At 72.2% G+C, this 229,149-nt stretch carries 198 protein-coding genes and 6 pseudogenes (2 of these 204 only partly in view); 91 read left to right on the top strand and 113 right to left on the bottom strand.

From position 1 onward, the window contains the following. Window positions 1-35, bottom strand: partial view of a type A2 lantipeptide gene (locus tag ACFYW7_RS08490; protein ID WP_328551944.1) — the beginning only. It extends 181 nt beyond the left edge of the window; only the first 35 of its 216 coding nucleotides appear in the window; its start codon is at window positions 33-35; its stop codon lies off the left edge, out of view. A 747-nt stretch (window positions 36-782) separates the two neighbouring features. Between ACFYW7_RS08490 and ACFYW7_RS08485 the strand changes: the two genes are divergently transcribed. Next, window positions 783-2,159, top strand: a complete 1,377-nt coding sequence (locus tag ACFYW7_RS08485; RefSeq protein WP_389499417.1) for a S1 family peptidase — start codon at window positions 783-785, stop codon at window positions 2,157-2,159. Window positions 2,160-2,291: 132 nt separating this feature from the next. On the opposite strand, the gene ACFYW7_RS08480 is transcribed toward ACFYW7_RS08485, so the two are convergent. Then, window positions 2,292-4,445 (bottom strand): SpoIIE family protein phosphatase, encoded by a 2,154-nt coding sequence (locus ACFYW7_RS08480; protein WP_389499415.1) that lies wholly within the window; start codon window positions 4,443-4,445, stop codon window positions 2,292-2,294. 371 nt (window positions 4,446-4,816) lie between these two features. On the opposite strand from ACFYW7_RS08480, the gene ACFYW7_RS08475 reads away from it, so the two are divergent. Beyond that, window positions 4,817-7,249 (top strand): SpoIIE family protein phosphatase, encoded by a 2,433-nt coding sequence (locus ACFYW7_RS08475; protein WP_389499413.1) that lies wholly within the window; start codon window positions 4,817-4,819, stop codon window positions 7,247-7,249. A gap of 86 nt (window positions 7,250-7,335) precedes the next feature. Then, window positions 7,336-7,845, top strand: coding sequence for a metallophosphoesterase family protein (locus tag ACFYW7_RS08470; RefSeq protein WP_389499411.1), 510 nt, complete (start codon window positions 7,336-7,338; stop codon window positions 7,843-7,845). Window positions 7,846-7,982: 137 nt separating this feature from the next. Here the strand turns inward: ACFYW7_RS08470 and ACFYW7_RS08465 are convergent, their stop codons facing one another. Continuing rightward, a complete protein-coding gene (locus ACFYW7_RS08465) occupies window positions 7,983-9,284 on the bottom strand; it encodes an XdhC family protein (RefSeq protein WP_389499409.1) in 1,302 nt (433 codons plus the stop codon). Between the two features lie 298 nt (window positions 9,285-9,582). On the opposite strand from ACFYW7_RS08465, the gene ACFYW7_RS08460 reads away from it, so the two are divergent. Then, a complete protein-coding gene (locus ACFYW7_RS08460) occupies window positions 9,583-11,451 on the top strand; it encodes a cellulase family glycosylhydrolase (protein WP_389499407.1) in 1,869 nt (622 codons plus the stop codon). Between the two features lie 50 nt (window positions 11,452-11,501). Here the strand turns inward: ACFYW7_RS08460 and ACFYW7_RS08455 are convergent, their stop codons facing one another. Next, window positions 11,502-12,734 carry a glycosyltransferase gene (locus tag ACFYW7_RS08455; protein WP_389500396.1) on the bottom strand — a complete coding sequence of 411 codons (1,233 nt, stop codon included), beginning with the start codon at window positions 12,732-12,734 and terminating at the stop codon, window positions 11,502-11,504. A 422-nt stretch (window positions 12,735-13,156) separates the two neighbouring features. Between ACFYW7_RS08455 and ACFYW7_RS08450 the strand changes: the two genes are divergently transcribed. Continuing rightward, window positions 13,157-14,173 (top strand): polyprenyl synthetase family protein, encoded by a 1,017-nt coding sequence (locus tag ACFYW7_RS08450; RefSeq protein WP_389499405.1) that lies wholly within the window; start codon window positions 13,157-13,159, stop codon window positions 14,171-14,173. A 272-nt stretch (window positions 14,174-14,445) separates the two neighbouring features. Here the strand turns inward: ACFYW7_RS08450 and ACFYW7_RS08445 are convergent, their stop codons facing one another. Further along, window positions 14,446-14,811 carry a nuclear transport factor 2 family protein gene (locus tag ACFYW7_RS08445; RefSeq protein ID WP_389499403.1) on the bottom strand — a complete coding sequence of 122 codons (366 nt, stop codon included), beginning with the start codon at window positions 14,809-14,811 and terminating at the stop codon, window positions 14,446-14,448. 174 nt (window positions 14,812-14,985) lie between these two features. On the opposite strand from ACFYW7_RS08445, the gene ACFYW7_RS08440 reads away from it, so the two are divergent. Beyond that, the gene (locus tag ACFYW7_RS08440; RefSeq protein ID WP_389499401.1) at window positions 14,986-15,282 is read left to right on the top strand and encodes a hypothetical protein; all 297 of its coding nucleotides are present in this window, start codon (window positions 14,986-14,988) and stop codon (window positions 15,280-15,282) included. Between the two features lie 175 nt (window positions 15,283-15,457). On the opposite strand, the gene ACFYW7_RS08435 is transcribed toward ACFYW7_RS08440, so the two are convergent. The 3 genes and pseudogenes from ACFYW7_RS08435 to ACFYW7_RS08425 form a co-directional block, all read right to left on the bottom strand. Continuing rightward, window positions 15,458-16,417 (bottom strand): helix-turn-helix domain-containing protein, encoded by a 960-nt coding sequence (locus ACFYW7_RS08435; protein ID WP_389500394.1) that lies wholly within the window; start codon window positions 16,415-16,417, stop codon window positions 15,458-15,460. A 436-nt stretch (window positions 16,418-16,853) separates the two neighbouring features. After that, window positions 16,854-18,608, bottom strand: coding sequence for an ABC transporter ATP-binding protein (locus ACFYW7_RS08430; protein WP_389500392.1), 1,755 nt, complete (start codon window positions 18,606-18,608; stop codon window positions 16,854-16,856). Between the two features lie 405 nt (window positions 18,609-19,013). Beyond that, window positions 19,014-19,232, bottom strand: a pseudogene (locus tag ACFYW7_RS08425) (rhodanese-like domain-containing protein); the annotation flags it as partial. 119 nt (window positions 19,233-19,351) lie between these two features. On the opposite strand from ACFYW7_RS08425, the gene ACFYW7_RS08420 reads away from it, so the two are divergent. Next, a complete protein-coding gene (locus ACFYW7_RS08420) occupies window positions 19,352-19,639 on the top strand; it encodes a metal-sensitive transcriptional regulator (RefSeq protein WP_389499399.1) in 288 nt (95 codons plus the stop codon). A 3-nt stretch (window positions 19,640-19,642) separates the two neighbouring features. Here ACFYW7_RS08420 and ACFYW7_RS08415 read toward each other — a convergent pair. Then, window positions 19,643-20,259, bottom strand: a pseudogene (locus ACFYW7_RS08415) (sulfite exporter TauE/SafE family protein); the annotation flags it as partial. A gap of 79 nt (window positions 20,260-20,338) precedes the next feature. On the opposite strand from ACFYW7_RS08415, the gene ACFYW7_RS08410 reads away from it, so the two are divergent. From ACFYW7_RS08410 to ACFYW7_RS08400, 3 genes are all read left to right on the top strand, one after another. Continuing rightward, window positions 20,339-21,424, top strand: coding sequence for an S-(hydroxymethyl)mycothiol dehydrogenase (locus tag ACFYW7_RS08410; RefSeq protein ID WP_389499397.1), 1,086 nt, complete (start codon window positions 20,339-20,341; stop codon window positions 21,422-21,424). After that, a complete protein-coding gene (locus ACFYW7_RS08405; protein WP_389499394.1) occupies window positions 21,424-22,053 on the top strand; it encodes an MBL fold metallo-hydrolase in 630 nt (209 codons plus the stop codon). The genes ACFYW7_RS08410 and ACFYW7_RS08405 overlap by 1 nt, the downstream gene beginning before the upstream one ends. A 143-nt stretch (window positions 22,054-22,196) precedes the next feature. Further along, the gene (locus ACFYW7_RS08400; RefSeq protein WP_389499392.1) at window positions 22,197-23,123 is read left to right on the top strand and encodes an SDR family oxidoreductase; all 927 of its coding nucleotides are present in this window, start codon (window positions 22,197-22,199) and stop codon (window positions 23,121-23,123) included. A gap of 87 nt (window positions 23,124-23,210) precedes the next feature. On the opposite strand, the gene ACFYW7_RS08395 is transcribed toward ACFYW7_RS08400, so the two are convergent. Further along, entirely contained in the window at window positions 23,211-23,750 is a 540-nt protein-coding gene (locus tag ACFYW7_RS08395) for a hypothetical protein (protein WP_389499390.1), read from the bottom strand. Window positions 23,751-23,800: 50 nt separating this feature from the next. On the opposite strand from ACFYW7_RS08395, the gene ACFYW7_RS08390 reads away from it, so the two are divergent. Beyond that, the gene (locus tag ACFYW7_RS08390) at window positions 23,801-24,640 is read left to right on the top strand and encodes an SDR family NAD(P)-dependent oxidoreductase (protein WP_389499388.1); all 840 of its coding nucleotides are present in this window, start codon (window positions 23,801-23,803) and stop codon (window positions 24,638-24,640) included. On the opposite strand, the gene ACFYW7_RS08385 is transcribed toward ACFYW7_RS08390, so the two are convergent. Then, window positions 24,637-26,037, bottom strand: a complete 1,401-nt coding sequence (locus tag ACFYW7_RS08385) for a pyridoxal phosphate-dependent decarboxylase family protein (RefSeq protein WP_389499386.1) — start codon at window positions 26,035-26,037, stop codon at window positions 24,637-24,639. The two genes, ACFYW7_RS08390 and ACFYW7_RS08385, sit on opposite strands and share 4 nt — an antisense overlap. 228 nt (window positions 26,038-26,265) lie before the next feature. Between ACFYW7_RS08385 and ACFYW7_RS08380 the strand changes: the two genes are divergently transcribed. Then, a complete protein-coding gene (locus tag ACFYW7_RS08380; protein WP_389499384.1) occupies window positions 26,266-26,961 on the top strand; it encodes a L,D-transpeptidase family protein in 696 nt (231 codons plus the stop codon). Between the two features lie 71 nt (window positions 26,962-27,032). After that, on the top strand, window positions 27,033-27,218 hold the full coding sequence (locus ACFYW7_RS08375) for a hypothetical protein (protein ID WP_389499382.1): 186 nt from the start codon (window positions 27,033-27,035) through the stop codon (window positions 27,216-27,218). A 130-nt stretch (window positions 27,219-27,348) separates the two neighbouring features. Here the strand turns inward: ACFYW7_RS08375 and ACFYW7_RS08370 are convergent, their stop codons facing one another. After that, window positions 27,349-28,737: a S1 family peptidase gene (locus tag ACFYW7_RS08370; protein WP_389499380.1), complete on the bottom strand. Its 1,389-nt coding sequence runs from the start codon at window positions 28,735-28,737 to the stop codon at window positions 27,349-27,351. A gap of 88 nt (window positions 28,738-28,825) precedes the next feature. Between ACFYW7_RS08370 and ACFYW7_RS08365 the strand changes: the two are divergent. Then, window positions 28,826-29,176: pseudogene (locus ACFYW7_RS08365) on the top strand (type 1 glutamine amidotransferase domain-containing protein); the annotation flags it as partial. Between the two features lie 52 nt (window positions 29,177-29,228). On the opposite strand, the gene ACFYW7_RS08360 reads toward ACFYW7_RS08365, so the two are convergent. Continuing rightward, on the bottom strand, window positions 29,229-30,581 hold the full coding sequence (locus ACFYW7_RS08360) for an NAD(P)/FAD-dependent oxidoreductase (RefSeq protein ID WP_389499378.1): 1,353 nt from the start codon (window positions 30,579-30,581) through the stop codon (window positions 29,229-29,231). A 270-nt stretch (window positions 30,582-30,851) separates the two neighbouring features. Between ACFYW7_RS08360 and ACFYW7_RS08355 the strand changes: the two genes are divergently transcribed. From ACFYW7_RS08355 to ACFYW7_RS08335, 5 genes and pseudogenes are all read left to right on the top strand, one after another. Further along, on the top strand, window positions 30,852-31,487 hold the full coding sequence (locus tag ACFYW7_RS08355; RefSeq protein WP_389499375.1) for an HAD family acid phosphatase: 636 nt from the start codon (window positions 30,852-30,854) through the stop codon (window positions 31,485-31,487). Window positions 31,488-31,542: 55 nt separating this feature from the next. Further along, window positions 31,543-31,929, top strand: a complete 387-nt coding sequence (locus ACFYW7_RS08350; protein WP_389499372.1) for a PPOX class F420-dependent oxidoreductase — start codon at window positions 31,543-31,545, stop codon at window positions 31,927-31,929. A gap of 125 nt (window positions 31,930-32,054) precedes the next feature. Then, a pseudogene (locus ACFYW7_RS08345) lies at window positions 32,055-32,548 on the top strand (MFS transporter); the annotation flags it as partial. 460 nt (window positions 32,549-33,008) lie between these two features. After that, window positions 33,009-33,230 carry a hypothetical protein gene (locus ACFYW7_RS08340; protein WP_389499370.1) on the top strand — a complete coding sequence of 74 codons (222 nt, stop codon included), beginning with the start codon at window positions 33,009-33,011 and terminating at the stop codon, window positions 33,228-33,230. 58 nt (window positions 33,231-33,288) lie between these two features. After that, window positions 33,289-34,095 carry a pectate lyase gene (locus ACFYW7_RS08335; protein ID WP_389499368.1) on the top strand — a complete coding sequence of 269 codons (807 nt, stop codon included), beginning with the start codon at window positions 33,289-33,291 and terminating at the stop codon, window positions 34,093-34,095. Window positions 34,096-34,170: 75 nt separating this feature from the next. Here the strand turns inward: ACFYW7_RS08335 and ACFYW7_RS08330 are convergent, their stop codons facing one another. From ACFYW7_RS08330 to ACFYW7_RS08320, 3 genes are all read right to left on the bottom strand, one after another. After that, window positions 34,171-34,611, bottom strand: a complete 441-nt coding sequence (locus ACFYW7_RS08330; RefSeq protein ID WP_389499366.1) for a Zn-ribbon domain-containing OB-fold protein — start codon at window positions 34,609-34,611, stop codon at window positions 34,171-34,173. Between the two features lie 138 nt (window positions 34,612-34,749). After that, window positions 34,750-35,418 carry a TetR family transcriptional regulator gene (locus ACFYW7_RS08325; RefSeq protein WP_389500390.1) on the bottom strand — a complete coding sequence of 223 codons (669 nt, stop codon included), beginning with the start codon at window positions 35,416-35,418 and terminating at the stop codon, window positions 34,750-34,752. Between the two features lie 193 nt (window positions 35,419-35,611). Next, a complete protein-coding gene (locus ACFYW7_RS08320) occupies window positions 35,612-35,971 on the bottom strand; it encodes a luciferase family protein (RefSeq protein ID WP_389499364.1) in 360 nt (119 codons plus the stop codon). 511 nt (window positions 35,972-36,482) lie between these two features. Between ACFYW7_RS08320 and ACFYW7_RS08315 the strand changes: the two genes are divergently transcribed. Further along, on the top strand, window positions 36,483-37,256 hold the full coding sequence (locus tag ACFYW7_RS08315) for a peptidoglycan-binding protein (protein WP_389499363.1): 774 nt from the start codon (window positions 36,483-36,485) through the stop codon (window positions 37,254-37,256). Window positions 37,257-37,575: 319 nt separating this feature from the next. On the opposite strand, the gene ACFYW7_RS08310 is transcribed toward ACFYW7_RS08315, so the two are convergent. Beyond that, window positions 37,576-38,286 carry a nucleoside/nucleotide kinase family protein gene (locus tag ACFYW7_RS08310; protein WP_389499361.1) on the bottom strand — a complete coding sequence of 237 codons (711 nt, stop codon included), beginning with the start codon at window positions 38,284-38,286 and terminating at the stop codon, window positions 37,576-37,578. Between the two features lie 168 nt (window positions 38,287-38,454). On the opposite strand from ACFYW7_RS08310, the gene ACFYW7_RS08305 reads away from it, so the two are divergent. After that, on the top strand, window positions 38,455-39,195 hold the full coding sequence (locus ACFYW7_RS08305) for an HAD family hydrolase (protein ID WP_389499359.1): 741 nt from the start codon (window positions 38,455-38,457) through the stop codon (window positions 39,193-39,195). Then, entirely contained in the window at window positions 39,192-41,537 is a 2,346-nt protein-coding gene (locus tag ACFYW7_RS08300; RefSeq protein ID WP_389499357.1) for a glycoside hydrolase family 65 protein, read from the top strand. Before ACFYW7_RS08305 ends, ACFYW7_RS08300 begins: the two co-directional genes overlap by 4 nt. 26 nt (window positions 41,538-41,563) lie before the next feature. On the opposite strand, the gene ACFYW7_RS08295 is transcribed toward ACFYW7_RS08300, so the two are convergent. The 6 genes from ACFYW7_RS08295 to ACFYW7_RS08270 form a co-directional block, all read right to left on the bottom strand. Next, window positions 41,564-42,817 (bottom strand): serine hydrolase domain-containing protein, encoded by a 1,254-nt coding sequence (locus tag ACFYW7_RS08295; protein ID WP_389499355.1) that lies wholly within the window; start codon window positions 42,815-42,817, stop codon window positions 41,564-41,566. Window positions 42,818-43,088: 271 nt separating this feature from the next. Next, window positions 43,089-44,501, bottom strand: a complete 1,413-nt coding sequence (locus ACFYW7_RS08290) for a CAP domain-containing protein (protein ID WP_389499353.1) — start codon at window positions 44,499-44,501, stop codon at window positions 43,089-43,091. An 89-nt stretch (window positions 44,502-44,590) separates the two neighbouring features. Then, window positions 44,591-44,944 (bottom strand): YkvA family protein, encoded by a 354-nt coding sequence (locus tag ACFYW7_RS08285; RefSeq protein ID WP_389499351.1) that lies wholly within the window; start codon window positions 44,942-44,944, stop codon window positions 44,591-44,593. Window positions 44,945-45,006: 62 nt separating this feature from the next. Further along, window positions 45,007-45,987, bottom strand: a complete 981-nt coding sequence (locus ACFYW7_RS08280) for an MBL fold metallo-hydrolase (RefSeq protein ID WP_389499349.1) — start codon at window positions 45,985-45,987, stop codon at window positions 45,007-45,009. A 49-nt stretch (window positions 45,988-46,036) separates the two neighbouring features. Next, window positions 46,037-46,420: a hypothetical protein gene (locus tag ACFYW7_RS08275; protein WP_389499347.1), complete on the bottom strand. Its 384-nt coding sequence runs from the start codon at window positions 46,418-46,420 to the stop codon at window positions 46,037-46,039. 351 nt (window positions 46,421-46,771) lie between these two features. Then, entirely contained in the window at window positions 46,772-47,695 is a 924-nt protein-coding gene (locus ACFYW7_RS08270) for a MurR/RpiR family transcriptional regulator (RefSeq protein ID WP_389499345.1), read from the bottom strand. A gap of 328 nt (window positions 47,696-48,023) precedes the next feature. Here ACFYW7_RS08270 and ACFYW7_RS08265 point away from each other — a divergent pair, with 328 nt between their 5' ends. Then, complete coding sequence (locus tag ACFYW7_RS08265) at window positions 48,024-48,857, top strand: DUF1206 domain-containing protein (protein ID WP_389499343.1); 834 nt, start codon at window positions 48,024-48,026, stop codon at window positions 48,855-48,857. Window positions 48,858-48,922: 65 nt separating this feature from the next. On the opposite strand, the pseudogene ACFYW7_RS08260 reads toward ACFYW7_RS08265, so the two are convergent. The 3 genes and pseudogenes from ACFYW7_RS08260 to ACFYW7_RS08250 all read right to left on the bottom strand — a co-directional run. Further along, a pseudogene (locus ACFYW7_RS08260) lies at window positions 48,923-49,240 on the bottom strand (RICIN domain-containing protein); the annotation flags it as partial. 15 nt (window positions 49,241-49,255) lie between these two features. Then, window positions 49,256-49,456, bottom strand: a complete 201-nt coding sequence (locus ACFYW7_RS08255) for a hypothetical protein (RefSeq protein WP_389499340.1) — start codon at window positions 49,454-49,456, stop codon at window positions 49,256-49,258. A 283-nt stretch (window positions 49,457-49,739) separates the two neighbouring features. Next, entirely contained in the window at window positions 49,740-50,291 is a 552-nt protein-coding gene (locus ACFYW7_RS08250; protein ID WP_389499338.1) for a gluconokinase, read from the bottom strand. Window positions 50,292-50,973: 682 nt separating this feature from the next. Here ACFYW7_RS08250 and ACFYW7_RS08245 point away from each other — a divergent pair. Beyond that, window positions 50,974-52,764 (top strand): cation:proton antiporter, encoded by a 1,791-nt coding sequence (locus ACFYW7_RS08245; protein ID WP_389499336.1) that lies wholly within the window; start codon window positions 50,974-50,976, stop codon window positions 52,762-52,764. Between the two features lie 278 nt (window positions 52,765-53,042). Beyond that, the gene (locus ACFYW7_RS08240; protein WP_389499334.1) at window positions 53,043-53,435 is read left to right on the top strand and encodes a hypothetical protein; all 393 of its coding nucleotides are present in this window, start codon (window positions 53,043-53,045) and stop codon (window positions 53,433-53,435) included. 81 nt (window positions 53,436-53,516) lie between these two features. On the opposite strand, the gene ACFYW7_RS08235 is transcribed toward ACFYW7_RS08240, so the two are convergent. Further along, window positions 53,517-55,334, bottom strand: a complete 1,818-nt coding sequence (locus ACFYW7_RS08235; protein ID WP_389499332.1) for a glycoside hydrolase family 15 protein — start codon at window positions 55,332-55,334, stop codon at window positions 53,517-53,519. Between the two features lie 130 nt (window positions 55,335-55,464). On the opposite strand from ACFYW7_RS08235, the gene ACFYW7_RS08230 reads away from it, so the two are divergent. Beyond that, on the top strand, window positions 55,465-56,448 hold the full coding sequence (locus ACFYW7_RS08230; protein ID WP_389499330.1) for an aldo/keto reductase: 984 nt from the start codon (window positions 55,465-55,467) through the stop codon (window positions 56,446-56,448). Between the two features lie 176 nt (window positions 56,449-56,624). Here ACFYW7_RS08230 and ACFYW7_RS08225 read toward each other — a convergent pair whose 3' ends face one another. Both ACFYW7_RS08225 and ACFYW7_RS08220 read right to left on the bottom strand, forming a co-directional pair. After that, on the bottom strand, window positions 56,625-57,308 hold the full coding sequence (locus tag ACFYW7_RS08225) for a DUF2238 domain-containing protein (RefSeq protein WP_389499328.1): 684 nt from the start codon (window positions 57,306-57,308) through the stop codon (window positions 56,625-56,627). Between the two features lie 207 nt (window positions 57,309-57,515). After that, complete coding sequence (locus tag ACFYW7_RS08220) at window positions 57,516-58,544, bottom strand: hypothetical protein (RefSeq protein WP_389499326.1); 1,029 nt, start codon at window positions 58,542-58,544, stop codon at window positions 57,516-57,518. A gap of 251 nt (window positions 58,545-58,795) precedes the next feature. On the opposite strand from ACFYW7_RS08220, the gene tgmA reads away from it, so the two are divergent. Both tgmA and tgmB read left to right on the top strand, forming a co-directional pair. Next, complete coding sequence (tgmA, locus tag ACFYW7_RS08215; protein ID WP_389499324.1) at window positions 58,796-58,987, top strand: putative ATP-grasp-modified RiPP; 192 nt, start codon at window positions 58,796-58,798, stop codon at window positions 58,985-58,987. Between the two features lie 15 nt (window positions 58,988-59,002). Further along, window positions 59,003-59,956, top strand: a complete 954-nt coding sequence (gene tgmB, locus ACFYW7_RS08210) for an ATP-grasp ribosomal peptide maturase (RefSeq protein ID WP_389499322.1) — start codon at window positions 59,003-59,005, stop codon at window positions 59,954-59,956. Window positions 59,957-59,979: 23 nt separating this feature from the next. Here the strand turns inward: tgmB and ACFYW7_RS08205 are convergent, their stop codons facing one another. Then, window positions 59,980-61,617 (bottom strand): serine/threonine protein kinase, encoded by a 1,638-nt coding sequence (locus ACFYW7_RS08205; protein WP_389499320.1) that lies wholly within the window; start codon window positions 61,615-61,617, stop codon window positions 59,980-59,982. Between the two features lie 565 nt (window positions 61,618-62,182). On the opposite strand from ACFYW7_RS08205, the gene ACFYW7_RS08200 reads away from it, so the two are divergent. Beyond that, complete coding sequence (locus ACFYW7_RS08200; RefSeq protein ID WP_389499318.1) at window positions 62,183-63,628, top strand: serine hydrolase domain-containing protein; 1,446 nt, start codon at window positions 62,183-62,185, stop codon at window positions 63,626-63,628. Window positions 63,629-63,818: 190 nt separating this feature from the next. Further along, window positions 63,819-65,048 (top strand): NAD(P)/FAD-dependent oxidoreductase, encoded by a 1,230-nt coding sequence (locus tag ACFYW7_RS08195; protein ID WP_389499317.1) that lies wholly within the window; start codon window positions 63,819-63,821, stop codon window positions 65,046-65,048. A gap of 105 nt (window positions 65,049-65,153) precedes the next feature. On the opposite strand, the gene ACFYW7_RS08190 is transcribed toward ACFYW7_RS08195, so the two are convergent. Next, window positions 65,154-65,369, bottom strand: coding sequence for a hypothetical protein (locus ACFYW7_RS08190; protein WP_389499315.1), 216 nt, complete (start codon window positions 65,367-65,369; stop codon window positions 65,154-65,156). Window positions 65,370-65,604: 235 nt separating this feature from the next. On the opposite strand from ACFYW7_RS08190, the gene ACFYW7_RS08185 reads away from it, so the two are divergent. Next, window positions 65,605-66,096 carry a VOC family protein gene (locus ACFYW7_RS08185; RefSeq protein WP_389499313.1) on the top strand — a complete coding sequence of 164 codons (492 nt, stop codon included), beginning with the start codon at window positions 65,605-65,607 and terminating at the stop codon, window positions 66,094-66,096. Window positions 66,097-66,171: 75 nt separating this feature from the next. Here the strand turns inward: ACFYW7_RS08185 and ACFYW7_RS08180 are convergent, their stop codons facing one another. The 9 genes from ACFYW7_RS08180 to ACFYW7_RS08140 all read right to left on the bottom strand — a co-directional run bounded on the left by ACFYW7_RS08180 (window position 66,172) and on the right by ACFYW7_RS08140 (window position 74,754). Further along, the gene (locus ACFYW7_RS08180; protein WP_389499311.1) at window positions 66,172-66,522 is read right to left on the bottom strand and encodes a UBP-type zinc finger domain-containing protein; all 351 of its coding nucleotides are present in this window, start codon (window positions 66,520-66,522) and stop codon (window positions 66,172-66,174) included. Further along, window positions 66,519-67,961, bottom strand: a complete 1,443-nt coding sequence (locus ACFYW7_RS08175) for an ATP-binding protein (RefSeq protein WP_389499309.1) — start codon at window positions 67,959-67,961, stop codon at window positions 66,519-66,521. The genes ACFYW7_RS08180 and ACFYW7_RS08175 overlap by 4 nt, the downstream gene beginning before the upstream one ends. Further along, complete coding sequence (locus tag ACFYW7_RS08170; RefSeq protein WP_389499308.1) at window positions 67,958-69,634, bottom strand: FAD-dependent oxidoreductase; 1,677 nt, start codon at window positions 69,632-69,634, stop codon at window positions 67,958-67,960. Before ACFYW7_RS08170 ends, ACFYW7_RS08175 begins: the two co-directional genes overlap by 4 nt. 96 nt (window positions 69,635-69,730) lie before the next feature. Then, window positions 69,731-71,068, bottom strand: a complete 1,338-nt coding sequence (locus ACFYW7_RS08165; RefSeq protein ID WP_389499306.1) for a DUF4032 domain-containing protein — start codon at window positions 71,066-71,068, stop codon at window positions 69,731-69,733. Window positions 71,069-71,117: 49 nt separating this feature from the next. Further along, window positions 71,118-71,942: an amidohydrolase family protein gene (locus ACFYW7_RS08160; RefSeq protein ID WP_389499303.1), complete on the bottom strand. Its 825-nt coding sequence runs from the start codon at window positions 71,940-71,942 to the stop codon at window positions 71,118-71,120. Window positions 71,943-72,018: 76 nt separating this feature from the next. Continuing rightward, the gene (locus ACFYW7_RS08155; RefSeq protein ID WP_389499300.1) at window positions 72,019-72,852 is read right to left on the bottom strand and encodes an N-formylglutamate amidohydrolase; all 834 of its coding nucleotides are present in this window, start codon (window positions 72,850-72,852) and stop codon (window positions 72,019-72,021) included. Window positions 72,853-72,924: 72 nt separating this feature from the next. Further along, on the bottom strand, window positions 72,925-73,377 hold the full coding sequence (locus ACFYW7_RS08150; protein WP_389499298.1) for a cyclic nucleotide-binding domain-containing protein: 453 nt from the start codon (window positions 73,375-73,377) through the stop codon (window positions 72,925-72,927). A gap of 161 nt (window positions 73,378-73,538) precedes the next feature. Beyond that, on the bottom strand, window positions 73,539-74,342 hold the full coding sequence (locus ACFYW7_RS08145; RefSeq protein WP_389499296.1) for a VOC family protein: 804 nt from the start codon (window positions 74,340-74,342) through the stop codon (window positions 73,539-73,541). A gap of 196 nt (window positions 74,343-74,538) precedes the next feature. After that, window positions 74,539-74,754, bottom strand: a complete 216-nt coding sequence (locus ACFYW7_RS08140) for a DUF4177 domain-containing protein (RefSeq protein ID WP_389499294.1) — start codon at window positions 74,752-74,754, stop codon at window positions 74,539-74,541. 317 nt (window positions 74,755-75,071) lie between these two features. Between ACFYW7_RS08140 and ACFYW7_RS08135 the strand changes: the two genes are divergently transcribed. Further along, window positions 75,072-75,713, top strand: a complete 642-nt coding sequence (locus ACFYW7_RS08135; RefSeq protein WP_389499292.1) for a DUF6629 family protein — start codon at window positions 75,072-75,074, stop codon at window positions 75,711-75,713. Between the two features lie 286 nt (window positions 75,714-75,999). Here ACFYW7_RS08135 and ACFYW7_RS08130 read toward each other — a convergent pair whose 3' ends face one another. Next, window positions 76,000-77,901, bottom strand: coding sequence for an AMP-dependent synthetase/ligase (locus ACFYW7_RS08130; RefSeq protein ID WP_389499290.1), 1,902 nt, complete (start codon window positions 77,899-77,901; stop codon window positions 76,000-76,002). A 407-nt stretch (window positions 77,902-78,308) separates the two neighbouring features. Continuing rightward, window positions 78,309-78,785 (bottom strand): hypothetical protein, encoded by a 477-nt coding sequence (locus tag ACFYW7_RS08125; RefSeq protein WP_389499289.1) that lies wholly within the window; start codon window positions 78,783-78,785, stop codon window positions 78,309-78,311. Between the two features lie 169 nt (window positions 78,786-78,954). Here ACFYW7_RS08125 and sthA point away from each other — a divergent pair, with 169 nt between their 5' ends. The 3 genes from sthA (at window position 78,955) to ACFYW7_RS08110 (ending at window position 82,987) form a co-directional block, all read left to right on the top strand. Next, the gene (gene sthA, locus ACFYW7_RS08120) at window positions 78,955-80,358 is read left to right on the top strand and encodes a Si-specific NAD(P)(+) transhydrogenase (RefSeq protein ID WP_389499287.1); all 1,404 of its coding nucleotides are present in this window, start codon (window positions 78,955-78,957) and stop codon (window positions 80,356-80,358) included. A 404-nt stretch (window positions 80,359-80,762) separates the two neighbouring features. Further along, window positions 80,763-81,620, top strand: coding sequence for an AAA family ATPase (locus ACFYW7_RS08115; protein ID WP_389500388.1), 858 nt, complete (start codon window positions 80,763-80,765; stop codon window positions 81,618-81,620). A gap of 71 nt (window positions 81,621-81,691) precedes the next feature. Continuing rightward, the gene (locus ACFYW7_RS08110; RefSeq protein WP_389500386.1) at window positions 81,692-82,987 is read left to right on the top strand and encodes a VWA domain-containing protein; all 1,296 of its coding nucleotides are present in this window, start codon (window positions 81,692-81,694) and stop codon (window positions 82,985-82,987) included. Between the two features lie 56 nt (window positions 82,988-83,043). Here ACFYW7_RS08110 and ACFYW7_RS08105 read toward each other — a convergent pair whose 3' ends face one another. The 11 genes from ACFYW7_RS08105 to ACFYW7_RS08055 form a co-directional block, all read right to left on the bottom strand. After that, entirely contained in the window at window positions 83,044-84,015 is a 972-nt protein-coding gene (locus ACFYW7_RS08105) for an alpha/beta hydrolase (protein WP_389499285.1), read from the bottom strand. A gap of 263 nt (window positions 84,016-84,278) precedes the next feature. Next, the gene (locus ACFYW7_RS08100; protein ID WP_389499283.1) at window positions 84,279-84,689 is read right to left on the bottom strand and encodes a DUF6281 family protein; all 411 of its coding nucleotides are present in this window, start codon (window positions 84,687-84,689) and stop codon (window positions 84,279-84,281) included. A 224-nt stretch (window positions 84,690-84,913) separates the two neighbouring features. Then, window positions 84,914-86,779: a M1 family aminopeptidase gene (locus ACFYW7_RS08095; RefSeq protein WP_389499281.1), complete on the bottom strand. Its 1,866-nt coding sequence runs from the start codon at window positions 86,777-86,779 to the stop codon at window positions 84,914-84,916. A 227-nt stretch (window positions 86,780-87,006) separates the two neighbouring features. Continuing rightward, complete coding sequence (locus ACFYW7_RS08090; protein ID WP_389499279.1) at window positions 87,007-87,669, bottom strand: spherulation-specific family 4 protein; 663 nt, start codon at window positions 87,667-87,669, stop codon at window positions 87,007-87,009. Then, complete coding sequence (locus tag ACFYW7_RS08085) at window positions 87,666-88,595, bottom strand: NAD-dependent epimerase/dehydratase family protein (RefSeq protein ID WP_389499277.1); 930 nt, start codon at window positions 88,593-88,595, stop codon at window positions 87,666-87,668. Before ACFYW7_RS08085 ends, ACFYW7_RS08090 begins: the two co-directional genes overlap by 4 nt. 7 nt (window positions 88,596-88,602) lie before the next feature. After that, window positions 88,603-89,316, bottom strand: a complete 714-nt coding sequence (locus ACFYW7_RS08080; RefSeq protein ID WP_389499275.1) for an NDP-sugar synthase — start codon at window positions 89,314-89,316, stop codon at window positions 88,603-88,605. A 34-nt stretch (window positions 89,317-89,350) separates the two neighbouring features. Then, the gene (locus ACFYW7_RS08075; RefSeq protein ID WP_389499273.1) at window positions 89,351-90,352 is read right to left on the bottom strand and encodes an SDR family NAD(P)-dependent oxidoreductase; all 1,002 of its coding nucleotides are present in this window, start codon (window positions 90,350-90,352) and stop codon (window positions 89,351-89,353) included. A gap of 130 nt (window positions 90,353-90,482) precedes the next feature. Then, entirely contained in the window at window positions 90,483-91,859 is a 1,377-nt protein-coding gene (locus ACFYW7_RS08070) for a hypothetical protein (protein WP_389499270.1), read from the bottom strand. After that, window positions 91,856-93,394, bottom strand: coding sequence for a GT4 family glycosyltransferase PelF (pelF, locus tag ACFYW7_RS08065; protein ID WP_389499267.1), 1,539 nt, complete (start codon window positions 93,392-93,394; stop codon window positions 91,856-91,858). The genes ACFYW7_RS08070 and pelF overlap by 4 nt, the downstream gene beginning before the upstream one ends. Window positions 93,395-93,479: 85 nt before the next feature. Beyond that, complete coding sequence (locus ACFYW7_RS08060; protein WP_389499265.1) at window positions 93,480-95,612, bottom strand: hypothetical protein; 2,133 nt, start codon at window positions 95,610-95,612, stop codon at window positions 93,480-93,482. A gap of 582 nt (window positions 95,613-96,194) precedes the next feature. Then, window positions 96,195-96,722, bottom strand: coding sequence for a hypothetical protein (locus tag ACFYW7_RS08055; RefSeq protein WP_389499263.1), 528 nt, complete (start codon window positions 96,720-96,722; stop codon window positions 96,195-96,197). Window positions 96,723-97,497: 775 nt separating this feature from the next. Between ACFYW7_RS08055 and ACFYW7_RS08050 the strand changes: the two genes are divergently transcribed. The 3 genes from ACFYW7_RS08050 (at window position 97,498) to ACFYW7_RS08040 (ending at window position 100,318) form a co-directional block, all read left to right on the top strand. Continuing rightward, entirely contained in the window at window positions 97,498-97,845 is a 348-nt protein-coding gene (locus tag ACFYW7_RS08050) for a PRC-barrel domain-containing protein (RefSeq protein WP_389499261.1), read from the top strand. A gap of 218 nt (window positions 97,846-98,063) precedes the next feature. Beyond that, window positions 98,064-98,615, top strand: a complete 552-nt coding sequence (locus ACFYW7_RS08045; RefSeq protein ID WP_389499259.1) for a DinB family protein — start codon at window positions 98,064-98,066, stop codon at window positions 98,613-98,615. 434 nt (window positions 98,616-99,049) lie between these two features. After that, the gene (locus ACFYW7_RS08040) at window positions 99,050-100,318 is read left to right on the top strand and encodes an NAD(P)/FAD-dependent oxidoreductase (protein WP_389499257.1); all 1,269 of its coding nucleotides are present in this window, start codon (window positions 99,050-99,052) and stop codon (window positions 100,316-100,318) included. A 58-nt stretch (window positions 100,319-100,376) separates the two neighbouring features. Here ACFYW7_RS08040 and ACFYW7_RS08035 read toward each other — a convergent pair whose 3' ends face one another. Both ACFYW7_RS08035 and ACFYW7_RS08030 read right to left on the bottom strand, forming a co-directional pair. Beyond that, window positions 100,377-102,767: a SpoIIE family protein phosphatase gene (locus tag ACFYW7_RS08035; RefSeq protein ID WP_389499255.1), complete on the bottom strand. Its 2,391-nt coding sequence runs from the start codon at window positions 102,765-102,767 to the stop codon at window positions 100,377-100,379. Between the two features lie 371 nt (window positions 102,768-103,138). Further along, complete coding sequence (locus tag ACFYW7_RS08030) at window positions 103,139-103,825, bottom strand: TetR/AcrR family transcriptional regulator (RefSeq protein WP_389499253.1); 687 nt, start codon at window positions 103,823-103,825, stop codon at window positions 103,139-103,141. A gap of 91 nt (window positions 103,826-103,916) precedes the next feature. Here ACFYW7_RS08030 and ACFYW7_RS08025 point away from each other — a divergent pair, with 91 nt between their 5' ends. Together ACFYW7_RS08025 and ACFYW7_RS08020 are read left to right on the top strand one after the other, a co-directional pair. After that, on the top strand, window positions 103,917-104,606 hold the full coding sequence (locus ACFYW7_RS08025; RefSeq protein WP_389499251.1) for a class I SAM-dependent methyltransferase: 690 nt from the start codon (window positions 103,917-103,919) through the stop codon (window positions 104,604-104,606). Between the two features lie 183 nt (window positions 104,607-104,789). Continuing rightward, a complete protein-coding gene (locus ACFYW7_RS08020) occupies window positions 104,790-106,034 on the top strand; it encodes an ATP-binding cassette domain-containing protein (protein ID WP_389499249.1) in 1,245 nt (414 codons plus the stop codon). 222 nt (window positions 106,035-106,256) lie between these two features. Here the strand turns inward: ACFYW7_RS08020 and ACFYW7_RS08015 are convergent, their stop codons facing one another. Next, window positions 106,257-106,913 (bottom strand): hypothetical protein, encoded by a 657-nt coding sequence (locus ACFYW7_RS08015; RefSeq protein WP_389499247.1) that lies wholly within the window; start codon window positions 106,911-106,913, stop codon window positions 106,257-106,259. Between the two features lie 118 nt (window positions 106,914-107,031). Beyond that, window positions 107,032-107,244, bottom strand: a pseudogene (locus ACFYW7_RS08010) (IS630 family transposase); the annotation flags it as partial. 410 nt (window positions 107,245-107,654) lie between these two features. On the opposite strand from ACFYW7_RS08010, the gene ACFYW7_RS08005 reads away from it, so the two are divergent. From ACFYW7_RS08005 to ykgO, 4 genes are all read left to right on the top strand, one after another. Next, the gene (locus ACFYW7_RS08005; protein WP_389499245.1) at window positions 107,655-108,326 is read left to right on the top strand and encodes a DUF4232 domain-containing protein; all 672 of its coding nucleotides are present in this window, start codon (window positions 107,655-107,657) and stop codon (window positions 108,324-108,326) included. A 218-nt stretch (window positions 108,327-108,544) separates the two neighbouring features. Next, the gene (rpmG, locus tag ACFYW7_RS08000; RefSeq protein WP_389499243.1) at window positions 108,545-108,709 is read left to right on the top strand and encodes a 50S ribosomal protein L33; all 165 of its coding nucleotides are present in this window, start codon (window positions 108,545-108,547) and stop codon (window positions 108,707-108,709) included. Between the two features lie 76 nt (window positions 108,710-108,785). Next, complete coding sequence (locus ACFYW7_RS07995) at window positions 108,786-109,046, top strand: type B 50S ribosomal protein L31 (RefSeq protein ID WP_389499239.1); 261 nt, start codon at window positions 108,786-108,788, stop codon at window positions 109,044-109,046. A 41-nt stretch (window positions 109,047-109,087) separates the two neighbouring features. Then, entirely contained in the window at window positions 109,088-109,210 is a 123-nt protein-coding gene (gene ykgO, locus ACFYW7_RS07990; RefSeq protein WP_081220789.1) for a type B 50S ribosomal protein L36, read from the top strand. A 202-nt stretch (window positions 109,211-109,412) separates the two neighbouring features. Here ykgO and ACFYW7_RS07985 read toward each other — a convergent pair whose 3' ends face one another. Beyond that, window positions 109,413-109,961, bottom strand: a complete 549-nt coding sequence (locus ACFYW7_RS07985; RefSeq protein ID WP_389499236.1) for a hypothetical protein — start codon at window positions 109,959-109,961, stop codon at window positions 109,413-109,415. 118 nt (window positions 109,962-110,079) lie between these two features. Next, a complete protein-coding gene (locus tag ACFYW7_RS07980; protein WP_389499234.1) occupies window positions 110,080-110,646 on the bottom strand; it encodes a peroxiredoxin in 567 nt (188 codons plus the stop codon). A 951-nt stretch (window positions 110,647-111,597) separates the two neighbouring features. Between ACFYW7_RS07980 and ACFYW7_RS07975 the strand changes: the two genes are divergently transcribed. Then, window positions 111,598-112,851 (top strand): serine hydrolase domain-containing protein, encoded by a 1,254-nt coding sequence (locus ACFYW7_RS07975; RefSeq protein ID WP_389499232.1) that lies wholly within the window; start codon window positions 111,598-111,600, stop codon window positions 112,849-112,851. Between the two features lie 147 nt (window positions 112,852-112,998). Beyond that, window positions 112,999-113,610 carry a GPP34 family phosphoprotein gene (locus ACFYW7_RS07970; RefSeq protein ID WP_389499230.1) on the top strand — a complete coding sequence of 204 codons (612 nt, stop codon included), beginning with the start codon at window positions 112,999-113,001 and terminating at the stop codon, window positions 113,608-113,610. Between the two features lie 246 nt (window positions 113,611-113,856). Here the strand turns inward: ACFYW7_RS07970 and ACFYW7_RS07965 are convergent, their stop codons facing one another. After that, window positions 113,857-115,008 carry a hypothetical protein gene (locus ACFYW7_RS07965; RefSeq protein WP_389499228.1) on the bottom strand — a complete coding sequence of 384 codons (1,152 nt, stop codon included), beginning with the start codon at window positions 115,006-115,008 and terminating at the stop codon, window positions 113,857-113,859. Between the two features lie 373 nt (window positions 115,009-115,381). Between ACFYW7_RS07965 and ACFYW7_RS07960 the strand changes: the two genes are divergently transcribed. The 6 genes from ACFYW7_RS07960 to ACFYW7_RS07935 all read left to right on the top strand — a co-directional run bounded on the left by ACFYW7_RS07960 (window position 115,382) and on the right by ACFYW7_RS07935 (window position 123,740). Next, complete coding sequence (locus ACFYW7_RS07960) at window positions 115,382-116,356, top strand: LacI family DNA-binding transcriptional regulator (protein WP_389499226.1); 975 nt, start codon at window positions 115,382-115,384, stop codon at window positions 116,354-116,356. A 741-nt stretch (window positions 116,357-117,097) separates the two neighbouring features. Beyond that, complete coding sequence (locus ACFYW7_RS07955) at window positions 117,098-118,408, top strand: ABC transporter substrate-binding protein (protein WP_389499224.1); 1,311 nt, start codon at window positions 117,098-117,100, stop codon at window positions 118,406-118,408. Further along, window positions 118,405-119,385 (top strand): carbohydrate ABC transporter permease, encoded by a 981-nt coding sequence (locus ACFYW7_RS07950; RefSeq protein ID WP_389499222.1) that lies wholly within the window; start codon window positions 118,405-118,407, stop codon window positions 119,383-119,385. Before ACFYW7_RS07955 ends, ACFYW7_RS07950 begins: the two co-directional genes overlap by 4 nt. Continuing rightward, window positions 119,382-120,293: a carbohydrate ABC transporter permease gene (locus ACFYW7_RS07945; protein WP_389499220.1), complete on the top strand. Its 912-nt coding sequence runs from the start codon at window positions 119,382-119,384 to the stop codon at window positions 120,291-120,293. The genes ACFYW7_RS07950 and ACFYW7_RS07945 overlap by 4 nt, the downstream gene beginning before the upstream one ends. Before the next feature lie 79 nt (window positions 120,294-120,372). Next, complete coding sequence (locus ACFYW7_RS07940; RefSeq protein WP_389499218.1) at window positions 120,373-121,698, top strand: glycoside hydrolase family 36 protein; 1,326 nt, start codon at window positions 120,373-120,375, stop codon at window positions 121,696-121,698. Beyond that, on the top strand, window positions 121,695-123,740 hold the full coding sequence (locus ACFYW7_RS07935) for a beta-galactosidase (protein WP_389499216.1): 2,046 nt from the start codon (window positions 121,695-121,697) through the stop codon (window positions 123,738-123,740). Before ACFYW7_RS07940 ends, ACFYW7_RS07935 begins: the two co-directional genes overlap by 4 nt. Window positions 123,741-123,857: 117 nt before the next feature. Here the strand turns inward: ACFYW7_RS07935 and ACFYW7_RS07930 are convergent, their stop codons facing one another. Both ACFYW7_RS07930 and ACFYW7_RS07925 read right to left on the bottom strand, forming a co-directional pair. Then, complete coding sequence (locus tag ACFYW7_RS07930; RefSeq protein ID WP_389499214.1) at window positions 123,858-124,571, bottom strand: GvpL/GvpF family gas vesicle protein; 714 nt, start codon at window positions 124,569-124,571, stop codon at window positions 123,858-123,860. Window positions 124,572-125,444: 873 nt separating this feature from the next. Beyond that, on the bottom strand, window positions 125,445-125,981 hold the full coding sequence (locus ACFYW7_RS07925) for a DUF5709 domain-containing protein (protein ID WP_389499212.1): 537 nt from the start codon (window positions 125,979-125,981) through the stop codon (window positions 125,445-125,447). 241 nt (window positions 125,982-126,222) lie between these two features. On the opposite strand from ACFYW7_RS07925, the gene ACFYW7_RS07920 reads away from it, so the two are divergent. From ACFYW7_RS07920 to ACFYW7_RS07905, 4 genes are all read left to right on the top strand, one after another. Further along, entirely contained in the window at window positions 126,223-126,396 is a 174-nt protein-coding gene (locus ACFYW7_RS07920; RefSeq protein WP_389499210.1) for a CsbD family protein, read from the top strand. A 182-nt stretch (window positions 126,397-126,578) separates the two neighbouring features. Further along, on the top strand, window positions 126,579-128,144 hold the full coding sequence (locus tag ACFYW7_RS07915) for an MFS transporter (protein WP_389499208.1): 1,566 nt from the start codon (window positions 126,579-126,581) through the stop codon (window positions 128,142-128,144). 664 nt (window positions 128,145-128,808) lie between these two features. Then, a complete protein-coding gene (locus ACFYW7_RS07910; RefSeq protein WP_389499206.1) occupies window positions 128,809-131,079 on the top strand; it encodes a M4 family metallopeptidase in 2,271 nt (756 codons plus the stop codon). A gap of 472 nt (window positions 131,080-131,551) precedes the next feature. Then, entirely contained in the window at window positions 131,552-134,092 is a 2,541-nt protein-coding gene (locus tag ACFYW7_RS07905) for a discoidin domain-containing protein (RefSeq protein ID WP_389499204.1), read from the top strand. A 143-nt stretch (window positions 134,093-134,235) separates the two neighbouring features. Here the strand turns inward: ACFYW7_RS07905 and ACFYW7_RS07900 are convergent, their stop codons facing one another. The 10 genes from ACFYW7_RS07900 to ACFYW7_RS07855 form a co-directional block, all read right to left on the bottom strand. After that, window positions 134,236-134,577, bottom strand: coding sequence for a hypothetical protein (locus ACFYW7_RS07900; protein ID WP_389499202.1), 342 nt, complete (start codon window positions 134,575-134,577; stop codon window positions 134,236-134,238). Window positions 134,578-134,770: 193 nt separating this feature from the next. Continuing rightward, entirely contained in the window at window positions 134,771-135,712 is a 942-nt protein-coding gene (locus tag ACFYW7_RS07895) for a Ppx/GppA phosphatase family protein (RefSeq protein ID WP_389499200.1), read from the bottom strand. Window positions 135,713-135,948: 236 nt separating this feature from the next. After that, window positions 135,949-136,425, bottom strand: a complete 477-nt coding sequence (locus tag ACFYW7_RS07890; RefSeq protein WP_389499198.1) for an ATP-binding protein — start codon at window positions 136,423-136,425, stop codon at window positions 135,949-135,951. A gap of 116 nt (window positions 136,426-136,541) precedes the next feature. After that, entirely contained in the window at window positions 136,542-136,976 is a 435-nt protein-coding gene (locus ACFYW7_RS07885; protein ID WP_389499196.1) for an OsmC family protein, read from the bottom strand. Window positions 136,977-137,060: 84 nt separating this feature from the next. Beyond that, window positions 137,061-137,696, bottom strand: a complete 636-nt coding sequence (locus tag ACFYW7_RS07880; protein ID WP_389500384.1) for a hypothetical protein — start codon at window positions 137,694-137,696, stop codon at window positions 137,061-137,063. A gap of 105 nt (window positions 137,697-137,801) precedes the next feature. Continuing rightward, window positions 137,802-138,038 (bottom strand): hypothetical protein, encoded by a 237-nt coding sequence (locus ACFYW7_RS07875; protein ID WP_389499193.1) that lies wholly within the window; start codon window positions 138,036-138,038, stop codon window positions 137,802-137,804. A gap of 169 nt (window positions 138,039-138,207) precedes the next feature. Then, entirely contained in the window at window positions 138,208-138,882 is a 675-nt protein-coding gene (locus ACFYW7_RS07870) for a response regulator (RefSeq protein WP_389499190.1), read from the bottom strand. Continuing rightward, entirely contained in the window at window positions 138,879-140,243 is a 1,365-nt protein-coding gene (locus tag ACFYW7_RS07865; protein WP_389499188.1) for a sensor histidine kinase, read from the bottom strand. Before ACFYW7_RS07865 ends, ACFYW7_RS07870 begins: the two co-directional genes overlap by 4 nt. Window positions 140,244-140,487: 244 nt before the next feature. Next, window positions 140,488-141,336: an ABC transporter permease gene (locus ACFYW7_RS07860; protein WP_389499186.1), complete on the bottom strand. Its 849-nt coding sequence runs from the start codon at window positions 141,334-141,336 to the stop codon at window positions 140,488-140,490. Continuing rightward, complete coding sequence (locus tag ACFYW7_RS07855) at window positions 141,333-142,268, bottom strand: ATP-binding cassette domain-containing protein (RefSeq protein WP_389499184.1); 936 nt, start codon at window positions 142,266-142,268, stop codon at window positions 141,333-141,335. The genes ACFYW7_RS07860 and ACFYW7_RS07855 overlap by 4 nt, the downstream gene beginning before the upstream one ends. A 300-nt stretch (window positions 142,269-142,568) precedes the next feature. Here ACFYW7_RS07855 and ACFYW7_RS07850 point away from each other — a divergent pair, with 300 nt between their 5' ends. From ACFYW7_RS07850 to ACFYW7_RS07830, 5 genes are all read left to right on the top strand, one after another. Beyond that, entirely contained in the window at window positions 142,569-143,396 is an 828-nt protein-coding gene (locus ACFYW7_RS07850; RefSeq protein ID WP_389499182.1) for a PP2C family protein-serine/threonine phosphatase, read from the top strand. Between the two features lie 104 nt (window positions 143,397-143,500). Further along, complete coding sequence (locus ACFYW7_RS07845; protein WP_389499180.1) at window positions 143,501-144,514, top strand: MASE1 domain-containing protein; 1,014 nt, start codon at window positions 143,501-143,503, stop codon at window positions 144,512-144,514. 133 nt (window positions 144,515-144,647) lie between these two features. Further along, window positions 144,648-146,288 (top strand): phosphoglucomutase (alpha-D-glucose-1,6-bisphosphate-dependent), encoded by a 1,641-nt coding sequence (pgm, locus tag ACFYW7_RS07840; protein WP_389499178.1) that lies wholly within the window; start codon window positions 144,648-144,650, stop codon window positions 146,286-146,288. Between the two features lie 109 nt (window positions 146,289-146,397). After that, the gene (locus tag ACFYW7_RS07835) at window positions 146,398-146,877 is read left to right on the top strand and encodes a DUF5990 family protein (protein ID WP_389499176.1); all 480 of its coding nucleotides are present in this window, start codon (window positions 146,398-146,400) and stop codon (window positions 146,875-146,877) included. Window positions 146,878-147,009: 132 nt separating this feature from the next. Continuing rightward, window positions 147,010-148,041 carry a medium chain dehydrogenase/reductase family protein gene (locus ACFYW7_RS07830; RefSeq protein WP_389499174.1) on the top strand — a complete coding sequence of 344 codons (1,032 nt, stop codon included), beginning with the start codon at window positions 147,010-147,012 and terminating at the stop codon, window positions 148,039-148,041. 36 nt (window positions 148,042-148,077) lie between these two features. On the opposite strand, the gene ACFYW7_RS07825 is transcribed toward ACFYW7_RS07830, so the two are convergent. After that, entirely contained in the window at window positions 148,078-148,410 is a 333-nt protein-coding gene (locus ACFYW7_RS07825; RefSeq protein ID WP_389499172.1) for a putative quinol monooxygenase, read from the bottom strand. A 230-nt stretch (window positions 148,411-148,640) separates the two neighbouring features. On the opposite strand from ACFYW7_RS07825, the gene ACFYW7_RS07820 reads away from it, so the two are divergent. Both ACFYW7_RS07820 and ACFYW7_RS07815 read left to right on the top strand, forming a co-directional pair. Further along, window positions 148,641-149,255 carry a DUF2975 domain-containing protein gene (locus tag ACFYW7_RS07820; RefSeq protein ID WP_389499170.1) on the top strand — a complete coding sequence of 205 codons (615 nt, stop codon included), beginning with the start codon at window positions 148,641-148,643 and terminating at the stop codon, window positions 149,253-149,255. Beyond that, the gene (locus tag ACFYW7_RS07815; RefSeq protein WP_389499168.1) at window positions 149,255-149,485 is read left to right on the top strand and encodes a helix-turn-helix domain-containing protein; all 231 of its coding nucleotides are present in this window, start codon (window positions 149,255-149,257) and stop codon (window positions 149,483-149,485) included. Before ACFYW7_RS07820 ends, ACFYW7_RS07815 begins: the two co-directional genes overlap by 1 nt. 94 nt (window positions 149,486-149,579) lie before the next feature. On the opposite strand, the gene ACFYW7_RS07810 is transcribed toward ACFYW7_RS07815, so the two are convergent. The 4 genes from ACFYW7_RS07810 to ACFYW7_RS07795 all read right to left on the bottom strand — a co-directional run bounded on the left by ACFYW7_RS07810 (window position 149,580) and on the right by ACFYW7_RS07795 (window position 153,926). Beyond that, window positions 149,580-150,383 (bottom strand): phosphatase PAP2 family protein, encoded by an 804-nt coding sequence (locus ACFYW7_RS07810; protein WP_389499166.1) that lies wholly within the window; start codon window positions 150,381-150,383, stop codon window positions 149,580-149,582. Further along, entirely contained in the window at window positions 150,384-151,337 is a 954-nt protein-coding gene (locus tag ACFYW7_RS07805; RefSeq protein ID WP_389499164.1) for a YihY/virulence factor BrkB family protein, read from the bottom strand. After that, the gene (locus ACFYW7_RS07800) at window positions 151,338-153,119 is read right to left on the bottom strand and encodes a diacylglycerol kinase family protein (RefSeq protein ID WP_389499162.1); all 1,782 of its coding nucleotides are present in this window, start codon (window positions 153,117-153,119) and stop codon (window positions 151,338-151,340) included. 312 nt (window positions 153,120-153,431) lie between these two features. Continuing rightward, entirely contained in the window at window positions 153,432-153,926 is a 495-nt protein-coding gene (locus ACFYW7_RS07795) for a lamin tail domain-containing protein (RefSeq protein ID WP_389499159.1), read from the bottom strand. 275 nt (window positions 153,927-154,201) lie between these two features. Between ACFYW7_RS07795 and ACFYW7_RS07790 the strand changes: the two genes are divergently transcribed. From ACFYW7_RS07790 to ACFYW7_RS07775, 4 genes are all read left to right on the top strand, one after another. After that, a complete protein-coding gene (locus ACFYW7_RS07790; protein WP_389499157.1) occupies window positions 154,202-154,516 on the top strand; it encodes a DUF6400 family protein in 315 nt (104 codons plus the stop codon). Next, a complete protein-coding gene (locus ACFYW7_RS07785; protein WP_389499155.1) occupies window positions 154,503-154,760 on the top strand; it encodes a hypothetical protein in 258 nt (85 codons plus the stop codon). Before ACFYW7_RS07790 ends, ACFYW7_RS07785 begins: the two co-directional genes overlap by 14 nt. Window positions 154,761-155,158: 398 nt before the next feature. Continuing rightward, window positions 155,159-155,650, top strand: coding sequence for a hypothetical protein (locus ACFYW7_RS07780; RefSeq protein WP_389499153.1), 492 nt, complete (start codon window positions 155,159-155,161; stop codon window positions 155,648-155,650). Window positions 155,651-156,036: 386 nt separating this feature from the next. Continuing rightward, window positions 156,037-156,498 (top strand): alpha-amylase, encoded by a 462-nt coding sequence (locus ACFYW7_RS07775; protein WP_389499151.1) that lies wholly within the window; start codon window positions 156,037-156,039, stop codon window positions 156,496-156,498. Here ACFYW7_RS07775 and ACFYW7_RS07770 read toward each other — a convergent pair. Then, complete coding sequence (locus ACFYW7_RS07770; RefSeq protein WP_389499149.1) at window positions 156,456-157,004, bottom strand: cysteine dioxygenase; 549 nt, start codon at window positions 157,002-157,004, stop codon at window positions 156,456-156,458. The genes ACFYW7_RS07775 and ACFYW7_RS07770 overlap by 43 nt on opposite strands. Window positions 157,005-157,041: 37 nt before the next feature. Then, on the bottom strand, window positions 157,042-157,320 hold the full coding sequence (locus ACFYW7_RS07765) for a hypothetical protein (protein WP_389499147.1): 279 nt from the start codon (window positions 157,318-157,320) through the stop codon (window positions 157,042-157,044). A gap of 216 nt (window positions 157,321-157,536) precedes the next feature. Here ACFYW7_RS07765 and ACFYW7_RS07760 point away from each other — a divergent pair, with 216 nt between their 5' ends. Next, window positions 157,537-157,968, top strand: a complete 432-nt coding sequence (locus ACFYW7_RS07760) for a substrate-binding domain-containing protein (RefSeq protein ID WP_389499145.1) — start codon at window positions 157,537-157,539, stop codon at window positions 157,966-157,968. Between the two features lie 59 nt (window positions 157,969-158,027). Here ACFYW7_RS07760 and ACFYW7_RS07755 read toward each other — a convergent pair whose 3' ends face one another. Beyond that, window positions 158,028-158,699 (bottom strand): hypothetical protein, encoded by a 672-nt coding sequence (locus ACFYW7_RS07755; RefSeq protein WP_389499143.1) that lies wholly within the window; start codon window positions 158,697-158,699, stop codon window positions 158,028-158,030. Further along, on the bottom strand, window positions 158,696-160,339 hold the full coding sequence (locus ACFYW7_RS07750) for a serine/threonine-protein kinase (RefSeq protein ID WP_389499141.1): 1,644 nt from the start codon (window positions 160,337-160,339) through the stop codon (window positions 158,696-158,698). The genes ACFYW7_RS07755 and ACFYW7_RS07750 overlap by 4 nt, the downstream gene beginning before the upstream one ends. A gap of 138 nt (window positions 160,340-160,477) precedes the next feature. Here ACFYW7_RS07750 and ACFYW7_RS07745 point away from each other — a divergent pair, with 138 nt between their 5' ends. Beyond that, window positions 160,478-161,146 (top strand): class I SAM-dependent methyltransferase, encoded by a 669-nt coding sequence (locus tag ACFYW7_RS07745; RefSeq protein WP_389499139.1) that lies wholly within the window; start codon window positions 160,478-160,480, stop codon window positions 161,144-161,146. 193 nt (window positions 161,147-161,339) lie between these two features. On the opposite strand, the gene ACFYW7_RS07740 is transcribed toward ACFYW7_RS07745, so the two are convergent. After that, window positions 161,340-162,200, bottom strand: coding sequence for an oxidoreductase (locus ACFYW7_RS07740; RefSeq protein WP_389499137.1), 861 nt, complete (start codon window positions 162,198-162,200; stop codon window positions 161,340-161,342). Window positions 162,201-162,551: 351 nt separating this feature from the next. Here ACFYW7_RS07740 and ACFYW7_RS07735 point away from each other — a divergent pair, with 351 nt between their 5' ends. After that, window positions 162,552-163,292, top strand: a complete 741-nt coding sequence (locus ACFYW7_RS07735; protein ID WP_389499135.1) for a flavodoxin family protein — start codon at window positions 162,552-162,554, stop codon at window positions 163,290-163,292. Window position 163,293: 1 nt separating this feature from the next. On the opposite strand, the gene ACFYW7_RS07730 is transcribed toward ACFYW7_RS07735, so the two are convergent. Then, a complete protein-coding gene (locus tag ACFYW7_RS07730) occupies window positions 163,294-164,349 on the bottom strand; it encodes a PucR family transcriptional regulator (protein WP_389499133.1) in 1,056 nt (351 codons plus the stop codon). Between the two features lie 263 nt (window positions 164,350-164,612). Further along, window positions 164,613-165,182 (bottom strand): TetR/AcrR family transcriptional regulator, encoded by a 570-nt coding sequence (locus ACFYW7_RS07725; RefSeq protein ID WP_389499131.1) that lies wholly within the window; start codon window positions 165,180-165,182, stop codon window positions 164,613-164,615. A gap of 71 nt (window positions 165,183-165,253) precedes the next feature. On the opposite strand from ACFYW7_RS07725, the gene ACFYW7_RS07720 reads away from it, so the two are divergent. Further along, window positions 165,254-165,745, top strand: a complete 492-nt coding sequence (locus ACFYW7_RS07720; protein ID WP_389499129.1) for an FBP domain-containing protein — start codon at window positions 165,254-165,256, stop codon at window positions 165,743-165,745. Window positions 165,746-166,008: 263 nt separating this feature from the next. On the opposite strand, the gene ACFYW7_RS07715 is transcribed toward ACFYW7_RS07720, so the two are convergent. After that, window positions 166,009-166,710 carry a hypothetical protein gene (locus ACFYW7_RS07715; RefSeq protein WP_389499127.1) on the bottom strand — a complete coding sequence of 234 codons (702 nt, stop codon included), beginning with the start codon at window positions 166,708-166,710 and terminating at the stop codon, window positions 166,009-166,011. A gap of 422 nt (window positions 166,711-167,132) precedes the next feature. On the opposite strand from ACFYW7_RS07715, the gene ACFYW7_RS07710 reads away from it, so the two are divergent. Continuing rightward, the gene (locus tag ACFYW7_RS07710; RefSeq protein WP_389499125.1) at window positions 167,133-167,552 is read left to right on the top strand and encodes an ATP-binding protein; all 420 of its coding nucleotides are present in this window, start codon (window positions 167,133-167,135) and stop codon (window positions 167,550-167,552) included. Window positions 167,553-167,930: 378 nt separating this feature from the next. On the opposite strand, the gene ACFYW7_RS07705 is transcribed toward ACFYW7_RS07710, so the two are convergent. Further along, complete coding sequence (locus tag ACFYW7_RS07705) at window positions 167,931-169,031, bottom strand: winged helix DNA-binding domain-containing protein (RefSeq protein WP_389499123.1); 1,101 nt, start codon at window positions 169,029-169,031, stop codon at window positions 167,931-167,933. 398 nt (window positions 169,032-169,429) lie between these two features. Here ACFYW7_RS07705 and ACFYW7_RS07700 point away from each other — a divergent pair, with 398 nt between their 5' ends. Next, entirely contained in the window at window positions 169,430-169,951 is a 522-nt protein-coding gene (locus tag ACFYW7_RS07700) for a hypothetical protein (protein WP_389499121.1), read from the top strand. Between the two features lie 257 nt (window positions 169,952-170,208). Further along, complete coding sequence (locus ACFYW7_RS07695; protein ID WP_389500382.1) at window positions 170,209-172,044, top strand: glycoside hydrolase family 15 protein; 1,836 nt, start codon at window positions 170,209-170,211, stop codon at window positions 172,042-172,044. Window positions 172,045-172,137: 93 nt separating this feature from the next. Here ACFYW7_RS07695 and ACFYW7_RS07690 read toward each other — a convergent pair whose 3' ends face one another. Next, complete coding sequence (locus ACFYW7_RS07690; protein ID WP_389499119.1) at window positions 172,138-172,959, bottom strand: maleylpyruvate isomerase family mycothiol-dependent enzyme; 822 nt, start codon at window positions 172,957-172,959, stop codon at window positions 172,138-172,140. Between the two features lie 254 nt (window positions 172,960-173,213). Here ACFYW7_RS07690 and ACFYW7_RS07685 point away from each other — a divergent pair, with 254 nt between their 5' ends. After that, on the top strand, window positions 173,214-173,861 hold the full coding sequence (locus ACFYW7_RS07685; RefSeq protein WP_389499117.1) for a hypothetical protein: 648 nt from the start codon (window positions 173,214-173,216) through the stop codon (window positions 173,859-173,861). A 98-nt stretch (window positions 173,862-173,959) separates the two neighbouring features. On the opposite strand, the gene ACFYW7_RS07680 is transcribed toward ACFYW7_RS07685, so the two are convergent. Both ACFYW7_RS07680 and ACFYW7_RS07675 read right to left on the bottom strand, forming a co-directional pair. After that, complete coding sequence (locus ACFYW7_RS07680) at window positions 173,960-175,186, bottom strand: carbohydrate-binding protein (RefSeq protein ID WP_389499116.1); 1,227 nt, start codon at window positions 175,184-175,186, stop codon at window positions 173,960-173,962. A 247-nt stretch (window positions 175,187-175,433) separates the two neighbouring features. Continuing rightward, on the bottom strand, window positions 175,434-176,090 hold the full coding sequence (locus ACFYW7_RS07675; protein WP_389499114.1) for a TetR family transcriptional regulator: 657 nt from the start codon (window positions 176,088-176,090) through the stop codon (window positions 175,434-175,436). 592 nt (window positions 176,091-176,682) lie between these two features. Between ACFYW7_RS07675 and ACFYW7_RS07670 the strand changes: the two genes are divergently transcribed. From ACFYW7_RS07670 to ACFYW7_RS07660, 3 genes are all read left to right on the top strand, one after another. Then, window positions 176,683-178,104: a lipase family protein gene (locus ACFYW7_RS07670; RefSeq protein WP_389499112.1), complete on the top strand. Its 1,422-nt coding sequence runs from the start codon at window positions 176,683-176,685 to the stop codon at window positions 178,102-178,104. A gap of 258 nt (window positions 178,105-178,362) precedes the next feature. Further along, window positions 178,363-179,271: a glycoside hydrolase family 16 protein gene (locus ACFYW7_RS07665; RefSeq protein WP_389499110.1), complete on the top strand. Its 909-nt coding sequence runs from the start codon at window positions 178,363-178,365 to the stop codon at window positions 179,269-179,271. 255 nt (window positions 179,272-179,526) lie between these two features. After that, a complete protein-coding gene (locus ACFYW7_RS07660; protein WP_389499108.1) occupies window positions 179,527-182,316 on the top strand; it encodes a hypothetical protein in 2,790 nt (929 codons plus the stop codon). A gap of 307 nt (window positions 182,317-182,623) precedes the next feature. On the opposite strand, the gene ACFYW7_RS07655 is transcribed toward ACFYW7_RS07660, so the two are convergent. Next, entirely contained in the window at window positions 182,624-183,778 is a 1,155-nt protein-coding gene (locus tag ACFYW7_RS07655) for a S1 family peptidase (RefSeq protein WP_389499106.1), read from the bottom strand. Window positions 183,779-184,243: 465 nt separating this feature from the next. Between ACFYW7_RS07655 and ACFYW7_RS07650 the strand changes: the two genes are divergently transcribed. Further along, window positions 184,244-185,404 carry a serine/threonine-protein kinase gene (locus ACFYW7_RS07650; RefSeq protein WP_389499104.1) on the top strand — a complete coding sequence of 387 codons (1,161 nt, stop codon included), beginning with the start codon at window positions 184,244-184,246 and terminating at the stop codon, window positions 185,402-185,404. A gap of 226 nt (window positions 185,405-185,630) precedes the next feature. Here the strand turns inward: ACFYW7_RS07650 and ACFYW7_RS07645 are convergent, their stop codons facing one another. After that, window positions 185,631-186,305: a response regulator gene (locus tag ACFYW7_RS07645; RefSeq protein ID WP_389499101.1), complete on the bottom strand. Its 675-nt coding sequence runs from the start codon at window positions 186,303-186,305 to the stop codon at window positions 185,631-185,633. A 155-nt stretch (window positions 186,306-186,460) separates the two neighbouring features. Between ACFYW7_RS07645 and ACFYW7_RS07640 the strand changes: the two genes are divergently transcribed. Further along, window positions 186,461-187,657 (top strand): RNA-guided endonuclease InsQ/TnpB family protein, encoded by a 1,197-nt coding sequence (locus ACFYW7_RS07640; protein ID WP_389499099.1) that lies wholly within the window; start codon window positions 186,461-186,463, stop codon window positions 187,655-187,657. A 30-nt stretch (window positions 187,658-187,687) separates the two neighbouring features. Here ACFYW7_RS07640 and ACFYW7_RS07635 read toward each other — a convergent pair whose 3' ends face one another. The 5 genes from ACFYW7_RS07635 to ACFYW7_RS07615 all read right to left on the bottom strand — a co-directional run bounded on the left by ACFYW7_RS07635 (window position 187,688) and on the right by ACFYW7_RS07615 (window position 193,764). Continuing rightward, window positions 187,688-189,100, bottom strand: a complete 1,413-nt coding sequence (locus ACFYW7_RS07635; protein WP_389499097.1) for a sensor histidine kinase — start codon at window positions 189,098-189,100, stop codon at window positions 187,688-187,690. A 40-nt stretch (window positions 189,101-189,140) separates the two neighbouring features. Then, window positions 189,141-190,379, bottom strand: a complete 1,239-nt coding sequence (locus tag ACFYW7_RS07630) for an acyltransferase (RefSeq protein WP_389500380.1) — start codon at window positions 190,377-190,379, stop codon at window positions 189,141-189,143. Window positions 190,380-190,419: 40 nt separating this feature from the next. Further along, window positions 190,420-191,409, bottom strand: coding sequence for an alpha/beta hydrolase (locus ACFYW7_RS07625; RefSeq protein WP_389499096.1), 990 nt, complete (start codon window positions 191,407-191,409; stop codon window positions 190,420-190,422). A gap of 524 nt (window positions 191,410-191,933) precedes the next feature. Beyond that, the gene (locus ACFYW7_RS07620) at window positions 191,934-193,229 is read right to left on the bottom strand and encodes a DUF2254 domain-containing protein (RefSeq protein ID WP_389499094.1); all 1,296 of its coding nucleotides are present in this window, start codon (window positions 193,227-193,229) and stop codon (window positions 191,934-191,936) included. 253 nt (window positions 193,230-193,482) lie between these two features. Next, a complete protein-coding gene (locus ACFYW7_RS07615) occupies window positions 193,483-193,764 on the bottom strand; it encodes a glutaredoxin domain-containing protein (protein ID WP_389499092.1) in 282 nt (93 codons plus the stop codon). A 260-nt stretch (window positions 193,765-194,024) separates the two neighbouring features. Here ACFYW7_RS07615 and ACFYW7_RS07610 point away from each other — a divergent pair, with 260 nt between their 5' ends. Both ACFYW7_RS07610 and ACFYW7_RS07605 read left to right on the top strand, forming a co-directional pair. Then, window positions 194,025-196,121, top strand: coding sequence for a SpoIIE family protein phosphatase (locus ACFYW7_RS07610; protein ID WP_389499090.1), 2,097 nt, complete (start codon window positions 194,025-194,027; stop codon window positions 196,119-196,121). 264 nt (window positions 196,122-196,385) lie between these two features. Further along, complete coding sequence (locus tag ACFYW7_RS07605) at window positions 196,386-197,384, top strand: YhjD/YihY/BrkB family envelope integrity protein (protein ID WP_389499088.1); 999 nt, start codon at window positions 196,386-196,388, stop codon at window positions 197,382-197,384. An 86-nt stretch (window positions 197,385-197,470) separates the two neighbouring features. Here ACFYW7_RS07605 and ACFYW7_RS07600 read toward each other — a convergent pair whose 3' ends face one another. Next, entirely contained in the window at window positions 197,471-199,537 is a 2,067-nt protein-coding gene (locus ACFYW7_RS07600; RefSeq protein ID WP_389499086.1) for a SpoIIE family protein phosphatase, read from the bottom strand. Window positions 199,538-199,891: 354 nt separating this feature from the next. Here ACFYW7_RS07600 and ACFYW7_RS07595 point away from each other — a divergent pair, with 354 nt between their 5' ends. Further along, a complete protein-coding gene (locus tag ACFYW7_RS07595) occupies window positions 199,892-202,357 on the top strand; it encodes a SpoIIE family protein phosphatase (protein WP_389499083.1) in 2,466 nt (821 codons plus the stop codon). Between the two features lie 81 nt (window positions 202,358-202,438). Here ACFYW7_RS07595 and ACFYW7_RS07590 read toward each other — a convergent pair whose 3' ends face one another. From ACFYW7_RS07590 to ACFYW7_RS07555, 8 genes are all read right to left on the bottom strand, one after another. Beyond that, complete coding sequence (locus ACFYW7_RS07590; RefSeq protein WP_389499081.1) at window positions 202,439-204,205, bottom strand: SulP family inorganic anion transporter; 1,767 nt, start codon at window positions 204,203-204,205, stop codon at window positions 202,439-202,441. A gap of 56 nt (window positions 204,206-204,261) precedes the next feature. Continuing rightward, window positions 204,262-206,985, bottom strand: coding sequence for a cation-translocating P-type ATPase (locus ACFYW7_RS07585; protein WP_389499079.1), 2,724 nt, complete (start codon window positions 206,983-206,985; stop codon window positions 204,262-204,264). Between the two features lie 48 nt (window positions 206,986-207,033). Next, complete coding sequence (locus ACFYW7_RS07580; protein ID WP_389499077.1) at window positions 207,034-208,071, bottom strand: polyphosphate kinase 2 family protein; 1,038 nt, start codon at window positions 208,069-208,071, stop codon at window positions 207,034-207,036. Between the two features lie 38 nt (window positions 208,072-208,109). Beyond that, a complete protein-coding gene (locus tag ACFYW7_RS07575) occupies window positions 208,110-208,661 on the bottom strand; it encodes a three-helix bundle dimerization domain-containing protein (protein ID WP_389499075.1) in 552 nt (183 codons plus the stop codon). A 358-nt stretch (window positions 208,662-209,019) separates the two neighbouring features. Next, window positions 209,020-209,730 (bottom strand): lipoprotein, encoded by a 711-nt coding sequence (locus tag ACFYW7_RS07570; protein ID WP_389499073.1) that lies wholly within the window; start codon window positions 209,728-209,730, stop codon window positions 209,020-209,022. A gap of 241 nt (window positions 209,731-209,971) precedes the next feature. Continuing rightward, the gene (locus tag ACFYW7_RS07565) at window positions 209,972-210,424 is read right to left on the bottom strand and encodes a phospholipase (protein WP_389499071.1); all 453 of its coding nucleotides are present in this window, start codon (window positions 210,422-210,424) and stop codon (window positions 209,972-209,974) included. Window positions 210,425-210,767: 343 nt separating this feature from the next. After that, on the bottom strand, window positions 210,768-211,865 hold the full coding sequence (locus ACFYW7_RS07560) for a CU044_5270 family protein (protein ID WP_389499069.1): 1,098 nt from the start codon (window positions 211,863-211,865) through the stop codon (window positions 210,768-210,770). Then, the gene (locus ACFYW7_RS07555; RefSeq protein WP_389499067.1) at window positions 211,862-212,560 is read right to left on the bottom strand and encodes an RNA polymerase sigma factor; all 699 of its coding nucleotides are present in this window, start codon (window positions 212,558-212,560) and stop codon (window positions 211,862-211,864) included. The genes ACFYW7_RS07560 and ACFYW7_RS07555 overlap by 4 nt, the downstream gene beginning before the upstream one ends. 273 nt (window positions 212,561-212,833) lie before the next feature. Between ACFYW7_RS07555 and ACFYW7_RS07550 the strand changes: the two genes are divergently transcribed. Together ACFYW7_RS07550 and ACFYW7_RS07545 are read left to right on the top strand one after the other, a co-directional pair. Beyond that, a complete protein-coding gene (locus ACFYW7_RS07550) occupies window positions 212,834-213,433 on the top strand; it encodes a cysteine hydrolase family protein (RefSeq protein WP_389499064.1) in 600 nt (199 codons plus the stop codon). A 10-nt stretch (window positions 213,434-213,443) separates the two neighbouring features. Beyond that, window positions 213,444-214,355: a GlxA family transcriptional regulator gene (locus ACFYW7_RS07545; RefSeq protein ID WP_389499062.1), complete on the top strand. Its 912-nt coding sequence runs from the start codon at window positions 213,444-213,446 to the stop codon at window positions 214,353-214,355. A gap of 288 nt (window positions 214,356-214,643) precedes the next feature. On the opposite strand, the gene nhaA is transcribed toward ACFYW7_RS07545, so the two are convergent. Beyond that, window positions 214,644-216,464, bottom strand: coding sequence for a Na+/H+ antiporter NhaA (nhaA, locus tag ACFYW7_RS07540; protein ID WP_389499060.1), 1,821 nt, complete (start codon window positions 216,462-216,464; stop codon window positions 214,644-214,646). 481 nt (window positions 216,465-216,945) lie between these two features. On the opposite strand from nhaA, the gene ACFYW7_RS07535 reads away from it, so the two are divergent. Both ACFYW7_RS07535 and ACFYW7_RS07530 read left to right on the top strand, forming a co-directional pair. Beyond that, window positions 216,946-219,333 (top strand): ATP-binding cassette domain-containing protein, encoded by a 2,388-nt coding sequence (locus tag ACFYW7_RS07535; protein ID WP_389499058.1) that lies wholly within the window; start codon window positions 216,946-216,948, stop codon window positions 219,331-219,333. 310 nt (window positions 219,334-219,643) lie between these two features. Further along, window positions 219,644-219,988 carry a carboxymuconolactone decarboxylase family protein gene (locus ACFYW7_RS07530; RefSeq protein ID WP_389499056.1) on the top strand — a complete coding sequence of 115 codons (345 nt, stop codon included), beginning with the start codon at window positions 219,644-219,646 and terminating at the stop codon, window positions 219,986-219,988. Window positions 219,989-220,246: 258 nt separating this feature from the next. Here ACFYW7_RS07530 and ACFYW7_RS07525 read toward each other — a convergent pair whose 3' ends face one another. The 5 genes from ACFYW7_RS07525 to ACFYW7_RS07505 form a co-directional block, all read right to left on the bottom strand. Then, window positions 220,247-220,846 carry a potassium channel family protein gene (locus tag ACFYW7_RS07525; protein ID WP_389499054.1) on the bottom strand — a complete coding sequence of 200 codons (600 nt, stop codon included), beginning with the start codon at window positions 220,844-220,846 and terminating at the stop codon, window positions 220,247-220,249. A 150-nt stretch (window positions 220,847-220,996) separates the two neighbouring features. Beyond that, complete coding sequence (locus tag ACFYW7_RS07520; RefSeq protein ID WP_389499052.1) at window positions 220,997-221,296, bottom strand: hypothetical protein; 300 nt, start codon at window positions 221,294-221,296, stop codon at window positions 220,997-220,999. 184 nt (window positions 221,297-221,480) lie between these two features. Next, the gene (secD, locus tag ACFYW7_RS07515; protein WP_389499050.1) at window positions 221,481-223,772 is read right to left on the bottom strand and encodes a protein translocase subunit SecD; all 2,292 of its coding nucleotides are present in this window, start codon (window positions 223,770-223,772) and stop codon (window positions 221,481-221,483) included. Window positions 223,773-223,978: 206 nt separating this feature from the next. Continuing rightward, window positions 223,979-224,653 (bottom strand): response regulator, encoded by a 675-nt coding sequence (locus tag ACFYW7_RS07510; protein ID WP_389499048.1) that lies wholly within the window; start codon window positions 224,651-224,653, stop codon window positions 223,979-223,981. Next, complete coding sequence (locus ACFYW7_RS07505) at window positions 224,650-225,600, bottom strand: HAMP domain-containing sensor histidine kinase (protein WP_389499046.1); 951 nt, start codon at window positions 225,598-225,600, stop codon at window positions 224,650-224,652. The genes ACFYW7_RS07510 and ACFYW7_RS07505 overlap by 4 nt, the downstream gene beginning before the upstream one ends. A gap of 407 nt (window positions 225,601-226,007) precedes the next feature. Here ACFYW7_RS07505 and ACFYW7_RS07500 point away from each other — a divergent pair, with 407 nt between their 5' ends. The 3 genes from ACFYW7_RS07500 (at window position 226,008) to ACFYW7_RS07490 (ending at window position 227,585) form a co-directional block, all read left to right on the top strand. Continuing rightward, window positions 226,008-226,337: a TraR/DksA family transcriptional regulator gene (locus ACFYW7_RS07500; protein WP_389499044.1), complete on the top strand. Its 330-nt coding sequence runs from the start codon at window positions 226,008-226,010 to the stop codon at window positions 226,335-226,337. A gap of 67 nt (window positions 226,338-226,404) precedes the next feature. Further along, window positions 226,405-226,776, top strand: coding sequence for a TraR/DksA family transcriptional regulator (locus ACFYW7_RS07495; protein ID WP_389499042.1), 372 nt, complete (start codon window positions 226,405-226,407; stop codon window positions 226,774-226,776). After that, window positions 226,773-227,585, top strand: a complete 813-nt coding sequence (locus tag ACFYW7_RS07490) for a rod shape-determining protein (protein ID WP_389499040.1) — start codon at window positions 226,773-226,775, stop codon at window positions 227,583-227,585. Before ACFYW7_RS07495 ends, ACFYW7_RS07490 begins: the two co-directional genes overlap by 4 nt. Before the next feature lie 117 nt (window positions 227,586-227,702). On the opposite strand, the gene ACFYW7_RS07485 is transcribed toward ACFYW7_RS07490, so the two are convergent. Further along, a complete protein-coding gene (locus ACFYW7_RS07485) occupies window positions 227,703-228,080 on the bottom strand; it encodes a winged helix-turn-helix transcriptional regulator (RefSeq protein WP_389499038.1) in 378 nt (125 codons plus the stop codon). 109 nt (window positions 228,081-228,189) lie between these two features. Between ACFYW7_RS07485 and ACFYW7_RS07480 the strand changes: the two genes are divergently transcribed. Continuing rightward, complete coding sequence (locus ACFYW7_RS07480; protein WP_389499036.1) at window positions 228,190-228,555, top strand: DoxX family protein; 366 nt, start codon at window positions 228,190-228,192, stop codon at window positions 228,553-228,555. 98 nt (window positions 228,556-228,653) lie between these two features. Here ACFYW7_RS07480 and ACFYW7_RS07475 read toward each other — a convergent pair whose 3' ends face one another. Continuing rightward, window positions 228,654-229,149 carry the 3' portion of an amidase domain-containing protein gene (locus ACFYW7_RS07475; protein ID WP_389499034.1) on the bottom strand. Its footprint extends 674 nt past the window's final position, so 496 of the gene's 1,170 nt are visible here — the last part of the coding sequence; its start codon lies beyond the right edge, outside the window; it ends in the stop codon at window positions 228,654-228,656.

Here is a 229,149-nt window from a genome sequence, read left to right as displayed (position 1 = left end):
ATCTCGGCGGTCTCGACACGGGGGGTGGAGTTCATGGGGGAACTTCCCTTCATATGGATATTCACAAGGGGGGAACGGCCCCTCTGGGGGACAGAGGACGGCCGCCGCCGCAGGAGTGCGGAACCCCCGTTCCCGGGAGCCTCGCCGCGACCTCCGCGGTGCCACGGATCAAAGCACGGGCGCGCGGCGCGCTTCCAATCAACGAGGGCTCTCACCTGCGCAATTGCGTTCCCCCGGTGGTGAACCGTGCAGGTGTCCACACGCCCCTGCGGCGACTTCTTCACACGTCGCGAGGCATGGATCCGCGCGAACCCCCGCCCCTCCCGGACCGAATGGGACAGTCCCGGCCCAATGACGCGTAGGGGGGCGTGCGACTGTGCAGATCCCCCGCAGGCGGTGCCCCGCTTGAGCACGGGCTGTGCAGATTTCCTGAACCCGGGATTCCCATCCGTGTCGTCGACGCAGGGTCGCGGGACGGTCGCACTCCGTATGGCGGCGGGGGCGGCGTGCCGGACTCCGCCCGCCGGCCCTCCCGGTTCCCGCCCGCCGTCTCCGCTCCCCTGTGGGTGCGCGGCGCCGCGCCGATCCGCGAGACCCGCACCGTCACGCGCGGCCGAAAGGCCCGATTGTCGCCGCAATCAATGGCTTTGGTCTCGCCAACTGACGTTATTTGCATTGGCAGTTGAACACCCCGGGCGACCCGTGCGTATCAACAGGCAACCAGGCGCCCCCCAGTCAGCTGCCGGACGGCGGCATCGACCCCGTCCCCAGGAGGTCAAGAGTTGAGTCACAAACGGATACCCAAGCGCAAGGCCGCCATCGCCGTGGGCGGCGTGGCAGCGCTCGGAGCAGCGGCTCTGCTGCTGCCCAACGCGATGGCGTCGCAGTCGGACGGGGGCGACACGACCGCCAGAACGTTCAAGGCGGGCGACGTCTCGGACGTCGCCTCCCAGCTCGCCTCCCAGCTGGGCGATGCCTTCGCCGGGTCGTACTACGACGCGGCGAACAAGCAGATCATCGTCAACGTCGTCGGTAACAACAGCAACGTCGTCAACCAGATCGAGAAGGCCGGAGCCGTGGCGCACCAGGTGCGGAACAGCACCGCGACGCTGCAGGCCGCCGCCAAGACGCTGAAGGCCGACGCGACGGTCCCGGGCACGGCGTGGTCCGTCGATCCGAAGACCAACGAGATCCGCGTCACCGCCGACTCCACGGTCACGGGCGCCAAGTGGGACACGGTGGAGTCGACCGTCAAGGGCCTCGGTTCGGACGTCGCGACCCTCAAGAAGTCCCAGGGCACCTTCAAGACGTTCGTCGACGGCGGAGACGCCATCTTCGGCGGCGGAGCGCGCTGTTCACTCGGCTTCAACGTCACCGCGGGCGACGGCAGCCCCGCCTTCCTCACCGCGGGACACTGCGGTGTGGCGGCCGCCCAGTGGTCGGACGCCCAGGACGGCGCGCCGATCGCCACCGTCGACCAGGCCACCTTCCCCGGCGCCGGCGACTTCTCCCTCGTCAAGTACGACGACCCGAACACCCAGGCCAACAGCGTGGTCAACGTCGGCGACGGGCAGACCGTCCAGATCAACCAGGCCGCCGACGCCGCCGTGGGCCAGCAGGTCTTCCGGATGGGCAGCACCACCGGTCTCAACGACGGCAACGTCACCGGCCTCGACGCCACCGTGAACTACCCGGAGGGCACGGTCACCGGCCTCATCCAGACCGACGTCTGCGCCGAGCCGGGCGACAGCGGCGGTTCGCTGTTCACCCAGGACGGCAACGCGATCGGCCTGACCTCGGGCGGCAGCGGTGACTGCACCGTCGGCGGCGAGACCTTCTTCCAGCCGGTCACCACGGCGCTGGAGGCGGTCGGCGCGACGCTGGGCGGCGGAGACGCCAGTGTCGGCGGAGCGGCGGACCCGAGCGCGGGTGCCGGTGACCAGGCGGGCGGCGCGGACGACCAGGCCGGGGCCGGAGCCGACGACCAGGCAGGGGCCGGGGCCGACGACCAGGCCGGAGCCGGAGCCGGCGCGGACGATCAGGCCGGGGCCGGTGCGGACGACCAGGCCGGGGCCGGTGCGGACGACCAGGGTGGCGCGTCCCATGACGGGTCCGGCGCGGGTATGGACGACGGCTCGGGCATGGTGAGCGCTCCCTGAAGCCGGTGACTCCGGCGATCCAGAACCACTGACTCGGCCAACGGAACAGGGAATTCCGGTCGGCAGTGGACAGGTCCGACCCTCCGGCGGGAGGGTCGGACCGCTCCTTTTCCCGGCCGCTTCCCGGGCGCGTCAGCCGGGCGGCCGTACCCGCAGGAGGAGCAGCGCGACATCGTCGGGCCGCTCCTGACCGCCCTTCGTGCCCCGCTGGAGCAGGAGGTCGGCCAGTTCGTCCAGGGGCCGGTCCCCGGTCGCGGCGAACCGTCGCCCGAGATCGGCGATGGCGTCCTCGATGTCGACGCCGGGAGACTCGATCAGACCGTCGGTGTAGAGGGCGAGGACGGAGCCGGGGGCGAGCGGCACCTTTGTCGTCGGATAGGTGGCGCGGGCGTCGATCCCGAGCAGGGGACCACCGGCCAGGTCGAGCACCTTCACCTGGCCGTCCGGACGGCGCAGCAGCGGCGGCGGATGCCCCGCGCGGGCCATCACGGCCACCCCGCGCGCCGGATCCAGCCGCAGGTACAGACAACTGGCGAACAGGTCGGTGCCGAGGTCGATGAGCAGCCGGTTGGTGCTCCCCATCACCTCCTCCGGCGGCTGGCCGACCGCCGTGTACGCGCGGACGGCGGTGCGGATCTGCCCCATCAGGCCCGCGGCCGTCACGTTGTGCCCCTGTACGTCCCCGATCACCGCCGCCGCCCGGCCGTGCGAGGACACCAGGTCGTAGAAGTCCCCGCCGATCTCCATGCCCTGGGTGGCCGGCAGATAGCGCGCTGCCGCCTCGATCGATTCCAGTGACGGAAGCGAGCTCGGCAGCAGCGCGGCCTGCAGCCCCTGCGCCATCTGGAGATTGGCGTCGTAGAGCAGGGCGCGCTCCAGCGCCTGCGCGATCAGCCCGCTCAGACTGGTCAGCACCGCCCGCTCGTCGGCCGCGAAATGGTGCGACCGCGTGTACGCGAGGACGCAGGTGCCCACCGGGCGGCCGGAGGCGATCAGCGGCAGGTACGCCCACGCGCTCATGCCGTCGGGCACCGTCTCCCGCCACGAGTAGAGGCGCTCCAACTGCTCGCGGGAGTCGAAGAACGCGGGCACTCCGGTGGTCAGCGCCTGGGTGCCCGGGGTCTGTTCGCTCAGCGGCATCCCGTCGAAGCGGTCCACGACCTCCGCGTCCGGATAGCCGCGGTGGCCGAGCACGCGCAGCCGGCCGGCCCGGCTGGCGAAGACGACCAGGCCCTGACTGCCGACGGCGGGCGAGATCTCGTCCGCGACGAGCTGCACCACGTCCTGCACGCCCGCCGCCTCGGTCAGCGCGCTCGCCAGGCTCAGCACGTGGGAGATCGTCACCAGCCGCCGGCTGCCGTCTGCCGGCTGCGGCCCCGCCCGGGTCATGGCGGACACCGGCCGCGCCCGCGAGATGCGCACGCTCAGCCCGTTCGTACTGGGATACAGGCGGAACGACAGCCAGTCGCCCGGCGGGCGCAGCGCGACGAACGAGGTCACGTGCTGGCTGATCAGCGCCGCCCGGTAGCGGTCCTCGTAGACCGGATCGTTCAGCCAGGGCACCGCCGCCCACAGCTGGGTGCCCAGCAACCGGCTGACGGGTACGCCGAGCAGTTCGGCCGTCGCCGCGTTGGCGAAGGAGACCCGCCCGTGCAGGTCCAGCGAGCACAGTCCGTACGGCAGTCGCGCCACCATCCGCGTGGCCTCCACCGTGCCGAGCGTGCCGGTCTGCGCGGTCGCGGACGGGGTGAGGAGGTCCGGCTCGGGGCGCGTCGGGCGCTTCTCCCCGGCGGCGCGCTCCAGGCGCAGTGCGAGCCGGTCGCAGGCCGCGACGAGGTGGTCCCGTTCCCGGTCCGAGAGGTCCGGCGGATGCGAGCCGGGCCACGTCACGAAGACGGCGCCGTGCACGGTGGTCGCCGTCGCCACCGGAACCGCCGCGAGCGCGAAGGGGTAGGGGAGGACCACGGCGATCCTGGGATACCGGCGGGCCATCTCGTGCTCGCCCCCGACCCAGATCAGCCGCCGCTCGCGCACCGCCTCGGCGACCGGGATGGGCGCGCTGAGGCCCACGCGCTCCCACGGCGCGGCGAAGGCCCTCGGAAGCCCGGCCGTGACCGCCATCTCCAGCACCGGCTCGTGGGGCGCCAGCAGGTACAGGGCTCCCGAGTGGGCGTGCACGTCGTCCAGCATCGCGGACAGCGTCAGCGACAGCAGCGGTCGTCCCACCGGGGCCGGCCGGCTCGCCGGCGCCTGTGCGGCACCCTGCCCGTCGGACACGCCGACCACCTCCTCGCGGGACCGTGCCGGCCTCCGTACTTCCAGGGGTCAAGGCTCCCCCCTGCACAGCCATCGCGCACGGCGAGCGGACCGGGCGGGCGCCCGCCCGGCCGTCCCCCGGCCCGGGCCGTGCTCCCGGGTCGCGGCGGGCGGGGCAGCGGGGGCCTCCGCCGCGCGCGCCGGGACGATCGCCGCCGTCCTGTCCGTCCACCGCGGCTTCCCCCCCCGTCGACCGGGGCGTAACTCGTCCGGCCGGGCCGGTCGGATGTGTTCGGGTTGTGTTCGATCGGCCCGCCCCGCAAGGGCTCCCACGCAGGCCCGACGGGCCGGAACGGTCGCAGGGGCTGCGCCGGAGCCCGGGAAGCGCTGTAATTGCGGACGTGGTCAGTGAGGGTGCAGCGGAACGCGAAAAGAGAACGTCGCGCGCCGAACTCGCCCTGAAGACGCTCACCGCGGATCTCGACCCACGCGAACGGCTGCACCGCCTGCTCGAACAAGCGCTCGTCTTCACCGGTGCGACCGTCGCCGCCGTCTACTCACCGAACGTGAGCGGCGACGAACTGCATCTGGCCGAGTCCGCGGGGGTGCCCAGGACGTTGTACGGGCTCCGCGACAGCTACCCCCTGTCCGGCGGCTCCCCGGCCGCGGAGGCCCTGCGCACGGGGCTGCCGTGCTGGCTCGGACCGGCCGAACTCGCCCGGTGCGCCGACGCCCGCCGGATCGACTTCCAGGACTACTCGCTCGCCGTGCTGCCGCTGCGGGACAACGGCTGCATGGTCGCCGTCAGCGAGCACCCCGGCGGCTTCGGCCCCGAGGACCGGGACTGCCTCGGGATGCTCGCCGACGCCGTCGTCTGCCCGCCGCCCCCGCTGCCGGACGACGCGGCCGACCTGCCCGCCAGTTCGTTCAGTCTCTCCATGGACACCGGGCACGTGGAGGTCGACGGCGAGGTCCTCGACCTGTTCGGGCTGACCTCCAGTGCCTTCGACGGCAAGGTCGAGACCCTCCTGTCGATGACCGTGCCGGAGGACCTCCCCTCACTGATGTCCGCGGTGGAACCGGACCACATGTCCCTCGGCGAACGTGAGCTGGAGTTCCGCATCCTCCAGCCGTCCGGGGGACACAAGTGGCTGCGGCTGCGCGCCCGCCTGCTGCCCTCCGCGGAGGGCAGCCCCGCACTTCTCGTGGGCACCGTCTCCGATGCCTCCAAACTGCGCTCGGGCCTGAACGACGTGGGCCGTGTCCAGCGTCTCGCCGCCGCCCTCGCCACCGCCGGTACGGTCCGTGACGTCGGCCAGGCCGTCGTCACCGCCCTGCGCGAACCCCTTCAGGCCGACCGGATCGCCCTGGCCGAGATCGAGGGCGACCGGCTCGTCGTCACGCTCCTGGACCCGCCCGCGCAGGAATCCTGGCCCGAGCTGTGGCGCAGCGAATGGCGCTCGGAGTGGCCCGACGCCCCCGTCCGAGCCATGCCCACCCTCGCGGCGGCCCTCAACGAGGGGCGCCCCGCGATCTGGCCCGCCGGCGCCGACCTGGAACCCGCGCTCGCCGAGGTCGGCCCCGGCGGCCTCGCCGTCCTGCCGCTGCCGGCGGGCGGACGCATGGCCGGCGCCTGCCTGATCGGCTGGGACGCCCCGCACGAGTTCGGACCCGACGAGCGCGCCCTGCTCACCGCCTCCGCCGGCCTCGCCGGACAGGCCCTGGTCCGCGCCCACGCCTTCGACGCCGAGCACGAACTGATCGGCATGCTCCAGCGGACCCTGCTCCCGCGCAGGCTGCCCCGGCTGCCCGGCGCGGTCGCCGTGGCACGCTATCTGCCGACCACCTCCGGCCTGGACGTCGGCGGCGACTGGTACGACGTGATCCCGCTGCCCGACAACCACGTCGCGCTCGTCATCGGCGACGTCCAGGGACACAACGCCTCCGCCGCGACCCTCATGGGACAGATGCGCACCGCCCTGCGCGCGTACGCCGTCGAGGGCCACCCCCCGGACGTGGTGGTCTCGCACGCCAACAGACTCCTGCTCGACCTGGAGACCGACCTCTTCGCCACCTGCTGCTATGTCGACGTCGACATGGAGGAGGGGTCTGCCTGGTACGTGCGCGCCGGACACCTTCCACCCGTGCTGCGTCACCCGAACGGCGGTACCGAAGTCCCCGAATCGGAGCCCGGGCCACCCCTCGGAGTCATCCGGCAGACGGACTTCCCCATGAGTCCGCTCCGGCTGACGCCCGGCACCATCGTGGCGCTGACCACGGACGGACTGGTCGAGTCCGTCGAGCTCGACATCGAGGACGGCCTGAACCAGCTCGCCGCGGGCCTCGCCGGCGCCGACCCCTCCCACCTCGGTCTCGTCGCCGACGGACTGCTCACGGGCGCCAACCGCAGCGACGACGTGGCCCTCCTGCTGATGCGCTTCGACGGCATGGCGGTGCTCCCGCTCCGCGAGAGCTGGACGGTCTGGAGGGTTCCCGAGGCCGTCCGGCACGCCCGCCGGTACACCCGGCGCGCCCTGCGCACCTGGGGTGTCGGCGGCCACACGGACGCCGCCCTGCTCATCGTCTCGGAACTCGTCACGAACGCGCTGGTGCACACCGACGGACGGGTCAGGCTCGACCTGACCCTCATCAACCACCGGCTGCGCATCTCGGTGGCCGACAACTCGCCCCGTACGCCGATCAAGCCCACCAGCATCGGCTGGGAGGCCACCGGGGGCCGCGGCATCCTCCTCGTCGAGGCGATGTCGGCGACGTGGGGCACGGTCCCGGTCAGCGGGGGCAAGCAGGTCTGGAGCGAGATCGCCCTCGACTGACGCGCGACCGTGCCGGGCCCCCTCGGACCGCGCCGCCACCGCGGCCGGACCACTCCCGACCGCGGTCGGGATGACACCCTGGAGCCGTGCGCCTCCTGCTGCTGTCCGACACCCACCTCCCGAAGCGGGCCAGAGAACTTCCGGCCCCGCTGCTCGACGAACTGCCGCTCGCCGACGCGGTGATCCACGCGGGGGACTGGGCGGACGCCGCCACCCTCGACCTGCTGGAGGCCCGTTCCCGGCGGGTCATCGGCGTGTACGGCAACAACGACGGCCCCGACCTGCGGGCCCGCCTGCCCGAGACCGCCCGTGCCGAGCTGGGCGGCCTGCGCTTCGGAGTCGTCCACGAGACCGGTGCCGCGGTGGGCCGCGAGCGGCGGTGCGCGCGACGCTTCCCCGATCTCGACGTCCTGGTCTTCGGCCACAGCCACATTCCCTGGAACACCACCGCGCCGACCGGTCTGCGCCTGCTCAACCCCGGATCGCCGACCGACCGCCGCCGCCAGCCGTACGGCACGTACATGACGGCGACGGTGACCGACGGCGGCGCGCTCGCCGACGTGACCCTCCACCGGCTGCCCCCGCGCACCGGCTGACTCCGCGGCCAGGTCCTGTCGTCACCTTCCCGTCGTCGCCCGGAGGGCGGTCCCGCGGCGAGTGGGGGTGCCCCCTGCTCGCAGAGCTCGGGGGAGCGTGCATGGCGCGTGGGCGGGCGGGAAAGTGACGACAGGGCCTAGCGGGGATGGATGGCGCCGCTCGTCGCCGTCAGCGGCACTCCGCTGCCGCCCCAGCGCAGGGCGACGATCTCCGCGGCGACGGACACGGCCACCTCCTCCGGAGTACGCGCCCCGAGGTCGAGGCCGACGGGGGAGCGCAGCCGGGACAGCTCGCGCCGCGGCACGCCGGACGCGAGCAGCCGCTCGACGCGGTCGGCGTGGGTCCGGCGGCTGCCCATCGCCCCGATGTACGCGGCCGGGCGGCGCAGCGCCTCCTCCAGCAGGGGCACGTCGAACTTGGGGTCGTGCGTCAGGACGCAGATCACCGTCCGCGCGTCGGTCGCCGTACCGCGCAGATAGCGGTGCGGCCAGTCCACGACGACCTCCACGGCCGCCGGGAACCGCCTCGGCGTCGCGAAGACCGGACGGGCGTCGCACACGGTGACCCGGTAGCCGAGGAAGTCGCCGACGCGGGCCACCGCGGCCGCGTAGTCGATCGCGCCGAAGACCAGCATGCGCGGCGGCGGCGCGAAGGAGTGCAGGAAGACGGTGACGGCGTCCTCGCGCCGTTCGCCGTGCGGGCCGTAGTGCCGCCGTCCCGTGGCGCCCTGCGCCAGCTCACCGCGCGCGTCGGCGGCGACGGCGGCGTCCAGCCCCACCGACCCGAGCGACCCCCGCACCCCGCCGGACACCCCGATCCAGGCCCCATCGGCTGACCGGCTGGCCGCTCCTCGGGGCTCCTCCTCGTGCTCGTCCTCAGGCACCTCCGCTGACACCCCGTCCGGCACGCCGTCGGGTGTCCGGTCGGCCGCCGTTTCGGGTTCCTCGCCGTCCGGCCCGGGGGACCTCGCCCCGGATGTCGTGGTGGGCGGCGGGTGAGGCTGTTCCTCGGGCCACACGGCGAGGGCGGCTCCGCGAGGGGCGGGACCGTCCAGCACCGTCGCCACCGTCACCGGTCGGCCCGCGGCCACCGACTCGGCGACCGCGGCGAAGGCCGGATCGTCGGCGGGCGAGACCCGCCGGACCAGCAGGGTGACCGTGCCGCCGCAGGTGAGTCCGACGGCGAAGGCGTCCTCGTCGCTGTAGCCGAACGTCTCCAGGCGCGCCTCGCCCGAGGTGATCACCTCCTGGGCGAGTTCGAACACCGCGCCCTCGACGCAGCCGCCGGACACGCTGCCCACCACCTCGCCGCCGGGGCCCACGGCCATGGCCGCCCCCGGTTCGCGGGGCGCGCTGCGGTCGACCCGCACCACCGTGGCCAGCCCGAAGGGGGACCCGGCGGTGTACCACGCGTACAGCGCCGGGAGGATCTCCCGCATCGTCCGCTCCTCTCGCCGGAAGTGCGCGCCTGCCTCAAGGATCCTGCGGTCCCCGGGGTCGCGCTCCGCGGCGGACTCCCGCCCTGGTCGCCGAGGTCTCCGGACCGGGCACGCGCGAGGCTCGGCCCGCCGTCGACGCGCCACCTCCGAGCGGAACCGCCGGTCACGCCGGCTCCGCTCGCTCGCGGTACCGCGCGGTGGGCCCGGCGGCGCGAGCGAGCGGCGGCGCCGGAACAAGAAACTTACTCAGGAGTCAGAGGTGTTGACGCCTCCTGGTACCGGCGGGACTGTTGTGGACATGTCGAAGTTACGCGCGCGTCTGCTCGGCGTCCTCGTACTCCTCACCGGCTTCCTCACGGCGACGGGCACCCGGCCCGCCGCCGCGGACGGACTCCCCGACTCCCTCTGGTTCGACGAACCGGCCGCCGCCACCCTCACCGTCGCGAACGGCCGCTTCACCGACGGCCTCGGCCGCGAGGTCGTGCTGCGCGGCTACAACGTCTCCGGCGAGACCAAGCTGGAGGAGAACGCCGGCCTGCCCTTCGCCTCCGTCGCCGACGCGCGCAGGTCCGCGACGGCACTGCGTGCCCTCGGCGGCGGCAACTCCGTGCGCTTCCTGCTCTCCTGGGCGCACGCCGAACCCGCCCGGGGTCAGGTCGACGACGGCTATCTCGCCGCCGTCACCGACCAGATGCGCGCGTTCCTCGACGCGGGCATCCGTGTCCTCCCCGACTTCCACCAGGACCTCCACTCCCGCCACCTCTTCAACCCGGGCAGCTGGTACTCCGGCGACGGCGCCCCCAAGTGGGCCGTGACCGCGGGCGGTTACCCGCAGGAGTCCTGCGGCATCTGCCTCTTCTGGGGTCAGAACATCACCCAGAACAACGCCGTCAAAGCGGCGCAGTACGACTTCTGGCACAACTCCCACGGGCTCCAGGACGCCTTCCTCGCCACGGCCCAGGCCGCCATGACGTACGTCCGACAGCACCTCACCACCGCCGAGTTCGCGGGCGTCGCCGGTTTCGACCCGTACAACGAGCCTTTTGCGGGCAGTTACGACTCGGGGCAGACCAGCCGTACCTGGGAACGCGACCTGCTCTGGCCGTTCTACGGGAAGTTCCGGGCCCGTATGGACGCGGCCGGCTGGCAGGACAAGCCCGCCTTCGTGGAACCGAACCTCTTCTGGAACTCCAACATCAGCTCCCAGAAACAGGAGGGCGGGCTGCTGGACGCGGGCACCCTCGGCCCGCGTTACGTGTTCAACACCCACTTCTACGACCAGAAGGCCATCTCCGGCATCCTCATGTGGGGCAAGGCGGCGGACGGCCAGTACGCCACCGACTTCGGCACGGTCCGGGACCGCGCCCGGGCCGCCGGTACGGCCGCGATCGTCGGCGAGTTCGGCCACCCGCTCTCGGGAACCGTCTCGGACAAGGCCCCGACCGTCGACAAGGCGATGTACCAGGCCCTCGACTCCCGTCTGCGGGGCGCCGGTTGGTGGACCGGCGCGGCCTCCTCGGGACCGGTCCTGTCGGGCACCCAGTGGCAGTGGGACATCTACAGCGGCCGTCATCACGAGCTGATGAACGACAACCCGGCCAAGGTGCTCACCGCGGGCGACGCCTGGAACGACGAGGACCTCTCCGCCGTACGCCTCGACGACTCGGGCACGGCGGTGCTGCGCCAGGACGCCCGGCTCCTCGACCGTCTCTACCCCGGCGCCACCGCGGGCTCCACCCTCGCCTTCACCTACGAGGACCGTTCCCGCGACGGCTCCACCACGCTGACCTGGAACCCGGTTCCCTCGACGCTGCCGCAGGTCTCCCAGCTGGTGGGATCGGGGCAGTACGGGCTGCTGGTCTGGCGCTCCGACGGGGGCGCCGCGCCGACGGAACTCCATCTGCCCGCCTCCTTCCCGGCCTCGGCCACGACGGTGGTGTCCGACCTCGGAGCGACGTTCTCCCCGCCCGCCTACACCTCGGCCACACCGGTCGCCGTCGCTCCCGAGCCGGGCGGCACCGGAAGCCGGCGCCTCCTGCTCACCGCGCCCGGATCGGGAAGCGTGCACTACGCGCTGGTCACGAACGGGGCGAACGCCCCGTCCGCCGCCCTGCTGGCCGGGGCCCGCACCGAACTCGCCGCCTGGGCCGCGGCGCGCTTCGGCTGAAAGACGCCCGCGCGCGGAGGGGCCACGAGCCGGTGCGGAGCACGCCCGCGTCAGCCGCCGAGCCGCTCGAGCGCCTCCGCGACCGGGGCCACCCCGTCCTCGGCGCGGAGGCGCTCCGCCAGGTCCCGCGCGCGCCGTCGGTACGAGGGGTCGGTGGTCGCCCGCAGCAGGGCCGGCGCCAGCCGCTCGGCGCGCAGCCCCCGCGGCGACAGGGCGCCGGGCGAGACGCCGAGGGCAACGAGCCGCCGGGCCCAGAACCCCTCGTCGAACTGGACCGGCACGGGCACGGCGGGGACTCCCGCGCGCAGCCCCGCCGCCGTCGTGCCCGCCCCCGCGTGATGCACCACCGCGGCCATGCGGGGGAAGAGCACGGAGTGCGGCACCTCGCCGACCGTGAACATGTCGTCCCCGGTGGCCCGCAGTTCACCCCACCCGCGCTGGATCACCCCGCGCAGCCCGGCCGCCCGCAGGGCCCGTACCACCTCGGCGCTCAGCCGCTCGGGATCGGGGACCGTGGCGCTGCCGAGGCCGACGAAGACCGGAGCGGGACCGGCGTCCAGGAAATCCCACAGCGAGGAGGGGAGCCGGGCGTCCTCGCCGTCGTAGGGCCACCAGTACCCGGACACCTCGAGCCCGCGCCGCCAGTCCCGCGGCCGGCGCACGACCAGCGGGCTGAACCCGTGGTGCACCGGCCAGGCGCGCCGCTCGCGGGCGCGGTGCGCCGCCAAAGGACCGAGGGGCGGCAGGCCGAGCCGGTTCCGCAGGGCCCGCACGGTCTCGGCGAAGACCCGCTCGGCGGCCAGGTTCACCGCCTGGCCGGCCGCCCGGTTCACGGTGGGCCCCCAGGAGCGGACACCGCCCACCGGTGGAGCGAACTCCCGCGTCGGGTGCAGCGGTTGGAGGTGCACACCCATGCTGGGCAGGCCGAGTCCCTCCGCGACGACGTACCCGAGCGGCCCCACCGAGCCGGAGAGCAGGAGCACGTCGCTGGAGCGGGCCGCCGCGATCATGCCCTCGGTCAGCCGCCCGACGAGCGCCCGGGTCAGCCCGACGAGCCGGATGATCTTTCCGGCTCCCGTGGTGCTGCGGTGCAGCCGCTGCCCCCGCGGAGACTCCAGCTCGGCCCGCGGATCGACCGGCAGCGCGTGGAATCCCACACCCGAACCCGACACCAGATCCGCGAAGCACCCGTGCGTCACGAGGGTGACCTCGTGACCGGCCCGCACCAGGCCGTGTCCGAGTCCGGTGAAGGGCGCCACGTCACCCCGTGAACCCGCGCTCATGATCGCAACTCGCACGACCGCCAGTATGCCGGGGTTCACGGCCGACGGCCCCGGCCGCACGGAGCCCGCTCCTGGAGGGCGACGCCCGCGCCGCGTGGCACACGGGAACCCCCGGACCGCGGCGTCGTTCCCCGCTGCCCGCTGCCCGCTGCCCGCTGCCCGCTGCCCGCTGCCCGCTGCCCGCTGCCCGCTGCCCGCTGCCCGCTGCCCGCTGCCCGCTCGCCAGCCCTCGTCTGCCACTCCGGCACCTCGCGCCCCGCCCTCCTCACCTGGCGCTCTGCCGAGCGCTCCCGCCCGGCCGCGTCGCCCGGCCGTGGCCGGGACGAGGGCTTCGAAAGAAATCGGCCGTGGCGCAAAATAGCTCTAGCTCCTCACGACGGGCGAATGATCGAATCGGTGCTCGATTGTCGGGGTGGTAGGGGGTGGGCTCCGTGCGGGCCAAGTCGTACATGGATCTGCATCGCGAGGTCTCCGCGGACATCGACGCGGAGCGGGATGCCGCACTCGACCTGCTGGGGCCGTCGGCCGCGTCCGTCCGCGCGGCGGTGGCCGAACTCCTCGGACACCGGACGTTCGCCTACCCCCTGTCCGTGCTGCCGCTGATCGTCCACGGCGCGGAGACGGGCGCCCCCGGGCCCGCCGTTCCGCTGGCCGTGGTCCACGAACTGTGGTGGACCTCCGCGTGCTACCTGGACGACCTCGCGGACGGCCAGGCCCTCTTCGCCGCCGGCGGCCTCGACGAGAGCCAGGCCCTGCTCGCCACGGTCATCAGCGGAACTCCGCTTCCCCTGCTCGTCGTTCAGTCGCCGCGGATCCCCGAGGCCGCGCGCGGCCCGTTGTCGGCCGAGATCGTGAAGTGCTGGATCCTCGCCACCGAGGGCCAGTTGAGGGACCTTCGCGCGGACCTGGGTGCCGCCACCCGCGAGGCGGTCGTCACGGCGTACCTCGGGAAGTCCGGCGCGCCGTTCAGCATGGTCACCGCCATGGCCGCGCGACTGGCCGGAAGCCCGCACGAAAGAGTGGAACTCTGGCGGGAGTTCGGCAACGTCTTCGGCATCCTGTGGCAGTTGTTCAACGATCAGCACGACATCCTGACCGGCCGCGACGAGGACCTCGTCAACGGCACGGTGACCTATCTGCTGGCATGCGTCCTGGAGGACGTGACCCCCGGTTCCACGGACCGCCTCCTCGAACTGCACGCCGCCGCACGCACGTCGCCCGAAGCCCGCACCGCGATGACCGACGTCCTTCTCGCGCCGGACGTGCTGCGTACGTACGAGCGGGACATCGACACGTTCCGTGACAGGGCCCTGCGTCTCCTGGACGAACTCGGCGGCGACGAGGCCCATCTGGCGCTCCTGCGCGACCTCGTGGACCGGGCCTCCCCGATGCTCCTGAGGGCACGCGACACCACCGCCCGCGCGGTCCCGGCCTCCTAGCCTACGCGACCCGAGGTCCTCGCGCCTCGACACCGCGGCCGCTCACCGGGGCCGGATGTGAAGCCTCCGGACGGCGTGTGGCCGCGGCGGGCGGGGCTGGGGGCGCGCCGCTCGCCGCAGCGAGTCGAGCAGGGAGGCGGACACGCGCAGGCCCGCCGCGGAGACGGGCCGGAGTCGCCGGTACCGGTTCGGGCGGGACCTCCCCCGGGTCGTACCGGCCGAGAAGGTCCAGGTCAGACGTGAGGTGATCCGGACCTTCGGCCAGTTCCTCCCTACTCGTCCCATGCCTGGACCAGCGTCTGCTCGACGATCTTCCCGTCGCGCAACGTCATCATCGACGTGCTCAGCACCCGCACACCGTCCGGGTACTCGCAGGACTCGGTGTAGGCGACGTGGTCGCCCTGGACGACGCACTGGTCCATCTTGTGCGTCATGTCCCGGCTGTAGACGTCCTCGAGCATCTCGCTGATCTCGGCGCGACCGTGTTTGACCATCGGGTGACTGGGCTGGGTGTTGCGGTCCACGACGCGCAGTTGCGCGTCCTCCGCGTAGAGCGACGTCAGAGCCGCCGCGCTGTGTCCCTCGATACCCCGGCGCAGTGCCTCGGTGTCGAAGGTGGGGAATGCCGCTGTGCCCATGAGTGACCTCCTCGGAAAGGCCGCGGACGGCGAGGAGCCGGCCGCGAGGGGCCTGCCTATGTGAAGACTCCTCCGCCCCGGAGCCCACGGCAAACGCAGCGGTCCGACGCGCCTCTCGGGTGAGGCGGGGGACCGGGCCGTGTCCGGCCGGGGGCCGTGCCCGTTGCCGGAAGCATGATCTCAACACGACGTATCACAGCCGCCGTTGGTCTCGCCGTCGGCGTCACGGGGCTCGCCGCGCCGATGGCTGCGGCCTCGGGCCCCGCGGGTGCCGAGGCCGCGAAGCCGAACCTCGTCACCGCGCTCGACCCGCTCGCCGTGAGTGACGTCCCCGTGGAGCGGCAGGCCGGGCTCCCGCGGCCCTCCGCCCGGCTCGCGGGCCTCGACCGGCTCTCCGAGCTGAACCGGTTGCGCCGGCTCACCGATGTGGCCGCACCCGCCACCGGACTGCTCGGGGGCATCCAGAGCTAGAGGTGCCGGAGCTGGAGGTGCCGGGCGCGGTGGTGGCGGGCCCCGGCGGAACGGCGACGTTCCGCCGGGGCCCTTCGTGCGTGCCGTACCTGGTGCGCGGGCCGGACGACGGCCGGCCGCTCACGTCGGGGCCGGTCGCTCACCTGGCGGGGCCGCTCGCCTGCCGGCCTGCCGGTCACCGGTCGGACGGACGTACGCTCCGCCGGGTGAAGTCGTCCTCGCGTCGTGGTGCCGGGACGCCCCCGCCCCGGTGGCGCACCGTCGTGCGGAACGCGATGGGGGCCTGCCCGGCGCGCTGGTGGAAGTACTTGGCGAAGTTGGTGGCACTGGAGAAGCCCAGCTGGGCGGCGATGTGGGCGGCGGCCAGTTCCGTGTGGGCGAGCAGCCGCTTGGCCTCCAGTACGACCCGGCGGTCGATGAACTCCTTGGCGCCGACCCCGGCCGAGTCGAGGGCGGCACGCGACAGTGTGCGGGCGGAGTAGCCGAGGGCGAGGGCGTAGTCGTCCACCCGGCGGGTGTGCGCGAAGTCCCGCTCGACGGTCTCGCGGAACCGAAGAAAGGTTTCGCTTGGTCCCGGGACCGGGCTCGCGGGACCGTCCAGATGGGCCAGGCGCAGAATCAGCACGTCCAGCAGATGACGCAGAACGGCCAGGTGCGCGTCGTCCGGCAGCCGGCCGGGCGCGAGGAACTCGTGCTCCAGATGCGCGGCGGCCACCCGCAGGGACGCGGAGTCCTCGGGCCTCGGAACGCGCAGCACGCGCGCGTGCGGATCGTCCAGGCGGGCCGCGTCGGCCGTGGCCGGGTCCGGGAAGTCCGCCGCGAAGGCGATCAGGACGCCTTCGGCCCCGGTGACGTCTTCCCATTGGAGGACCTGTCCGGGACGCGTCCAGAGCCAGCCGCCCGGCTCGACCTCGTGGGTCGTGAAGTCCACGGTCCGACGCAGCGTGCCGGAGGTGACGGTGAGCAGTTGGTGGACGGTCGGGCGCTGCGGGGCGCCGGGATCGATTCCGCGGGTGCGGCACCGGGCGCGCAGCGCGGCCAGCGGGATCACTTCCAGACCGGCGGGTGGGCCGACGGGTGCCGGGAAGGTGATCTCGGGGGCGGCCTGCCAGGCCGGGGCGGGGTTTTTGACCATCATCAGTCGCCTGTGTATCCGGGTGGGACGTGCCTTCGCGCCCGCCGGGGCGGCCGTCGGGCCGACGGCCGCCCCCGCGAGGCGGAAAGAGGGCATCACCATAGAGGAGAGCCGGTCCTCGGCCAAGGAATTCCGGGACATCGCCGACGCACCGGGAAGTTCGGCGCATCCTCGGACGGGCGATGACGCGGAAGGTGACGCCACGTCACCATGGGTGAGGATCGAGGGCGCGGCGCGTGCCGGCGGCGGCGCGGTGTGTGACGAGGGCCGGGGCCGGAGGGGCGGACGGCGGTCCGGGCGCCGCCCGGCCGGTGGGCGGACCGCCGGGCGGCGGTCGGAGGGTGGGCGAAGGTGAGGCTGCGGCTGAGGGCCGGGCCGCCCGGCGACGCGACCCGGGACCCCGTCGCGGATTCCTTCCCGGCACCGGGTGGGGAGGTCATCCGGCGGTCGCGAGGAACTGGGTGGCGGCCAACTCGGCATAGAGCGAGTCCGCGGCCACGAGTTCACGGTGGGTGCCCACGGCCCGGACGCGGCCCGCGTCCATCACGACGATGCGGTCGGCCGTCGTGACGGTGGACAGCCGGTGCGCGACCACGAGCACCGTGGTTGTACGGGCCACATCGGCGACCGTGTCGCGCAGCGCGGCCTCGTTGACGGCGTCGAGCTGTGACGTGGCCTCGTCCAGGAGCAGCAGCCGGGGGCGGCGCAGCAGGGCCCGGGCGATGGCGACGCGCTGGCGTTCGCCGCCCGACAGCTTGGTGCCGCGATGTCCGACCAGGGTGTCCAGACCGCGGGGCAGCCGGGCGACCAGGCCGTCCAGGCGGGTCGTCCGCAGCACCCGGGTGACCTCGCCGTCCTCGGCCTCCGGATTGCCGAGCAGGAGGTTGTCGCGCAGGGAGCCGGACAGGACCGGCGCGTCCTGCTCCACGTAGCCGATGGCGGAACGGAGCCGGGGCAGGTCCCACTGCTCCAGCGCCCGGCCGTCGACGGTGATGAGGCCCGCCTCGGGATCGTAGAACCGCTCGATGAGCGAGAAGACGGTGGTCTTGCCCGCTCCGGAAGGCCCGACGAACGCGGTCAGTCCGCGGGCCGGGACGGAGAACGTCACGCCGTGGTGGACGTAGGGCAGATCGTCGGCGTACCGGAAGCGGACGTTGTCGAAGGTGAGCGCGGCGGGTCCGGCGCCCGGCGTCGGCAACGGCGCGGGAGGGGCGGCGGGTTCCGCGGGCAGCCGCAGGGACTCCTGGATACGGGCGAGCGCCCCGGCGCCGGTCTGGTACTGCGTGACCGCGCCGACCACCTGCTGGATCGGCGACATCAGGTAGAACACGTAGAGCAGGAAGGCGACCAGGGTGCCCACGCCGATGGCGCCGGTCGCGACCCGGGCGCCACCCACCGCCAGGACCGTGATGAAGGCGACCTGCATGGCCAGACCGGCCGTGTTGCCCGCGGCGGCCGACCACTTGGCGGCCCGCACGCTCTGTCGCCAGGACTCCTCGGCGGCCGCGTGGACGGCCCGCTCCTCGCGGTGCTCGGCACCGGACGCCTTGATCGTGCGCAGGGCACCGAGGGTCCGCTCCAGCAGGGCCCCCATCGCGCCGACGGCGTCCTGGGCCTGCCTGCTGGCCCGGTTGATGCGCGGCACGATCAGGCCGAGCACGGTCCCCGCGCACAGGACCACGCCCAGCGTGACGCCGAGCAGCACCACGTCGACCAGGCCCATCATCACCACCGTGGCGACGAGGGTGAGGCCGCCGGTGCCGAGGCCGACCAGGGAGTCGGTGGTGACCTCGCGCAGCAGGGTCGTGTCGGAGGTGATGCGGGCCATCAGGTCGCCGGGCTCGCTGCGGTCCACGGCGGGTATGCGCAGCCGCAGCAGATACGACGAGAGGGCGCGGCGCGCGCCGAGCACGACCGACTCGGCGGTGCGCCGCAGCACGTACGAACCCGTCGCCCCCACCGCCGCGTTGGTGACCACGAGTGCCGCCATGCAGAGCAGGGCCCGCCCGATCGGCCGGTCGTGCGAGAGGTCGTCGATGAGCCCGCGCGCCACCAACGGCAGCAGCAGACCGGTGGCCCCGGTGGTGAGCGCCAGCAGCGCCCCGGCCAGCAACGCCCGTCGGTGCGGACGTACATACCCGAGCAACAGGCGCCACGCGGGCACCTCGGGCTCGGCCTCGGTCGGGCTCACGGGGCTCCTCGCGGGAGTTGAGGACGGGACCCTCAGGCTACGTCGGCCTCGCGGCCGGTCCGGTCCGGGCCGCCCCGCGTCCGAGCGGACTCGGGACACGCGGCGCCCGAGTGCCGCCGGAGCGGCATCGAGGTCCGCCGGACGCGGGCGGTTGTGCGGGAGCCGGGCGAGCAGCGCGGCCATGCCGCAGGTGTTCGTGAGGGCCGGGAGGACCAGGCCGCCCGCCACCCCGGCGGAGAGCAACTGCCAGGCGGGGTGCAGGAGTCCGAGTCCGAGCCCCGGCAGGACGATGGCGCCGGCGGTGAACCGGACCCGGCGCTCCATGGACCAGCCGGCCCGCGGGGCGGCCGACGGGCGGTGCAGTCCGTGTCCGAGCTCCGCCCGGGCGCCGGTACCGCCGGTGAGCGTGGCCGCCGCGACACCGTGCCCGGCGAGCAGGGCGCACGCGTTCGCCGAGCGGTTGCCGGAGGCGCAGACCATGAGCAGTTCGGGGCGCGCGTCGCCGAGCACGGGCAGCATCCGGTGGAGGCGGTCCAGGGGGATGGTGAGGGCGCCCGGCAGATGGCCGGAGGCGTACTCGCCGGGGGTACGGACGTCGATGACGGTCAGCTCGGTGAGCCGGGCGTGGGCCTGTGCGGCGTCGAGGGACGCGGGGTGCTCCTGGGGAGTGTCATCCTTGTTCGTCGGGGGTGCCCCACAGGGCGGAGTATCATACCCCTAGGGGTATAGGTGAAGGAGTGTTCGTGGAACTGGAACTCGCGGGTGCCGAGCTGAAGTCGGTGCTGAACCGGCTGCGCCGGGCGCAGGGACAGATCGCCGGAGTGATCCGGATGATCGAGGAGGGGCGCGACTGCGAGGACGTGGTCACCCAGCTTGCCGCGGCCTCCCGCGCGCTGGACCGGGCCGGCTTCGCGATCATCGCCACCGGGCTCCAGCAGTGTCTGACCGACGCCGAGAACGGCGCGAAGAACGGTGAGACCAGTGAGCAGATGCGGGCCCGGCTGGAGAAGCTCTTCCTGTCGCTGGCCTGAGCCTCACAGTACGACGTCCAGAAGCATCAGCGCGGTCACGGCCGGCAGGGCCCAGGCGAAGATCCGCCGAAGCGTGCCCCCGGACACCCGGGCCGCAAGGCGCCTCCCGTCCCACGCCCCGAGGACGGCCGCTCCGGTGAACGGTGCCACGACCGTCCGGTCGAGGTCCTGTGCCGTTCCCGCGCGGGCGAGCAGCGCGGCCGGCGAGTTCGCCGTGATCACCAGCAGACCGGTGCCGACGGCGGCCCGCATGCGCAGTCCCACGCCGTTCACCGGAGCGGGTACGGCGAGGAAGCCGCCGCCCACGCCCAGCACCCCGGTCATCGCGCCGAGGCCCGCGCCCGCCCCGGTGATCCGGCCGGGCCGCGCGGGTGCGGGACCCCGCCCGTCGGCCGTCGGCCGGAGCATGCGGAACGCGGCGAGGCCCGCGATCAGCGAGAACGCGCCGGTGAGCACGGCGGAGGGCAGCTGTCCCGAGGCCGCCCCGCCCAGCCGCGGGGGATCAGTCCCGCCGCGGCGAACAGCGACCCGGCCCGCCGGCGGACGGTGCCCTCCCGGGCGTGCGCCGACAGCGCGGTGGCCGAGGTGACGGTGACGAGGCTCGCGGTGGCGGCCGCCGCGGTCCACCTGGCCTTCTACCGGCCGGTCACGCCGTAGGGTCGGTTGACGGAACGTCGACTCAGGGAAGGGCTCACTCACATGGCGCAGGAAGTACGCGGCGTGATCGCACCGGGCAAGAACGAGCCGGTGCGCGTCGAGACCATCGTCGTACCCGATCCGGGGCCGGGCGAGGCCGTCGTGAAGATCCAGGCCTGCGGGGTCTGCCACACGGACCTGCACTACAAGCAGGGCGGGATCAACGACGACTTCCCTTTCCTGCTCGGCCACGAGGCGGCCGGGATCGTCGAGTCGGTCGGCGAGGGCGTCACGGAGGTGGCACCCGGCGACTTCGTCGTCCTCAACTGGCGCGCGGTGTGCGGGCAGTGCCGCGCCTGTCTGCGCGGGCGCCCCTGGTACTGCTTCGACACCCACAACGCGAAGCAGAGGATGACCCTGACCGACGGCACCGAGCTGTCGCCGGCGCTCGGTATCGGTGCCTTCGCCGAGAAGACGCTGGTCGCGGCCGGGCAGTGCACCAAGGTCGACCCGTCGGTCTCCCCGGCCGTGGCCGGTCTCCTCGGCTGCGGAGTGATGGCCGGGATCGGGGCCGCCATCAACACGGGGAACGTCGGACGCGGCGACACGGTCGCGGTGATCGGCTGCGGCGGCGTCGGCGACGCGGCGATCGCCGGCTCCCGGCTCGCGGGCGCGGCGAGGATCATCGCCGTCGACATCGACGACCGCAAGCTCACGACCGCCCAGAAGCTCGGCGCGACGCACACCGTCAACTCCCGTGAGACCGACGCCGTCGAGGCGATCCGCGAACTCACCGGCGGCTTCGGCGCCGATGTCGTCATCGAGGCCGTGGGCCGCCCGGAGACGTACAAGCAGGCCTTCTACGCCCGCGACCTGGCCGGCACGGTCGTCCTGGTCGGCGTGCCCACCCCGGAGATGAAGCTCGAACTCCCCCTGATCGACGTCTTCGGGCGCGGCGGCGCCCTCAAGTCGTCCTGGTACGGCGACTGCCTGCCCTCCCGCGACTTCCCGATGCTGATCGACCTGCACCTCCAAGGACGCCTGGACCTGGGCGCGTTCGTGAGCGAGACGATCGCCCTGGACGACATCGAGGCGGCCTTCGAGCGGATGCACCACGGCGACGTGCTGCGTTCGGTGGTGATGCTGTGATGGGCGCGCGCATCGAACACCTCGTCACCTCGGGCACGTTCGAGCTCGACGGCGGCACCTGGGACGTCGACAACAACGTGTGGATCGTGGGTGACGATCACGAGGCGATCGTCATCGACGCCGCCCACGACGCCGACGCGATCGCCGAGGCGGTGGGAGAGCGGCGGCTGACGGCCATCGTGTGCACCCACGCCCACAATGATCACATCGACGCCGCCCCCGCCCTGGCGGAGCGCACCGGCGCCACCATCTGGCTCCACCCCGACGACCTGCCGCTGTGGAAACTGACCCACCCGGACCGCCTGCCCGACGCCTGGCTCCAGGACGGCCAGGTGATCGAGGCGGCGGGCACGGACCTGACCGTGCTGCACACCCCGGGCCACGCCCCGGGAGCGGTCTGCCTCTACGACCCGGGCCTCGCCACCCTCTTCTCCGGCGACACCCTCTTCCAGGGCGGCCCCGGGGCGACAGGACGGTCGTACTCCCACTTCCCGACGATCATCGAGTCGGTCCGTGACCGGCTGCTCACCCTGCCGGGCGACACGGTCGTCCGTACGGGACACGGCGACTCGACCACCATCCGGGCGGAGGCGCCGCACCTGGAGGAGTGGATCGCCCGTGGTCACTGACCCGGCCGCCCCGCAGCCCCGCCCGCGCGACACGGCGTAAACACGACGGAATACCTGACAGAAGATGTCCGACTTCCGGGAGACGCTCGCAGGGACGCACGGGCGACACCGGCCCGTGGGCGCCGAGGGCAGGGAGGTCGGACATGTCAGGGCCGTTGGAAGGCACGCTCGTGGACAAGGTCGCGCTGGTGGCGGGCGCGACCCGGGGGGCGGGCCGCGGAATCGCCGTGGAACTGGGCGCGGCCGGTGCCACCGTCTACGTGACCGGGCGCAGCACCCGTGAACGGCGCTCGGAGTACGACCGCCCCGAGACCATCGAGGACACCGCCGACCTGGTCACCGCGGCGGGCGGGCGGGGCATCGCGGTCCCCACGGACCACCTCGTGCCGGCCGAGGTGGCGGCGCTCGTCGCCCGCATCGCCGAGGAGCAGGGCCGCCTCGACGTCCTGGTCAACGACATCTGGGGTTCCGAGAAGCTCTTCGAGTGGGAAGCCCCCGTCTGGGAGCACGACCTCGACAACGGCCTCCGGATGCTCCGGCTGGCCGTCGAGACCCACGCGATCACCAGCCACCACGCGCTGCCCCTGCTGCTGCGCGGTCCCGGCGGACTGGTCGTGGAGATGACGGACGGCACGGCGGAGTACAACCGGGACACCTACCGGATCTCCTTCTTCTACGACCTGGCCAAGTCGGCCGTGCTGCGCATGGCGTTCGCCCTCGGACACGAACTCGGCCCGCGCGGCGCGACCGCCGTGGCCCTCACCCCCGGCTGGCTGCGCTCGGAGATGATGCTCGAGACCTTCGGGGTGACCGAGGAGAACTGGCGCGACGCCGAGGAACGCGTCCCGCACTTCGGGATCTCCGAGACGCCTTTCTACGTGGGACGCGCCGTCGCGGCGCTGGCCGCCGACCAGGAGGTCGCGCGCTGGAACGGGCAGTCCCTCTCCAGCGGGCAGCTCGCCCAGGTGTACGGCTTCACCGACCGCGACGGCAGCCGTCCCGACGCCTGGCGCTACATGGTCGAGGTGCAGGACAAGGGGATGCCGGCGGACGCGACGGGATACCGCTGAGCGACGGAGGCCGGGGAAGGCGAGGGGCCGGGCAAGGGACGTGGAAGGCGGGGGCCTCGGCCGCCTCGCGACGGCGGCGGGACCGGGTCAGGTGTTCGCGTGGAGCGGGGGGACCTGCCAGGAGGCCGGGCGTTCCGTCGTCAGTGAGAGGTCCGCGCGCACCGCCGCGTAGTACCCCTCGCGCCCGGTGCGCTGGCGTTCGAGCAGCACCTGCCACGCCTCGGGGTCGCGGGTGTCCTCGTACAGGAAGCGCTCCATCTCCATCACCACGACGACCCAGGCCCGCGACTTCTCCACCACCTCCGGAGTGCCCAGGAGCAGCAGCGCCTCACCGGCCGGGTCCCCGGCCTCCGCGGCCTCGGCGAGCAGCGGAGCCGCCTCCTGGGGCGACAGCGGATGCGGGTGCGGGTCGTTGCCGAGATGGGCGGCGACCCGGTAGGTCAGCGTGATCGTCCGCTTCAGGCACCGCGCGTAGTCGGCGTACACCGCGAGCCGTCGTTCCTCCCAACGCGCCGCCTGCTCGCGGCCGAAGCGGGCCCGGTCACCCCGCACGATCGCCAGGTACGAACCGAGGGCGCCGATGACCACACCGATCAGTGCCGGGAGCTGCTGTATGAAGGCGGACATGTGGGCACGCTATCTGTCGGCGCGACGATCATGACGGTAACTTGCCTGCCATGACTGCGATGAGGCGCTTCGAGGGGTACGGAGTTCTGATCACGGGTGCGGCTCGCGGCATCGGCGCGGCCACCGCCCGCCGCCTCGCCGAGGAGGGCGCCCAGGTCCTGGTCACCGACATTGACTCGGCCCAGGCCGGGGAGACGGCCGCCGGGCTGCGCGAACTCGGCGCGCGGGCCGAGTCGTTCACCTGCGACGTGGGGGATCGGGTCCAGGTGGAGGCCGCCGTGGCGTACGCCGTGGACGCGTTCGGTTCGCTCGACGTCCTGGTGAACAACGCCTTTCGGTGCAGCCCCGACGCCCGGCTCTTCGAGGACGAGAGCGACGAGGTGTGGGCCCGGGACCTGGACATCACCCTCACCGGCGCCTATCGCTGCGCCCGCGCGGCCCTCCCGCACCTGGTCGCCTCCGGCCGCGGCGCGATCGTCACCATCGGTTCCGTCAACGGGATCCAGGACTTCGGCAACCACGCCTACAGCGCGGCGAAGGCGGGACTCATGTCGCTCACCCGCACCCTGGCCGGCCACGCCGCCGCGCGGGGGGTCCGGGTCAACCTGGTGGCCCCCGGAACCGTCCGTACCGCGGCCTGGGAGGGCCGTGACGACGACCTCGCCCGCGCCGCCGAGCTGTATCCGCTGGGCCGGGTCGGCGAGCCCGAGGACATCGCGGCCGCCGTCGCCTTCCTCGCCTCCCGCGACGCGTCCTGGATCACCGGCACGACCCTGTGCGTCGACGGCGGCCTGCTGGGCGTCAACACCGGCTTCCGGCAGGCGGTCAAGAGGTACGGCCGGGACGCCGACGACGGGGGCGGGGGCGAGGGAGGCGGGGACCTCCCCTAGCTGCGAGGCTCGGCGCAGAGGCGCTCGACGGCTTCGAACACCCGGTCCGTGTCGGCCTCGGACGTACGCCAGTTGCTGAACGCGGCGCGCAGCCCGTGCGTCCCGTCGTAGAACGTCGGCGTCACGAAGGCCTCGCCCGAGGCGGCCACGGCGTCGGCCAGTTCGTGGACACGGCGTTCGGACGGGTCGTCGGCGAGGGTGAAGCAGACGACGTTCAGCCGGACCGGCGCGAGGAGACGGAGTCCGGGCACTCCGGCGATCCGTTCGCCCAGCCGCCGGGCGAGCGCGGCGTTGCGCTCGACGATCTCGCGATGCCCCGCGGAGCCGTACGCCGCCAGGGAGAACCAGGCCGGCAGGGCGCGCAGCCGACGCGAGTTCTCCGGTGTCAGGTGCAGGAAGTCCGGATCCTGGGTGGGCGGTCCGAGGTAGGGCGAGGCGTTGTGGAAGACCCGGACCTGGAGGTCCTGGCGGCGGGTGAACTGGACGGCCGCGTCGTAGGGGACGTTGAGCCACTTGTGCAGGTCGACGCAGATCGAGTCCGCCGCGTCCAGGCCCGCCACCAGCGAGGCGTACGCGGGCGACAGCGCCGCGAAGCCGCCGAACGCGGCATCGACGTGCAGCCAGAAGTCGTGACGTTCCCTGAGCGCGGCGATGGCCCGCAGATCGTCGAAGTCGACGGTGTTCACGGTCCCGGCGTTCGCCACGACGACCGCCGGGCGCCCGTCGAGCGCGGTGAGCGCCGCGTCGAGGCGCTCGACGTCCACGGCCTCGCGGTTGCCGGGCAGCACCGGCACCGGACGCAGACTGTCCCGGCCGAGGCCGAGCACCGACAGGGCCTTGGTCACGCTGGAGTGCGGGCTGCCCGACAGGACGTCCACCGGACCGAGCGCGGCGACCCCCTCCCGCGCGACCGACACGCCCCGGCGCTCGCCGAGCCACTCGCGCGCGATGGCGAGCCCGACCGTGTTGGAGACCGTCGCCCCGCTGACGAACGCCCCGTGGTGTTCCTCCCCGAGTCCGAACAGCTCCCGCAGCCAGCCCAGGGTCTCATGCTCCAGGGCGCCCGCGAGGGACCCGGCGCCTCCGGAGACGTTCTGGTCGTAGGCGCCGGTCAGCCAGTCCCCGGCGAGCGCGGCGGGCGTCGTTCCGCCGGTGACGAAGCCGAGGTAGCGCGGCCCGGCCGAGCCCGAGAACCCCGGCGCCCAGTGTTCGGCGAACCGGGCCAGGGCGCCCTCGGTCCCCGCGCCACCGGCCGGAAGCGGCGCGGGGAGGGGCGCCTTGCCCAGATGGGCGACGGGACGGTGGTCGAGGTCGCGCACCTCTCCGACGGCGAAGTCACGCGCGGCCTGCAGGAGTTCGGGGAGGCGTTCGAGATCCTCGGCGAGAGTGGGGTCCATGGCGGCAGCGTAGGGCGGGGCCCCGTCGAAACCCCGGTCCACCCGGGAACAACTGGACCGAAATCGCGCGCGGGTCCGGATCCCTCCGGGGGCGGGGCGCCGGCCTCGGCGTCCGTGCCGCGAGGAATGTCACCGTTCGGTCCCAGCCTCGGCGGCTGTACAACGCAATACCCTCATGGACGGTCTAACTGGCAGAAGACACGATGAACACGAGAGGGAAGGACCGCCATGGGGGACATACGCAGACGAGGAGCCGTCGCGCTCGGGCTCACCGGACTGGTCGCACCGCTCACCCTCGCGCTGGGCGCGGGGCCCGCGCAGGCGGCGAGCTGCACCACGTCGACCGGCCCGAACCAGAAGCAGGTGGAGAAGTTCCTCGGGCGGCCGGTCGACGGCCGTCAGTCCACCGCCGACTGCAAGGCGATCCAGGCCTTCCAGAACAAGCACGGCATCACCCCGAACATCGGGTACGCGGGACCCGTCACCTGGGGCGTGATGGACCTCATGAACAAGCAGAAGGCCGTGGGGACCACCCCCAACAGGGACGGCAGGTGCCCGGTGAACAAGGGCCGCATCGCCTGCGTCAACCTCACGCTCCAGCTGAGCTGGATCCAGGACGGCAGCCGGCTGGTCTACGGACCGGTCCCGGTCCGCACGGGCAGGAACGGCTACGAGACCCGTACCGGCCTGAAGAAGGTCTACTGGCGTGACATCGACCACGTCTCCAGCATCTACAACGTGGCCATGCCGTACAGCCAGTTCTTCGACGGCGGTCAGGCGTTCCACTCCGTGGGCGTCAGCATGTGGAACCCGCCAGGCTCCCACGGCTGCGTCAACATGACCTCGACGACGGCCAAGAAGTACTGGTCGCTGCTGAAGAACGGCGACGACGTCTACGTGTACGGCCGCAAGCCCGGAACGTGAGTGACGAGCTTCACGGTCCGTAATGTCGGCCGATGTACCTTTACTCACATTGTCTTCACGTCAAGGACCGTATGCTTCACGTCATGTCCACCACTTCCTGCACCGACACTCGGCGCTCCGCCGCCGAGGTCAACGAGGAGATCCGGGCCCTCTGGTTCCGGGCGGGCGGGACACTGAGCATCGAAGAGCGCCGCGAGTACCAGCGCCTGGTGCTGGAATGGGCCGAGGCCGCCCCGTCGACGGCCAGGGCGGCCTGACCTTCCGCGTGTCAGCCCCGGGCTCCCCCAGGTCCTGTCGGACCTGGACGGGAGCCACGGCCTCGGACCTCGGCACCGATCTCCGGCGGAGCGGCCCGACCTTGGCCGCTCCGAACCGGCTTCGGGCCGATCAGCCCCAACTCTGCGCGTACTGCCGCCGATAGGCGTTGCGGTCCTGCTCGGTTCGGATGAACCGGGTCGCCATCAGCGCGATGACGCTTCCCGCGATGACGAGCAGTCCCGGGCCGACGTTCTGCGGGTCCGTGAGCTCGGAGACGAACGTCTCGGCCGTCCCGGCGGTGTCCACCGGCTCCACCGCACCCGGTGCGGCCGAGCCCGGCGAGACCGCCGCCTCCCGTGAGGCCGCCGCGGTGGACGGCGCCGAGGGGGCGGCGGACGACTGTCCGGCGGCTCCCTGGCCCTGGCCCGCGAGCGTCACCCCCAGCGCCGTCAGCGCCTTGGTGACCGGCTGGAAGAACGTCGTACCTCCGGTCTTGCAGTCCCCGTTGCCGCCCGAGGTCACCCCCAGCGCGATGCCCTCGGAGAACAACGGGCCTCCGCTGTCGCCCGGTTCGGCACACACCGTCGTCTCGACGAGCCCGGTGACCGTCCCCTCGGGATAGTTGACCGTCGCGTTGAGCGCGGTCACCTTCCCGTCGCGCAGCCCGCTGGTGCTGCCGCTGCGGAAGACCCGCTGGCCCACGGTGGGATCGGCGGCACCGTTGATCCGGACGCCGTTGCCGCCGCCTATGCCGACGATGTTGCTCCCGTTCTTCGGCTGCTGTCCGGCGTCGTACTGGATGAGGGAGAAGTCGCTGCCGGGGAACGCCGTGGTGATGGTGCGGCCCACCTGCTGCCGGCCGGTGTTGTCGGAGAACCAGACCGACCCGGCGGGCCCGCAGTGTCCGGCGGTGAGGATGAACTCGCCCTGCGGGCTGGTCACGTTGAAGCCGGCCGAGCAGCGCCCGCTGGTCGAGAAGATCGCCTGAGCGCCGTTCACCCGAGTGGTGAACGTGCCCTGGGTCCGCTGCATCCGCACCTCGTCGCCGATGCCGTCGGCGACCTTCGTCATGCGCGACCAGTCGGTGGCGGAGACCGTGCTGTCGGCCTGCACCACCACCTCGTTCTTCTTGTAGTCCACCGCCCAGGCCGTGCCCGGCACCCGGGGCGCCGAACTGAGCTCCTCAGTAGCGGACTTGAGGTCCTGCATGCTGTGCGACACGACCTTCGGGCGTGCGCCCGCCGACTTCACCTCGGCCGCCGCGCCCGAGTCGGTGACCGCGACCACCGGCTGCCCGTCGTCGGCGATCCAGCTGCCGGCGGTCCGCGCGGCGCCCAGCCGGGTCACCAGCCCGGCACCCGTGCCCGCCGCGGCCTGTGCCGAACTCCGCGGGGCACGCGCCGAGCCGGACGGTTCGCTCGCCATCGCGTGCGTCACCATCAGGCTCCCGAAGAGCAGTCCGCCGAGGGCCGCGAAGCGCGCCCCCCGTCGGACGATCCGTCGTCGTGCGTGCCTCATCCTTGGGCTCCCGAAGCCGAACCGAGCGGCGGCCACGCCGCCGAGGGCCCTGGTCGAGGGCCCTCCCCTCATACGTGCGCCCACGCCCATGTGTTCACCGTCGCCCGCAGGTCGTGCCGGGTGGCCGGATCGCTCCGGCGGCGGCTGCCGTGACGGGCGCGGGCGGGTGCTGATCCCGGTCCCCGACCGTGACTTCGACGTCACCGAAGTCGCCGTACCCTGGCGGCTGTTGACGCGGGCGGGCCACGACGTCGTCTTCGCCGACGAACACGCCGGGATCCACCCGGAAGCGGACCCGCGGCTCCTGACGGGCGTCCTGTTCGGACAGCTCGGAGCGGAGCGCGAACCCCCTCTTCCACGCGGAGCTGACCGGATCGGCGGAGTTCGGGCCCCCGTCTCCTGGGCCGACGTGTACGTGGCGGACTTCGACGGGCTGCTGCTTCCGGGGGGGCGACCTGATACCGCCGCCCCGCCCCGCCCCCTGCCCTCGCCTACGCGCGGGCGCGGGTCCGGGCGAGCACCTCGTCCGGCGTCAGGTACACGTCCGTGCGCTCGAAGTCCCGCAGGGTGCCCTCGCGGTCGGCGAGGAACCCGGTGCGCACGAAGTCGTCACCCGCGACGGCGTTGAGCAGCCAGTTGGCGCCCGTACGGAACCGGGCGGCACCCGTGCGCAGCGCGTACAGGTGGTATCCGCGTGCCACGAGCTGAGCGGGCGCGCCCCGGAGGTCGATGCCGAGCGGCTTGGACACGGCGTCATGGCCGCCGAGGTCCACGACCAGGCCGAGGTCCCGGTGCCGGTACGGCAGGGTGGGCTCACCGCGCAGCCTCGCCGTCAGCACCTTCGCGGCGTGCCGGCCCTGCCGGGCGGCGTGCTGCGCGGTCGGCGGGCAGGCGGATCCGTCCCCCTTGGCCAGGTCGGGCACCGCCGCCGCGTCGCCCAGCGCGAAGACCCCGTCCAGCCGCGGCACCCTGAAGTCGGGCTCGGTGACGATCCGTCCGCGTACGGTCTCCGCGCCCAGCGAGTCGACCAGCGGGCTGGCCATGACACCGGCGGTCCACACCAGTGTCCGGGAGGGCAGTACCCGTCCGTCGGTGAGGGTGATCTCGTCCTTGGTGACGGAGGCGACGGACGTGCCCAGCGAGATCCGCACACCGCGCTCGGTCAGCAGCCGCATCGCGCTCGTGCCCAGCTTGTCCCCCAGCTCGGGCAGCAGCTTCGGGGCGACGTCGACCAGGTGCCACTTGATGAGCCCGGGGTCGATGCGCGGGTGGTAGCGCTGGGCGGCGGCGGTGGTCAGACGTTGCAGGCAGGCCGCCGTCTCGGTGCCCGCGTAGCCGCCCCCGACCACCACGAACTGCAGCCGTGCCGCCCTCTCCGCCTCGTCCGACGTGGCCGCCGCCAGGTCGAGTTGGGCGATCACGTGGTCGCGCAGGTACACGGCCTGGGCGAGGGTCTTCATGCCCCGCGCCTCGTCCGCCAGACCCGGGATGTCGAAGGTGCGGGTCACACTCCCCGGAGTCAGGAGCAGGTAGTCGTAGCGCAGATCGACGAGATCGCCGGTGATCTTGCGGACGACACAGACCTTGGCCCCCGGGTCGACGCCGATCACCCCGCCGGGCACCAGCGCGGTACGGCGCAGGATCCGGCGCAGCGAGGGCGCGACGGACTGCGGCGTGACGACACCGGCGGCGACATGCGGCAGCAACGGCAGGTACAGCTGGTAGCCGGTGGGGCTGACCAGGGTGATCCGGGCGTCGCCCGGACCCAGCATCCGTTCGAGGCTCCGCGCCGCCTCGACTCCCGCGAAACCCGCGCCGACGATGACGATGTTCGGTCCTTGCATTCCGAGCAGCCTCTCTCCACTGGTGCCGGCAGCGAGCCTCAGGCTCACACGCGGCACGGACGTCTGCCACCGCACCGCGGGTACCCGGAGTCGCGCCGGTCACGATCTCTACCGATCGGTAACTACCTCTTCCCTTCCCGTACACGCGCGGCCAGGATCATGTCTGCCGCGCGGCGACGGTCCAGGCACCGTCGCCGTCGCGATGTACGCGGACTCCATCGGCAGACATGTGCAACAGCCATGTGCAGCAGACGCGAAAAGGGGACAGGCATGACAGGACGCGGTGTGGTGCGCCGGATGGGCGTGGTGTCGGCGGTCGTGGCGCTGGGGATCGGCGGGACGGTCACCGCGGCCGGGTCCGCCGGAGCGGCCCCGGCCCGGGCGGTCGCGAGCGCGACGGCGACGGCGGACGTCGACTACGCCACCTGGCAGAACGACGTCCAGGCGGTCATCGACCAGGCGGTGCCTTACGTGGGGCAGCGCACCTCCGCCGCCGGCGGCTCGAAGCTCGCGGTCGTGTTCGACATCGACAACACCACGCTGGAGACGGACTTCCACCCCTGGTACCAGCTGCCCACCCCGGCGGTGAGGGCCTCCCTGGCGCTCGCCCGCTACGCGCACGAGCGCGGTGTCGCCGTCTTCTTCGTGACCGCGCGTCCGGGCATCATCGCCTCCGAGACCAAGTGGAACCTCAAGAGCGTCGGCTACCCGGTCGACGGCCTCTACGTACGTGACCTGCCGGACCTGTTCGCCGAGGTCAGCGCCTACAAGACCGGCAAGCGCGCGCAGATCGAGTCCCTCGGCTACACGATCATCGCTAACGTCGGCAACAACACCACCGACCTGGTCGGCGGCCACGCCGAGCGGACGTTCAAGCTGCCGGACTACGACGGCCAGTTGTCCTGAAGCGGGCATCCGGGCGGTTCCGCTCCGCGCGCACCGGTCCGCTTACACTTCCGCCATGGACGAGGCCTCGCTGGACGCGCTGGGATCGGGCAAGTACCTGCTGATCACCACCTATCGCAAGAACGGTACGGGGGTGGCCACGCCGGTGTGGGTGGTGCGGGACGGTGCGGCGCTCGGCGCCTGGACGGTCGCCGACAGCTGGAAGGTCAAGCGCATCCGCAACCGGGCCGATGTGCTGGTCGGTCCGTGCGACGTGCGGGGCAGGCCGACGGGCGAGTCGGTCCCCGCCACGGCCGAGATCGTCGACGCGGCCGAGACCGCCCGCTACCGCAAGCTCCTCGCCGCCAAGTACGGGCTGACGGGCCGGCTCACCCTGTTCGGCAGCCGGCTGCGCCGGGGCGAGAGCGGCACGGTCGGCATCCGTATCACCCTGACTCCGTGAGGCCGTGAGCCCGGCGGTCGTACGGGGGTCCGTGCCCGGACCCCCGTACGACCGCCTCCGGCGTCCCCGGGCGCCGCGGACCCCTCGCGGCTCAGCGCAGCACGGCCGCCGGCAGGTCGGTGCCCTTGCACGCGTCACCGGTCCGGCCGGCGGCCGTCTTCGTGGCCGACACGGTGCTGGTGGCCACCCTCCAGGTCCCGGTCACCGTCCTGCTGTCCCGGTACTCCCGGCGGGCCGTGCTGACACCGGCCGGCGTGGTGCTCACCGTGTCCTGCCTCGGCTTCCTCGCGGCGACCTCCCTCGGAGGGGGCTGGGGTGTCCCGGCCGTCGCCGCGGTGTCCGTGGTCTGCGCCATCGGCGAGATCATCTACGCCGGCAGCGCCACCGCGCTGGTCGTCGCCCTCGCCCGGCCTCCGCCCTCGCCCGGCCTCCGCCCTCGCCCGGCCTCCGCCCTCGGACGGCTGCTCGCCCGTTTCGAGGTCTCCACGGGCTGGGCCTGGCCGTCTTCCCGGCGGTCATCACCGCTCTCGCACCCCACGGTCCGGCCGCCCTCCGGGGTGGCCCCGCCGCGGCGACGCCCCTTTGCGCGTCCGCCGTCGCCCTGGAGAAGGACCAAGGGACGCGGGCCCGCTCGGCGCCGCTCCCACCGGGCGCGAGCGGGCTCGTGCACTCGGCGGCCGACTCCGGCGAGGTTCGGCATCACGCAGGCGGGCGCCCGGCCGGGCCCCGGTCTCCGTCACCGCCACCGTCTCAGTCCGCGGGGCCACGGCCGCCGCGCCCACGGCCGGCCCGGGCGGGTGGGGTGTGGGTGGCCACGGGTTCGCGAGTTGGCCGGATGTGTTCTGCGGGAGACGTTGACTAGAAAGCGCTTACCCCATACGTTCCCGTTCAGCGGCGTGACCCATGTGTGACAGCTCGTGCACGAGGCGTCGGAGCCGCGAGCCACGCTACCTGCGCAAGTAACCTCCCCCGGCCCGCGATCGGGTCGGGCAGGCAAGACCGCGCACCGTCTTCTGTTCATAGGTGCGAGCAAAGTCTATGTACGTGACCCGCAGTCAAGTCTGAAGGGACACACCCGCATGCGTCCTCACCCCCCACCACCGCGCTTCACGCGCCGGGCCCTGGTGACGGCCGGCGCCGCCGCCCCGGTCGTCGCCACGGCACGCGTCCTGCCGCGGTCGGCCGGAGCGGCCGAGACCTCGCCGGTCGGCTTCGGCGCCGGGACCACCGGTGACGGCTGCGCGACCACCGTCACCGCCGTCGCCTCGGTGACGTCCGGCGTGAACGCCGGAAAGCTCTGACCGCCCCACCGTCACGCCTCCCCATCGGATCCCCCCACCTGGAAGAAGGCATCGGGACATGACGTCATCAGCACGACCGCGCGCCCGGCGGCGCGCACTCACCGGCACGCTCGCCGCGCTCGGCCTCTCGGCCGCCATGGTGATGGCCGACGGCGCCCTGACGCCGGCGAGCGCCGCCACCTGGCCCACCGCGAACGGCAGTCAGGCCGTCTCCTCCACCATCTCGGTCTCCGGCACCAAGGACTACGGGATGAAGCGCCTCTACGGGACCGGTGACCTGGGATCGGGCGGTCAGGACGAGGACCAGGGACCGATCCTGGAGCTCGCCGCGGGCACCGTCCTGAAGAACGTCATCATCGGCGCGCCCGCCGCCGACGGCATCCACTGCCTGGGCAGTTGCACGCTGCAGAACGTCTGGTGGGAGGACGTCGGCGAGGACGCGGCGACGTTCCTCGGCTCCTCCTCGTCGAACGTCTACTCCGTCAGCGGCGGCGGCGCGAAGGCGGCCAGCGACAAGGTGTTCCAGTTCAACGGCGCCGGAACGCTGAACGTGTCGAACTTCGCGGTCCAGACGTTCGGTACCTTCGTCCGTTCCTGCGGCAACTGCAAGACGCAGTACAAGCGCACGATCAATCTCAGCGGCATCGAGGCGACCTACAAGGGAAGCAAGCTCGTCGGCATCAACACCAACTACGGCGACAGCGCGACCCTCAGGTCGATCAGGATGGTCGGGGACAGCGGCAAGAAGATCGTCCCCTGCCAGAAGTACATCGGCAACAACACCGGGGCGGAGCCGACGACGAACGGCAGCGGTCCCGACGGCACCTACTGCAAGTACGCCACGTCCGACATCACCTACGGCTGACGATCGACGGTGTTCCCCGGCGGCCGAACGGACCGGACCCGTACGCCGGTCCGCTCGGCCGCGTACGGGACGCTCTCAGTTCCAGCCGCCGTACGAGCCGTCGACGAGCTGGAACACCGGCTGCCGGCGCACCGGGTCCTGGGCGGTGGCGAGCCGGACGCGGTCGCCGCTGTGGATGGTGGCGGGCGAGCCCATGACCCGGCCCCGGACCGTGAAACCCTCGGTCATCTCGATGAGGGAGACGTTGCGGGCGGCCGGGGTGTTGCGGTGGATCACCGTGGAGTGGCGCACGACGCCCGCGCCGACACTCGCCTCCGTCCGCAGGTCGCTGCCGGCGCACACGGGACACAGGAGACGGTTGAACATGGCGGTGGCGCACCAGCCGCACCGCTGGAAGAGCAGCGCGTCCCCGGCGTGCTCCTCGGAGCCGGAGCGAGGGCCGATGGGGGAGCCGGTGTGGAACACGTCCGGCGCGGGGCCGATGCCCGGGTGAAGGGCGATTCCTGGGTGGTACACGATGTCATCTCCCTGCGCTCGGCCGGAATCCGATGTGCGCGGAACGCCGTGCACGACCACAGGTTATGGCACTCAGTGTCACCCGTAAAGGCACTCCGTACCCTCAAAATAAATGAGGCGGGGCGGCTCGGTCCGCGCTCAGTTCTGCCCGAAGGCCGACTCGATCTCCTGGACCACACGCCACATCGGTGCCCCGCGCCGCGAGACGACGACCACCACGTCCTCCGGCCTCTCGTCCACGGGGCCGCCCGGCGAGGAGCCGAACGTGCGCTGTACGTACCCGAGCGCGTGGTCGACCGCCTTCTCGGCGTCCCCCTCGCCGCTCGAACGCAGCCAGGAGCGCAGGGCGTTGTTGTGTGCGGCGACCACGGCCGCGGCGACGACATCGGCCCGCAGCGTGTCGGCGCGCGGACCCGTGGAGCGCCCGCGCAGATAGTCGGCGAGGGCACGCTCGTAACGCCAGACGACCGACAGTTCGTAGGCGCGCAGTCCCGGAACCTTCTTGGTGAGGCGGTAGCGCTGGACGGAGAACGTGGGATTCTCGGCGTACATGCGCAGCACCAGCCGGGCGGCGTCGCAGACGCGCTGGACCGGGTCGTCCGTGCTGTCCTCCTCGCTCAGGAAGGCCGTCATGTCGCCCAGGCAGCGCTCGTGGTCGGGGAAGACCACGTCCTCTTTGGACGGGAAGTAGCGGAAGAACGAACGGCGGCCGACCCCGGCCAGCGCCACGATGTCGTCGACCGTGGTCTCCTCGTAGCCGCGCTCCAGGAAGAGCTGGAAGGCGGCTCCCACCAGGGCGTCCCGCATCGGCGGTTTGGCGGTGGTCGCTTCGGTGGACTCGCGGCGCCCTCGTGCCTCGTTCATGGTCGGAAGCTAGCACCGAAACGGACACGATGGCACTCGGTGCACTCCTGGGAGGGAACTGAGTGCCTCGGATGCCTCTGAGTCCCTGCTCCTGACCGGCCGGGGGCCCGGTCGTCGTGGTCCCCGGCGCGGACGGTCAGCGGTCGTTGCAGTTCGCCGAAGGGATGTCGTCGCCCGTGACATGGCCGGGTCCGTGGGCCTGGAGGGCCACGCTCACCAGGGTCAGCAGGAGGTCGATGTCCGAGTCGACCTCGAGATGGATGGTCACCCAGCGCGAGCCGGGCACCACGCGGATCGCCGTGGAGTTCTTCAGGTGGTCCCCGAAGCGACGGATGGCCCGGTCGGTGAGGTGCAGGTCCACGTCGTGGTCCGAGTGGAAGTGGATGATCTCGCACTGCGCCGCGCACAGTGCGCGCCCCGTGCCGCAACTCGGCAGGGACTCCGCGAGGTCCGGCCAGGTCGCGAGGCGCGTCATGGCTCTGGAGGCCAAGGTCATGGGCCCATCATGGCCAGCTCACCTCTCGGCCACCAGCAGTTGACACGGATGCAATCCGACGGTGGCTCCGTAATGTCCGGATATCGCCGTGAAATCGGCGACGCTTCGTGGTGATGGCCCGTCCGTGACAGCGGAGCGTGGCCCCGGACCCGTGGTCCGGGGCAGGCTGTACGTCGGGAACCGGCCGGAAGCCGGACCCGGTCAGGTGGGTTTTCGATAGGGAAGGACCGGCAACGCCGCTGTTCTCGGGGGGGGGCATACGGCCGACGACAGGGACGCGTCCGTCAGCGATCTCCAGGGAATTGGTCGGCCTTCCGCCGACCCGGCTTTTGATTCGGCCATGAGTCCGTCCGTGAGGAAGGGCCGCCGGCCCCGCCGGAGGTCCCTCACCGGGGCGGAGCGCGTCGGCCGGCCGCCGGGTCCGGCGCCGGGGAGCTTCTGAACGTGCGGGCCCGTGGCCCCGTATCACTGCACAGGGACGGCGGGAGCCGCGCGGACAAAGGAGAGCAGTGTGTCGACACCGCCCGGACGCGGGGAGCCCACCGGGCGCTCCGTGATCGAACCCACCCACGTCCAGCGCCGCCGTCGCTCCGAGTCCCTGGCGGAACTCCTGCGACTGGTCCGTGAGCAGGAGAGGGTGGACGCGGACGGGGGATACGAGTCGGTCGCCGTCCCCACGGCGGAGGTGACCGGGCCCGTGCCCCCGGCACGCCTCCTGCCGCCCCTGGAGGAGGACGAGACGGAGGAGCTTCCGCCGGTCCCGGAGGGCGAGGACTACACCGACGACACGGTGCCCGCGGGCGGACACACCGGGCCCGCCGCCGGGTACGGACGCGCTCACCCGGAGGGGCGCGGCAGCCGCCACGCCTCGGGCCGCGGCGCGGGCCTGCGCCGGGCCGCGATCACCGTGGCCGTCGTGGCGGCGGCCCTGATCGGCTTCGCGCTCGCCCTCCTCGTGCCACGCGCGGACCAGGACGACACGTCCCGGGCGGGAGGCGCGGCGAACTCCTCCACGGCGCCCGCCACTTCGGCCGGTGCCGCCGATCCGGACGGTGCCGGCACCTTGAGGGAGGGCGACAGCGGACCCGAGGTGACGGTGCTTCAGCGACGTCTGCTGGCCATCCCGAACGTGTACGACCACGGCGCGACCGACGGCGCCTACGACGCCGCGCTCACCGCGGCCGTCGCCCGTTTCCAGGTCTGGTACGGCATCCGGGGCGACGAGTCCGGCGTGTACGGCAACGACACGCGGGCCGACCTGGAATCCCGGACGGCGGCCCCGTAGAACGGCCGGGGCGGGTGGCGCGGTGACTGTCGTCCTCGCCCGCCCCGGCATCCTCCCGCGCCTCGGACCTTCCGCGTTCTCGTGCGGCGGCGGAACTCCCGCACCGGGCAGGGTGATTCCCTGCCCGGAGTAGGGGTCTCGGGTGAACTCCGGTGCCGGTCGTGCCGGTTCCGGAGCACCGACGGGCCGAGAGGGCGGCCCGGCTGGTGAACTCCGGCTCCGCACGAGCAGGTTGTCGCCGTCCGGTACGGACCTCCGGGCTCCTACGCCCCCACGTTCGCGGGCACAGCGGCCCGACCGGACCTCCGCACCGAGGAGTTCACCGCGTGGATCGGCGATCCGGCGGACGATGCCCACGGGGAACCGGAGGGGGAGTTCCGGCCCCGGTGACCGCCGTCCCCACGACCAGGTCGGCGCGGTCCCGTGTCGCGGCGACCAGCGCGGCGTTGCGCTGATCGGTGCCGAGCACCCACGCCACCGCCGTTTCGTGGTCCTTGCCGAACTCCTCGTGACGCGCGACGAGCCGCCGGATCCGTTCGTCCTCGTCGAGCTCGCAGAACCACACCTCGTCGAGCTGCGCGCGCGCCCGCTCCCAGGACCCGTCAGGCAGCAGCAGGTAGTTCCCCTCGGTGACGATCAGCCGTGCGGCCCGGGGCACCGGAAGGGCACCCGCCAGGGGCTGTTCGAGGACCCGCTCGAAGCCGGGCGCGTAGACGAGATCCTCCTCGTCCTCGCGGAGCCTGCGCAGCAGCGCCGCGTACCCCGCCGCGTCGAACGTGTCCGGAGCCCCCTTCCGGTCGCGGCGCCCCAGCCGGTCCAGCTCGGCGTCCGCGAGATGGAAACCGTCCATCGGCACGTGGGCGGCGTGCGGGGCCCCTCGCTCGTTCAGCCGCCGGACCAGGCGTTCGGCGAGCGTCGTCTTGCCCGCGCCGGGGCCGCCGGCGATGCCGAGGAGAGCGCGCCGGCCGGGCCGTACGAGCGAGCCGGCCCGCTCCACGAGGTCGTCGAAGGCCGTACCCGCCGTGGTCATCCGAGCGGGGGCGGGATCAGGAGGACGGTGATTTCCATGGGCCCAGTATCGGTGACCGGGACGCGGTGGACGTCCCGTGCCGGACCGGGCGGGGACACGCCGTCCCGACGCCGAACGTTGTGGCGCTCGCCACCCGCTGGAGAGGATTCCCGGGGGAAGACTGCTCCTATGACGGAACTCGGTCTGCCGAAGACGATCCTGGCCTGCCTCTTCGACCTCGACGGGGTCATCACCAAGACCGCCGTGGTCCACGCGGCCGCCTGGAAGCGGACGTTCGACGACTTCCTACGCGCCCGCGACGGCGACGGATTCCGCCCCTTCGACGACGCCGACGACTACGCCAGGTACGTGGACGGGCTGCCGCGTGCCGACGGCGTCCGCTCCTTCCTCGCCTCGCGAGGCGTCCGACTCCCCGAGGGAACCCCCGACGACCCACCGGACCTGAACACCGTCCAGGGGCTGGGCAACCGCAAGAACGAGCTGCTCCTCGACCTGATCCGCACGGACGGGGTCGAGGCCTACGACGGCACGCTGCGCTACGTCGAGGCCGTCCGCGCGCACGGCCTGCGGACCGCGGTCGTCTCCTCCAGTGCCAACTGCCGGGACATCCTCCGCTCGGTGGGGGCGGAGTCCCTCTTCGACGTACGCGTCGACGGTGTCGTCGCCACCGAGCGGAGGCTGCCGGGCAAACCGCGCCCCGACACCTTCCTGGCCGCGGCGAAGGACCTCGGCGTCCAACCGTCCGCGGCGGCCGTCTTCGAGGACGCGCTGGCCGGCATGGACGCGGGCCGCTCGGGCCACTTCGGGTACGTCGTCGGAGTGGACCGCGTCGGCCACGGCGCCGAACTGCTCGCCCACGGCGCCGACATCGTCGTACGGGACCTGTCCGAACTGGAGGACCGCGCGTGATCACCCACTCGTCGTACGGGGTCGACCCCTGGACACTGCGCGAGAGCGAACTGCACCTCGGTCTGCTGCCGCAGAGCGAGTCCGTGTTCGCCCTCGCCAACGGCCATGTCGGCTGGCGCGGCAACCTCGACGAGGGCGAACCCCACGGCCTGCCCGGCTCCTATCTGGGCGGCGTCCACGAAACACATCCGCTGCCGTACGCGGAGGCGGGCTACGGCTACCCGGAGTCCGGGCAGACGGTCATCAACGTCACCAACGGCAAGATCGTCCGACTGCTGGTGGACGACGAGCCGTTCGACCTGCGCTACGGACGACTGCGTTTCCACGAGCGCGTCCTCGACCTGCGCACCGGACTGCTGACCCGCACGTGCGAGTGGACCTCACCGGCCGGTTCCACGGTCCGGGTGCGCTCCACCCGGCTCGTCTCCTTCACCCAGCGGGCCATCGCCGCCATCGCCTACGAGGTGGAGCCCGTCGACCGCCGCACCCGCGTGGTCCTCCAGTCGGAACTGGTGGCCAACGAGCAACTGCCCGGCCGCAGCGGCGATCCGCGAGCGGCGGTCGCCCTCCAGTCGCCGTTGGAGGCGGAGGACGACTTCGCGGCGGGCCGTCGGCTGCGGCTCGTGCACCGCACCCGGCGCAGCGGGCTGCGGGTCGCCGCGGCCGCCGACCACGTGGTCACGGGACCCGAGCGCACCACCCTGACCGGTGAGTCCAGCGCCGACCTCGCCCGGCTGACGGTGACCTCCGTGCTGGAGCCGGGCCAGACGCTGCGACTGGAGAAGACCGTCGCGTACGGCTGGTCGGGCACCCGGTCCCTGCCCGCCCTGCGCGACCAGGTCGACGCGGCCCTCGCCGCCGCCGGGCACGGCGGCTGGCGGCAGCTCGTCGACGAACAGCGGACCTGCCTGGACGACTTCTGGGACCGCGCCGACGTCGAGGTCGGAGGCGACGAGCAGATCCAACAGGCCGTCCGCTTCTCCCTGTTCCACGTCCTTCAGGCCGGTGCCCGCGCGGAACAGCGGGCGATTCCCGCGAAGGGCCTGACCGGCTCCGGCTACGACGGCCACGCCTTCTGGGACACCGAGACGTTCGTCCTGCCGCTGCTCACCTACACCTCGCCCGGTGCCGTCGCCGAGGCACTGCGCTGGCGCCAGAGCACCCTGCCCGCCGCACGCGAACGGGCGGTCCAACTCGGCCTGCGAGGAGCCGCGTTCCCCTGGCGGACCATAGCGGGCTCGGAGGGTTCGGCGTACTGGCCGGCCGGCACCGCCGCGTTCCACGTGAACGCGGACATCGCCGACGCCGTCATCCGCTACACCGCCGCCACCGGTGACACGCGCTTCGAACGGGACACCGGGGTCGAGCTGTTGACCGAGACGGCACGGCTGTGGCGCTCGCTCGGGCACCACGACCACCGGGGGAGGTTCCACATCGACGGGGTGACCGGACCCGACGAGTACAGCGCGGTCGCCGACGACAACACGTACACCAACCTGATGGCCCGGGCGAACCTCCTGGGTGCCGCGGACGCCGTCGAACGGCATCCCGGCCGGGCCGCGGAACTCGGTGTCGACGAGGAGGAGAGCGCGGCCTGGCGCGACGCCGCCGACGCCATGCACATCCCCTACAACCACGAACTGGGCGTCCACGAACAGCACGCCGGATTCACCCGCTACCAGCGCTGGGACTTCACCGCCACCCGCCCCGACCAGTACCCGCTCATGCTCCACTTCCCCTACTTCGACATCTACCGCAAGCAGGTCGTCAAACAGGCCGACCTGGTGCTCGCCATGTACAAGTGCAGTTCCTTCTTCGACGACGAGCACAAGGCGCGCAACTTCGCCTACTACGAGCCCCTCACCGTCCGCGACTCCTCCCTGTCCGCCTGCTGCCAGGCCGTGATCGCCGCCGAGACCGGTCATCACGGCCTCGCCTACGACTACTTGGTGGAGGCCGCGCTGATGGATCTGGAGGACCTGGAGCACAACACCCGCGACGGACTGCACATCGCCTCCCTCGCCGGTACCTGGACGGCCCTGGTCGCCGGGTTCGGCGGGCTGCGGCACCACGGCGACACCCTGGAGTTCGCGCCCCGGCTGCCGGAACGGTTCAACCGGCTCGCGTTCTCCCTGGAGGTGCTGGGCCGCCGGCTGCGCGTGGAGATCGGGCGGGACGCCGCCACGTACACCCTCGCGACCGGCGACTCCCTGGAGATCCACCACTACCGCGAACCCTTCACCGTCGACGCGGACAAGCCGCGCCGGCTCTCCATCCCGGCGCCCCGGTCGCGCCCCGCCCCGGACCAGCCGCCGCACCGGCGGCCGAATCCTCAGGGGTGAGACGGGGCGCGGGGCCCGTCCGGGCGTCAGTCGCGGACGACGCCGGGCGCGATGTCCTCGTACAGCTCGGGGGACGTCGCGCCCGGCGTGACCTCCCGGGTCGCGGCCTCGGCCACCGGCTTGCCGCAGAACGCGGGCTCCAGGGTGCGGTACATGGTGTTGAGCACCGTGGTGTTGTTGGAGGTGTTGGCCAGCGCGGTCAGGCTGCGCCTGCCGTCCTTCGTGGTGAAGGCGTACGAGTAGTAGCCCTGCACGGTTCCCGTGTGCCCGTACACGGAGATCCCGCAGGACAGGTCACGGCGGCGCAGCCCGAGGCCGTACGACGTGGTGCTGTTGACCCGCGTCCACTTCTTCATCTGGGTGAGCCGCTCCGGGGACATGAGCTCGCCGCGCAGCAGCGCGGAGAGGAAGACGTCCAGGTCGTGGGGGGTGGAGATGACGGCGCCCGCGCTCTGGGCCCAGGAAGCGGTCTGCTTGGTGGAGTCCAGCAGGCCTCCCGCCGAGCCCGTCCTGAGGTAGCCGTTGACGTGCCGGCCCGGGATGGCGGTGGCCGGGTGGACGTAGAAGGTGCCGGTGAGGTTCAGGGGGGTGAAGAGGCGCTTCTGGTACTCCGTGGCCACGCTGTGCCCGGTCAGCTTCTCGATCAGCAGGCCGGCGACCACGAAGTTGGTGTTCGAGTACGAGTAGGCGGCCCCCGGCGCGTTCGTGCGGGGCTTGCGCAGCGACAGCGCGACCAGGTCCCGGTAGCCGAACACCTTGTTGCGGACGGCCTCGAAGCCGGGGACGGTCCGGGAGAACAGGTCGTTGGTGTAGTCGTACAGACCACTGCGGTGGCTCAGCAGGTGCCGCACGGTGATCCTGCTGTCGGGGAGCAGACCCGGCAGATAGGTGTTGACCGACTTGTCGAGATTCAGCCTGCCCTCGTCGACCAGCTGGAGCAGCACCACGGCGGAGAAGGTCTTGGTGATGCTGCCGACGCGGAACCGGTCGTTCGTGCTGATGGTCCGTCCGGTGGCCCGGTCGGCGACACCCTCGACCAGCCGGTGCACCGTGCCGGCGTCGTCGATTCTCGCCATCGCGCCGGGTGCGCCCTGTGCGCGGGCCTTGCGAAGGACGGCGCGCAGCCCCGCCTCGTCGGGCGCCGCGAGGGCCGCCGCCGCGACCCGTTCGGGGCCGGCGCCGACGCTCCCCACCGGCGCCGCGGCCTGCGCCGGGGCTGCCAGCAGGGACACCACGAGCGCGCCCAGCGCCGTGCCCGTACCCACCGTTGCTGAGACCATGTGACTCTTCTCCCGAGTGCTCGGTGCCGGTTCGCCTGACGAGCTCGAACCCCGCCGCGGATGCGGACGTCGGCACCATCTCTACGCGCTGGAAGGGTCTCCGGGTCGCATTGCCCGGGGAAGAAGCGCAAAGGGTGAAGCGGAATCGGTGAATTGGCGGAAAGGCGTCGCGGTGGCGCACGGGGGAGGGCGGGCGTGGCGACAGCGCGCGGGGAGCGGAGGCGCGATGCGCGCCCGCGCGGGGTGGCGACGGCGGGGTGCCGACGCCGGGTCAGCCGCCGAAGAGCTGGGTCCAGTACGTCCCCGCCCGGCCGCCGCCGGCGAGGCCGATGCCGATGTGGGTGAAGTCGCGCTTGAGGATGTTGGCGCGGTGGCCCGGGCTGTTCATCCAGCCGCGGACCACCTCGGCGGGGGAACGCTGCCCGCAGGCGATGTTCTCGCCGATGGTGCGGCGGGTGCAGCCCGCGGCGGCGGCCCGGTCCCAGGGCTGGCGCCCCTCGGGGGAGGTGTGCGCGTAGAAGTCGCGGGCCACCATGTCGGCGCTGTGGGCCTGGGCCGCGGCGGTGAGCGGGAGGTCGGGCCCGAGCGGCGGCAGGCCGGCCGCGGCCCGCTCGGCGTTCGTCAGCGCGACGACCTCACGCGCCGTCCGTTCCAGGCCCGAGAGGCTGAACGGCCGGGCCCACAGGGCCGTCCAGTACAGGTCGCCCGAGCGGCTGTCGGGAACCGACGCCAGCCCCGCGTGCTCGGACCCGGGATCGCACAGCGTGCTCCGGGACGGCTCGGCCGACAGGCAGTGGTCGACGAACTCGCGCGGGGTGCGCGGGCCGGAGACCAGATGCTCGCCGATGGTCAGATAGGCGTAACCCGCCGAGGTGACGCGGTGGTAGACGGAGACGCCGTCCGGGCTCTCCGCGCCGAGCAGGCCGCGGGCGGCCATGGCGCGGGCATGCTCCCGAGCCGCGGCCGTCAGCCGGGCGTCGAGACGGACCGGCGGGGAACCGGCGGCGGCGCGGGCGGAGTTCACGGGGCCCAGGAATCCGTCGGGGTCCGCTCCGCCGGCCGACGCGCCCACCGGTCCGTCCCCCACGGAAACGACCGGCCCGCCGCTCCGCCCGGAACCAGGTGCCGTCCCGGGCCGGCCACCGGACGGAGCTCCTCGGACCGTGCCCGGTGCCGTGCTCGCCGTCACGCGCGGGGGAGCGGCGTCCTCGGTGACCTCGACCCCGAAATCCCGCGCGACGCCCGCCAGCCCGTCCGCGTACCCCTGGCCGAGGGCGCGGAGCTTCCAGGCGGGGCCGCGCCGGTACAGCTCGGCGAGGAGCAGCACGGTCTCCCGCTCGGGCCGGGGCGGGGTGAACCGGGCGAGGTCGCGGCCGTCCGGGGCGGTGACCCGCACCGTGGGGGAGGGCAGCCGGCCCAGGGGCGTCGACGGGTCGGCGGGGCTGACGACGACGGTGACGCGGGCCGCTCCGGGCCGCAGCCGCGCCGGATCGATGGTGAGACGGTCGCCGTCGAGGCGGGCGCCGGGCGCGGACGGCTGGTTGTAGAACACGAAGTCGCCGTCGCCGCGCACCTTGCCGCTCTCGTCGGTGATCAGCGCGGACACGTCGAAGGGACCCGGCACCCTGAGGGTCAGGACACCGTCCGGCAGGGGCGTGTTGCCCCCGGGAACCAGCTCGTGCATGCCGCCGCCCGTCGATGGGGTGATCCGTGCCTGCCGCGCGACGGCGCCCGGAGCACGGGCCGTCGACCGCTCAACGGACCACCCGCGTCCTAGGGTTCCCGCGTCTTGCGTGAAGCCCGTCGCGGGCCGTCGGCCACGGGGAGGTCACCGGCGGCGGGCGACCGGCGCGGCGACAAGGAGGGCGCGGCGGAACGCAGTGAGCGCAGAGCGAGCAGCATGACGCCGATGTCGTCCAGGTAGACGGGGTCGGGCAGGAGGTCGGTCGGCAGCACCAGATAGGCGACGGCGCCCCAGAACACCCAGCGGGGGCCGGTCGGCAGTCCGGCCCGCCGCAGGTCACGGCGGGTGCGGACGAGGCGGCCGAGGATCACCAGCGCCACCGCGAGCGCGACGGCTCCCAGGACCGCGACGACGATGACCACGTTCCATGAGATCGAATCCATGCGTCCGTCCAGGGTTCTCGTCGGGGTGTGACTCCCTTTCCGTCTGCCCGCTCGCGCTCCGGCTACCGCCCCTGTGCGGGGCCGTCCGCGCGCGTGCCGGGGACGGGGGAGGTGGTGCCGGGGTGCTCCGGGCGGGGCTGCCGTTTCTGTTCGTCCGGTGTGTCGAGGCGGCAGATGACGAAGTCGTCGAAGACGTACCGTCCGGGCCCCGGACCGGCGGTCCCGGTCGCCCGGCGGATGTCCAGCAGCTGATCCGTCGTCATCTGGAGAGGCGGCTCGTCGGGCTGGTAGGTGGTGCGCACCGGGTAGTCCCGCCCCGGTTCCCTGGTCATCTCGATATGGCAGCCGAGCACATGGGTGACGGGGCGCCGCCCGCAGAAGTCGATCAGGCGGTCGACGGTACGGGTGAAGGCCGGCCAGTCCTCGACGTACAGCCGCCCGGGATAGACGGTGTCGCCGGTGAGCAGGAGCCCGGTCCACGGGTCGAAGTACGTCACGGCGGCCGCGTGGTGCCCCGGGGTGGCCAGGCACTCCAGCACGCGGCCGCCGAGATCGACCCGGGCGACGGCCTCGGGATCGTCATGGAATCCGAAGAAGTCCCAGGCGGTGTCGAGGTCCGCGGCCACGACCTCGGTGCCGGGGCGGCCGGTGAACTGTCCGTCCGCCGCGATGTGGTCGCCGTGCGGATGGGTGTGCAGCACCAGCAGCCCGTAGCCCTCCCGGGGGTGTCCGGTCAGCCACGACTCCATCGCCTCGTCCACGACCCGCCGCAGCGGGAAGTGGTCGGCCGAGGCCGTGGCGCCCGTGTCGATGAGGACGGCCCGTTCCGCGCCGAACAGCAGGAACATGAACGGCGCCTCGTAGTCGACAGCCATGTTCTGGCGGAGGATCACCGTGTGCTCGTCGTAGGCGTGGACCTGGATGTCGGGGTCCGTGTTGTGCTTCGCCGAGGGCGAGCCGTGGATCCACCGCACGTCGAGCGGTGCGGCCGCCGCGGAATCGCCGCCGCGGGCACCGCCGGTCTGCTGGTTCGGAGCGGTCACGCCGTCCCCCTCGGGCTCGGTCCGTCCGGACCACGCCCGGCCCGGGCCCTCAGTTTCGCGGATGCGCGTGGTCCACCAACGCCTGCGACACCGTGCGGATACTCCGGGCGATGTGCTGGAGCTGCATGAGCTCGGCGGCGTACAGCTTGATGGTGTGTTCGATGACCCCCTCGTGCAGCCCGAGGCCGGGCAGCTCGGAGCGGGCAGTCTGCAGGGCCGTGCGGGCCACCCGTATCTCCTGCTGCACCTGGAGGTGCGCGTGGCGGGCGAGCAGCACCGGGTGCTTGTGCAGGACGGGGTAGCTCGCGTAGCGGCTCGGCACCAGCTCGCGCAGCCATTTCACCGCCGATCGCTCCCAGTCGAAGCTGCCGGGGGTCTTGACCTGGCACGGCCAGTCCGAGGTGATCGGTGAATACGTCAGGGCCATGTTCATCGCTTCCGGGTTACGTCGGCGGGGGACTCTGGGGCGGCCCCGGCATAGGGGATGACCGAGGCCGCCACCACGGATCTCGCAGGCGAGACCCGCTCGAACACCAGGGACCCGATGCGGGTAGGAGCGGACGGCCCCGGGTGGTCATGGGTCATGACCTGGAGACCTCCACGTCGCGATCCGCGAGAAGTATTTATATATACCGCCAGATGCGCAAGGACATGAAAACATTCATGCGTGCTTTGATGTGAATGATCCCGTGATGCCGTGGTGACAGCCGGTACGGGAAACGGGCGAAGAGGCCGTCGGGCAGGCTCGTGCCCTCTCGGTCCCGCCCCCCGCGCGAGGGCCGGTTCAGTCCCTCAGGAAGAACTGGTGCTGCTCGGCGACCTGCTCGTACTCCTCCAGGCGCGCCTGAGTGCGCTCCGGATCGGCGTCGGTCATGGCCTGGAGCAGCGCCGCCGACAGCACCACGGGCGCCGCGTAGGAGTCGAAGACGAGGCGGGAGCCGGTGCCGGTGGCGAACGTGACGTCGGCCTCGTCGGCCAGCGGGCCGAGCCCGAGGTCGGTGATCAGGGCCACCTGGAGGCCCGCGCTGCGCGCGACCCGGATGGCCGTGAGGGTCTCCTGGGCGTGCCGGGGCATCCCGAAGGCCAGGACCCACGTGCCGCCCGCCTCGCGGGACTGGAGCAGCGCGTCGTAGGAGACCGAGCCGCCGTGCGTCACCAGCCTGACGTCCGGGTGGATACGTCGCGCGGCGTACGCGAAGTACTCGGCCAGGGAGACGGAGATACGCAGTCCGAGCACCGTCAGCGGCGCCGACTTCGACAGCGCCCGGCCGACGCGGATGATCGCGTCCGGATCGGCGAAGTCCCGCCGCAGGTTCTCCAGGTTCTCGATCTCGGCGTCCACCGCGGCCTGCAGCTCGTTGCTCGTGACCTCGACCGGGGTCCCGGGAGCGCTGCCCAGGGTGCTGAGCGCGATGGCCTGGAGCCGCTCGCGCAGCGCGGGGTAGCCGCTGAACCCCACCGCCGCCGCGAAACGGGTCACCGAGGGCTGGCTCACCCCCACCCGCTCGGCGAGGTCGGTGATCGACAGGAACGCCGCCTCGGTGATGTGCTCGATCAGGTACTGGGCGATGCGCCGCTGACCCGGCGAGAGCCGGGGGCCGTCGAACAGTTCCCTGAGCTGGGACGGCGGTGCCACGCCTGCCTCGGGGGCCGTTTTTCCCGAGGTGATCGCGGATGCCTGTGCGCGTGCCTGTTGCGGCGATGGCAACGGTGCGTCTCCTTGATGTCCCACGAGAACTCAACATAGCTCACCGACCTGTTTGACCTGGGCGGGTATCGGCGCTGTCCGGCGGACCTCGAGGGGCGGCGGCGGGAGCGTGGAAGCGGGATGAGGCCGTGGGACGTGACGCCGTGCCTGCCGCGGGACTTTCGGGGCAACCGGTGGTGGAGGCGCGGAGCGGTCCGCTCGCGACGCAGCGACCGCGGGAGCCCTCGATGACGTCCTCGCCGTGCACGAGGGGCGCGGACGCCGGCGACCAGGAGGTTCGGATGAGACTGCGGCAGGATACGGCTACGGCGCACGAGAGGTGGTCCCGATGAACGCCCCGGCGACGGCCCGCGACGCGGAGGCCGGCGCCCGCCGCGCGGCGACCGGCTCGGCGCGCGAGGGCGCGGCCCGGGCGGGGCTCGTGGCACGAGGGGTGATCTACGCCCTGGTCGGCGTACTGGCCCTGCGCGTCGCCTTCGGTGACAGCGGGCGGGAGGCGGACCGGGGCGGCGCCCTGCAGGAGATCTCCTCGAAACCGTTCGGCGCCGTCCTCCTGTGGGCTCTCGGCGCCGGGCTCGTCGGCATGGCGCTGTGGCGGCTGTCCGAGGCCGTCTTCGGCGGCGCCGGGCAGGACGGCGGCAAGGCGGGCAAGCGCCTCATGGCGGGCGCGCGTTGTGTGTTCTACGGGTTCGTCGCCTACTCCGTGCTCTCCTTCGCCGCCGGTTCGCGCGGCAGCGGGTCGAGCGACCGGCAGTCCCGCGACGTCACGGCCAAGGCACTCGGCGTGCCCGGCGGCCAGTGGATCGTCGGCGCCGCCGGAGTCGGACTGGCCGTGGCGGGCATCTGGATCGCCGTACGGGCCGTCATGCGGAAGTATCACAAGCACCTGAAGCTCGGCGAGATGTCGCGACGGGTCCGCCGGGCCGTCGACACGGCGGGTGTGGGCGGCGGGGCCGCGCGCGGCGCGGTGTTCGCCGCGGCGGGGGCCTTCGCGGTGCGGGCCGCCGTGGACTACGAACCCGACAAGGCCAAGGGCATGGACGACACGCTACGGTCCTTCGCCACCACCCCGATGGGGCCGTGGCTGCTCGTCTGCGTCGCCGTGGGACTGGTCCTGTTCGGGCTGTTCTCCTTCGCGATGGCGCGGTGGCGCCGGGTGTGACGCCCGACGGCACGGAGGTGCCCCGCCGCGCGCACGCGAGCGGGGCACCTCCGTGAACCGGCCGGTCAGGGCCGCGCGGTGAGGGTGAAACTCTGCGCGGACGAGCCGCCGCAGGCCCGCTGGGTGAGTCGGACGCTGTGCGTGGCGGCGCTCGCGGCGGTCGGACACCTGCCGCTGTGCCGCGCGGTGAAGCGGTGACGCCCTGCGCTCTCCTCGGCGGGCAGCCACCGCTGGTTCCGCCCGCCGCCGTAACTCCACGGCTGGAGAGGCGCGTTGTCGGCCGTCGAGACGCCGGTGACGTCGATGACCTGCCCCGGGTCGCCGCGGATGCCGACCTGCCGGTAGCCGCCGTCGGTCGGGCGGAACCGGAACCGCTGCGCCCGCGTGCCGTTGCAGGCTTACCGCCGGATCGCGGCCCCGTTCACCGTGGCGGCCGAACGGGCTTCCACACAGGTGCCGTTGACGGCGTTCGTCAGCGAGTACCAGGCGGTCTCGGACATCAGGTCCGCCGGCGGGGTCGTGCCGTCGGGCCCGGCGAGCCACTTCAGCCCGTCCAGCAGGAACCGGTTCTGGGTCTCACCGGCGAACGTCGACGGCAAGCGGGTGTCGGTCGTGCGGTTCCTTACGGGGTGGTGACATGGCGGCGAACCACACCTGCCTCCTCCGTGTCTTCGGGCACTCTGGTTCCGGGTCGGTGACTCCTGTGGTGGAGCCACGGGAACACCTCACCGGCCACCGCGCCGACCGGCACCGCCGGTTCGTGTCCCGCGGCAAGGGAAGCGGCTGCCGCGGAACAGCGCCCCGGAGTCTCTCCGGGGCGCCGTGCGTGTTCCCCTCCCGAGTGCCGAGTGCCGAGTGCCGAGTGCCGAGTGCCGCCTCGGGCTAGTCCGTGGTCGTGCCCCGGCGTCCGGACTCGAACCGGGCAAGGGCGGTCTCCACCCGGTCCAAGATCGTGTCGGCGTCGGCCGTCGCGTCGACGGTCAGCCCCGGTTCGTCGTCGAGCAGCGGCTGGAGGGCGTCGTACTGGGACTCCAGAAGCCGCTCGGGCATGAAGTGGCCGGTGCGGTGCGCGATGCGCTCCCGGGCGGTCTCGCGATCCAGGTCCAGGTGGACGAACCACACGCCCGGCCCGGCCGCGCGGAGCAGCTCCCGGTAGGCGAGTTTGAGGGCCGAGCAGGAGATGACCGCGCCCCGCCGGGACCGGGTGGTGTCGCGGATCCAGTTCGCGAGGGTGTGCAGCCACGGTTCCCGGTCGGTGTCGTCGAGCGCAAGGCCCGCGCTCATCCGGGCGATGTTCCTCGCCGCGTGGAAGTCGTCGCCCTCCACGAAGGGCACGTTGAGCCGTTGGGCCAGCCTCTTCCCGATCGTGCTCTTGCCGGACGCCGAGACGCCCATGACGACCACGATCGTCGGTGCGGTCCCGGGTGATGACATGCGGCTCCTCCTGGGTCGGTCCGGCAGGACGTCGGTGGCCCTCGCCGGAATCCTGCGCGGAGGGCCGGTACGGCGGGCCCGCGCGCAGGTGCGGTCCGGCCGAATGCACCCGGATGGGCGCGCCCCGACGGGCCCGGCGTCGGGTCACGCGGTGACGTCAGCCATTGTCGTGTCTCGCGGTGGCGTCGACCCCCGGTCGTCCCGCGCGGGCTCCTCGGACTTCGTCGCACCTCGCGGCCGTGCCGGGCGGCCGTCGCCCCGACGTCGTTCGTCGCGGCCATGCGCGGCGCTCGTCCTCCGCACGGTCCGCCGTACCGTGCGGTTGCTCCACCGGGGGGACCCGGTTGCTTCCAACGGCCGAGCGGGGCGGCTCCGCCCTCGCCGGTCCCCGACGGGAGTGATTGCCTCGGTGCGGGTCCCGCCGACCCGGGAGCCGACGTGGCCACCGCGAACGGAACCTGTCCGGGGACCGAGGACACCGGGGCCGGGCCCGGCGGCCAGGCGCGGGGTGCGCCGACGACCGCCTGCACGTCCGCTCCCCGCGCACGGCGCACCGACGAACGGGAGACGGCAGTGACCTCAGGCATGGAAACCGGTGCGCGACTCGCGGCGTTGCCGCCGCCGCGGGGCCAGAAGTGACGGGACGGCCGACCCGGGCCCGCGCCGACCGGCAGGGACAGCCGTGACGGACAACCAGATCCTGCAGGGACTCGGACTGATCGTCGTCCTGTCCGTCGGCTCCCAGCTGGTGGCGAGCCGGCTGCGGATCCCCCCGCTGATCATCCTGCTGCCGGTCGGATTCACCGCGGGTGCGCTGACCGACATCGTCGACCCGGACAAGCTGCTCGGGGACGCGTTCTCCCCGATGGTGTCGCTCGCCGTGGCGGTGATCCTCTACGAGGCCGGACTGGGCCTCGACGTGCGCAGGCTGCGCGGACACATGCGACGCGTCGTGGCGCGACTCATCTGGTGCGGGGCCCTGATCACCTGGGCGGCCGCCGCCACCCTCGCGGTGCCGCTGCTGGGCATGTCGAAGAGCGCGGCGGTCATGCTCGGCGTGATCCTCGTCGTCTCGGGGCCGACCGTCGTCGGTCCGCTGCTCAACTTCGTGCGTCCGACCGAACGGCTGCAGCACATCCTGATCTGGGAGGGATCGTTGATCGACCCGGTCGGCGGCATCCTCGGGGCGCTCGCCTTCCACGCCGTCGTCGCGAGCGACGACCGAGGGGTGGCCGGCAAGCTCGGTCAGTTCGCGGCGAGTTCGGCGGTGGGTCTCATCGGGGGTGGTGTGGGGGCCGCCGTGCTGTGGTTCCTCCTCCGCCGCCTGCGCCTGGGCGATGTGCTGGGCACGACCGTCCAGCTCGCCGCCGCGGTGGGCGTCGCGGCCGCCTGCGACGCGATCCGCGACGACACCGGCCTCATCGCCGCGGTCGTCATGGGGATGGCCCTGGCCAACCTGCCGGGGGTCGCCCTCCCGGCACGCCGTCCCTTCCTCGAGACACTGGTGTCGCTGATCATCGGGCTGCTGTTCGTCTCCATCTCGGCCACGGTGACCCCGGCGTCCCTGCGGCACGTCGTCCTGCCCACGCTCGTTCTCGTGGCCGCACTGGTCCTGGTGATCAGGCCGCTGATCTCGTTCCTGTCCACGGTGGGGACGGACGTGCCCCGCGGCGAGCGGGCGTTCATCGGATGGATGGCGCCCCGCGGGATCGTCGCCGCGGCCACCGCGTCGACTTTCTCCGCCACCCTGGTCGCGAACGGCATCGGCGGCGCCGAGAAGATCCTGCCCGCCACCTTCCTGGTGATCGTCACCACGGTGACGCTGTACGGGCTGAGCGCGCACTCCGTCGCCCGGCGGCTGAAGGTACTCCGTCCGGCGCGCGCCCGCCCGTTGCTGGTGGGCGGCGACCTCTGGGCGATCGACCTGGGACGAGCCCTCAGCTCCGCGGGCCTCGACGTGCTGATGTGGGCGGGGCGGGACCCGCAACGCGATCTGATCCGGGCCGCCGGACTGCGCCTGGCCCCGGGCGAACTGCTCGCCGCGGCCACCGGCGAGGGAGCCGAACTCGAGGGGATCACCGGCGTTCTGCTGCTCACCGAGGAGGACGACTTCAACGCGCTGGCGTCGGCGACCCTGCGGGGCGGCGTCGACGGGTTCGTCCACCGGCTGGGACCGCCCGGCAGGAGCCATGGCGTGGTCGCCCCCTACACGGCTGGTGACACCTTGTTCGAGGCCGGGCTGAACGGACCGGAGCTGGTCCGCCGCTACGAGGACGGCGCCCGGATCGTCTCGCGCCCCGCCCGGGAAGGCGTTCCGGCCGGGTACGCGCTGCTGTTCCTCGTCCGTCCCGACGGGCGCCTGGACCCGGTCACCGGGAGCCACAGCCCGCGGCCGGGGGCCGACGACACCGCGATCCTGCTCGGCCCGCCCGGGAGCCCGCGGCCTTCCCCGGTCCCCGGGCGGACGGAGTGACCACGCGCGGTGGGAAGCCGCGCGCTCGCACCAGGGCCCCGGCGTGCGCGACCACCGGCCAGGCCGAGGCCCGGCCGGGATGCCTGCGCGCGGGTCCACGAGCCCGCCCGGCGCTCCGGTCACCCCCGCGTGTGTCCGTCGTCCGTCCGGTCACCCGCCGTTCGCGGTCACCCGTGCGAACTCCAACGGGTCAGTACGGATGGCGGTCCGCCGGGCGGTTGGATCTCATGGTTCTCATGCAGCGACAAGTCTCTGAGACAGACGATCTCGTGCCGCCCATGGAGCGTTCGCACTGGGTGGCCTTCGCCGGAATCCTGTTGATGGTCAGCGCTCTGTTCAACCTGCTCAACGGGTTCGTGGCGATCTTCAACCACGGCTACTACTCGACCGTGTACTCCCAGGGCAACCGGCTCCTCATCCTCAACTACACGGCCTGGGGCTGGATCTGGGTCGTCGTCGGCATCGTGATGGCCCTGGCGGCCATCGGTGTGTTCGTGGGCTCCAGGGCGGCGCGGCTGACGGGCATCTGCCTGGCCGCGTTCTGTCTGGTCGGCCAGATGATCTTCCTTCCCGTGTACCCGTTCTGGTCGCTGTTCACGATGCTCGTGTCCCTGCTGGTCATCTACGGCCTGCTGGTCGAACCGAAGCACGTGCACGGGGCACGCGTGTAGCGGGACTCCGGGGCGACGGCCTCGGGACGCGCCGAGCGGCACACCGGGGCCTGGGCACCGCCGGGTGTGCCGCCCGGCGTCTCAGCCGCGCTGCCGGTCGAGCGCCTCGTCGAGCGTGGTGGCCGCCATGATCAGCGACAGATGTGTGAACGCCTGCGGGAAGTTGCCCAGTTGTTCACCGCTGGGGCCCACCTCCTCCGCGAAGAGGCCCACGTGGTTGGCGTACGTGTGCATCTTCTCGAACGTGTACCGGGCCTCGCTCAGCCGGCCGGAGCGGGCCAGCGCGTCGACGTACAGGAAGGTGCACAGGCTGAAGGTGCCCTCCGAGCCGCGCAGGCCGTCCGGGGACGCGGCGGGGTCGTAGCGGTGGACGAGGCTGTCGGAGACCAGCGTCCGGCTCATCGCGTCGAGGGTCGACAGCCAGGTCGGGTCCTTGGCGCCGAGGAAGCCGACCCTGGGGGCGAGCAGCAGCGAGGCGTCCAGCACGTCGCCGCCGTAGTACTGGACGTACGCCTTCTCCTTCTCGCTCCAGCCGCGTGTCATGACCTGCTCCAGGACGGCGTCGCGCGCCCGGGTCCAGCGGGCGGTGTCCGCGGGACGGCGGAAGTCGTGGGCCAGGCGCAGGCCGCGGTCGAAGGCGGACCAGCACATCACCCGGCTGTAGGTGAAGTCCTTGCGCCCGCCGCGGGTCTCCCAGATCCCCTCGTCGGGCCGGTCCCAGTTGTCGGCGAGCCAGTCCAGCGTGCGGGCCACGGCCTTCCACCCGGCGTAGTCCGCCTGGATGCCGACCTCCCGGCCCTCCGACAGCCCGTAGAGGGCCTCACCGTAGATGTCGAGCTGGAGCTGGTCCGCGGCGGCGTTGCCGACCCGTACGGGGGAGGAACCGCGGTAGCCCTCGCAGTGTCCGAGGATCTCCTCGCCCGTCAGCGGTGTCCCGTCCACCCGGTACATGATCTGGAGCGCTTCCCCCTCGTGGTCCAGGTGTTCCATCAGACGTTCGCGCAGCCAGTGGGTGAACGCCGTCGCCTCCTCGGCGAACCCGAGGTCGAGCAGGGCCCGCAGCGACAGGGATCCGTCCCGCACCCAGGTGTAGCGGTAGTCCCAGTTGCGCTCGCCCCCGACCTGCTCCGGCAGGCCCGTCGTGGCCGCCGCGACCGGGGCGCCGGTCGGCGCGTAGGTCAGGAGCTTCAGGGTGATGGCGGAGCGGTGCACCATGTCGGGCCAGCGGCCCCGGTACCGAGAGGTCCGCAGCCAGTCCTGCCAGTACTCGATGGTCCCCGTCATGTTCTCGGCCACCCCGTCCACGGTGGGCGGCGCCGGCGCCGCGGCGTCCGGACCGTCCACCGTGAACACGGCCGCCGCCGTCTCGCCCGCGCCCAGGGTGACGGTGCCGCGGACGTCCTGTCCGTCCCGTTCCAGGGGGAAGGTGCTCTGCAGGAACGCGGTGATCCCCGGGCCGCGGAAGACGGCACCGTCGGGTCCGAGACCGAGTTCGTGGCCCGCCCGCCCGTAGTCGAAGCGCGGGCGGCACTCCAGGGCGAACCGCATGGTGCCCCGCACCGTCCGCACGGCCCGGAAGAGCCGGTGCCGGGCGGACGGGGTGAGGGAACGGTCGGGCGGCATCCAGTCGAGGACCTCGCCCACCCCGTCGGGTGACATGAACCGCGTGACCAGGACCGCCGTGTCCGGATAGTAGAGCTGCTTCCAGGTCCCCCGCGGGTGGGCGGGCGCCAGCCGGAAATAGCCTCCGCCGCCGTGGTCGAGCAGCGCGGCGAAGATGCTGGGGGAGTCGAAGCGCGGGGCGGCGAACCAGTCCACGACGCCCTTGGAGGAGACCAGGGCGGAGGACTGGAGATCGCCCACCAGACCATGGTCGGCGATGGGCGGATAGCGGTCCATGGCGATCCAATCTCGAGGATCCGGGCACCCTCACTATCCGACATCACGGCCGGGTCCGCTTGTTCGCCCGGGGTGGGCGCGCGGGGCGGGCGCGTGCCGTCCGGCCTGCGGGAAGTGTCAGACTGGCGCCATGGACGAGCGCGTATTCGACAGGTCGGGTCAGCAGGCTTCGGTCATCGGTCTCGGCACCTGGCAGCTGGGTGCCGACTGGGGTGAGGTGAGCGAGAAGGACGCCTTGGCGGTGCTGGAGACGGCGGCGGAGTCGGGGGTGACGTTCTTCGACACCGCCGATGTGTACGGCGACGGGCGGAGCGAGGAGATCATCGCCACCTTCCTGCGCGGGAGGCCGGACCTGCACGTCATGGTCGCCACCAAGATGGGCCGCCGCGTCGACCAGGTTCCCGAGAACTACGTCCTCGACAACTTCCGCGCCTGGAACGACCGTTCCCGCCGCAACCTCGGCGTCGACCGCCTCGACCTGGTGCAGCTGCACTGCCCGCCGACCTCGGTGTACTCCTCCGACGCGGTGTACGACGCCCTCGACACGCTGGTCGAGGAGGAGCGGATCGCGGCGTACGGCGTGAGCGTCGAGACGTGCGACGAGGCGCTGACCGCGATCGCCCGCCCGAACGTGGCGAGCGTCCAGATCATCCTCAACCCCTTCCGCATGAAGCCGCTCGGCGCGGTCCTGCCCGCGGCCCACGAGGCCGGCGTCGGCGTCATCGCGCGGGTCCCGCTGGCCTCCGGGCTGCTCTCCGGCAAGTACACCAAGGACACCGTCTTCGGCGCGGACGACCACCGGACGTACAACCGCCACGGCGAGTCCTTCGACCAGGGCGAGACCTTCTCCGGGGTGGACTTCGCGACGGGCGTGGAAGCGGCGGCCGAGTTCTCCGCCCTCGCCCCCGAGGGGTACACGCCGGCCCAGCTCGCGCTGCGGTGGATCATCGGGCAGCCGGGGGTCACGACGGTGATCCCGGGAGCCCGTTCACCCGAACAGGCCCGTGCCAACGCGGCGGCCGCGAAGCTGCCCGAGCTGTCGCGCGCCACGTTGGACGCCGTCGGGGAACTGTACGAGCGCCGGATCAAGGACCAGGTGGAGAGCCGCTGGTAGGACCGCCGGGAACCCCGGCGGCACGACCGGCGACTCCTCGCGGTCCGCGCCGCCGGGGACGGCCCGGCTGTTCGGGTGCCCGCGCTGCCCGCGCTGCCACGACACGCCGTCCTCGTGGGACGGAGCCGTCACGACACGCCGTCCTGGAACGGCTCTCCGCCTCCGTCGGGCGGGGATCAGTGCTCGGCGGTCCGCGGCGCCGGGAGCGCGTCGAGCTGCCGGTCGTGCGCGCGGCTCAGCAGCAGCACGGAGAGGCTCGCGCCGATCAGGGCGCAGAACATGTCCCACTGGGTGTCCCACACGTCCCCCTGGGTCGCCAGGAAGTCGTCGGCGGCGTGGCCGCCGATCACGGCGGCGGCCCACTCGAACATCTCGAAGACGGAGCTGAAGGCGAGGCACGCGCACACGGTCAGCGGCGCCAGCCACCGGCTGCCGCGCAGCGGCGACGTCCTGACGAGCAACTCCCGCACCAGGACAGCCGGTACGAGGCCCTGCATGAGGTGTCCGAAACGGTCGTACGGGTTGCGGTCGAGCCCGAGAGCGTCGCGCACCCAGTCGCCCAACGGCACCTGCGCGTACGTGTAGTGGCCGCCCGCCGCGAGCACCAGCGCGTGGGCCGCGAGCAGGCAGTACAACAGGTTCGTCAGGGGGAACCGCCGTCGGCTCAGCACCACCAGCGGCAGTCCGACGAGCACCCAGACGACCTCCAGCAGCCAGGTCGTCCGGTCGTGGGGATGCCAGGCGGAGAGCGCCAGGCCCGCGAGGACCACCGCGACGAGCACGGCCGGGAGCGCCCCGCGCGGGGCGCCCTCCGGGGAAGCCGGGTGCCGGGCATCGGGGGCCAGGGCTGATCCGTGCATGGCGGGCTCCTTCGTCGCTTCTCGTCCAGGTGGCCCCATGGTGTTGGAGCACGGGGCGGGCGGCATGAGTACGGGTACTCACTCCGCGGCCGTGCACGCACCCGGCCGCCCCACCGGGTGGGGGCACCGACACCGTCCAGGAGGAACCGCGGCGGTGTCCGCCCCGCCGTGCGGGAACGTCCGTTCCCGCACGGCAGGGCGGACCGCTCACTCCCGGCCGGCCGATCCGCGCAGCGCCGCGATGGCGGTGCCGATCGCCTGCTGGAGCTCCTCCAGGCGCTGCACCATGTCGTCCTCGTAGATGTCGGCGGCGTCGTCGAAGGTCAGCTCCTCGAAGACCTTCGTCGCCTTCTGCAGGCTGCTGTAGACCTTCGTCCGCCGTTCCTGGACGCGCAGTTCGGGATCGGCCTCGACCGTCTCGACCACCAGGTTCTTCATGGCGTCGTACGCCTCCGTGGCCCACTCGCCCGCGTCCTCGTCCTCGTCGAGCTCGTCGAGGAGCGACAGATGGCGCTCGGCCTCGGAGCGCAGCTCGGCCGGAGCGTCGAGGGTCTGCCCGGCCGGCGTCCTGATCTGCCCCTTCTCCGCGATCTGGCGTACGTAGCCGATGCGGTCGGCCGCCCTGTTCTCGGTGGCGACCGCCTTCTTCAGCTCGTCCGTGCGGGCGATGTCGCGGGCCAACTCGGTCTGGAGCGCCGGGTCCTCCTTCACCCGGTCCAGCAGCGCGGACCGGGCCGCCTTGGCCGTGGAGGGGTCGGCGAGGATCGCGGCCCGCAGCGCGGTCGGGTTCTCGGCCACCTCCAGTGCCTTCGTGGGACGGATGCCCGCCGCCTCCGCTGCCTCGGAGATGGCCGCGCCGCGCTCCGAGGCGGCGCTGGAGCGGGAGGTGTAGTAGGTGGACCAGGCGTCCGCGCCCGGGAGTTCGATGTCCTCGCCGGGGACCAGGGTCTCGAACTGGGGGACCATGCCGTCGTCGGCGGCCCGGTCCCAGGCCTTGTAGTAGCGCATGACGCGCTCGGGTGAGCATCCGGCCAGTTCCGCGAACTCCTTCGCGGACACCTTGGAGGTGTCGTCGGCGGACTGCCCGCCGGGACGGACGCTGCGCGCCACCTTGAGGGCGAAGGCCCAGCCTCCGGTCCGCGCGTAGGCCCCGAAGTCATGGGCGTCGCGCTCGACGGGGTTCGGCGCGTCGGCGCGTGCGGCGGATTCCTCGGGCGATGCGATGGCTGCGGTCAACGGGAACTCTCCTGGGATGGCGGGGCGTTGATGTCACGGAGGATGAAGCATTGGCCTAAGGTCTGCGTGGAATCAAGCAGCCACGCTTGGGCCGAAGCCAAGCGGATACCCAAGTAAATCCGAAATGAGCAATCCAGAAACGACGCGATGTGACGACCTTCACCCTGATGTGGCAGAAAGTGATGAATTCCTTACGGCCGCGTCACGTACGGGTGGGTATCGACCATCGTGCGACCGCGGGAGGAAGTTTCGTGCGACCGTTCACTCTCAACTACGCCCAGCCCTCAGGGCAGTCGGCCGCAATACCCCCGTACCACTTCGACGTGTCCCTGCAACTGAACGTGCTGCCCGACGGTCGTCCGGCCGTCAGTGATCGCGCGCTGCTGATGGCGACCGGCACCACGACGTCCACGGCCGGTTCCCAGACGCACTTCGACGACTGACGAAAGCCCGCGCGCATGACGGTTCTCATACTCACGGCCGAGCAGGACGTCACCGCCGACATGGTGGTGGCCAAACTGCACGAGCGGGGCGTCCCCATGGTGCGCCTCGATCCTGCCGACCTGCCCGGCAAGGCGGTGCTCTCCGCCGACTACGCCCACGGTGACTTCGACGGCTACCTGTCGGTCAACGGCCATGTGCTCAGCATGGGGGGCCTGCGCTCCGTGTGGGTGCGCAGGCCGGGCGAGCCGGCGGCACACGCCGCCGAACCCTCCGCATGGCTCACCGCCGAGACCAGGCAGGCACTGTTCGGCATGCTCTACTCGGCCTCGACCCGCTGGATGAACCACCCGCGCCGCGCCGAACAGGCCCGGCACAAGCCCTGGCAGCTGCGGGTGGCCCACAGCAGTGGATTCGCGGTGCCGCCCACCGTCATCACGACCGCTCCCCGGGTGGCCCAGCAGTTCGTCCAGGAACACCGGGAGGTGGTGGTGAAGTCCGCCTCGGGGCCGCCGCCCGGCGAACCCCCGGCGGCCCTGCCGACCACACTCGTCGGACCCGACACGGACTTCTCCGGTGTCGCGGCCGGCCCCGCCCTGCTCCAGCGCTACATTCCCAAGCGGGCCGACATCCGGCTCACCGCGATCGGCACCCGGATGTTCGCCGCGCGCAAGGCCGCCGAACCCGGCCAGGTCGACGGACGTTTCGGCGAGACGGGGAACGGCTGGGAGCCCGCGCGGGTGCCCGATCGCATCGCCCGTGCGGTCCACGACTACCTGGCCTTCACCGGACTCGCCTACGCCGCCTTCGACTTCGCCGAGGACGCGGAGGGCATCTGGTGGTTCCTGGAGTGCAACCAGGGAGGCCAGTTCGGCTTCATCGAGCTGGAGACCGGGCAGCCCATCGCCGACGAGGTCGGACTGTGGCTCGCCCAGCGCAGGCCCGACTTCCGTATTCCGGAGGGACATTGACCTGACGTGACCGAGACGGTCACTCACTCCGCGCTGGGCCGGAAGGACTTGAGGAACGCGCGCAGGGCCCGGCGGTTGGCGGCGGTGTCCCAGTCGTCCGCCGGGGTCGTCCAGCGCAGCGAGAAACCCCGGTGGTCGCCGATGAGGAAACCGCGGCCGAACGTGCGCACCCGCTCCCCTCGGGACACCGAGTACCACTCCATGTCAGCGCCCTTCATGCCGCGATAGGTCACCGGCCGGATGTCGCCCACCCGTTCGTAGCCGGTGGACTCGGCGATCAGGGACGGTTCCAGGGCACTCCACACGGCGACCGGGTCCGGACCCAGCTGGGTGCTGTAGGTGACGGCCAGCGTGCGCGGATCACCGCTCGCCCCGAAGGTCACCCGATAGGCGAGGTCGTCGGAGGACTGGGTCTCCAGCGGCTTCCAGCCCCCCGGCAGCGCGACGGCGAAGCCCTGGGGCGCCCGGTAGAGGGAGAAACCGGCCGGCAGCGACGTGCCCGCGGAGGCGGAGGGGGAGACGGAGGGGGAGGGAGACCGCGTGGCGGACGCCGAGGGCTTCTGGCCGGCGGGCGCGGTGGGGGCCGTGGACGGCGCGCCGGTGGCCGCCCGTGACGGCGCCGGGCCGGAGGCGGACGTGTCGTCCCCGCCCGGCAGCCCGCCCGTCGCGGCGATCACCACGAGGGCGAGGACCGTGACGGCGAGCGCCCCGCCCAGCAGCACCGGCCGGACCGCGGGCCGTCCCCCCGGGGTGGGCCCCGCGCCCCCCTCGTCCGCGGCGCCCTCACGGAGGCCGACGGGATCGTCGTACACGGGCGGCGGCTCCGCCGGCGTGGTCTCCTCGAGGTTCTGCCGGAGGATGCGCGTCAGCGACTCGCGCACGACGGCTTCGGGCACCCGTTCCACGGGGTCCCGGCGCAGCAGGCCGGAGATGGCGGGCGCCAGCGGCCCCGCGTCGGCCGGGGGCCTGACCGGCAGCTGGTCCACCGCCCGGAGCGTGGCGTCCATCTGCCCCCGGTCCTGCACGGCGGGCCTGCCCTCGACGAGCGCGTACACCATCGCGCCCAGGGCCCAGAGGTCCGCCGCGGCCGCGCCGCCCTCACCGCGGGCCTGTTCGGGGGAGGCGTACGAGGGAGAGGTTACGCGCGTCACGTCGGCGGCCCCGGCCACTCCGAACCCGGTGAGCGTGACCGTGCCGTGCTCGTCCACCCACACCTGGCTCGGGCCGAGTTCGCCGTGCGGAACGCCCTCACGGCGGGCGGCGGCGATGACGTCGAGCACGACGAGCGCGATGTGCGCCGTCCGGACGTGATCGACGGGGTCGCGTCCGAGGAGTTCGGTCAGCGGGACGCCCGGAGGCCGCTCCGTGACGGTCCACACGGAACCGGGCTCCTCGACCACGTCGAGGACCGCGGCCACCTGGCCCGGACAGGCCGGACCGAGGATCTTCGCCGTACGCAGGATCCGGTCGGCGACGGGTTCCGGTGGTCCCTCCGGCGGGTGTTCCGCGAGCCGTGACCAGGTCAGGACGACCGGCCGTCCGAAGGCGGTGTCCTCTCCGTACCAGATGGCCCGGCCCTCTTCCCGCAGGGAGATCTCGAGCAGCCGGTATCTTCCCGCTATCAACTCGCCTGCGGAGTCCTGCGCCTTCGCCATCGTCATCCCTCGTCGCGTACCGGCCTCACCTTTCCCGGAAGTACGCGCGGAGTGACGAAGAGTGTTCAACGGGAGGCGGCTCTAGATGGGCGTCTTTGCCCGGCGGGGCCGTCGTCGCGCACCTGTACGAACAGTTCGGGCCGGATTTCACTACTGATCCACCGCACAGTTCTCCAGCCGGTGTACGGGTCCCGGAGACGGCCGGGACACTACTGGGGGGCGACCGGGACCCGACCGGGGCGTCGGCTGCGGGGCCGGGACCGCACCTGCCCCCGGGCTTGATCCGCACAACCTCGCCGGACATCAACTCCCCTCGGTGAAAGATGACTTCGGGACCGCACGGGATGCGGACGCGGAGCGCGGGGGAGTGGGGGGCGAACCGGCGGCGCGGGCGCACGAGTGCCTTGTGGCATGGACAGGGGAGCGGCGGACCGGAAAGATGCCGCATGCACCCAGTGCCCCGATCATCGTGCCCGGTCACCACCGCCCACCGCCGCTGCCGCCGTCCACGCCGTGAGCGTCGCCGCCGACCGTCGTGCATCGCCGCCCGAGCCACCCGGAGGCCACCCGTATGAACGCCCGTCCCCTGCCTGTCAGTCGACCCGCGGAGCAGGGAGTCGACGCCCGCGGCATCGCCGCGTTCCTCGACGCCGTGGAGGCCGCCCCGGACATCGAACCGCACAGCCTGATGATCCTGCGCCACGGGCACCTCGTCGCCTCCGGCTGGTGGGCGCCGTACACCCCCGAGCGCCTTCAGCTGCTCTACTCGCTCAGCAAGAGCTTCACCTCCACCGCGGCCGGATTCGCCGTGGCGGAAGGCCTGTTGGACCTGGACGACCCGGTGCTCTCGTACTTTCCCGAGTTCGAGGCCGACATCACCGATCCGCGCAGCCGCGCCATGCTCGTCCGGCACGTCGCGGCCATGGCCAGCGGCCACCTCACCGAGACCTGGGCCGACGCGGTCCGGCTCGACCGGCAGGAGAACGTACGCGGGTTCCTGCTGATCCCGCCGGACCGCGACCCCGGCACCGTGTTCGCGTACAACCAGTCCGCCACCTACACCCTCGCCTCGATCGTCCAGCGGGTGACCGGCATGCCGCTGACCGCGTATCTGCGGCCCCGACTGTTCGAACCCCTGGGCATCGGGGACACCGCCTGGACACGGAACCGGGCCGGCCGGGAGATCGGCTTCAGCGGCCTGCACGCCGCCACCGACGCGGTCGCCCGGCTCGGGCAGCTGTATCTGAGCGAAGGTGTCTGGGAGGGGCGGCGGATCCTGCCGGCCTCCTGGATCGCGGAGGCGACCCGCGCCCACGTCGCGACGACCGCCGTCGGCAGCCCCGAGGGAGACAGGCCGGACTGGCAGCAGGGCTACGGCCTCCAGTTCTGGCGGGGGCGGCACGGGTACCGCGGCGACGGCGCGTACGGGCAGTTCTGCGTCGTGCTGCCCGAGCACGACGCGGTGATCGTGACGACCGCGGCGACCGACCGGTTGCAGGACCTGCTGGAGCTGATGTGGCGGCATCTGCTGCCCGCGTTCGGTACGGCTCCGTCGTCGGCCTCCGGTGAGGCGGACGACGTGCTGCGCCGACGGCTCGCCCGGCTCGCCCTGCCGCCGGTCGAGGCGCGGTCCGAGCCCCCGGAGCCCGGGGACGCCTGGTCGGACGCGGTGTTCGCGCCCGCCGGAGGTGTCTGCGAGGACCAGCCCTCGCTCACCCACGTGCTCGTGGCCGAGGGCGACAAGGGCCCGCGCGTCACCCTGGTGGAGGGCGACCAGCGGTTCGAACTGCGGCTCGGCGGAACGGGCTGGACCGCCGATCCCGGCCCGACGCCCGCGGCGGTGAGCGGGGGCTGGACCGACGAGCGCACCTTGCGCGTCGACGTGCTGTTCCTGGAGACCCCGCACCGCCTGACCGTGACCTGCGCGCTCCCCGAGCGCACGTTCACGGCGCGCTGGCACACGACCCCGCTCCAGGGCCGCTCCCTGCGGTCCCTCCAGGCGCCGCCGCGGGGGTGAACCGGGCGTGGTTCGGCACCCCTCGCGGACCTGCCGCGGCCGGGTGTCCGGACCCACGGACGGGCGGACGTGAACGAGACCCGGGCCGTGTCGCCGAGACCGTCGGAACGCGGCGGCCCGGTCCGGACCTGGAGCCGGACACCGACGGAACCCCGCTGCCGGGACGGCGCGGGCGAGCGAGGAGAGCGCGATGAACAGCGAACGACGGTCGCCCGACCGGATTCTGGTCGTGGGCGCCGGTGTGGTGGGAGCCTCGGTCGCCTACCACCTGACCCGGCTGGGGCACGAGGACGTCGTGGTGCTCGATGCCCGGGACCGCGCCGGACTTCCCGGATCGACCGGACTGGCTCCGGGATTCGTGGGCCAGCTCAGCACCAGCCCGGAACTGACCGCGCTGGCCCGGGACAGCGTCACCACCTACAACGCCCTGTCCGGCGACGGGAACGAGCGGCTCTTCTGGCCGGTCGGCTGCCTGGAGGTCGCCACCACCCCCGAACGCCTGGAACGGGCTCACCAGGACGTCGAGCACGGCGGACGCCTCGGAGTCGAGGCGCGGGTGCTCGGTCCCGCCGAGGCCGTCGCGCTGGCACCGGCGCTCGTCGACGCGGACCGGGTGCGCGGTGCGCTGTACATTCCCTCCGACGGCGCCGTCGACCCCGCCCTGCTCACCCATCGGCTGGTGGCCGAGGCGGAGCGGGCCGGAGCCCGCTTCGTCTTCGGCACCCCCGTCACCGAACTGGAGCGGGAGGGCCGCCGGGTGACGGGCGTACGCACCGGAGCGGAGTCCGAACTCCTGCGGGCCGGGCGCGTCGTGCTGGCCACGGGCATCTGGGGGCCCGTTCTCGCGGCGCGGGCCGGTGTCCGGCTGCCCATGACGGCGGTGCAGCACCCGTACCTCTACACGGGTGAACTGCCGGACCTCGACGACACGTTCATCGACGCGCCGATCACCCGCTACCCCGAGCACTCCGTCTACACCCGCCGCCACGGCCGCCGCTACGGGCTGGGGAGCTACGCGCACGCACCCGTGCCGATGACGGCCTCCGCGGGTCTCGGATCAGCGGAACTCCCCTTCCGCGAGGAGGACTTCGGTTCCGCCCTGACACGGGCCGCCTCGCTGGTGCCGGCCTTCCGGAAGGCTCCCGTGGGACGCCGGCTCAACGGCGCGTTCGCCATGACCCCCGACGAGCTTCCCCTGGTCGGCCCCGCCGAGGACGTGGGCGGCCTGTGGTTCGCCGAGGCGTCCTGGGTCACCCACGCCGGTGGTGTGGGCCGCCAGCTCGCGCACGCCCTCCTGGAGACCGGCGCACCCCTCGTGGACCCCGGGAGGCTGGCGCCCGGCCGCTTCGCGGAATGGAGCGACCGACGGATCCGTACGACCGCGCTGGCGCACTACCAGGGCATCTACGAAACGCACTGAACCCCGTGTCCCCAGTTCCGGGTCACCCGCCCCGGCGATCGCCGGGGCGGTGGGCCCCAGGAGCGTGAGCGCCTTCGCCGGTGCCCGCTCCGGCGGTTCCCTCGGCTAGCCGGCCCCGTAGAAGTGCGCCTGACCTCCGCGCCACTTCACCCACGCCGGATCGTCCAGCAGATCCTCCGCGTCCGGCAGGCCGGCCCGGCCGAGGAACTCCAAAAGATCCTCGTCCGAGAACGCCACGCCGAGGCTCTCGCCCCGCGCGGTCACCTGGCGGCCACTGGTATCCAGGGCCGGATGCACGACCAAAGGAGCCCGTCCGGACATGTCTCCAGGATCGTCCTTTCCGACGCTCGGCGCATCCCGACGGGCGGCCGAGGGCGCCCGCGGGCGGACGTCGGCCGGGATCCGTCCCGGCTCCGGCGTTCGCGCACCGGGCGGAAAGGGGAAGGCGGCCGGTACGAGGTGGTTGTATGCGTATTGGACACGTCGCCACCGAGGACGTCGGACGTCAGCGCCGGCGCACCGGGTGGGCCGCCACTTCTCTGGTGAGGAGCTTGTGATGGGTGCGATGGACCTGAGCGCGATCGAGGCGGAGCGCCGACGGATCAGGGAGGAACATCTGGCGGGGGAGCGGCCGGCCAGCACGGCCCGTGGTGTGCACCACGTCGCCCTGCTCTCCTCCGACGTGGAGCGGACCGTACGGTTCTACCAGAACGTCCTGGGGTTCCCCCTGACCGAGATGATCGAGAACCGGGACTACAAGGGCTCGACCCACTTCTTCTTCGACGTCGGCAACGGCAACCTGCTCGCCTTCTTCGACTTCCCCGGACTCGACCTCGGCCCCTACGCGGAGGTCCTCGGCGGACTGCACCACCTCGCCATCTCGGTCGACCCCGAGACCTGGCGCGGCCTGCGCGAGCGACTCGACGCCGCCGGGGTCGCGTACACGGAGGAAAGCGGTGTCTCCCTCTACTTCCGCGACCCCGACGGCGCCCGCGTCGAACTGCTCGCCGACCCGCTCGGCGAGATGTACGGCAACGCGGTGCTCTGAGCCCGGCCCGCGGGCGGCGGTACCGGTGCGGGGCGCCGGGGTCCCGCCGCCCGCGGGCGCGGCGCCCGTACGGCCTCAGCGCAAGGTCTCGGCCCAGTTCGCCGGGACGCGCCCCGCGGGGCCGGGCGCGGGCTGGTCGAGCGGATGGCTCCTCGGGGGAGCGAGGTCGGGACCCGACTCGTACAGCTCCGAGGTGTCGTAGTCCCAGAACCAGTTCTCGCCCGGTTCGAAACTCTGGATGACCGGGTGCCCGGTACTCCGCGCGTGGGAGGTGGCGTGCTTGGCCGGGGAATCGTCGCAGCAGCCGACGTGACCGCACTGCGCGCAGCGCCGCAGGTGGAACCACCATCCGCCGGCCGCGTCGCACTCGGCGCAGCCCGCGCCGCTCGGCGGCACGGAGGGGTCGATGCCGTTCGGGGTGGTCATGACGACTCCTCGGAGGTGTCGGTGACGGTCAGGGGGAGGCGGACCTGGAACCGGGTGTCTCCGGGCACGGACCGCACGTGGATGCTTCCGTGATGCTTGTTGGCGACGATCCGCCAGGAGATGTCCAGGCCCAGACCGGTGCCCTCGCCCACCGCCTTGGTGGTGAAGAACGGGTCGAAGATCCGGTCGCGGATCTCGTCGGGCACCCCGGAACCGGTGTCCCGGAACTCGACGAGCACGTTGTCGCCGTCGGCCGCGGTCCGCACCGTCAGGGTCCCCTCGCCGTCCATCGCCGCGACGGCGTTGTCGATGAGGTTCGTCCACACCTGGTTCAGCTCCCCCGGATAGGCGGGGATCCGGGGCAGTGTCCGTTCGTACTCCTTGACGACCTTGATGCCGGACCCCATCTTCCCCGAGAGCATCATCAGGGTGCTGTCGAGCAGGTCGTGGACGTCGGCGACCTGGTAGGGCGCGCGGTCGAGCTGCGAGTACTGCTTGGCCGCGTCCACGAGGTGCGAGATGCGGGTGGTGGAGTCCTCGATCTCGTTCATGAGGAGTTCGGTCTCGACCGTGTAGTTCAGCCACCGGACGGCGCCCTCGAGGGTCGGTCCGTCGACGGCCGCCGCGACCTGGTCCAGCCAGTCCGTGTCGAGACCCGCCTGCACGAAGGTCGGTGCCAGCTGCCAGCCGCCCGCGATGCCGTGGTCGTCGAGCCAGTCACCGAGCGCGTCCTCCCGGTCGGAGGCCTCCAGCGGGCTCAGCGGCGTGGCCTTGGCGACCTGCTCGGCGGTGCGTTCCTGGATCTCGACGAGCGTCTCCAGAGCGTCGCGCGCGTACGGCCCCGACGCGATCATCCCCAGCTTCTGCCGCATGTGGGCCACCCGGTCGCGCAGCGCGGACGTGGCCCGCACGGCCGCCGCCGCCGGATTGTTGAGCTCGTGCGTGAGCCCGGCCGACAGCGAGCCGAGGGCCAGCAGCCGCTCGCGCTGCCCGATGGTGCGCTGGGCGTTCTGACTGCCGAAGAACATGCCCTCCAGCAGGTGGACGGCCATCGGGAACCAGTCCCGCAGGATGGCGGCGAACGTCGCCGCGGGCAGCACGAAGAACCGCGACAGCTCGGTGACCCGCATGGAACCCTTGTACTGCGCGTCCCCCGGGTCGCTGAGATAGGCCTGCATCGCCCCCGCGTACACCCCGCGCTTCGAGGTGCGGCTGATCTCCACGTCGTCCGCGCCGACCCGGCGCGACATCACGACCGTGCCTTCGAGGAGCACGTAGAAGCAGGTGGCCGGGTCGCCCTCGGTGTAGACGGGCCCGGGGTCGAACTCCTCCGTCCGGCCCTCCCGGCACAGCCGGGCCAGCTGGTCGGCGTCCAGTTTCTCGAACAGGAAGAGCGTGCTCAGTTCCGCCGCGTCGCACGGCACCGGCCGCCCGCTCACGACTGCTCCAGATAACGGTGGACGAGCATGACGGCCATGGCTCCCTCTCCGACCGCGGACGCGACCCGCTTCGCCGACTCGGCGCGCGCGTCCCCGGCCACGAACACACCGGGCACATTGGTTTCCAGGTGGTACGGCGGCCGGTCCAGCTCCCAGCCGGAGGGCGGCTGCCCGTCGGGCGTCATGTCCGGGCCCGCCACGATGAACCCGCGGTCGTCCCGGAGCACCGTGCCCTCCAGCCAGCCGGTCAGCGGGGCCGCGCCGATGAACACGAACATCCACTGCGCGTCGACGAGTTCGGTGTGCCCGCTCTCCACGTCGCGCAGGGTCAGCTGCTCCAGGTGGCCGTCGCCGTGCGCGGACTCGACGACCGTGCCGGTGCGGACCGAGATGTTCGGCGCGTCGCCGATCTGCTCGACCAGATAGTGCGACATCGAGGCGGCCAGCGAGGAGCCGCGCACCAGGATGGTCACGGACTTGGCGCCCCGCGCCAGGTACATCGCCGCCTGCCCCGCCGAGTTCGCGCCGCCCACGATGTACACGTCGTGGCCCTGGCACGCCGCCGCCTCGGTCAGCGCCGAGCCGTAGAAGACGCCGCAGCCCGTCAGCTCGGCCAGACCGGGCGCCTCCAGCTGCCGGTACGAGACACCGGTCGCCAGGATCACCGCGTGCGCGGAGATCGCGGAGCCGTCGGAGAACCGGATGGTGCGCGAGGCTCCGGTGACCTCCAGCCCGATCACCTCCCGCGCGGTGAGCATCTCGGCGCCGAACTTGGCAGCCTGCCGACGCGCCCGGTCGGTGAGCTGCGCCCCCGAGACGCCGTCGGGGAAGCCGAGGTAGTTCTCGATCCGTGAACTCTGGCCCGCCTGTCCGCCGGTCGCGGACCGCTCCACGAGCACGGTGCGCAGTCCCTCGGACGCGCCGTAGACCGCGGCACCGAGTCCGGCCGGTCCGCCGCCGATGACGACGAGGTCGTAGAACTCCGAGGTGGGCGTCGTGGCGAGCCCGACGTGTGCCGCGATGTCGGGGTCCCCGGGTTCGACCAGCGGTGTGCCGTCCGGCGTGATCACCAGCGGCAGCCGTTCCCCGTCCTGCCCGGCGGCGCTCAGCAGACGCCGGCCCTCCGGGGTGTCGGACGAGTACCAGCGGTAGGGCACCTGGTTGCGGGCCAGGAACTCCCGTACGCCCGACGACCGCGCCGACCACCGGTGCCCGACCACCTTGCAGGCGCCCACGGCCCGGTAGTCGCTGGCCCGCCACGCGTCCAGGAGATCGTCGACGACCGGGTAGAGCTTCTCCTCCGGCGGATCCCAGGGCTTGAGCAGGTAGTGGTCGAGATCGATCACGTTGATCGCGTCGATCGCCGCGTTGGTGTCGGCGTAGGCGGTCAGCAGGACCCGGCGGGCACCCGGGTACACGTCGAGCGCCTGCTCCAGGAACTCGATGCCGTTCATCTGCGGCATCCGGTAGTCGGCGAGGATCACCGCGACCTGGTCGCCGCGCAGCTTCAGCTCGCGCAGCGCGTCGAGCGCGGCGTCCCCCGACTCGGCGCGCACGATCCGGTGCGCCTCGCCGTAGCGGCGCCGCAGGTCACGGGCTACGGCCCGCGACACACCGGGGTCGTCGTCGACGGTCAGAATGACGGTCCGCGCCGGACCGGCGGCCTGGGTCATACCTCTCCCACCCCGAGCAGGTCGGTTGCGTTCCGGCCGGGCGGACACCGCGGGGCGCCGCCGGGCAGGTACAGACCCAATCGTAGGTACGATCGGTCACCTTTGCTCAGGAACGGGGTACGCGGAGGTCGGCTCCGGCACGTCCGCGGGGCTCGGTCCCGCGGTGCCCGCGCGGTCCGGGAGGGTGTCGTGGACCTTGGGGAGGATGTTCGTGACGTAGTCCCGCACGGCCGTCTCCAGGCCGATGTCGTGCTGGGCGCGCTCGGACAGGAACCAGCGGTGTTCGAGGAGCTCGTGGTACAGCTCGGCAGGGTCCATCGAACCGCGCAGATCCGGCGGCACCGCCCGGACCGTCGGCCGGAACACGTCCCGCACCCAGCGATGGGCGAGCACCTCCGGGCGGGCGGCGTGAAGGTTCCCCGTGCCCCGGCCGGACCGGGAACCTGTGGCGGGGCCGCCGGGCGCGTAGTCGTCCTGGGTGGCCATCCAGCTCTCCAGGTCGTTCAGGAGGCGGCGGGCCTGGTTCTCCTCGGTGTCCAGGCCGGTCAGCCGCAGCAGCTGGCGCTGGTGATGGCCGGCGTCGACGACCTTGGGCACGAAGGTGACGGTGTCGCCGTTCGACGAACTCGCGATCTGCATCTCGGCGACGTCGAAACCGAGGTCGTTGAGACGGCGTATGCGGCGGTCGATGTAGTGGTACTTGCCCGCCGGGTAGACGGAGGTGCGGGTCAGTTCCTCCCACAGCCCCCGGTAGCGCGCGCAGATCTCCGCGCCGAACTCGATCGGGTCCACCGAGGGGTGCAGCGCGCCGGCCGCCTCCAGGTCCAGCAGTTCCCCGCTGATGTTCACCCGGGCCAGGTCGACGTCGTACTCCCGCTGGCCCGGGCTGAGCCGGGGATGCAGATCGCCGGTCTCGGCGTCCACGAGGTAGGCGGCGTACGCTCCCGCGTCGCGCCGGAACAGGGTGTTGGACAGCGAGCAGTCGCCCCAGGCGAAACCGGCCAGGTGCAGCCGCACCAGCAGGACGGCCAGCGCGTCCATCAGCCGGTGCATGGTGGCCGGGCGCATGGTCGTCTCGAACATCGAGCGGTACGGCAGCGAGCCGCCCAGATGCCGGGTGATCAGCACCGGCTCCAGCGGCTCGCCCGCCCGATCGGTGCGGCCGGTGACCACGGCGAGCGGGTCGACCGCCGGGATCCCGAGGCGGTCCAGGCCGAGCAGCAGCTCGTACTCGCGCACCGCCGGCCGCTCCGCGAGCTCCTTGACGGCCACCACCTCGTCGCCGGCGCGCGCGTACCGCACCACGTGCCGGGAGATGCCGCGCGGCAGCGGCACCAGAAGGTGCTCGGGCCACTCCTCCAGGGGCAGCCCCCAGGGCAGTTCGAGCAGGAGCGCGGGATGCTCCGGGTTGGTGGCGCTGATCTGCAAAGCCATGGCCGGGCCGCCCTCACCTCTCAGTCGAACGTCGCTGACGCCCCAGCATCTACGAATGATCGTCGAGGCGGAAGACGCGCCGGGCGTTGCCCGACAGGAACAACGCGGTGGCCTCCTCGTCCAGGCCCAGCTCGTCGAGGTGCTCCAGCGCCCGACTCGGCTCGATCATCGGGTAGTTGGAGCCGAAGAGGACCTTCCGCCGTCCCCTGCCGCGCAGATACGCGACCAGCTCCGGTGGATAGCGGCGGGTCGTGTAGGCGCTGGTGTCGATGTACACGTTCGCGTGCTTGTCGGCGACCGCGATCATCTCCGTGGTCCACGGGTAGCCGATGTGCCCGCAGACGATGGTCAGTTCGGGGAAGTCGAGCGCGACCTGGTCGATGTACGGGATGGGCCGGCCGGTCTCGGAGGGGCGCAGCGGTCCGGTGTGCCCGACCTGGGTGCAGAACGGGACGCCGAGTTCGACGCAGGCCGTGTACAGCGGGTAGTAGAGCCGGTCGGTCGGCGGCAGTTCCCACAGCCACGGCACGATCCGCAGCGCGACGAAGCCCAACTCCTCGACGGCCCGCCGGAGTTCCCGTACGGCGGCGACGGGGCGCCTGAGGTCGGCGCCGGCGACCCCGCGCAGCCGGCCCTCGGACCGGGCGACGAATCCGGCGACCTCGTCGTTGTCGATGAGGGCGCCCTCGGGCCCGTACCAGGCGCAGGACAGAGCGGTGTCCACGTCGGCGGCCGCCATCGCGGCCACCGTGACCCCGACCGGCAGCTCCTCCTCCAGCACCTTCATGCCGGTCCAGCGCCGCAGTGACGCGAACATCTCGTGGTTGGAGTGGCGGAGAGTGGGGTGCTGCATCCACGCGTCGACGACCGGCATGGTCCCGTGTCCTCCCTGAACCCGATGACTGAGCGTCCGCTCACCGCCGACCCTAGAGTCCCGCCGACCTCGGGGGCTACCCGCCCACGGAGTCCACGAGGAGGGTCAGGGCCGCCACGAGCCGGGCGAAACCGGGGCCCACCGCGCCTCCCGGCTCCGTCATGTACTGGTCCCGCCGGATCTCCACCATCAGCGCCGCGACTCCCGGCTCCCGCTCGTGGTACCGCAAGGGGACGTACGCGCCCGCGAACGGGCTGTCGATCCCCACACCGCCGACCCCGGCGAACGCCTTCTCCGCGAGCGCGACCAGTTCCGGCGGGGTGTGGAAGGAGTCGGTACCCAGGCAGATCGGCGGACGCGGCCCGTCACCGTGCAGTTCGTACGGCAGCCGGGCCGTCGGATACGAGTGGATGTCGATGACCACGGCCCGCCCGGTGGCGGCCAGCCGGTCGGTGACCGCTTCCGTCATCGCCCGCGCGTAGGGGTGGAAGTAGCGGTCGACCAGCTGCCGCGGATCGAAGTCCGCGGGCCGCAGCGGTGCCCGGTGCGTCGTGCGGGTGTAGACCGCGCCCATCCCGACCGCCAGCATCTCCTCCCGCTCGTCCGGGAAGCGCTCGGGATCGACGACCAGCCGGGACAGCCGGTTGACGAACCGCCACGGTTTCGACCCGGCGGCCCCGGCCACGGCCGTGGCCAGCTCCGCGGTGTGCGCGTCGGTGATGTGGTCCAGTTCGCCCTCCAGCGCCGCGTCGCCCAGCAGGATGTCCGCGCGGACCGCCGCCGGAATCTCCCTCGCGGAGTGCGGCACGTGCAGGATCACGGGCGAGTGGGCCGCGCCCGGCAGGAACGCGAAGGAGTCCGGTGCGCCGCCCGCGTCGGCGGGACCCGGGGAGTCATGGATGTCGTTCATGGACGATCACTCTGCCAGCCGGGTCCGACAACGGGAGGGCACGACCGGTGCCGTGACCTCGGCCGCGTGACCTCAGCCGCTGCCCCCGTGCCGTGCGTAGTGCTCGATGAGCGCCGCGCGGGTCGTCTCGAGCCGGTGGGCCAGGACGGCGCCGATCGTCCGCGTCACCGACAGTTCCAGCGTCGGATCCTGGTCGAACAGGACCCGCACGTCGGCGGCGTCGAACTCGTACGAGCGAACCGGACTGAACGCCTCGGCGCCGAAGTCCCAGGTGTGCGGCCGGAACAGCCACGACCAGCCGAGCAGGTCACCGGGCCCGAGCTGCGCGACGGTGATCCGCCGGTCGGCGATGACCTGCTGGTACAGGGAGACCGTTCCGGAGCGCACCACCCAGAAGCGGTCGGCGGTGCCTCCCGCTTCGAAGATCTGTTCGTCGGCGGCGAAGGAGACCTCACGCGCCACGCTCATCAGCTTTTCGCGGTGTTCACGGGAGAGAGCCTGCAGGAGCCGGAGAGCAGTGGGCATCGCGGACCTCCATCGGGTCGCCGTGGACCGCGGGGGTCGGCGGCGCCTGTCGTGCCGGTGGTATCCCGTCACCCTCCATTGGAGCCCGAACGGCGTAATCCGTCGCGTCGTGGGCCGGGCGACTTTGCCGCGGGCGGGCCGCGAGCTCCTTGTCCGTGGGGTCATACGGCGGCCCGGGCGGTCACCGTGAAGCGGGCCCCGTCGGGATCGATGAGCAGGGCCTCCGTCGATCCGATCCCCTGCTGGTGGGCGATGCCGCCGTGGGCGCGGGCCGCCCGGACACAGGCCTCCACGTCGTCGACCGCGAAATGGATCTGCCAGTGCGGCCGGAGGGTCGGGTCGGGGGCGGCTCCCACCGCGCCGGAGTAGATCCGGGCCACCACGTCGCCGCCGCTGCGCAGGACGACCTCGTTCTCCTCGTAGTCGACCTCGCAGCAGCCGGGTTCGGTGGAGGCCCAGCCCAGCACCTCCCCGTAGAAGATGGCGGCGTCGAAGGCGTCGCGGGTGTGCAGACGAACGAAGGCGGGAGCCGCGTTGCGCCAGCTTTCCCAGCCCGACACCAGCTCGCCCTCCCAGATGCCGAAGACCGCGCCGTCCCGGTCGGCCAGCAGCGCGGCCCGGCCCGGTGGCAGCGAGATCGGCCCCACCGCGGTCGTGCCGCCGCGTTCCTGGCTGCGGGAGACCGCCTCGTCGGCGGAGGCCACGGCGAAGAACGAGGTCCAGGTGACCGCCGTGCGCGCCACGAAGTCGACCTCGGAGATCCCGGCGACCGGAATCCCGGCGACCCGGGCGATCCGGTACTGGTCGCCCATCCTGGAGCCCGATTTCCATTCCCAGCCGAGCACCGCGGTGTAGAAGTCCTCCGCGGCCCGCAGGTCGCGGGTGGTCAGGCTGACCCAGCAGGGCGCGCCGAACACCGACTGGCTGGTGACGACACCGGTGTGGAGTGTTCCGTCGCTCTTCATCGCCGTCCGTCCTGACTCACTGGCCGGCAGCGGGCGCACCGTGCGCGGGGCCCTTTCCGGGGGCTCCGTACATCAGCTCAGCCGTGAGAGGCCTTCCGTGCCGGAAGGCCTCCGACGGCTTCAGTAGCACCTGCGGATCCGCTGTCCCATCAGAAACAGCATCCCCCGCCCCGGCGCCACGCGCACCACACGACCGCTAGCCGCGCGGACGCTCCAGGGTGAGCAGCAGCCCCTCCACGGCGCCGGGGCCTATGCGGCCCTTGACGTCGGCGGCGGTGATCGCCTTGAGCGCCCAGCCGTCCTCGGCGTGCTTGTTCAGGACCTTCTCCAGCTTGTCGCTGTCCAGCGCGTCGCCGATCAGCGATTCACGGAACGTGACGACCTTGTATTCGTAGGTGTAGGGGGTGCTCATGGCTGTGGAGCTCTCCTGCGTGTCGGACGGCATTGCCGTGGCCCAGCCAACCACTGTTCGCGGATGCGGCACAGGGGTGAACCGGGCGGCGGGGACATCTTTGTTGAAATTTCACGAAGCAACGGGCCGTGCCGGTGTGTCGAAGGCGGGGGAGGGGGCGGCACGGGGGTGCTGCCGGGCGGGCGCCGGTTCCCGCCGCCGCGACGGCGGGAACCACGTGCCCGCGGCCTTCGTGTCCGTGCCCGGCACGACGGCGCGGCGTCATAGCGTGGGCTCCGCGGGACGCGATCACATGACGGCGGACTCAGGGTGGCGCGATGTGCTGGAGTGCGACGGCCGATCTGGCGGCCGGGGCCGGTGTCGCCGCGGTCGGAGTGGCCTGTGTGATCCGGACGCGGAGCCGGGGGGACCTCCCGCTGGCCGCGCTGCCGCTGCTGCTCGGCGCCCACCAGATCGTCGAATCCCTGGTCTGGGACGCCGGCGGCGGTAGGGGGCCCGCCACGGTGGTCTGGGCCGTGATCGCGCTCCCGCTGCTGGCCGTGTGGGTACCGGTGGGGGTGCTGTGCGCGGCACCGCGCCGGGCCCGGCGCCGGCTGACGCTCCCGCTCGCCGTGGGCGTCGTCACCGCGGCGGCCCTCGGGTACGCCGTCGCCGTCGACCCCGTGCGGGCCGAGATCCGCGGCCACACGATGGGCTACGTCGTCGACCTGGCCCGGCCCGAACTGGTCGTCGCGGGCTACCTCTTCGCCACCGTCGGGGCGCTGCTGATGTCCGGGGACCGCGGCCTGATCCTGCTCGGCGTCCTGGTGGCGGTGGGCGCGGCGATCTGCTGGTCGCTGTGGGAGCTGGAGTTCGTCTCGACGTGGTGCGCGTTCGCGGCGGTCGGCTCGGTGGCCCTGCTGGGCTGGGTGAACTCGCGCGGGACCGCCGACCCGCTCGAACCCGTGGACCACGGATGAACCGGCGGACCGCCACCTGGCCGGCCCGGTTCCGTCGGGGAAGGTGTCGGCGTCCCACGGACGAGGGGCCGCCTGCTCCCGGGCTTCCGCGGACGGCCGGCTCCCGACCCGCAGTGGTCGGCCGGCATCCGGCCCGCAGCGGGCGGCGACGGGTCGGATGCCGGCACGCGCAGGACGCCAAGCGAACGACGGCGTCTGGGGTACGGCACGCCCATGACGGCACGCCGATCGCGGCACCCGTCGGACGGCACGCCCGTGACGGCTCCCGTAGGACGGCAGGGCCGACTCACCGGAAGACGTTGTCCGAGTCGTCCAGGATCGACGGCTCGATGAGCTTGCTCTCCCGCGGCACTCGCGACGAGGTCTGGTACATCGCCTCGATCTCGGCCGCGTACCGCTCGGCGATCGCGTCCCGGCGCAGTTTCAGCGAGGGTGTCAGCAGTCCGTTGGACAGGTCGAACGGCTCCGGGAGGACCCGGAAGACCCGGATGGACTCGGAGCGGGACACCGTGCTGTTGGCCGCCGCGACCGCCCGCCTGACCTCCTCCCGCAGTTCGTTCTCCTCGCGCGCGTCCCGCGCGGGCGTCTCGCCCTTGGCCCGGGACGCGCGCCAGTGCGTGACGAACTCCGGGTCCAGGGTGATCAGGGCGCCCACACAGGGCCGGTTGTCGCCCACGACGGCCGCCTGATGGATGAGCGGGTGGACCCGCAGGCGCTCCTCGAGAGCGGAGGGGGCCACGCTCTTCCCCCCGCTGGTGATGATGATGTCCTTCTTGCGCCCGGTGATCGTCAGATAGCCCTCGGAGTCGACCCGGCCGAGGTCTCCGGTCGCCAGCCAGCCGTTCCGGAACGAGGCCTGCGTCGCGGCGGTGTCGTTGATGTAGCCCTGGAACACGGAGGGCCCCCAGACGAGGATCTCCCCGTCGTCGGACACCTGGATCTCCGTGCCCGGCAGCGGGCATCCGACGGTGCCGAACTTCTCCCGGCCGACCGGCTGCGCGGTGATCCCGCCGCTGGTCTCGGTCAGTCCGTATCCGTCGTGCACGAAGATGCCGATCCCCGCGAAGAACAGCGCGAGTTCACGGTTCAGCGGGGAGCCGCCCGACACCGCGCCGCACACCCGTCCGCCCAGCGTGGCGCGCAGGCGCTTGTAGACCGTCTTCTCGTAGAGGGAGTGCTGAAGCCGCAGATCGAAACCCGGGGCCGGGCCCGTGCCCAGCCGACGCCCCTCCTCGGCCAGGGCGAAGTCCTGTGCCGTGCGCACGGCACGCTCGAACAGCGCGCCACGACCGGCCCGTTGGGACGCCCGCAGGAAGTTCTTGTAGATCCGCTCGAACACCGACGGCACGGCGTACAGATAGGTCGGACGGAAGGAGAGCATCGCCTCGGACAGCGCCTCCTCCGTCAGGTCCGGTTCGTGCCCCATCAGGAGGCCGCCGCGCAGACAGAGCCCCTGGATCATCAGGCCGTAGGCGTGGGAGAAGGGCAGGAAGGCGAGGACCGCGGGCTGGACGCCCGGCGGAGCCGCCGTGTGCCTCCAGCCCTCGAGGAGGGTGTCGCAGGGGCTGGCCAGGCTGCGGTGGGTCAGGGCGCAGCCCTTGGGCTGCCCCGTCGTGCCGGAGGTGTACGCGATGACCGCGGTGGAGTCGGCCAGCACGATGCGGCGCAGCGAGTCGACCGCCGTCGCCGGTATCGCACGGCCGCGCTCCACCAGTTGTGCGATCGCCCCGGCGTCCAACTGCCAGACGTGGCGCAGGAACGGGAGCGCGGCGCACGCCGAGCCGACCGTCATGATTCCCTGCTCGTCCTCGACAACGATGCCCACGCAGTGCGCGTCCTTCAGGATCCACTCGACCTGCTCGTGCGAGGACGTCGGGTAGATCGGCACGATCTCGGCGCCGACCGACCACAGGGCATGGCTGAACACCGTCCACTCGTAGCGGGTGCGCGCCATGATGGCCACCCGGTCGCCCGGCCGGATGCCGGACCTGACGAGCCCCCGGGCGACGTCGACCACCTCGCCCCACAGCTCGGCCGCCGTCACCTCGGTCCAGTCGCCCGAGTTCCCTTCGGGGCGGCGCGCGAGCTGGGGCAGGTCGGGGGTGTTGAGCGCCGTCTCGTGAAGACTGTCGGCGAGTCCCCCCTGCATGAGCGCTGCCCGTGGTGAAGGAAGGTGGGACTGGTGCATTCGCCGCTCCGGAGTTCTCCTCGACGTGGCCTCGCCCCCGGAGGCGCCGATGCCAAGGATTCTCGAATGTAGCCCACACGAGCGACGGCCGCGCCCAATTCAGGAAGCAGTTCGCCCGGCGCGGATTTTCCGTGCGCCCGCCTCTGCGGCGGCTCTCACGGGGGCGCCAACGACCATCCGTCCGGCCGCCGTTGGCGGCCGGGGTCGTTCCCGGACGTCAGGGCACGGAACGGTACGAGACGGACTGCTCCCGACTTGCCCGCCGGTGGGCTGTTCCGGCACGCGCGGCCGCGACGCGGGTACGGGGTCCGCTGCGGCCGTCCACGGCACGGGGCGGCACGCATGGCACGGCACCGGACCGGCACGGCACCGGCACCGCGGCGCGCGTCGGTCGGCTCGGCGGGCACTCAAGTGGTGGTCGTAGGACCGTCGTCGCGCTCGGCCCGGGTGCGAATGGAGGTGAGCAGACGGCGCATGGCCCTCGCGTGTCCGCCCGTTCCCACGACGAGCCGGCGGTAGGCGGCGCCGGCGAGGCCGGGAAACTCGGCCCGGCTCTCGGCCCGCAGCCGCGACCGGTCCGGGCCGATCGGCTCGACGCGGAAGACGAGGGCGTAGGACGAGAAGCGGTGGCTCCCGCGGAGGGCGAGTTCGCTCCCCGGGACGGCGGCGGTGACCCGGAAGCCCGGGAGCGTGGAGCCCTCCGCGAAGGGGCGGGGTCCCGACGCCGTCCGGTCCGCGCAGCCGACCAGTCTCGTGTAGCCGGACGCGCCCGGGCGGGCGGCGGATCGTTCGAGGACCTCGGCCAGGCCGCGCCAGAGGGCGTCGGTCCCCGCCGCGACGACGGTCGTGTGTTCGTCCAGGTACGGCAGCGCGTCGGTCCGCACGGTGACCTCCCGAGCCGGTACGGGCTTCCCGGAACCATGATGGCGCGTTCACGTGGCATCCGCCCGGAGCGTCGAGGCCCACGCCGCGGGCCGCCGCGTCGTCGCGATCCGCCGACCGGTCCCCCGTTCACCCTTTCGGGAAAAGGCCTCGGGCTGACACACTCCGCGAGTGCGCGACTTCGACATGCTTGTCATCGGATCCGGCCCGGGCGGCCAGAAGGCCGCCATCGCTGCGGCCAAGCTCGGCCGTCGGGTCGCTGTCATCGACCGCCCCGACATGGTCGGCGGGGTCTCCATCCACACCGGCACCATCCCCTCCAAGACACTGCGTGAGGCGGTCCTCTACCTCAGCGGGATCGGCCAGCGGGATCTGTACGGCCAGAACTACCGCCTGAAGGAGGACATCACCGTCGCCGACCTGACCGCGCGCACCGAGCACGTGGTCGGCCGCGAGGTCGACGTCATCCGCAACCAGTTGTCCCGCAATCATGTGTCCCTGTTCGCCGGCACCGGCCGCTTCGTGGACGACCACACCGTCGCCCTGGTCGAAGTGAACGGCAACGAGAAGCTGTTGAGCGCCGAGCACATCGTCATCGCCACGGGCACGCGTCCGGCTAGGCCCGGCAGCGTCGAGTTCGACGGGCGCACGATCATGGACTCGGACAACGTCCTGAACATGGAGCAGGTGCCGCGCTCCATGGTCATCGTCGGCGCCGGTGTCATCGGCATGGAGTACGCCTCCATGTTCGCCGCCCTCGGCTCCAAGATCACGGTTGTCGAGAAGCGTGCCGCGATGCTCGACTTCTGTGACGTCGAGGTCATCGAGTCGCTGAAGTACCACCTGCGGGACCTGGCCGTCACCTTCCGGTTCGGTGAGACCGTCGCCGCCGTCGAGCGGCACTCCAAGGGCACGCTCACCATCCTGGAGAGCGGCAAGAAGATTCCCGCCGACGCGGTCATGTACTCGGCCGGCCGACAGGGCCTCACCGGCGAACTCGACCTCGACAAGGCGGGGTTGTCCGCCGATCCGCGTGGCCGGATCACCGTCGACGAGCACTACCGCACCGAGGTGCCGCACATCTACGCCGTCGGTGACGTCATCGGTTTCCCTGCGCTCGCGGCGACTTCGATGGAGCAGGGCCGAACAGCGGCGTACCACGCCTGCGGTGAACCGGTGAACCGGATGCACGACTTGCAGCCGATCGGCATCTACACGATCCCGGAGATCAGCTTCATCGGCCGGACCGAGGATCAACTCACCGAGGACTGCGTGCCGTTCGAGGTCGGCATATCCCGCTACCGGGAACTGGCGCGAGGGCAGATCATCGGCGACTCGCACGGCATGCTCAAGCTGCTGGTCTCGCCCGACGACCGCAAACTGCTCGGCGTGCACTGCTTCGGCACCGGCGCGACCGAACTCATCCACATCGGCCAGTCCGTCATGGGCTGCGGAGGCACGGTCGACTACCTGGTCGACGCCGTCTTCAACTACCCGACGCTCGCCGAGTCCTACAAGGTCGCCGCCCTGGACGCGACCAACAAGATCCGGCAGATCGACCGCCTCAGGGACTGACTGCCGCGAGGAGAAGACCAGTTGGTGGGGCGCGGCGTTCCGGCCGCGTCCCGCCCGCAGGGGCCGAAACGCCGTACCGGACTTCGTGAAGGCACTGCGCGACACGGCTGCCGCATGGCACCTTGGTGGGAGGGTCCGGCCCGTCGCTCCCCCCGTGGTGGCGGGCCGGACCTCCGCGCCTCCCGGCGCCTCCTCGCGAGGCCGGCCGCTCCTTCGCGGACGCCCGCTTCCCGTTCCCGCGAGCACGGGCGAGGGCATGGACTCGGCGTCCGGCGAGCCCGGCGGAGAAGCCTCACTTCCCCGATCCGTCATGTCCGGCCGTGGGCGCCGTCACACGTGACAGAGTCGGTGAACAAGCGCTTAGATAGTGGCCAGACCTCGTCCGCGCGCTGGAGGCCCCGTTGCTGTTCACATCCGTCGACGACGTCTCGACACGCCTCGCCGCCACGGGCTATCTGCCCTCACCGGCCGTGGCCACGACGGTCTTCCTGGCCGACCGCCTCGGCAAACCCCTCCTCGTGGAGGGCCCGGCCGGAGTGGGCAAGACCGAACTGGCCAAGGCCGTCGCAGAGGTCGCCGGGGCCCGGCTGGTCCGCCTCCAGTGCTACGAAGGCGTCGACGAGTCACGGGCGTTGTACGAGTGGAACCACGCCAAGCAGTTGCTGCGCATCAGCGCGGGCCGCGACGAGACCTGGGACGAGACCCGCACGGACATCTTCAGCGAGGAGTTCCTGCTGCCCCGCCCGCTGCTGACGGCCATCCGCGGCGACGACCCGAAGGTCCTGCTGATCGACGAGACCGACAAGGCCGACGTCGAGGTCGAGGGACTGCTGCTCGAAGTGCTCAGCGACTTCCAGGTCACCGTCCCCGAGCTGGGCACGATCGAGGCGACCACCCGTCCCTTCGTGGTGCTCACCTCGAACGCGAGCCGCGAGCTCTCCGAGGCGCTGCGCCGCCGCTGCCTCTTCCTCCACATCGGCTTCCCGGACGAGGAGTTGGAGCGCCGTATCGTACGGCTGAAGGTGCCCGGACTCGGCGAGGCGCTCACGGAGTCCGTGGTCCGGGTCGTCGGGGCGCTGCGGGAGATGGACCTGCGGAAGGTCCCGTCGGTCGCCGAGACCATCGACTGGGCCCGCACGCTGCTCGCGCTCGGTGCCGACTCCCTCGACGAGAGCGTCGTGCACGACAGCCTCGGCGTGCTCCTCAAGCACCAGGACGACGTACTGAAGGCGGCCGCCAAGCTCGACCTGGGCGCCGGGTGAAGGCCGCCGTGCCGACGGCCGAGGTCGCCGACCGGCTGACGGGACTCGTCGCGGCGCTGCGTTCGCACGGCATGCGGATCGGCACGGGCGAGACCGTGGACGCCGGGCACGCGATGGCGGCGCTGGGCTTCGCCGACCGTGACCGGCTGCGCGAGGGCCTGGCGGCCACCCTGCTCCACAACCCGGGCCAACGACGGGTGTTCGACCCCGTCTTCGACGTCTACTTCCCCCGGGGCGTCGGAGTGCCGGACGGCCTGCCGCCCACGGACCGGGACGACCTGCGGAACCGCCTCGTGGCCGCGCTGGCCGCCGACGACCGGTCCCTCATGGGCCGGTTGGCCATGGAGGCGGTCGACGGACTCGGCGGCTACGGGGGGACGACGGCGACCGACGGCTGGTCGTCGTACCAGACGCTCGACCGGCTCCGGCCGCAGACGCTGATGGCCCGCGCGCGGGACACGGTCCGTGCCCAGGGCGGCGGTTCGGGGTTCACCGACCGGCTGCTCGAGGACGAGATCCGGCGCCGCATCGAGGCGTTCCGCCGGCAGGTCGCGGCGGAGGCGCGTCGCCGGATCGCCGAGCGCCGCGACCGTGACGAGATCGCCCGGCGAGCGGTCGCCCCGACCGCCGACCGCGTCGACTTCCTGTTCGCCGGACGGGACCGGCTCGCCGAACTGCGCAGGGCCGTACAGCCGCTCGCCCGCAAACTGGCCACCCGCCTCGCCGCGCGCCGCCGACGCGCCAGTCGCGGCAGCATCGATCTGCGGCGCACCCTGCGCGGCTCGCTGTCCACGGGCGGTGTGCCCATGCGCCCCGTGCTGCGCAGACGCCGCCCGGTCCGGCCCGAACTGGTCCTGCTGTGCGATGTGTCGGGGTCGGTCTCGGGCTTCTCGGACTTCACGATGCTGCTGGTGCAGGCGCTGCACGACCAGTTCAGCAAGGTACGGGTGTTCGCCTTCGTCAACCGGGTGGACGAGGTGACCGGGCTGCTCGTGCACGGCGCCGCCGACCCCGAGGGGCTGAGCGCCCGGATCCGCTCGGAGGCGACGCTGACCGGCTGGCACGGCAGCAGTGACTACGGCGTCGCGTTCGGCGAGTTCGCCGAGCGGTACACCGGCGCGGTCGGCTCACGCACCACCGTGTTCGTGCTCGGTGACGCCCGCACGAACATGAGCGACCCGAACCTGCCGGCCGTCCGGCGGCTCACCGGGCAGGCCCGTCGCGCCTACTGGCTGAACCCCGAAGCGCGCTCGCAGTGGGGTACGGGCGACTCCGCGGCCCTCGCCTACGCGGAGCTCGTGGACATGCACGAATGCCGCAACGTCCAGCAGCTCAGCGCCCTGATCGGCCGCCTCCTGCCCGTCTGAACGGCGGGGGAGCGGGCCGCGTGCGCGCCGGCACCGGGCGAGGAGCCCGCGTGCCGTCACGGAACGAGGAGCCTGCGCAGCCATGTGAGGCGGGCGGCGCGGGCGGTCCGGGCCAGCGCGGTGTGCGGGGCGAAGGAGTCGAAGCCGTGGAAGCCGCCCGGCCACACGTGCAGTTCGGCCACGCCGCCGGCCTGCCAGATCCGCGAGGCGTAGTCGACGACCTCGTCCCGGAAGGTCTCCGCGGAGCCGACGTCGACGAAGGCCGGCGGCAGTCCGGACAGGTCGGTGGCCCGGGCCGGCGCGGCGTAGGCGGGCACGTCCGGGCCACCGCGCCGGTCACCGAGCACCGCTGTCCAGGCGGTCTCGTTGGCGTCACGGTCCCAGGCGCCGACGCCCGCCATCTGGCGCGCGGACGGTGTGTCGTTGCGGTCGTCGAGCATCGGATACATCAGCACCTGCCCGACCGGCCGCGGCCCACCACGGTCCCGGGCGAGCAGGGCGAGCGCCGCCGTCAGACCGCCCCCCGCGCTGGCGCCCGCGACGACGATCCGCTCCGGGTCGCCGCCGAACTCCGCGGCGTGCCGCGCCGTCCACAGCAGGCCCGCGTAGACGTCCTCCACCCCGGCCGGGTAAGGGTGTTCGGGCGCCAGCCGGTACTCCACGGACACCACGACCGCGTCCAGTTCCTCGGCCCACTCCAGAACCACCTCGACGCCGGCCCGGTTGGTGCCGAGGACCATGCCGCCGCCGTGCGAGTGGTAGATCACCGGCCGGGGTCCGTCCTTCGGGGCCGTGAGGGGCCTGACCACGAACAGCGAGATGTCCGGGGCGCCGTCCGGACCCGGAACGGTCAGGTCCTCGGTCGCGAAGGTGCCGCCGCGGGTCAGGTCGTACGCGGGCACCGCCAGCTCGGGTCCCGCGCGCAGGGCGGCGATGTCCTCCAGACTGGGCCCGGACGGGTTCGAGGGGCCGACCGCCGCGAGGGCCACGCCGAGTTCGGGGTCGAACGGGGGCGGTACCAACGGCATGACGTCTCCTCGTGCTCGGCGCGGTGGCTCGTACCACCATGATCGGCGCCGTGTTCCCGGACCGGGAGCCGCCGTGTGGCGGAACCTGCCCCGGACGGGGCGGGTCATGCGTGCGGCGGGTGTCACCGGAGGGGTGGGTGACGGTGGGCCGGAGGCACGGAGTGCGCGGAGAAGGGCCCGGAGCCTGCCCTCCGGCAGGTCTGCGGCGGGCGGATCCGGGACCGTTCCCGGCGCGTCGGGCCGACCGGTGGCCGCGCGGGGTGTCAGGAGCCTCGGATCATCTTCTCGACCTCGGGAGGAATCCCGGTGCCGGAGCGGACGGCGACGAAGCGGGCGTCACCGGGGTCGTCTCCCACCGCGATGCCGATGGCGGGGTCGAGCCCCTCGACCGCGTAGGCGGTCGTCGGTGTGGACGCCGTGTCGCCGTCACCGTTGTCGTTCGGCGTGTCGTTGCAGGACGGAAGGCTGGCGGGACCGAGCCTGCCCCCGACCTCGAAGTCGACGTTGGCGAGGTCCTGGTACTCCTGGTTGCGGTAGTGGACCAGGAACACGCAGGACGCGGACGCGTCACCCCCGTCCGCCGACGACGTGCAGGCGACCGGCATCGCGAGGACGACCGCGGTCAGCAGCATCCCCACGGGTCCTCTGCGGGTCATGAGTACGGCTTTGATCACGATCGGCCTCCCTGAACACGACGATCCATCTCCCGACTACGACGCCGCGGAGACCATATGCGTTCGACGGAGGGGCCTTCACCTGCCCGCGGGGCGCGGGAGGGGCACGAGAGGGGTGCAGGTGTCCGGCTGCGGCGGCCCCGCCGGCCGTCGGCCACGGGGCCGTGACGCACCCGCCCGCCGCGGTGGGCCCGAGGGCGTCACCGCGGCGGGCCGGTGGTAGGTCAGCCGATGATGCGGTGGGTCGTCCAGAACGACGTCAGGTCCGTGGTCGTGGCGGCCTGGGCGGCCGCCTTGAACTCGGCCGTGGTGGAGACGCCGTACCAGTGCGAGGCGGCGTAGTCCTTGAGGAGCTTGGCCATCACGGTGTCGCCGAGCAGCCGTCGCAGGTCGTGCAGGGCGCACTTGCCGTAGCCGTAGACGACGGTGGAGTAGCGGGAGGAGTGGGTGTCCCAATAGGCCATCGAGTTGGTGATGTTCTCCGCGCTGGAGGCCCAGGAGACGTTGTTCCAGCAGCCGGTGCCGCTGAGGCCCTGCGCGAGGTCGGTGGCGTAGTCCGTGAACGACTCGTCGAGCCAGGGGCTGTTGTACTCGTCGTCGCCGACGATCCCGTAGAACCACTGGTGGGCGATCTCGTGGGTGAGCGCCGTGGTGCTGACCAGGTCGAGGACGAAGCCGGGGTACTCCATGCCGCCGAACCAGTAGTTGTTGTCGATCACCGCGTCCAGCTCGCCGTACGGGTAGGCCCCGAAGCGCGCGGCGTGGGCGTCCACGGCGGACTTGGCGGTGCTGAGCATGGACTGCGCGCTGGAGGAGCTGATGCCCGTGACGGAGTAGACGTTGATCGCGGTGCCGGCGGTGGAGGTGCCGGAGATCTTGGTGAACGGCCCGGCGGCCCAGGCGAATTCACGGACCTTGGAGGCGGTGGCCGTGGTGATGGTGCGACCGCTGGAGCCGGCGGTGTCGACCGAGGTGCCGGTGGCGGGCACGAGCACGCTCGTCGGGTGGTCGAGGGTCACCTTGAAGTCGGAGGCCAGGGCGTAGAAGGACTCGCCGTTGTTGGTGTACGGGTCGAGGTGCCAGCCGGAGCCGTCCTTGACCGCGAGCACGGGCAGGGCGTTGCCGATCATGCTGAAGGCGCCGTCGTGGCCGAACCGGTCGGCGCCGGCGGGCACGGTGATCCCCAGGTCGAAGCCGATGGACGTGCTCTGGCCCTGTGCCAGCGGTGTCGTCAGGGTGATCTTGAGGGCCGTGCAACTGACGGAGAGGGCACCCGCGGTGCCGCCGCTGACGTTGCTGACGACGATGGGCATCGCGGAGCAGGTGCCGTGGTAGTTGTCCCACAGCCTCAGGTAGACCTCGCTGAGCGCGGTGGAGGAGGCGTTGGTGAAGGTCGCGCTCTCGTGACCGGTCCAGACGGTGCCGCTCGTGTTGCTGGTCAGACTGACCGTGTACGCGGGGGCGGCGGGGGTGCGGGTGGAGTCGGCCGGCGGGGCCGTGTCACCGGAGGTGTTGAGGGCCACGTCGTCGAGGACGAAGCTGGTCTGGAGGCTGGAGTCCTCGGTGCCGGTGAAGGCCAGGGTGACGGTCTGGCCGGCGAACGCCGACACGTCGAACGTCTTCTGGGCGTACCCGGTGGCCTTGTTGAGGTTCGAGTACGTCGCGAGCGTCGTGCTGCCGATCTTCGCCGTGAGCTTGTCGTAGGCCGTCGACGAGGTCGTCTCCGCCGTGTCGATGTGCAGCCAGAACGTGAGGCTGGCGCTGCTGCATCCGGACGGGATCGTGACGCTCTGGGAGAGCGTGTCGGTGTGGGTGCCGCCGACGCCGTCGAGCCAGGCGAAGCTGGTGCCGCCGTGGGCGCTCTGGCCCGAGCGGTTGGTGATCACGGTGGTCGAGGACTGGGTCCAGGGCGAAGTGCCGCTCTCGAAGCCGCCGTTGGTGACCACCTGGGCCGGGGTGCAGGCGGCTGCCGCCGCCGTGGGCGCCGTGCGCGGCGCGGCCGCCGCGGGGGTGTTGGGGAGCGAGACTGCGGCCAGCGCGGCGACGGCCAACAGGCGCGCCGCGAGGGCCTTGCGGGGGGTCGGTCTCACACGAATCTCCTTTGAGGCGGCCGGGATTCCGGCCTGCTCGGTGGCCGCCCGGACGACTGGGGTGCGCCGCTGGGCCGGCCGCGGGCCGCGCGCGGGTGCGCGTGGTCGCTTGGTGAGATTTCCGTGCCGTCGCCCTGGGGTCAGGACGACGGCATTCGGAAGCCTGACAGATTTGACCGAGGCATGCCATAAAGGTGAGGGAAAGGAGATCCGTGGACGTGAGCCGCTCAGGCCTCCGGTTCGCTCAGCGCGGGCGTCAACCGCGCCCATGGATTGGGGAGTTCACCCGTCACCGGCCCGGCCACCGCCGCACCGCGCTCACGCGCGGTGCGGACGGCGAGCGGTACGAGCGCCTCGGGGACGCCGTAGACCAGATGACAGAACCGCTCGGGCGGATGCCGCGCGGTCCACTCGGGTCTGCTGAACGCCGCCACGTACGTGGACCAGTGACCCTCGAACGTCACGAGCAGATCCGCGAAGCGGGCGTACCCCGGCGCGGGATGGACCCCCGTGTTCAGCACGACCGGATCCGCGCCGAGCCGGCGCACGCTCTGCACCAGCCGCTTGCAGGCCGGCAGCGCCTCCGCGGTCGGCGCCACCTGGTCGAGGAAGCAGCCCTGCGTCCCGTACCAGTCCCGGTGCCGCAGGACCTCGTCCGCGATGTCGTCCGGATCGCGCGCGCCGTAGTCGGTGTCGACGTAGCCGAGGAGCCGGGCGCCCGCCGACCGCAGAGCCTCGGCCGCCGCGGTGAACGCCGGATCGGGGTCCGAACCCGGTCCGTCGGCCGGGTTGATGACGACACCGTACGTACGGTCCGCCGACGTGATCAGGCGGTGCCAGGCACCCGGGTCCTCCCCCGGGTGCACGTACAACGGGATCAGCAGACTCATGGCGTCCGGTCGCCTTCGGACGGCCGGGCGCGGGCCGTGGTCGTGACGGACGTCCAGAGCGCGGTGAGCGAGTCGTCGAGGGTCAGGGACGGCCGCCAGCCGAGGGCCTCTCCGGCGGCGGTGATGTCGGAGCACTGCCACGACACGTCACCCGAGCGGGCGGAGCCGCCGCCGTTCTCCTCGATCCGCCCCCGGAACCCGGCGACGCGCGCCAGCCCGTCCACCAGGTCCCGCACCGGAACGGCCTTTCCGCCGCCGATGTTGAGAACCTTCGGCAGTGGCCCGGGCGTCGTCGCCGCGGACACCGCCGCCCGCGCCACATCCCGTGCGTCGACGAAGTCGCGGTACGCCGACAGATCGCCCAGCCGGATCACCGCGTCCGGGTCGGGGCCCGCCTGGCGGAGCAGTCCCGCGATGCGGCCCGGCAGTCCGGCGGCCGGAGCCCCGGGCCCCACCGGGTTGCCCACCCGCAGCACCACCGCGTCGAGCCCGGACGTCGTGACGGCGACCGTCCCGGCGAGTTTGGTGGCCCCGTACGGGGCCACGGGACAGGTGGCCGCCGACTCCGTCACGAAGGCGTCCCGTATGCCGGGACCGTATTCCGCGGCCGAGCCCAGATGGACCAGCCGGGCCGCCGGGGCCGCCTCACGCAGCGCCGCGCACAACGCGGCGGGGCCACGGGAGTTGACCTCGGCGAGGGTCACGGCGTCGCCGCCGGTCGCGCCGGCGCAGTTGATCACGGCGTCGGGCGCGGCCGCCGCCAGGATGGGAACCAGCCGCTCCTTGGGAGCGGTGGCCAGGTCGATGCCGAACTCCGCGGCGGGCGAGCGGCCGCCGCCGAGCACCCGCACGCCGCTGACGGCGTGCAACTGCTCGACGACATGGCCGCCCAGGTAGCCGGTGAAGCCCAGGACGAGAATGCGCATGCGGTGGTCAGGCTCCCTTGAGCAGCATCGACTTGCGGGTGGTGAACTCGGCGTTGGCCCGGTCGTAGTCGTCCGGCCGGCCGATGTCGAGCCAGTACCCGTCGAAGTCGTAGGCGTGCGGTTCGTTGTGGCTCCGCAACAGGTCCAGGACCAACTCGTCGAAGCCCAGAGGCAGCCCCGGCGTGTAGCCCTCCAGCGTGGACCGCGACAGACCGTACACGCCCATCGAGACGCGGTAGTCCATGCTCGGCTTCTCCGTGAAGGCGACCACCTTGCTGTCGGAGGTGGTCAGCACACCGAAGTCGATGTGCACCTTGCGGGCGTACGTCGCGATGGTCAGCGGCGCTCCCGAACTCCGGTGCCGCACGAGGACGTCGGCGTAGTCGAGGTCGGTGAGCACGTCGCCGTTCATCACGAGGAACGACTCGGGCAGCCGGTCGCGCAGGGTGAGCAGGGGACCCATGGTGCCGAGCGGGCTCTCCTCGGTGGCGTAGTCGACGGCCATGCCCCACTGGGCGCCGTCCCCGACATAGGCGCGGATGATCTCGCCCAGGTGGCCTATGGCGATGGTGCAGCTGGTGAACCCGGCCGTGGCGAGCTGGCGCAGCACGATCTCCAGGATGGCGTGCTGATCACCGATGGGCACGAGCGGCTTGGGCAGCGCGGTGGTGTAGGGCCGCAGCCGGACGCCCTTGCCTCCCGCCAGAATCACTGCGTGCATGGGACTCCTCCTTCGTGGGACGTGCCGGACAGGGTCAGATGTTGTAGATGCCGGTCTTGTAGCGGGCCAGGTTCGCCGGTTCGCGGAAGAACTCCACGGTCTGCGCGAGTCCTTGCTCCAGATCGTGGGCGGGGCTCCAGCCGGTCGCCCCGGCCAGCCGGGTCGCGTCGGCCACCAGCCGCATCACCTCGGAGTTGGCCGGCCTGATGCGCCCCGCGTCCTCCTGGACGTCCAGGGCCGTATCCATCACCTTGCCGATCAGCGCCACCAGGTCGCCGACGGAGATCTCGCCGCCCGTACCGGCGTTGAACGTCCGGCCCACGACCCGCTCCGCGGGCGCCGTGCCCACGGCGAGGAACGCCTGCGCGGTGTCCTTGACGAACGTGAAGTCGCGGGTGGGCCGCAGATCGCCGAGCGTGATGACGCGTTCGCCCGCGGCCACCTGGCCGATGACGGTCGGGATGACCGCGCGCATCGACTGGCGCGGGCCGAAGGTGTTGAACGGCCGGAGCGTCACCACCGGGGTGTCGAAACTCGCGTGGTAGCTGTCGGCCAGCCGGTCGCCGCCCGCCTTCGAAGCGGCGTACGGGGACTGGGTGTTGATGGGGTGGTCCTCGGTGATCGGCACGGTCTGCGCGGTTCCGTAGGTCTCGCTGGTGGAGGTGTGCACGAGCCGGGGCGTGCCGAGGGCCCGCACCGCCTCCAGCACGTTGAGGGTGCCGGTGACGTTGGTGTCCACGTAACTGTGCGGCGCCCGGTAGGAGTACGGGATCGCGATGAGCGCGGCCAGGTGGTACACGCAGTCGGCGTCTTCGACCAGACCGCGGACCGAACCCGGGTCCCGGACGTCGCCGAGGACGATGTCCACCTGGTCCAGGACGTCGGGGTGCAGGGTCTCCAGCCAGCCGTACGAGGAGAAGGAGTTGTACTGCGCCATGGCCCTCACCCGGTACCCGGACGCGACCAGCGCCTCGGTGAGGTGGGAGCCGATGAAACCCTCGGCTCCGGTGACGGCGGCGAGCGGTTCGGTGGTCAACTCGTGTGTCCTTCCGGTCGGTTGCTCATATGTCGGACAGAAAACGCGCGCAGGACGCGCGAGGTGGATCGGTGCGTGGGGCCGCCCGCCGGACACGGCCGTCGGGCGGCCCCGGACGGCGGACGGCGGTTCAGGCGTGTGGCGCCGGCCGCCCCAGCAGCCGTAGGGCACACGCCGCGAGACACAGGGTGGCCGCGCCGCAGAACAGCGACAGCACGACAGCGTCCGCCGGGGGGCGGAGCACGGCGACGGCGACCGCCCCGCCGGCCGCCGCCAGACAGACCGCGGCCGGCGGCCAGGCCACCCCGAAGGCCTGGAGCAGCAGCGCGGTCCACAGGGTGGCCGCGAGCAGCAGCAGCGGCGCCGGTTCCGCGCCCGTCAGCAGCGCCGCCGGCAGCAGCGGGAGGACGTAGGCGAGCAGACAGAGACCGAGGACGCCCGTCGAGCGCAGCAGGAAGGCGGCCGGAGTCGCGGTCGCCCGCAGGGCCGCCACCGACATCCCGCGATACCGGTACAGCAGCCACTCCGCCGGTCCCATGCTCACGGTCAGCACGATCACGGCGTACGGATGCTGCCGCCCCTCGAGCATCACCAGCACCCCGGCGGACAGCCCGAACAGGCCGTACGGCAGTGACCGCAGCAGCGACGGGCGGGCTCCCTCCGCCACCGCGGGGGCGGCGAACGTGGCCCGCAGCGCCCAGCCGGACGCGGCGACCGCACCGAGCACGGACGCCAGCGCCAGGCCGACGCGCAGCACCGCCCCCGGCTCCCACCAGGGCAGCGACGCCGCTCCCGCGATCAGCGGGGTGAGCGCGGCCAGCAACAGCCATTCCCCGCCCAGGACCAGCAGCGCCCCGGCCGCGGCGAGGTACACCGACTGGGCCGCGGCGATCCCGATCGCGGTGCCGGACCCGGCGATCAGCGCCCCGGACGCCGTGGCGGCCAGCGCACCGAGCGGTGCCCCCTTCAGCAGGGTCCGGGCCGCCTCGCGGCGGCCCGTGGCCATGCGGAGGTAGGCCCGGTGCCCGAGCGCCTGACCCCAGGCCCAGGACACGAGCCCGGCCACCACCAGGACGTCGAGGTCCCGGCCCGCGTGCCACAGCCGCCCGGCCAGCACGTACGCGAGGCCCGGCAGGGCGAACAGCGCCCCGCGCAACAGGCACCGCACATGGTCCGGACGCCAGGGGTTGGCGGGCAGGGCCGGCTCCGGGAAGGTGCGCGGGACCCGCTCGTACAGCGCGGAGGCGAGCGAGAACAGGTTCGGGTGCCCGTACCGCTCCTGGATGACCTCGGCGGTCAGCCCCTCCGATTCCAGCAGCGCGGCCACCTCGTAGGGGTGGACGGCCGGCCCTATGCCGTCCGCCAGTTCGGCGGCGAGCCCGTCGACCGCGTCCTGGCGCACGCTCCTGCCGAGCACGGGCAGGGAGAGAGCGCGGTCGCCGGCGAGCCGCAGGGCCAGGGTGTCGCCCCCCGTGCCGCCGGGTTCCAGGGCCATGGGTCCGCTCATAGGGCCAGGCTCCTCGGCATCGGCTCGGCCACCGGGCGGCCCGGTGCCGCGAGCGCGGCGTCGGCGCTCTCGAGAACACCCGGGACGATCCGGCCGAGCGCCGACAGCTCCAGGTAGACGGACCGGAACGTGTCGACGGTCTGGCGCAGCGTGAACTGCTCGATGACCCGGAGCCGGGCCGCCTCGCCCATCGAACGCCGGAGCCCCGGATCCCGCAGCAGTCGCAGCGCGGCGGCCGCCATGGCGCCCGGATCGCGCGGCGGTACGACCAGACCGCTGTCGCCGACGGCCTCGCGCACCCCGCCCACGTCCGTGGACACGGTCGCCCGCCCGCACGACATGGCCTCGATCAGGGTGAACGGGAAACCCTCGCTGATGCTGGAGAGCATCACGACGTTGCCCGCCGCGTAGGCGTCCTTGATGTCGTCCACGCGGCCCTCGAAGGTGACCGAGTCCGCGTGCCCCAGTTCGGCGGCCAGCGCCTCGCACCGTTCCCGGTAGGCCTCGCCGCCACGCGGTGTGCCCCCGAACAACCGGAGCCTGGCGTCCGGGAGTTCGGCCCGGACGAGGGCGAACGCCCGGATCAGGGTCTCCAGGTCCTTGATCGGGTCGACGCGCCCGGCCCAGCTGAGGGTCGGCCGCTCGGGCTCCGGTCCCGCGGGCGGGAAGGCGGCGGGGTCCACGCCGTTGTAGACGGTGCGGATCGCCTCGGGCGCCGCGCCGCCCTGTTCCTCCCACAGCCTGTTGTAGCGGTTGCCGGGGGTGATCAGGGCGGCCCGCCGGTAGGTCTCCTCCGCGAGCAGCCGGAAGAAGCCCAGCACGACGGCCTTCACCGGCCAGCGGTACGGGCCCGTGCGGTAGCCGAGGTAGCGCTCGCGCAGATAGACGCCGTGCTCGGTCAGCAGCAGCGGTACACCGTGCCGTTCGAGCGCCGCCAGCCCCGGCAGCACGGCGACCCCGCCGCTGACCGCGTGCGCCACCCCGGACTCGGGCAGCGGAGCGGTCAGCGGACGCAGCGCGTGTTCCAGGAGGGCGGTCGCGGTGATGGCGTCGTGCAGGGTCGGCCGGGCCTCGCGGACGGCCAGTCCCGGACGGTTCCACACGCCGGTCAGGATGCGGATCGCGTGGTCGCCGCGCAGGAAGGGACTGAGCATCCCGTCGGCGGCGGCGTGCGCCATCGCGTGCAGGGCGTCGGCGAACCGGTCCTCGGCGCACGGGTCGAGCAGCGCGGTGAGGAACTGCTCGTAGGCGGCGGCGAGTTGGTTGCGGCGGCGCCCGCGGGGCGGGCGGCCGTCCGGAGCCGGCCCCCACATGGGGACCGCGACGACGTCCGTGACGTGTGCGGGGACGTCCCACACGATCGGTTCGCGTCCGGTGCCGGTCACGGCGATGACGTCGAAGTCGATGTCGGGCATGCCGTCGACGAGTTGGTCGCACCAGACGCTGACGCCGCCATGGCTGTGCGGATAGGTGCCTTCGGTGAGCAGGGTGACGCGCGTTGAGTTGGGACGGCGCGCGCCGCGGGAAACGTACATCGATGTGCTCCACGGCCGAGAGATGGGGTGGTCGTGCCCGTCCCGGCCGCCGATCGGCGGCCGGGATCTTCGGTCGGTGCCCTGCTCAGTTGTCCGGGGCGTACGGGACCTGTTCGGTGACGCCCGCCGGCACCCGGGTGTCCGGCGCGGCACTGGTCGCGGGCTGCCGGGTGGCGTCCACGGTCTCGGACAGCCCGTCGGCGGACGACGGCAGGCCGAGCGTGAGCGCGGAGCCCGTCGAGACGGCCCAGCCGGACACTCCGCCGGCGTACGCGTCGCCGAAGCCCGCGCCGCCGTTCGTGGTGCCCGTGGGCATGGTCGCGGTGACCGCGACACCGCTCGGAGCCTGGACGGTGACGGTGTCGCCGACGCGGTAGGCGGTCACCTGGCCGGCGGCGAGCGCGGCCTTCCAGGCGGCACGGCGCCGCAGTTCGACCCCGATGTCCTTCATCCGCAGGTTCACCACCGGGGTGTCGTCCGCGAACAGGTCCGCGTAGCCGTCGAGGACGCCGTCGAGCACCGGGTAGGCGATGCGCTCCTCGGCGAGGTTCGACTGGTGGATGAAGTGCGGCTTCGGGTCGTTCGAGAGCACGTGCCCGAGGCCGATGCGGGTCTCCAGCGGCACGATGTAGTCGGCGTAGCCGGTGCTGGTGCTCAGGGGCGCCGGCAGGCAGGTCGACGTGTCCGGGTGGTCCTCGCAGATGCCGCTGCCGCCCTGCGCGCGGCCGGTGTAGATCCAGTTGTACTCGTCGACCTGCTCGGCCGCCTTGCCCGCGTTGTAGAACACGTTCATCGGGTAGCGGGGAACGGTCGTGGCCGGACCCACCTGACGCTGGTCGGGCTCACGGGAGTTGTCGGAGCCGGCCCAGGTCACTCCGGTGTCGGCGAACGCGAGCGCCAGGTTGGGGTTGTCGACCGGCTGCTGCGGCGAGACCTTCAGGCCGGAGTGCTCACCGGTGATCAACTCATGGTTGTCCAGGGGGAGTCCGTTGGTCTGGCCCCAGACCCGGTTGTTCGCGATCTCATCGGCGATCGTCGTGCGGCTGACCCACTTGGTGCTGCCGTTCGCGTTGGTGGCGCACTTCCACGGCACCACGCTGGTGTTCTGCTCGCAGCCCAGGAACGCGTGCGTGTAGGTGTGGTTGATCCAGCGGAACCGGTCCCGCTCGGCGATCAGTCTGTCGGCGAGGGGGTCGGCTCCGTCGTTGTCCTCGCGCTGGTCGACGCTTCCGGCGCCGTTGTAGGCGAGGTCGAGGGTGAAGTTCCGCCCGGTCTGCCAGGCGGTCGCGTGGTCGACGTCGGCCGGGGTCATCCGGATCGGGTTCGTGGCGGCCGTGCCCTGCGGGCAGTCGACGTCACCGGGCGTGCAGTTGAGCGTGGTGTCCCAGCGGTCGTCACCGGCGAGGACATCGTCGACGTGCACGGCGAAGTAGTTGCGCGAGGCGCCGAGGTGCACGCCACCCGTCATCCAGTCCACGATTCCGCGCGCCAGCAGCCGGAACTGCTGCTGGTACTGGTTGTACACGAACGTGACGACGAGCTCGCGCCGTCCGTCGTGCCGGTACTCGCCCACCAGCGACCCCCGTGTCGACCCCCCGGGGACCGGGGCGTCGACGTACGGGGTGAAGTCGGCACCTGCGGCGGGCGTCGCCAGGTAGGCGTAACTCTCACCTACGGAGGGCGAGTTGTCCTCGAACGGCACCGACCCGTCCAGGTATCCGAACGGCCCGGCCCTGCCCGCCGACGTGACCTGCGCCTGAACGCCGTCGAGGCTGCCGGAGTAGCCGCCGTAAACCGGGTACTGGAGCCCGGCTTCGGGACGCGCATAGGTGTAGGCGTCGACCTGCGGGATCGCGTAGGTCTGTTCGTAGGCCGCGAGGGCCGCCATCTCGGCGGAGTTCGCCGCGAACGGGTTGTCGTTGGGCAGCACGACGGCCTGGAACTTCGCGCGCGGGGTGCCGTCCACGGTGTCCGCGAGGAATCCGGCGTCGATCACCGGCCGTCCGGACTGCTGCAGGTCCACCTCGGTGTACGGCGTGCCGGCGGCGGCGAGTTCGGCCGCGATGGCGTCGGTCGCCGGACCCCCGTCACTCACGATCAGGACCCGCAGGTCGATGCGAGGCGTCACGGTGTCCGCGTGTGCCGCTCCGGCAGGTAAGCCGAACGAGGCGATGAGCGCGCCGACGGTGAGCGCGGTCGTGCGAATGGTCCGCTTCATGCGGTGAAGTCCCCTCCCCGGGCAGGGGTGAGTACTGCTCCCATGGAGCGACCACCCCCTGACGCGACGCCACACCCCCCTCAGACGTGGTCGTCACGCGTTCGTCGCGTCACATAGTGATGGCTCTGTGTAGCTTTCGTGCGCCTGTTGCGAAACATGACGGAAAAGAGCGGGTATCGAACGGGCGTCGCAGGTGGCGGCGACGGAAGTGCGGAAGTCGCTCCGGGGTGGGAGTCGACCGCCCCGCGAGGTGCCGCTGTGCTGGACGTGGCCCGGGGCGGACCGGATGTGGAACATCGAGGTCCGCCCCGGTGAGGTGTCAGTGGTCCAGACCGCCGACTGTTCTGGGCGAATGATCGGTTTTAGGTCACGCTGACCCGGATCCGTGACGCGTCCGTTTATCGGCGGGATGACCGGTCTGCTCGACGCACGTCCACCGGTCGCCCCACCTGCGACGCGTCGGGATCCCGATGGTCGTACGGCGTGGGTGGTGGGCGTGCGCCGGATGTCACGGGTGGTGCGTTCGTGGCGGGTGCCGGGGAGGTGGGCCGATCCGCTCCCCGACGGGGATGCCGGTGGTGGTCAGGCGCAGAGCACGCGGGTCTCGGGGGCGTACACCGGACCGCCGCTGGTGTTCGCGCTGTCGCTGAACTCAGCGTAGTAGTACGAGTAGAAGCCGATGTTGCCGTTGCATCCGGAATCGGCGGCGACCTGAAGGGTGAGGGTCACGGTTCGGCTCTGGCCGGGCGGGACGGTGGACCCGTAGTTCGGGCCGAGGTTGTTGGGTCCCGTGCCCGAACACGGAACGCTGCCGGCGGCCGTGGCCAGGTTGCAGCCGGTGAAGCTGTACTTCAGGTCGGGCCGTTGAGTGGTCAGCCAGGTCGGCTCGATCGTCTGGTAGACGAACCAGATGTCGTACGTCCGGTTGTTGGTGATCGTCATCGACAGGTTCACCGTGCCGCCGGGAAGGGTCGTGGCGCTGTCCGTGGTGAACGTCAGATCCGCCGGGGCCGGGTCGGCCGCGCTCGCGGTGGGGGCCAGGCCGAACAGGGCGACGACGAGGGCGAGGACGGAGGCGAGGCCGAGACGTCTCAGCTGTGTTGATCGCATGGCCGGAGGCTAGGCAGGCGGCGAACGCACCGTCTGCCCCCGAGCGTGCACGCAGGGTGACGTCCGGCCGGAAGTGGATGTCCGGCCCGAAGCGCGTGGTGGCGCCGTGCGGGGTGACCGGATCCCCGATTCCCCCACGGCGATGCGGAGTCGAGAGACCGGCCCGGCGGACGACGGAGGCGCCACGTGCTCGCGCGGCCCGGCCGCCGCTATTGGCGGATACCGAACGTGTCCCACGGGGCGCACCGTTCACCGGTGCACCCGGCGCGGTCGCGAAATCGGCCAAGCCGGTCTTTTCCGGCCGGGTCGGCGCCTCCCCCGGCGGGACCTCGCACCCCGTCCGAAACTCCCGCGCATGAACCGGGAGTGGGCGGGCACAAGGAGTCAGGGACCGCTCGCGGATTGCCTCCCCCCGGCAATCCCGAGCTCTCGACCCCGCCTCGTGGCCCCACCCCCCTGGACCGCGAGGCGGGGTTGTTTCCCGCACCCCTCCCGCCGATCCGGCCTCCGGGCGCCCCGGGGCGCGGTTCCGGCGGCGGAGGGACGGACTCTCAGGCGCGCTCCGTCGGCCCGGCCCGACGGAATCCGGCGTCCCGTGAAAGCCCCTCCGCGGGTCCTGCCGATCATTCGCGGCCCGCCGCGGCGGGCATCGAGGATTCTCCGGAAACCGGGTGTCAGCCGCCGATATGGGGACACCCGTCGACTCCGACGGGAAAACACGCTGAGGAATTCAGGACCGAAGCGCGCGACCGCAGACCAGTTGGAGGATTTCTTCGTGAACGAGAACCTTTGGGGTTACGCACCGACCAGTGGTCACACGCCCGACGCCGATCTCACCGGTTACAAGGTGGAGGCGACCGACGGCCACATCGGGAAGGTCGACAAGCACTCCGACGAGGTCGCTTCTCAGTACATCGTCGTCGACACCGGGGTGTGGATCTTCGGCAAGGAGGTCCTCCTGCCCGCTGGAACGATTCGATCGATCAATCACGAGGACAGGACCGTCCACGTCGACCGGACCAAGGACGAGATCAAGTCGGCACCGGAATTCGACAAGGAAAAGCACCTGGGAGATCCGCACTATCGCGACCAGCTCGGTGGTCATTACGGCTCCGGCCACTGACGGGAATCGCGACGCAGCGCAGCGAAGTGAAGCGCGGCATGGCGGAGTGAAGCGAAGCGAAGTGAATCGAAGCGCGTCGAAGTGCCGGTGCCGCCCGGAATCCGGGCGGCACCGGCGCGTTCCCCGGTCCGGGAGCACCGCTCGTCATCGGATCGGAGCGTCGGGCGGTGACGCCCGCGACTTCCGGGTCCCTCCGGCCATGGCCGAGGATGGCGGGCATGACCAGCCGAAGCAGAAGAGCCGAACTGTTCACCGGTGCCGAGCCCGATCCCCGCTTCAGCGGTCCCGCCGACGGTGACGAGCGGCGCATGCTCGTCGACTTCCTGGGAGCCCAGCGCGCGACCCTGGAGCTGAAGTGCACAGGTGTGGACACGGAGTTGTCCCGGCGGTCCGTCCCGCCGTCCACCCTCTCCCTGCTCGGGCTGGTCCGGCACCTCGCGGACATGGAGCGCCGCTGGTTCCGGCGGGTCCTGGCCGGCCAGGACGTACGGCCCCTCTTCTCCACGGAGACCGACCCCGACGGGGACTTCGACGGTGCGGTGTCCGGTCCCTCGGCGGTCGCGGCGGGGTGGGACGCCTGGCGTTCCGAGGTGGCGTTCGCCGAGCGCTTCGTCACCGAGGCACCCGGCCTCGCCGTCACGGGCCACGACGAATGGCGTGGGACGGTGTCACTGCGCTGGGTGCTCGTCCACATGGTCGAGGAGTACGCACGGCACAACGGTCACGCCGACCTGCTGCGCGAGCGGATCGACGGAGCGACGGGCCTGTGAGGCCGTGCCCGAACCGGCCGGGCTCGTGAACGAGCCGCACCACCCTCGGCAGACGATCGGGCGGGGGCCGACCACGAGGTGCCCCGGCTGGACGGGGGAGACCAGCCGGGGCCGTCCTTGCGCTGCGCGGAGTGTGGTCGCCTCTCGATGAAAGGCTCCACGAGGCATCCGGGCCGGACGAATCGTCCCCACGGACCGGGGCCGGGGCCCGGGGACACCGTCCCCTCCACGCCACACTCCTTGAACGGCCGACCGGACCGAATGGTTCCCACCCGAACTCGGCGAGAGCCTTCTCCCGCATCCGTCCGCCGGGTCCGGCGCGAATATGGGTGGGGAAGGGCGCGTGCCGGCGGCGTGACTCCGTCGGCAGGTACCCGGACCACTCCGCGCGCCACCGCCGCGCGGACGGACCGGCTGCTCGGAGGTGGATGCCGATGACCGCGGATCACAGTGCTCCCGATGTCCTGGTCGTCGGCGCGGGACTCGCGGGGCTGGCGTGCGCCGCCGACCTCGCGGCGTACGGCTTCGGAGTCCGTGTCCTGGAGGCGTCGGACCAAGTGGGCGGCCGGATGCGTTCCGACCCGCACGAAGGGTTCGTCGTCGACCGGGGCTTCCAGGTCTTCAACACGTCCTATCCGCAGGTCCGGCGCCGCCTCGCGCTGCGCGAGCTGCGACTTCGGGCCTTCACACCCGGCATCCTCGTCCACACGGAGGACGGGCCGCTGCGCTTCAGCGACCCCACCCGCGGGCCGCTGCGAGCGAACGACCTGCGCCCGGGGCGGCTCGCCGGAACCCGCGATCTGCTCGCCCTCGCCGTGCTCTCCGGCCGGGACATGCTCGCTCCCGCCCGATGGCTGAAGCGTGGAGAGGACAGGACGACGCGCACCGCGCTGGCCGCCGCCGGCTTCTCCGAGGAGTTCGTCGAGCGGTTCTTCCGGCCTTTCCTGTCCGGAGTCTTCCTGGAGGACCGGTTGGAGACCTCGGGGCGGGTGTTCCACCTCGTGTGGCGCAGCATGCTGCGCGGCACCCTGTGCCTGCCGGACGCCGGCATCGGGGCGGTGCCGCGGCTGCTGGCCGGAGCGCTGCCCCCGGACGCCCTCCGCCTGGACACCCCGGTGACCCGTCTCACGGATGACGGAGTGGAACTGGACGCCGGGGGTGAACTGGCCGCGCGGGCCGTGGTGGTGGCGACGGGTCCGGGCCCCGCCGCCCGTCTGCTGCCCGAGCTGGATCTGCCGGAGTACCGGGTGGTGACGACGTACTACCACGCCGCGGTCCGTTCCCCGTTGGCCGAGGCCACGCTGATGACGGACACGAGGAGGCGGTTCCTCAACACCTGTGTCCTGAGCGAGGTGGTTCCCGGCTGCGCCCCGCCCGGGATGTCGCTGATCGCCACCTCCGTTCTCGGGCACGACCGGGAGGGCCGGGAGACCTGGCTGCGCGACGCGCTCGCCGAGGTCTACGGCACCGACACCGCCGGTTGGGACCTGCTGACCGTCCGTACCGTGCCCGACGCCCTGCCGGCGATGCCGCCGCCGCAGCCGCTCGCCCGGACCGCCCGGGTGACGCCGGGCCGCTATGTGTGCGGCGATCACCGGGCCACCGGCTCGGTCCAGGGCGCGCTGGCGTCGGGCGCCCGCGCGGCGCGCGAGGTCGCACGTGATCTGGCCGGGGGGCGGCGTCGTGCGAGGACGCCCGAGTGAGTCGGTCCACCGCTCGCGGAGACGGGCCGTCCCACCGTGGCGGCAGCGGCTCACCCGGTCAGGGCAGCATCTGCTCCGTCCAGATCGTCTTGCCCTTCGCGGAGTAGCGGATGCCCCAGTTGTGGCTCAGCTGCGCGCAGATGAACAGGCCGCGTCCGCCTTCGTCGATCGTCCGGGCGTGGCGCAGGCGCGGAGCGGCTCCGCCGGTGTCGCTGACCTCGCAGGTGAGCGTGGAGTCCTTGATGAGGCGCAGCCGGATCGGCGGCGCTCCGTGGCGGACGGCGTTGGTCACCAGCTCACTGACGATCAACTCGGTCGCGAAGGCGGTCTCCTCGTCGATCCGCCACAGCGCGAGCCGGTCCTTGGCATGGTGCCGCGCCGTCGCGGCTGCCGCGGGCACGGGGTCCAAGGGCCAGGTGACGACCTGATCGGGCGGAAAGGCGCGGGTGCGGGCCAGCAGCAGGAGGACGTCGTGATCGCCCGAGGTGTCACGGAGCCTGTAGAGGATGTCGTCCCGTATGTCGGCGAGCGGGCGGTCCAGCCGTGTGAGTGCCTCCCGCAGCGGGTCCGGCGGCTGCCCGTCCGACCGCTCCGATGCCGGGAACGACGTGGTGCGCAGCGCCAGAACGCTGCCCTCCGGCAGCGGGACGGCGGCCGTGGCGAAGGGGGGTCCGTCCAGGCTGCCGAGAGGCGGACCCGTCGGGAGTACCGGGACGTCCACCGCCCCGCCGGGGTGGGCGACGACGGGCGCGGGATGCCCGGCGGAGGCCATGACGCAGGTCGCCCGGAGGGGGTCGTGGATCGCGTAGACACAGCCGGCCCTGAGCGGCTCGCGGCGCAGCGGATCGCTCGGCGGCAGGGCCGCCCGCTCCTGGGCGAGGCGTACGACGGCGTCGTTGAGGCGGGCGAGCAGCTCGTCGGGTTCCAGGTCGAGCGCGGCGAGCGAGTGGATGACCGTCCGCAGCTGGCCCATGGTGGTGGCGGCGTCGATCCCGCTCCCGCCGACCTCGCCGACCGCCAGGGCGGTGCGAGCCCCGGGCAGCGCGAACGCGTCGAACCAGGTGCCCGCTCCCGCGTCCGCCGGAACGTGCAACTGCGCGAATTCCACGGCCGTTTGAGAGGGTGGCTCCGGAGGCAGCAGATGGCGTTGCAGCGCCGCCGCGATCGTGTGTTCGTGGGTGTAGCGGCGGGCGTTGTCGAGGCTGAGGGCCGTATGCGTGGCCAGTTCCCGGGCGACGGCGAGATCGTTCTCGTCGAAGGCGTCGTTCGGCCGTACGCGGTAGAGGCTCAGCAGCCCGAGGACGGCACCGCGCAGCGCCAGCGGGGCGGTGAGCAGCGTGCTGGCACCGGAGGCGCGGATGGCGCGGGCCCGATCCGGATCGGAGCAGAGCCAGGGCGTGGCGTCGTCCAGGGCGACTGTTCGCGGCCGGAGATCGCTGAGCACCTGTGAGTAGGGCGTCGGCGACGGCAGGGCGCGTACGTCTCCGACCGGATGCGCCTGCGCCATGGGGTCCGGTCCGCTGTTGCGGAAGGCGGCGCGGCGCAGCGGGATGTCGCGTCCGAGCGGGCTGAGCGGGGGATCCTCACCGCGCACCACCGCGTCGACCACCTCGACCACCGCCGTGTCCGCGAAGCCGGGCACCAGAGCGTCCACCAGGTCCTGGCAGGTCGTGACGACGTCCAGGTTCCGCCCCACCCGTTCGCGCACCGAGCCGAGCGCCTCCCGGCGCCGTTCGGCCCTCATGGGCTCCGTGATCTCGGTCATGGCGACGACGACGCCGTGCGCGTCGCTCAGCGGGAAGGCCGAGAGCCTCACGAACCGGTCCGGCGACGCGTCGTCCAGCGGTCCGAGCCGGACGACGAGGTCGGTGACGGAGACCCCGTCGGCGAGGACGCTGCGCAGGACGCCCTCGAACTCCTGTGGACGGGACGGGCGGCACACCTCGGCGGCCGGTCGCCCGGAGGCCGTGTCCGCGGAGACGTCGTACAGCGCGCAGGCGGCGTCGTTGACGCTGAGAACCCGCAACGCGGAGTCCAGGACGACGAGCGCTTCGCCCGTGTTCGCGCGCAGGACGTCGTCCACCGCGGTGGAGGTGCCGACGGGGACGGCGCCGTCCGCCTCGAAGACGCCCCACGCGACCTCACCGTCGGAGAGCGGCACCACCTGGACGCGGAGGCCGACCGGGTTTCCGTCGACGTCGACGCCCGGGGGCTCCCCATCAAACTTCGTACCGGCCTTCGTACCGGCCTTCGTACCGGCCTTTGAACCGGCCTCCGCACCGGACCCCGTACCGTTCGCGGATTTCCCGGCGCCCCTCATGATCACGGCCAGGGCTTCGCGTCCCAGGGCCTCGGACTCCGAGCGCAGCCAGATCTCCCGGGCCCGGCGACTCCATCGCACGACCACGCCCGCGCCGTTCACGACCATCAGCGGAGTGGCACCAGTCACCGGGAATCACCTCTGCTGCGTCTGGCCGGGCCCTCGTGTCATGGCACGTGTCGTCGTACGTGCTCTGGGACGACCTCGACGGATGTCGACGGCTGGACCGCACCGAGGGAGGTAGGGCACCGGAACGGTCCGGGCCGCCCGGTATGCGCCTCTGATCCGTTAAGCACCGATTGTACTAATGTAGGACCTTGCTGACGGCAGGGCGCGTTGATGTCCATGTCGATGTCCGCGCCCGCTACGGGGCCGTCGCCGTCGCGGGCGGGCCGGTGTACGGGTGTCGAGCCTGGTCGTACCGCCTCTGGACCCGCCGCCCCTCTGGATGGACCCGGGCCCACCCCGCCCCGAGGGCCCGGGGTCCGACGCCGCGCGTGTCACCCGCCGGGCGGCCGGTCGCCGGCCGGGGACTCGTGAGCGGGCTCCGTGCCCGGCGGCAGGAGCGATCGCAGCGCCATGCCGGTCAGTTCGGCCTCCACGGCGGCCCGGTCGGGCATCACCGCGCTGCGCAGGGGGCGCCCGGCGAGGAGCGAGATCAGCCACCAGGCCGCGGTGTGCGGGCTGATGTCGTCGCGGATGTCGCCGGCGGTCTGGCCGCGGGCCAGCAGGCCCGCGAGCGCCTCGGCGAAGTGCTGGTGGATGTGGCGGGCCGCCTCGCCGAGGGCCGGGTCGTGGGCGAGGGCCGCCGCGTCGGCGAAGAGGAAGCCGTGCGCGCCGCGCTGGTGGAAGCGGTCCATGTGGGCGGGGTCCAGGAACGTGGCCAGCACGTCGGGAACCGGTCGCCCGGTGTCGGCGGATTCGGTCAGGAGCGCCGTCACGGCGGTGGTCACGTGGTCCAGGGTCGCCTGGTAGAGGGCCGACTTGGAGCCGAAGTTCTGGAAGACCACCGGTTCCGTGACTCCGACGCGCCGCGCGATCTCGGAGACCTTGCCCCGCTCGTAGCCGGTCTCGGAGAAGACCTCGGCGGCCGCGGCCAGGATCGAGGCGCGCCGCTCGGCGGCGGGCATCCGGGTGCGCGTACGGGTCCCGGCCCGGTGGGCGGTGGGCTTCTCGGCGTCGGTCACACCCGCCATCGTATGTCCCTTGCCCTCTTTCTTAGTCGGGACTAAGTTGTAGTCGTACTTAGTCGCGCCTAAGTCGAGGAGTGTGATCGGTATGTCCATCGGGCGTCTGATGCAAGGGAAACCGCACGCGGACACCCCGGGGGTGACCATCGGAGCCCCGCGCGCCTACGAACTGTGCGGCGCGCTCTGCTTCGCGGGCCGACGCCACCGCGCCTTCTCCCGGCTCGCCGCGCTGAGCGGGGCCGGTGCCGGAGACCGCGTGCTGGACGTGGGCTGCGGCACCGGGTACCTGACCCGGCGCATGGCCGTCGCCGTCGGACCCGAGGGAGCGGTGACGGGGGTGGACCCGTCGCCCTCGGTCCTCGCCTACGCGCGGCGCGGGAACCGGGCCCGGCGGGGCGCCGTGTGCACCTACCGCGAAGGGGTCGCGGAGGCCCTCGACCTGCCGGACGAGTCCTTCGACACCGTCGTCACCAGTCTGATGCTGCACCATCTGCCGGAGGAGATCCGGCCGTCGGCCCTGGCGGAGATGTGGCGCGTCCTGCGGCCGGGCGGGCGACTCCTGGTCGTCGAGTTCCGGCCGCCGAGGTCCGCCCTCGCCCGTCATCTGGTGCACGGGGGCCTCGGCCACGCCATGTCCCACAACCGGACCGACCTGCTCGACGGGCTCGTCACCGGCGCGGGGTTCGAGCTGGCGGGGAGGGGCGACGTCCGCCCGTGGCTGACCTACGTCCAGGGGGTACGTCCGCGGTCCACGGGGTCCGCTGACGTGCCGGGTTAGGAGCGGACCGAAGTCGCCGGCGCCACGTCGCCTGCCTGCGGAACCCCGGTCCGGGGCTCCCGTCCGGTCCGGCGCTGCGCAGGGTGTGCGCACCGCCGGGCCGGACGCGGACCGTCGCTCCCGGGCCAGGTCCGACTCGGCGGAACGCGCCGCCGGTTCCGCGCCGTCGACCAGTCCGCGCAGATGGGCGAGGTCCGTGGAGGGGCGGAGGGCGAGGCCGGGGCGTCCGGGGAGCCCGTCGGACCGCCGCACGCGGCCAGGAGGAACGCGGTCGCCGCGAGGGCCGGGGCGCGGTGTCGCGCCCGCATCAGGAGTCGGCTCCGCCCTCGTGGCTCCCGCACCCCTTCTCGACGTCCGCGAATCCTTGCGGCGGCCCTCCGGCGTCGGGACCAGCGAGCGCCGGAAGGTGGGCCGGTGGTCGAGATAGCTCTCGATCTCCGTGTGTCCGGCGGACTTGGCGTTCGCCACGCGCCGTTCGAGACGGGCGATCGAACCGTGCTCCGAAGCGTCCCCGTTCAGCCGGTCGAGGATGCGGTCGATCCGGTGGTCGATCTTCGGCGCGCGCTCGCGGAGCGCCCGCGCGCCGTCACCCGTCGGCGTACCCGTCGGCTTCGGCCCGGCGCCGTCCGCCGACGCGGCGCCCGCGGCGCCGAGCAGCGCGCCGGCCACCCCGCTGTCAGCGGCGTTTCCTTGGAAGCGCGGAGAGGTGAAGTCCTGGCCCTCGTGGGCGAGAACAGCTCCGGCAGGACCACGCCCAGCACACTCCTGTCCTCCCTCTACCTGCCCGGCTCCGGAGCGATCACGTGGGACGGCATCGACGCACGGGGGTCGGACGCGCACGCGGCACGGGAACGCGTCGCCGTCGTACCGCAGTCCTACGCGAACCGGCCCTTGTCGGCACGGGAGAACATCACCCTCGGCCAACCCATCGAGCACGGGGACGCCGCCATACTCGCCGAAGCCCACGCGGCAGGCGCCGACGAGGTCGTTGACGGTCTGCGCAACGGCCTGAACACCCTGCTGGCCAAGGAACGGCGGGGCGGACAGGAACTCTCCGGCGGCCAGTGGCAGCGCATCGCACTCGCCCGAGCGTTTCACCGCCCCGCCGGCCTCCTGGTCCTGGACGAGCCGACCGCCGTCCTCGACCCGCGGGCCGAGCACCGCATCATCACCGGCCTCCGCCGCCTCGCCGCGGACCGTGCCGTCGTCCTGGTCACCCACCGGCTCACCAACGTCGCGATCGCGGACCGCATCGTCGTCCTCAGCGAGGGACACGTCATCCAGGACGGCACCTTCGGCGAACTCCTCGCCCAGCGCGGCGGCTTGTTCCGCGAACTGTGGGACCTGCGGAACGAGCGCACAGGCCGCGTACCCATCCCGGGCAGCTCCGACGAGAACACCTCGTCGAACCAGCCCGCTTTGTTTTGAACGATTCGAAGCTATGGGGAACGCCGCGGAGACGAACGGAGACGCCACCGTTCCTTTCCACCATCCCCACCAGTCAGCAACCCGCTGGGGCACCGCATCGTCGGGCGGCGTGTCGTACGGCGCTCTGCCCGACAAGTCTCATCCCCGAGCCGCCGTCTGAAGCGAGGTGTCTGAGTAAACCAGGTGGTTCTTCGGCGTCATGTGATCGGATCCCCTTCGTCGTCAGAGGCTCCGGGTGCTCAGACGCTTGCCGTTTTCGGCGGTGACAATAAGGTTCCACGCGGTGGCGTTGTCGCCGTCGTCGCCGTCCCACCAGGCCGCGAACACGTCGGCCAATCCCTTTACGTCGGACTTGGCGCTCTTGGCGGTGTAGGTGGTGGCGAGTTCGACGTCGTAGTCCCGGTCCCCGAGACGGACGAGGACCACTTGGCCGACATGGAGCGCGGGCTGCTTCGCTCCGTTCGCACCAGCCCAGGACCGGAACCGGGCCAGAAGGTCCGGATCAGGCGCGCGGTGAGTCACCGGCCTCCCCGGCGGATGACGGTCCGTTCCTGTTCCGACGGCCTGCTCACAGCCCAGCACCCAGGCCCCGCGGTCCTTCTCCACCACGTTCCGTGGCCGGGCGGTGAGGGACCGGCGAACGCATCCTCCCCACACCACTTCGCGGACCCCCGCGCCCTTGCCGCCGTCCTTGAAGAGTTGCTTGCCTTCGCGCCATCCGGCGTCGTACGCCATCGCGTAGCCGTGTCCGGCAGTAGGACGGGACGCCGGCGACTTTGGCGTGGTGCTGCCCCCGCTGCCGCAGGACACGGTGATCAGGCCGAGCAATGCCGCCGCGAAGGCAAACCTGACGAGCCGTGTTTGTGCGGGTGCGCACATGCGCCGGTTTCCCTTCTTGATGCCTCTGGTCCTCCGGCCAGGCAGAGCCCCCCCAAGGGCTTTTGGTTGCTTCCCCTTGTTTCATTTACTGAGCTTGAACTCGTGGTGTCGCAGCGAGTTATCCGGGTCTGAGGACGAGTCCTGTTTCTGCGAGGCAGCCGTCGAGGAGGGCGGGACGGTACTGGATCTTGCGGAGGCCATGGCGGACAGTGCGGATGAGGTGATCTGGGCTGGTGAAGGCGACGTTGGTGGTGCAGCCGCGCCGCAGTAGCGACCAGACGCCTTCGACCGGGTTGAGTTCGGGTGCGTAGGCGGGCAGCTGGGCCACCGTCCGCCGACGCCGCTGCACGGCTGCTGGCCGGACGGCGCACGGAGCGCACCGACGTCAGCACGACCACGACGTGGATGGAGGCGCGCCTCGTCGGCGGCGCGGGCCGAACGCCCCGACCGGGCCTGATCAGGGCCGTGACCGGGAACACGCGGCCGGTGGTCGGCTGCCGCGAGTTCCTCTCCACGTCGAGCACCGCGCAGCGCCTGTCACTGACCCTGGGCGGCGACTGATCCGTACTCGCGCCGTCACCGTCGTGTCACAGCCCTGTGCGCGGGCGAACCCTGAGAGGCCGCTGTGCGATCTCCAGCAGCGACTGCCGGTGAGCGACCGGCGCCTGAACAGAACAATCGGGGGACCTCATGCCGTACGGGATGCACCACGGGTCGCGTGTCCGCGGAGCCGCTGTGGCGATGACGGCCGTGTCGGCGGCCGCGCTTCTGATGACCGCCTGCGGGCCGGAGGAGGACGGCGCGGGCTCCGCCGCCTCGCCGTCGGGATCGACGGCCGGGCCGACGGCCTCGTCCACCGGCACCCCGGCGCCCGCCACGCCGTCCGGTGGCACGGGGGCCTCGGCGAAGCCCGCGGGGAAGCCCGCTTCCGTGGCCCCGGGATCGTCGTCCACCACCGCTGCCCCGACGGTGAAGGCGTGCCAGGGCAAGTCCCTCAAGTCGTTCCTGTACCAGGCCGATGTCCGGCCCGAGGGCACCGGGATCGGCGCGGTGATCGCCGAGTTCACGAACATGTCCGCGGCGGCGTGTTCCGTGCAGGGACATCCGACCGTGGCGGGGGCGCCCAACGGTTCTCCCGACAAGGGGCGTCCGCTCACGGTGACCCCGACGGGCACCGCCTCCAAGGTCCTCCTCGCGCCTGGCGGGAAGGCCTGGGTCAAGGTGACCTTCGTGCAGGTCCAGGGCGAGGGCGACGGCTACTGCGTGTCCGGCGCCGATCCGGTCACCTACCCGACCCTGGTGGTGGCGCTCCCGTCCGGCGGAGCCCACCAGCTCGCCCTCGACGACGGCGCGCTGGCCGAGTGCGACGACAAGGCGACGGTCACCGCCGTCACGGCGACGAAGCCCTCCTGACCCGCTCCTGACCGGATCGGCGCCGGGCCGGGGGCGCGATCGGGCGCGTGGCCCGGGGCGCGGGGCTTCGCGGGGCGGAGGGGGCGGTGTGGTGGTCACGGTGCGCGTGGGGGAGCCGTGGCCACCCGGGAATGCGGACGCGGGGTGCGCTGTTACAGCTCACGTAACTGATTGGCATGCGCGAGTCAAGCTCGCGGATGGTGGGCGAAGGAGGAGCAATGGCACGCAGTACCGCGCGCCCCGTCGTCACGCTGAGGTCGACGGCCGGTACCGGCGTCACGTACGTGACGCGCAAGAACCGCGTGAACGACCCCGACCGGCTCGTGCTGCGGAAGTACGACGCCCTGGCGGGCCGGCACGTCGCGTTCCGGGAGGAGCGCTGACGGCACGCCGGGCACCGCGGGCAGACGGACCCGGCGTATCCACGGACGCACCTGCCGTAACCGAGGAGGGAACCACATGAGGCCCGGCATCCACCCCGAATCCCGTCCGGTCGTCTTCCGGGACCGCGCCGCGGGCGTCGCGTTCCTGACGCGGTCCACCGCGCGGTCGGACAGGACGATCGAGTGGGAGGACGGCAACGTCCACCCGCTCATCGACGTCGAGATCTCGTCGGCGAGCCACCCGTTCCACACCGGGACCTCACGGGTCCTGGACACCGCCGGCCGGGTGGAGCGCTTCGAGCGCCGCTACGGCCGGACGGCGCCGGACCGGCACTGACCGCCGGAGCGCGTCGAGTTCGGCAGGAGGAGAACAGAACCATGAAAGTACGCAATTCACTGCGCTCGCTGAAGTCCAAGCCCGGCGCCCAGGTGGTCCGCAGGCGCGGAGTGGTCTTCGTCGTGAACAAGAAGAACCCGCGCCTCAAGGCCCGCCAGGGCTGACGGCACATCAAGAGAGGCCCGGTCCGGCCGACACGCGTCGGCCGGACCGGGGACGTGTGCGACCCGCCGCGTGAATCTCCCGGCAGCAGATCAGCCGTGACAGCCGGGGATGGCGATCGGCCGACTCCCTCTGGACGGACCCCTGGACGTCTGGCGCACCGGGCTTTGTCGCGATGCGGGAAGGGCTGACGGACGAACGTCCTCAGGGATGAATCGGTCGGCCCGGAGGGCGAGTCGGGTCGTAGTGCTCGCGGGCGAAGGCGTCGTCCGCCCGAAGAACGGCGTCGGGGCGCGGGGGTGCCGGCCAGACGCTCAGGAAATGTTCCTCCACGGGGGTGTCGCCCTCGTGCGCGTCGCCTTCGTCGCGCCCGCGCGCCTGAACGCGGACGCGGTACCAACCGGCCCCCGCCGTCGCGAAGTTCCCGGCGGCGTCCTCGACGTCCCCGCCCCACCGGAACAGCCGCAGGTGGCCACTCGTGCTGCAGATGCTCACGTCCACCACCGTCTCCCACTCCGGTCCGGGCGGAAGGGGTTCGTCCGCGCACTGCCGGGTGGTCAGGCGGATGAAACCGGTGTGTGTGCCCGCGCGCACCGTGAGGTGTTCCGGGCCCCCGGCCGCCAGACTGTTCCCCGCGAAGATCCGCATGACCGTGTCGGTGTCGTCGTACTCGCTGAGGAACTCGTCGCCCTGCAGGTAGTACTGCCCGTAGGAGACGAACATGTGATCCGAGGTCCACGTCATGTAGCGCATGCGTCGGATCATGTCGTGACCCACTGACAGCGCTGGAGCGGACCCGGACCCGGCTTCCGCGGTCCCGCGCCCGGGGGCCGCGATCCACCCGGGCGCCCCGACCGCTGAACGCCGACTTCTACAGGGGGTTGTCCCGGAGCCAGGCCAAAACCTGCTCCGCGTGTTCGCCCGACGGGAAGATCGGATAGAAGACGTGCTCGATCACGCCGTCGCGGATGATCAGGGTCAGTCGCTTGTAGAGCGTCAGCCCGCCGGTCTCGAACGTGGGCAGGGCGAGTTCCCGCGCCAGGCTCCGCGCAGGGTCCGAGAGCATCTGGAACGGCAGGTGGAGCCGCTCGACGACCTCGCGCTGGTAGTCGGTGTCCTGGCTGGAGAGGCCGAAGACGTCGTCCGCGCCCGCGGCGAGCAGCTCCTGGTGGTGATCGCGGAATCCGCATGCTTCGGGAGTGCAGCCACGGGCTCCCGGGATCGAGTCCCAGCCGTCGGGCAGGTCGGTGCCGGGTCGTCCGGTCAGCGGATAGACGTAGATCACCGTACGGCCCGGGCCGAACGCGTCGAGGCGGACGGCCGTGCCGCCGGTGCCCCGGAGTTCCAGGTGCGGCACCTTCGTGCCGGGCAGATGGGCGCTCGCGCCGTCGTCCTCGGGGACGGGAAGTCCGGCGGGCAGGTTCGTATAGTCCGTCATCAGGTTCTCTTCCTCGTAGACCGGCGGGACGCCGCTGCCGCGGGGATGTCTCCCCAGGTCACAGCCAACCATGACGCGGACATCGGGATTCTGACGGAGCGCCACCGTAACCGCATGCCGGCGGAGTGCCGGTGGCGGATCACGCGAGAACCGGCCACGGTGAGCGGGCTCGCCGGCCGGCCGACGCACGGACGCACCGTAGATCCTCGCCGACCGGCTCGCCCGGCGTTCGGAGGGCCGCTGCGGCTGGGCGGTCCGTCGAGGCTCCGGTGGGCCGCCTGATCGGCAAGGGCGGAGCAGGGCACCCGCGAGCGCGGGTCCGCTCCGGCGGCACCCATGGTGCAGGGGCGCTGCTCGGTCGATGGTGGCCTGTCTTTGACACCGCGTCCACGGAATCGGGTGCCTGGCCGGGGGCTGTCGGCAGGTGCCCATGCAGGAGCGCGTACCGCACAAAGGCAACTGATCGCCCGTGCGGAACGGGAACGGGCACACGGTCCCACCGGGAGTCGCCGCGGCGGTCCGAGGCCCGGTCGGCATTCCGTTGCCCCTCGTCGAGGCCGATGCCGGACCCCGCTCACTGACGGCAGCCGCACGGCGCCCGTTCGCCCCGGGGCGAACGGGCCGACAGGACGCGGGACACCAGTGCTCCTATGCTGGAAACGTACGGACTTGAAGCCGGTTGTCAGGCCGGTTGCCAGGTTGGTCGCCAAGCCTGTTGTCCGAGGCGGGGCAGCGGCCCGTGACGTTTCGCGCGATGCCGCCGGACGCCGTCCACCGTAGGTGGGAGAGGGCATTCGCCCCCGTCCGGGGCGCCTCACCGCGTCGTCCGCGGACACGGGACGTCCCTTCCCGACGGTGGGATCCGTCGTCGTCCCCCGGCGGACCGCGCTCCGTCCCCGCCGCCGTCTCGCACGAACGCGGGGATCGTCCTCGTCCGCTGGGAGTCGGCCCATGAGGCATTCGTGCAGGAGATTGCGCCGGGGCGCCGTCACCGCCGTCGTGGTGGGGGCGTTCCTGGTGCCGGTCGCGGGAGGATCCGCCTTCGGCGCCCCGGTGTCCGTACCCACGACGGCCACGGCGACCGAGCCGCCCTCACCGTCCGACACCTCCAACGGGTTCACACAACTCACCCCGGACGTGCGGCAACAACTCGACGACGCCGTACGGCGGGTCATGCGGGAGGCCGATGTCCCCGGTGTGACCGTCGGGGTCTGGACGCCCCACCAGGGGAACTACGTCAGCTCGTTCGGGCTCGCGGACAAGAGCAGCGGCCGGCCCATGTCACCGGACCTGTACATGCGCATCGGCAGCGAGACCAAGACGTTCACGGTCACGGCGCTGCTGCAGCTGGTCGACGACGGCAAGGTAGGTCTCGACGACACGATCGGCCAGTACATCGACGATGTGCCCAACGGCGACAAGATCACGCTGCGTGAACTCGCCGGCATGCGCAGCGGACTCTTCAACTACTCCGAGGACCCGGACTTCTTCAAAGCGCTGACGTCCGACCCGCGTCGGCCCTTCTCGCCGCAGAAGCTGCTCGGGTACTCCTTCAAGCACCCCGTGCTGTTCCCGCCGGGCGAGAAGTTCGACTACTGCAACACCAACCTCATCCTGCTCGGCCTGGTCGTCGAGAAGGTGAGCGGCACTCCGATCAGCGAGTACATCCAGGACAACATCCTGGACCCGGCGGGCCTGAACCACACGAACTTCCCTGTGGACGCGGCCTTCCCGAGCCCGCACGCGCAGGGTTACACAAACCAGACCGCGAGCGGCGACGTGGAGGAGTCGACCGACTGGAACCCCTCCTGGGCCTGGACGGCCGGAGCGATGATCTCCGACCTGCAGGATCTGCACGCCTGGGCGCGCACCGTGGCCACAGGCGTCTTCCCCGACGGCGAGACCATGATCAGCCCCGCCACCCAGAAGCAGCGGCTCACCACGCCCCCCACCACCATCCCGGGCGCGGGCTACGGCCTCGGCATCTTCGACGTGCAGGGATGGATCGGACACAACGGCTCGCTGCCGGGCTACGAGTCGTTGACCATCTACTTCCCGCCGGCCCGGGCGACCGTCGTCGTCGTGCTGAACACGGACATCGACTACAAGGGTTCGGAGCCCAGCACGCTCTTCGGTGACGCGATCACGAAGATCGTCACACCGCAGCACGTGTTCGACCTGCCGGCCCAGCCCGCGGCTCACTGACGAGCCGGTCCGCGGGGAGTTACGATCACGATCGTGACGTGCCCTTCCCGCGGGCGACCTGATCGCCCGCGGACAGCGGTGCGGTGGATCTGACGGATCCGGTGCGTGAGCGTCGCGCCGGGCGAAATACTCCGAGGGGAGCCGTTCGTGACCACGGCCAGGGACCTGTTCATCATCACGATGGACAGGGAGCCGGACCGTCCTGTGGGGCAGGGCGACCTGTCGCTCGCCCTCGCCGGAGCCGAGGTGATCGATCTTCTGGCGGGCGAGGTCCTCGTACTGGACGGTGACCGGATCGTGCCGACGAAGCCGCCGGCGACGGAGGACCGTCTGCTGGGTGAGGCGGCGTCCGAGCTCGTGGGGGAGGCCCCGTACGAGCGGGTCGAGGACTGGTTGTGGCGCAGGGGCCGCGACCTGTCGGCGGCCTATCAGAGCGACCTCGAACAGGCGGGCCAGCTCACCCGGCAGCGTCGCGGACGGCTGCCCTTCGGGCCGGACCGCATGGAGTTGGTGGACTCACCCGCCCGCAGCCGGGCGATGCACCGCTGGGCGGCGGACGAACCCGTCCTCGTGGCCCTCGCCGCGGTGGTCGGGATCCGCGCGGAGCAGGAGGAGACCGACGACACTCCGGCCGTCGACGACGAGGCGGTGACGACGGTCCTGGTCGCCGTGCACGACGCGGTGATGGAACTCGAGGCCGTCCGCCAGCGCCGCGCCATCGAGAACTCGGCGTTCGCCAACATCTGGCGAGGCGCCTGACAGCACCCGCGCGCACGCGGGGTCCGGTCGCCCGTAGAGCCTGCGGGTCGTGAAGCCCGTGCGTGAGGTCTCGCGTGTCGTGAGGTCTCGCGCGGCGCCGGGCCGTACCCGCGTCGGCCTGTTGTACGCGCGCGGCCCGGCCCGTACGTACACCGGCGGGCCCGTGCGTACACCGAGCGGCCCGTACGCGGCCGGGCCCGGCCGCGTGAGTGGCCCCGGCCGTTCCGTCGGCCGGGGCCGTGATGCTCAGCCGGCGGACTCGCGGGCCCGCTCCTCGCTCGCTCGCGCTTCCTGGAGGGCGTCGCCGCGTGGCACGCGCCGGGACAACAGCGAGTCGGTGACGCGCTGGAGCGACTTCGTCAGGGGGTGCTTGACCCCGCCCCGCGCGGCGCGCACGGCGGACGCCGCGTCGCGGTACTCGGCCATGTCGGCGAGCGCGGCGTGGGCGAGCTCGGTCGCCTCGCGGTACAGGTCGCGCGACTTGGTCATCGCGTCGAGGGCCTCCGCGTACGAGGCCGCCATGGCGCGCGCGTGGGCGAGTTCCTCCTCCATGGTCAGCAGCCGCCACTCCTCCCGGAGCGCGGTGAGCGCCGCCACCGCGTCGTCCGGCAGCGGCCGGGGCAGTGCCGCGAACCGCAGGATGCTGTCGAGGAGTTCCGTAGGCTCGGAACCGTCCAGGAAGACACTGCGCACCCTGAAGTCCTGCTCGTCGTACCCGATGCGGGCGGGTGTGCCGGACAGGATGACGGCTCCGCCGCGCGGCACGGACGTACCGAGGTCGCCGAGCGCCCAGTTGACCGCGTGGAACTGCTCGGGCGTGGCGCGGTGTTCCACGACGCGATGGCGCAGCCCGGGCGGCAGCAGACGGGACAGCGGGAGGCGGCCCTCGTGGTCCGGCGTCATGGCCTCGTGCACGACGACGTTGATGCTCCAGCTGTGCCGCGCGATGTCCTTGAGCAGACGGCGCAGGGCGGCGTCCTCCTTCGGCAGCGGGTTGATGTCCTGGAGTCGCAGTCCGGCCGCCGCGTCACGGTCCCAGGAGAAGTCGCTCTTCTCCGGCCAGAACATGGTGGCCGGGGACGGCCAGGAGAGGTCCCAGGGCCGTTCCGCCTCGGCCACCAGGGTCCACCGCCGTTCGGTGTCCACGTGTTCGCGTCCGTCGGTGACGAGCCGCGCCCGGACGGTGATGTCGTCGTCGACGAGCCAGCGCGCCTCGAAGACGTGACCGTCCGGCGTCGAGGTGTTCTCCGTCTCCAGGAAATCCTGGATCCTTTCGCTGTTCTTGAGTTCCCGCAGGTGTTCCCGGAGCGCCGCCTGGGGGGCGGGGCCGGTATGGGTCCCGGCGGTCAGCCAGACGGTTTCCGGGGCTGTGGGGCGGTCTGTGGACGACTTCGGCATGAGTCACTTCGCTGATGGGGTGCGGTGTGTTCTCCCAGTATGGTCGCCCCGGGCCACGAGCCGGGAGGCGAGGCCCCCTGGGAGCACGGAGCTCCGCCATCGGGTGACTCCGGGAGTTTTCGTTGACGATCGGGTCAATTCCGTGTCAACGCGAAGAATCCGAGCGCGCGGTGCGCCGTGGGGAGGGTCCGGCGGACCCCGGCCGCCGACGCGCGGGTGGCGGGTGGCGGGGGCGTACGCGCCGTCGGACGATCCGCGTGGACCTGCGAGGATGCGGGACGGGACGCGCCCGGCAGGGATCTTCGGGACCGGCCGTGCCGGTAGGGTTTGCGGTCGGAGAAGGGGGTGGACTCGGATGCGGCAACGGGTGACCATGAGCGATGTGGCGCAGGCCGCGGGAGTCTCCTCCGCGACCGTCTCGTACGTGCTGAGCGGCAAGCGCCCTGTGACCGAGGAGACGCGTCAGGCGGTCGAAGAGGCCATCGAGCGTCTCGGCTTCAGTCTCAATCCCGTCGCCCGCAGTCTGCGTACCGGCAAGTCCACGCTGGTCGCCCTCGTCGTGCCGGACATCGCCAACCCCTTCTACGCGCTCCTCGCCCGGTCGATCCAGGACGAGTTGCGGGGGCGGGGCTATCACGTGCTGGTGAGCAGCACGGGGGCGAGGCGGGACGAGGAGGAGGCGTTCCTGCGCGAGGCGGTGCAACAGCGTTTCGCCGGTGTGGTGATGACGCCGTTCCGGCTGGCCACCGACGCCTTCGACGTGCTGCGCGCCGCGGGGATCCCGGCGGTGGTCAGCGCGGACGTGTCGTTCGGCGAGGTCGATCTGGTGACGCCCGACGCCGAGACGGCGGTTCGCGAGGCGCTGGCGCACGTGGCGGCGACCGGTCGCCGCCACGTCGGTGTGATCGGCGGGCCGCGGGACGCCGCGGGCGGTGATCCACGACTGGAACGCGTCCGGAAGTACGCGGCCGAGGCGGGTCTGAGCGTCGCGGAGGAGCACGTCGTCCACGGTGAGCACACGCGTGAGGCGGGGGCGGAGGGCTTCGAGCGTCTGATGAGTGCCCGGCGCCGGCCGGAAGCGGTGATGTGCGGCAACGACATCACGGCCGTCGGCGCGATGGACACGGCCGAGCGCCTCGGGCTCGACATCCCCGGCGACGTGTCCCTGGTCGGGCACGACGACATCGACTTCGCCTCGCTGGTGCGACCGCGCCTGACGACCATCCGGTATCCGGCGCGCGAGGTCGGCCGCGTCGCCGCCGAGCTCCTCCTGGAGCAGATCGACGGGCGGACGCGCCACAGGACCGTCCGCGTCACCGCGGACTTCGTGGCGCGCGCCTCGGTCTGATCCCGGTCCGGCGCCGCTGTCCGTGGTCGGCCCGGCGCCCTCGAACGGGAGCGAGGTCATCGATCCGCCCCTTCGGTCATGCCTGCTCCCGCCCCCACCTCTTTGCCGGATCGATGTCGAAGGACCGTAGCGTAATCGATTACGTTGCGCGAGACTGGGCCCCGGGCCGAGCACCTCGCCGGGGGCGGAAGCTCGGGACGCGTCGTGATCGCCACCGCCTTTGGTGGGGAACATCCCTCATGCCGCATTGGGGCGTCCGTCATCAGAATTCACCATCGGGTGTTGACTTATGGTCGTGCTCGTCGGGAAAGCCGACAGCCGGCAGGTGTCGACATGTCCTGCGCGACCTCGTCGGCGAACCGGCCGGAGTCTCCGGTGCGGTCGTCGCGACGGCCCGCCCCGATCGCCCGCCCTGGCTCGCGCGGGCCGTGCGCGTCGGCTGTCGACCGGGCGTGTCGGTCGCCCAACCTGTCGCCCTCGCACCGGACATGGCCTCTGAGCTGTGCCCCGGTGCTCCTCGACGCGACGGGTTCCCGTTCCGGGACACGGCCGCGCCCTCGGTCCGGTCGTGGTCGCCCCGTGGTGTGTCGGTCACGTTTCGGGCACGTGGGACCTGAGGCCTTGACGTCGCGACGACATCGGGCTGTCATTACGCCCACGTTGTTCGGTCGAGTTGGTTTCTGATCGATTTCCGGCCTCCCCGCCGTTCATCCTGACCGAACCCTGCCCTCAGGAGCCGTCATGCACCTTCCCCTCCCGGGTCTGTCCGCCCCGACACCCAGCCGCCGCACCCTGCTTCGAGGAATCGGCGGCGCGGCCGCGCTCGGCGCGGGCATACCCCTGCTGAGCGCCTGTGGCGGCAGCACCGGCGCCGCGGACCCCAAGACGGTCACCGTCGGCTCCAACGCGTCCGACGCCGTGCCGAAGAAGGCCTTCGCCGACATCTACGCGGCGTTCAAGAAGCAGGCCGGCCTCACGGTCGACGTGAACACGAAGGACCACAACACCTTCCAGGAGCAGATCAACTCCTACCTCCAGGGCACGCCCGACGACGTGTTCAACTGGTTCGCCGGTTACCGCATGCAGTTCTTCGCCGCCAAGAACCTCGCCACCCCGATCGACGACGTCTGGAAGTCGATCGGCGGCAACTTCCCCGACGCCATGAAGGCCCTCAGCAAGGGCGAGGACGGCAAGTACTACTTCGTGCCGCTGTACACGTACCCCTGGGCGATCTTCTACCGGAAGAGTGTCTTCCAGCAGCACGGCTACGAAGTCCCCACCACCTGGGCGCAGTTCATCGCCCTGTGCAAGCAGATGAAGAAGGACAAGCTGGTCCCGATCGCGTTCGGCGACAAGGACGCCTGGCCCGCCCTCGGCACCTTCGACCAGATCAACTTCCGTACCAACGGCTACGACTTCCACGTCGAGCTGATGGCCGGCAAGGCGTCCTGGACCGACACCAAGGTGCGCGCCGCCTTCGACAACTGGGCCGAGATCCTTCCCTACCACCAGGAAGGTGCCGTCGGCCGGACCTGGCAGGACGCGGCACAGACCCTGGCCTCGAAGAAGGCCGGCATGTATCTGCTGGGCACCTTCGTGGGCCAGCAGTTCACCAATGAGGCCGACCGCGAGGACCTCGACTTCTTCGCCTTCCCGGAGATCGACCCCGCGTACGGCCAGGACACCGTCGAGGCGCCCACCGACGGCTTCATGCTCTCCAAGGCCCCGAAGAACCACTCCGGAGCCGTCAAGCTCCTGGAGTACCTCGGCAGCCCGGCGGCCGAGGAGATCTACCTCAAGTCCGATCCGAACGTCGTCGCCGCCTCCACCAAGGCCGACACCTCCTCGTACAGCGCCCTCCAGAAGAAGGCCTACGAGATGATCGGCGGGGCCAAGCACCTCACCCAGTTCATGGACCGTGACAGCCGGCCCGACTTCACCTCGACGGTCATGCAGCCGGCGCTCCAGAAGTTCATCCGCGACCCCAAGGGCGTCGACGGCCTCCTGTCGTCCATCGAGCGCCAGAAGAAGACGATCTTCGCCTCCTCATGAGCACCGAGACGACCACCAAGAATCCGGAGGCGGCCGCCGTGCCGCCTCCGGGCACCGCATCGGTCGACCGGCGCGTGCCGCGGGGGCACCGGCGCCTGCTGACCCGGCGTGACCGGATCACGCTCGGTCTGATGGCGGGCCTGCCCACGTTCCTGCACATCGCGCTCGTCTGGGTCACCGCCCTCGCCTCGATCGCGCTGGCCTTCACCACCTGGGACGGCATCGGCTTCGACGCCATCCACTGGGTGGGGCTCCAGAACTTCCGTGAACTCCTCGACCAGAACCCGCAGTTCTGGCCCGCCGTCCAGCACAACGTCGTCTGGTTCGTCGTGCTGATCCTTCTCCCGACACCGCTCGGCCTGTTCCTGGCCGTCCAGTTGGACAAGAACATCCGCTTCAGCCGCGTCTACCAGACCGCGTTCTTCCTTCCGGTCGTGCTGTCCATGGCCGTCATCGGGTTCGTCTGGCAGCTCGTCTACAACCCCGACACCGGCCTGATCAACAGCGTCATCGGCGCCAACGAGCCCGGCCACTACATCGACTGGATCGGCGACCCGGACCTCAACCTCTGGGCGGTCCTCGTCGCCGCCTCCTGGCGCCACACGGGCTACATGATGATCCTCTACCTGGCCGGCCTGAAGGGCGTCGACCCGTCCCTGCGCGAGGCGGCGTCGCTCGACGGCGCAGGCGACTGGCAGACGTTCAAGAACGTCATCTTCCCGGTGCTGCGGCCGACCAACACGATCGTCCTGGTCGTCACGATCATCGAGTCGCTGCGCGCCTTCGACCTGGTGTACGTGTTCAACGGAGGTGCCGAGGGGACCGAGTTGCTGTCGATCCTGGTCACCGACAACATCATCGGGGAGTCGAGCCGCATCGGTTACGGATCGGCGATCGCCGTCGTCCTGCTCGTCATCTCCCTCGTCGTGATCATTCCGTACCTGGTGACCACCTTCCGGAAGGAGCGGCGATCGTGAGCGCCCCCGCCTCCGCCCGCGTCGGCGCCCCCGCCGGCGCTCGTCCCGGCCGTGCGCCCGTGCGCCCGGCCCGGCTCCTGCTCCACCTGTTCCTCGCCGGGGCGTCCCTGGCCTGGCTCGCCCCGCTGCTCTGGGCGGTCTACGCCGCTCTGCGCCCCTACGGCGAGACCAGCAGCAAGGGCTATGTGTCCTGGCCGGACAGCCTGAGCCTGGACAACTTCACCGACGCGTTCCAGCAGTCGGACATGACGCACTACTTCGGCAACACCCTGCTGGTCGCGATCCCCGCCGTCCTGGTGACGCTGTTCCTGTCCTCCTGCGTCGCCTTCTACGTCAGCCGCTTCGACTTCCGCGTCAACCTGGTGCTCCTGCTGGTCTTCACGGCGGGCAACCTGCTGCCCCAGCAGGTCATCATCACCCCCCTGTACCGCCTGTACCTCCTGGTCGACCTGCCCGGCGTCACCGCCAGCGGCAAGCTGTACGACTCCGCCCTCGGCCTGGTGCTCATCCACGTGGCGTTCCAGTCCGGCTTCTGCGCCTTCGTCCTGAGCAACTACATGCGCTCGCTGCCCCACGAACTCACCGAGGCCGCGCTCGTCGACGGCGCCTCGGCGTGGCGCCTCTACTGGCAGATCACGCTGCCGCTGTGCCGCCCGGCCATGGCCGCGCTCGCGACCCTGCTGTCCATCTGGATCTACAACGACTTCTTCTGGGCCCTGGTGCTGATCTCGACCGGGGAGAACATGCCCGTCACCTCCGCCCTGAACAACCTGTCCGGGCAGTACTTCACCGACCCCAACCTGGTGGCCGCGGGAGCCCTGCTCACCGCGATCCCGACGCTGATCGTGTACTTCGTGCTCCAGCGCCAGTTCGTCAGCGGTCTGACCCTCGGCGCCAACAAGGGCTGAGCCGACACCCCTCGCCATGCATCAGGCGGCTCCGTCTGAACTCGAACGAGTCAGGGGGCTCCACGTGAAAGAGAACGACGTGCCTCAATCCTTCACCCCCGTGGCCTCCGTGCCGGTGGACCCGCGCACCGCGCGGGTCCACGAGGAGGGCTGGCAGTCCTGGAGCCCTAGCGGCTCCTACGCCCTCGACGACACCCCGTACCGCCCGACGAACACCAACTGGGCGACCGTCTGCTACCGCCCCGGCCATGCCGTGCCCCCCGCCGCCTTCCAGGGCGAGGGACTGCTCGCGCTGGACCCGGGCGACGGCTCGCCGGTCCGGCTCTGGGCCGCCGCGGACCCGCGGCACCAGGTCCCGTCGATCCGGCTGACCGTCCGGGACGGCCGCGCCGAGATCACCGCCGACGGCCCCGTCACCGAGTCGGCCCACCCCGGACCGGACGGCGTCCAGGGCGCCCTCGCCGCCTGGGCCGACGGGCTCGGCCTCGCCGCCCCGCGTCCCGCGCCGACGGTCTGGTGCTCCTGGTACGAGTACTTCACCGCCGTCACCGAGGACGACATCCACGAGAACCTCCGCGCGATGGACACCCTCGACCTGCCCGTCGACGTCGTCCAGATCGACGACGGCTACCAGAGCGCCCTCGGCGACTGGCTCACCCTCTCCGGTCGGTTCCGCTCCCGCGCCGCCCTCGCCGACGCCATCCGCGCCCGCGGCCGAAGGGCGGGCATCTGGACGGCCCCGTTCCTGGTGGCCCCGGACAGCGAACTCGCGCGACGGCATCCCGACTGGCTGGTCCGCGACCTCGACGGCGCGCCCCTGCACGCCGGCCACAACTGGGACCACGACCTCTACACCCTCGACATCACCCACCCGGAGGCCGGTGCCTGTCTGACCGAGGTCTTCACCACCCTGCGCGCCGAGGGATACGACTACTTCAAGACCGACTTCCTCTACGCGGGAGCCCTGGACGGCGTACGGCACTCGGGAGCCGACGCCTTGACCGCCTACCGTGCCGGCGTCGACCTGATCCGCGCGGCCATCGGGGCGGACGCCTACCTCCTGGGCTGCGGCGCGCCCGTCCTCCCCTCCCTCGGCCTCTTCGACGCGATGCGGGTCAGCCCGGACACCGCGCCGCACCGACGGCCCGAGGCCGACGACTACAGCCAACCCGGCCAGGACGCCGCCGAGTTCACCGGCACCGGCCGCCAATGGCAGCACGGGCGCCTGTGGACCAACGACCCCGACTGCCTGATGGCCCGTCCCACCGTGGAGACCCGTGAACGCTGGGCCGCGCACGTGGAGTCCACCGGCGGCCTGATGGCCTCCAGCGACCGCCTGCTGTCCCTCGACACGTGGGGCGTCGCCACCACCCGCCGCCTGCTTTCCCCGGGAGCGTCCGCATGACCGGTGACCGCACGCTCTCCGTCCCCGGCATCGCCTACGGCGGCGACTACAACCCCGAGCAGTGGCCCGAGGAGACCTGGGCCGAGGACATGCGCCTCATGCGCGAGGCCGGCGTGACCATGGTCAGCGTCGGCATCTTCTCCTGGGCGCTGCTGGAGCCCTCCGAGGGGAGCTACGACTTCTCGCGCACCGACCGGCTGCTGGACCTCCTGCACGAGAACGGCATCGCCGCCGACCTGGCGACCCCGACGGCCGCGCCGCCCGCCTGGTTCTTCCGGGCGCACCCGGAGGCGCTGCCCGTGGACCGGGACGGGCGACGGCTGTCGTACGGCAGCCGGCAGACGTTCTGCCCGAGCAGCCCCGCCTACCGGGAGGCCGCCCTGCGCATCACGGGCGCCCTCGCCGAGCGGTACGCCACCCACCCCGCCGTGGTGATGTGGCACATCCACAACGAGTACGGCTGCCACAACGCGGCCTGCTACTGCGACACCAGCGCCCAGGCGTTCCGGCGCCGATTGCGCGAACGGTACGGGGACCTGGCGGCCCTCAACCACGCCTGGGGCACCACCTTCTGGGGCCAGTGGTACTACGACTGGGACGAGATCCTGCCGCCCCGCGCCACCGGCGCCGTCCCCAACCCCACCCAGCAACTGGACTGGCGCCGCTTCTGCTCCGACGAACTGCTGTCGCTGTACACGGCGGAGCGGGACGTGCTGCGCGCGGCGGCCCCCTCGACACCGGCCACCACCAACTTCATGGTGATGGAGACCTTCGACGCGCTGGACTACTGGCGATGGGCCCCGGAACTGGACATCGTCTCCAACGACCACTACCTCATGTCCGCCGATCCGGCCTCGGAGATCGACGTCGCGCTCAGCGGCGACCTGACCCGTTCGCTCGCGGGCGGGCCCTGGCTGCTCATGGAGCACTCCACCGGCGCCGTGAACTGGCAGCCGGTCAACCGGGCCAAGAAACCCGGTGAGATGCGCCGCAACGCCCTGGCCCACGTGGCACACGGCGCCGACGGCATCGCCTACTTCCAGTGGCGGGCCGCGAAGGCGGGCGCCGAGCAGTGGCACTCGGCGATGCTCCCGCACGCCGGGACGGACAGCCGTATCTGGCAGGACGTGGTGCGCCTCGGCGCCGACCTCAGGGCGCTGGCCGAGGTGCGCGGCAGCACCGGCACCGCCGAGGTCGCCATCGTCTGGGACTGGAACGCCCGTTGGGCCCTGGAACTGCCCTCGCAGCCGAGCGGCGAACTGCGGTACCTCGATCTGGTGCGGGCCTGGTACGAGCCGCTGTGGCGGTCCGGCACGGCCGTGGACTTCGTCCGCCCGGACGCCGATCTCTCCGCCTACCGACTGGTCCTGGCCCCGAGCCTGTACCTGGTCGACGACGCGGGCGCGGCGAATCTCCGCGGCCACGTCGAACGCGGCGGCACCCTCGCGGTCGGCTTCCACAGCGGCGCCGTCGACGAGAACTGCCATGTCAGGCTGGGCGGTTACCCCGGAGCGTTCCGGGAGATCCTCGGCGTCCGCGGTGACGAGCTCTTCCCGCTCCTGCCCGGTGAGTCCGCCGGGCTCAGCGGGCGGGTGCCGCCGGGAGCCACCGCCACCCTGTGGTCCGAGCGGCTGCATCTGAACGGCGCCGAGGCCGTCGCCTCGTACGCGGACGGGCCGCTCGCCGGTGTTCCCGCGGTGACGCGGAACGCCCACGGGGCGGGCACCGCCTGGTACGTGGCGACGTTCCCCGACCCGGACACGCTCGCCGCCCTGCTCGGCCGCGTCCGCGCCGAGGCCGGAGTCGCCGACGCCGGGGACGTGCCGCCGGGTGTGGAGGTCGTCCGGCGTCGCGGCCAGGAGGCCGACTACGTGTTCCTCATCGATCACGCGGGCGCGGGAGCGCGGGTACCCGTCCCGGCCGGGGCCACCGAACTCCTGACCGGCAAGACACCGTCGGGCTGGGTCACGATCGCGCCCGGAGACATCGCGGTGGTGAGGCAACCGCACACGGGAGACCGTACGGCGCCGGCCGGCGAGTAGACCCTCGACAGCGTGTCAGGGGTGTAACCGCCCGCCCGGCCCCACACCCCTGACACCGTCGGGAGGCGCGGCGCGTCGACCCCCGGTGACGGCGCCGGCAGGCCGAAGGCGTCCTGGTCATCTGAAACTGTAGGGAGGCAGTGGACCCTCGAGCCGGAAGTCGAAACCCTCGCCCATCTGATGGGCGAGGCTCAACTCCGTGGCGAGGAACAGCTCGTCCTGCTCCTCGTGCACGAGGAGGGAGACACTGAGGAAGTCCTTCCCGCCGGGCCGACCGGTGTCGACCTCCCGGGCGAACGGACGCAGCGCCTCGATCACACCCGAGGCCAGGGCCTCCTGGCGGGCCCGCACCTCGCGCGCGACCAACTCGCCGAGCCGCAGGGCCGCTTCCGGATCCGCCGTGCCGTCGCGGACCTCCTGGTCGAGCCGCCGGGCCGGCTCCGACCCGGCGAGGATCTCGCGCAGCACCATCTCCTCGTCCTGCGACGCCTTGAGGCGGTACTCGGCGCAGCCCTCCAACCGGCGCAGCCGGTCGGCGAATTCGTCCGCGCACTCCTCCAGGACGAGCCGGACCGCCTCGTCGTCCGCAGCCGTGCGGCCGAACCTCAGCGGAAGCACGGTGCCGTCCGCCGTCAGACGCTGCTGGACCTCCTGGTACGCGCCGATGTCCCGCTGTTCGGGGAGCAGGTCCTGCGGCGCGTCACTCACGACCGCGCAGAGGGTCCCGGCGGTCACCGTGCGGAGCGGGGAGGGCGCCGCGCCCAGGCCGTCGAGGCCCTCGATACGGAGGGGATGGTCCTTGAACGTGATGGAGTACATGAAGACGGCCATGGCTCACTCCTCAGCGCGGGACGCGCTTCCCTCCCGCTCGGAGGGGCGTCGGGCCCGCCGTCGCCCGGCCGGGGCGCCGGTTCCGCCGCTTCGGGCGGCGTCGTGTCCAACCTGCGGCACCACAGTCACGGTGCCTCCCTTCACCGGCTGTGATGTCTCGGCGCCGGTCGGTCCGTCCACGCGTCCGGCGACGCGCGCTCTCGTGAGCCACCGGATCACCGGCCCCGCGCGCGCCACATGGCAGGGCCCGGGCCGTAAACGGATAATTCCATCATATAGGGGCACTTGTTGTGTCAGGTAAGGACGCTTCCCCCGAGGTGGAGTGGGCGGAGTGGGCGGCCCTCTGTACTCGTCCCCGGCGGCGCTCGGCGCGTGCGGCCGGGTTTCTCCGCGTCGCTCAGGGGGACCCGGAACCGACAGCCCGGAACCTCAGGGACGCCGCTTCCCGCCGGGACCGAACGCAGAAGGAAGATGAAGAGCAGTGACCGAGGAGACCGGCACCAGGACCACCGCACGACCCGAGACAGGCTGGGTGGGCGCACGCCGTCGGCGGAGCGGCCCGCGTACCTGCGTTCCGGCCAGAGCCGACCGGACGGCACGCCAGGACCGGTCGGCCCCCGAGTGGAACATCGTCAGGGGCGAGGACTGACGGACCGTCACCGTCACCTCTGATCCGGACGGATTCCGATCAGGACGCACGCGACGTACGCGGGTCCGAGGTCACGCGTCCGGGGGAGGGGAGCGGAACTCCGGGGACGGGGCGGGGACGGGGGCCGGGGACGGCGTAGGGAACAGGACCCGTAGGGAACAGGACCCGTAGGGAACAGGACCCCTGAGACACGGACACCGTCACGGGCGTCGGGACGGACACCGCTACTGCGCGGTGTCCGTCTCGGCACGCAGCCTGCGGACCTCGTCCCGCGGAGGCCGGCGCGCGTCCTCGTCCGTCGGACGCTCGGGCACGTCGTCCGCGAACAGATGGACGGCCGCCCGCTCCGCGGAGGCCGACGTGGCCCCGTCGATGCCGAGGTTCTCGGCGAGCATGTCGTGCTCGGCGTCCAGGTGGGCGCCCTCGTCGAGGACCTCGAGCCGAGCCGTGCGAGCCGGGGCACCCGCCCCGGTGTCCGGCGTTTCGTCCCCCTCGTCGCCGTCCAGGTCGCCCTCGTCCTCGACGGGGGTCTCCATCGCCGGATCCGTCCGCTCCTCGGCCAGCTTCTCGTCCAGGCTCTCCCCTTCGCGCTGCTCACGCGCCGTGGTGCCGCGATGGTCCACGGCGAGGGGGCGCTCGGGTGGCGACCACCCTTCGTCGAAGGGATCCGAGCCCCGGTCCTCCAGAGTGTCCTCCGGGTCGAGGATGCCTTCGTCCTCGCGGACATCGGGGCCTTCCGGCTGGTAGACCTCATCACCCATGACGTCGTCCTCGCTCTGGCCGGCCGTGACCCGCGCGACCCTCGGGACGGATCGGCTGTCATCGGTCCATGTATCCAGGCTGGCCCAGCCCACACGTTCTGGCACGCCGGAGCCGCGCGGGACCACGGAGAGTCACCGTGCGGCCCGATTTCGACCGGGAATCTCCAGGTTTGGAGCGGGCTCTCGGGGTCACCCGACACCTCGACACTCGAAGTCGATCGTGATGGGGAAGTGAGACGTTGTGAGTGGAGAGCAGAAGGCCAAGGCCAAGATGGAACAGGCCAAGGGCAAGACGAAGGAAGCGGCCGGGCGCACGGTGGGCAACGAGCGGATGGCCGCCGAGGGCCGGGCGGAGAAGGCGAAGGGTGACGCGCGGCAGGCCAAGGAGAAGACGAAGGATGTCTTCAAGAGCTGACAGCTCAGGTGCCGGGGAGCCGGCGTGGCCGTCCGGCCGAACCGCGTGGGGCCCGTTCCGGGGAACGGGCCCCACGGCTGTGTGCCCATGGCCGGCCCCGGCCCCCTGCCCGGGACGATTCGCACGGTGAGGCCCGGCGCCGCTCCTTCCGGGGCGAGCCGTGCGCGAGGTCGTGTTGCCGGATGCCGGAACGGGCCGAAGATGGTGGGGAGCGGCGGAGAGGAGCCCCCGGCGTGGGACCGGACACGCAGGCGGACGGACGGGCGGACAGCCCGCCAGGGGCGGCCGAGGGAGCCGATCCACGGCGCTGGCGCGCCCTGTGGGTCACCCTGACGGCCGGATTCATGAGCCTGCTCGACGTCACGATCGTCGCGGTGGCCCTGCCCTCCATGCAGCGGGAACTGCACGCCTCCGCCCCGTCGATCCAGTGGGTCGTCTCCGGCTACGCGCTCACCTTCGCGCTGGTCCTCGTGACCGCCGGGCGGCTGGGCGACGCGATCGGACGGCGGCGGATCTTCCTGACCGCGCTGGCCGCCTTCGTCCTGTGCAGCGCCGCGGCGGGCGCCGCCCCGACCATCACGCTCCTGATCGTGGCCAGGCTGGCGCAGGGCGTGGCCGCCGGCTGCCTCGCCCCGCAGAACTCGGCCTTCATCCAGCAGATGTTCCGGGGGGCCGAGCGCGGCCGGGCCTTCGGGCTCTTCGGCGCCACGGTCGGGATCTCCAGCGCGGTGGGCCCCGTCGTCGGCGGGCTGATCCTGAGACTCGCCGACGGCCCCCAGGGCTGGCGCTGGATCTTCTACGTGAACGTGCCGGTGGGAGCCCTCGCGTTCCTGCTGGGCCTGCGCCTGCTGCCCAAGGTCGCTCCGGGCCGCCGGGAGCGACTCGATCTGCGGGGGGTCCTGCTGCTGGGCTGCGGCGTGCTCGCGCTGATGCTCCCGCTGGTCCTCGCCGAGTCGGGCGGCGTCCGGAGACTGTGGTGGCTGTTCCCGGTGGCGGCAGGGTTCCTCCTGGCGTTCGCGCGGTGGGAGGGGCGCCTGGCGGCGGCCGGTGGCCGGCCACTCCTGCATCCGGATCTGGTGACGAGCACCCGGGGCTACGCCGTCGGAGCGGCCATCGCCGCCCTCTACTTCGTGGGGTTCAGCGGGGTGTGGCTGGTGTTCGCCCTGTACTACCAGAACGGTCAGGGCTACTCCCCGCTGCACTCGGGGCTCGCGGTGACGCCCTTCGCCATCGGCTCGGCCGCGGCGGCCGTGGTGGCCGGGCGGCTGGTGGAACGGTTCGGCCGGCTGCTCACCGTCTGTGGTCTGACCGCCGTCGCCCTCGGTCTGGGCGGATCCGTGCTGATCCTGTGGCTCGCACCGGGGGACGGCGCCGTGTGGTTCGCGGCCCCGGCGCTGTTCGTCGGGGGACTGGGCAGTGGCTGTGTCATCTCGCCCAACGTCACGATGACGCTCCGGGACGTGCCGGTGCGGATGGCGGGAGCGGCCGGCGGCGCGTTGCAGACGGCCCAGCGGCTCGGCGGCACCATCGGTACGGCCGCGCTGCCGGGGCTGTTCTACGTGGTGCTCGGCACCGGCGGGCACGACTACCGGTCGGCACTGGTGATCGCCGTCGGCTCCGGGATCGTGCCCGTCGTCTGCGCCCTCGGCCTCGCCGTCCGCGACTGGCTGCGTGACCGCAAGCCCCAGCCCCCGCCGCCCTGTCCGCCGGAACTGTCCCATGGCCACACGCACGCGAGTCAGCCCTGACGAGCGGGCGGCCCGAGGCCGCGCTCCGGCGCGCGGAAGCCCGGTTCCCGGGAGGCGGCTGAGCGTCTGAGGGCCGAGCTGTGCGGTGTGGGTCGTCCGTGAGGCCGTCGCGCGGCCGAGGACCGGACCCGGCCACGTCGAGGCCGTCCGACGGGGGTGGGTGCGGGCCGACGAGGAGCGGCTCCCACCAGGCGGATCGGGACCTGCCCGGGGCGTGACCGGCACGACCGTGCCGCTCCGCGGCAGGTCCCCGAGGCGCGCACCAGGCGAGTCTCGACGGAAGTTCCGCCCACAGCTCTCTCACAGTCCCCTCACTGTCACTTCACGGCTGCCGAAGCGGTGGGGCGCCGGGGGTCGACCCGCCTCGGGCGATGGTCAGTTCAAGCCGATGTCTTGTCGCCTCCATGACAAGACGGGGGCAAAGGTGTCACTCTGCTGTCGAGCGTTCACGCTTCGTTCACCCTTTCCCTCGCGCCCCCGACCCCGCCCGCCCGTGCCCTGGGCCCTGTCGCCCTCACGATCCCCGCGCCGCCGAGTCCGCGCGCGCTTCGTGCGGCACCTCGCGCGGCGCTCCTTCCCGCTCAGCGCGCAGCGGACCGGCCGCACCCCGCCGGTCCGGTCGCCCGGCTCTCCCCCGGGTCAACCCCCCGCAGAAGGAGATGTCTTGAACCGGCAACACCGATCCGAACTCCGGCGCAGACGCGCCGCCGCCCTCGCCCTCGTCACCGCGAGCTCCCTCCTCGCCCTCGCCGTCCGGCCGGGCCTCGCGTCCGCCGCCCCCGCGAAACCCTCTCCCGTCAGGACCGTCGCCGAGCCCAGGGCGGGCGCCGCCCAGGTTCCGCTGTCGCCCGCCGAGCACACCGCCCTCATCGAGCGGGCCGGAGCGGCGGCGGGCGCCACCGCCGAGCGGCTCGGCCTCGGAACGCGCGAGAAACTCCTGGTCAAGGATGTCGTCCGGGACGCGGACGGGACGACCCACACGCGGTACGAGCGCACCTACGCGGGACTCCCGGTGCTCGGCGGTGATCTGGTCGTGCATCTGAAGAACGGCCGGAGCACCGTGTCCGAGGCCACCCGTTCCGCCGTCACGGTGGCGAGCACCAGGCCGAGGATCACGGCCGCGGACGCCACGGCGAAGGCCCTCGCGCTGAGCGGGAAGGCGGGCGTCGCACGGTCCGAGGCCGACGGGGCACCCCGGCTCGTCGTCTGGGCCGCGGGCACCCGCCCGGTCCTGGCCTGGGAGACGGTGATCGGAGGCCTCCAGCACGACGGCACGCCGAGCGAGACGCACGTCGTCACCGACGCGGCCTCCGGCAAGGTCGCCGCACGGTACGAGAACGTGCGCACCGGCACGGGCACGGGCCAGTACAGCGGAGCGGTGTCCCTCTCCACGACGCCGTCGGGCTCGTCGTACCAGCTGGTCGACGGTGATCGCGCGGGCCACCGCACCTACGACCTCAACCAGGGAACCTCCGGCACCGGGACGCTCTTCACGGACGACAACGATGTCTGGGGCGACGGCACCCAGGGCGACCGGCAGACCGCCGGCGTCGACGTCGCCTACGGCGCGGCCGCGACCTGGGACTACTACAAGGACGTCTTCGGCCGCAACGGCATCCGCAACGACGGCGTGGCCGCCTACAGCCGGGCGCACTACGGAAACAGCTACGTCAACGCCTTCTGGTCCGACAGCTGCTTCTGCATGACGTACGGCGACGGCGCGAGCAACGCCAAGCCGCTGACGGCGCTGGACGTCGCGGCCCACGAGATGAGCCACGGTGTCACCAGCGCCACCGCGAACCTGACGTACTCGGGGGAGTCGGGCGGCCTCAACGAGGCGACGTCGGACATCTTCGCCGCGGCGGTCGAGTTCCACTCCGACCTCGCGGCCGACGTCCCCGACTACCTCGTCGGCGAGAAGATCGACATCCGGGGCAACGGCACCCCCCTGCGCTACATGGACAAGCCCTCCAGGGACGGTTCCTCACGCGACTACTGGGACTCCTCGCTGGGCGGTATCGACGTCCACTACTCCTCGGGCCCGGCGAACCACTTCTTCTACCTGCTCTCCGAGGGGAGCGGCCCGAAGACCGTCAACGGGGTGTCGTACGACAGCCCGACGCGTGACGGACTGCCGGTGACGGGCATCGGCATCGAGAACGCCGCGCGGATCTGGTACCGCGCGCTGACCACGTACATGACGTCGACGACGAACTACGCCGGTGCCCGGACCGCGACCCTCCGCGCCGCCGCCGACCTCTTCGGCGCCTACAGCGGCACCTATCTCGCCGTCGCCGACGCCTGGGCGGGCGTCAACGTCGGAGACCGTGTCGCCCTGGGAGTCAACGTCGCCCCCGTCGCCGACCAGACCTCCGGGGTCGGCCAGGAGGTCTCCCTCCAGGTGAACGCGTACACCACCAACGCCGACGCGACGCTCACCTACGCGGCCACCGGCCTGCCGGACGGTCTGGCCATCAGCGACACCGGTCTGGTCTCCGGGGTCCCGACCGCGACCGGGACCAGCGACACGACGGTCACGGTGACCGACAGCACCGGCGCCGCCGTGTCCACGGCCTTCCGGTGGCGCATCGCGTACGTCTACGCCAACGGCACCCGCGTCGACATACCCGACGCCGGTGCGGCCGTCGAGTCGCCCGTCACCATCACGGGCCGCCCCGGCAACGCCTCGGCCACCACCGAGGTCTACGTCGACATCGTGCACACCTACCGGGGCGACCTGACGGTCGATCTGGTGGGCCCCGACGGCACCGCGTACTCGCTGCTGAACCGCAGCGGTGGTTCGGCGGACAACGTGGACCAGACGTTCACGGTGAACGCCTCGGCGCAGCCGGTCGACGGCACCTGGAAGCTGCGCGTGCGGGACCTCGCCTCGATCGACGTGGGATACATCCGGCAATGGCGGATCACTCCCTGATCCGGCGCCGACCCGTGCCCGTCCGGACCGCGACACGGTCCGGACGGGCACGCGTGCGTACGGGCCCGGGACCGGGCCCGTCGCGGGGGAAATGATCTGACGAAAAGTCAAAAATGCCGTACGTGGCCGATTCGCGACCCCTGCGCACGGCCCCGCGGTGCCCGGTCGTCCCGGCGCGCCCGCTCCCGTGTCTTCAAGCCTTGACGGATTCTCGTGGCGGCCGGCCCGCCGGCGACGCTCTCCGGGCAGGTCACGCGCCTGTGCCGGCCCGTCGACGCGGGCCCCGCGCACACGAGTTGAAGAAACCCGCGTCACGGTACTTGCCAGTCCGATGGTTCATTACTTAAATCAAAGCGTGAACTAAGAAGCTTGGAAGGCCAGTTCACACCCATCCCCAGGAGAGCCGATCTGTCGGCTCCGAACGCCCGATGTGTCCCCTCCGTTCGTCACCCCACCCGCATGGAGTCACGGCATGAAACTCAGAACCCTGGGTGTCGCGCTGGCCGCTATGGCCGCGCTCATCACCCTGCCCCTGCAGAGACCGGCCGCCGCGGCCGAACTGCCGCTGTCCCAGGGCAAGACGGCGACCTCGTCGTCGGACGAGAACGCCGCCGCTTCCGCCGCCCGCGCTGTCGACGGCGACACCGCCACCCGGTGGTCCTCGGCCTTCACGGACACCCAGTGGCTCCAGGTCGACCTCGGAGCCACGGCCACGGTCACCAAGGTCGTCCTCAACTGGGAGGCGGCGTACGGCAGTGACTACCGCATCCAGACCTCCCCGGACGGGAGCAGCTGGACCGACATCAAGACGGTGACCGGCGGCGACGGGGGCACCGACACCCTCGACGTCTCGGGACAGGGCCGCTTCGTACGGATGTACGGCGTCCACCGCGCCACCCCGTACGGCTACTCCCTCTGGGAGTTCCAGGTGTTCGGCACCGGCGGTACCACCCCGCCCGGGACCTGTGACACGGCCAACGCGGCGAAGGGCAAGGCGGCCACCGCCTCCTCCGTCGAGACCGCGGCCACCCCGGCCTCGGCCGCCTTCGACGGCGACACCGGAACGCGCTGGTCCAGCGCCGCGACCGACCCGCAGTGGGTCCAGGTCGACCTGGGGGCGTCCAAGGACCTCTGCGGGATCGACCTCAACTGGGAGGCGGCGTACGGCAAGGCCTTCCAGATCCAGTCCTCCGTGGACGGCCAGAGCTGGACCATCCTCAAGACCGTCACCGGCGGCACCGGGGGCACGGCCTCCTACGACCTCTCCGGCCAGGGCCGCTACGTACGGATCTACGGGACGACCCGGGGCACCGTGTACGGGTACTCCCTGTGGGAGGTCGCCGTGCACACCGGTTCGGTCGGGACCCCGCCCGTGCAGGGCGGCGGCGATCTCGGGCCCAACGTCATCGTCGTCGACCCCTCGACACCCAACCTCCAGCAGAAGTTCGACCAGGTCTTCGCCGAGCAGGAGTCGAACCAGTTCGGCGCCGCCCGCTACCAGTTCCTGATGAAGCCCGGCACGTACAACGGCATCAACGCCCAACTCGGCTTCTACACCTCGGTCTCGGGTCTCGGCATCAACCCCGACGACACCCACATCAACGGTGACATCACCGTGGACGCCGGCTGGTTCAACGGCAACGCCACCCAGAATTTCTGGCGTTCGGCGGAGAACCTGTCGATCAACCCGGTCAACGGCACGGATCGCTGGGCCGTGGCCCAGGCGGCGCCCTTCCGCCGCATCCACGTACGGGGCGGACTCAACCTCGCCCCGGCGGGCTACGGTTGGGCCTCCGGCGGCTACATCGCCGACTCGAAGGTCGACGGCACGGTCGGCCCGTACTCCCAGCAGCAGTGGTACACCCGTGACAGCTCCGTCGGCGGCTGGACCAACGGCGTCTGGAACATGACCTTCACCGGTGTGCAGGGAGCGCCCGCCACCGACTTCGACACCGGCCCGTACACCACCCTGGACACCACCCCGGTCTCCCGGGAGAAGCCCTTCCTCTACCTGGACGGCAGCGCGTACAAGGTGTTCGTGCCAGCCAAGCGCACCAACGCCCGCGGTGTCTCGTGGCCCAACACGGCCGGTACGTCGATACCGTTGGACCAGTTCTACGTGGTCAAGCCCGGTGCGACCGCGGCGACCATCAACGCGGCCCTCGCCCAGGGACTCAACCTGCTGTTCACCCCGGGCGTCTACCACCTCGACCAGACGATCAACGTGACCCGGGCGAACACCGTCGTCCTCGGTCTCGGACTCGCGACCGTCGTGCCGGACAACGGCATCGACGCGATGCACGTGGCGGACGTGGACGGAGTCCGTCTCGCCGGCTTCCTGATCGACGCCGGCCGCTCCAGGTCCGACACACTGCTGCAGATCGGCCCGGCGGGTTCCTCCGCCGACCACGCCGCCAACCCCACCACCATGCAGGACGTGTTCGTGCGGATCGGCGGTGCGGGCCCCGGCCTCGCCACCAACTCGGTCGTGGTCAACAGCGACGACGTCGTGATCGACCACACCTGGCTCTGGCGGGCCGACCACGGCGAAGGAGTCGGCTGGGAGACCAACCGCGCCGACTACGGGCTCGTGGTCAACGGCGACGACGTCCTGGCGACCGGCCTGTTCGTCGAGCACTTCAACAAGTACGACACCCTCTGGAACGGCGAGCGGGGGCGCACGATCTTCTACCAGAACGAGAAGGCGTACGACGTTCCCAACTCCGCCGCCGTCACCCACGACGGCATCGTCGGATACGCGGCCTACAAGGTCGCCGACTCCGTCGCGGTGCACGAGGCCTGGGGGCTGGGAAGCTACTGCAACTTCACCTCGGACCCCTCGATCGTGCAGGCCCACGGCTTCCAGGTCCCCGTGAAGACAGGGGTCAAACTGCACGACATCCAGGTGATCTCCCTGGGCGGCAAGGGGCAGTACGCCCACGTCGTCAACAACACCGGCGCACCGACATCGGGGTCGGACACGGTGCCGTCGAAGATCACCCTGTTCCCGTGATCTGAACCGCGCCGAACGGCAGGCGCGCGGGTGCCGGTGTTCCCCTGGTCCGGGGGCACCGGCACCCGTGCGCCGTTCGCGTTCCGGAAGCTCGTGTCCGCGGTCCCACGGTCCTCGGGGCAGGTCCTTCCCGGGACTCGCGCTCAGCGGTGGTCGCCGCCGCGTGTTCCCGCCGGGTGTGCCGGACCGACAGGCGCCTCGTGGGGCCGGGGCGCCTCCTGGTCGGGCGGACCAGCCGGTTCCACCAACGCCGCGTGAGCCAGCAGGCGGCGGGCCAGTTCGCGCGCCTCGGCGGGGGTGAGGGAGGCCCACACCCCGTGCTCGTCGCCCTGATCGGGTCCCACGTCCAGGGTGACGCGGCCGATCGGCCGGTCCAGTGCGGCCAGTCGCATCTCCTTCACGGCGATCCTCCGGCCGCAGGAGGTCACCAGGGGCGACTCGTCCGTCCCGGCCGCCCGCACTCCCCGCACTCCGGACGCCACCATGACCCTCACGCCTTTCCACGAGCAGATCCGCCGGTCGGTCCTCGGCGCGGATCGAACCCGGGCCCGGTACCCGCCGGCTATCCGAGTCAGCGCCGCACGGCCGGGGTTTGTTCCCGGTCCCGGCGTACCCGTCCCACCGGCCGTGCGGGAACGACCGGTTGACGGGAGGACCGCCCGTACGGCCACCGACGGGTCAGCGGTGGGCGGAACCCTTGGTGCGCAGCGCCCCGAGGCGTTCGAGGAGCAGGCCCTCCCTGGTGGACCAGGGGGAGATCTCCACGCTGGTGGCCCGGCAGGCCTCCATCAGGGCTTCCGCGACCAGTGCCCCGGCCAGGGACTGCGCGGCCCGGTGGCGTGAGATGCCGGGCAGCCGGCCGCGTTCCGCGGGCCCGTTCTCGGCCAGAACGCCGATGGCGGCCCGTACCTCCTCGAGCGTCAACCGCTGCGGAAGCCGGGAGCGGTTGCGGCCGGCGGTGGTGTAGCGGGCGAGCTGGGTGAAGGTCTTGGAGCAGGCCAGTACCCGTCCGTCCGGCTCGGCCCGCGGCAGGTCGGCCACCTCGGCCAGACGCTCGCCCAGATGGTCGCGCACCTCCGCCAGCCGGCGCTTCGAGGACACGGCCTTGCCGAGCTTCCAGTCGCGGGTGACCGTGCGCGCGCCCAGCGGCAGGGACAGGGTGGTGCGGGGCTGCCCGGAGGTGCCGGACGCGATCTCCACCGTCCCGCCCCCGATGTCGAGCACCAGCAGGGAACCCTCCGGCGCTCCGGCCCAATGGCGTGCCGCCACATAGGCCAGCCGGGCCTCCTCCTCGCCGGACATCACCTTCAGCCGGGTGCCGGTGGCGCGGGCCACCTGGGAGAGGACCTCCTCGCGATTGGGCGCGTCGCGAATCACCGACGTGGCGAACGCGTACACCTCCGGCAAGGACTCCCGGTCCTCGGCGAGCGTCTCGGCCACGGCCAGCTGGACGCTGCGGACGCCCGACTTGTCCAGTCGTCCCGTGGCGTCGAGCGTCTCGTGCAACTGGAGTCGCACCTTCCGGGACAGCACCGGTTCCATGTCGATCCCGGCACGCCGTCGTGCGACGGTGAGCAACGCGCTGTGGCAACCGACGTCGAGTACACCTGTCTGTCGCACCGTGTTAACCCCCCGTTTGCCCGTCGACAATGATGCGCAAGCTCACCATTGTCGCCCAACATGCCCGTTGCGGCGTGACACGGTTTCGTTTCGGCTCGTCAGGGGCCCTTCGGGGCCCTTCGGGGCACTTCAGGGCGCTGGGGCGACATGGTGGGCCCGCCGACGAGGGGGACGAAGGGTACTCAGGACGAACGAAAGGGCCCGGAGGCGGGCGAAAGGGTCGGCCGGGTCAGGCGTCAGATCAACGGGCCGGTCGCTTCGTCGTTCGGCGGGTCGGTCAGCGTCACCACGGCGGTGATCCGTTTGCCGACGGGTTCCCGGTGCACCTCGAAGGCCTGGCACACGGCCATGACGATCTCGAGTCCGTGCTGGCCGACCCGGCCGGCCTCGGCGGCACGGGCGATCGGAAGCGTCGGATCGGAATCCCACACGGTCGTCCGCACGGCTCCCCGGTCGACCTCCAGGGACAACAGGCAGGGTCCGCCCGAGTACTTGACCGCGTTCGTCACCAGTTCGCTGACGACCAGGGGCACCATGCCCATCACCCGTCCGGAGACGGGCAGCCCGGCGACCGCCTGCACCCGCGTCAGGAATTCACGGGTGAACGCCCGCGCCTGAGCTATGCACGCGGAGTCACCGTCGTACGCGACCGACGCCTCGATCAGTGCACCCCGCTGTTCCTGCCGCCCTGCTTCACTCACCGGTTGGCCCATACGATCCGTCCCGCGTCCACCCTCTTCGATGTTCGGCGTCTGCCCCGGAAATCCCGCTTCACTCCACCCGGTCGCGCGAGAATTCCGGAGAACCTCCGTCCGGTCTCCCGGCGCGGTCAGGTGTCCGTGACCGCCACGGTGACGGGAGTGCCGATCTCGACGGTGCGGCTGACCGTGCAGAGCCGGTCGTGGGAGGTCTTGACCGCCCGGGGGAGGATCGCGCGGGCGCGGTCGCCGGGTTCGCCGTCCGGGAACGCCACGGAGAACGCGATCGCGAGGTCCGTCATCCGGTTCCCGAGCTCGTCGTTGATCTTGTCGCCGGTCACGGTCACGGTGAAGCGGGTGGGTTCCGCGTGGCGGCTCGTCGCGACATCGACGTCGGCGGCGCTGCAGCCCCCGAGGGCGGCGAGCAGCAGTTCGACCGGGGTGAAGGCATCGTCCCCTTCGGGACCGGTGCCGAAGTCGATCGTCCCGCCGCGCGCGTTCGTCGCGGTGAAGTGTCCGGTGCCGGTCCGCTCGACGGTGACGAGACGCAGATTGTTGTCGGTCATGCCGCCGACCCTAATGTCGCCCCGCGTCGACCGCCTCAGATCGCCGTCGGCGAACGGACGGCGGCCCTCCTGCGGGGACGGGCCTCAGCGCCGCGGTGTTCTGGCCGGGACCTCGGGCAACGGGGCGGACACGGTCCAGTCCTCGTCGAGCCTCGCCCTCAGCGCGGCCGCCGCGGAGGGAACGCGGTCCGCGGCCCACGACTCGACGCGATCCAGGAATCCGACGAGTTCTTCCCTGACGGAGCCCAGGAGTTGAGGGATCCGGTCCCGGGGCACGTCGATGGAGGGTCCCGTCGCGGTGTCCCCGTCGGGCCACAGCCGGACGATCGCGCCCATGTGCTCGACCAGCGGCGTCGGATCGTGGCCGAGCCAGAGTTTCTCGCCGTTCGCCGGCCCGAGCCAGTCCCGCCAGTCCTCCAGCCCGGAGCAGCATCCGGGGGACACCGTGACTCCGGTGGCGGTGTCCTTGAGCCTGAGGCCACCGGGCGCGACGACGCTGCGGACCGTCGAGAACCGTCGGATCAGCTCTCCGGCGTCCTCGGGATCCCGTGCTCCGCGTCGGCGCTCCCCCTTGTTGTACAGGGCGAGAACCGCCAGGGCCGTACCCGTCTCGGCCCCGGACAGGCGGCCGGACAGGGGCAGGAGTCCGTCGACGGGCCGGGCGGCGGTCGGCCAGAGGCCGAAGCCGCGGGCCCCGGATGTGTCCAGCACGGCTTCCATGATCAGCACGGCGTCAGCGCGCCTTTCCGCCGGAGCGTGTCCTGAGGGCCCTCGCGGTCGCGGTCACCGAGGGATCGCGTTCGGGTCGTGACCGGGACGGAAGGATCACTGAGGTGCGGTCCGGCGGCGCAGTCCCCAGGCCCTGAACCGGCCGCTGGTCCAGACGCCCACGCCGACGGACACGGCGAGCAGGAGGCACGTGGTGCCGGCGTCGAGGGTCACCGGGACGTGGCCGGCGGGCGCGGGTATCAGCAGCAGGATGGTGGTCAGGGGCGCGGCGGTCCCCACGAGGAAGGCGGCCATCTCGGCCCACCACATCGCCCTGGTCGGTCGAGTCGTCATGGCCATGTTGTACACCATCGTCCGCGTTCGGGCCGCGGACGGGCCGCCCCCGCGGTGCGGGCCCCGGGCGCCGTCCGCGCCCACCGTACGGCGGTCGCGGACGGACGGGCGGCACGCCGGGGACCGTCCGCCGGGAACCCATGGACGGCCGTACGGCGCGACTCCCCTGTCAGCCGGGCGGGTTCGGGCGGACGAGGCCGAGGTCGTAGGCGAGGATGACGGCCTGGACCCGGTCGCGGGCCCCCACCTTCGACAGGACGCGCCCGACATGGGTCTTCACCGTGGATTCCGCGACGACCAGGCGTGCGGCGATCTCGGTGTTGCTCCAGCCCCGGCCGATGGCGCCGAAGATCTCGTACTCCCGCTCGGTGAGGGCGCGTACCCGGGGATCGTCGTCCGGTCCGCCGGACGGGTCCCGGGGGAGGTGCTGGGCGTAGGCGTCCAGGAGGCGCCGGGTCAGCGCGGGGGCGATCACGGCGTCGCCCGCGGCGACCGCCCGGATGCCCGCTAGGAGCTCCTCGGGATGCGCGTCCTTGAGGAGGAACCCGCTGGCTCCCGCGCGCAGGGCCGCGTGGGCGTACTCGTCGAGGTCGAACGTGGTCAGGATCAGGACGCGGGAGCGGCCACCGGACGCCACGACCCTGCGAGTGGCCTCGATGCCGTCCATACCGGGCATCCGTACGTCCATGAGGATCACGTCCGGGCGGAGCTCGGCCGCCCTGCGGACAGCGTCGCCGCCGTGGGAGGCCTCGCCGACGACGTCCGTGTCGGGCGTGCTCTCCAGGAGCATGCGGAAACCGAGGCGTTGCAGCGGCTGGTCGTCGACGATGAGCACGGTGGTCACGCGGTACCTCCCGCGGTGGCGGCAGGGGAGCGGCCGGTCCCGGCCAACGGGGTGAGGTCGAGGGTGGCCCGCAGGATCCACCCCCCGTCGGGGGCGGGTCCCGCGACGACCGTCCCGTTGTAGAGGGCCGCGCGTTCCCGCATGCCGGGGAGCCCGTGTCCTTCGCCGTCGTGCGGCCGGGCGCGGACCGTCGCGACACCCTGGCCGGTGTCATGGACGCCGATGCGCAGCACGGTGTCCTCGACGGTCACCGTGAGCTCGACGCTCGTCTCGGCGCCCCCGTGTCTGAGGGCGTTCGTGAGGGCTTCCTGGACGATGCGGTAGGCCGCCAACTGGACGCCGCGGTCAAGGGTGTTCAGCGGCCCGACGGCGCGGTGGACGACGCGTGGCCCGGCCGCCCTGATCCGTTCGCACAGCGCGTCGACGTCCCCGATGCCCGGCTGGGGACTCAGCTCGGGCGTGGCGGGAGTGTGCGTCCCCTCGCGCAGAACGCCGAGCACGCGGCGCAGTTCGCCGAGCGCCTGCCGCCCGGTGTCACCGATGAGCAGCAGTGCCTGCTTGCCGCGTTCGGGCGCGAGGTCGGTCGCGTACGCGCCGCCGTCGGCGAGGGTGATGATGACGGAGAGGTTGTGGCCGACGATGTCGTGCATCTCACGGGCCACACGGGTGCGTTCGGCGGCGGCGGCCAGCTTGCTGCGCTGGTCGCGCTCGACCTCCAGGCGCGTCGCGCGGTCCCGCAGGACGGCGAGCTGCCCGCGCCGGATCCGTACGGCCAGGGCGAGCGCGACGGCCGCCGTTATCGTGCTGAACAGGAAGAACAACGCGTCCAGGACGTGCACTTCGGACGGCAGCCGCACCGCGACCAGCCCCAGTGCGGCGGCCGTGACCCCGCAGGCCGCGGGCAGCCGTCGCAACTCCCCGTGCAGCACCAGGCTGTAGAGGGCGATCAGCACGGCGATGTCGGCGCGCAGCCAGACGTTCAGCGCCAACTGGAGCAGGAACACCGAGACGATCACGGCGAAGGCGAGCGACGGCCTTCTGCGCCGCCACAGCAGCGGCAGGACCAGCGCGGCCTGCAACGCCAGTGTCCCCGGCCAGGGCAGGTCCGTGAACTCCGTGTCGAAGCCATGGCGCGCGCCGTGGCCGTCGTGCGTCAGTTCCGGCACGGCGAACAGCAGCGCCACGAGCGCGGTGACCGCCGCGTCCAGGACCCACGGACGGTTACGGTCGCCCTGCTTGAGCCGGCGGCCGACCCGCGACAGCGCGCGGGCCAGTGGATGGTTCCACGGCAGGTCCGCCTCCGCGAAGGGGACGTCGTCCGCCGGCCGTCGGCCGGTGTCGTCGGTGCTCGTCGGGGTCATCGGGGCCATCGGTCCGTACTCATGGGTGTCACCCGTCCATTGTGTGTCCGGCGGTGTCCTGGCCCACGCCTCGTCGTGCCGTCGTCGCGCGTCCGTCGATGGTCCGCCCGCGCGGGTCGGGGCACCGCGGAGCCACCGCGGGGGACCGTCATGGCGCGTGGCGCCCGGACGGCACGGAACCGGACCGGACGATCCGGTCGGGCGCCGTGCCTGCCCCGGGGCGCTGGGCGTCAAGCGCGGTGCGTCAGGCGTCCGAGCGGACGAGGCGGCAGGCGGCGCCCGCCAGCGCGAGCACGGTCCAGCCGAGGAACACGACCAGCCCGGCGGCCGGCGACAGGCTCGTCGCGTCGTGGGTCAGCTGGAACATCGCCCGGCCCGCGCTGCTCGGCAGGTACGGGCTGATGTCGTCCTGCCACGAGCTGGGCAGCAGCGAGATCAGGCCGGGCACCAGCATCAGCGAGGCGACCAGGACGGAGATGCCACCGGCGACCGAGCGGAGCAGGGCGCCCAGCGCGGTGCCGATCACGCCCACGAGCCCGAGGTAGAGGCCGGCGCCCAGCAGACTCCGGACCACGCCGGAGTGGGACAGGGTGAGGGCCGCGGGCGTGCCCGAGACGATTCCGCTGTCGATCGTGAACGCGACGAAGACGCCGACGGTGGAGACGGCGAGAGCCACGAGGCCGAACACCGCGGCCTTGGACCACAGCACCGGCAGCCGGCGCGGGACGGCGGCCAGCGTGGAGCGGATCATGCCGGTGGAGTACTCGCCCGCGGTCACGAGCACGCCCAGCACACCGAGCGCCAACTGCGCGAAGTTCGTGCCGAACACGGAGAGGTCGAGCGCGGTGGCCGAGACGGCGTCCGGGCGCATCGGACGGCCCGAGTCGAGCTCCGACCTGTAGTGCGCCGCCGCGATCACCCCGAAGGCGACGAGGAACAGCAGGCCCAGACCGAGGGTGATCCAGGTGGAGCGCAGCGACCACATCTTGGCCCACTCGGAGCGAAGTACCCGGCGCCCGGTGACCCGGTACTCCGGCCGGGTCGCCGCTGCCGGTGCCGGCGCGGGGCCGTCCGTGACGGTGACCGTGCTCATGCCGCCCTCCCAGGGGTCTCGACGGTGCCGCTCGCCTGATACTCGACGGCGTCGCGGGTCAGCTCCATGAACGCCTGTTCCAGGGACACGGTCCGGGAGCCGAGCTCGTACAGCGGGATGCCGTGCTCGGCGGCCTTGAGGCCGATGGCGCGCGTGGACAGGCCCGTCACCTGAAGCTCCTCGGAACCGGCCGCCCCGGTGATCTCGACGCCGGGTCCGGCCAGCACCTCGCGCAGCCGGGCCGGCCGCTCGGACGCCACGGTGACGGTGTCCCCGCCGGCCTGCCGTACCAGTTCGCGCACGGTGGTGTCCGCCAGCAGACGCCCGCGGCCCACGACGATCAGGTGGTCGGCGACCAGCGCCATCTCGCTCATCAGATGCGAGGAGACGAAGACGGTCCGTCCGTCCGCCGCGAGCCCGGTCAGCAGGTTGCGGATCCACAGGACGCCCTCGGGGTCCAGCCCGTTGACCGGTTCGTCGAGCATGACGGTGGCCGGGTCGCCGAGGAGGGCCGCGGCGATGCCGAGCCGCTGGCCCATCCCGAGGGAGAAGGCACCCGCGCGTTTCCCGGCCACCGTCTGGAGGCCGGTCAGCTCGATGACCTCCCGCACGCGGCGGCGCGGGATGCCGTGGGTGTGGGCCTGGGCCATGAGGTGGTCGAAGGCGGACCGGCCGGGGTGGATCGACTTGGCCTCCAGCAGCGCGCCGACCTCCTGGAGCGGCGCGGCGTGCCGGGCGTACCGCTTGCCGTTCACCGTGACGCTGCCGGCGGACGGCGCGTCCAGGCCGACGATCATGCGCATGGTGGTGGACTTGCCCGCGCCGTTCGGGCCGAGGAAGCCGGTGACGGTGCCGGGCCTGACGACGAAGTCCAGCCGGTCCACCGCCGTCTTCTCCCCGTACCGCTTCGTCAGCCGATGTGCCTCGATCATCGATGTTCCTCACGTTCGGGGACAGGCCCCCACCTGGTTGCTCGGCTCCACGCTAGGAGCCGCCGGCCCCGGATCCGTGGTACCCGGGAGCCCTGTGCGGCGAGGCTCGTAGTACCGCGGTATCACGCGGGCAGGGCATGCGGGTGACGAGGCCGGGCCGGCGGTTCGGGGCGCGGGTGCCCGGGCCCGGCGGCGGCCGGGACCCGCCGAGGCCGGGTCCGCCGTTCGGGTCGCTATCATCCGATAGAGGCATTTTCTTCATGTTTTTCTCATGGTGCGGCTTCTCTCCCGGGGTGGTAGATGACCCGCAAGACCCCGACGGACGACGACGAACTGCTGGCCAGGCTCGGGTCGCTCACCGCGCAGGCACGTGAACGCGCGGAGTTCCAGCGCTCGCAGGTCGAGCTGGCCATCGCGCTGCAACGCGGCATGCTTCCGGGAGACCTGCCGTCCGCCCCCGGGTTCGACGTCGCCGTCCAGTACGCACCGGCCTGCTACGGCCTCAACGTGGGCGGGGACTGGTACGACGTCTTCAAGCTGCCCGACGGGCGCATCTGCCTGTCCATAGGCGATGTGCAGGGCCACAACATCGAGGCCGCCGCGTTCATGGGGCAGGTCAGGGTCGGCCTGCGCGCGCTCGCCTCCGTCGCGGGCGACCCGGGCGAGCTCCTGGCCCGGACGAACGACCTCATCCTGTCCATAGGCTCCGACCTCTTCGCGACCTGCACCTTCATGCGGCTCGACCCGGCCACCGGCGTGCTGGAGACCGCGCGGGCCGGGCACATACCGTGCGTCTGGGCGACGGCGGACGGGAAGTCCGGCATCGCCGAGGACGAGGGAGGGCCGCCGCTCGGAGTCCAGGCGGGGGCGCGCTACCCGGTGACCCGGCACCGGCTCACCACCGGCGGGGTCTTCGTCCTGCTGACCGACGGCGTCGTCGAAGGTCCGTCGATGGACGTCGACGAGGGACTCGACCAGGTCGTCCGGCTCGCCGGAATCGCCGCCGTGGCGGGCATGTCGGTCGCCTCGCTGGCCGCCGCGGTGATCCGGGGGGCCGAGCGGGTGGGGCACGAGGACGACGCGGCCGTCCTCGTGGTCGGCCACGACCTTCCCACCCTCAGGACTTAGGCCCTGTCGTCACGTTCCCGCCTGCCCCACGGCCACGACCTCCCCGCCTTCAGGACCCGGCGGGACGCCCGCTCGCCTAGCCGACAAGGCCCCGACGGTGTCTGATGGCTCCTGTGGTGGGTACCCGCGAGCTGAGCCGACCGGCCGTCGTCGCTCTCCAGACGCTGGCGATCGCCGCCTGCTACTTCGCGGCGGGGCGGCTGGGACTCATGCGGCGGCTGACCGTGGAAGGGGCGGTGTTCACCCCCATCTGGCCGCCTTCCGGCGTGGCCGTCGCCGCCCTGCTCATCCTGGGGATCCGCGCGGGGCTCGGGATCGCGCTCGGGGCCCTGCTGGTCGTCCTGTCCCTCTCCTCGTTCTCCTCGATCCAGTTCTCCGCGGTCGGCATCGTCGCGGGCAACACCGCCGCTCCCGTCTGTGCCTGGTTCCTGCTGCGCCAGGTGCGTTTCCGCCCCGATCTCAGCCGTCTGCGGGACGGGCTGGCCCTCGTCTTCCTGGGCGCCCTGGCCAGCATGACGATCAGCGCCACCATGGACGTCGGCCTGCTGGTCGTCACGGACAAGCTCGCCCCCGGCGACTTCTGGCCGGTCTGGCTGGCGTGGTGGGTGGGCGACGCGATGGGAGTCCTGATCGTCACGCCGGTCCTGCTGATGCTGTACGCCATTCGCGCGCCGGTGGGCATGGCCCGGTGGAAGGAGGTGATCATCCTCCTGGTCGGGGCCTGCGTCCTGGTGCCGCTCGCCACGCACAGCACCATCAGCATGCTGTTCCTCGTCTATCCCCTGCTCATCTGGGCGGCGCTGCGCTTCGAGCTCCCCGGCAGCGTGCTGTGCGCGCTGTTCGCGTCCGTCATGGCCACCGTGGCGGCCACCGACGAGGTCGGTCCGTTCGCCCGGCTCAGCCACACCGAGGTCATGGTCAAGCTCCAGGCCTTCAACGGCTCCATGGCCCTGACCGCGCTCCTCCTGTCCGCCGTGATCACCGAGCAGCGCAACACCAGACGCTCGGTGGAACGGGCCTGCCAGGAGCTGGTGCAGGTGCTGGAACACCTGACCGCCGGGAACCCTCCTCCCGGGCCCGGACCGCCGCCCGCCGCGGGCGGCGACGGCCGGGGCTGACCCGGAGGGCGGCCCTCTCGCACGGCCGCGCCGCGTCGGGAGGGGTCGTCGCGAGGGAACCGTGCCGCCACGGAGCCCGGTGGGGAAAGATGGGACCACCAGCGTTGAACCACCGATGTGGAGGTGCGGGTACATGCAGCACGAGCGAGCGGGCAGTCCGGCCGGCCCCGAGGACCTCGTCGACGTGGCCCGGTTGGTCACCGCGTACTACGCGCTCCACCCCGATCCGGCCGAGCCCGGCCAGCGCGTCTCCTTCGGTACCTCCGGGCACCGCGGTTCGTCACTGGCGACCGCCTTCAACGAGGACCACATCGCCGCGACGAGCCAGGCCATCTGCGAGTACCGCTCGGGCCGGGGCATCGAGGGACCGCTCTTCCTGGGCGTCGACAGCCACGCGCTGTCGGAACCCGCGAGGGTCACCGCCCTGGAGGTGTTCGCTGCCAACGACGTGTCGGTGCTCCTCGACAGCGCGGACGGCTACACGCCCACCCCGGCGGTCTCGCACGCCATCCTCACCCACAACCGGGGACGCTCCTCGGGTCTCGCGGACGGTGTGGTGGTCACCCCCTCGCACAACCCGCCGGCCGACGGCGGCTTCAAGTACAACCCGCCGAACGGCGGCCCCGCGGGCTCCGAGGCGACCTCCTGGATCCAGGACCGGGCCAACGAACTCATCACGGGCGGCCTCAAGGACGTACGCCGCATCCCGTACACCCGGGCGCTCGCCGCTCCCGGTACGGGCCGCCACGACTTCCTCGGCGCCTATGTGGCCGACCTGCCGCAGGTGCTCGACCTGGACGCCGTCCGGGCGGCCGGCATCCGTATAGGCGCCGACCCCCTGGGCGGGGCCTCGGTCGCCTACTGGGGGCGCATCGCCGAACAGCACGCGCTCGACCTGACCGTGGTCAACCCGCTCACCGACCCCACCTGGCGCTTCATGACGCTGGACTGGGACGGCAGGATCCGGATGGACTGCTCCTCGCCCTACGCGATGGCCTCGCTCATCGAGCAGCGCGACCGTTTCCGGATCGCCACGGGCAACGACGCCGACGCCGACCGTCACGGGATCGTCACCCCGGACGCCGGACTCATGAACCCCAACCACTACCTCACGGCCGCGATCGCCTACCTCTACGCCCACCGGGAGCGGTGGCCCGCCGACGCCGGGATCGGCAAGACCCTGGTGTCGTCCGGGATGATCGACAAGGTCGCCGCGGACCTGGGCCGCCCCCTGGTCGAGGTGCCCGTCGGCTTCAAGTGGTTCGTGGACGGGCTGGTCGGCGGTTCCATCGGCTTCGGCGGCGAGGAGTCGGCGGGCGCGTCCTTCCTGCGCCGCGACGGCTCGGTGTGGACCACCGACAAGGACGGCATCATCCTGGCCCTCCTCGCCTCCGAGATCACCGCGGTGACCGGGAAGACGCCCTCCGAGCACTACGCCGCGCTGACGGCACGCTTCGGCGAACCGGCCTACGAGCGCATCGACGCCCCGGCCACCCGCGACGAGAAGGCCCTGCTCGCCCGGCTCTCGCCCGCGCAGATCACCACGGACACGCTCGCCGGCGAGGCGGTCACCGCGGTCCTCACCGAGGCCCCGGGCAACGGCGCGCCCATCGGCGGCATCAAGGTGAGCACGGACAACGCCTGGTTCGCGGCCCGGCCCTCGGGGACCGAGGACGTCTACAAGATCTACGCGGAGTCGTTCCTCGGCACCGATCACCTCCGCCGGGTGCAGGACGAGGCGAAGTCCGTCGTGGCGGCCGCGCTGGCGGGCTGAGACAGCGGCGGCGGGGCCGCGGTCCCGGCGGCTCCGCCGCCGCTGTGCCCGAGGGGCCCGGCGGCACCGTGGACCCGGCGCCGGGCGTTTCGGCGGCATGATGGCCCGCATGCGCATCCGTATCGACGCCGTCGACCTGCCCGGCCTCACGTGTCCCGCCCCCGAGGGCCGCCCCGTCCCGGCGTACGACAACATCCACGTGGCCGTACAACGGCGCGACCGCCCGGCCGAACTGCTCGATCCGCAGCCGGGCGACGGCCCGTCCGCGACGTGGACCCTCGAATGCGCCGTGACGCCGTCACCGACGGGTCCCGACGTGAAGGGTCCCTACGTCCAGGACCGTCTGGGGCGCCGGTTCATCTACCTGTCCTGGGGCACCGTCGACGAGGCGGGCGTCTTCAGCATGTTCCGCCGGGCCAAGCTCATGCTCGACGCCGTCCCCTCCGAGGTGCTCGCCGCGGCGGCGCGCGACGGCCTCCTCGTCGGGCGCCTCGGCCTGACCGACGAGTGCGGCAACCCGCGCTGCGCCCGGGTCGAGCCGCCGCAGATCGACTGGACCGCCGAACCCGCCACCCAGGACCTGCCTTAGCCGCCGGCCGCGCGGTCGACGCGACCAGTTCAGTTAGAACCTATAACGAAAGTTCTTGACGCTCACGGCCTTATGGTTATAGCTTCTAACTAAAGCGATAACCGAAAACTCGCGCGGACAGTGGAGGTCGTCATGAACGCCGAAGGGCTCGTCGAGGTCGTGTTGCCGGGCAAGGTGGAGCCGGAAGGGCTGCTGATCCGGCACGGTGCCGTCCCCGTGGCGGGCCCCGGCCAGGTCGTGATCCGGATGGAGGCGACCGGAGTCTCCTTCGCCGAGCAGCAGATGCGCCGCGGGCGGTACTACGACCAGCCGCCGTTCCCCTTCGTGCCCGGCTACGACCTCGTCGGCACCGTCCTCGACACCGGACCGGGCGTCGACGCCGGGCTGGCCGGCGCCAGGGTCGCCGCGCTGGTCAAGGTCGGCGGCTGGGCCAGTCACGTACGCGTCGAAGCCGCGGACGTGGTGCCCGTGCCCGACGGAATCGGGGCGGCCGAGGCCGAGACGGTCGTCGTCAACGGCATCACCGCCTGGCAGATGCTGCACCGCAAGGCCCGGGTCCGGGCCGGGCAGACCGTCCTCGTGCACGGCGCCAACGGAGGCGTCGGCTCGGTCCTGGTCCAGCTCGCCCGGGCCGCGGGCGCGACAGTGATCGGCACGGCCTCCGCGCGCCACCACGACATCCTGCGGGAACACGGCGTCACCCCCGTCGACTACCGCGCCGAGGACGTCGCGGCCCGCGTGCGCGAACTCGCGCCCGGCGGGATCGACGCCGTGTTCGACCACGTCGGAGGCCGCAGTGCCGTCGACTCGTGGCGTCTGCTCGCCCCCGGCGGCACGCTGGTCGCCTACGGCAGCGCCTCCACCCGGGACGACACGGGGTCCAAGCAGGGGCCCGTGCTCAAACTGCTCGGCCGGGTGTGGCTGTGGAACGCACTCCCCAACGGCCGCCACGCGTACTTCTTCAACATCTGGGCCGGCCGGGCCCTGTCCCGGACCCGGTTCCGGGCCCGGCTGCGCGCCGACCTCACCCAGGTCTTCGACGCCCTCCGGCGCGGTGACGTCACCGCCCGGATCGCCGCCCGGCTGCCGCTGAGCGAGGCGGCCGAGGCGCTGCGGCTGGCCGAGTCCGGCACCGTCGCCGGGAAGGTCGTCCTCAACCCGTAGGGGGAGGGGGTCTCGCCGCCGAGGCGGACCCGGGACCTAGGGCCGCTCCTCGACGGCCATCTCGCCCAGGAGGGACCAGTCGTCCTGGGGGATCTTCATGTTCACGATGCGCGGTGTGGCGGTCAGATGGCGGGGCAGGGACCGCTGGGCGGCCTTGAAGTGCGCGGACTGCACGTGGGACGCCCCGGCCTCGTCGTCCCGGAAGGCCTCCACCAGGACGTACTCCGTCGGGTCGTCGAGGCTCCGGGACCAGTCGAACCACAGGCAGCCGGGCTCGGCGCGGGTGGCCGCCGTGAAGTCGGCCGTGATCTCCGGCCACTTCTCCGCGTCCTCGGGGCGGACGCTGAACTTGACGGTGATGAAGATCATGAGGGCTCCTCGGGTCGGGTCGGTGTCGAGCCATTCTGCGCTTTCCCCTGGGGGTGGACACCATGGCTCCGTAGGCCGACCGGGGGGAACCTCCGCGACGGGACCACGTGTGTCCGGCACCGATTCTCGAACGGCCTTGCGGCGCACCGGCGGGGTCTGTATCGTTTTTCGATAACATCGATAATCGATATGGGGGAGCCGTGGCGAGGGTACGCAATCCACTGGAGCCGATGTCCAGCGCGGTCTCGATGATCGTGACGCTGATCGCCGCGGCGACGCTGCTGGGCGTGATCGGTTCGATGTTCGTGGACGGAGTGAGCGTCTTCGGGATCGGGGACACCTCGATCTGTGCCACGGACACGACGACGACGGTGGGCGCCGACGACCCGCCGCCCGTGGACTTCAGGGCGGCACCGGGAGTCACGGTGGGCCTGGACGCCAACCCGAGCTACTGCACGGACGATCCCGGCACGGCGCAGGCCCTGCTCAACAGCGCGACCCAGGTTCCCACCTTCGTCTTCACCGTCGGAGCGCTCCTGCTCGTGCTCCGGTTGATCAGGGGAGCCGAGGGCGACGGCCTCTACACCGCGCGGACGGCGGAGCGGCTGCGCAGGGTGGGCTGGTGGCTGCTGGCCGGCAGCGTGCTCGCCGCGATCGCGGAGTCCGTGAGCGAGAAGGCGCTGATCGGTTCACTGAGCAGGGGCGGCGACGTCAGCGCTCTGTCCGGGCTGGTTTCGTGGGACGCTCCCTACATGGCGATACTCACCGGCCTCGGCGTCCTGTCCTTCGCACGGATCATGCGCGTCGGCGTCGCCATGCGAGAAGACCTCGACGGAACGGTCTGATGCCCGAGGACAAGGAGGAGCACGCGATCGAGGTCCATCTCGACCGTCTCCTCGAAGAACGCGGGATGACCTTGGCGGAGCTGGCGGACCGCGTCGGTGTCACTCATGTGAACCTGTCGATCCTGAAGAACGGACGGGCGCGAGCCGTCCGGTTCACCACGCTGACACGGCTCTGCGAGGTGCTGGAGTGTCAGCCGGGGGACCTCCTCAGCTACCGCGCGCCCGAATAGCGGCCCGAGGGGCGGTGCCGGGCGGCGGCCGGGTCCCTGTGCCCAGGTCGCCGGACCGGCACCGCGCCCTGGCGCGACGCGTCCGCACGAACCGTCAGGTGACGGCCCGTTCCCCCGTTCCTCCGGAAGCCTCGGATTCGGGCCGCTCGTCGGTGAGCTCGGGCTCCAGACCTTCGCCGATGTCGGCGCGGGGCCTGCCGGTGTCGGCCCGCCAGGCCTCGAACGCCCAAGCGGTGAGGGTGACGACGGCCAGACCGAGCAGCCAGCCGCCCAGTACGTCACTGAACCAGTGGACGCCCAGCGCGACGCGGGTGAAGCCGACGCCGACCACCGAGAGCACGGCGGTGCCCCAGCACAGCGCGCGCCAGGCGCGCGGCACCATGGGCAGCAGGACCAGCAGCAGGATGGCGAACGACGTGGTGGCGGTCATCGCGTGGCCCGACGGGAAGGAGAAGCCGGGCGCCCGGGCCACCGGATCCTCCAGCGACGGACGTGCCCGCTCGACGACCGTCTTCACCAGCAGCCCGATGAAACCGCCGGCCACCGCCGTCACCGCGGACCACGCGGCCAGACGCCAGGCCCGCCGGTGGACGAGCCAGAGGGTCAACAGAGCGACAACCGTGCGCAAGGTGATGGGATCCCAGACCCGGTCGGAGAGGAAACGCAGCGTGCTCGTCCAGGCGGGATGCTCCAGCGCGATCTCGTGCAGCCGGCGGGCGGCCCCCGCGTCCAGTCGGCGCAGCGGCTGCCACCGGCCCTCGACCAGGACGAGGAGCAGACCGAACGGCACCGCGGTGACGGCGGCCACCGCGGCGGATCCGAGCAGCCGGGCGCCGAACCGTCGGTCGGCCGCCCGGCGGCGGTCCCGCAGGTTCCGTACCGTTGTGCGTGCCGCCATTCAGACTCCCGGATCGGGTTGGACCGGACCGGGGCGCCGAGCGCGGGAGGCCTCCAACTGGGCGGCGAAGGACAGTCCGAGGAACAGGGCGATCGAGGTCAGGTAGGCCCAGAGCAGCAGCGACATGAAGGCGCTCAGCGGACCGTAGATCGTGTCGAAGGAGCCGCTCACCCCGAGGTAGAGGCTCAACAGCCAGGTCAGCGCCGTCCACAGCACCAGGTACACGGCGGCGCCGAAGGCCAGCCAGGTGTAACCGGGCTGCTGACGACGGGGCGAGCGGCGGAAGATCGCACTGGCCGACATGAGGGCGAGGAGCAGTCCGGTGGGCCAACGCAGGACGTCCCAGACGGCCTTGGCGGTTCCGTCGAGGTGATAGACGGTGACCACCGCGGACGCGAGATCGCCGCCGGCCACCATCAGGACGAAGCCGAGGCCGAGCGGGATTCCCGCGCTCAGTGCCATCACCAGCCCGCGAAGGTACTTCAGATGGAAGACACGGTCGCGCTCGTTCCCGTAGATCCGGTTGGCGCCGCGCTCTATCTGGCACATCGCGGTGGTCACGTTGACCAGGGAGAAGGCCAGACCGAACCACAGGGCGACCTGCGCCCCGTCGCCCGCGGTGTGCCGGCTGCGCCGCAGCGCGTCGTCGACGACGTCCGTGCTCGGGCCCGCGGCGATCCGGCGAATCGTCAGTTCGGCGACTCTGCCGATGTCCTCGGTGTGCAGGGCCGAGGAGAGTCCCACGAACGCGATGGCGAGCGGGATCAGAGCGAGCACCGTCTGCAGGGCGAGCGCGCGGGAATGGCTGAACCCGTCGGCGTAGCGGAACCTGATGAACGAGTCGCGCAGCAGCGGCCAGCCGCCGTAGCGGCGCAAGGACGCCAGCGCCTCGTCGGCGGAGAGTTCGTCACCGGTCATGGCACGGGTCTCGGGGACCTTGGTCGCGGTACCCATTCACTTCTCCCCGGAAGGCAGCAGAACGGTCAGGGCGCCGGGCCTGACTTCCGCGGTGAGACGCCGGCCGGGTCCCACCGGGTCCCCGTCGAGTTCCCGGGGCTGCGGTGTGCCGAAGGTGAGTTCGGCGCGCCGGAAGGTGAAGAACTCGACGGGTGTCCCGCTCCGGGCGGCCCCTTCGGCCTCGTCCGTCCCGTCCGCCCCATGGGCCGCGACGGTGCGTACGGCGGACGGCCGGGGCGACGCGGATCGGCCGCGCAGCAGTGTTCCCACGGCACGCAGCCAGCCGCCGGGGCCGCGGGGATCGAGGACCAGGAGGTCGAGGAGCCCGTCGTCGGGGCGGGCGCCGGGCAGCAGGGTCACCCCGCCCTGCACGGATGCGACATTGGCGACGAGCACCATACGGGCCGTACGGCGGAAGGCGGGCGAGCCGTCCAGCCGGATCGTCACCCGCATACGGGGTGTGCGCAGTGTTCCGAGGCCCGCCAGGACATAGGCCGGCCAGCCCAGCGCGGACTTGGCCCGCGCGTCGGTGTGTTCCAGCATCGCGGCGTCGAGGCCCGCCCCGGCCATCGCGACGAAGCGGGTGGCGGCCATGCCGTCGCCCTCGACGCTTCCCAGGTCGAGTCGGTGGGGGCTGCCCCTCAACGCGGCGTCGAGGGCGGCGGTGGGGGAGAGCGGCAGGCCGAGGTTGCGCGCCAGCAGGTTGCCGGTGCCGCACGGCACGACGGCCAGCGGCACATCGCTGCCGGCCAGGGCGTCGGCCACCTCGCGGACGGTTCCGTCCCCGCCGCAGACCACCACCAGAGCGGCGCCCTCGCGAAGCGCCCGGGCAGCCTGTCCGGCGCCCGGATCGTCCGCGGTGGTCTCCAGCACCAAGGGGTCGCTGTGGCCGTGCTGTTCGAGGGTCCGGCGCAGTTCGTCACGCGCGGTCCCGTCGGCCACCGTGGGGTTGAGGATCACGACGGTCACGCCCGGCCGCCGCGCGCCGTCGCGCGTGCCGGCTGTCCGCGCGGCCGGTTCGCGGCCCGCCGACGGCGGAGCGGTCACGGACCGGTCGACGAGCAGGGCACGGCCCACGATCAGCAGGGACAGTCCACCGTTGACGAGACCGCCCAGGACGTCCGTGGGATGGTGCATGCCCCGGTAGAGCCGAGCGGCGCCCACGATCAACGGCAGGAGCAGCAGCACCGCGCCGCCGATCCGCCGCCACGGACCGCGGGCCCGCGACAGCACGAGCACCGCCAGACCCGCGTACAGCGCGGTCGCCGCGCCCGTGTGTCCGGAGGTGTAACTGGAGGTGGGCGGCGAGGCGTCGAGGCGGTCCACGTCCGGCCGGTGCCGGTCCACCGACGTGGTGATGGCCAGGAAGACCAGCGACTGGAGCGAGACGGCCACGGCGAGGAAGACGGCCTGGCGCCACATCGGCAGGCGGGGCACAAGGAGCAGGCCCAGGCAGGTCGCGAGGGTGAGGACGACCACCGTCAGGGTGTTGCCGGCCTCCGAGCCGATGGACGACACCGTGGTGAGCGTGCTCTCGCGGACACGTTCGAGACCCACGTTCACGCTGTCCTCGGCCGTCAGCGGCCACAGGCCGCGGGCCGGACCGGTGATGAGGAGTCCGACACCCACCATGAGGGCCGCCTGGCAGGCGGTCAGCGCGCCGATGCGCGCGGCGGTCCGTCCGGTGCCCCGGGGGAGGGTGAACGAGCGGGCGGAGCGGACGACTTCGGCTTTGCTGCCGGGCGTTTCGGCAGGTCCGTCCGGTACGGCGGTCGGCATCGAGGCTCCCAGGGGCGGCGCGGGGCGGCTGGATCCGGCCCGGGCCGCGCTTCCTCCCGGGTCCCTGGCCGGATTCCCCGGAACGCCTCGAACAGGCCTGGCACAGTATGGAATCGGGCGGCAGCCCCTGTTCCGGGCGGGTGCGCCGCGCACGGGCGCCGATCCGGGAAGCGCGGTCGGTGGCCCGCCCCGGGCGGCGATCAGGTGTCCGCGCGTCCGGGGCGACCGCTGCCGGGCGGGCCGGGACAGGATCCGCCCATGGGCCCCTCGACGGGCCCGTCCGGGCCCCGTCGACGGGCCCTGCCGGTCGGCTCAGCCGTGGTAGTTGATGTAGCCGTTGCGGTCGCTGTCGTTGGCCGTCCTGGTGTACGAGTGGACGTCGGCGTGGGCGCCGGTCGACTTGTCGAGGATGATGGTGTCCTTGTCGTTGTTCCAGATGAAGTTGCAGTTCTGGCGGTAGACGACGTTCTTCGTGTCCGAGTCGGTGCCGTGCCCGCCGCGGAGCTTGATGTAGTCCCCGGGCTGGAGGTAGTGGTTCGCCGGGAAGACGAACGTGTTCCCCGTGGCGTCCTTGACGCGGTAACCCTTCAGGTTCACCGTCGCGCTGGACGAGTAGTTCTTGATCGTCAGGTACTCGTCCTTGGAGTTGCCTCCGGAGCACCGGTTCGAGTCGCTGCCGGGCGCGTCGTACTGGACGCCCCGGATCTTCAGCGCGGACGAGTACTCGGCTGCCTGCGCCGGGGTGGCGGCGATGGCGGCGAGCGTTCCGGTGGCGGCGGCGATGGCCAGGGCATGACGAATACGCATGAGGATCCCCCCTCAGTGGTGCGGATGGAGCCCCAGGAGCATACCGATGGTGTGACCGACGGGTGGCGGGAGCGTGAGGGAAACGTGAACAGCCGGTCCGGGGGCGTTCCTAGCGGTCCGGAGGGCGCGCGGCCACCCTGCCTCGCCCCGCCGGCGCGGCGGCCGGAGCCACGCGGGCGCCCCGTCCCGCCGCCCGTCGGCACCACCGCCGACCTGCTGTGACTTCGCCCACCTCCCCTTGTCGCAATAAGGAAGGCATACCTAAGTTCTGTCTCATGACCGCACAAGGCCCCCCGCTCCCCGACGGCCCCGACGAGGCGTACGGCCCGCGCCTCGAGGGTGCCGGCCGACCGGACGCTCCCGAGCTGCTCGACTTCACCATCGATCTCACCTCCCAGGAGGTCCTGCGACAGGCCCAGGTCCTGGCCGCCCTCGGCCCCGACTGGGACCCGCTGGAGGCACTGCGCGGAGAGGAGGCCGCGTACGCCCTGCTGTACTCCGGACTCGACGCGGAGCAGCAGCGGGTGTACGACGACCTGGTCGCGGCCGGTGTGCTTCCCCGGCGCGGAGACGGCCGTGCTGCCGCTTGACCCGCAGGCGGACCGGGGACGCCGGGCCTGGGTGACCTGTCCGAACTGCGCCGACAGCCGCGGGTGCGTGCCGTGCGCGCAGCGGCGGTCGTGCTCCACCCACTGGCGCTACCTGCTGTCCACCACCGGAAGTCTGCTCCACCTGCAATGTCCCTCGTGCACGCATGTCTGGGCGCACGAGACCGGATTCGGCGCCACCCGCTCCCTCTGGAGCCGCATCGGCGGCGGTCGCCCGAAACGCTGACCGGCGGGCCCGGGGCCGCGGGCCGGGAATTCGTCCCTCCCCGCAGGTCCCCGCACGGCGCGGCGGGGATATCCTCAAGACCCCAGGCGGGTCGGAGATGTCCGATGCGCCACTGTGGGAAGATCGCAACCCCGCACGACTCAAGTCCGGGCCCGCGCGCACGCTGTCGCTCGTAGATTCGAGGATGCTCGCGGCCCACCGGTGGATGACGGACCGGCCCGCGCGGGTAAAGAAACTATGCGCACCTGCGCGAACACCCCACTGCCGAAGGACTGCCGGTCTTGGACCTCCCATACTCCGAATCCCCTGCCGCGCGACGTCCGGGACGGACCTGGACCGTCCGCATCTCCGGCCACAGCGACCGCACCGCGTCGGTCACGTGCTCCTCTCCCTGCGCCATGCCGCCCCGGTCCCGCGACCTCGCGGCGCTGCGCCGCTTCGCCGAGGCGCACGTCGGCGCCCACGCCCGCGCGGCCACCGTGCACGCGGACGCCGCCTGTGCCTGCCGGCAGGCACAGTGCGCCTCCCACGAGGGCAGTCAGGTGCACTGCATGGGCAGTGTCCTGCTCGTGCTGCGCCATGATCCGGCCATTGCCCAGGTGTGGACCCTGATGGAGGTCTGCGCCTCCTGTGCTCCGCTGATGACACACACCCGCGTCGTGGGGCGCGCCCTGCCCCGCACCCGTACTCCCGCCGAGCCGAGCGCGCCCGCGGCCGGTGCCGGTGTCCCGGCGGCCGCGCCCGCGGTCCCCGGGGGGTTCAGCGCCCCGACCGGGCCCGGCTTCAACAGCGCGGACGCGCCCCCGGCGCCGTCCCGTCGTCGCTCCGGTGGTCACGGCCGCCCGCAGTCCCGGCAGGGCCGCCGGGACCAGGGCCGGTCTCGCGGCTGACCAGGGTCCATCCGCCGGACCACGGGACATCACGGCCGGCCCACGGTCCGTCGTGGCCGCCCGGAACGCCGCCGGTTCCCGACGTCCGGCGGCCGAAGCGGCCCGGGCGAAGGTGACGCCCGGGGCGCTGTGAACCGTCGCCGAGGCCCGTCGGTGGGAGCGCGCCACGCGCCGAACCCGCCGACCCGGCCGTGACCTTCGTGTCGGGCGTCGGCTTGTGCCGGTGGCCCACCCGACCTTCTCCGTCGGGGCCGAGGCGTTCGTGTCGTTCGGCGATCCACGAGCGGGGCAGGTCGAGTCGCGAGCACGCGTACGGCCCTGAACTGGGCATTCTTGTGAACAGCGCTGATTCGGTTGAGAGTTCATCATCGACTGAAAGGAGTTGCATGATTTTGCGCAACTCTTGCAGGCGTTGCAAGGTGGCACCGCGCGGCGGCCCTGAGGCCGCCGCCTTCGCCGACCTGAAGGACGCCACCATGTTCCCCGCCAACCGTTCCGTGTCCTCGCGCCGGCTCAGGACCTCCCTGGGTCTCTTCACCGTGGTGGTGGCCCTGTCGTGGGCGACCGCCGCGCCCGCCACCGCGCGCGACGGCGGCCGGGTCGCCGCCGATGAGGGGTCCGTTTCCGCGGAGGCGGCTCCGGACTGCGTCCACCACTACGACGACTGGCGCTACACGACCGTCGTCAACGACTGCGACACCACCGTGAACGTGACCGTCGACTACACCGACGGCCAGGCCGCCCCCTGCCGGACCCTGGCGCCCCGGGACGCCGCCACCTTCGCCGGCTACGGCCCCCAGCTCAACTACGTCACGGGGCTGAGCACCTGCACACCGGCGACCGTCTGACGGAGCCGGGCGACCGGGGCGTCCAGGGGGCGGAGCCCGTCGGCGTACGACACGGAGACGCGGCGCATCAGATCGTCCTCGCTGATGTCGTACCGACCGAGGCGCCACAGCGGCGGCGAGCAGGCGTGCAGGGGGACCGTGTCGTCGGTGGCACCGGTGAGATGGTGGATGTGGTCGGGCCCGAAGCAGAAGGAGGTGCCCGCGCCGACCTCGACGGGCAGGTGACTGCCGCCGATACGGGGGTCGGACTCGGTCGACGCCCCCTGGACCACCCGGACGGCGCCCGACGAGAGGTCGTGGTCGTGCCGGCCGGTGTCGTTCCGCCGGGTCCAGCACAGCAGCCAGACGTCGACGAACTCGTCGCGGTGCGGGGAGGCGTAGTGCCGCTCCTCGTGGGAGAACGCGATCCGATCGCGCCAGAGTTCGGGCCGGGAGGCCAGGTCGTCGACGAGCCGCTGGAGTTCGCGCTTGTCGAGCGTGCGGTCCGGCAGGGACGCGTACGTCACGGCGGGACCCCCTTCCAGGAGGGGGCCGCCGAACGGCTCAGGTCCGGCCGTTCAGCAGGCGGGCGGGACGGGCGGTGCGCAGGGCGTGGACGGCGGCGTCCGCGCCCAGGTCGGGGATGACCGGCGGGGCGTACGGCCGGTCGCTCCCGCTGACCACGACGTCGATCCCGACGGCCCGGACGAGGGCGTCCACGGCCCGGGTGCCGTAGGAGGACGTGTTGTAGCAGAAGTCGAAGTCGACCTCGCCGCGGCCGCCGCCCCGGGCCGCGAGCCGTTCGCCGTGCAGGGGGCCAGGCCGGCGAGGGCGGCGAAACATACCCGCAGTCCCGGACGGCGGGCGCGGCCGAAGGCCCGGAACGCGAACCACGCGCCGTGCGACTGCTGTCGGTAGGGGACCAGGGCGGCCCACCAGGGTGGTGCCCCGACGACCGGTGGAGCCTGGCCCGGATGGATGAACAAGGGCTTGTCGAGGCGGGTGAGCAGGTCGAGGAACGGGGCGCACGCGCGCAGGCCCGCCGCGTCCAGGAGCGCGGTGGCCGGGAGCCGGAGGCCCACACAGCCCCGGCGCAGTTCGCGTTCCACCGCCTCGGGGTCCGGCTCGCTCGGACAGGGGGAGGTCCGGACGCCGAAGGGAGCGGCGACCGTCGTCGCCCGGCGGGTCCTCGACGGGGACCGGCGGGCCACCGCCGTCTTCTGCTTCTCCGGCTCCCTCGCGTACGGGGTGTACGCGGCGGCGGAGGCGTCGCTCGTCGTGGGGCGGGAGGTCTCCGGGGTCGGCTTCGACGACCACCCGGTCTCCCGGGTCCTCACCCCACCGCTGACCACGGTCGGCTGGGGACCCGCGCAGATCGCCGTGGAGGCCGCCCGGCTGACCGCCTCCGCGACCGAGGGGAAGCGGGCGCGCAGGAAGCGGATCCTGTGCGCTCCGGTGATGTGCGCCCGTGGTTCGGCCGTGGCGGTCTGACGCCCGCGGTGCCGGTGGCCCGGCCGGGCGTGCCCCGGCCGGGCCCATGTCCCGCCGGGTCAGGGGCAGTGGTAGGTGAGCGGTGTCGAGACCGTGCGCCGCACGGGGGAGAGCAGGTGCAGTTCGGCGCGGGCCGCGTACCGGCCGTCGCCCTGGAACGTCCACAACAGGTGGAGCCGAGCCTCTTTTTGACCTCGTGTCAGATCTTCGTGCAGGACCTTCGAGGACGTGCCGTCGCTGCGGACCCAACGGTACGAGAGCTCACCCGGGCGGCCGTCGGTGGTGACCGTGCCCACGATGTCTGCGGTGTCGTCGCAGCCGGGCGAGGGCGACGTGGTGGAGACCGTGACGCCGTCCACGCCGACGGACGGCGCGGAGCGGTGCCAGAGGAGGAACGCGACGACGGCCAGGAGCACCACGGCGGGCAACGCGTGCCGGCGCCAGGTGCGACGGCGCAGCGGGACCACGGGCGGGGCCTCGGTGAAACGGCGTACGGTGTCGGCGTTCACGCCGGGCCCGAAGCGCAGCAGGGTCCCCTCGACCCGGTCGGGCGGTGTGTCCGAGCCCGCGGGGGCCGACAGATCCGCCGTCGCCGTCGCCGTATCCGTGTTGGTGTCGAGGAACAGCGTGTCGGAGGTGTCCGGACGCTGGATCCAGTGGCTGGCCAGCGCGGTCGCGCTGTAGTCGTCGTCGGCGGAGGGGGCGCCCGGGGCGCCGGGAGGCTCGGTCATCGGAGGTCGCACCGCCGCGTCAGCAGTTGTCTGGTGGCTCCGCCGTCGGCGGAGGCGGGCTGGGTCCCGGCCTGGACACTCCAGTAGCAGCCCGTGCCCTGGAAGGTGTGGTCGAGGTCGAGCGTGTACTGGGTCGCCCCGGAGCGCTGGTACGTCTCGGTCGTCCCGTCCTGGGCGCCGGTCTGCCCGCTGACCTCACCGGTGGACCACACGACCGTGAGGGTCACCGGTCCGGGTCCGTCCGTGGTGACGGTGACCGTCGCGGCCCCGGTCGCCGTGCCCGTCTGCCGGAAACCGCTGAACGTCACGGACTTGACGCTGACCTTGGGCGTCGGCGAGGAGGTCGTGGTGGTGGGCTCGGCCGAGGCCGTCGCGGGGGGTGCCGTGGGCGCGACGGAGGCGGACGCGGTGGCGGACGCCGACGGGGAGGGCTGCGCGGTGAGGTCACCGGACGACCCGGAGGGCGTCGGCGGAGCCGACGCGGACGGCGAGGCCGAGGACGACGGTGACGGGGAACCCGGGGCCGCCGTCGCCGACGGGTCGCTTCCGTCGGCCGGCCGCGCGCTGGTCGTCGCGAGCGACTGCGCGGCCTGCCGCTGGGCGCCCAGGTCCGGGGCGTGCCGGTCGACGCCGTACGTCAGGAGGAGCGCCGCGACGAGCGCGGCCCCCGACACGAGGAGCGAGCGCAGGCTCGGGGCCCAGAGCCGCAGCTGCTCGGGTGCCCCGCCGAGAATCGTGCGCGCCGTGTCCGTGGCCCGGCGCGGAACCGTGGGGGCGGGGGGAAGCAGCAGCAGGGCGAGGGCCACGAGTGTCGCCAGCCGCCCGCGCCCGCGCTCCTCCCAGTCCGGCCCGTACGCGCCGCCGGCCGTGGCCTCGAGTTCCGCCACGAAGTCCTCGGCGTGGGCGGGCCGTTGACCGGGGGACTTGGCCAGGCCGCGATGGACGAGCGAGCGCACCGGCTCGGGTACCTCGTCGGCGGGAATGGCGCCGTCCACGTGCTGGAGCGCGAGCTCCGCCAGGTTCTCCCCCGTGTACGGCTTGTGGCCGGTGAGGCATTCGAAGAACGTCGCGGTCGCCGCGTACACGTCGGCGGACGGAGAGGCGGGGGCGCCGGTCCACTGCTCGGGAGCCATGTACGACGGCGTGCCCGCGATGCCCGCGGTCGTGCCGTCGGTGGCGGCGATCCCGAAGTCGACGAGTTTCGACGTGCCGTCGGGGCGGACGAGGACGTTCTCCGGCTTGTAGTCACGGTGCACCACACCGAGGCGGTGGGCGTCGGCGAGACCGAGCAGCGAGCCCTTGAGGAGGACGAGCGCGGCCTCCGGGGCGAGCGGGGCGTCCTTGGCGAGCAGCGCCCGCAGACTGATGCCCTCCACCAGCTCCATCACGATGGCCGCGCCCTCGGGCCCCTCCACGTACTCGTACAGACCGGCCACGTGCCGACTGCGCAGTCCGCCGAGCAACCGCGCCTCGGCGCGGAACTCCAGCAGGAAGCCCGGTCGGGCGCGCAGCGACTCACTGAGGTACTTGACCGCGACCGGCAGGCCGGTCTCCTCGTGCACGGCCAGCGCGACGCGTCCGCTCGCCCCCGCGCCGAGTTCGCGGGACTCGGCGTAGCCCGGTACCCCCCATGCGTTCATGACCCTCTCCCCGAGACGTGGGGCACCTGAGGTGTCCCGGTCTCCTCGTGCTCCCAGCCGTGTGCTGTGAGACACGATTCCGGCCGCTTCGGTTGCAGGCGAGGGAGTCCGGATCCGCCGAGCCGGTAGCCTCTGGCCATGAGTGATCACTTGGCCTCCGCCGGGGGCGGCGTCAGCCGGGTCGGGGGAACCGTCGGTTACGCCGAGGCGGCTGACGCGCTGCTGGTGCAGTACGAGGCCGTCACCTTCGAAGAAGTCCACGCCGACGTGCTGCACCTGGTGCCCGGCGTGGCCGGTCGGGTGCTGGACGTGGGCGCCGGGACCGGGCGGGACGCCGCCGCGCTGGCGGCCCGTGGTCACCGGGTCGTCGCCGCGGAGCCGACGGCGGAGCTGCGCGAGCACGGGCGGCGCGTCCACGCGGACCACGCCATCGCGTGGGTCGACGACGCGCTTCCGGAACTGCCGCTCGACCGGCATCCGGGGCGGTTCGACGCGGTGTTCGCGACCGGCGTGTGGATGCACCTCGACGCCGGCGAACGCCGACGCGCGATGGCCAGGATCGGTGAACTGCTGGAACCCGGCGGCCGGTTCTTCGTCAATCTGCGGCACGGGCCCGTGCCGAACGGCCGCCGTATGTTCGACGTCTCCGCCGCCGAGACGGCCGAACTCGGTGACGAGTGCGGTCTGCGGACGGTCCACCGCGGAGGGCGTTCCGATCCCCACGCCCGGCCCGGCGTCCGGTGGAGTTGTCTGGTGCTGGAGGCGAACGAACCTGGCGGAAGGGCCTGTTCGGCCGACACCGCGTGAACGGGCCGCAGGGGCGCAGCGGCCGCACGGGCCGGACCGCGGCAGGAGCCGAAGGCGCCGCGGGCGACGGAGAGGTGTCGCCGCGACACCGGTCGGTGGGGCGGCCGGGCGCCGGGCGGTCGGTTCGAGCAGGCGCCGCCCCGGGGCGCGGGTCGGGGCGCCCGTGCCCGGAGGGGCCGTGCGGCCTTCGGAGCTACCCCAGTTCGGCCAGGTCCTCGGCGGTCAGCTCGATCGATCCGGCGGCGATGTTCTCCTCCAGGTGGGCCAGGGAGCCGGTGCCGGGAATGAGGAGGATGTTGGGCGACCGCGCCAGCAGCCAGGCCAGGGCCACCTGCGGCACGGTCGCCCCGTGGCGGGCGGCGACGGAGTCCAGGTGCGCGGCCGTGACCGGCTGGAAGCCGCCGACCGGGAAGAAGGGGACGTAGGCGATGCCGGCTTCCGCGCAGGCGTCGACAAGGGCGTCGTCGTCGCGCCGGGACACGTTGTAGAGGTTCTGGACGCAGGAGATCGGCGCGATCCCGCGGGCCTCGGCGACCACGTCGGCCGTGACGTTGGAGATGCCCAGGTGCCGGATCAGGCCCTCGTCACGCAACGCCAGCAGGGTCTCCAGCGGTCCGGCCAGGTCGGGGGCCCCGGTCCCGCCGACGTCGCCCAGCCGGAGATTCACCACGTCCAGCCGGTCCAGGCCGAGCGAGCGGAGGTTCGCCTCGACACCGCGGCGCAGGTTGTCGGCGGTCAGGCCCGTCTTCCCGGTGGCCGGGCTGTCGATGTCGGAGCCCTCGACCAGCGCGCCCACCTTGGTCACGATCACCAGGTCGTCCGGGTAGGGGTGCAGGGCCTCCCGGATCAGTTCGTTGGCCGACACCCCGTCACGCGCGTAGTAGTACGAGGTGTCGAGGTGGTTCACGCCGAGCTCCACGGCACGGCGCAGAACGCCCAGCGCGGTCTCCCGGTCCGGCCGGTCGCCCCGCGGCCAGCCGGTGAGCTTCATCGTGCCGTAGCCGACGCGCGCGACCGCCAGGTCGCCGCCGAGTTTCCACTGTTCAGTCGTCACGGCCACCACCCTAGGCAACTCCGGTCGGATCATTCGGTCATGGACACGGAAAGCCCGGAACCCGGTCGGACGCCCGGCCGTCGAGATCGAGGCCCGGCCCGGGGCGGCGCCGGGACGACGGCACATGGTGCGACCGGGGAGCGCCTCCGACGCGGGCCGGGCGGTGTACGCGGCAGGGCCGCCGGCGCGCGCCTCACCCGCGTGCGCCGCGCACCGGCGCGTGCCAGTGCGTCGTTCGGGGGCAAGCGGGGGTGCGCGGGAGACGCTGATCCCGAGCGACCACGCGTTCCGTGGCCGAGCCGCCCACCGCACCCGGCCCCCGCCGGGCGCGGCCCGCACGAAGGAGTCCCCGTGACCGAGTCACCGTCGCCCTCGGCAGCCGACGACACCTACCGCTTCGACGACCTGCGCGCGCTGTACATCAACTGCACCCTCAAGCCCGCACCGCAGCAGAGTCACACCCAGGGTCTGGTCGACAAGAGCAGCGCGATCATGGAAGAACAGGGAGTCACGGTCGAGGTCGTCCGCGCCGTCGACCACGACATCGCCCCGGGCGTCTACCCGGACATGACCGAACACGGCTTCGCCACGGACGACTGGCCGGCCATCCAGGAACGGGTGATGGCCGCCGACATCCTCGTCCTCGCCGGGCCGATCTGGCTCGGCGACAACAGCTCCGTCACCAAGCAGGTCGTGGAACGGCTCTACAGCGGCTCGGGACTGCTCAACTCCGCCGGGCAGTACGCCTATTACGGGCGCGTCGGCGGCTGTCTGATCACCGGCAACGAGGACGGCGTGAAGCACTGCGCCATGAACCTCCTCTACAGCCTCCAGCACCTGGGCTACACGATCCCGCCGCAGGCCGACGCCGGCTGGATCGGTCCCGCGGGACCCGGCCCCTCCTATCTCGACCCCGGTTCCGGCGGGCCCGAGAACGACTTCACCAACCGCAACACCAGCTTCATGACCTGGAACCTGATGCACATGGCGGCCCTGCTGAAGCGGTCCGGCGGTGTCCCGGCCCACGGCAACCAGCGTTCGCGGTGGGACGCGGGCTGCCGTCCCGACGCCCCGAACCCCGACTACCGCTGAGTCACGGGTTCCGCGCGGGCCAGTCCAGCAGCCGGGCGCCGATGACGGCGGTCTGCAGCGTGTAGCGGTGCGCGGGGTCGGCGGGGTCGGCCCCGGTCAGCTGCTGGATGCGCTCCAGCCGGTACGTCAGGGCGCGCACGCTCAAGCAGAGGCGGCGGGCGGCCGCCGCGGCGACGCAGCCGGTGTCGAAGTAGGCGGTGAGCGTGTCCAGGAGCGGCTGGGCGCCGCCGCGGGCACCGGTGAGCGGGCCGAGTGTGGCGAGGACCAGGTCGGCCAGTGCCTGGCGGTCCCGGGCGAGGACCGGGAAGACGAGCAGGTCGGCGGCGCGCAGGACGGGACCCTCCAGCGCGAGCCGCCCGGCGAGTTCGAGGGTGTTCGACGCCTCCTCGTACGACTGGCGGACTCCGCCGGGTCCGGGCTGGGCCCGGCCGATGGCGACGCGTCCGCCCTCGGTCGCCCCGTGCGCCTGCTGGGCGAAGTGGGCGAGGACGTCCTCCTGGTCTCCGGGCGCGACGCACACCATCCGGCCGTCCTTCGTGGTCAGCAGAATGCTGCGATCGCCGAAACGGGCGATGAGGGCCCGCTCCACGCGACGGGGCACGGGCGCCGATTCGTCGTACGTCTGCGGGCCCTCCGCGACGGCGACGGCGTGCGCGTGCGAGAGCCGCAGTCCGAAGTGCTCCGCGCGCTCGGCGAGGCGGCCCAGGTCGCTGCGCCCGTAGAGGAGGTCGTCGATGAACTCGCGGCGGGCGGCCTCCTCCTTGCGGACGGCGAGCGACTGGGCCCGCTCGTAGCCCTCGGCGAAGGCGTCGATCACCTGCTGGACCGCGGCGAGCGTGCTGTCGGCCGACCGGGGCGCGGCGGGCCAGGCGGCGCGGGCGGCCGAGAGATGCGCGCTGACGAGGGCCGGGAGACGGTGTCCGGCGTCGGCGGCGCGTTCGCCGAGAACCCGTCGCGACTCGATCTCGTCCCGGCTGAGGCGGCGCCCGGTGACGGAGACATCGGCCAGTATCCGGGTGTAGCCCTCCAGATACTGATCGCCCGACTTCCGTTCCACCACGACTTCCCCCGGTTTCTGACGGTCCGGTGACGACTTCTTGACGTCGACCGGCACGCAGATGCTAGGCAACTCTGCCGGGAACCGGCAACGCGGTGGTGACGTACGGCGATGCACGATGTCGGAACGGGGCGCGGGGGACGGTTCCGTGCCGGACACCGGCAGCGTCCGCGGTGTCCGGCACGGTGTCCGGCGTCAGGACGTCGACGGACGGCAGGTGGGCCGGTGGTGGGCCGGCGGGCGGGTGGACGGTCGTTCGTCGGTCAGGGGGCCGGCCAGTTCCGCAGCAGTGCGTCGAGGGCGTCCAGGACCCGTGACCAGCTCTCCTGCGAGTCGGGGGCGCTGTGGCTGAACCCTCCGCCCATCTCGAGGCTCACATAGCCGTGGAACACGCTGCCCAGCATCCGGACGGCATGGGTCTGGTCCGGTTCGGTCAGGTCGTAGCCCCGCAGGATCGCGCGCATCATGTGCGCGTGCCGGACGCCCGCGCTCGCGGCGGCGGTCTCGGGGTCGAGCCTCAGCTGCGCCGCGGCGTAGCGGCCGGGGTGTTCCCTGGCGTAGTCGCGATAGACGTTCGCGAACGCGGTCAGGGCGTCCCTGCCCGCTCTCCCGGCCAGCGCGGCGGCCCCGCTGTCGGCGAGTTCGTCCAGGGCGAGCAGAGCGATCCGCGTCTTGAGGTCGTGGGAGCTCCTCACGTGCGAGTACAGGCTCGCGACCTTGACGTCGAACCGCCGGGCCAGCGCCGACACGGTCACCTGCTCGAAGCCGACCTCGTCGGCCAGCTCCGCGCCCGCCCGTGTCAGGCGTTCGGCGTTCAGTCCCGCGCGAACCATGTCCTTCCTCTCCCTTGGCGTAACAGATTATGCATTTGCCTAATAGCTTTAGGCAAATTACCGTCAGTTGTATGAAGCCGTTGACCGAGCAAGTGATCCGTACCGCCTTCGTGAACTGCACCAAGGGTGAGGCGAAACGTCTGTCCGTTCCGCGTGACCTGGCCGACCGGCCCTGGGACGACCTGGACTACCTCGGCTGGCGAGACCCGCAGGCGCCCGACCGCGCCTACATCGTGGCCGAGCTGGACGCCGGTCTTAAGGGCCTCGTGCTGCGCTGCCCCTCCGCGGTCTCCGGGCAGCTGCGGCGCAGTATGTGCTCGATGTGCGTGACCACCCACACCGGCGGCGTCTCCCTGATGGTCGCGCCCAGGGCGGGGAAGGCCGGACAGCAGGGCAACTCGGTCGGCGCCTACATCTGCAGCGATCTCGCCTGCTCGCTGTACGTGAGAGGGATGAAGGACGCGGGCGTCGGCGGACGGCTCCGTGAGTCGCTGACCCCGGAGGAGAAGATCAGGCGGACCGTGACGAACCTGGCGGGGTTCATCGCCAAGGTGGCGGCGTGAGCGGTGCCCCGCGCCACCAAGTCCCGCCGTCCGAACGCGTCGGCCCGCCGTGGCCGGATCCCGGGGTGTCCCGGGGCGGGGCGGCGGACCGTCCGCGAGTCGATCGATGAGGCGCCGCGCGACGTGCTGCGGGAGGTGCTGCGTGAAGGGCGCGCGCACGGATCCGTTCCTGGCCGGCTCCGGTGCGCGCCGAACGGGTGCGACCGGCGTCGACACCTGAGGCGGACGCCAAGTCGGTTGTCCCGTACCGGAGTCGAGCGGTGTCAGCTGCCGTTCGTGGCCGCCTCGGCGGCCGCTTCCGCCGGACGGTCCGTGCTCGCCGCGGGCTTCGTCGGCTCGTCGGCGTCGACGGTCGTGTAGAACACGGAACTGCCCTGCTTGGCGCGGTGGGCGTGACTCCTGGCCACCAGGTTCTCCAGCGTGGTCCGCACGACGTTGGTCTGGATACGGCGCTCGGGGTGGGTCTGGACGAGCGCCGAGGACACCTCGGCGGCGGAGCGGGGTTCGCTCTGCTCCGTCAGGTAGCGCCGGATGAGCTCGATGAGGGTGGGCTGAGCCGAAGTGGCCTCGGCCGCGGGCTCCTTGGCGGCCGACGTCCGTGCCGCCACCTCCTTCACCGCTCCGGACTTCCGGGCTCGGGTCCGCTTGCCGTCTGCGGTCTTGGCGGTCTTGGTGGACTGGGCGGTCTTGGAAGCCTTGGCGGAGGTGCCGGGAGCCTTCTGGCGGGGCACCGAGGTCGCGACGGTCGGTTCGGGTTCCGCCTCGGTGGGGGCACTCGTGGCCCCGAGCGCCCGATGCAGGTTGGTGAGGACGGCGTGATCGTGCCGCAGGGCGGTCAACTGCTCCTGAAGCGCGTCGATCTCCGCGCCGACGCGCTCCTGTTCCTTGGAGTTGCGCTCCAGGTCGCCGATCACCTGGGCGGTGTACTGCGATGTCAGTTCGGTGGGAGTCTGGGTGTCGGGCACGATGGAGACCTCTCTTCGGTGCGCGGCCGCCGCATGAAGACACCATGAAGTCGGCGGAGGACGGGGCGTGTTCCTGTCGACCCGCCCGCGGGGACGAGCGGTCGCAGTTGATGTGTATGCCCCGGCTTACAGATAGTACGGACACTGTTGGCCTGTTGTTCCCCTCGCGTGATGGTTCGCCCCAAAGAGGTGAGTGGTCGGGGCCCGGAACGCGCTCCCACAGGTGTCGTCCGCACCCCGGGGGACGACGACACGTGTCCCGGACTCCTCGAAGCGGCAACTCGGCATGAGTGCCCTGCGAAGCGCGTGCCACCGCCATGTCCCGGACCCGGCGGGCCCGGTGCCGAGTGTGCGGGCGGCGCGCGGGTACACGTCCGGTACGAGTACAGCGCGGTCGGCACAACCGGGAGCGAGGTCGGGCGATGGCGGTCAAGGCGATGGGCTGGGCACACGTGTTCCCGGTCTCCGGAGGTGTGAGTGCCGGGCGGCACTGGACCCGCGGACACCTGGAGTCCCTGCCGTGGACGGCCGAGGAACCCGAGACGGTCGACGCCGTCGTGCTGACGGTGTCCGAACTCCTCACCAACGCCCATGTGCACGCCCGCAGCGACGCCCGTCTCGTCCTCACCTGGGACGGCGACTGCCTGCACGTGAGTGTCCACGACGAGGACTCCACGCCGCCCCTCCGGCGAGATCCGGAGCCCGGCGAGGTGTCCGGCCGAGGGGTCGGCATCGTGGGCATGCTCGCCGACGAGTGGGGCACGAGGTGTCAGCCGGACGGCAAGACGGTCACGGCGTGTTTCCGCCCGTCCGGTGGCCGGCAGCGCGGTGACGGCCACTGAGGCCCCGCGCCCTGTCGATGGTGTGCCCTGCCGTGCGGGCTCCCGCCGCGCCGTCGACCCCGTCCGTCTGCCTGCCCGGCACATCAGCCGGCGCCACTCCGATGGCTGATGTCGCACACACGGACACCTGACACCGACGGTGAAGATGGGCCATCGGCCGTGAACACGCGGCGGTACGGGTGGCATGACGGCCCCTTGGCGAAGGTGTGGTGGCCGAGGGGGCGGAAGCGACGGCGGGCAGGGCGCAGACGGTGACGGCGATTCCGTCGAGCTCGGGGGCTACCGGCAAGCAGTGACCTGAAGGCGGCCGCCCGCTCACCTCGTCCGGCGCGAGCCGCGGTGTCCCGTGACCCATGCCCCGTGTCTGTGTCCCGTCTCCTAGCCCGGGGACTCGGTGACGCGTACACGGTCGCTCTCCCGGCAGGAGAGGAACGACGCCAGTTCACCGCCCTGTTCGGCGACGGCCGCGCGATCGGAGCGGGAGAAGGCGCGCAGCGGGATGACGACCACGGTGTCCGCGTCGACCTTCCAGGTCGCGGCGACCCGGCCGTCGAGCAGCACCACGCGCTCGCCCGCGACCGAGAGCCCCCGGTGGTCGGTGTCGACGATCCTGGCGCGGTCCTGGTAGCCGAGGACCGCGTTGTCGAACGCGGGCAGGAACCGCACCGGGGCGGGTGTGTCGGGATCGGGGCGGGGCGCGTCGGGGAGGTCGAGCAGTTCCCGGCCGGCCTCGTCCCGGAAGGTCACCAGTTCCTCCCGTACGGCGGCCACCGCGGCGGGCAGCCCGGCAAGGCCGCACCAGGCACGCAGGTCCGTGGACGTCGCGGGGCCGAAGGCGGCCAGGTAGCGCCGGACCATGGCCTGGCCGACCGGATCGGAGCCGTCCAGGGAGGGCGGGGCCAGTTCGCGGCCCAGCCAGGAGGACATCAGGACGTTGCGCACCCCCGCCTTGGCGCGCCACAGTCCGCGGGGCGGCGTCTGCGCGACCGGTACGAGCGCGGCGACCAGCATCTCGCCGAGGGCCCGCCGTCCTGGCGCCGGCCAGCGCTCCGCCAGTGCGCCCACCATGTCGGCGGCCGAGCGCGGTTCGCCGTCGGCCATCAACTCCCTTCCCGCTGTGGCGAGTTCGTCGAGATCGACACCGTCGAGCTCGCGGCGGTAGGTGCCGAGCACCCGCTGGCGCAGCATGGCGTCGTGGCGGGCCCGCCAGCCGCGTACGTCGTCGGCGGCGAGGAGGTGCACCGTGCGGCGCATGAGGTGGGTCCGCACCACGTCACGCCGGACGAGCAGGTCGTCCAGGACCGCCGGGTCGAACGCGCGCAGTCGCGACCAGAGTCCGACGAAGGGTTCCTGCGGTTCCTGGGCCTGCAGCCCGCAGAGGTGCGCGACGGCGTCGAGGACCGGCAGGTCCGCGCGGTCGAGCAGCAGCTGACGGGCGAGCGTCGCCCGGTTGAGCGCCCGGACGCCGAGAACGGTCATCGCGCCACCGCCCGGCGGCCGTCGGGAGTGCCGGGCCCTCCATGAGGGTGCCCCGCGACGAGGGTCGCCCGGGCGGCTGGACCCGACCGGCGTGCGCACGGCGCGCCGCGCCGGCCGTCCTCGGCGCGGTCGGCCGGTGCTCCGGGGAGTGGTGGGGGAGCCGCGGTCGTGGTGGTCACGGTGATGGGGTCCTTCCGGGCGGGCTGTTCGTCACGTGATCACCGTCGCAGGTATCGCGGTCAGGACGTGTCCGCGACCCGGGGCCCGTACGACGGCGTCCCGGACGTCCCGGCCATCCCGGGGCCACGGGACCGGCGTGCGGGTGAGCGCGCTCGCGGTGGGACCCGGACGGGCGCGCACGCCGGGCAGGGCCGGATGCCGCCCTCTACTTTGGACGGGTGAGTCGCTCCAGCGTTCCACCTGAGAACGGGGATCGCGCGGACCGGTCGGCGAGCCGTCGGACCGACTACGCGGGTGCCATCTACGGCTCGATCCTGGCCGCCTCCGTGGTGGCCACGGCCGGAACGGGAGGGGAGTATCCCCGGATCGAGGCCGTCGTCCTGCTGCTGGTCACCGGCGTGGTCTTCTGGGCGACCCATGTCTACGCGCAACTGGTGGGGGAGCGGATCGTCGGTCAGGCCTGGTCCTGGCGGGAGATCCGCCGGATCGGCGGCCACGAGTGGTCCATCGTCGAGGCGGCCACGCTCCCCGCCGCCGCGGTGGCCGTCAGCGCCCTGTTCGACCTGAGTGTGAGCACGGGTCTGTGGATCGCGCTGGGCGTCGCGGTGGCCCAGCAGGTCATGTGGGCGTGCTTCGGAGCCGCCAGAGCCGGCGCCTCCCGGGGGCTGATCGTCGCCGAGGGGTTCGTGAACCTGGCGCTCGGGCTGGTCATCGTGGCCGCCAAGGTCGTCCTGCACTGACGTCCCGGCCGCACGGCACCGTTCGCCGACGGGCCGCGGTGTGCCGGTTCCCGTGGCTCGGCCGCACCGGAACGGTCGACCTGGCTTGGGCGCCGCACGGCGCGGTCCCGCCTGTCCGGCCGTACGGTCCACGACTGCCCCGAACCGGGGACGACTCGTTAGCCTGGGACGGAGGGGGAGGCTCGGGCCGCGGCCCAGAGGAGGCCTGTATGGCTGACGTGACTCCGGGACCAGGGGAGTACACCGGGACCCGTGACATGCCCGGCGGAACGCGGGGGGCCGGTGCTCCCCGCTACCTGCCCATCGCTGACCACGGTCTGATCGGCGATCTGCGCAGCGCGGCTCTGGTCGGCACGGACGGCACCATCGACTGGTACTGCTGCCCGCGTTTCGACGCGCCCAGCGTCTTCGCCTCGATCCTGGACGCCGACCGCGGTGGCTCCTTCGAACTGGCCGCCGACGTCCCGGCGCGGACGAAGCAGTTCTACTTCCCCGACACCAATGTGCTGATCACCCGGTTCTTCGCGGACGACGGGGTCGGTGAGATCCAGGACTTCATGCCGGTCGTCGACGACTCGCGCGAGGCCGGCCGGCACCGTCTGATCCGCCGCGTGGTGTGCGTCCGCGGAACACTGCCGTTTCGCGCGCGAGTCGCCCCCCGCTTCGAGTACGGGACGGTCCCGCACACCGTGAGCGTGGACTCCGGCCAGGCGATCTTCACCTCGTCCGTGCTGAGACTGGCCCTGACGTCCACGGTGCCGATCGAGACCGCCGGACACGACGTGTGGTCGCTGTTCAAACTCCACGAGGGGGAGACCGCGGTCTTCACCCTCGACCAGATCGACGACGAGGTGGGCCCGCGCTTCTGCGCCGCGTCCGAGGCGGAGAGGGAGTTCAAGGCGACCGTGCGCTACTGGAGGCGCTGGCTGTCCCAGTCGCGGTACCGCGGCCGCTGGCGGGAGATGGTGCACCGCTCCGCCCTCACGCTGAAACTGCTCACGTACGCCCCCACCGGCGCCATCATCGCCGCGCCGACCACCAGCCTGCCCGAGCGGATCGGCGGCGAGCGCAACTGGGACTACCGCTATGTGTGGATCCGTGACGCCGCGTTCTGCGTGTACGCCCTGCTGCGTCTCGGTTTCACCGACGAGGCCGAGGCCTTCATGGGCTTCCTCTCTGAGCATGTCCAGAGTCACATCCCCGAGAACGTCGGCGCGGACGGCCCGCTGCAGATCATGTATGGCATCGACGGTCGCCGTGACCTGCCCGAACGCGAGCTGACCCACCTCGAGGGCTATCGCGGATCCGCTCCCGTGCGCATCGGCAACGGCGCCGTCGGCCAGCTCCAGCTGGACATCTACGGCGCCCTGATCGACTGCCTCTACCTCTACGACAAATGGGGGCAGCCCCTCTCCAGCGCCTACTGGGACAGCGTCAGCTGTCTTGTCGACTGGGTGTGCGAGCACTGGGACCAGCCCGACGAGGGAGTGTGGGAGACCCGCGGAGGCCGCAAGCCGTTCCTCTACTCGCGCCTCATGTGCTGGGTGGCCATCGAACGCGCCATGCGGCTGGCCCGGCACCGTGGCCTGCCCGCCGACATCATCCGCTGGGGCGCCGTCCGCGACACGATCTACCGGCGGATCATGAGCCAGGGCTGGTCTCCCCGGCGCAACGCCTTCACCCAGACCGAGAACAGCGACATCCTCGACGCGTCGCTGCTGATGATGCCGCTCGGGAAGTTCATCTCGCCGACAGACCCGAAATGGCTCGCCACCCTCGACGCCCTGGGCGAGGACCTGGTCTCCGACTCTCTCGTCTACCGCTACGACCCGCAGGCGAGCCCCGACGGCCTCCAGGGCGAGGAAGGCACCTTCTCGATCTGCTCCTTCTGGTACGTCGAGGCCCTCACCCGCGCGGGCCGTCTCGACGAGGCCCGTCTCGCCTTCGAGAAGATGCTCACGTACGCCAACCACCTCGGCCTGTACGCGGAGGAGATCGGCTCCACCGGGGAGCAGTGCGGCAACTTCCCCCAGGCGTTCACCCACCTCGCCCTGATCAGCGCCGCCTTCAACCTGGACCGCGCGCTCGGGTGACCCCTGCGGACCCCTCATGTCCTTCGCGCGCCCTGTGACCGGCCCCGGAAGCGCGCGGCATGTGACCGCCCCTCAAGACGGATCGGCGTCCTCTCAGGGCGCGGTGAACAGGCCGGGGAAGCGGGGTGCGAGCCAGGGCTTGCGTCCGCGGACGAGAATGCGTCCGCGGACGATGGGGCCCACCTGTCCCTGGCGGCCGAGCGCCATCAGCAGGAAGGTGACCGGCTCGATGAGGATGGTGCAGTCCGGGCGGGCCGGTGGCAGTGGGTCGACGGACAGGTCGCCGTCCACCAGGGTCACCCCGAACCGGCCGCCGCCCCACAGCCCGATGCCGTACCGGGCGTTCATCCCGGCGGTGCGGCTCGGATCGGTCACCCGGGGCATCGCCGTGAGCAGGAAGGGCAGGGTCAGCCCGGCGCGGACCCGGTCGATCATGTGCGGGCGGCCCAGCGCGCGGGCGAGATCGTAGCCGTGGCCGAGCATGTGCGTCAGCAGGTACGACCCCAGTTCCCGCGGGCTCATCGGGCCCAGCGGCGTGACCACGGCCCCTTCCGCCGACCCCTCCTCCAACGCCCCGGCGCAGGAGTCGGCGTGCCGCACGATCATCGCCGCCAGCGGTTCGGCCGCCCGCTCCCCGAACGCCGCCAGCGACTCCTCGTTGGCCGCGGCGAGGCTCTGCGGGGTGCCGTCCCCGTAGGGGCGCGCCCGTCCCGCCGCGAGCTCGGCCATCAGCTCGTTGGCCAGGGCGAGATGTGCCGCGGCCTGGCCGACGTTCCACTCGGCCCCGGGAATCCGCAGCTCCATGTCGGTGTCGGGCCCCAACAGCGCCGCGATGTCCGCAGCGGTCCCGCGTATCGCCGCGCCCAGCCCTTCGGGCAGCCCTCCCGGTCCGTCCTGCCCAGCCACTGAGTCCACGTCGTCGCCTTTCCTGCCTGCCGTCGGCCTCGCTCCGCCACGGGGTACGGGTGGAGTGGCCGGGGGTCGCGTCATCGATCACCGGGCGTACAGAAGACCAGGCAATCGGGGCGGCGACAAGACCCCTGAGCAGCGCGAACGCACGGCGGGGAAGGAATCGCAGGGGTAAGGGACCATTCGTGCCGGATGTGGCGCGAACCCGTCTGAGTAGGGATGCTCATGACACGGGCCGGCGGTCGGTGGAGGATCGGCTCATGGCGATCATCAGAGCGAGGGGCGTCCGGCTCGGGATGCCGGCGGTGGCGGTGGCCGTCCTGCTGGCGGGATGCGGGACGCAGCGGCCGGTGGACGACGTCGAGGGGGCGGGACCGTCGGGGACGACGTCGGCGGCGCCGAGCGGCCCGGTGGACCATCGGTGTCCCGGCGAGGAGGCCGCCCCCGAACCGTCGGGGACCGCCGCCTCCGCCGCTCCCGGGCCGGCGGATACCGCCGCCTCCACCGCTCCCGGGCAGTCGGCGACCGGCGCCCCCGCGGGTGCGGGCCCGGCGACGCCGAACGCCGATCACTACGCCGAGAACCACGGCTTCATGGTTCCCCTCCCGCTGCATGGCCGAGAGCGCTGTGAGGGGCTGGCCGCCGTCCGGCGCGTCGAGAAGGCGCTCGAACCGCTGCGTGAACGGGGGGACTTCACCCCGGACGGCGCCGACCGCGCGCTCGCCGGTCTCGGTTATGACGCGGAACAGGTGCGGGTCCATCGACTCGGCCCGAACGGCGTGAGCTTCCTCCTCGACGCGGCCCCCCTGTGCGTCGAGGGCACGATGGGCCCGGACGGGACTCGGGCGGAGGCCTTCGGCGGCTATCCGGACCACACCGGCTGCGACCGTCCCAGCGGCGGTCACTGACCGGTCCGCGCGGCCCCCGAACGGGTGCGGCCCGGTGGGGAGCCGGGCCGGACGGCTCCGGACGGGCGCCCGAGGGCACCCGTCCGGAGCCGAAGGCGTCAGCAGGCGCCCTCGTCCTGCCACGGACCCCACTCCGCGCCCGTCGGCGCCTCGTTCCGGGTCCACCATTTGGCCTTCCAGTTGTGGTGGTTGTACGAGGCCTCGTTGCCGGCCGTGTACACCGCGTCCGCGCTCCACGCCGCCTTGCACGCACCGCCCGGGGGCGTCGGCGTCGGGGTCGGCGTGGGTGTCGGTGTGGGGGTGCCGGTGGGCGGGGTGGCTCCGGCGAACTTCACCGAGTACTTCGCGAAGTCCCAGGAGTTCTGGGACACGCTGGAGCAAGTGCCCGACGTGCGGCCGCCGTTGTCGGCGGGTGAGCACTGGCGGTCGCGATTGAGGGACCAGAAGGTGAAGCGGTCCATGTTGTGGCCGGTGGCGAAGTCCAGGACGGTCTGGAAGTCGGCCTGCGAGAAGTACTCGCCGGTGTCGCTGCGGCCGTTCATGCCGGAGAAGCCCTCATGGGCGTAGGCGGTCGCCTGGTCCCAGCCGAAGGTGGACCGCAGGATCGTGTTGAAGTCGGTGAGCGCGCCGGTCTGTGACGCGGCGCCGTTGAAGCCGCCGTCGAACGGCATGATGGAGAAGTTGTTGGGCGTGAATCCCTGGGACTTCGCCTCCAGGAGCATCTGCTTGCCGAACCAGCCGGTGCCGTCCGCCGTGCCCGCCGTGGTGACGGACACGTACAGGCCCGGGTTGTTCTGCTGGAGGATCTTGGCGGCGCCGATCTCGTTCCTGACGGCCGCCGTGTTCTCGTACTCCGGCTCCTCCAGGTCGAAGTCGATCGCGTGCAGGCCGTACTTGGTGAGGACCTGCTGGTACGCCGCCGCGGTGGCCGCCGCGTCCGAACAGGCCTGACCGAGCTTGGTGCCGCCGTAGCCGCCGATGGAGACCGAGACGTCACCGCCCTTGGCGCGGATGGTGTTGATGACCGACTGCACGGCGGTGTCCGAGGAGACCGGTGACGTCCCGCCCCAAGTGGGCGAGCAGCCACCGCCGTCGGGAGCCAGGACGAAGGCGAGCTGGAACGCCTTGAGGCCCGTCGCGTCCATGATGGCGGCCGGGTCCGGCGGCTCGTTGTCCGTCGGCATCAGGTACGGGGCTGCGGCGTACCAGCGGTTGCTGAGGGCGCTGGTCGCGCCCGAGGCGTTGCCCGCGACCAGCGCGGTCGTGCCGACCGCGGCCAGGCTCACGGCGGCCGCCGCGCCCAGACATGCGTGAAGACGTCTCACTGTGCCTCCAGAGGGGTGGGGGGAGTGCTCCAGCTTCCGGGTGCTGACGAGATCACGTCAATGAATTGGACTGGACCAGGCCCCTCTTTGGACTAGACCAGGCGAACTCTTTACCGAGCCGCGGTCGGCCCCCGTCCGTCCCGTCCCTTGTGGGGCGTCACGTGGTGATTCGCCCGTCGCGGGCGTCCGGGCCGGATGTGCTCAGGGGTCCCGACGGGGCTGGGCCGGAGGGCGGTCGAGGGGCCGGTCAGTACGGCACGCCCTCCGACGCGGCTTGCAGGGCGGCATGCATGCAGGCGGCGAGGTCCTCTTCCGAGGCCTGGGCGCTGTCGGCGAAACGTACGGCGAAATCCTCCGCCGCGGCGCGCAGTGCGCCGTTGACGGTGGCCGCGTGCACCTTCACCCGCAGGTCGTCGGCGCTCCGGCCGGAGTGCCGGGCGAGGAGTTCGGTCAGGACGGGCAGGGCGTCGTCGTGTGCCTGGAGCCAGACCGCGCGCAACGCGGGTTCGGTGGGGGTCATGCGGATGAGGTCCAGGACCGCGGGGTCGGCGGACGGCAGTCGGCCGTGCCGGCAGGAGTGGATGAGGAAATCCAGCAGGCCGGTGTCCGGCGGCCAGTGCCGCAGTTGGTCCGTGGCGGCGTCGAGCCCCGCGGTGAGCAGCGGACGTACGCAGCCCTCCTTGGTCGGGAAGTGGCGCCACAGGGTGCGCGTCGAGACGCCCACGGCCTCCGCTATCTGGTCCCCCGTGGTGCTCGTGACCCCCTGGGAGACGAACAGGCGGACAGCCTCGCGGGCTATTTCGAGACGGAGGGCGTCCCTGCGCCGTTCGCCGAGTGACGGTCGTGGGGAAGCTTCTGTCGTCGTGGCCGTCGTGGCCCGTTCCGCGGGTGCCTCATTACGCACCGTCGCCCCACCACCCCTGTCTGTCAGCTCGGGGGCAGCATAGCGAGCCCCACGGAAATGACGCACGCAGACACCTTGTCACTGAGTGACATCCGCTCCTACTCTCCAGATGTAACCCGGGAGTAACTAGCGGACGTCGCACGGGACTTCGACGTCCGCCGCTGTCGAGCGCAAGCACAGGCACCAACACAGGACCGAGCACGGGAACAGGCGGGAATCAGGGCAGTACGGGACAGCGCGGGACGGCGGAGTCGCAGCCACGAGCACCGGGGCACCGCCGCGCACGACCCCCTCGGGAGATGCCACCAGGCCCGCCGCCGTACGACGTGCGGGCACCGCACCACGCGCCGACCGGCCGACGGAGCGTGTGCGGTTCCCCCGCCTCACCTCGTCCGTGACGCGGGCCGAAGCCCTCACCCCGCCCACGCCCGTCTCTCCGTGCTGCCTTTCTTCCCCCACCGATCCGAGTCCGCGGCCGGAAGTTCCCCGGCCGCGGGTTCCGTCGGCACCCCCTCGGAACCGGCGTCACGCCATTGACGCCGTCGGCCGCCCGCACGACCCCCACGTTTTGACGAAGCAGGGAGTGAGCCGCATGGAACGACCCCACAGCAACGGCCAGCCGCACCCCGTGTCCACCCGACGTCCCTGTACGGAACAGCCTTCGCCGTCCGCGCGCACCGGAACCGCCGCACCGCGTCGTGGCCGCCTCCTCGCCGCCGCGGTGGCGGTCCTCGCCTGTCTGACCGTCCAGGCGCTCCCCGCCGCGGCGGCCGGTACGGGCGACGTGGTCTCCCGCGGGGTGACCATCCCCGCCTTCTACCAGCCGCCCACGACCCTCCCGTCGGCCAACGGCGCCCTGATCCGGACGGAACCCCTGCCGCTCGCGCTCAGCCTGCCCGGCCTCGACGGTCCGCTCCCCGGCACCGCGACCCGCCTGATGTACCGGTCCACCGACTCGAACGGCCTGCCCGTCGCCGTGACCGGCGCCTACATCGAGCCCTCGGCCGCCTGGAAGGGCGGTGGCCCGCGCCCTCTCGTGGCCCTCGCCCCCGGCACCATGGGACAGGGCGACCAGTGCGCGGCCTCCATGGGGCTGGAGCACCCGCTCACCCTGAACGGCGAGACGGTCTCCGTCGGTTACGAGGACCTCGCGATCTACCGGCTCCTCGCCGCCGGGACGGCGGTCGTCGTCACCGACTACGTCGGACTGGGCGCGACCGACCGGCTCCACACCTACGTCAACCGCCTCGACGGCGGCCACGCCCTGCTCGACGCCGTGCGCGCGGCACGCGCCCTGACCGGGGCGACGATCACCGCCGCCTCACCCGTCGGCCTGTTCGGCTACAGCCAGGGCGGCGGCGCCAGCGCGTCGGCGGCCGAGCTCCAGCCCTCCTACGCCCCGGACATCACGCTCGCCGGCACCTACGCGGGAGCGCCCCCCGCCGACCTCACCGAGGTGATCAAGGGCATCGACGGGAGTGCCCTCGCCGGTGCCCTGGGATGGTCCCTCAACGGCTTCCTGCAGTCCGACCCCGACCTGCGGGCCATCGCGGACGCCCACCTCAACTCCGCCGGGAAGGCTGCGCTGAACGACCTGTCCACGATGTGCGTCGGCGACGCGATCCTCGGATACGCGTTCAAGAGGAGCAGGTCGTGGACGACGGACGGAGCCTCCGTCAGCGACATCGTCGCGAGCTCGCCCGAGTTCACGGCCACGCTCGCCGCCCAGCGCATCGGCAACCTGAAGCCGACCAGTCCGGTGCGCGTGGTCACCGGCGTCCAGGACGACATCGTGCCGCACGGCCAGGCACGGCAACTCGCCGTCGACTGGTGCCGCAAGGGCGCGAACATCACCTATGACGCCGTCATCCTGCCGAACCTCGGTGACGGCCTGCTCACCAACCACGTCGCGCCGCTCATCACCGACCAGGGCGACGCCATCTCCTGGCTGACCGCCCGCCTCTCGGGCAAGCGGGTCGTCTCCAACTGCTGGACGATGCCTCTGCAGCCCTGAGGCAGGTGCCGCGGGCCCCGGACGGACTCGAACCGCCGGGCCCGCGGACCGCCGCCACCGGGACTCCCGCGCGTCGGAGCCGGGCCGTCCGTATCGGGCGGTGTCCACGGGGTGGTGTCCCTCCCGTCGCGACGCGAGGATGCTCCCTCGCGCGGTGCTCGGTCCCGCGGGCGGTGTCCGGAACGGTTCCCGGGAGCCTCGCTCGAAGGAACGGGGCACGCGCACCCGGGAGTTGTCGGGGAGCGAGGGAGGCTTCCGATGGGCTTACACGCGGTGCCCGCCCGGCGCCGGCGCGCTCTGTTCGTTCCTCTCGGCCTCGTCCTCCTGGCCGGCGCCCTGATCTGGGTGCCCCGGGCCGACGGGGCACCCCGCCCGGCGGACGCCTGCCACAGCACGGCTACCGTCCTGCCCCGCGGGGACTGCGGGCCGTTCTGGCAGGTCCTCGCGGAGGACTTCAACGGTGACCGGGTGCCGCTCGGTTCGTTCAGCGACTGCGACCACGACGTCGACACGTCCGGCGCGTACTGCGGCGGGCTGAGCGGCGAGTACCGCGACAACTGGTGGGCCTATCCGACCGGTTGGGAGGACACCGCGAACGACCGGGGCCGGGACGTCGTCGGCGAGTACCACCCCGAGGACACGGTGAGCGTGGGCCCGGGCGAGCGGGGCGACGGGATGATGCGCATCCGGATGTGGCGTCCCGAGGACGGAGGCCCCGTACACGCTGCGGCGCTCGTACCGCGTGCCGTGATGCAGCTGGCGTACGGCAAGTACAGCGCCCGCATCAGGGTGTCGAAGGTGGCCCCCGGATACAAATCCGCCTGGCTGCACTACGGCGGCGGCTGCGAGATGGACCACCCCGAGGGGGAGTGGACCGGCGGCATCGCCGCGTTCCACCATCCCTGCGGAGGAGGTGAGCAGGGCTACTTCCCGAGCGGTGCCGACTGGACCGAGTGGCACACCGTCTCGACCGAATGGACCCCCGGGCGGGTGCGCTTCTTCGTCGACGGCCGGCAGACGGGTGAGGACACCCGCCGGGTCCCCTCCACGCCGCTCTCCTGGGTGATGCAGAACGAGAGCGCCCTCGAGGGCCCCGGCGCCGCTCCGGGCAGCAGCGCCGAACTCGACGTCACCTGGGTGGCCGCCTACGCCTACGGGTGGAAGTGACGCCCCCGCCCGGACGGCGTGGGAACGGCCGCGACCCCGAGAGCTCCGCACACGGCGGCGGGCCCGTCTCTCCCGGGCCGCTCGACCGTCGTGCCGAACAGCCCGACTCCTGTTCCCTGTGGGGGAGTTGAGAAAGAAGATGACCCGGTGACGTGATGCAACCTTTGGGCCCCGTCCATCGTCCTCGTGGGGCGGGGAGATCGCTTCGTGTCGAACGGAGCGGCAACGGCGTGTGCCGATCAGAGGAGAAACATCTTGTTCCGTGTCCGTCGAATAGGGGTTGTCGCCGCGGTGTTGCTCGCGGCGGCCGCAGGACTGCCAGGATCGCCCGAGGCGTTGGGGGTTGCGGTGGGCGCCGCGCAGTCCGGACGGTTCGTCTCGACGGCCGACTCCGACGACGGACTTCCGGCCGGCTGGAGCGTCACCGGCGAGGGAGCGGCGCGGCAACTGCTCTGGCGCTCTGACGCCCCGGTGCCCATGAGCGATTCAGGCGTCGCGTTCTACGCCGGGGACCGGCTCCTGGGCCGACCCGTCGGCGCGCGGGACGGCCGGTCCTTCCGGCTCGCGCTCGGCGCGGCGACGTTCGGGAACCCCGCTGATCTCCAGGCGCTGGCCGGCGGCCGGCGGCTGGACGCGGCCGGTGCCGGACGGGACCCGCTGGCCGGGCCGCGGCCCGGAGCCGCGGCCCGGCCGGCGGCCACCCTTCCCGCCAACGCGGTCGACCCCGGGAAGCGGGGCCCCTATCGCACGGCCACCGGTGACTACTCGCTCGACCCGGTGCGGCTGCCCGGCTTCCCCGCCCCGGTGGAGATGAGCGCGGTGGTGGTCGCGCCCACCACCGCCGAGGGAGACCGTCCGCTGGCCCTGTTCCTGCACGGTCGGCACGCCACCTGCTACGGCGGCGACGGGTTCGGCGGCGAGTGGCCCTGCCCCGCGGGCGCGCAACCGATCCCGAGCCACAAGGGCTACCTCAGCGCCCAGAAACTGCTCGCCTCGCAGGGGTACGTGACCGTCTCCATCTCCGCCAACGGTGTCAACGGACAGGACTACGCCGCCGAGGACGGCGGCGCGCAGGCCAGATCGTCCCTGGTGCGGCAGCACTTGGCCCACTGGGCCGACTGGTCGGCGGACCCGTCCTCGGCCCCCGAGATCGTACGGCGGACGGCACCCGCCGATCTGGCCCGCGTCCTGCTGGTCGGCCACTCGCGCGGCGGCGAGGGCGTGAACCGGGCCGCCATGGACAGCCTGTACCCGGCCCCCGCCGCCCAGGACGGCTACCGCGGACCGGTGCGCTGGCACATCCGGGGCACCGTGCTGATCGGCCCCACCATCTTCGGGCAGAACCCGGCGCCCGACGTGCCGTCGGCGACGATCCTGCCCGGCTGCGACGGGGACGTGTCCGACCTCCAGGGCGAGATGTACGTGGACGCGACACGCGGCATCAGCCAGGGCACCGCCCTGCACAGTGCCCTCTACGTGGTCGGCGCGAACCACAACTTCTTCAACAGCGAGTGGACTCCGGGCCAGGCCCAGGCACCGGCGGACGACGACTTCTGGGAGGGGAACCAGCCGGACCCGGTGTGTTCGCCGGGCACCGGGACGAGGTTGACGGCCCGTCAGCAGCAGACCGTCGGGGCGACCTACATCGCCGCGGCCGCGCGGTTGTTCGTCGTCGGTGACGACCGCGTACGACCGCTGCTCGACGGTTCGGGCCGCCGGGCGCCCTCCGCCGGCCCCGCGCGGGTCCTCAGCCACGCGGTCGGCGCGGGCCGCACCCCGGCGTTCCTGCCGGACGCGGGAGTCGGGGTCGACGGCGGGCGGCTGTGTGCCGAGGTGGATGAGGACGACTCCGCCGCGTGCCTCACCTCCGGCACGAAGGGCCGCTCGCCGCACTTCGCCCGCTGGGAGGCGTCGAAGGAGCCGGGCCGGAGTGCCGTGGCGATGCGCTGGACCGCGGCCGGTTCCACGGTCCGGGTGCGCTCGGCCTCGCCGGTGCCGCTCACCGGAGCCTCGGCCCTCGCCCTGCGCCTGATCGTTCCGCCGAACTCCGGGGACACCCGGCTCGACGTCGCCCTGACCGACACCGCCGGTCACCGGGCCGTCCTGGGACGCGTCCACCTCGACGGCCTGCCCGGCACCAACCGCACCGCCTCCCACTGGGGCCAGGAGGTCCGGGTGCCCCTGACCGCCGCCACCCGGGCGCGGATCGACCTGCGGCGGGTGGCGTCCCTGGAGCTCGTCCCGCGCACCGGCTCCGGTCAGGCGTGGCTCGTCGACTCGTGGGGCTGGCGCGCCGGAACCCCGGCCGTCCTCGCCGCGGAGCTCCCGCGCGTGGACATCGGCCGGCTGACCGTCCAGGAGGGCGACTCGGGCGCCCGGACCTACCGCGTACCGGTGAGGGTCTCCGGGCACGGCAGTGGAAAGGTCCGCCTGTTCGTCGCCGATCCGGCCACCGGCCGGACCGCCACCCGTGAGGTGACCGTACGGCCCGGCGGCCGGACCCCCTACGTCAAGGTCGAGGTCCGGGGCAACACGCGCTTCGGCTACGACGTGTCGCGCGACGTCTTCGTGAAGGCGGTCCGAGGCGCCGTGGTCGGCGCGCACAGTGGCGGTGTCATCGCGCGGAACGACGATCCGAGGCCCACCCTGAGCGTGGCGCCGTCCTCCGTCCGGGCCGCCGAGGGACGCGCGCTGACGTGGAAGGTGTCGCTCTCCGCGGTGGCCGACACGGACTTCCCGGCCGACGTCGGCGTCCTGCCGGTCGCCGGCGGCGCCGCACTGTCCACCACGGACGTCGATCCCGACTGGCTGCGCAACTCCGGCGAGTCACCCCTGCCGGCGCGGCCGCTGTCCGAGGTGCGCAGACTCCCCCTCTTCGTGGACATCCCCGCCGGCCGGACGAGCGCCACGATCACCATCCCCACCGTCACGGACGACCGGACCGAGCCGGACGAGACCGTACGCCTGCGGCTGACCCTCTATGACGAGAACGGTGAGTCGCACGACGGGGCGGAGTTCACCGGCACGGTGCACGACCCGTCGTAAGGGGTTCCGCGGCCCCGCGAGCCGGCCGGGCCGGGCGTGACCCGGCCCGGCGTCGGGTCGGTCCGGGGCGCGCCCGGCCCCGTCCCGACGCCGGGCCGGAGTCCCCGCGCGATCCCCCGAACGAGAGGGGTCGCGCGAGGACGCGCCGTCCGTCCGAGGGCCGTCGCCTCGCCCGCCCCGCGCGCGTCACGGGGTGTTCCGGCCCCGAGGTGACCTGGAGCCGAACGCGCGGAGCGGGCACCGGCCCGCGAGCGTGTCGCGCGCCGGGGTACCGGCCCGCGGACGGCGGCGGGCCGGTGCCGGTGGATCAGGCGGTGTGGAGCCTGAGTCCGTAGCGGTTGAGGATCTCGTTCACGGGCTGGTACCAGGTCTCACCACCGCTGCCGCAGTTGCCCCAGCCGCCGGAGGTGACACCCTGTGCCTGGTCGCCGCTGATGAACGAGCCGCCCGAGTCGCCGGGTTCGGCGCAGACGCTCGTCTTGGTCATCTGGTGTACCGCGCCCTGGCTGTAGTTGACGGTCTCGTTCTTGGCGAGGACGTTTCCGCAGTGCCAGTGCGAGGTCGAACCGGAGCGGCAGATCGACGCTCCGATCGGGGCCTCGGCCGAACCGCGGACGAGCTGGTCGGAGACGGTGCCCCAGCCGAGCACGACGGGAACGGTCCACCAGCCGCTGCCCACATTGACCCACGCGTAGTCGTTGTCCGGGAAGGACGAGCCCTGGAAGTTGCCGATGTAGCTGCGGTCCCAGCCGCTGACACCGGCGCTCGGCCGGCCGCAGTGACCCGCCGTGATGAAGCCGCCGTACACGGAGAAGCCGATGGAGCAGCGGACGTTGCCCGTGTAGTAGGGATCGCCGCCCACGGTGCCCGCCGCGAACGTGGTCGGCGCCTGGCCGGTCTTCCGTACGGTGACGGGGCCGAACGCGCGGGCGCGGGAGACGAAGGCCCGGACATCGTTGTCGGCCTCGTGCGCGGAGACCACGTCGACGACGACCGAGCTCGCCTTCGGGTCGACCCGCCAACTGGCCACGCCTGCCGGTGCGTCGAGTGCGTCGACGCGCGCCTTCACCGCGTCGAGCTGCCGCTGGCTGTGTTCGACGAGGGTGACCCGGGCGCCGGTCGCCTCGACGGCCCCGCGCGAGGCCGCCTCGGTGAGAGCCACGACGATCCGGCCGCTCCTCGCGTCGAACCAGGAGCCGCCGTACGAGGAGCCGGCCACGCGCCGGGCGGCGCGTTCCACGCCGCGTGCCGCCGTCTCGTCGGCGATCCTGGCGGTCGCCTGTTCCTCGGTGAGCCCGAGGTCGCGCCGCATGGCCTCGACGAGTGCGGGAGAGGCGGGTGCGTGAGCGGCCCGGGCGGTGACGGGGGCGTCGTCGGCCGTGGCCTGGGGGAGTCCGACGGCCGCGGCGCTGACGAGCAGGGCGGCGGACACGGCTGTTCGCAGAAGTGTGGTGCGTCTCAAGGGAGTTGCCTTTCGTCGATCCGATGACCGGTGAGTGGGGCGAAGGGCAGGAGAGAGCGCTCTCAAAGTTGCGAGGACGAGGGTAGTCCGAGTCGGTTGGCAGGTCCATACCAATGTGCGACCGTTCTGCGGGCGGCGTTCCCGCGTCCCGCACCGCATGGGCGGCGCTCACGTGCCCGCTTCGGCGGAGGTGTCGCGCCGAGCCCGGCATCCGGTGTCGGGACCGATCCCGTACGCCCTGGCCGACCGCCCCTGGAGCCGGCCTCCGGCGTCACTTTCGGTCAGCGCCCGGTGTCACTCCGATCGCTTCTCTGCGATCTTGAGGCCGAGCGTGAACAGCGTCTGATCACCGTCGTGTTGGCAGTAGGCTCAACCTGCTGCGGCGCCCCGATGATCACTCATGCTCGGTAGGGCATCTGCCGCGCGGTGATCGACGAATCCCAACGGCGTGAGGATGAAGCACAAGTGCTGATAGCGGGGCGGTATCGCCTGCACACCACTCTCGGGCGGGGCGCGATGGGTGAGGTGTGGCGGGCCCACGACGAGATGATCGGCCGGTCCGTGGCGGTCAAGCTGCTCCTCTCCCAGGACGCGGACCCGACGGCCGCGGCCCGGTTCCGCCTGGAGGCGCAGACCGCGGGCCTGCTGAACCATCCCCACGTGGTGGGGGTACTGGACTTCGGGGCTTACGAGAACCGGCTCTTCCTCGTCATGGAGCTGGTCGAGGGCGACAGCCTCGCCCATGTCCTCGCCACCGCCGGGACGCTTCCCGCCGACCGCGTCGCCCGGATCGCGGCCCAGTCCGCGGCGGGGCTCGCCGCCGCCCATCAGCAGAACATCGTGCACCGGGACATCAAGCCGGGCAATCTGCTCCTGGACGCCCAAGGGAGCGTGAAGATCGGCGACTTCGGGATCGCCCGCTTCATGGACGACCCGGCGGGCGGCCTCACCGCGACCGGCCAGATCGTCGGCACCAGTCTGTACCTGGCTCCCGAGCGGGCCCTGGGCAAGACCGCCGGGCCGCCGTCCGACATGTACTCCCTCGGCTGTGTGCTCTACCAACTCGTCACCGGACGGCCCCCGTTCCAGGCCGCCAGCCCTGTCGCGGTCCTCCACCACCACCTCGATTCAGCTCCCACGCCTCCCCGGGAGCTCGGCGCCGACCTGCCGCCGGCCTTCGAGAACCATCTCCTCAGTCTTCTGGCCAAGCAGCCCGAGGACCGGCCGACCGCTCTCGAAGCGGCCTCCTGGTACGGCTCGGACGCCTGGAAGGGGCGCGGCGAGCCGCTCCCCGCCGCCGTGCAGGAACCCGGACGCCACCGGCAGGACCTCAGATCCGCCGGCCCCGCGACCACGTACGCCCTGCCGTCGGTGGCGCGGGACTCCGCCGGCGGCCACCGGTCACGCCGACGCCGGCGACCCGGCGTCGGCGAACTCCTCGGCAACCGGCCGCGGGCGGTGGGCGCCGCCGCCGGCGTCGCCGTCTTCCTGCTGGCGGTGCTCGTGGGCGTGGCGGTGTTCTCGCCCGACAGCAGCTCCGCGGACACCCCGGGGCCGCAGACGTCCGGCACGGCGAGCACCTCTCCCGGGGCCACCGAGCCGAGCGCCTCTCCCGCGGCTCCGTGACGGCCTGACGGACGCGGGAGGACAGCGGCGCCGGCCGGAGCGCGGCACCGGTCCCCGGCCCGCCCCGGCCTGTTCCCGGTCCACCCAGACCTTCCAGGCCGCCGACGTCCTTGAGGGCACGGGGCGCCGGACGGTCCTGGCGACGTCGTGGCGGGGCGCCGGAACGGTTCCGGCGGATCCGTCCCACGCACAACGGCCACGGGTGCCCGGGTCCATCGGCCGGGGCTCAGTAGCCGGACGGTCTCACCAGGCCCGATTCGTACGCGAACACCGCCGCCTGCGTGCGGTCCCGCAGGCCCAGTTTGACGAGGATGCGGCCCACATGGGTCTTCACCGTCTGCTCGGCGACCACGAGGCGCGCGGCGATCTCCGCGTTCGACAATCCCTGCGCGATCAGCGTGAGCACCTCCGTCTCGCGCTCGGTGAGGTCCCCGACCCGCTCCTTCAGCGGGGCACGGTGGTTCCCGTCCAGCCGGGAGAACTCGGCGATCAGCTTGCGGGTGATGCCCGGTGCCAGCAGGGCGTCGCCGGCCGCCACCACCCGGACCGCCTCGGCGAGCTGGTCCGCGGAGGCGTCCTTCAGCAGGAACCCGGACGCCCCGGCACGCAGCGCGTCGTACACGTACTCGTCGAGGTCGAAGGTGGTGAGCACCAGCACCTTGATGCCGGGGATCCGGTCCGTGATCCGGCGGGTGGCCTCGATGCCGCCGAGCTCGGGCATGCGGATGTCCATCAGGACGACGTCCGGGGTGAGTTCGGTGGCCTTGGCGACGGCGTCCAGCCCGTCCACCGCCTGCGCGATCACCTCGATGCCGGGATGGGTGTTGAGCAGCACGGTGAAGCCCTGCCGGACCATCTGCTGGTCGTCGGCGATGAGTACGCGGATGGTGCCGCTCGTCATCTGAGTCCTTTCGTGGATGCCCCCACCTTCAGGTGGGGGAGGGAACGAGACCCTTGCGGAGCAGGTCAGGTCACGGTCTTTCGCCCCCTGGGCGAAAGACCGTGACCTGACCCATAGGTTTGGTTTTCACCTGTAGTCCCCCTAGCTTGTGAGGCATGGCAACAGCCCACGTGAAGCGGGCATTCAAGTACCGCTTCCATCCGACGGATACGCAGGCAGCAGAGCTGTCGCGCACCTTCGGTTGTGTCCGCAAGGTCTACAATCTGGCCCTCGCGGCCCGGACGCAGGCATGGACACGGCAGGAGCGGGTCAACTACAACCAGACCTCGGCCATGCTGACCGCCTGGAAGAAGACCGAGGAACTGGCGTTCCTCAATGACGTCTCCTCCGTTCCGCTCCAGCAGTGCCTGCGGCACCTCCAGGTGGCGTTCACCAACTTCTTCGCCAAGCGGGCCAAGTACCCCCGCTTCAAGTCCCGGAAGAAATCCCGTACGTCGGCTGAGTACACCACCTCGGGGTTCCGCTTCCGTGGCGGGAAACTGACGCTGGCGAAGATGACGGACCCGCTGGACATCCGGTGGTCGCGTCCGCTGCCGGAAGGCGCTCGGCCGTCCATGGTGACCGTGTCCCGTGATCCTGCCGGGCGCTGGTTCGTGTCTTTGCTGTGCGAGGACCCCACCATCGTGCCGCTTCCCGCCACGGACACGGCTGTCGGCATCGACGTGGGACTGAACCACCTGCTGACCCTGTCCACCGGTGAGAAGATCGCCAACCCGAGGCACGAGCGCCGCGACCGCGCCCGGCTCGCCCTGGCCCAGCGCCGCCTGGCGAAGAAGGCTAAGGGTGACGGGGCCAACCGGGCCAAGGCCCGGCACAAGATCGCCCGGATCCATGCCCGGATTGCCGACCGGCGCCGGGACTACCTCCACAAACTGACAACCCGACTCGTGCGTGAAAATCAAACGCTCGTGATCGAGGACCTGACCGTGCGCAACATGGTCAGGAACCGGAGCCTGGCCCGCGCCATCTCCGATGCGGCATGGTCGGATTTCCGGGGCATGCTGGAGTACAAGGCCGCCTGGTACGGGCGTGAGGTGATCGCCGTCGACCGGTGGTTCCCCTCGTCCAAGCTGTGCTCTGCCTGCGGCACCTTGGCTGACAAGATGCCGCTGAACGTTCGCACCTGGATGTGCGACTGCGGAACGACCCACGACCGGGACGTGAACGCAGCGAAGAACCTTCTGGCCGCCGGACGGGCGGTTGCAGCCTGCGGAGCTGGTGTAAGACCTCAACGGAGTTCTCCGGGCGGGCGGTCGGCGATGAAACAGGAAGTCTCACGGCGCGAGCCGTAAGAATCCCCTCGCTTCAGGGAGGGAATTACGTCAAGGGGTTCCTTTTCCTGTCGCGGGCGGGTCGTCCGGGAAGACGAGTTCGAGCTCCCCAGGGATGCCGGGGTCGTCGGAGGCGGAGGCGGAGGCGACGGACGCGGCCGAGTAACCGGGAGCTGCCGCGAGGCCGTCCCTCGGGAGGAACGCCGTGACCGTGAAACCGCCGTGGAACGTGGGGTGCGCGTTCACGTGGCCGCCCAGCATCACCGCCCGCTCCCGCATGCCGAGCAGGCCGTGCCCCGCGCCCGGCGAAGGCCGGACGGGCCGGCCCGGACGGGAGTTGGCGACCTCCAGGTGCAGGCCCTGGGGCAGGTGCACGACCTCGACGCGCACCCGGGAGCCCGGCGCGTGCCGCAGCGCGTTGCTCAGCGCCTCCTGGACTATCCGGTACGCCGACAGCTGCACGCCCGGCGGATACACCGGCGACTCGCCCTCCACGGCCGCGACGACGTCAAGACCGGCGCGGCGCGTGTTCTCCATCAGGGCGTCGAGGCGGTCGAGCGTGGGCTGCGGGGTGTCCGGGGCGGAGCCGGTGCCGGCCGCGCCGAGTCCGTAGGGGTCCTCGGGGTTGTCCGAGCGCAGCACGCCGAGCACCCGGCGCAGTTCGGCGAGCGCCTCCAGGGCGTTCTGCCGGATGCCGGCGAGGTTCTCCTTCAGCGCCTCGGACGGGTTCTCCACCAGGTGCGGGGCGACCTGTGCCTGGATGGAGATCACCGACATGTGGTGGGCGACCACGTCGTGCAGTTCGCGCGCGATGCGGTTGCGCTCCTCCAGCAGGGTGCGCCGGCCTCGCTCCTCCGCGGTCCGGCCGGCCTGCTCCACGAGTTGACTGCGGGCCACCCGGCGGCCGCGCAGGGCGATGCCGACGAGGACGACGGCGGAGAACACGATCGCCGCCGTCGGTCCGGTCGCCCCGTAGCCGGAGGCCCCGACGAGTCCTTCCATGACGTAGGTGACCAGCACCGTCAGGCCCAGCGCCGTCACGGAGGCACGGGAGGGCACCCGCAGCGCCAGCAGGAGCAGCACCATGGCGTGGGCGGTCAGACCGTATACGCCCCAGGGCCAAGGGGCACCGGGCCGGCCCTGGCCGGAGAGAAGCTGTGAGCGCGCGTTCATGGCCACGACGACCGTGACCGTCGTCGACAGCCACCACGCCGGAACAGGCCGCCACAGGGCCAGCGCCAGCGCCACGCCCTGCGCCACGGAGCACAGCACCGCGTAGCCCGCGCCCTGGCGGTAGCCGTCGACGATCTGATCCGCCCCGCCCAGCGTGGTGCCGATGCCGACCAGGATCACCAGGCCGTGCGGCAGCCAGCGCAGCCACACCGACGGGGGCAGCGGGTCCGCCCGGAGCGTCCACAGATCGTCGCGCAGAACCCGCAGGCCCCGGATCAGATGCTTCTCCACCCTGGTCGGCCGCCTCTCCACCTCGTTGGTCCGCACCACCCTAGACACGGTGGACCGCCGACCGTCCCGACGGCTTCGGGCGCTGTCCTGCGCGCAGGACCCGAGACCCGCCCCTTCTCCCGCGCACGCCCCGGCCGCCGGTGTTCTCGAAGCCGTGGAACGCCGCCCAGCACACCGCCAGCATCGAGGCGAAGACCGGTAGCCAGAGCAGGCGGGCCGCGACCCAGCCCAGTCCGTCGGGCACCGTGTGCAGGCCGGGGAGCCGGCCCGCGAGGAGTCCCGTCGCGGTCGCCGCCATCATGGCCGTCTGGTGCCAGAGGAACACCGTCATCGCGGAGAGGTTGACCAGCGCCACCGCCGCCCAGGCCGGTGGCCTGCGCATAGCGTGCCGCAGCCGGTCGCGCAGCAGCAGGGCCAGACCGCACTGGGCCAGACCGAAGGTGACCACCGCCAGGGTCGGCGGGTCGAGGTTGGAGACCGAGGCGCCCGGGACGCCGACCATCGAGGCCGGGTAACCCGCGAAGCCCACGAGCAGCGCTGTCGCCACCACCCCGCCGATGAACAGGATCCACCCCGGGCGGGCGTGTTCCAGCTCGCCCCGGGCCCAGGCCGCGCCCAGGGTGTACGGCACCAGCCAGCCCGCCGCCAGGTTCACCCAGCCGAGCCATGACGGGCCGCCCAGGCCGAAGCGGAGCAGGTCCACGTGGAGGACGACGGTCAGGGGCCAGAGCGGGTTGAGCCGGGTGAGCAGCGGGGTCGCCGCCGTCAGACAGGCGAAGACCATGAGGAACCACAGGGGCGACAGTGCCAGCTTGACCAGCGTGCGGACCGTGGCGACCTCCGTGCCGGAGAGGAGCAGGGCGAGCGCGACCAGTGTCCAGAGGGCGAGGACGGCGGCCACCGGTCCGAACAGCCGGGACAGCCGTGCGCCCAGCCACCGGCCGTAGGTCGCGCCACGGGCGCGGGCCGAGGTGTGGCTCCGGGTCGCCCCATGGCCGCCGACCAGGAAGAAGACCGCGAGCGTCTGGAAGACCCAGGAGACGGGGGCCAGCCGGGGCAGGTGCTGGAGCGGGCTCGCCGCGCGCAGTGTGCCGCCGTCCGCGACGAGGGCGGTCACCAGCCAGTGGCCGAGGACGACACCGAGGACGGCGAAGGCGCGCAGGGCGTCGACGGCACGGTCGCGCGACGCGGGGGTCGCGGTGTCGACGCGGTCGGCGCCCCGCCGTATGGCGTCGAGCGCACCGCGCGGGGCGCGTGGACGCCGCACCGGCTCCCGCACCGGCTCCCGCACCGGCTCGGGCACGGGCTGACGGGTGGACTCACGCACGGGTCACCTCCGAGGTCTCGCCCAGGACGATCCGGGCCAGGTTGGCGAGGGAGACCGAGCCCGGGGTGAAGTAGTCGCTGTGGCCGCCGGTGCCCGCCGCGAAGACGCGGGCGCCGAAGGCCGGGGACACCGGATCGGTGCCGAAGCCGACGGTCGTGCCGAGCAGTTCGGCGCTGACGTGCGGGACGTTTGCCACCCAGTCGTCGCCGCCGAGGGCCGCCCACACCCGGGCGGGCGTACGGAGGCCGTCCACGCAGTCGGCACCCGTGCCGGGACTGCCGACGATGGCGATGTCGTCGACGTCCAGGCCGGCGGCGGCCCGGCCGCAGACGACCGAGCCGTAGGAATGGCACAGCAGGGAGACGTGCGCCTCGGGGCCGGTGATGTCGTGCAACCTCCGTACGAGATCCCGCAGGTGCGGCGCCGCCCGTTCGGCGCGGCCGGTGGTGGTGACCGTGGCGCTGACCGTGCCTGGCGTGCGGTAGCCGAGCCAGGCCACCACCGCGGTACGGGTGCCCTCGGGGGCCTGCCGTTCGAGCTCCTCGCGGAGGGCCGCGGCACCGGCCCGGAACCGCTCGAACGTGTCGAGGGAGGTGTCGGAGCCGGGGACCAGGACCGCCACCCGGTCCGCGTGCGCGAGGTCGCCGACGACCTCGGTCGCGCGGCCGTCACCGCGTCCGTCGAAGGCGATGAAGTGCCGGGCGGGGGTGGCCAGGGCGCGGTCCGCCGAGGCCCGGTGACGGTCGCCGTGGGCGGCGGCCATACGGGACGCCTCGGCAGCGTTGGCTCGGTTGGCGGCGTAGGCCTCGTCCAGTGAGGCGGCCGTCAACGGGCCGAGGACGGCGGGGGCCGGGGCGGGGATCTCCGGCCGGGCCGCGGCCGAGAGCGGCACCACCACGGCGGAGGCGACGAGGGTGGCGAGCAGCCCCCGACGCCAGCCGCGGACACCGGTCCCCCGAGCCCCCGCTCGGGCCTCCTCCACGGCAGAGCTTCCGGATGTCGGGCTCCCCGGAGCCGAACTCTCCGGCGCCGAACTCTCTGAAGTCGGGCTCCCCGGAGCCGAGCTTCCCGATGTCGAACTCCCCGGAGCCGGACTCCCCGTCGTCGCCGCCCCCGCCGCCCCCGTAGCGCGCCCCATGGTCGTCTTCCCTCCCCGTCCGCCCGGTCGTCCGGCCGTGCGGCCATCGGGCTTGTCTGAAGGGGAAGTTACGGGTCCGCGCTCGTCGTCCGCGTCCCGCCCGAGAACTCTTCTACGGCGTAGCTCTCAAGTACTACGGGTACCACAGGGGCGGGTGGGCCAGCGGCCGTGCGGGCCCGCGTGCGGCCGCCGCTCCGCGAAGTGCCCCTGGCTTGCCATGGGTTGGCCCGAGCCCCCGAGCCCCCGAGCCACGCGCCCCCCACCAGTCTCCCGGCGACCGCGAAGTCGGCGATCGCGGGCCGGCGCCGCGCAGACCGGGAGCCCCCGGTGGCCGTGCCGGGTGGCGCACGGCCCGTGGTTCCCCGGTGTCACGCCCGCCGGAACCCGCCGCCGATGCCCTGCCGGTCGGCCGTCCGTGCGAGGGCCCGTCGGGCCGGGTCGTCGAAGGAGCGCTCGACGGACTCGTCGAGCAACGCCAACTCCGCCCGCACCGAGGGCAGATGAACCTCCGCCGCGCTGCCGGCAAGCCCCTCGAACAGCGCGCGAAGCCGCCGGCAGACCTGCAAGGACGTGGCACCGTAGTGCCGGATCTCGGCGACGGCGAGCTGGAGGTAGTCCTCCCAGGAGCGCCCCGGCAGCACCAGCCGTGGCCGGCCGTGCTCGTCGGCCAGTACGAGGCGGCCGGGCAGGGGCGTCCGGCCGACCGCGCACAGGAACGACTCGATGTGGTTGAGCACCTGGACCGCGGTCGTGGGGTCGTTGACCGCGGGGGAGAGGGCCCGGATCGCGATGTCGACGAGGACGCGCAGGGCGAACGCGGGGTCCTGTTCGATGGTCCGCTCGGCCCCGAGGGCGACGAGACCGCGTACCCGGTCCGGGTCGACGGCCGCCACCCCGCCGTGCACCTCGACCAGGACGGTGCCCGGGGCCACGTGGTCCCCGATCAGCTGGGGCAGGACGAAGACGCACTCGTGGCGCGCCGCGGTTCTCACCAGTGCGGACACGTTCACCGCCTGGATGACTCCGCCGCCCGTGGCGTGCACGGGTGTCACGGGCGCGCCGGGCGGCACGGGATCCACCGTGCCGGGGACGACCGCGGGGCCGCGGACCGCCGCCGCGGCCTGGGTGAACACGCGCACGCCCTGCCGCCCGACGATGTCGGCGATGGCGACCGGCCTGAGGTTGTGCGTGAACCGGTTGAGGTAGACCAGCAGGAGCAGCAGGCTGACGCCGACGGCCATCCCGGCCAGGGTGACCCCGAGGTCGGGGACCGAGTCCGACTCGATGGTCCGCATCAGGGAGAACGCGAAGGCGAAGGTCCCGATGAACGTGGAGAGCACGGCCTTCTGCAGATGGTCCCGGTACCAGAGGCGCATGTACCGCGGTGAGAGCGTTCCGGTCGCCTGCTGGATGACGAGGACGCCGATCGTCACCACGAAGCCGAGCAGGGCCACCATGGCTCCGACGATGGAGCTGAGGACCCCGGTCGCCGTGCTCGCCGAATACCGCCAGCCGCTCGGCAGCCACCCCGACGCGTCGACGGCGATCGCGCACTCGGCGAGCACCACGCCGAGCCCGAGCCCGAACAGCGGCATGATCCAGAGACTTGCCTTCATGTACTGCCGCAGCCGGAACGTGAAGGCCCAGGTGATCCTCTTCCGCACGCCCGTACCCGTTCTCTCGTGGCGACCGGCGCTCGGTGGTGCGACTCGGGGCGACGGGTCCCTGCCGTCCATGGGGGACGGCCGCTTCAGGCTACGGCCGGTGGCGGACGGCCGCAGAAGGAGACCGGTGGATCCCCGCGGGCTCCAGCGCGGAAGGGGCCGTCTTCCGGACCTTCGGCTCCGACGGCCGACGGGAGTCGAACTCCCCTGCCGTGTAAGGCCGTCCGGGACGGTGACGGCGAAGGCCGGAGCGTCAGGAGCCGCGCCTGGAGAGCGACTGCGGCGCGTGCGTCGCGACCGCTTCCATGAGCCGCTTCTTCGACGGGTTCACCATCGCGTGACCCGCCACGGTCACGGTCGGGACGGTCTCGTTGCCGTCGGCGACCGAGCGCACGAAGGCCGCCGCCTCGGGGTCCGCCCAGATGTTCCTCTCGGTGTACCGCAACCGGCTGAAGCGCAGCCGCAGGCGCAGTCTCATGCAGTACGGGCACAGGGGCCGCCAGTAGACGACCACGCCCTCGTCGTTCCCGGCCATCGGTCTCCCCTTGATCGTCACGGTGCTCGGGGCAGCGTAGAGGAGGGGCGCGGTGGTGCCCAGGGGGTCCGGCGTCCGAGGGCCGGGGGTCCGAGGGGGAGGGGCAGTGGCCGGAGGGGGCGTTGTGAGGGCGCCGCCGTGCGATTCGACGGGCGTATCGACGCACAGGCGGTGCTCCGGTCGCGCGGCCCGGCCCAACGAATATGGTGGAAATCTGGCAAACGGGATTGCACGGGTGAGCAACGGTCTACGGAAGTGGCATGGGTGCATCGTGGGACGGACATGACCGACCGACGTCGGAGCTGGACGAAGCCGTTCTGGGCGCCCTCTTCTCCGAATCCCCCGTCGGCCTCCACGTGCTGGACACGCAGTTGCGACTGCTGCGGTTCAACACGGCGGCCCGCTTCGTCCGGGCGTTCGCCCTGGAGGAGGCCCTGGGGCGGCACCCGAGGGAATGGGCCGGTGACTTCTACACCGGAGCCTACGAGGCGACCGTGCTCGAGGTCCTGGACACGGGAGTGCCGGCGCTGGACGTCGAGGTGCGGGGTCATCTGAGCCCCGACTCGCCCGAACTCGTGCTGTCGGTCTCCTGCTTCCGGCTGGAGGACGCGGCCGGTGGCGTCCTGGGGGTGGCGACGTCGGTCGTGGACATCACCGAGCGGCAGCGGGCGCGGGCGCGGCTGGCCCTGCTGGAGCGGGCGAGCGGGCGCATCGGCACGACGCTGGACATCTTCCGTACGGCCCAGGAGTTCGCCGACGAGATGGTGCCCGCGCTGGCCGACACGGTCGTGGTCGAGGTGCTGGACTCCGTCCTGCGGGGCGAGGTCTCCGCGGCCGGAACCGTCCTGGAGTACGGGGCGCTGAGATGCACGGGCCGCCGCTCGGTCGTACCGGACGCCGAGCCGCACCTCCCCTCCATCGGCGAGGCGATCGGGCTGTCCGCGGCGACACCCTTCGCGCAGGGTCTGTCCGACCTCCAGCCGCGGATCGTCGCCCGGTTGAGCCCCGACGCCGACTGGCTGGCGCGGGAGCCGGTGCGCGGGCGCCGCATGATCGGCGCGGACGCGCATTCGCTGCTCGTGCTGCCGCTGGCCGCCCGCGGCTCCGTGATCGGGGTGGCGCACTGCTACCGGGCCGGCACCCCGCAGCCGTTCGACGACGGCGACCTCGCGCTGGCGGCGGAACTCGCCGACCGGGTGGCCCTGTGCCTGGACAACGCCCGGCTGTACACCAGGGAGCGGTCGGCGGCCCGCATCCTCCAGCTCAGCCTGCGACCGTCCCCGGTCGACGGCCACCTCGCGGTGGAGACCGCCCACAGCTACTGTCCGCTCGGCGCCGGCGGGGACTGGTTCGACGTCATCCCGTTGTCCGGGGCGCGGGTGGCCCTGGTGACGGGTGACACGGCCGGCCGAGGGCTGAGAGCCGCCGCCACCATGGGCGAGGTGAGGGCCGCGATCAGTGCGCTGGCCGTCCTCGACCTGGCGCCCGACGAGGTCCTGGAACGGCTGCACGCCCTGGTGACCCGCCTGCGCGGGGAGCGGCCCCGCCCGCCGGACGCCGCTGCCGAGGACCAGCCCCAGGACACCTCCTGCCTCTACCTCGTCTACAGTCCCGTGACCCGCCGCTGCTCCGTCGCGAGCGCAGGGCATCCGCCACCGGTGCTGGCCCTGCCCGACGGGACCGCCGAGTACGCCGTGGTGCACGCCGGGCCGCCCCTCGGGCGCGGTCTGGCGAAGTTCGACACCTCCGAGTTCGAGCTCCCCGAGGGCAGCCTCCTCCTGATGTCCAACACGGCCATGCTGCGTGCCGTCTCGGACGACCCGGCGGAGCAACTGGTCCGCATCAGCGGTGCGTTGCTGCCGGCCGACCGGCCTTTGCAGGAGATCTGCGACGAGGTGCTCTACACGCTGACGCCGGAGCCCGCGGAGAACGACGCGGTGCTGCTGCTGGCCCGCACCCGCGCCCTGCGCCCCGACCGGATCGGATCGTGGACCCTGCCCAACGACCCCGCGGCCGTCGCCGACGCCCGCGCCCACGCCGAGCGCCAACTGGAGGAGTGGGGACTGGGAGCGTACGCCTTCACCGCCACCCTGGTGGTCAGTGAACTCGTCACCAACGCGGTCCGGTACTCGGACGGTCCCATCGACGTGCGGCTCATCCTCGACGGAACGGTCGTCGTCTGCGAGGTCGCCGACGACAGCAGTACCGCGCCGCACCTGCGCCACGCCGAGGAGTTCGACGAGGGCGGCCGGGGCCTCTATCTCACCTGGCAGGTCAGCCGCCGTTGGGGCACCCGGCCCGAGTCGCGGGGAAAGACCATCTGGGCGGAGATCGCCCTCTCCGAGGACGACGTCTGAGCGCACTCGGGAACCCCGCGGGCGCCGCACTCGCCACCCGCGCCCCCGTCGGTGCCGCGCCGGCACCCGGCGGCCCTCTTCCGCGCGGAGCCGCCCGCACCTGACGGTTCCTCAGGACGGCCGCCCCCCTCCGGCGGCACGGCCGTGATCGTCTGCCCGGACGCCGGACGCCGGACGCCGGACGCCGGACGCCGGACGCCGGACGCCGGACGCCGGACGCCGGACGCCGGACGCCGGCACCCGACCGTGTCGTCCCCGCCGTCCGTGCGCCCGTCCGTTACGCTCGCAGCGCCACAGCGGCCCGACATCACGGAGGACAGGACGGCGGGCATCAATCGCGAGCGCCTCGTCAGAACGCTGACGTTCTGGCTGCGTCCCGCCTTCGCGCTGCGGGTCGTCAACCGGTTCCAGAAGATCGTGGGCTTCGACCGCTCGATGGCCCTCGCCTCCAGCGCGCTCACCGCGATCATCCCGCTGACGATCCTCTGCGGCGCCCTGCTGAGCAACTTCTCGGACTACGATGCCGCCGAGCGGATCATCATGCGCTACAGCCTCACCGGGCAGGGCGCCGCGGCCGTCAGGTCGCTCTTCGCCCCCACCGAGGGAACCAGCGCGGGCGTGGGGGTCTTCGGGAGTCTCTTCCTCGTCGTCTCCTCGCTGAGCTTCGCCCGCGCGGCACAGCGACTCTTCGAGCAGACCTGGCAACTGACCCCGCTGAGCGTGCGCAACACCCGCAACGGGCTGTGGTGGATCCTCGCGCTCGGTGCCTACGCGGGACTCACCGGATGGCTCCACGCGATCCTCGGGGGGTCCCGGCTGGAGCTGGTGGCCGCCGCCTGCGAGGTGCCGGTGAGCGTCGCCTTCCTCGTCTGGAGCGGCTGGGCCCTGTCCGCGAAACGGATCCCCTGGCGCGACCTGCTGCCCTTCGGCATCACCGCGGCCGCCCTGACCGCCGTCTACTCGGTCGGCGCGACCGTCTACCTCCCCCGCCTGTTCAACTCCTACGCGGCGCGCTACGGAGCGGTCGGTGCCGTGTTCGCGATGATCTCGGCGCTCTTCGCCGCGATGTTCGTCATCGTGGCCTCGGCGGCCCTGGGACGCGAGATGCGGGAGGAACTCGTCCGGATCCGCGGGGGCGACCGGCCCTCCGACGACGAGGTCCGCCGCCAGTGGGACAGCGTGGTCGAACAGGCCCGGTCCCGGTGGCGCACCACCCGCGAGCAGGTCTCCCACCGGCGCTCCAAGGACGCGCGGAAGCCGTAGGCCGGCGTCGGCGCGCCGTCCCGGGGGAGCGGGTCCGCGCCGCCCTGCCGTGCTCCGCGTCCGGTGCCCGTCCCGGCGCCCGGCACCTACTTCGCGCGGGCGACCAGGAGGGCGACGTCGTCGTGGTCGTCGGAGTTGCGCAGGCCGTACAGGAGGAGGTCGCAGATCTCCTCGAGCGCCCGGCCGGGTTCGTCGAGGAAGCCGAGGAGGACGTTCAGGCGGTCGTCGATGGCGTGCAGCCGGGTCTCGACGAGGCCGTCCGTGTAGAGGACGAGCAGATCGCCGGGCTCGAACTCGACCGTGGTGGTCTCGAACGGGATGCCGCCGACGCCGAGCGGGGCACCCGTCGGCAGGTCCAGCAGGGTGGGAGCCGCGCCGGGACGGGCCAGCGCGGGCGGCATGTGTCCGGCGTTGGCGATGCGGCACCGCCTCGTCCGGGGGTCGTACACGGCGTAGAGACAGGTGACGATGTAGTGCTCCAGGTCGCAGGTGATCTTGTCGAGGTGCTGGAGCACGTCACCCGGATCGAGATCCAGGTCGGCGTAGGCGCAGGTGGCGGTCCGCAGCCGACCCATGGTGGCGGCGGCGTCGATGCCGTTGCCCATGACGTCGCCGACGACCAGCGCGGTCCGGTCGTCGGTCAGCGGAATCACGTCGTACCAGTCGCCGCCCACCTCGCTGGTGGCCTGGGCGGGCTGGTAGCGGGAGGCGACCTCCAGACCGGTGAGATGCGGCGGGTGCTCGGGCAGCAGGCTGCGCTGGAGGGTGACGGCGGTGTTGCGCACGCTCTGGAACCACCGGGCGTTGTCGATGGCCACGGCGGCACGGGTGGCCAGCTCGGTAGCCAGGACCACGTCGTCGTCGTCGAAGGGGAGCGGGTTCCTGGTGCGCTTCAGGTCGAGCGCGCCGAGGACCTCACCGTGTGCGATGAGCGGCACGGCCAGGTAGGAGTGGACGCCCGCCCGGGCCAGCAGCGCGGTGCCCTCGGCGTCGCGGGCGATGCGCGGCAGGTCCTGTTCCCCGACGTGCCGCACCAGCACGGGCCGGCCCGTGTGGACGCACAGCGTCACCATCCGGTCGCCGTCGTAGGCGGCGACGTCACCGGGCGGGTCCGCGGCGCGCAGCGCCGGCGTGGGATGCGACGCCTTGAGGGCGAGCGCGCGGAAGAACTCCGGGCCGTTGTCCGGTCTGCGCTTGCGGCGGCAGGCCAGGGCGGAGTCGAGGACGTCCACGGCGACCACGTCGGCCAGCCCGGGGGCGGCGATCTCGGCCAGTTCGCGGGCGGTCTGCTCCACCTCCAGCGTGGTGCCGACGCGCGTCGAGGCCTCGGCGATGAGCGCGAGCCGCCGCCGTGCCCGGTCCGCCTCGGCCGCGGCCCGATGGCGCTCGGTCACGTCGACGACCGAGGCGGCCGCGCCCAGGACCCGCCCGCCCGGATCCTCCAGCCGGTAGAACGACAGCGACCAGGCGTGCTCGTGCTCGGGATCGGCCGGGGGACGGCCCACGTGGTACTGGTCCAGCAGCGGTGTGCCCGTGGTGAGCACCTGCCGCAGCGCGGACTCGACCGTGTCCACGTCGGGGAAGGGCAGGGTCTCCCGCAGATGGCGCCCGATGTGGTCCTCGGCGGGGATGCCGTCGATCCGCTCCAACGCCGGATTGACCATGAGATAGCGCAGCTCGGGGTCCATCAGGGCCAGCCCGATGGGGGACTGGCTGATGAGCTGCTCGCACAGCGCCAGATCGGTCTCCACCCGCTGGAGCAGGGTGTGGTCGGCCGCGATGCCCAGGGCGTAGACGTCCCCGACGTCGTCCAGGAGCCGCATGTTGCGGAACTCCATCAGCCGGGTGCTGCCGTCCTTGTGGCGGATGGGGAAGGCGCCGGCCCAACTGCGCCCCGTCTCCAGCACGTCGGCGAACAGCTTCGTGACGGACTGCATGTGCTCGGGGTGGATGATCAGGCGCGCCGCGTACTTGCCCAGAGCCTCCTCCGCCGAGTAGCCGATGAGCTCCTCGGCCTGGGGCGTCCAGAACACGATGCGGCCCTCGACGTCGAGGACCATCGCGCCCACGCTGAGCACGTCCAGCAGACCGGTCGGCCGGGACGCCTCGGATTCGTAGCCGCCACTGTCGGACTGCGGGGAATCGGCTGTCATCCCTGGCCCTCCTCCGCCGGCCGGCGCGGTGTGCCGGGCTTCGTCGCCGCAGCCGCGCACGAGTCCACCGACCCCGGCCCTTCCATGCTGCGCCCTGCTCCCGTCCTTGCCCACTCCAGAACGAGGGGTTGGCATGCTCAGGTCGACCAGGAGGGCGCCGCGCACCGACGTCGCCGAGGGCGCCGGACGGGGTGGACCCGGTCCCCGCGGCGATCAGCCGTCGCGTGACCGTTCCCGGCCCGTCGGCGCCGGGCCCCGGGAAGCGCGCGGCCCGCTCCCGCCCGTCGATCGTCCGCCGGACCGTGCACATCGGACGGACTAGCAGGAACATGGTTCCTGTAAAGGATGAGCCTCATGGATTCTGCGCGAGAAGATCCCGACGCGCCCGTGTCCGAAGGACCGGGCGATCCCCTCGACGCGTCCACGGACGCGGCGGTGGTGGTGTCCGGCGACGGGGTGGTGGTGGGCTGGACCAGGGGCGCCGAATCGCTTCTCGGCTTCCCCGCGGCCGAGATGGTCGGCTCCCCGGCTGCGCATCTGCTCGCGATGCCCAGGGACCCCCGGCGCGCGGCGGGCATCGCGGAACGCTGCCGCGCGGGCATGGGCTGGAGCGGCGTCATCGCCGTACGCCACCGCGACGGCCGCCGGGTCGACGTCGACCTGCGCGTGTCCGCGTCCTTCGGGATCGGCGCGGACGAGTGTTTTCTGATCTCGGCCCGGGCGCTCAGACGGCAGTGGACGGTGGGCCCGTCCTTCCTCGACGGGTTCCTGACCCGTTCGCCGGTCGGCATGGCGGTGCTGGACCTGCAACTGCGCTACGTCTGGATGAACGACACCCTGGAACACCTGGGCGGTATCCCCCGGGAACAGCGGCTCGGGCGCCGGCTGACCGAACTGCTGCCGGGGATGCAGGCGGAGACCATCGAAGGGCTGATGCACAAGGTCCTGGCGACCGGCGATCCGGTGATCGACTACGAGTACCTGGGATGGAGCTGGGCCGACCCGCACCGCCAGCACGCCTTCTCCACCTCGTTCTTCCCGCTGCTCGGCGTCGACAACTCCTACACCGGGGTGTGCTACATGGTCCTGGACGTCACCGAGCGGTGGAACGCCCGGCGGCTCCTGTCACTGGTCAACGAAGCGGGGACCACCATCGGCCGGACCCTCGACGTCATGCGCACGGCACAGGAGCTCGCGGACTTCGCCGTACCCCGTTTCGCGGACTTCGTCGTCGTCGACCTCCTGGAGTCCGTCCTCAGCACCGAGGGGCACGGAACCTGGCTCTCGGACGCCGGACCGGCCCCCGCCAAACCGTTGATGCGGCGCGCCGGAATGAGCTCGGTGCGGGAGGGCTGCCCGGAGGCCGTGGCACAGATCGGGGACCGGGCGGACTTCCTCCCGCCGCCGCACGACGTGCACCTGCTCACCAACGGCGAACCCGTCCTCGTCCAGATCCTCGATCCGTCCGACGACCTGTGGATCGCCGAGGAGCCCGCGCGAGCGGAGAGCATGCGCCGCTACGGGCTGCACTCCCTCATCTCCGTGCCGATGCGGGCCCGCAACACCGCCCTCGGCCTCACCACGTTCGTCCGGTCCGTCAATCCCGTCTCGTTCCAGCCCGACGACGTCCTGCTGGCACGTGAGGTGGTGGCCCGCGCCGCGCTGTGCGTCGACAACGCCCGCCGCTACACCCGGGAACACACGGCGGCCGTCACCCTGCAGCGCAGCCTGCTGCCGCACGCCCTGACGGGCGGGACGGCGCTGGAGGTGGCCTCCTCCTACCTGCCCGCGGACCCGTCCGGCGGGGTCGGCGGCGACTGGTTCGACGTCATCCCGCTGTCCGGCGCCCGAGTCGGCCTGGTCGTCGGCGACGTGGTCGGCCACGGCATCACCGCCGCGGCCACCATGGGCCGGCTGCGCACCGCGGTCCAGACCCTCGCCGACATGGAGATGCCCCCCGACGAACTGCTGGCGCACCTCGACGACCTCGTGCTCCGGCTGAGCGAGGAGTGGACCCATGAGCATGAGTCCGACCGGAGCACGAACGCCTCCTTCCTCGGAGCCACCTGCCTGTACGCCGTCTACGATCCCGTCACCAGGCGCTGCGCGATGGCCCGCGCCGGACATCCGCCCCCCGTCGTCGTCACCCCCGACGGACGGTTCTCCTTTCCCGAGCTGCCCGCCGGGCCTCCGCTCGGGCTCGGCGGGATGGCGTTCGAGACCCATGAGATCGAGCTCGCCGAGAACAGCCTGATCGGTCTCTACACCGACGGCCTGGTCGAAGGAGCGCACTACGACATGGAGTTGGGCATGGCCCGGCTCGGGGAACTCCTCGCCGGCCCGGAGCCGGACCTCGAGACGCTGTGCTCGGCCGCGGTGCGTCAGCTCGTGCCCGTACCCCAGCCCGACGACATCGCCCTGCTCCTCGCGCGCACGCACACCCTGGGGGACGACCACGTCGTCTCGTGGGAGGTGCCGGTGGACCCCGCCCAGGTCTCCGACATGCGGGCCCGGGCCACCCGCGTGGTCGAGACGTGGGGCCTGGCGGAACTGACCATGACGACGGAACTCATCGTGAGCGAACTGGTCACCAACGCGATCCGCTACGCCGAACCGCCCATCCGGCTGCGGATGTTGCGTGACTCCCGGCTGACCTGCGAGGTCTCCGACGCCAGCAGTACCGCCCCGCGGCTGAGGCACGCCCGGAGCACCGACGAGGGCGGCCGGGGCCTCTTCCTGGTGGCCCAGCTCGCGCATCGCTGGGGCGCTCGCCACACGGCCGAGGGCAAGGTCATCTGGGCCGAACAGGAGATCCCGTAGCCCGCCCGGACCGCGCGGCGGGCCAGGTGCCCTTGCCCGAGGGACGACAGGGTCCAGGCGGCCTCGGCGGCGCCCGCCGTCTCAGCCGCTGTCGGCCGCCGGGCGCTCCGCCGGGCCGGGGCCGGGATCACCCTCGTGGTCGCGGCACCAGGCACGGTACGCGGCGACCGCGGTGGGCAGCGTGGGGAAGATCCGCTCCTCGCCGACGGACTCGCTCAGCCCGTAGGCGTCCAGGTCGTCGCGCAGATCCTGCTTGACCCGCGCCATCGCGAACTCGACGCCGCGCCCCGTGAGTTCGCGCCGCAACGTGTCCAGCGAGTCCAGCGCGGTGATGTCCACCTCCACGTTGGCCTCCGCGTTGAGGACGAACCACCTGACCGGGACGTCCTGCCCGGCCACCGCGTCCAGCGCACTGCGCCTGAAGTCCTCGGCGTTGGCGAAGAACAGCGGGGAGTCGTAGCGGTACACCACCAGGCCGGGGATCACCTCGGCGTCGGGGAAGTCGTCGACGTCGTGCATGCCCGCCATGCCGGGCACCAGCCCCTGGATCGCGTCGTGGGGCCGCGCCACCCTGCTCAGCAGCTCGGCGACCGACAGGCCCACGGCCACGAGAACCCCGTACAGGATGTCCAGGGCGAGGACTCCGACCAGGCAGCCGAGGGCCAGCAGGAGTTCCCGGAGCCGGAAGGACGCCAGCCGCCGGAAGCCGGCCAGGTCGATCATCCGGATCGCGGCGTAGACGACCAGCGCACCGAGAACGGCCTTGGGGGTGTTGGTGAGCAGGGGACTCAGGAACAGCAGGACGGCCAGCACGGAGACCCCGGCGGTGAGCCCGTACGCCTGGCTGTGAGCGCCCGTCGACTGTGCGAGCGCCGTACGGCTGGCGCTGCTGCTCACCGGGAACCCCTGGAGGACGCCGGAGCCGAGGTTCACGGTACCCAGAGCCAGCAGTTCCTGGTTCGCGTCCAGCGACTGACCGTCGTCGTCGGTGGTGAAGGCGCGCGCGGTCAGGATGAAGTCGGTGTAACCCACGAGCAGGACACCGACGGCGGGCAGCAGCAGTTCGGGCAGCGTGTCGAGAGGGGGCAGGTCGGGGCGCGGCAGCCCGGCCGGAATCTCCCCGATCACCTCCAGGCCGCGGTCCTGGAGGTCGAACACCGCGACCACGGCCGTACCGAGGACGAGCGCCAGCAGCGGACCCGGGATCTTCCAGCGCCACCGCGTGGCCAGGTACAGGAAGACCAGCGTCACGGCGCTGAAGACCACCGTCGCGGGATGGATCTCGTCCAGGTTCCCGAAGAAGGAGGCGAGCTTCGGGAAGAACCCCGAACCGTCCGTCGGTACGCCGGTGAGCTTGGTGAGCTGGTCCACCGTCATGATCAGTGCCACGCCCGCCAGATACCCGATGAGCACGGGCCGGGAGAGCAGGTCGGCCACGAAACCCAGCCGGGCCGCCCACGCCACGAGACACATCAGCCCCACCGCGACGGCCAGCGCGGAGGCCAGCACCGCGTACCGCGCGGGATCGCCGCCCGCGAGCGGACCCACGACGGTGGCGGTCATCAGCGCCGTCGTCGACTCGGGCCCCACCGACAGCAGCCGGGACGAACCCAGCAGCGCGTACAGCACGATGGCGGGCAGGATCGCCCACAGACCCACGACGGGCGGCAGCCCCGCGACACTCGCGTACGCCATGACCTGAGGCACCAGATAGGCCGCGACCGTGACCCCGGCCAGCAGGTCCCCGCGCAGCCAGCTCCGCCGGTACCCGCGCAGCACCGCGAGGCCGGGCACCGCCGGCACGGCACGGCGCCACCCTCCGCCTGGCGGGCCGGGCTGCTTCGACACGCGTGTCCTTCGGGTCGGTCCGCGCCGCGCGCGTCACGGACAGCGGGCGGGCGCGCTCACCCGGTGGGCCGCGCCCTGCGGGCGATGAGCTTACCCACCTCCCACAGCACCAGGAGCGCGACGGCGGACAACAGGGCCCAGCCGAACTGCCCCAGGGTGATCTCGGTGGTACCGAGGATGTGCCGGAACCCGTCCATCTGGGTGACCAGGACCGCGAGGACGAACTGGGCCAGTGCCGTCCAGTTCATGTGCTTGCTGTCGAAGGTGCTCGTCGTCAGCACCGAGTCCGTCTCGCTCCGGCATTCGAACGCGGCCACGATCAGGCAGAGCGCGAACGCCGTGAACGCCATCGAGTTGCCGATGGGGACACTGTCGAAGCGGGACTCGCCCAGCTTGACCAGCCCGAGCAGGATGAGCGTGATCGCCAGCCCGCTGAGGCAGACCGTCACCAGCACGGGCCGGGTCAGCACCGACTCCCCCCGAGGGCGCGGCCTGCGCCGCATGAGCCCCGCGCTCTCCTGGTCGAAGCCGAGCGCGAACCCGAACGAGGCGTTGACCACGAAGTGGATCCACAGCACCTGGGGCGGGGTGAAGGGTTCACCGGCCGCGATGTTGAAGATGGTGGCCCCGAGGAACGTCAGGACGAACGTGACCAGCAACAGCAGCACGAAGCGGATGTACTTGGTGAGGTTGTCGTAGAGCTTGCGGCCCTGCTCCACGGCGTAGACGATCGTCGCGAAGTTGTCGTCGGACAGGATCATCCGCGCCGAGTTCTTCGCCACGTCCGTACCGCTGCCCATGGCGATGCCGATGTCGGCGGACTTGATGGCGGGAGCGTCGTTGACGCCATCGCCGGTCATCGCGACGACATGACCCTTCTTCTTGAGCGTGTCCGAGAGCAGCACCTTGTGCTCCGGCGCCACCCGCCCCACCACACCGATGTCGTCGATACGGGCCAGCTGTTCCCGCTCCGTCATCGCCGCGAAGTCGGCGCCGAGGACCGCCTCGCCCGGGATGCCGAGCTGCCGGGCGATGGCGGCACCGGTGGTGACGTCGTCCCCGGTCACCATCCGGACCCGGATGTGGGCGGCCTGCGCGGCGGCCACGGCGGCCTTGGACTCCGCGCGCGGCGGGTCGACCATCCCGACCAGACTGGTCATGCGCAGGCCGGTGACGTAGCCGAGCAGGTCGCCGCCGGGATCGAAGTCGGCCGGGTCCAGGTCCCGGGTCGCGGCCGCCATCACCCGGCGTCCCTCACCGCCCATCCGCGTCGACTGTTCGTCGGCCCGCCGGCCGAGCTCGGCGTCCCACGGGACGGTCGCGCCGTCCGACAGCGCGGTGACCGCGCGGGCGGTCACCGCCGGAGCCGCGCCCTTGACGAAACAGCGCACCACGGGACGCCCGGCGGAGTCGACGGTGGAGTTGAAGGTGGCCATCAGCTTGTAGGTCGGGTCGAAGGGCAGGGTGGCGAGCCGGGGCAACCGCTCGTGCGTGGCGTCGAGGTCCAGCCCGGCCTTGTGCGCCAGCACCAGGAAGGCGCCCTCGGTGGGATCGCCCACCACCTCGCCGTCCACCAGCTTCGCGTCGTTCGCCACGACGTACGGGAGGATCACCTCCTCGACGCTCGCGGAGGAACCCGCGGCGTGCTGGATCCGCCCTTCGAGGCCGTACCCCGTGCCCGAGACCGTGTACCGGTCGGCGGGGGTCACGATCTCCACCGCCGTCACCTGGTTCATCGTCAGCGTGCCGGTCTTGTCCGAGTTGATCGCCGAAGTGAACGCCAGCGTCTGGACGGACGGCAGCTCCTTCACGATCGCGTTGCGCTTCGCCAGGTTGAGACTGCCGACGGACAGGATCGCCTGGGTCACCGTGGGCAGGGCCTCGGGAATGGCGGCGATGGCCAGGGAGACCGCGCTGACGAACAGCGCGTCCCACGCCTGGTCGCGGCTGCGTCCGAGCGCGAACATCACGATCATGGTCAGGCCCGCCGCGGCCGTGATCCACAGGGTCAGGTTGTCCAGTTCCCTGGTGAGCGGCGCCTCCTCCTTCTCGGTCGCCGACAGCATCTCGGAGATCTTTCCGAGTTCGGTGCCCTCCCCCGTCGCGGTGACGACGACGACACCGCTGCCGTGGGTGACCGGGGTATGCATGAAGGCCGTGTTCGACTGGTCCCCCGGCCCGAGCAGGACTTCCGGCAGGGTCGCGTCGTCCTTCGAGGCGGGGACGCTCTCGCCGGTGAGGGCCGACTCGTCGATCTGCAACGAGTGGGCCTCGATGATCCGACCGTCCGCCGGGACCTGGTCCCCGGCGGAGATGAGCACGACATCGCCGACGACCAGCCCCTCCGCCGGGATCTCCGACTCGGTGCCGTCCCGCCGCACGCGGGCCGTCGCCGTCATCATGGACTTCAGCGCGTTCATCGCGCTCTCGGCCTTCCCCTCCTGCCGCAGGCCCACGACCGCGTTCAGCAGCGTCAGCAGGACGAGCAGGATCGCGGTGCTCCACTCGGCGATCGCGAGCGACACGACCGCCGCCACCACGAGGACGATCTGCATGTAGCTGCGGTACTGCTCGACGAACCGACGCCACGCCGGTCTCGGCTTCTCCTCGGGCAGAGCGTTCGGCCCGTTCTCGGCCAGCAGTTCGGCGGCCCGCGCCGCGGTGAGTCCGGACGCGGGATCGACACCGAAAGCCGACGCGACTTCCCGCGGTGAACGCGCGTACCAGAGCTCCGGAGCGACACGCTCCGGAGCCGTCGGGCCACTCGACTGCATCCCCATCTGAGCTCTCCGATCTGGATCCGGTCCGCCGTCCGTGAGCCCGCGGGCTCAACTCCGTCCGCCCTTCCCGGTCCGCCGGCCCGCGGCGGACGCCCGCTTCCCCTTCGCCGTACGGCCGCCGCGGCGCCGCCCGTCGCTTCCCTGGGGGAGCGGGTGCGTGGCCGCGTAGGGATCGGCGGGCGCGCCCTCGGGCGAGTCGGCCTCCAGCTCCCGCCGGGCGGCCCGGAGGCCCTTGCGGGCCTCCTTGCCCACGACGGGGTAGCGGGGGTCGATGTCCATCAGGGTGTGGGCCAGCACCGCCGCGGTGCAGATGCGCGCGAACCACTTCCGGTCCGCCGGGACGACGTACCAGGGCGCCCACGGCGTACTGGTCCGCGAGAGCATCTCGGAGAACGCGTGCTGGTACTCGTCCCACCGCCGGCGCTCCCGGACATCGGCGGCGGAGAACTTCCAGTTCTTCTCCGGCAGGTCGAGCCGCTTCATGAAGCGGGTCCGCTGTTCCTCCTTGGACAGGTTCAAGAAGATCTTGACGACCTTGAACCCGTTGTCCGTCAGGTAGCGTTCCCAGCCGTTGACGGCCTGGTAGCGGCGATCCCAGATGTCGGGCCCGCACACGTCCGCCGGCAGCCGCTGCCGGTCCAGGACCTCGGGGTGCACGCGGACGACGAGCACCTCCTCGTAGTGCGAACGGTTGAAGATCGCGATGTCGCCACGGGCGGGCAGCCTGGCGGCGTACCGCCACAGGTAGTCGTGGTCGAGCTCCTCGGCGGAAGGCTGCTTGAAGCTGCTCACCTTGACGCCCTGCGGGTTCACCCCGCTCATGACGTGCCGGATCGTGCCGTCCTTGCCCCCGGCGTCGAGCGACTGGAGGCAGAGCAGTACTCCGTACGTGTCCTGGGCGGCCAGCCGCTCCTGGTACTCGGCGAGCAGGGACACGCCCGTCTCCAGCAGTTCCACGCCGTGCTTCTTCTTCAGCCCGCCCTTGTAGCGGGGATCGAAGTCCTCGCCCAGGTCCACCCGCGATCCCGGTTCCACCCGCAGCGGTTCGATGAGCCGCGCGATCCGTTCGGCCCGGTCATCCGTCATGGCGACCCGCCCTTCCTGCCGCCGTGCGTGTCGTGCGGTCATGAGCGTTCACCGGCACCACCCAGACCGGACGCGTGCGCGGGCCGGAGCCCGGCGGGTATCCAGCGGTCGCGCAGGGCGGAGCGGGCCGGCCTCCCGGACGGCTGCTCCCTCGTGTCGGCCACCGGCGGCCGTGTCGCCGCCGGGCCACCGACGTCCGCCGGCACGGAGACCGCCTCCCCGTGGCCGACGGCGTCCAGCAGCACGCGGACCCGCCGCTCGACGAGGATCGGGACGTACGTCCTGACCTTCGCCTGCCGGAACGAGGCGTGGGCTGTGGCGACCGTCCGGTCCACGGCGGACGGATCGACGAAGGGGTACGCGGCCTTCAACCGCTCCGTCAGGCGAAGGAGGGCTACGGCCTCCTCCCGGCGGAGGTTCTCGCCGCCGGCCGACGGCGCCGCCGGCCGGGCGCCGGCAGGGGAGGGGGAGGCCGGAGCGGTGCCGCCCGACCGGTCGGGAACGGTGCCCGCGGCCGGAACGGCGACGCGACTCGTCTCCCCCTGGGCGCCGCTCTCGTCGGCCGTGGAGGCCGGCTCGTCCGTCTTCATCGCTCAACCACCCGCGCGCTCGAAGGACTCAGGTCCCGGGGGCCGGCGACCGCGTGGCCGACGGTCCCGATCCGACCGCCTCAAGACGGCTCGACGGCCGCGTACGGGGCCGTCCCCCTCATTCTGGGACCGTCCGGTCGAAACCGCCTCACGGACGCCGAGCCCTGGTGGGGGACTTGCCGTGGCACGGGCGCGGGTGTCGAAACCGGGCCGCTCCTCGCGCGGACGGGCGAGGAGCGGCCCGGTTCGGGGCGATGCGTGTTCGAGGCGCGAACGAGGCGCGAACGCGGCGCCTGCGAGAGCGGCGCGGATGGGGGTGGGCGTGGGGGTGGCGCGTCCCCCGATCAGTTCGTGGAGGTCATCCGACGCGCAGGGTCTGCCGGGCGAGCCGGTAGGCGGGGAGCATCTCCTTGTGTTCCTCGGTGTCCAGCCCGCCGAGATGGACGACGACGGGGCCGTCGTCGGTGGTGACGGCGAAGGCGGACTCCTTCTTCGACTCGTCGAGCAGCTCGCTGGTGGAGACGTACTCCACCTCGGTGCCGGACAGGCCACCCGCCTCGAAGGTGCGGTAGGTCGCCTTGCTCGCGCCCGTCCCGGCGGCCACGAAGGCCTTCAGCACGGTGCGGGCGTCATCGGCGCCCGGCTTCCCGGTCCACACCCTCAGGAAGCCGATGTTGCCGGCGGGCTTGGCGTCGATCTCGCAGACGAGCGTGACCGGTCCCTGCCGGAGCAGCGCGTCGGCGAGTTCGTCCGACAGCTCGTCCTCGGGGGAGCCGGAGTCGTCCGAGCCGGTCGAGGCGGTGTCCCGTGCGGCCGCGGCGACGGCCTTCGGGCTCCAGTCCTCGGCAGTGTCGAAGCTGACGGGGAGTTCGCACTCCGAGTCCGCGGGGCCGAGGGTGCCCCCGCTCCTGGCCACCGTGCCGGTGACACCGGAGGCCTCGCTCGTGGGCGTCGCGCTCACGGACCCCTTCGGCTTCTCCTCCGCAGCCTCCGAACAGCCCGTCGACACCGTGGTCAACAGGGCAACGCCCGCCAGTCCGCGCCACCCGCCCCATGCCCGTGCACCCATGATGTGCTCCCCTCAAGTCCGGTGGGACAATGTAGACGAGGGCACGGGTGGCGGTACGGGGCGGGTGACGCCGGTTCACCTTCACCCGCGGACCGGGTGGACGGAACCTGCCGGACACGGTCGACGACACATCAACCGGACGTCGGCGGAAGGCGGTCGACACACATCACATCAGGGAGTCGGCGGGACACATGTCATGTCCGGCCTGCGCGCGGCTCGGCGCTCCCTGTCCGTGTGTGGGTCAGCCGAGGGCCTTGACCGCCTGGTAGTAGGTCCAGGCCGTGCTGTTGCAGGTGGTCTTCGTGGCGCCGCTGTACGCGTTGCACACCCGCTTGAGGTCCTCGTAGAAGGCGCTGTCGAGGCGCGCCTTGTTGGCGGAGAAGGAGCCGGCGGCCTTGTAGTTGCGGTAGCCGAAGTCGTGGCGGGCACATGAGGTGGCGAAGGGGAAACCCAGTGGGTTGTCCGGCGAGGTGGAACAGTAGTCGGTGGACCAGTCGAACGCGTAGGCCGACCAGGCCCCTTGGTTCCCTCGTGCGGCGACCCAGGTGTTGTAGCTCGACGCGCTGGTCTGGGTCCAACTGGACAGGACCTGGGGCTTGTCGGCAGGGGCGGCGCTGGCGGCTGTAGCGGTCGCCGTGATGGTTGCCAGGGCCATGACCGAGGCAGCGATTCCGGTGGCGAGTTTTTGGTGCATCCCACACCTCCATGAGGCTGCGACCCGCCCGTCGGGCTGCAGGTTCATGACAGGAATGATCGGCATCACGACCCTTCTTGCATAGGGCTTGGGACCCAACAATCAATTAATTCAGGGGAGTTGTTCGGACGCGCCTCATGGTTGCTACCACCATGGCGGACTATGGCTGGATGTGTTCCCTGCCGATCGGGAACGCGGATGACATGGGCCGACCTCTTCGGCGAACCTCCGGGTGAGGACTGCCGGTCGGGACCGGACCGCCGCGGCCCCGTGGCCGCGGTCCTGGGACCGCGGCCACGGGGCCGGTGGGCGGTGATGTGTGTCGGCCCGTGGCGGTGGAACCTCAGCCCTTCTGCCCGGGGGTCTGCTTCATGCCGTCGACGATCGCGCGCTCGGTGATGGCGTGGGTGAAGCGGACGGTGCCGGGCTTGATGACGACCCCGTCCTGGGTGACCGACTTGACCTGCACGGTCCGCTCGCCGAGGAAGACGTGGGTCTTCTTGTCGAAGATCCACTCCTCGCGTTCGCCGCTGGTCTCGTCCAGCCGCGCCACCGCGACGCCCGAGCGGCCGAGCGCGTCCTTGGCGTCGTTCACCACGACCACGCCCGGGATCTTCGCGGCGGCCTTGAACAGGGCCGGGTAGAGCTCCGCGGGCGGGTAGCTCTCGCCGAGCAGGTCACCGATCGTGGTGAACGCCTCCTGGTCGGGGGTGTTGCCCTGTCCCGCGGTCTCCTTGTAGATCACCTTCAGCAGCTCGTCGGGGTCGGTGGTCAGCCGGGCCAGGAAGTCGTACGACGGGTGGTTCAGGCCGGCCTCGGGGGTGTCGCCCCGCTCGTCGGGCAGGCTCAGCGTCTCGCCCTCGGCGCTGTCGTTGGAGGCCGCGTCGATCAGCCAGCCCTTGGTGCCGTCGGCGGACCGCCAGATCTGGCGCCGGTGCAGCGCGTAGCTGGCGAGGCTGCTGTCGTCGCCGACCGTCTTCACGAAGGTGTCGGACGTCTGGGACTCGATGTAGACGTACTGGCCGGGCCCGACCGTGGGGTGGGTCTCCTCGGCCGCCGCCAGGGAGACCTGGTCGATCAGCCGCGGCAGGCCCTTGGTGGTCGTGGCGCCGACGGGGACGACCGCCGCGGGTCCGGTGGCGAGACCGTCGCTGTGCACGCCGCTGTCGATCAGCAGCGTCCCGGCGACGGCCGCGCCGGCCAGCGCCATCGCGGGCAGTGCGAACGCCGGGCGCAGCAGGCGGAACCCTCGGGGCTTCGGCAGGGCGGGGGCGGTCTTCGTGGTGCTCGCGTCCCGCTGGGTGTCCTGCTGGATGTGGGCCATCAAACGCTCCTTGTGGAACTGGTGACGGCCCGCCGGGAGATCGCGCGCAGTCTGCGGGAGGAGAGGCGCGCTCTCCTCCCACTCGGCCGGACTCTGCCGGGACTGGGTCGCTTTCATCGATTTCCTTCCGATACGGGCCGGATCGAGTGGATGTGTTCTCCTCTTGTCTGTCGATCCGGCGGGCCGAGTTCCCGATTTCCTCGTACGGGTTTTCCCGCGCGCCTCTCGGCGAGGTCATCCGTGTCCGGGGCCGGCGCCGCCCGGGCGGCAGGCCGGCCGCCGAGTTCGGCCTCGGTGAGTCTGCGCAATTTGGCGCGTGCGCGGGAGAGGCGTGAGCGCACCGTTCCGACGGCGATGCCGAGCGCCTCGGCCGCGGCCGTGTACTCCAGCCCCTCCCAGAGGCACAGCGTCAGGACCTCGCGCTCGGGTCTGCGCAGTGCGGCAAGTGCGCTCAGGGCGGCGGCGATACGTCGTCGGTCGTCGAGCCGGCCCGCCACCTCGTCGGCGTGGTCGGGCAGCGCGGTCTCGGCCTTCGCGGCGGCGTTCGCCGCGGCCCGGTAGCGCCGGTTGCTGCGATGGTGGCCACGGGCGACGTTGGTCGCCACGCCCAGCAGCCACGGCCGCAGGGAGCCGCCCTCGGCGTCGACCCGGTCACGCAGCCGCCACACCTCCATGAAGGTCTCGGCCATCACGTCCTCCGCCGCGGACCAGTCGGCGGTGAGGCGGAAGGCATGGTTGTAGACGGCGCGCGCGTAGCTGTCGTACAGCTCCGCGAACGCGCTCGGATCCCCGGCCCGTATCCGGGTACGCATGTCAGTGCTCACCTCCCTTGCCTGTCGATCCGCGCACCCCGGGTTCCCGTGATCCGCGTCACACGGAACGGCGGAGGCGCCGTCCGGCCGCCCGACACCGGGCCGAAGCCTGACACGAGCGCTTCTCGCGTGTCGTTCCCGGTGGGTCCACGGCCCGCGCGGCCGCCTGTCGCGGCGCCCCTGCCGCTCGAGTCACCGACGTGACCGGATCGGTCCGCCCCCGGACCCGATGAGCTCTGTCGAAGAAGGGCGGGCGCCGGTCAGAGTGGGGACATGACCCGAGCCCTGCTTGTCATCGATGTCCAGGAATCCTTCCGCGCCCGTCCGCTGTGGGAGACCGTCTCCGACCCGAAGATCGCCCACAAGGTGGACCGGCTGGTCCGGCTCGCCCGGCGGTCCGGCGACACCGTCGTGTGGGTGCTGCACTCGGAGCCCGGCAGCGGCGACGTGTTCGACCCCGCACTCGGCCACGTCCGGCTGATGGACGAACTCCGGCGCCAGGACGGCGAACCACTGATCCACAAGACCTCCCACAACGCCTTCACCACCACCAACCTCCAGCAACTGCTCACCGAGCGCGGCGTACGCGAGCTGACCGTCTGCGGCATCCGTACCGAGCAGTGTGTGGAGACCACCACCCGACTCGCGAGCGACCTCGGCTACGCGGTCACCTTCGTCACCGACGCCACCGCGACGAACCCCATCCCGCACCGCGACGCCCCCGCCGACCGGAGCGTGGCGGAACTGCTGGCGGACCCCCGGACCCTGAGCGCCGAGGAGGTCATCAGGCGCACCGAGTACGCCCTGGCGGGGCGCTTCGCCACCATCGCCACGGTCGACGAACTGGAGAACCAGGCCGAGTCTCGGGCATGATGGCCGGATCGTGAGCCGCGTCGTGTTCTTCCTGGTGCCCGGAGTCCATCTGCTGGACCTGGCCGGCCCCGCCCAGGTCTTCTCCACGGCCACCGGCTTCGGGCACCCCTACACCCTCGACTACGTCGCCGAGCGGCCCCAGGTCACCAGCGCCCAGGGCCTGCCGCTGCTGGCCCGGCTCGACTGGCCCGGACTCGGTCCCGAGGACCTGATCGTGGTGCCCGGCTGGCGGTCACTCGGCCTGACCGACCGGCCCGCCATCGGCGCAGGCGCCCTGCGCGTCCTTCGCGACCACCACGCCGGGGGAGGTACCGTCGCCAGCGTCTGCGCGGGGGCCGACGCGCTCGGCCGGGCCGGACTGCTCGACGGCCGCCGCTGCACCACGCACCACGACGTCCAGGACGACCTCGCCCGCCGCCACCCCCGGGCGGTCGTGGTCCGCGACGTCCTGTACACCGAGGACGACCGCGTGGTCACCTCGGCGGGCATCGCCAGCGGGATCGATCTGGCCCTGCACCTGGTCGCCACCCGGCACGGTCCGGCCGTCGGCGCGCGGGTGGCCCGGGACATGGTGGTCTACGCACGGCGCAACGGCCACGAGCCCCAGGCCAGCGCGATGCTCCGGTACCGCTCCCACCTGGACGACGTCGTGCACCGGGCGCAGGACCTCCTCGACGCCCGCTTCGACCGGCCGGTACCCCTGCCCGACCTGGCCGCCTCCCTCGGCGTCAGCGAACGCACGCTCACCCGCCTCTTCACCCGCGCGACCGGCGGCCTCACACCGCTGCGCTATCAGCAGGCCCTGCGTCTGGAACGCGCCGAGCACCTCATCGGGCACGGCGCCACCGTCGACTCCGCCGCCCGCGCGGTGGGCTTCGAGGACGCCCGCATGCTGCGCCGCCTCAGGGCCCGCGCGGGCTGAACCGGTGCAGTGGGCAAGCGAGTCGCGGGCGTAGAGGGTCTCTGCCCGGTGCGCCGCCAGGCAGGAACCGAGCACACCGGTGCACCTCCCTCCCCGGCGAACTTCCCACCCCCGCACATGTACATGGGCCTCGGGCGCACGCGTGTACATGGGCCTCGGGCGCACGCGTGTACATGGGCCTTGGGCGCACACCCATGCACATGTGCCTTGGGCGCACACCCATGCACATGAGTCTTGAGCACACTCATGCACATGGGTCGTGAGCGGGCCTCAGGTGTCCTGGCCCGCTCACGTGAGCGCCGCCCGTTGGCGTGCCGCGCGTACGGCCGCGGCCAGCGAGGCGATGTCGTAGGCGCCGTGGTGACGGCGGCCGTTGACGAAGAACGTCGGCGTGCCCGAGACACCGCTGAGATCGGCCGACTCGACGTCCATGGCCACCCGGGCGGAGACCGGCCCGGACCGGAGGTCCTCGCGGAAGCGGTCCCTGTCGAGACCCGCGAGAGCGGCGTACCGGAACAGGTCCTTCGGGCCCAGGTCGCCCTGGTGCCCCATCAGGAGGTCGTGCATCTCCCAGTAGCGGTCCTGGCGGGCCGCGGCCTCGGCGGCCTGCGCGGCGAGCTGGGCGTGGGGATGCACATCGGTGAGCGGAAGATGCCGCCACACGTAGCGGACGTCACCGGACCCGGCGAGCAGTTCGCGCACCACGGACTCGGCCAGGCCGCAGTACGGACACTCGAAGTCGCCGTACTCGACGAGTGTCACGGGCGCGTCGAGCGACCCGCGCACATGGTCACGCTCCACGTCGACGGGTTCGTTCAGGTCGATGATGGCCTGGCCCGTGCCGAGCAGGGCCCGCGCCCGGGAACGCGCGCCCAGGGCGCCGATCACCAGCGTGACGACCCAGGTCAGCAGGAACGAGCTCGCCACCGCGGCCAGGATCCCGATCTTCGCCTGCTCCAGAAGGCCGCCGTCGAAGGCCAGCGACGCGATCAGCAGGGCCACCGTGAAGCCCACACCGGCCAGCGTGCCCCCCGCGGTGATGGCACCCCAACCCACCGGCGGGTGAAGGCGTCCCCGGCCGGCCCGCGTCGTCAGCCAGGTGCCGCCGATGACGCCGACCGGCTTGCCGAGCAGATAGCCGAAGAGGATGCCGAGCGTGACCGGAGAGGTGAAGGCGTCGGCCAGCTGACCGGCGCTCAGCGTGATTCCGGCGTTGGCGAGCGCGAACAGCGGCACGATCACGTAACTCGTCCAGGGATGGAACATCTGCTGGAGCCGCTCGTTGGGGGAGAGCGTCGAGGCGAGGCCGCGCCGCACCGTGCGCTCGAGTTCCGGGGTCGGCTGCTCGCGGAAACGCCGGAACAGCCGGCTGGCGTGCTCCAGGTCGCCGCGCTCCGCCGCGTACGCGTACGTCAGCATGCCCATCGCCAGACCCGTCACCACCGGGTCGATCCCCGACTTCAGGAGCGCCACCCAGATCGCCACGCCCAGCACGCCGTACAGGGAGGGGAGGCGCGCGCCGATGGTGCGCCGTACCGACAGGACGACGACGAACAGACCGAGCGCCGTGAGGAGCGCGGGCAGGGAGACGGTGTCGCTGTAGGCGAGGACGACGACGGCCAGCGCCAGGAAGTCGTCCACGACGGCGACGGTGAGCATGAAGACTCGGAGATTGGTGGGCAGCCGGGACCCGAACACGGCGAGCATGCCCAGGGCGAAGGCGGTGTCCGTCGACATGGCGGCACCCCAGCCGTGGGCTGCGGAGCCGTGGCCCGAGGTGACAGCCAGGTAGACGACGACGGGGACGACCATGCCGCAGAGACCGGCCAGCAGCGGCAGGGTGACCCGGCGGCGTTCCCGCAGCTCGCCCAGGTCGAACTCACGGCGGGCCTCCAGTCCGACGACGAAGAAGAACAGCGTCATCAGCCCGCTGTTCACCCACTCGCGCAGATCCAGCGACACCCCGGCCGACCCGACGCGGATCGACAGCTCGGTGCTCCACACCGACGCGTACGAGCCGGGGCCGATGTTGGCCCACGCCAGCGCCAGCAGGGCGGCCGCCAGGAGCACGGCGGCACTGCCGGTCTCCGTCCGCAGGAACGCGCGCAACGGGCTGCGGGCGTCCCTGCCGCACTGACTCTGACCTGACAGGGGCGGCGTATCGGAGGGCGACGAATCGGATGGCGTGGTCACCCACCGATTCTCGCCCCCCACGTCCGCATCCCCCGTCCCCCTCGCCCGCGCGAGCGGGATTCGGGCGCCGGGGACCGGGCCGGGGCAGGGGCGGGACAGCCGGCGGACCGCGCGCTTCCGCGCGCTTTTGGACTCGTCGGGGCCGCCCGCCGCCGGGAGTGCCGGACCGATCAGAATTCGAGAAGCGCCGGGGACCCGGCCTCGCCTAGCGTGTCCGCATGGACATCGTCACATCACGTCGGCCCCCACCGGAGCCGTACGCCGTGGACGGTGGCCGCGACCGGGCGGCCGGAACCGGCCGGGAAACCCCCGACGCACCGCGTGCGGCCGGTCGGATCGAGCCAGGCGATGCCGGCGGAGACCGCGACGGCGGCCCCGCCCGACAGATGGAGACACGATGAGCAAGGCCACGAGGACGGATACGCGGTCGCCCGCGCCGCACGGCGCCGACAGCCACGATCTGATCCGGGTGCTCGGCGCGCGCGAGAACAACCTCAAGGACGTCAGCATCGACATCCCGAAGCGCCGACTGACGGTGTTCACGGGCGTGTCCGGCTCGGGCAAGAGCTCCCTGGTGTTCAACACGATCGCCGCCGAGTCGCAGCGGCTGATCAACGAGACCTACAGCTCCTTCGTGCAGGGGTTCATGCCCACGCTCGCGCGGCCCGAGGTCGACGTCCTCGAAGGACTGACCACCGCGATCATCGTCGACCAGCAGCGGATGGGCTCCGACCCCCGTTCCACGGTCGGCACCGCCACCGACGCCAACGCGATGCTGCGCATCCTCTTCAGCCGGCTCGGGAAGCCGCACATCGGCCCGCCCAGCGCGTACGCCTTCAACGTCCCCTCGGTCAGGGCGAGCGGTGCGATCACCGTGGAGCGCGGTGCGAAGAATGTGGTGAAGGCGACCTTCAACCGCACCGGCGGCATGTGCGTGCGCTGCGAGGGCCGGGGCACCGTCTCCGACCTCGACCTCACCCAGCTCTACGACGACTCCAAGTCGCTGAACGAGGGCGCGATCACGATCCCCGGCTACGGCTCGGACGGCTGGAGCATGCGTCTCTACAAGGAGTCGGGCTTCGTCGACCCGGACAAGCCGATCCGCAAGTACACGAAGAAGGAACTCCAGGACTTCCTGCACCACGAGCCGACCCGGATGAAGATCGCGGGCATCAACATGACCTACGAGGGCCTGATCCCGCGGATCCAGAAGTCGATGCTCTCGAAGGACAAGGAGGCGATGCAACCGCACATCCGGGCCTTCGTGGACCGGGCCGTCACCTTCACCACCTGCCCGGAGTGCGACGGCACCCGGCTCAGCGAGGGCGCCAGGGCCTCGAAGATCAAGCGGATCAGCATCGCCGACGCCTGCGCGATGCAGATCAGCGACCTGGCCGAATGGATCCGCGGTCTCGACGAGCCGTCCGTGGCACCGCTGCTCACGGCACTGCAGCGGACCCTCGACTCGTTCGTGGAGATCGGCCTCGGCTACCTGGCCCTCGACCGGACGGCGGGCACGCTGTCCGGCGGCGAGGCACAGCGCGTCAAGATGATCCGGCACCTCGGGTCCTCGCTCACCGACGTCACCTACGTCTTCGACGAGCCCACCGCCGGCCTGCACCCCCACGACATCCAGCGCATGAACGACCTGTTGCTGCGGCTGCGGGACAAGGGCAACACGGTGCTCGTCGTCGAGCACAAGCCGGAGACCATCGCGATCGCCGACCACGTCGTCGACCTCGGCCCCGGCGCCGGTACGGGCGGCGGCTCCGTCTGTTTCGAGGGCACGGTCGAGGAGCTGCGGGCCGGCGACACCGTCACCGGCCGCCACTTCGACGACCGGGCCTCCGTCAAGAAGACCTGGCGCGAGCCGACCGGCACGCTGGAGATCCGCGGGGCGTCGGCGAACAACCTGAGGGACGTCGACGTCGACGTGCCCCTCGGGGTGCTGGTCGTGGTCACGGGCGTGGCCGGCTCCGGCAAGAGCTCGCTCGTGCACGGCTCCATCCCGGCGGGCGAGGGCGTGGTGTCCATCGACCAGGCTCCGATCCGTGGCTCCCGGCGGAGCAACCCGGCGACGTACACGGGTCTGCTCGACCCGATCCGCAAGGCGTTCGCCAGGGCCAACGATGTGAAGCCGGCCCTCTTCAGCGCCAACTCCGAAGGCGCCTGCCCCACTTGCAACGGCGCGGGCGTCATCTACATGGACCTGGCGATGATGGCCGGTGTCGCCACCACCTGCGAGGACTGCGAGGGCAAGCGGTTCGACGCGTCGGTCCTGGAGTACCACCTCGCCGGCCGTGACATCAGCGAGGTGCTCGCGATGTCGGTGGACGAGGCCGAGGCGTTCTTCGGCGACGGTGAGGCGCACACCCCTGCCGCGCAGCGCGTCCTCGGGCGGCTCGCGGACGTCGGGCTCGGCTACCTCACCCTCGGACAGCCGCTCACCACACTGTCCGGCGGCGAGCGGCAACGGCTCAAGCTGGCCACGCACATGGCCGACAAGGGCGGCGTCTACGTCCTCGACGAGCCGACCACCGGCCTGCACCTCGCCGACGTCGAGCAGCTGCTCGGACTCCTCGACCGGCTCGTCGACTCCGGCAAGTCGGTCATCGTCGTGGAGCACCACCAGGCGGTCATGGCCCACGCCGACTGGATCATCGACCTCGGCCCCGGCGCGGGGCACGACGGCGGCCGGGTCGTCTTCGAAGGCACCCCGGCCGACCTCGTCGCCGGCCGGCCCACCCTGACCGGCGAGCACCTCGCGGCCTACGTCGGCGGCTGACCGGGGCACTCGCGGCGGCCCGGGACGCGTACCCGCCTCATCGGGACACGTGCCGGGCCGCCGCCGGCCACGGCCGGGCGCGCCGACGCCCCGGACCGAGCCCCGCCGGACACCGAACAGCGCTCGTTCCGGCCACGGGTGGCGGCCCGTCGGCGGAGTCCGCCAGCGTCGGAACGCGTACCGCCGGACCGGCCGGGCTCCGCGAGCGCCCCGCCCGAAATGCTTCTACGGTTGACGCACAGAGTGGCGCCCGCGGACAGCGACCCGTCCGTCTCCAGCGCCCCGTCACCGCATCAGGAGGCCGGCCGCCATGACCACCACATCCGAAACGCCCGTTCTGGACACCCTCGCCGCCATGACCGTCGACTCCCTGGAGCGGTGCGGACTTCCCCCGGACACGCTCATCCTCACCCGCATCGCGGCGCTCGCGGCCTCGGACGCGCCTCCCATCTCCTACCTCGCGCACATCGACCCCGCCATGAACGCCGATCTGACCATCACCGAGGTGCAGGACGTCCTGGTGGCGATCGCCCCCATCGTGGGCACGGCACGGGTCATGACGGCCGCGGGCAACATCGCCGAGGCGCTCGGCGTCGCGATCGCCGTGGCCGAGACGCGGATCGGGGCGGACTCGGAGGCCACGTCCGGGAACTGAACCGGACGGCCGGGGAAGGGTGTTGAGCCGCTACCCGGTCCAGGTGCCGTTCAGGGGCTGATCGGTCCACCGGGCCGGGCCGCCGAATTCGGGGCCGAGGTCGAGACGCGTGCCCGGCCGCGCGCCGGGCCGTCGATCATCGCGTTCGGGTGCCGACGCCGGGCACGGAGGCCGGGCGCCGAGGTGGGTTCCGGCGGCGTGCCCGGCGCCTCGTGCCGCCGACGCGTGGCACCGAAGTGTGCCACCGCACGGGGGAGTTCACCCTTCGTGCCGGGTCGCGCCGCTCTCCCCGGCTGGGCCCGGCGCCTCGGGCTCCCCGCCCTGCTGGACCGCCGCCACCAGGAGCCGGGCGGCCACCCCGATCAGCAGCAGGTTCGCCGTGATCTGCCCCGTGACCAGCAGCCGGGCCGACTGGGTGCGCGGAGTGATGTCGCCGAAGCCGACGGTGCTGAAGACCGTCATGGTGAAGTACAGGGAGTCGGTCCGTGACAGCGGCGCGCTGAAGCTGCCCGGCGCGCTGTGCTCCAGCAGGTAGAAGACCGTCGCGAACAGGAGCAGATAGAGCGGGGCGGAGAGGGCCAGAGCCTTCATGGCGCGCAGCCGGGGACGCCGGGAGCGGGTGATCTCGCGGATCTGCCAGGCCAGGAGCAGTGACACCACCGCGATGCCGCCGGTGAGCGCGAGGACCGTACCGGTGCTGAAGGACGAGTCGAGCGGGAGCAGGTAGTAGGCGGTGACGAGGACGGCGCTGGTCAGGACCGCCCGCAGCGTGGCGCGAAGCGTCTCGCGCCGCCTCGTTCTCGATTCCCGGTCCACCGTTCCGCCCTGACGCCGCCGCTCACCGCTCGCCGCCGTCATCGCGCGCCCGAGCCTGCCTGAGCACCCAACCTCCCCGGTGCCACGGGCGCCAGGCGGCAGGCGCACCACGTGGTCACCGGGATGGCCGTGCGCTCCTCGGCCCGCGTCCCGTCAGGGCGCGGCACCGGGCGTCCGGACCCGGCTCGTCCGTCAGCCCGATCGCGGGCCGTGGGGACGGGACACCCGGTTCCACACGGCGTCCCACCGGCCGACGACGCCTCGGAGTTCGCGGGCGCCGCGGGGGGACAGCGCGGCCGTCACCGTGTCCAGGAGAATCCGGGCCTCGTGAGGGTCGCCGCAGCATTCGCCGTAGAGGTCGCCCCCCTCGTGGTCCTGCCACAACAGGCGTTCGGGACGCCGGACATGGTTCTTCCAGAGGCGCAGGGCCGTGCCGACGTCTCCGGGGCACAGATACGAGCGGTCGGCTTCGAGGCGGAATATCTCGGACATGGTGCGTGCGGAGAGGCCGTCGATGTCGGGTCGGGTGCCGCGTGGCCGGTGGCGGGCGGCGCCGGTCGGGAGCTGTCCCCGCCGTCTACGCGGCATGGGCCCTTCGGTTCGTCGTCATGGCGGGCATGGTGCCATGACGACGAACCGCGGGACGAGCGAATTCTTTCGGCAGGGACTCGGGATTTCAGACGGTGTCCGGGTCGCGGTCGGTCCGGCGGCGGGCCGACGCGCGGACACGACGGTCGTCGAGTTCGACGGCGAGCGGGGTGGCGGTGAACATGGAGGAGTACGTGCCCACGGCGAGGCCGATCAGGAGGGCGAGGGCGAAGTCCGCGAGGGTGTCGCCGCCGAGGACCGCCAGCGCCGTGAGGATGAAGGCGGCGCCCATGCCGGTGTTGACCGTACGCGGGACGGTCTCCAGGAGCGCGCTGTTGGCCACGCGGGAGAACGGCGCCCCGCCGTCCCGGCGCCGCACTTCCCTGACGCGGTCGAAGACGACGACCGAGTCGTTCACGGAGTAGCCGATGACGGTCAGGAGCGCGGCGAGGAACACGCCGTCGACGGGCTTGCCGAGCCAGGCGAACACGCCGACGAGGATCACGACGTCGTGGGCCAGCGCGGCGACCGCCGCCGTTCCCAGCAGCCAGCGGAACCGGGCTGCCAGATAGAGGAGTTGGGCGGCCAGGGCGATCCCGAGGGCGATCAGGGCGCCCTGCCGCAGTTCCCTGCCGAGGCTCGGGCCGATGGCCTCGTCGCGGAGCTTGTCGGCCCGCGTGGTCAGCTCGCCGACGGTGGCGGTGATCGTGGCCGCCTGGGCGTCGGTCAACCGGTGGGTCCTGACGGTGAGCCGGTGGTCGCCGGACTCCTGGACGACGGCCCGGGGGAACCCGGCGTCGTCGAGCGCGCCGCGCAACCGGTCGGGCTCGACGACGGTGGCGGTGGCGTACTCGATCTGCCGGCCGCCGGTGAACTCGATGCCCAGGTCGAGGCCGCGCAGGACGATTCCGGAACCGGCCAGGGCGAGCGCCGCCGCGGAGAGGGCCAGCCAGCGGCGCGGGGTACGCATCAGGTCCGGGTTCCTGCGGGCCAGGTGGTCGCGGACCCGGCCGGGGTGGGCGATACCGGTGAGACGGGGGCGGCGGCGTATACCGGTGCGCGAGGCGGCGTACTCTGCGAGGACGCGGGTGACGACGAGGGCGCTGAACATGGACGCGAGAACGCCGATGCCCAGCGTGACACCGAAGCCGCGTACGGGTCCGGTGGCCAGGAAGTAGAGCAGTCCGGCGGCGATGAGGGTGGTCACGTTGGAGTCGGCGATCGCGCTGAGGGCGCCGCGGAATCCCGCCGTCAGCGACGAGCGGGGCGTGGAACCCTTTCGACCGGCGTACTCCTCGCGGGCGCGCTCGAAGACGAGCACGTTGGCGTCGACCGCCATGCCGATGGCCAGGACGAACCCGGCGAGTCCGGGCAGGGTGAGGGTGGCCCCGATGGCCGCGAGGACGGCGTACGAGATGAGGGCGTAGCAGGCCAGGCCGACGGTGGCCAGGACGCCCATGAGCCGGTAGACCACACCGATGAACAGCGCGGTCAGCGCCGTGCCGACGACCCCGGCCCAGGCACCGGCCGCGATGGCCTCCGCCCCGAGGGTGGGGCCGACCGTGCGCTGTTCGACGGTCTCCACCGGCACGGGCAGGGCGCCGCCGTTGATGAGCAGGGCCAGTTCGCGTGCTTCACCGTCGTCGAAGGAACCGGTGATCAGGGTGGAGCCTCCGCCGATCCCGGAACCGCAGGACACCGAGGGGTCGACCTGGGGCGACGAGATGACCTTGTCGTCCAGGACGATGGCGACCCGGCGGGACGGGTCTCCCGCCGGGTGGCAGGCGGCCTCACCGGTCAGCCGGGCCCATCCGTCGCGGCCGGCTCCCTTGAAATCGACGGTGACATGCCACCCGGCCCCGCCCTGCTGGTCGAAACGGGCGGCGGCCTCCTGGACGTCCTTGCCGGTCAGCGCGGCGGCTGGCAGGCGCAGGAACCGGCCCGACTCGTCGGGCAGGACCCGGTGGCCGGGCCGCTCGGGCGAGGAGGCGGGTTCCTCGTCCGGACCCGCGGCGCCGCCGAGCACCGGGTGGAAGGTGAGCTGAGCCGTGCGGCCCAGCACGGCCGCCGCCTTCTCGGGGTCCTGTACTCCGGGCAGTTCGACCACGATCCGGTCGCTGCCGGAGCGCACGATGGTGGGTTCGGCGACGCCGAGCGCGTCGATGCGACCGCGCAGCACCTCCACGGTGCGGTCCACGGCCTCCTGCCCGGAGCCGGAGCCGGAGCCGGGATCGGCGTCGGAGGGGCGGGTTTCGAGCACGATCTGGGTGCCGCCCCGCAGATCCAGTCCGAGCTGGACGGGCACCGTGAGCGCGACGTAGAGCGACAGGGCGACGGCGGCGAGGGCGAGCAGCCCTCGGATGCGCGGGGCGCGGGTCAAAGCGGTCCTCCGGCGGGCGGACGCGGCCAGGGCGTGGCGGCGGTGAACGGGATGACATCGAGCAGGGACTCGGTGCGGGTTCCGGGTGGGAACGGGCAGGCGGGAGCGGGCCCGCGCGGCGCTCGGGCCGGGGCGGGCGGGGGAGGCCTCGGGGCTCCGGCGGGGGGTGGGGGCCGGAGCCCCGAGGCGGTCCGTGGGGACGGGGGTCAGGGTTCGATGAGGCCGGCCCGGATCGCGTACCGGGTGAGTTCCAGGCGGTCGCGCAGGCCGAGCTTGTGGAGCATGTTCGCCCGGTGCCGGTGGACGGTCTTGATGCTGATGAAGAGCATCTCGGCGATCTCCTTGGAGGAGTGACCCTCGGCGACGAGTTTGAGCACCTCCTCCTCGCGGGGCGTCAGCACCCGCTCGGGCAGTTCCTCGCCGTCGTGGACGCGGTCGAGGTAGTTGCGGACGAGCGCGGTGACCGCTCCCGGGTAGAGGAACGGCTCGTCGCGCATGGCCGCCCGGCAGGCGGCCACCAGGTCGCGGTCGGCCACGGACTTCAGCACGTAGCCGCTGGCGCCCACCTTCAGCGCGCGGAAGAAGTACTGCTCGTTGTCGTGCATCGTCAGCATCAGGACACGCAGGCCCGGCTTCAGGGCGATCAGTTCGCGGGCGGCCTGAAGACCCGTCATCCGGGGCATGGCGATGTCCAGGACGACCAGGTCCACCTCGTGCTCGCGGGCCATCGCGATCGCCTCCGCGCCGTCCCCCGCCTCGGCGACGACCTCCAGGTCCGGCTCACCGTCGAGGATGAGCCGCACCCCGCGCCTTACCAGTGCGTGGTCGTCGGCGAGGAGGATCCGGATCACGGACGCGCCGGACGTGGTGGACGGGTTCATGACTGCTTCCTCGGGTCGGGCACCGTCAGCCGGATCCGCGTACCGGACGGTGCGGAGGTGATGTCGAGCGTGGCCCCGACGAGCAGGGCACGCTCACGCATCCCGCGGATACCGGCGCCCTCCGGAGCGACACCGCAGCCGCGGCCGTCGTCGGCGACGGCCAGGACGACCGCGCCGCCGGCGCGGCGCAGGCTCACCTCGACCCGCCCGGCCTCGGCGTGGCGGGCGGCGTTGGTCAGGGCCTCCTGGGCGACGCGGTACAGCACCAGCTCGGTCTGCCGGTCCAGCTCGGGCAGGCCCGCCTCGAAGGCGCGCACCACCCGCAGCCCGGTGTGGGTGGAGAACTCGGTGGCCAGCGAGGTCAGCGCGCTGACCAGGCCGAGATCCTCCAGCACCCCGGGCCGCAGGCGGCGCACCAGACGGCGCACCTCGTCCAGGCTCTCCCTGGTGATCTCCTGCGCCTGCTGGAGTTCGCCGCGCAGGGGTTCGGGCGCGTCGTCCGCCGACCGCTTCAGGGACAGCAGGACCGCGGTCATCGTCTGTCCGACCTCGTCGTGGAGCTCCTGCGAGATGCGCCGCCGCTCCGCCTCCTGCGCGATCAGGACGCGCGCGCTGCTGGCGGCCCGTTCCTGTTCCAGCCGCTCCAGCATCGCGTTGAAGGTACGGATCAGCTCGGAGATCTCACCGCGGCCGCCCTCCGGCAGCCGCTGGCCCGGGCGCAGCAGGTCGACGGTGGTCATCAGCCCGCTGAGCCGCGACACCGGCGCCAGCGCGATCCGCAGCAGGACCGCGTTGGCCACCAGCATGACCACCAGACCCCCCACGAGGATGACGGCCTCGGCCAGCACCACCGGAACGGAGACGGTCACCGGAGCCCACAGCAGCAGCGCGGTGGCGCTTCCCAGCACCAGCGCGTTCAGCGCGAAGATCCGCCAGAACAGGGACAACGGGATGACACCTTCCTCGTGTGCACGGCCTCGTCTCCACTCTCGGTGACCGCGCACCCCCGGCGGGAGCCGCGGCCGCCCGTGTCGACCGGCCTGCTCTCCAGCCTGCCTGGACCGGGCTCGATCCGTCGATGGGGTCCCGTGCCCATTTCCGCCTCCGGACCCGGACAGGTTCCCGGGACCTCCGGGTCCTCCGTACTCCCTGGTCATGCGTACCCCGGATCCTCGGGCGGCCCGCCGCGTCCGGGTGCGCACATGGGTACTGCGCCCGATGGGTTTCGCACGGCGGATCGGCCAGGGTGGAGGCATCGCACGGCCCACGGCCCGCCGGGCGGACTCCGCACCCGGGCCGTACCCCGTCGCGTACTCGCCGTACGTCACCCTCCGTGTCGCAGGAAGGACCCGCCATGTCGCTCGACACCCCCAGGACCGGATCCCGCCGCCCCGACGTCCTGACGCCGCACGAGGCCCGTCAGCGTCTCGAACACGAACGCAATTCCCGGCTGACACAGCTCCGGGCCATCGACGAGATCGACCGGGACGCGGAGGAGCAGGTGATGACGGCGCAGAAAGACATCATCGAGCGCGTCCTCAAGGAGATCGACGCCGCTTCCCGCCGGATCCAGGACGGCGGATACGGAATCTGCGAGCTCTGCGACCGGTCCATCCCGGCCGAGCGCCTGGAGATCCTGCCGTACACCCGCTTCTGCGTCCCCTGCGTGCGTGACGCGGTCTGACGGACGAAGATCCGTCCCGCGCGTCCCGTCAGGCCGCGTCCGTTTCCCGCCCTGCCCGAAGGGTGAAGTGGTGACCCATCAGATCATCGGCGAGCGCCGTACGACCCTGTCGACCGAGGACCTCGCGACGCTGCGCGAGAACCTGAACGAGCAACGCCTTTTCCGCCGGGAGCAGTTGCGGCAGATCGCCGCCGCCTCGATCGACGGCGCCACGCCGCCGCCCCGCCAGACCGCCTCCCGGATCGAGGTCCGCGTCAAGCTGGCCGTCTCCGCCCGCATGGTCCTCGCCGATGTCGAGGCGGCCCTTCGGCGCATGGACCAGGGGTGCTACGGCGCCTGCCACCTGTGCCGCGGGGCCATCGGCCCGGAGCGACTGGCCGTCGTGCCGCAGGCCCGCTACTGCGGGCGCTGCCAGCAGGTCAGGGAGGCCGGCCGGTGACCACCGCACCCGGCCCCGGACGGCACCGGCCCTGGCCCCGGTGCCGGCACTGCTGCGGCATCGCGCTGGACCTGGGCAGCTCCCGCACCCGGGCCTGGACGTCCGACCGGGGGATGATCCTCGACGTGCCGACCGTGACCTTCTCGGGAGACGGCGGCGGCGTCGCCGGTCCCGTCCGGCGTGGGGCCATCGTCGACACCCCCGGCACGGCCCGGATGCTGGACCGCCTGCTCACCCACCGCCTGCCCCGGCTCAGCCGTCCCCTGCTCATCCTCACCGCACCGGTCCTCGGCGGGATGGCCTTCCGCGCCGAGGCCCGCGTCGCGGTCGAGACCCTGCGGCCGCGCACGGTGCTGACCGTCCCGGCGGCGCGAGCCGTGGCGGCCGCCGCCGGCGCCGACCTGAGCACGCCGCTGCTCGTCGTGGACCTCGGAGCCCACGTCACCGAGGTCGTCCTCCTCACCGACGGCGGCGTCACCGACGCCCGCCGCGCCGCCCTGGGCACCAGCGACCTGGACGGCCTCACCCCGTCCACACGGATCGTCGACGCCGTCGTGGCCATGGTCACCACCATGCTGGAACAGGACCACACGACCCAGACGTTCGACGCCGTCCACCGGGGCACGCTCCTGGCGGGCGGCGGTGCCCTGCGGCCCGAGATCACCTACCGGCTCGCCGAGCACCTGCACGCCCCCGTCAGGCCCGTCCCGGCGCCCCACACCGCGGCGGTCCGAGGCGCGGCCCAGCTCCTGGCGGCCGCCCACACCCATCCGTCGGTCCTCTCCCCCTGCCCGCCGACAACGGGGTGAGGGGAAGATCGAGAAGCCGGACGGCACCTCCACGCGCCGGGCGAGCTGCGCGGGCGGGATCGCGGCGTCGGCGTGGTACATGCGCATCGTGACGGGCCCACGGGGAACGCCGCCCGGTCAACCGGACCGCTCTCCGTACGCGGCCCTGCTGGCCTCGATCTCCTCCAGGTGCTCCATCGCCCAGCCGGCGAGCGCGAGCGCCGGGGGGATGAGGCTCTGCCCCGTGGGCGTCAGCGCGTACTCGACCCGTGGCGGCACCTCCGCGTACGCCGTCCGGGACACGAGACCGTCGCGCTCCAGGTTCCGCAACGTGAGCGTCAGCATCCGCTGGGAGACGCCGGGAATCTGCCGGTGCAGATCGGTGAAGCGCAGGTGTCCCCGCTCCAGGGTCGTCACGATCAGCAGCGTCCACTTGTCGCAGATCCGGTCGAGGACGGCCCGGATCGTCCGCCCGCCGTCCCCGCGGATCATGCAGGTGTGCTCGTACCGCGACATGACAACTCCTTGTGGGTAGCGCACATCCATGTGCCTTTTGTAAGCCCCCCGGCAGTCACTCATCATGAGGCAACTCACGCCTGGTAACCATCGTGCAAGGGGTCGCTACATGGACGTCGCCTACTGGATCGTCGCAGTGCTGCTGGCGGTGTTCTACCTCTACGCCGGGGGCAAGAAGGTCCTGCAGAGCCAGGAGAGCCTCCGGCCCATGATGGGGTGGGTCGACCGCGTTCCCATGCCGCTCGTCCGACTCATCGGCTCACTGGAGGTGCTCGGCGCGGCGGGTCTGATCCTGCCGCCGCTCACCGGGATCGCGCCGTGGCTCGCCGTCGCCGCGGCGACGGGCCTCGTCCTCGTCCAGGTCGGCGGGATCATCGTCCATGTCACCCGCGGCGAGGCCCGGCTCATCGGGCTCAACGTCGTCCTGCTCCTGACCGCCGCGGCGGCCGTCGTGCTGGGCACCACCCGGCTCTGACCGGCCCGCCGCACCGCGTGGACCCGACGGGCCGCGCAACGCGAAGGGCGGGAGCCCGGCACGGTGTGCCGGGCTCCCGCCCCGGAGACCGCGACCGCTCAGGTGCGGTACGCGTAGTACGCCGCGTTGGGGTACGACGCGATGACGCTCGCCACCGACCTGTTGTAGGTGTTGGTGGAGTGGTACGACACGTAGGGCACGCCCTGGGCGCTGCGCGACGTGACGATCATGCTGTGGTCCTTGGACCCGTCCTTGTTGAAGTCCACCTGCAGGACGTCGCCGACGTCCGCCTGGTAGACGTTCGCGAGGCTGGTGACCCGCTTCGAGTCCAGGGCGAACCACGAGAACTCGTTGACGCCGATGAACGAGTCCGACTGGATGTCGGCGTTGCCGAACCACTTGTGGAAGTCGTTCGTGTAGCCGGGAACGTGCTTCCAGCCACCGGCCTTGAGGGCCTGGCTGACGAAGTTGGTGCAGTCGCCGCCGGCGCCCTCCCCGTTGAAGTCGGGGTAGGCCGTGTTGTACGTCTTCCAGTACTTGGCCGCGTACGCCGCCATCGCCTTGTAGTCGTACGTCGCGCCCGTCAGCTGCTTG

Origin of the sequence: Streptomyces sp. NPDC002580 (assembly GCF_042889485.1) — a bacterium.
Classification (GTDB): Bacteria; Actinomycetota; Actinomycetes; order Streptomycetales; family Streptomycetaceae; genus Streptomyces.
Note: the sequence above shows the minus strand (reverse complement) of the source record. Positions and strands in the feature narration are given on the sequence as shown.

Coding starts and splice junctions, on each gene's coding strand:
- ACFYW7_RS08465 (WP_389499409.1), bottom strand. CDS start 9,284: ATGCGGGAGATCCTCCCGGCGCTGTACGCGTGGTACACCGCCGGGTCC.
- ACFYW7_RS08460 (WP_389499407.1), top strand. CDS start 9,583: ATGTCGAAGTTACGCGCGCGTCTGCTCGGCGTCCTCGTACTCCTCACC.
- ACFYW7_RS08455 (WP_389500396.1), bottom strand. CDS start 12,734: ATGAGCGCGGGTTCACGGGGTGACGTGGCGCCCTTCACCGGACTCGGA.
- ACFYW7_RS08445 (WP_389499403.1), bottom strand. CDS start 14,811: ATGGGCACAGCGGCATTCCCCACCTTCGACACCGAGGCACTGCGCCGG.
- ACFYW7_RS08440 (WP_389499401.1), top strand. CDS start 14,986: ATGATCTCAACACGACGTATCACAGCCGCCGTTGGTCTCGCCGTCGGC.
- ACFYW7_RS08435 (WP_389500394.1), bottom strand. CDS start 16,417: ATGGTCAAAAACCCCGCCCCGGCCTGGCAGGCCGCCCCCGAGATCACC.
- ACFYW7_RS08410 (WP_389499397.1), top strand. CDS start 20,339: ATGGCGCAGGAAGTACGCGGCGTGATCGCACCGGGCAAGAACGAGCCG.
- ACFYW7_RS08405 (WP_389499394.1), top strand. CDS start 21,424: ATGGGCGCGCGCATCGAACACCTCGTCACCTCGGGCACGTTCGAGCTC.
- ACFYW7_RS08400 (WP_389499392.1), top strand. CDS start 22,197: ATGTCAGGGCCGTTGGAAGGCACGCTCGTGGACAAGGTCGCGCTGGTG.
- ACFYW7_RS08395 (WP_389499390.1), bottom strand. CDS start 23,750: ATGTCCGCCTTCATACAGCAGCTCCCGGCACTGATCGGTGTGGTCATC.
- ACFYW7_RS08390 (WP_389499388.1), top strand. CDS start 23,801: ATGACTGCGATGAGGCGCTTCGAGGGGTACGGAGTTCTGATCACGGGT.
- ACFYW7_RS08385 (WP_389499386.1), bottom strand. CDS start 26,037: ATGGACCCCACTCTCGCCGAGGATCTCGAACGCCTCCCCGAACTCCTG.
- ACFYW7_RS08380 (WP_389499384.1), top strand. CDS start 26,266: ATGGGGGACATACGCAGACGAGGAGCCGTCGCGCTCGGGCTCACCGGA.
- ACFYW7_RS08375 (WP_389499382.1), top strand. CDS start 27,033: ATGCTTCACGTCATGTCCACCACTTCCTGCACCGACACTCGGCGCTCC.
- ACFYW7_RS08370 (WP_389499380.1), bottom strand. CDS start 28,737: ATGAGGCACGCACGACGACGGATCGTCCGACGGGGGGCGCGCTTCGCG.
- ACFYW7_RS08360 (WP_389499378.1), bottom strand. CDS start 30,581: ATGCAAGGACCGAACATCGTCATCGTCGGCGCGGGTTTCGCGGGAGTC.
- ACFYW7_RS08355 (WP_389499375.1), top strand. CDS start 30,852: ATGACAGGACGCGGTGTGGTGCGCCGGATGGGCGTGGTGTCGGCGGTC.
- ACFYW7_RS08350 (WP_389499372.1), top strand. CDS start 31,543: ATGGACGAGGCCTCGCTGGACGCGCTGGGATCGGGCAAGTACCTGCTG.
- ACFYW7_RS08340 (WP_389499370.1), top strand. CDS start 33,009: ATGCGTCCTCACCCCCCACCACCGCGCTTCACGCGCCGGGCCCTGGTG.
- ACFYW7_RS08335 (WP_389499368.1), top strand. CDS start 33,289: ATGACGTCATCAGCACGACCGCGCGCCCGGCGGCGCGCACTCACCGGC.
- ACFYW7_RS08325 (WP_389500390.1), bottom strand. CDS start 35,418: ATGCGGGACGCCCTGGTGGGAGCCGCCTTCCAGCTCTTCCTGGAGCGC.
- ACFYW7_RS08320 (WP_389499364.1), bottom strand. CDS start 35,971: ATGACCTTGGCCTCCAGAGCCATGACGCGCCTCGCGACCTGGCCGGAC.
- ACFYW7_RS08310 (WP_389499361.1), bottom strand. CDS start 38,286: ATGACCACGGCGGGTACGGCCTTCGACGACCTCGTGGAGCGGGCCGGC.
- ACFYW7_RS08305 (WP_389499359.1), top strand. CDS start 38,455: ATGACGGAACTCGGTCTGCCGAAGACGATCCTGGCCTGCCTCTTCGAC.
- ACFYW7_RS08295 (WP_389499355.1), bottom strand. CDS start 42,817: ATGGTCTCAGCAACGGTGGGTACGGGCACGGCGCTGGGCGCGCTCGTG.
- ACFYW7_RS08290 (WP_389499353.1), bottom strand. CDS start 44,501: ATGCACGAGCTGGTTCCCGGGGGCAACACGCCCCTGCCGGACGGTGTC.
- ACFYW7_RS08285 (WP_389499351.1), bottom strand. CDS start 44,944: ATGGATTCGATCTCATGGAACGTGGTCATCGTCGTCGCGGTCCTGGGA.
- ACFYW7_RS08275 (WP_389499347.1), bottom strand. CDS start 46,420: ATGAACATGGCCCTGACGTATTCACCGATCACCTCGGACTGGCCGTGC.
- ACFYW7_RS08265 (WP_389499343.1), top strand. CDS start 48,024: ATGAACGCCCCGGCGACGGCCCGCGACGCGGAGGCCGGCGCCCGCCGC.
- ACFYW7_RS08250 (WP_389499338.1), bottom strand. CDS start 50,291: ATGTCATCACCCGGGACCGCACCGACGATCGTGGTCGTCATGGGCGTC.
- ACFYW7_RS08240 (WP_389499334.1), top strand. CDS start 53,043: ATGGAGCGTTCGCACTGGGTGGCCTTCGCCGGAATCCTGTTGATGGTC.
- ACFYW7_RS08235 (WP_389499332.1), bottom strand. CDS start 55,334: ATGGACCGCTATCCGCCCATCGCCGACCATGGTCTGGTGGGCGATCTC.
- ACFYW7_RS08230 (WP_389499330.1), top strand. CDS start 55,465: ATGGACGAGCGCGTATTCGACAGGTCGGGTCAGCAGGCTTCGGTCATC.
- ACFYW7_RS08225 (WP_389499328.1), bottom strand. CDS start 57,308: ATGCACGGATCAGCCCTGGCCCCCGATGCCCGGCACCCGGCTTCCCCG.
- tgmB (WP_389499322.1), top strand. CDS start 59,003: ATGACGGTTCTCATACTCACGGCCGAGCAGGACGTCACCGCCGACATG.
- ACFYW7_RS08205 (WP_389499320.1), bottom strand. CDS start 61,617: ATGACGATGGCGAAGGCGCAGGACTCCGCAGGCGAGTTGATAGCGGGA.
- ACFYW7_RS08200 (WP_389499318.1), top strand. CDS start 62,183: ATGAACGCCCGTCCCCTGCCTGTCAGTCGACCCGCGGAGCAGGGAGTC.
- ACFYW7_RS08195 (WP_389499317.1), top strand. CDS start 63,819: ATGAACAGCGAACGACGGTCGCCCGACCGGATTCTGGTCGTGGGCGCC.
- ACFYW7_RS08190 (WP_389499315.1), bottom strand. CDS start 65,369: ATGTCCGGACGGGCTCCTTTGGTCGTGCATCCGGCCCTGGATACCAGT.
- ACFYW7_RS08185 (WP_389499313.1), top strand. CDS start 65,605: ATGGGTGCGATGGACCTGAGCGCGATCGAGGCGGAGCGCCGACGGATC.
- ACFYW7_RS08180 (WP_389499311.1), bottom strand. CDS start 66,522: ATGACCACCCCGAACGGCATCGACCCCTCCGTGCCGCCGAGCGGCGCG.
- ACFYW7_RS08170 (WP_389499308.1), bottom strand. CDS start 69,634: ATGACCCAGGCCGCCGGTCCGGCGCGGACCGTCATTCTGACCGTCGAC.
- ACFYW7_RS08165 (WP_389499306.1), bottom strand. CDS start 71,068: ATGGCTTTGCAGATCAGCGCCACCAACCCGGAGCATCCCGCGCTCCTG.
- ACFYW7_RS08160 (WP_389499303.1), bottom strand. CDS start 71,942: ATGCCGGTCGTCGACGCGTGGATGCAGCACCCCACTCTCCGCCACTCC.
- ACFYW7_RS08155 (WP_389499300.1), bottom strand. CDS start 72,852: ATGAACGACATCCATGACTCCCCGGGTCCCGCCGACGCGGGCGGCGCA.
- ACFYW7_RS08150 (WP_389499298.1), bottom strand. CDS start 73,377: ATGCCCACTGCTCTCCGGCTCCTGCAGGCTCTCTCCCGTGAACACCGC.
- ACFYW7_RS08145 (WP_389499296.1), bottom strand. CDS start 74,342: ATGAAGAGCGACGGAACACTCCACACCGGTGTCGTCACCAGCCAGTCG.
- ACFYW7_RS08140 (WP_389499294.1), bottom strand. CDS start 74,754: ATGAGCACCCCCTACACCTACGAATACAAGGTCGTCACGTTCCGTGAA.
- ACFYW7_RS08135 (WP_389499292.1), top strand. CDS start 75,072: ATGTGCTGGAGTGCGACGGCCGATCTGGCGGCCGGGGCCGGTGTCGCC.
- ACFYW7_RS08130 (WP_389499290.1), bottom strand. CDS start 77,901: ATGCACCAGTCCCACCTTCCTTCACCACGGGCAGCGCTCATGCAGGGG.
- ACFYW7_RS08110 (WP_389500386.1), top strand. CDS start 81,692: ATGCGGATCGGCACGGGCGAGACCGTGGACGCCGGGCACGCGATGGCG.
- ACFYW7_RS08105 (WP_389499285.1), bottom strand. CDS start 84,015: ATGCCGTTGGTACCGCCCCCGTTCGACCCCGAACTCGGCGTGGCCCTC.
- ACFYW7_RS08090 (WP_389499279.1), bottom strand. CDS start 87,669: ATGAGTCTGCTGATCCCGTTGTACGTGCACCCGGGGGAGGACCCGGGT.
- ACFYW7_RS08085 (WP_389499277.1), bottom strand. CDS start 88,595: ATGCGCATTCTCGTCCTGGGCTTCACCGGCTACCTGGGCGGCCATGTC.
- ACFYW7_RS08080 (WP_389499275.1), bottom strand. CDS start 89,316: ATGCACGCAGTGATTCTGGCGGGAGGCAAGGGCGTCCGGCTGCGGCCC.
- ACFYW7_RS08070 (WP_389499270.1), bottom strand. CDS start 91,859: ATGAGCGGACCCATGGCCCTGGAACCCGGCGGCACGGGGGGCGACACC.
- pelF (WP_389499267.1), bottom strand. CDS start 93,394: ATGTACGTTTCCCGCGGCGCGCGCCGTCCCAACTCAACGCGCGTCACC.
- ACFYW7_RS08060 (WP_389499265.1), bottom strand. CDS start 95,612: ATGAAGCGGACCATTCGCACGACCGCGCTCACCGTCGGCGCGCTCATC.
- ACFYW7_RS08055 (WP_389499263.1), bottom strand. CDS start 96,722: ATGCGATCAACACAGCTGAGACGTCTCGGCCTCGCCTCCGTCCTCGCC.
- ACFYW7_RS08045 (WP_389499259.1), top strand. CDS start 98,064: ATGACCAGCCGAAGCAGAAGAGCCGAACTGTTCACCGGTGCCGAGCCC.
- ACFYW7_RS08040 (WP_389499257.1), top strand. CDS start 99,050: ATGACCGCGGATCACAGTGCTCCCGATGTCCTGGTCGTCGGCGCGGGA.
- ACFYW7_RS08025 (WP_389499251.1), top strand. CDS start 103,917: ATGTCCATCGGGCGTCTGATGCAAGGGAAACCGCACGCGGACACCCCG.
- ACFYW7_RS08020 (WP_389499249.1), top strand. CDS start 104,790: ATGGGCGAGGTCCGTGGAGGGGCGGAGGGCGAGGCCGGGGCGTCCGGG.
- ACFYW7_RS08015 (WP_389499247.1), bottom strand. CDS start 106,913: ATGTGCGCACCCGCACAAACACGGCTCGTCAGGTTTGCCTTCGCGGCG.
- ACFYW7_RS08005 (WP_389499245.1), top strand. CDS start 107,655: ATGACGGCCGTGTCGGCGGCCGCGCTTCTGATGACCGCCTGCGGGCCG.
- rpmG (WP_389499243.1), top strand. CDS start 108,545: ATGGCACGCAGTACCGCGCGCCCCGTCGTCACGCTGAGGTCGACGGCC.
- ACFYW7_RS07995 (WP_389499239.1), top strand. CDS start 108,786: ATGAGGCCCGGCATCCACCCCGAATCCCGTCCGGTCGTCTTCCGGGAC.
- ykgO (WP_081220789.1), top strand. CDS start 109,088: ATGAAAGTACGCAATTCACTGCGCTCGCTGAAGTCCAAGCCCGGCGCC.
- ACFYW7_RS07985 (WP_389499236.1), bottom strand. CDS start 109,961: ATGCGCTACATGACGTGGACCTCGGATCACATGTTCGTCTCCTACGGG.
- ACFYW7_RS07980 (WP_389499234.1), bottom strand. CDS start 110,646: ATGACGGACTATACGAACCTGCCCGCCGGACTTCCCGTCCCCGAGGAC.
- ACFYW7_RS07975 (WP_389499232.1), top strand. CDS start 111,598: ATGAGGCATTCGTGCAGGAGATTGCGCCGGGGCGCCGTCACCGCCGTC.
- ACFYW7_RS07965 (WP_389499228.1), bottom strand. CDS start 115,008: ATGCCGAAGTCGTCCACAGACCGCCCCACAGCCCCGGAAACCGTCTGG.
- ACFYW7_RS07960 (WP_389499226.1), top strand. CDS start 115,382: ATGAGCGATGTGGCGCAGGCCGCGGGAGTCTCCTCCGCGACCGTCTCG.
- ACFYW7_RS07955 (WP_389499224.1), top strand. CDS start 117,098: ATGCACCTTCCCCTCCCGGGTCTGTCCGCCCCGACACCCAGCCGCCGC.
- ACFYW7_RS07950 (WP_389499222.1), top strand. CDS start 118,405: ATGAGCACCGAGACGACCACCAAGAATCCGGAGGCGGCCGCCGTGCCG.
- ACFYW7_RS07935 (WP_389499216.1), top strand. CDS start 121,695: ATGACCGGTGACCGCACGCTCTCCGTCCCCGGCATCGCCTACGGCGGC.
- ACFYW7_RS07930 (WP_389499214.1), bottom strand. CDS start 124,571: ATGGCCGTCTTCATGTACTCCATCACGTTCAAGGACCATCCCCTCCGT.
- ACFYW7_RS07925 (WP_389499212.1), bottom strand. CDS start 125,981: ATGGGTGATGAGGTCTACCAGCCGGAAGGCCCCGATGTCCGCGAGGAC.
- ACFYW7_RS07915 (WP_389499208.1), top strand. CDS start 126,579: ATGCCGGAACGGGCCGAAGATGGTGGGGAGCGGCGGAGAGGAGCCCCC.
- ACFYW7_RS07905 (WP_389499204.1), top strand. CDS start 131,552: ATGAAACTCAGAACCCTGGGTGTCGCGCTGGCCGCTATGGCCGCGCTC.
- ACFYW7_RS07900 (WP_389499202.1), bottom strand. CDS start 134,577: ATGGTGGCGTCCGGAGTGCGGGGAGTGCGGGCGGCCGGGACGGACGAG.
- ACFYW7_RS07890 (WP_389499198.1), bottom strand. CDS start 136,425: ATGGGCCAACCGGTGAGTGAAGCAGGGCGGCAGGAACAGCGGGGTGCA.
- ACFYW7_RS07885 (WP_389499196.1), bottom strand. CDS start 136,976: ATGACCGACAACAATCTGCGTCTCGTCACCGTCGAGCGGACCGGCACC.
- ACFYW7_RS07880 (WP_389500384.1), bottom strand. CDS start 137,696: ATGGAAGCCGTGCTGGACACATCCGGGGCCCGCGGCTTCGGCCTCTGG.
- ACFYW7_RS07875 (WP_389499193.1), bottom strand. CDS start 138,038: ATGACGACTCGACCGACCAGGGCGATGTGGTGGGCCGAGATGGCCGCC.
- ACFYW7_RS07865 (WP_389499188.1), bottom strand. CDS start 140,243: ATGACCCCGACGAGCACCGACGACACCGGCCGACGGCCGGCGGACGAC.
- ACFYW7_RS07860 (WP_389499186.1), bottom strand. CDS start 141,336: ATGAGCACGGTCACCGTCACGGACGGCCCCGCGCCGGCACCGGCAGCG.
- ACFYW7_RS07855 (WP_389499184.1), bottom strand. CDS start 142,268: ATGATCGAGGCACATCGGCTGACGAAGCGGTACGGGGAGAAGACGGCG.
- ACFYW7_RS07850 (WP_389499182.1), top strand. CDS start 142,569: ATGACCCGCAAGACCCCGACGGACGACGACGAACTGCTGGCCAGGCTC.
- ACFYW7_RS07845 (WP_389499180.1), top strand. CDS start 143,501: ATGGCTCCTGTGGTGGGTACCCGCGAGCTGAGCCGACCGGCCGTCGTC.
- pgm (WP_389499178.1), top strand. CDS start 144,648: ATGCAGCACGAGCGAGCGGGCAGTCCGGCCGGCCCCGAGGACCTCGTC.
- ACFYW7_RS07835 (WP_389499176.1), top strand. CDS start 146,398: ATGCGCATCCGTATCGACGCCGTCGACCTGCCCGGCCTCACGTGTCCC.
- ACFYW7_RS07830 (WP_389499174.1), top strand. CDS start 147,010: ATGAACGCCGAAGGGCTCGTCGAGGTCGTGTTGCCGGGCAAGGTGGAG.
- ACFYW7_RS07825 (WP_389499172.1), bottom strand. CDS start 148,410: ATGATCTTCATCACCGTCAAGTTCAGCGTCCGCCCCGAGGACGCGGAG.
- ACFYW7_RS07820 (WP_389499170.1), top strand. CDS start 148,641: ATGTCCAGCGCGGTCTCGATGATCGTGACGCTGATCGCCGCGGCGACG.
- ACFYW7_RS07815 (WP_389499168.1), top strand. CDS start 149,255: ATGCCCGAGGACAAGGAGGAGCACGCGATCGAGGTCCATCTCGACCGT.
- ACFYW7_RS07810 (WP_389499166.1), bottom strand. CDS start 150,383: ATGGCGGCACGCACAACGGTACGGAACCTGCGGGACCGCCGCCGGGCG.
- ACFYW7_RS07805 (WP_389499164.1), bottom strand. CDS start 151,337: ATGGGTACCGCGACCAAGGTCCCCGAGACCCGTGCCATGACCGGTGAC.
- ACFYW7_RS07800 (WP_389499162.1), bottom strand. CDS start 153,119: ATGCCGACCGCCGTACCGGACGGACCTGCCGAAACGCCCGGCAGCAAA.
- ACFYW7_RS07795 (WP_389499159.1), bottom strand. CDS start 153,926: ATGCGTATTCGTCATGCCCTGGCCATCGCCGCCGCCACCGGAACGCTC.
- ACFYW7_RS07790 (WP_389499157.1), top strand. CDS start 154,202: ATGACCGCACAAGGCCCCCCGCTCCCCGACGGCCCCGACGAGGCGTAC.
- ACFYW7_RS07780 (WP_389499153.1), top strand. CDS start 155,159: ATGCCGCCCCGGTCCCGCGACCTCGCGGCGCTGCGCCGCTTCGCCGAG.
- ACFYW7_RS07775 (WP_389499151.1), top strand. CDS start 156,037: ATGATTTTGCGCAACTCTTGCAGGCGTTGCAAGGTGGCACCGCGCGGC.
- ACFYW7_RS07765 (WP_389499147.1), bottom strand. CDS start 157,320: ATGTTTCGCCGCCCTCGCCGGCCTGGCCCCCTGCACGGCGAACGGCTC.
- ACFYW7_RS07755 (WP_389499143.1), bottom strand. CDS start 158,699: ATGACCGAGCCTCCCGGCGCCCCGGGCGCCCCCTCCGCCGACGACGAC.
- ACFYW7_RS07750 (WP_389499141.1), bottom strand. CDS start 160,339: ATGAACGCATGGGGGGTACCGGGCTACGCCGAGTCCCGCGAACTCGGC.
- ACFYW7_RS07745 (WP_389499139.1), top strand. CDS start 160,478: ATGAGTGATCACTTGGCCTCCGCCGGGGGCGGCGTCAGCCGGGTCGGG.
- ACFYW7_RS07725 (WP_389499131.1), bottom strand. CDS start 165,182: ATGGTTCGCGCGGGACTGAACGCCGAACGCCTGACACGGGCGGGCGCG.
- ACFYW7_RS07720 (WP_389499129.1), top strand. CDS start 165,254: ATGAAGCCGTTGACCGAGCAAGTGATCCGTACCGCCTTCGTGAACTGC.
- ACFYW7_RS07710 (WP_389499125.1), top strand. CDS start 167,133: ATGGCGGTCAAGGCGATGGGCTGGGCACACGTGTTCCCGGTCTCCGGA.
- ACFYW7_RS07705 (WP_389499123.1), bottom strand. CDS start 169,031: ATGACCGTTCTCGGCGTCCGGGCGCTCAACCGGGCGACGCTCGCCCGT.
- ACFYW7_RS07695 (WP_389500382.1), top strand. CDS start 170,209: ATGCCCGGCGGAACGCGGGGGGCCGGTGCTCCCCGCTACCTGCCCATC.
- ACFYW7_RS07685 (WP_389499117.1), top strand. CDS start 173,214: ATGGCGATCATCAGAGCGAGGGGCGTCCGGCTCGGGATGCCGGCGGTG.
- ACFYW7_RS07670 (WP_389499112.1), top strand. CDS start 176,683: ATGGAACGACCCCACAGCAACGGCCAGCCGCACCCCGTGTCCACCCGA.
- ACFYW7_RS07665 (WP_389499110.1), top strand. CDS start 178,363: ATGGGCTTACACGCGGTGCCCGCCCGGCGCCGGCGCGCTCTGTTCGTT.
- ACFYW7_RS07645 (WP_389499101.1), bottom strand. CDS start 186,305: ATGACGAGCGGCACCATCCGCGTACTCATCGCCGACGACCAGCAGATG.
- ACFYW7_RS07640 (WP_389499099.1), top strand. CDS start 186,461: ATGGCAACAGCCCACGTGAAGCGGGCATTCAAGTACCGCTTCCATCCG.
- ACFYW7_RS07615 (WP_389499092.1), bottom strand. CDS start 193,764: ATGGCCGGGAACGACGAGGGCGTGGTCGTCTACTGGCGGCCCCTGTGC.
- ACFYW7_RS07610 (WP_389499090.1), top strand. CDS start 194,025: ATGGGTGCATCGTGGGACGGACATGACCGACCGACGTCGGAGCTGGAC.
- ACFYW7_RS07600 (WP_389499086.1), bottom strand. CDS start 199,537: ATGACAGCCGATTCCCCGCAGTCCGACAGTGGCGGCTACGAATCCGAG.
- ACFYW7_RS07595 (WP_389499083.1), top strand. CDS start 199,892: ATGGATTCTGCGCGAGAAGATCCCGACGCGCCCGTGTCCGAAGGACCG.
- ACFYW7_RS07585 (WP_389499079.1), bottom strand. CDS start 206,985: ATGGGGATGCAGTCGAGTGGCCCGACGGCTCCGGAGCGTGTCGCTCCG.
- ACFYW7_RS07580 (WP_389499077.1), bottom strand. CDS start 208,071: ATGACGGATGACCGGGCCGAACGGATCGCGCGGCTCATCGAACCGCTG.
- ACFYW7_RS07575 (WP_389499075.1), bottom strand. CDS start 208,661: ATGAAGACGGACGAGCCGGCCTCCACGGCCGACGAGAGCGGCGCCCAG.
- ACFYW7_RS07570 (WP_389499073.1), bottom strand. CDS start 209,730: ATGGGTGCACGGGCATGGGGCGGGTGGCGCGGACTGGCGGGCGTTGCC.
- ACFYW7_RS07565 (WP_389499071.1), bottom strand. CDS start 210,424: ATGCACCAAAAACTCGCCACCGGAATCGCTGCCTCGGTCATGGCCCTG.
- ACFYW7_RS07560 (WP_389499069.1), bottom strand. CDS start 211,865: ATGAAAGCGACCCAGTCCCGGCAGAGTCCGGCCGAGTGGGAGGAGAGC.
- ACFYW7_RS07555 (WP_389499067.1), bottom strand. CDS start 212,560: ATGCGTACCCGGATACGGGCCGGGGATCCGAGCGCGTTCGCGGAGCTG.
- ACFYW7_RS07550 (WP_389499064.1), top strand. CDS start 212,834: ATGACCCGAGCCCTGCTTGTCATCGATGTCCAGGAATCCTTCCGCGCC.
- ACFYW7_RS07535 (WP_389499058.1), top strand. CDS start 216,946: ATGAGCAAGGCCACGAGGACGGATACGCGGTCGCCCGCGCCGCACGGC.
- ACFYW7_RS07530 (WP_389499056.1), top strand. CDS start 219,644: ATGACCACCACATCCGAAACGCCCGTTCTGGACACCCTCGCCGCCATG.
- ACFYW7_RS07525 (WP_389499054.1), bottom strand. CDS start 220,846: ATGACGGCGGCGAGCGGTGAGCGGCGGCGTCAGGGCGGAACGGTGGAC.
- ACFYW7_RS07520 (WP_389499052.1), bottom strand. CDS start 221,296: ATGTCCGAGATATTCCGCCTCGAAGCCGACCGCTCGTATCTGTGCCCC.
- ACFYW7_RS07510 (WP_389499048.1), bottom strand. CDS start 224,653: ATGAACCCGTCCACCACGTCCGGCGCGTCCGTGATCCGGATCCTCCTC.
- ACFYW7_RS07500 (WP_389499044.1), top strand. CDS start 226,008: ATGTCGCTCGACACCCCCAGGACCGGATCCCGCCGCCCCGACGTCCTG.
- ACFYW7_RS07485 (WP_389499038.1), bottom strand. CDS start 228,080: ATGTCGCGGTACGAGCACACCTGCATGATCCGCGGGGACGGCGGGCGG.
- ACFYW7_RS07480 (WP_389499036.1), top strand. CDS start 228,190: ATGGACGTCGCCTACTGGATCGTCGCAGTGCTGCTGGCGGTGTTCTAC.